This window comes from Embleya sp. NPDC050154 (assembly GCF_044460165.1).
Lineage (GTDB): Bacteria > Actinomycetota > Actinomycetes > Streptomycetales > Streptomycetaceae > Embleya.
Map to the genome: position 1 here is coordinate 73,066 of NZ_JBITJP010000016.1, position 182,926 is coordinate 255,991.

Annotated in this window: 157 protein-coding genes and 4 pseudogenes; 64 read left to right on the plus strand and 97 right to left on the minus strand. The window is 70.4% G+C overall.

Features of this window, described 5'->3' with window-relative positions:
- Positions 1-137 precede the first annotated feature (137 nt).
- The 4 genes from ACIBSV_RS30270 to ACIBSV_RS30285 all read right to left on the minus strand — a co-directional run bounded on the left by ACIBSV_RS30270 (position 138) and on the right by ACIBSV_RS30285 (position 4,443).
- Entirely contained in the window at positions 138-1,622 is a 1,485-nt protein-coding gene (locus ACIBSV_RS30270; protein WP_395868579.1) for a glycosyl hydrolase family 18 protein, read from the minus strand.
- Positions 1,623-2,026: 404 nt separating this feature from the next.
- Positions 2,027-3,010, minus strand: a complete 984-nt coding sequence (locus tag ACIBSV_RS30275; protein ID WP_395868581.1) for a hypothetical protein — start codon at positions 3,008-3,010, stop codon at positions 2,027-2,029.
- A gap of 272 nt (positions 3,011-3,282) precedes the next feature.
- On the minus strand, positions 3,283-3,519 hold the full coding sequence (locus ACIBSV_RS30280; protein WP_395868583.1) for a hypothetical protein: 237 nt from the start codon (positions 3,517-3,519) through the stop codon (positions 3,283-3,285).
- 417 nt (positions 3,520-3,936) lie between these two features.
- Positions 3,937-4,443 (minus strand): Lrp/AsnC family transcriptional regulator, encoded by a 507-nt coding sequence (locus ACIBSV_RS30285; RefSeq protein ID WP_395868585.1) that lies wholly within the window; start codon positions 4,441-4,443, stop codon positions 3,937-3,939.
- A gap of 206 nt (positions 4,444-4,649) precedes the next feature.
- Between ACIBSV_RS30285 and ACIBSV_RS30290 the strand changes: the two genes are divergently transcribed.
- Both ACIBSV_RS30290 and ACIBSV_RS30295 read left to right on the plus strand, forming a co-directional pair.
- A complete protein-coding gene (locus ACIBSV_RS30290) occupies positions 4,650-5,825 on the plus strand; it encodes a MalY/PatB family protein (RefSeq protein WP_395868586.1) in 1,176 nt (391 codons plus the stop codon).
- 812 nt (positions 5,826-6,637) lie between these two features.
- Positions 6,638-7,480, plus strand: coding sequence for an NAD(P)H-binding protein (locus ACIBSV_RS30295; RefSeq protein ID WP_395868588.1), 843 nt, complete (start codon positions 6,638-6,640; stop codon positions 7,478-7,480).
- A gap of 275 nt (positions 7,481-7,755) precedes the next feature.
- On the opposite strand, the gene ACIBSV_RS30300 is transcribed toward ACIBSV_RS30295, so the two are convergent.
- Positions 7,756-8,064, minus strand: coding sequence for a DUF4190 domain-containing protein (locus ACIBSV_RS30300; protein WP_395868590.1), 309 nt, complete (start codon positions 8,062-8,064; stop codon positions 7,756-7,758).
- A 440-nt stretch (positions 8,065-8,504) separates the two neighbouring features.
- On the opposite strand from ACIBSV_RS30300, the pseudogene ACIBSV_RS30305 reads away from it, so the two are divergent.
- A pseudogene (locus ACIBSV_RS30305) lies at positions 8,505-8,939 on the plus strand (MSMEG_6728 family protein); the annotation flags it as partial.
- Between the two features lie 760 nt (positions 8,940-9,699).
- Here ACIBSV_RS30305 and ACIBSV_RS30310 read toward each other — a convergent pair.
- From ACIBSV_RS30310 to ACIBSV_RS30350, 9 genes are all read right to left on the minus strand, one after another.
- Positions 9,700-10,548 (minus strand): hypothetical protein, encoded by an 849-nt coding sequence (locus tag ACIBSV_RS30310; protein ID WP_395868592.1) that lies wholly within the window; start codon positions 10,546-10,548, stop codon positions 9,700-9,702.
- Complete coding sequence (locus tag ACIBSV_RS30315) at positions 10,545-14,822, minus strand: caspase family protein (protein WP_395868594.1); 4,278 nt, start codon at positions 14,820-14,822, stop codon at positions 10,545-10,547. Before ACIBSV_RS30315 ends, ACIBSV_RS30310 begins: the two co-directional genes overlap by 4 nt.
- A 516-nt stretch (positions 14,823-15,338) precedes the next feature.
- Positions 15,339-15,536: a hypothetical protein gene (locus tag ACIBSV_RS30320; RefSeq protein ID WP_395868596.1), complete on the minus strand. Its 198-nt coding sequence runs from the start codon at positions 15,534-15,536 to the stop codon at positions 15,339-15,341.
- Between the two features lie 799 nt (positions 15,537-16,335).
- Positions 16,336-17,040 (minus strand): hypothetical protein, encoded by a 705-nt coding sequence (locus ACIBSV_RS30325; RefSeq protein ID WP_395868598.1) that lies wholly within the window; start codon positions 17,038-17,040, stop codon positions 16,336-16,338.
- A gap of 382 nt (positions 17,041-17,422) precedes the next feature.
- Complete coding sequence (locus ACIBSV_RS30330) at positions 17,423-17,794, minus strand: peptidase inhibitor family I36 protein (RefSeq protein ID WP_395868600.1); 372 nt, start codon at positions 17,792-17,794, stop codon at positions 17,423-17,425.
- Positions 17,795-18,235: 441 nt separating this feature from the next.
- Positions 18,236-19,087 (minus strand): SAM-dependent methyltransferase, encoded by an 852-nt coding sequence (locus ACIBSV_RS30335; protein ID WP_395868602.1) that lies wholly within the window; start codon positions 19,085-19,087, stop codon positions 18,236-18,238.
- A 624-nt stretch (positions 19,088-19,711) separates the two neighbouring features.
- The gene (locus tag ACIBSV_RS30340; protein WP_395868604.1) at positions 19,712-21,646 is read right to left on the minus strand and encodes a flavin-containing monooxygenase; all 1,935 of its coding nucleotides are present in this window, start codon (positions 21,644-21,646) and stop codon (positions 19,712-19,714) included.
- A gap of 1,108 nt (positions 21,647-22,754) precedes the next feature.
- On the minus strand, positions 22,755-23,369 hold the full coding sequence (locus ACIBSV_RS30345; RefSeq protein WP_395868605.1) for a cysteine hydrolase: 615 nt from the start codon (positions 23,367-23,369) through the stop codon (positions 22,755-22,757).
- A gap of 437 nt (positions 23,370-23,806) precedes the next feature.
- Positions 23,807-24,115: a chaplin gene (locus tag ACIBSV_RS30350; RefSeq protein WP_395868607.1), complete on the minus strand. Its 309-nt coding sequence runs from the start codon at positions 24,113-24,115 to the stop codon at positions 23,807-23,809.
- Between the two features lie 650 nt (positions 24,116-24,765).
- On the opposite strand from ACIBSV_RS30350, the gene ACIBSV_RS30355 reads away from it, so the two are divergent.
- Complete coding sequence (locus ACIBSV_RS30355) at positions 24,766-25,305, plus strand: cysteine hydrolase family protein (protein WP_395868609.1); 540 nt, start codon at positions 24,766-24,768, stop codon at positions 25,303-25,305.
- Positions 25,306-25,726: 421 nt separating this feature from the next.
- Positions 25,727-26,839: a glutamate--cysteine ligase gene (locus tag ACIBSV_RS30360; RefSeq protein WP_395868877.1), complete on the plus strand. Its 1,113-nt coding sequence runs from the start codon at positions 25,727-25,729 to the stop codon at positions 26,837-26,839.
- Between the two features lie 384 nt (positions 26,840-27,223).
- On the opposite strand, the gene ACIBSV_RS30365 is transcribed toward ACIBSV_RS30360, so the two are convergent.
- From ACIBSV_RS30365 to ACIBSV_RS30385, 5 genes are all read right to left on the minus strand, one after another.
- Positions 27,224-27,850, minus strand: a complete 627-nt coding sequence (locus tag ACIBSV_RS30365) for a hypothetical protein (protein ID WP_395868611.1) — start codon at positions 27,848-27,850, stop codon at positions 27,224-27,226.
- Positions 27,851-28,002: 152 nt separating this feature from the next.
- Positions 28,003-28,602 carry a response regulator gene (locus ACIBSV_RS30370; protein ID WP_395868879.1) on the minus strand — a complete coding sequence of 200 codons (600 nt, stop codon included), beginning with the start codon at positions 28,600-28,602 and terminating at the stop codon, positions 28,003-28,005.
- Positions 28,603-28,652: 50 nt separating this feature from the next.
- The gene (locus ACIBSV_RS30375) at positions 28,653-29,840 is read right to left on the minus strand and encodes a sensor histidine kinase (protein WP_395868613.1); all 1,188 of its coding nucleotides are present in this window, start codon (positions 29,838-29,840) and stop codon (positions 28,653-28,655) included.
- Between the two features lie 497 nt (positions 29,841-30,337).
- A complete protein-coding gene (locus ACIBSV_RS30380; protein ID WP_395868615.1) occupies positions 30,338-31,297 on the minus strand; it encodes a hypothetical protein in 960 nt (319 codons plus the stop codon).
- Between the two features lie 503 nt (positions 31,298-31,800).
- On the minus strand, positions 31,801-32,115 hold the full coding sequence (locus tag ACIBSV_RS30385) for a hypothetical protein (protein WP_395868617.1): 315 nt from the start codon (positions 32,113-32,115) through the stop codon (positions 31,801-31,803).
- Between the two features lie 635 nt (positions 32,116-32,750).
- Here ACIBSV_RS30385 and ACIBSV_RS30390 point away from each other — a divergent pair.
- On the plus strand, positions 32,751-33,509 hold the full coding sequence (locus ACIBSV_RS30390; RefSeq protein WP_395868619.1) for a DeoR/GlpR family DNA-binding transcription regulator: 759 nt from the start codon (positions 32,751-32,753) through the stop codon (positions 33,507-33,509).
- Positions 33,510-34,075: 566 nt separating this feature from the next.
- Here ACIBSV_RS30390 and ACIBSV_RS30395 read toward each other — a convergent pair.
- Positions 34,076-36,211: a PQQ-dependent sugar dehydrogenase gene (locus ACIBSV_RS30395; RefSeq protein WP_395868621.1), complete on the minus strand. Its 2,136-nt coding sequence runs from the start codon at positions 36,209-36,211 to the stop codon at positions 34,076-34,078.
- Positions 36,212-36,976: 765 nt separating this feature from the next.
- Here ACIBSV_RS30395 and ACIBSV_RS30400 point away from each other — a divergent pair.
- Positions 36,977-38,545: an alpha/beta hydrolase gene (locus ACIBSV_RS30400; RefSeq protein ID WP_395868623.1), complete on the plus strand. Its 1,569-nt coding sequence runs from the start codon at positions 36,977-36,979 to the stop codon at positions 38,543-38,545.
- A gap of 777 nt (positions 38,546-39,322) precedes the next feature.
- Here the strand turns inward: ACIBSV_RS30400 and fdxA are convergent.
- The gene (fdxA, locus tag ACIBSV_RS30405) at positions 39,323-39,676 is read right to left on the minus strand and encodes a ferredoxin (protein WP_395868625.1); all 354 of its coding nucleotides are present in this window, start codon (positions 39,674-39,676) and stop codon (positions 39,323-39,325) included.
- 96 nt (positions 39,677-39,772) lie between these two features.
- On the opposite strand from fdxA, the gene soxR reads away from it, so the two are divergent.
- From soxR to ACIBSV_RS30420, 3 genes are all read left to right on the plus strand, one after another.
- Positions 39,773-40,237, plus strand: a complete 465-nt coding sequence (gene soxR, locus ACIBSV_RS30410; RefSeq protein WP_395868627.1) for a redox-sensitive transcriptional activator SoxR — start codon at positions 39,773-39,775, stop codon at positions 40,235-40,237.
- 964 nt (positions 40,238-41,201) lie between these two features.
- Complete coding sequence (locus ACIBSV_RS30415) at positions 41,202-41,366, plus strand: hypothetical protein (RefSeq protein WP_395868629.1); 165 nt, start codon at positions 41,202-41,204, stop codon at positions 41,364-41,366.
- Between the two features lie 757 nt (positions 41,367-42,123).
- Positions 42,124-42,564 carry a hypothetical protein gene (locus tag ACIBSV_RS30420; protein ID WP_395868631.1) on the plus strand — a complete coding sequence of 147 codons (441 nt, stop codon included), beginning with the start codon at positions 42,124-42,126 and terminating at the stop codon, positions 42,562-42,564.
- Positions 42,565-42,957: 393 nt separating this feature from the next.
- Here ACIBSV_RS30420 and ACIBSV_RS30425 read toward each other — a convergent pair whose 3' ends face one another.
- Positions 42,958-43,416 (minus strand): MarR family winged helix-turn-helix transcriptional regulator, encoded by a 459-nt coding sequence (locus ACIBSV_RS30425; RefSeq protein WP_395868633.1) that lies wholly within the window; start codon positions 43,414-43,416, stop codon positions 42,958-42,960.
- A gap of 63 nt (positions 43,417-43,479) precedes the next feature.
- Between ACIBSV_RS30425 and ACIBSV_RS30430 the strand changes: the two genes are divergently transcribed.
- Complete coding sequence (locus tag ACIBSV_RS30430; protein ID WP_395868635.1) at positions 43,480-43,848, plus strand: VOC family protein; 369 nt, start codon at positions 43,480-43,482, stop codon at positions 43,846-43,848.
- 481 nt (positions 43,849-44,329) lie between these two features.
- Here ACIBSV_RS30430 and ACIBSV_RS30435 read toward each other — a convergent pair whose 3' ends face one another.
- Complete coding sequence (locus ACIBSV_RS30435) at positions 44,330-46,354, minus strand: WD40/YVTN/BNR-like repeat-containing protein (protein ID WP_395868637.1); 2,025 nt, start codon at positions 46,352-46,354, stop codon at positions 44,330-44,332.
- Positions 46,355-46,470: 116 nt separating this feature from the next.
- Between ACIBSV_RS30435 and ACIBSV_RS30440 the strand changes: the two genes are divergently transcribed.
- Positions 46,471-47,442 (plus strand): helix-turn-helix domain-containing protein, encoded by a 972-nt coding sequence (locus ACIBSV_RS30440; RefSeq protein WP_395868639.1) that lies wholly within the window; start codon positions 46,471-46,473, stop codon positions 47,440-47,442.
- A 529-nt stretch (positions 47,443-47,971) separates the two neighbouring features.
- A complete protein-coding gene (locus tag ACIBSV_RS30445; protein WP_395868641.1) occupies positions 47,972-48,895 on the plus strand; it encodes a GNAT family N-acetyltransferase in 924 nt (307 codons plus the stop codon).
- Positions 48,896-49,223: 328 nt separating this feature from the next.
- On the opposite strand, the gene ACIBSV_RS30450 is transcribed toward ACIBSV_RS30445, so the two are convergent.
- The 5 genes from ACIBSV_RS30450 to ACIBSV_RS30470 all read right to left on the minus strand — a co-directional run bounded on the left by ACIBSV_RS30450 (position 49,224) and on the right by ACIBSV_RS30470 (position 54,228).
- Positions 49,224-49,997, minus strand: coding sequence for a GntR family transcriptional regulator (locus tag ACIBSV_RS30450; RefSeq protein WP_395868643.1), 774 nt, complete (start codon positions 49,995-49,997; stop codon positions 49,224-49,226).
- Between the two features lie 167 nt (positions 49,998-50,164).
- Positions 50,165-50,959, minus strand: a complete 795-nt coding sequence (locus ACIBSV_RS30455; RefSeq protein WP_395868645.1) for a sulfite exporter TauE/SafE family protein — start codon at positions 50,957-50,959, stop codon at positions 50,165-50,167.
- Between the two features lie 31 nt (positions 50,960-50,990).
- Entirely contained in the window at positions 50,991-52,388 is a 1,398-nt protein-coding gene (locus tag ACIBSV_RS30460) for a rhodanese-like domain-containing protein (RefSeq protein WP_395868647.1), read from the minus strand.
- Between the two features lie 100 nt (positions 52,389-52,488).
- Positions 52,489-53,694, minus strand: coding sequence for an FAD-dependent oxidoreductase (locus ACIBSV_RS30465; RefSeq protein WP_395868649.1), 1,206 nt, complete (start codon positions 53,692-53,694; stop codon positions 52,489-52,491).
- 408 nt (positions 53,695-54,102) lie between these two features.
- Entirely contained in the window at positions 54,103-54,228 is a 126-nt protein-coding gene (locus ACIBSV_RS30470) for a hypothetical protein (protein ID WP_395868651.1), read from the minus strand.
- A 317-nt stretch (positions 54,229-54,545) separates the two neighbouring features.
- Between ACIBSV_RS30470 and ACIBSV_RS30475 the strand changes: the two genes are divergently transcribed.
- The 3 genes from ACIBSV_RS30475 to ACIBSV_RS30485 all read left to right on the plus strand — a co-directional run bounded on the left by ACIBSV_RS30475 (position 54,546) and on the right by ACIBSV_RS30485 (position 57,108).
- Complete coding sequence (locus ACIBSV_RS30475) at positions 54,546-54,680, plus strand: hypothetical protein (RefSeq protein WP_395868653.1); 135 nt, start codon at positions 54,546-54,548, stop codon at positions 54,678-54,680.
- A 107-nt stretch (positions 54,681-54,787) separates the two neighbouring features.
- On the plus strand, positions 54,788-55,108 hold the full coding sequence (locus tag ACIBSV_RS30480; RefSeq protein WP_395868655.1) for a roadblock/LC7 domain-containing protein: 321 nt from the start codon (positions 54,788-54,790) through the stop codon (positions 55,106-55,108).
- A gap of 452 nt (positions 55,109-55,560) precedes the next feature.
- Positions 55,561-57,108 carry an ABC transporter substrate-binding protein gene (locus ACIBSV_RS30485; RefSeq protein WP_395868657.1) on the plus strand — a complete coding sequence of 516 codons (1,548 nt, stop codon included), beginning with the start codon at positions 55,561-55,563 and terminating at the stop codon, positions 57,106-57,108.
- A 336-nt stretch (positions 57,109-57,444) separates the two neighbouring features.
- On the opposite strand, the gene ACIBSV_RS30490 is transcribed toward ACIBSV_RS30485, so the two are convergent.
- Both ACIBSV_RS30490 and ACIBSV_RS30495 read right to left on the minus strand, forming a co-directional pair.
- Positions 57,445-58,356, minus strand: a complete 912-nt coding sequence (locus ACIBSV_RS30490) for an alpha/beta hydrolase fold domain-containing protein (protein ID WP_395868659.1) — start codon at positions 58,354-58,356, stop codon at positions 57,445-57,447.
- Between the two features lie 282 nt (positions 58,357-58,638).
- A complete protein-coding gene (locus ACIBSV_RS30495) occupies positions 58,639-58,839 on the minus strand; it encodes a hypothetical protein (protein WP_395868661.1) in 201 nt (66 codons plus the stop codon).
- 309 nt (positions 58,840-59,148) lie between these two features.
- Here ACIBSV_RS30495 and ACIBSV_RS30500 point away from each other — a divergent pair, with 309 nt between their 5' ends.
- On the plus strand, positions 59,149-61,020 hold the full coding sequence (locus ACIBSV_RS30500) for an enoyl-CoA hydratase-related protein (protein WP_395868663.1): 1,872 nt from the start codon (positions 59,149-59,151) through the stop codon (positions 61,018-61,020).
- A gap of 177 nt (positions 61,021-61,197) precedes the next feature.
- Here the strand turns inward: ACIBSV_RS30500 and ACIBSV_RS30505 are convergent, their stop codons facing one another.
- Together ACIBSV_RS30505 and ACIBSV_RS30510 are read right to left on the minus strand one after the other, a co-directional pair.
- Complete coding sequence (locus ACIBSV_RS30505) at positions 61,198-63,219, minus strand: HelD family protein (protein WP_395868665.1); 2,022 nt, start codon at positions 63,217-63,219, stop codon at positions 61,198-61,200.
- A gap of 828 nt (positions 63,220-64,047) precedes the next feature.
- Positions 64,048-64,965, minus strand: a complete 918-nt coding sequence (locus ACIBSV_RS30510; RefSeq protein ID WP_395868667.1) for an alcohol dehydrogenase catalytic domain-containing protein — start codon at positions 64,963-64,965, stop codon at positions 64,048-64,050.
- 119 nt (positions 64,966-65,084) lie between these two features.
- On the opposite strand from ACIBSV_RS30510, the gene ACIBSV_RS30515 reads away from it, so the two are divergent.
- The 6 genes from ACIBSV_RS30515 (at position 65,085) to ACIBSV_RS30540 (ending at position 68,804) form a co-directional block, all read left to right on the plus strand.
- The gene (locus ACIBSV_RS30515) at positions 65,085-65,534 is read left to right on the plus strand and encodes a winged helix-turn-helix transcriptional regulator (RefSeq protein ID WP_395868669.1); all 450 of its coding nucleotides are present in this window, start codon (positions 65,085-65,087) and stop codon (positions 65,532-65,534) included.
- A 322-nt stretch (positions 65,535-65,856) separates the two neighbouring features.
- Positions 65,857-66,138 (plus strand): hypothetical protein, encoded by a 282-nt coding sequence (locus tag ACIBSV_RS30520; protein WP_395868671.1) that lies wholly within the window; start codon positions 65,857-65,859, stop codon positions 66,136-66,138.
- A 211-nt stretch (positions 66,139-66,349) separates the two neighbouring features.
- Complete coding sequence (locus ACIBSV_RS30525) at positions 66,350-67,225, plus strand: HEAT repeat domain-containing protein (RefSeq protein WP_395868673.1); 876 nt, start codon at positions 66,350-66,352, stop codon at positions 67,223-67,225.
- 313 nt (positions 67,226-67,538) lie between these two features.
- Positions 67,539-67,952 carry a VOC family protein gene (locus tag ACIBSV_RS30530; protein ID WP_395868675.1) on the plus strand — a complete coding sequence of 138 codons (414 nt, stop codon included), beginning with the start codon at positions 67,539-67,541 and terminating at the stop codon, positions 67,950-67,952.
- Positions 67,953-68,010: 58 nt separating this feature from the next.
- The gene (locus ACIBSV_RS30535; protein WP_395868677.1) at positions 68,011-68,304 is read left to right on the plus strand and encodes a YdeI/OmpD-associated family protein; all 294 of its coding nucleotides are present in this window, start codon (positions 68,011-68,013) and stop codon (positions 68,302-68,304) included.
- 80 nt (positions 68,305-68,384) lie between these two features.
- Entirely contained in the window at positions 68,385-68,804 is a 420-nt protein-coding gene (locus tag ACIBSV_RS30540; RefSeq protein WP_395868679.1) for a DoxX family protein, read from the plus strand.
- 205 nt (positions 68,805-69,009) lie between these two features.
- Here the strand turns inward: ACIBSV_RS30540 and ACIBSV_RS30545 are convergent, their stop codons facing one another.
- The 8 genes and pseudogenes from ACIBSV_RS30545 to ACIBSV_RS30580 all read right to left on the minus strand — a co-directional run.
- On the minus strand, positions 69,010-70,374 hold the full coding sequence (locus ACIBSV_RS30545) for a phosphotransferase (protein ID WP_395868681.1): 1,365 nt from the start codon (positions 70,372-70,374) through the stop codon (positions 69,010-69,012).
- 824 nt (positions 70,375-71,198) lie between these two features.
- A complete protein-coding gene (locus tag ACIBSV_RS30550; protein ID WP_395868683.1) occupies positions 71,199-73,559 on the minus strand; it encodes a sulfatase-like hydrolase/transferase in 2,361 nt (786 codons plus the stop codon).
- Positions 73,560-74,685: 1,126 nt separating this feature from the next.
- Positions 74,686-75,309, minus strand: coding sequence for an HD domain-containing protein (locus ACIBSV_RS30555; protein ID WP_395868685.1), 624 nt, complete (start codon positions 75,307-75,309; stop codon positions 74,686-74,688).
- A 199-nt stretch (positions 75,310-75,508) separates the two neighbouring features.
- Positions 75,509-76,708 (minus strand): LLM class flavin-dependent oxidoreductase, encoded by a 1,200-nt coding sequence (locus ACIBSV_RS30560; RefSeq protein ID WP_395868687.1) that lies wholly within the window; start codon positions 76,706-76,708, stop codon positions 75,509-75,511.
- Positions 76,705-78,048: an NtaA/DmoA family FMN-dependent monooxygenase gene (locus ACIBSV_RS30565; RefSeq protein WP_395868689.1), complete on the minus strand. Its 1,344-nt coding sequence runs from the start codon at positions 78,046-78,048 to the stop codon at positions 76,705-76,707. Before ACIBSV_RS30565 ends, ACIBSV_RS30560 begins: the two co-directional genes overlap by 4 nt.
- A 340-nt stretch (positions 78,049-78,388) precedes the next feature.
- Complete coding sequence (locus tag ACIBSV_RS30570) at positions 78,389-79,399, minus strand: TauD/TfdA family dioxygenase (RefSeq protein ID WP_395868691.1); 1,011 nt, start codon at positions 79,397-79,399, stop codon at positions 78,389-78,391.
- A 41-nt stretch (positions 79,400-79,440) separates the two neighbouring features.
- Positions 79,441-80,427 (minus strand): hypothetical protein, encoded by a 987-nt coding sequence (locus ACIBSV_RS30575; RefSeq protein WP_395868693.1) that lies wholly within the window; start codon positions 80,425-80,427, stop codon positions 79,441-79,443.
- 1,063 nt (positions 80,428-81,490) lie between these two features.
- Positions 81,491-83,026 (minus strand): annotated as a pseudogene (locus tag ACIBSV_RS30580) (M4 family metallopeptidase); the annotation flags it as partial.
- Between the two features lie 1,538 nt (positions 83,027-84,564).
- Between ACIBSV_RS30580 and ACIBSV_RS30585 the strand changes: the two are divergent.
- On the plus strand, positions 84,565-85,161 hold the full coding sequence (locus ACIBSV_RS30585; RefSeq protein ID WP_395868695.1) for a polysaccharide deacetylase family protein: 597 nt from the start codon (positions 84,565-84,567) through the stop codon (positions 85,159-85,161).
- 146 nt (positions 85,162-85,307) lie between these two features.
- Here the strand turns inward: ACIBSV_RS30585 and ACIBSV_RS30590 are convergent, their stop codons facing one another.
- The 3 genes from ACIBSV_RS30590 to ACIBSV_RS30600 form a co-directional block, all read right to left on the minus strand.
- Positions 85,308-86,747, minus strand: a complete 1,440-nt coding sequence (locus ACIBSV_RS30590) for a hypothetical protein (protein WP_395868697.1) — start codon at positions 86,745-86,747, stop codon at positions 85,308-85,310.
- Between the two features lie 483 nt (positions 86,748-87,230).
- Complete coding sequence (locus ACIBSV_RS30595; RefSeq protein WP_395868699.1) at positions 87,231-88,130, minus strand: phosphotriesterase; 900 nt, start codon at positions 88,128-88,130, stop codon at positions 87,231-87,233.
- Positions 88,127-88,540: a carboxymuconolactone decarboxylase family protein gene (locus ACIBSV_RS30600; protein ID WP_395868701.1), complete on the minus strand. Its 414-nt coding sequence runs from the start codon at positions 88,538-88,540 to the stop codon at positions 88,127-88,129. The genes ACIBSV_RS30595 and ACIBSV_RS30600 overlap by 4 nt, the downstream gene beginning before the upstream one ends.
- 92 nt (positions 88,541-88,632) lie before the next feature.
- On the opposite strand from ACIBSV_RS30600, the gene ACIBSV_RS30605 reads away from it, so the two are divergent.
- Both ACIBSV_RS30605 and ACIBSV_RS30610 read left to right on the plus strand, forming a co-directional pair.
- Entirely contained in the window at positions 88,633-89,196 is a 564-nt protein-coding gene (locus tag ACIBSV_RS30605) for a CGNR zinc finger domain-containing protein (protein ID WP_395868703.1), read from the plus strand.
- Between the two features lie 135 nt (positions 89,197-89,331).
- Positions 89,332-89,577, plus strand: a complete 246-nt coding sequence (locus tag ACIBSV_RS30610) for a helix-turn-helix transcriptional regulator (RefSeq protein WP_395868705.1) — start codon at positions 89,332-89,334, stop codon at positions 89,575-89,577.
- 109 nt (positions 89,578-89,686) lie between these two features.
- On the opposite strand, the gene uxaC is transcribed toward ACIBSV_RS30610, so the two are convergent.
- From uxaC to ACIBSV_RS30635, 5 genes are all read right to left on the minus strand, one after another.
- On the minus strand, positions 89,687-91,090 hold the full coding sequence (gene uxaC / locus ACIBSV_RS30615) for a glucuronate isomerase (RefSeq protein WP_395868707.1): 1,404 nt from the start codon (positions 91,088-91,090) through the stop codon (positions 89,687-89,689).
- 371 nt (positions 91,091-91,461) lie between these two features.
- On the minus strand, positions 91,462-92,166 hold the full coding sequence (gene larB / locus ACIBSV_RS30620; RefSeq protein WP_395868709.1) for a nickel pincer cofactor biosynthesis protein LarB: 705 nt from the start codon (positions 92,164-92,166) through the stop codon (positions 91,462-91,464).
- Positions 92,159-93,004: an asparagine synthase-related protein gene (locus tag ACIBSV_RS30625; RefSeq protein WP_395868711.1), complete on the minus strand. Its 846-nt coding sequence runs from the start codon at positions 93,002-93,004 to the stop codon at positions 92,159-92,161. Before ACIBSV_RS30625 ends, larB begins: the two co-directional genes overlap by 8 nt.
- Before the next feature lie 84 nt (positions 93,005-93,088).
- Positions 93,089-94,462: a mannitol dehydrogenase family protein gene (locus ACIBSV_RS30630; protein ID WP_395868712.1), complete on the minus strand. Its 1,374-nt coding sequence runs from the start codon at positions 94,460-94,462 to the stop codon at positions 93,089-93,091.
- The gene (locus tag ACIBSV_RS30635; RefSeq protein ID WP_395868714.1) at positions 94,459-94,644 is read right to left on the minus strand and encodes a hypothetical protein; all 186 of its coding nucleotides are present in this window, start codon (positions 94,642-94,644) and stop codon (positions 94,459-94,461) included. The genes ACIBSV_RS30630 and ACIBSV_RS30635 overlap by 4 nt, the downstream gene beginning before the upstream one ends.
- A gap of 99 nt (positions 94,645-94,743) precedes the next feature.
- Between ACIBSV_RS30635 and ACIBSV_RS30640 the strand changes: the two genes are divergently transcribed.
- The 3 genes from ACIBSV_RS30640 to ACIBSV_RS30650 all read left to right on the plus strand — a co-directional run bounded on the left by ACIBSV_RS30640 (position 94,744) and on the right by ACIBSV_RS30650 (position 98,489).
- Positions 94,744-95,973, plus strand: a complete 1,230-nt coding sequence (locus ACIBSV_RS30640; RefSeq protein WP_395868716.1) for a lactate racemase domain-containing protein — start codon at positions 94,744-94,746, stop codon at positions 95,971-95,973.
- Entirely contained in the window at positions 95,970-97,205 is a 1,236-nt protein-coding gene (gene larC / locus ACIBSV_RS30645) for a nickel pincer cofactor biosynthesis protein LarC (protein ID WP_395868718.1), read from the plus strand. Before ACIBSV_RS30640 ends, larC begins: the two co-directional genes overlap by 4 nt.
- Before the next feature lie 234 nt (positions 97,206-97,439).
- A complete protein-coding gene (locus tag ACIBSV_RS30650) occupies positions 97,440-98,489 on the plus strand; it encodes a LacI family DNA-binding transcriptional regulator (protein WP_395868719.1) in 1,050 nt (349 codons plus the stop codon).
- Positions 98,490-98,648: 159 nt separating this feature from the next.
- On the opposite strand, the gene ACIBSV_RS30655 is transcribed toward ACIBSV_RS30650, so the two are convergent.
- From ACIBSV_RS30655 to ACIBSV_RS30690, 8 genes are all read right to left on the minus strand, one after another.
- Positions 98,649-99,296 (minus strand): SGNH/GDSL hydrolase family protein, encoded by a 648-nt coding sequence (locus ACIBSV_RS30655; protein ID WP_395868721.1) that lies wholly within the window; start codon positions 99,294-99,296, stop codon positions 98,649-98,651.
- A 65-nt stretch (positions 99,297-99,361) separates the two neighbouring features.
- Positions 99,362-100,222: a sugar phosphate isomerase/epimerase family protein gene (locus ACIBSV_RS30660; protein ID WP_395868723.1), complete on the minus strand. Its 861-nt coding sequence runs from the start codon at positions 100,220-100,222 to the stop codon at positions 99,362-99,364.
- Positions 100,223-100,385: 163 nt separating this feature from the next.
- Positions 100,386-101,813, minus strand: coding sequence for a polysaccharide lyase 6 family protein (locus tag ACIBSV_RS30665; protein WP_395868725.1), 1,428 nt, complete (start codon positions 101,811-101,813; stop codon positions 100,386-100,388).
- A gap of 32 nt (positions 101,814-101,845) precedes the next feature.
- On the minus strand, positions 101,846-103,279 hold the full coding sequence (locus ACIBSV_RS30670) for a chondroitinase-B domain-containing protein (RefSeq protein WP_395868726.1): 1,434 nt from the start codon (positions 103,277-103,279) through the stop codon (positions 101,846-101,848).
- A gap of 51 nt (positions 103,280-103,330) precedes the next feature.
- Positions 103,331-104,707, minus strand: a complete 1,377-nt coding sequence (locus tag ACIBSV_RS30675) for an alpha-L-fucosidase (protein WP_395868728.1) — start codon at positions 104,705-104,707, stop codon at positions 103,331-103,333.
- Between the two features lie 105 nt (positions 104,708-104,812).
- A complete protein-coding gene (locus ACIBSV_RS30680) occupies positions 104,813-105,679 on the minus strand; it encodes a carbohydrate ABC transporter permease (protein WP_395868730.1) in 867 nt (288 codons plus the stop codon).
- On the minus strand, positions 105,676-106,647 hold the full coding sequence (locus ACIBSV_RS30685) for a carbohydrate ABC transporter permease (protein ID WP_395868732.1): 972 nt from the start codon (positions 106,645-106,647) through the stop codon (positions 105,676-105,678). The genes ACIBSV_RS30680 and ACIBSV_RS30685 overlap by 4 nt, the downstream gene beginning before the upstream one ends.
- A complete protein-coding gene (locus ACIBSV_RS30690) occupies positions 106,644-107,972 on the minus strand; it encodes an extracellular solute-binding protein (protein ID WP_395868734.1) in 1,329 nt (442 codons plus the stop codon). Before ACIBSV_RS30690 ends, ACIBSV_RS30685 begins: the two co-directional genes overlap by 4 nt.
- A gap of 522 nt (positions 107,973-108,494) precedes the next feature.
- Here ACIBSV_RS30690 and ACIBSV_RS30695 point away from each other — a divergent pair.
- Together ACIBSV_RS30695 and ACIBSV_RS30700 are read left to right on the plus strand one after the other, a co-directional pair.
- Positions 108,495-109,505 carry a hydroxyacid dehydrogenase gene (locus ACIBSV_RS30695; protein WP_395868736.1) on the plus strand — a complete coding sequence of 337 codons (1,011 nt, stop codon included), beginning with the start codon at positions 108,495-108,497 and terminating at the stop codon, positions 109,503-109,505.
- Between the two features lie 539 nt (positions 109,506-110,044).
- Positions 110,045-110,371 carry an ATP-binding cassette domain-containing protein gene (locus ACIBSV_RS30700; RefSeq protein ID WP_395868738.1) on the plus strand — a complete coding sequence of 109 codons (327 nt, stop codon included), beginning with the start codon at positions 110,045-110,047 and terminating at the stop codon, positions 110,369-110,371.
- On the opposite strand, the gene ACIBSV_RS30705 is transcribed toward ACIBSV_RS30700, so the two are convergent.
- Both ACIBSV_RS30705 and ACIBSV_RS30710 read right to left on the minus strand, forming a co-directional pair.
- Positions 110,331-111,395 (minus strand): penicillin-binding transpeptidase domain-containing protein, encoded by a 1,065-nt coding sequence (locus ACIBSV_RS30705; RefSeq protein ID WP_395868740.1) that lies wholly within the window; start codon positions 111,393-111,395, stop codon positions 110,331-110,333. The genes ACIBSV_RS30700 and ACIBSV_RS30705 overlap by 41 nt on opposite strands.
- 275 nt (positions 111,396-111,670) lie before the next feature.
- On the minus strand, positions 111,671-112,006 hold the full coding sequence (locus ACIBSV_RS30710) for a hypothetical protein (RefSeq protein ID WP_395868742.1): 336 nt from the start codon (positions 112,004-112,006) through the stop codon (positions 111,671-111,673).
- Here ACIBSV_RS30710 and ACIBSV_RS30715 point away from each other — a divergent pair.
- From ACIBSV_RS30715 to ACIBSV_RS30735, 5 genes are all read left to right on the plus strand, one after another.
- Positions 112,005-112,544 (plus strand): hypothetical protein, encoded by a 540-nt coding sequence (locus tag ACIBSV_RS30715; RefSeq protein ID WP_395868744.1) that lies wholly within the window; start codon positions 112,005-112,007, stop codon positions 112,542-112,544. The two genes, ACIBSV_RS30710 and ACIBSV_RS30715, sit on opposite strands and share 2 nt — an antisense overlap.
- Positions 112,541-113,152 (plus strand): nucleotidyltransferase domain-containing protein, encoded by a 612-nt coding sequence (locus ACIBSV_RS30720; protein ID WP_395868746.1) that lies wholly within the window; start codon positions 112,541-112,543, stop codon positions 113,150-113,152. The genes ACIBSV_RS30715 and ACIBSV_RS30720 overlap by 4 nt, the downstream gene beginning before the upstream one ends.
- Positions 113,153-113,658: 506 nt before the next feature.
- Positions 113,659-116,010: a PQQ-binding-like beta-propeller repeat protein gene (locus tag ACIBSV_RS30725; RefSeq protein ID WP_395868748.1), complete on the plus strand. Its 2,352-nt coding sequence runs from the start codon at positions 113,659-113,661 to the stop codon at positions 116,008-116,010.
- 160 nt (positions 116,011-116,170) lie between these two features.
- On the plus strand, positions 116,171-116,494 hold the full coding sequence (locus ACIBSV_RS30730) for a hypothetical protein (protein WP_395868750.1): 324 nt from the start codon (positions 116,171-116,173) through the stop codon (positions 116,492-116,494).
- 100 nt (positions 116,495-116,594) lie between these two features.
- Positions 116,595-116,969, plus strand: coding sequence for a hypothetical protein (locus tag ACIBSV_RS30735; protein ID WP_395868751.1), 375 nt, complete (start codon positions 116,595-116,597; stop codon positions 116,967-116,969).
- A gap of 523 nt (positions 116,970-117,492) precedes the next feature.
- Here the strand turns inward: ACIBSV_RS30735 and ACIBSV_RS30740 are convergent.
- The 3 genes from ACIBSV_RS30740 to ACIBSV_RS30750 all read right to left on the minus strand — a co-directional run bounded on the left by ACIBSV_RS30740 (position 117,493) and on the right by ACIBSV_RS30750 (position 119,928).
- A complete protein-coding gene (locus ACIBSV_RS30740) occupies positions 117,493-118,200 on the minus strand; it encodes a hypothetical protein (RefSeq protein WP_395868753.1) in 708 nt (235 codons plus the stop codon).
- A 328-nt stretch (positions 118,201-118,528) separates the two neighbouring features.
- Positions 118,529-119,092: a dihydrofolate reductase family protein gene (locus ACIBSV_RS30745; RefSeq protein WP_395868755.1), complete on the minus strand. Its 564-nt coding sequence runs from the start codon at positions 119,090-119,092 to the stop codon at positions 118,529-118,531.
- A gap of 422 nt (positions 119,093-119,514) precedes the next feature.
- Positions 119,515-119,928 carry a Dabb family protein gene (locus ACIBSV_RS30750; RefSeq protein WP_395868757.1) on the minus strand — a complete coding sequence of 138 codons (414 nt, stop codon included), beginning with the start codon at positions 119,926-119,928 and terminating at the stop codon, positions 119,515-119,517.
- Between the two features lie 121 nt (positions 119,929-120,049).
- On the opposite strand from ACIBSV_RS30750, the gene ACIBSV_RS30755 reads away from it, so the two are divergent.
- Together ACIBSV_RS30755 and ACIBSV_RS30760 are read left to right on the plus strand one after the other, a co-directional pair.
- Entirely contained in the window at positions 120,050-120,703 is a 654-nt protein-coding gene (locus ACIBSV_RS30755) for a TetR/AcrR family transcriptional regulator (RefSeq protein ID WP_395868759.1), read from the plus strand.
- A 257-nt stretch (positions 120,704-120,960) separates the two neighbouring features.
- The gene (locus ACIBSV_RS30760) at positions 120,961-121,476 is read left to right on the plus strand and encodes a hypothetical protein (RefSeq protein ID WP_395868761.1); all 516 of its coding nucleotides are present in this window, start codon (positions 120,961-120,963) and stop codon (positions 121,474-121,476) included.
- Positions 121,477-121,563: 87 nt separating this feature from the next.
- On the opposite strand, the gene ACIBSV_RS30765 is transcribed toward ACIBSV_RS30760, so the two are convergent.
- The gene (locus ACIBSV_RS30765) at positions 121,564-122,460 is read right to left on the minus strand and encodes an aminoglycoside phosphotransferase family protein (RefSeq protein ID WP_395868763.1); all 897 of its coding nucleotides are present in this window, start codon (positions 122,458-122,460) and stop codon (positions 121,564-121,566) included.
- 81 nt (positions 122,461-122,541) lie between these two features.
- Entirely contained in the window at positions 122,542-123,450 is a 909-nt protein-coding gene (locus ACIBSV_RS30770; protein WP_395868765.1) for an AraC family transcriptional regulator, read from the minus strand.
- 407 nt (positions 123,451-123,857) lie between these two features.
- Between ACIBSV_RS30770 and ACIBSV_RS30775 the strand changes: the two genes are divergently transcribed.
- From ACIBSV_RS30775 to ACIBSV_RS30785, 3 genes are all read left to right on the plus strand, one after another.
- Positions 123,858-124,721: an SDR family oxidoreductase gene (locus ACIBSV_RS30775; RefSeq protein WP_395868767.1), complete on the plus strand. Its 864-nt coding sequence runs from the start codon at positions 123,858-123,860 to the stop codon at positions 124,719-124,721.
- A 469-nt stretch (positions 124,722-125,190) separates the two neighbouring features.
- On the plus strand, positions 125,191-125,970 hold the full coding sequence (locus ACIBSV_RS30780) for an NAD(P)-binding domain-containing protein (RefSeq protein ID WP_395868769.1): 780 nt from the start codon (positions 125,191-125,193) through the stop codon (positions 125,968-125,970).
- A gap of 548 nt (positions 125,971-126,518) precedes the next feature.
- On the plus strand, positions 126,519-128,027 hold the full coding sequence (locus ACIBSV_RS30785) for a DUF4246 domain-containing protein (protein WP_395868771.1): 1,509 nt from the start codon (positions 126,519-126,521) through the stop codon (positions 128,025-128,027).
- A 199-nt stretch (positions 128,028-128,226) separates the two neighbouring features.
- On the opposite strand, the gene ACIBSV_RS30790 is transcribed toward ACIBSV_RS30785, so the two are convergent.
- Complete coding sequence (locus ACIBSV_RS30790; protein WP_395868773.1) at positions 128,227-128,799, minus strand: dihydrofolate reductase family protein; 573 nt, start codon at positions 128,797-128,799, stop codon at positions 128,227-128,229.
- Positions 128,800-129,372: 573 nt separating this feature from the next.
- On the minus strand, positions 129,373-129,555 hold the full coding sequence (locus ACIBSV_RS30795) for a hypothetical protein (RefSeq protein ID WP_395868775.1): 183 nt from the start codon (positions 129,553-129,555) through the stop codon (positions 129,373-129,375).
- 84 nt (positions 129,556-129,639) lie between these two features.
- Between ACIBSV_RS30795 and ACIBSV_RS30800 the strand changes: the two genes are divergently transcribed.
- A complete protein-coding gene (locus ACIBSV_RS30800) occupies positions 129,640-130,251 on the plus strand; it encodes a hypothetical protein (protein ID WP_395868777.1) in 612 nt (203 codons plus the stop codon).
- 52 nt (positions 130,252-130,303) lie between these two features.
- On the opposite strand, the gene ACIBSV_RS30805 is transcribed toward ACIBSV_RS30800, so the two are convergent.
- The 3 genes from ACIBSV_RS30805 to ACIBSV_RS30815 all read right to left on the minus strand — a co-directional run bounded on the left by ACIBSV_RS30805 (position 130,304) and on the right by ACIBSV_RS30815 (position 133,181).
- Positions 130,304-130,771, minus strand: coding sequence for a VOC family protein (locus tag ACIBSV_RS30805; RefSeq protein ID WP_395868779.1), 468 nt, complete (start codon positions 130,769-130,771; stop codon positions 130,304-130,306).
- A 578-nt stretch (positions 130,772-131,349) separates the two neighbouring features.
- Positions 131,350-132,645, minus strand: a complete 1,296-nt coding sequence (locus tag ACIBSV_RS30810; RefSeq protein WP_395868781.1) for an MFS transporter — start codon at positions 132,643-132,645, stop codon at positions 131,350-131,352.
- Positions 132,642-133,181 (minus strand): ArsR/SmtB family transcription factor, encoded by a 540-nt coding sequence (locus ACIBSV_RS30815; RefSeq protein WP_395868783.1) that lies wholly within the window; start codon positions 133,179-133,181, stop codon positions 132,642-132,644. Before ACIBSV_RS30815 ends, ACIBSV_RS30810 begins: the two co-directional genes overlap by 4 nt.
- Before the next feature lie 503 nt (positions 133,182-133,684).
- On the opposite strand from ACIBSV_RS30815, the gene ACIBSV_RS30820 reads away from it, so the two are divergent.
- Positions 133,685-134,485 (plus strand): hypothetical protein, encoded by an 801-nt coding sequence (locus ACIBSV_RS30820; protein WP_395868785.1) that lies wholly within the window; start codon positions 133,685-133,687, stop codon positions 134,483-134,485.
- Between the two features lie 322 nt (positions 134,486-134,807).
- On the opposite strand, the gene ACIBSV_RS30825 is transcribed toward ACIBSV_RS30820, so the two are convergent.
- The 6 genes from ACIBSV_RS30825 to ACIBSV_RS30850 all read right to left on the minus strand — a co-directional run bounded on the left by ACIBSV_RS30825 (position 134,808) and on the right by ACIBSV_RS30850 (position 143,873).
- Positions 134,808-136,973: an MMPL family transporter gene (locus tag ACIBSV_RS30825; protein ID WP_395868787.1), complete on the minus strand. Its 2,166-nt coding sequence runs from the start codon at positions 136,971-136,973 to the stop codon at positions 134,808-134,810.
- Between the two features lie 106 nt (positions 136,974-137,079).
- Positions 137,080-138,003 (minus strand): RNA polymerase sigma factor SigJ, encoded by a 924-nt coding sequence (gene sigJ / locus ACIBSV_RS30830; RefSeq protein WP_395868789.1) that lies wholly within the window; start codon positions 138,001-138,003, stop codon positions 137,080-137,082.
- Between the two features lie 455 nt (positions 138,004-138,458).
- A complete protein-coding gene (locus ACIBSV_RS30835) occupies positions 138,459-139,154 on the minus strand; it encodes a hypothetical protein (RefSeq protein ID WP_395868791.1) in 696 nt (231 codons plus the stop codon).
- An 833-nt stretch (positions 139,155-139,987) separates the two neighbouring features.
- Positions 139,988-140,707 carry a hypothetical protein gene (locus tag ACIBSV_RS30840; RefSeq protein ID WP_395868793.1) on the minus strand — a complete coding sequence of 240 codons (720 nt, stop codon included), beginning with the start codon at positions 140,705-140,707 and terminating at the stop codon, positions 139,988-139,990.
- Complete coding sequence (locus ACIBSV_RS30845) at positions 140,704-141,897, minus strand: FAD-dependent monooxygenase (protein ID WP_395868795.1); 1,194 nt, start codon at positions 141,895-141,897, stop codon at positions 140,704-140,706. Before ACIBSV_RS30845 ends, ACIBSV_RS30840 begins: the two co-directional genes overlap by 4 nt.
- Positions 141,894-143,873 (minus strand): LodA/GoxA family CTQ-dependent oxidase, encoded by a 1,980-nt coding sequence (locus tag ACIBSV_RS30850; protein ID WP_395868797.1) that lies wholly within the window; start codon positions 143,871-143,873, stop codon positions 141,894-141,896. Before ACIBSV_RS30850 ends, ACIBSV_RS30845 begins: the two co-directional genes overlap by 4 nt.
- Before the next feature lie 662 nt (positions 143,874-144,535).
- On the opposite strand from ACIBSV_RS30850, the gene ACIBSV_RS30855 reads away from it, so the two are divergent.
- The 7 genes from ACIBSV_RS30855 to ACIBSV_RS30885 all read left to right on the plus strand — a co-directional run bounded on the left by ACIBSV_RS30855 (position 144,536) and on the right by ACIBSV_RS30885 (position 150,617).
- Positions 144,536-144,883 (plus strand): hypothetical protein, encoded by a 348-nt coding sequence (locus ACIBSV_RS30855; RefSeq protein WP_395868798.1) that lies wholly within the window; start codon positions 144,536-144,538, stop codon positions 144,881-144,883.
- Between the two features lie 639 nt (positions 144,884-145,522).
- Positions 145,523-146,818, plus strand: a complete 1,296-nt coding sequence (locus tag ACIBSV_RS30860; RefSeq protein WP_395868800.1) for a glycosyltransferase — start codon at positions 145,523-145,525, stop codon at positions 146,816-146,818.
- 2 nt (positions 146,819-146,820) lie between these two features.
- A complete protein-coding gene (locus ACIBSV_RS30865; RefSeq protein WP_331772491.1) occupies positions 146,821-146,973 on the plus strand; it encodes a hypothetical protein in 153 nt (50 codons plus the stop codon).
- A gap of 149 nt (positions 146,974-147,122) precedes the next feature.
- Complete coding sequence (locus ACIBSV_RS30870) at positions 147,123-147,851, plus strand: polysaccharide deacetylase family protein (RefSeq protein WP_395868802.1); 729 nt, start codon at positions 147,123-147,125, stop codon at positions 147,849-147,851.
- Positions 147,852-148,130: 279 nt separating this feature from the next.
- On the plus strand, positions 148,131-148,868 hold the full coding sequence (locus tag ACIBSV_RS30875; protein ID WP_395868804.1) for a phosphotransferase family protein: 738 nt from the start codon (positions 148,131-148,133) through the stop codon (positions 148,866-148,868).
- A gap of 297 nt (positions 148,869-149,165) precedes the next feature.
- A complete protein-coding gene (locus ACIBSV_RS30880; RefSeq protein WP_395868806.1) occupies positions 149,166-150,236 on the plus strand; it encodes a hypothetical protein in 1,071 nt (356 codons plus the stop codon).
- 135 nt (positions 150,237-150,371) lie between these two features.
- Positions 150,372-150,617 (plus strand): hypothetical protein, encoded by a 246-nt coding sequence (locus tag ACIBSV_RS30885; protein WP_395868808.1) that lies wholly within the window; start codon positions 150,372-150,374, stop codon positions 150,615-150,617.
- A 201-nt stretch (positions 150,618-150,818) separates the two neighbouring features.
- On the opposite strand, the gene ACIBSV_RS30890 is transcribed toward ACIBSV_RS30885, so the two are convergent.
- A complete protein-coding gene (locus ACIBSV_RS30890) occupies positions 150,819-150,995 on the minus strand; it encodes a hypothetical protein (protein WP_395868810.1) in 177 nt (58 codons plus the stop codon).
- On the opposite strand from ACIBSV_RS30890, the gene ACIBSV_RS30895 reads away from it, so the two are divergent.
- A complete protein-coding gene (locus tag ACIBSV_RS30895) occupies positions 150,985-152,313 on the plus strand; it encodes a cation:proton antiporter (protein ID WP_395868812.1) in 1,329 nt (442 codons plus the stop codon). The two genes, ACIBSV_RS30890 and ACIBSV_RS30895, sit on opposite strands and share 11 nt — an antisense overlap.
- Before the next feature lie 343 nt (positions 152,314-152,656).
- On the opposite strand, the gene ACIBSV_RS30900 is transcribed toward ACIBSV_RS30895, so the two are convergent.
- The 3 genes from ACIBSV_RS30900 to ACIBSV_RS30910 all read right to left on the minus strand — a co-directional run bounded on the left by ACIBSV_RS30900 (position 152,657) and on the right by ACIBSV_RS30910 (position 154,495).
- Positions 152,657-153,082, minus strand: a complete 426-nt coding sequence (locus ACIBSV_RS30900) for a hypothetical protein (RefSeq protein ID WP_395868814.1) — start codon at positions 153,080-153,082, stop codon at positions 152,657-152,659.
- Positions 153,079-153,543, minus strand: coding sequence for a hypothetical protein (locus ACIBSV_RS30905; RefSeq protein ID WP_395868880.1), 465 nt, complete (start codon positions 153,541-153,543; stop codon positions 153,079-153,081). Before ACIBSV_RS30905 ends, ACIBSV_RS30900 begins: the two co-directional genes overlap by 4 nt.
- Positions 153,544-153,925: 382 nt before the next feature.
- On the minus strand, positions 153,926-154,495 hold the full coding sequence (locus ACIBSV_RS30910; protein WP_395868816.1) for a TetR/AcrR family transcriptional regulator: 570 nt from the start codon (positions 154,493-154,495) through the stop codon (positions 153,926-153,928).
- Positions 154,496-154,566: 71 nt separating this feature from the next.
- Between ACIBSV_RS30910 and ACIBSV_RS30915 the strand changes: the two genes are divergently transcribed.
- Entirely contained in the window at positions 154,567-155,460 is an 894-nt protein-coding gene (locus tag ACIBSV_RS30915; RefSeq protein ID WP_395868818.1) for an NADP-dependent oxidoreductase, read from the plus strand.
- Positions 155,461-155,643: 183 nt separating this feature from the next.
- Complete coding sequence (locus ACIBSV_RS30920) at positions 155,644-156,570, plus strand: NADP-dependent oxidoreductase (RefSeq protein WP_395868820.1); 927 nt, start codon at positions 155,644-155,646, stop codon at positions 156,568-156,570.
- Between the two features lie 291 nt (positions 156,571-156,861).
- On the opposite strand, the gene ACIBSV_RS30925 is transcribed toward ACIBSV_RS30920, so the two are convergent.
- The gene (locus tag ACIBSV_RS30925; RefSeq protein WP_395868822.1) at positions 156,862-157,410 is read right to left on the minus strand and encodes an FHA domain-containing protein; all 549 of its coding nucleotides are present in this window, start codon (positions 157,408-157,410) and stop codon (positions 156,862-156,864) included.
- A 601-nt stretch (positions 157,411-158,011) separates the two neighbouring features.
- Here ACIBSV_RS30925 and ACIBSV_RS30930 point away from each other — a divergent pair.
- Positions 158,012-158,602, plus strand: a complete 591-nt coding sequence (locus tag ACIBSV_RS30930; protein ID WP_395868824.1) for an AAA family ATPase — start codon at positions 158,012-158,014, stop codon at positions 158,600-158,602.
- A gap of 388 nt (positions 158,603-158,990) precedes the next feature.
- Here the strand turns inward: ACIBSV_RS30930 and ACIBSV_RS30935 are convergent, their stop codons facing one another.
- From ACIBSV_RS30935 to ACIBSV_RS30945, 3 genes and pseudogenes are all read right to left on the minus strand, one after another.
- Positions 158,991-160,496 carry an MFS transporter gene (locus ACIBSV_RS30935; RefSeq protein ID WP_395868826.1) on the minus strand — a complete coding sequence of 502 codons (1,506 nt, stop codon included), beginning with the start codon at positions 160,494-160,496 and terminating at the stop codon, positions 158,991-158,993.
- A 504-nt stretch (positions 160,497-161,000) separates the two neighbouring features.
- The gene (locus ACIBSV_RS30940) at positions 161,001-161,528 is read right to left on the minus strand and encodes a nitroreductase family deazaflavin-dependent oxidoreductase (protein ID WP_395868828.1); all 528 of its coding nucleotides are present in this window, start codon (positions 161,526-161,528) and stop codon (positions 161,001-161,003) included.
- A gap of 124 nt (positions 161,529-161,652) precedes the next feature.
- Positions 161,653-162,000 (minus strand): annotated as a pseudogene (locus tag ACIBSV_RS30945) (glycoside hydrolase family 95-like protein); the annotation flags it as partial.
- Positions 162,001-162,032: 32 nt separating this feature from the next.
- Between ACIBSV_RS30945 and ACIBSV_RS30950 the strand changes: the two are divergent.
- The 5 genes from ACIBSV_RS30950 (at position 162,033) to ACIBSV_RS30970 (ending at position 165,694) form a co-directional block, all read left to right on the plus strand.
- Positions 162,033-162,212 (plus strand): hypothetical protein, encoded by a 180-nt coding sequence (locus ACIBSV_RS30950; protein ID WP_395868830.1) that lies wholly within the window; start codon positions 162,033-162,035, stop codon positions 162,210-162,212.
- A 15-nt stretch (positions 162,213-162,227) separates the two neighbouring features.
- Positions 162,228-162,383 carry a hypothetical protein gene (locus tag ACIBSV_RS30955; protein WP_395868831.1) on the plus strand — a complete coding sequence of 52 codons (156 nt, stop codon included), beginning with the start codon at positions 162,228-162,230 and terminating at the stop codon, positions 162,381-162,383.
- A 388-nt stretch (positions 162,384-162,771) separates the two neighbouring features.
- A complete protein-coding gene (locus ACIBSV_RS30960; RefSeq protein ID WP_395868833.1) occupies positions 162,772-163,515 on the plus strand; it encodes a GAF and ANTAR domain-containing protein in 744 nt (247 codons plus the stop codon).
- Positions 163,516-163,560: 45 nt separating this feature from the next.
- On the plus strand, positions 163,561-164,292 hold the full coding sequence (locus ACIBSV_RS30965) for an ANTAR domain-containing protein (RefSeq protein WP_395868835.1): 732 nt from the start codon (positions 163,561-163,563) through the stop codon (positions 164,290-164,292).
- Positions 164,293-164,380: 88 nt separating this feature from the next.
- Positions 164,381-165,694: a PP2C family protein-serine/threonine phosphatase gene (locus ACIBSV_RS30970; RefSeq protein WP_395868837.1), complete on the plus strand. Its 1,314-nt coding sequence runs from the start codon at positions 164,381-164,383 to the stop codon at positions 165,692-165,694.
- Between the two features lie 154 nt (positions 165,695-165,848).
- On the opposite strand, the gene ACIBSV_RS30975 is transcribed toward ACIBSV_RS30970, so the two are convergent.
- Positions 165,849-166,241, minus strand: a complete 393-nt coding sequence (locus tag ACIBSV_RS30975; RefSeq protein WP_395868882.1) for an alpha/beta hydrolase fold domain-containing protein — start codon at positions 166,239-166,241, stop codon at positions 165,849-165,851.
- Here ACIBSV_RS30975 and ACIBSV_RS30980 point away from each other — a divergent pair.
- On the plus strand, positions 166,210-166,473 hold the full coding sequence (locus ACIBSV_RS30980; protein WP_395868885.1) for a hypothetical protein: 264 nt from the start codon (positions 166,210-166,212) through the stop codon (positions 166,471-166,473). The two genes, ACIBSV_RS30975 and ACIBSV_RS30980, sit on opposite strands and share 32 nt — an antisense overlap.
- A gap of 204 nt (positions 166,474-166,677) precedes the next feature.
- Here the strand turns inward: ACIBSV_RS30980 and ACIBSV_RS30985 are convergent, their stop codons facing one another.
- From ACIBSV_RS30985 to ACIBSV_RS31025, 9 genes are all read right to left on the minus strand, one after another.
- The gene (locus ACIBSV_RS30985) at positions 166,678-167,376 is read right to left on the minus strand and encodes a hypothetical protein (RefSeq protein WP_395868839.1); all 699 of its coding nucleotides are present in this window, start codon (positions 167,374-167,376) and stop codon (positions 166,678-166,680) included.
- Positions 167,377-167,399: 23 nt separating this feature from the next.
- Positions 167,400-169,103, minus strand: a complete 1,704-nt coding sequence (locus ACIBSV_RS30990) for a cytochrome bc complex cytochrome b subunit (RefSeq protein WP_395868841.1) — start codon at positions 169,101-169,103, stop codon at positions 167,400-167,402.
- Between the two features lie 588 nt (positions 169,104-169,691).
- Positions 169,692-170,033, minus strand: coding sequence for a hypothetical protein (locus ACIBSV_RS30995; RefSeq protein WP_395868843.1), 342 nt, complete (start codon positions 170,031-170,033; stop codon positions 169,692-169,694).
- A 724-nt stretch (positions 170,034-170,757) separates the two neighbouring features.
- Positions 170,758-171,945: an NAD(P)/FAD-dependent oxidoreductase gene (locus ACIBSV_RS31000; protein ID WP_395868845.1), complete on the minus strand. Its 1,188-nt coding sequence runs from the start codon at positions 171,943-171,945 to the stop codon at positions 170,758-170,760.
- Complete coding sequence (locus ACIBSV_RS31005; protein WP_395868847.1) at positions 171,942-172,139, minus strand: ferredoxin; 198 nt, start codon at positions 172,137-172,139, stop codon at positions 171,942-171,944. Before ACIBSV_RS31005 ends, ACIBSV_RS31000 begins: the two co-directional genes overlap by 4 nt.
- Positions 172,140-172,159: 20 nt before the next feature.
- Positions 172,160-173,074, minus strand: a complete 915-nt coding sequence (locus ACIBSV_RS31010) for a pyridoxamine 5'-phosphate oxidase family protein (RefSeq protein ID WP_395868849.1) — start codon at positions 173,072-173,074, stop codon at positions 172,160-172,162.
- Between the two features lie 58 nt (positions 173,075-173,132).
- Complete coding sequence (locus ACIBSV_RS31015) at positions 173,133-173,588, minus strand: VOC family protein (RefSeq protein WP_395868851.1); 456 nt, start codon at positions 173,586-173,588, stop codon at positions 173,133-173,135.
- 113 nt (positions 173,589-173,701) lie between these two features.
- Complete coding sequence (locus ACIBSV_RS31020) at positions 173,702-174,679, minus strand: zinc-binding dehydrogenase (RefSeq protein ID WP_395868853.1); 978 nt, start codon at positions 174,677-174,679, stop codon at positions 173,702-173,704.
- A gap of 6 nt (positions 174,680-174,685) precedes the next feature.
- On the minus strand, positions 174,686-174,814 hold the full coding sequence (locus ACIBSV_RS31025; RefSeq protein ID WP_395868855.1) for a hypothetical protein: 129 nt from the start codon (positions 174,812-174,814) through the stop codon (positions 174,686-174,688).
- 220 nt (positions 174,815-175,034) lie between these two features.
- Between ACIBSV_RS31025 and ACIBSV_RS31030 the strand changes: the two genes are divergently transcribed.
- Positions 175,035-176,126 carry an AraC family transcriptional regulator ligand-binding domain-containing protein gene (locus tag ACIBSV_RS31030; RefSeq protein WP_395868857.1) on the plus strand — a complete coding sequence of 364 codons (1,092 nt, stop codon included), beginning with the start codon at positions 175,035-175,037 and terminating at the stop codon, positions 176,124-176,126.
- A 155-nt stretch (positions 176,127-176,281) separates the two neighbouring features.
- Here the strand turns inward: ACIBSV_RS31030 and ACIBSV_RS31035 are convergent, their stop codons facing one another.
- The 3 genes from ACIBSV_RS31035 to ACIBSV_RS31045 all read right to left on the minus strand — a co-directional run bounded on the left by ACIBSV_RS31035 (position 176,282) and on the right by ACIBSV_RS31045 (position 178,163).
- Positions 176,282-176,878: a hypothetical protein gene (locus tag ACIBSV_RS31035; RefSeq protein WP_395868859.1), complete on the minus strand. Its 597-nt coding sequence runs from the start codon at positions 176,876-176,878 to the stop codon at positions 176,282-176,284.
- 153 nt (positions 176,879-177,031) lie between these two features.
- A complete protein-coding gene (locus ACIBSV_RS31040; protein ID WP_395868861.1) occupies positions 177,032-177,295 on the minus strand; it encodes a hypothetical protein in 264 nt (87 codons plus the stop codon).
- A 439-nt stretch (positions 177,296-177,734) separates the two neighbouring features.
- Positions 177,735-178,163 carry an antibiotic biosynthesis monooxygenase family protein gene (locus tag ACIBSV_RS31045; protein ID WP_395868863.1) on the minus strand — a complete coding sequence of 143 codons (429 nt, stop codon included), beginning with the start codon at positions 178,161-178,163 and terminating at the stop codon, positions 177,735-177,737.
- Positions 178,164-178,788: 625 nt separating this feature from the next.
- On the opposite strand from ACIBSV_RS31045, the gene ACIBSV_RS31050 reads away from it, so the two are divergent.
- Positions 178,789-179,391, plus strand: a complete 603-nt coding sequence (locus tag ACIBSV_RS31050) for a DM13 domain-containing protein (protein ID WP_395868865.1) — start codon at positions 178,789-178,791, stop codon at positions 179,389-179,391.
- A gap of 302 nt (positions 179,392-179,693) precedes the next feature.
- Here ACIBSV_RS31050 and ACIBSV_RS31055 read toward each other — a convergent pair whose 3' ends face one another.
- Positions 179,694-179,894 (minus strand): hypothetical protein, encoded by a 201-nt coding sequence (locus tag ACIBSV_RS31055; RefSeq protein WP_395868867.1) that lies wholly within the window; start codon positions 179,892-179,894, stop codon positions 179,694-179,696.
- Positions 179,895-179,944: 50 nt separating this feature from the next.
- Complete coding sequence (locus ACIBSV_RS31060) at positions 179,945-181,309, minus strand: sensor histidine kinase (RefSeq protein ID WP_395868869.1); 1,365 nt, start codon at positions 181,307-181,309, stop codon at positions 179,945-179,947.
- A 569-nt stretch (positions 181,310-181,878) separates the two neighbouring features.
- Here ACIBSV_RS31060 and ACIBSV_RS31065 point away from each other — a divergent pair.
- Both ACIBSV_RS31065 and ACIBSV_RS31070 read left to right on the plus strand, forming a co-directional pair.
- Complete coding sequence (locus ACIBSV_RS31065) at positions 181,879-182,379, plus strand: hypothetical protein (RefSeq protein WP_395868871.1); 501 nt, start codon at positions 181,879-181,881, stop codon at positions 182,377-182,379.
- A gap of 10 nt (positions 182,380-182,389) precedes the next feature.
- Positions 182,390-182,926: pseudogene (locus ACIBSV_RS31070) on the plus strand (hypothetical protein); the annotation flags it as partial.

The window sequence follows — 182,926 nt, forward strand, 5'->3', positions numbered from 1 at the left end:
GGGGCCGCGCCGCGGGCCCCCCCCCGTTACCGGGGCCCCCGCACGGGGCGTGGGCCCCCCCAGGTGGCGGGGGGGGCCGGGGGGGGGCCGGCGGGCGGGGGGGCCCCCCGCGACCGTTCTCGGGTGCGGCGGGTGGGTTATCCCAGTCCGCCGTTGAGGGCGGCGGCGAGTTCGCCGTTCTCGGTGTCGCCGCTCAGCTCCCAGAAGAAGGCGCCGCCCAGCTTCTGTTCCTTGGCCCACTTCGTCTTGACGGCGAGGCTGGCCGGGGTGTCGTAGCCCCACCATTCGTTGCCGCAGTGGCCGTACGAGGTGCCGCCGGCCAGGCCGGTGGCGGGGCAACGAACCTTGAGCGCGCGGTAGCTTCCGTCACCCGACGCGGGCGCGGTCGCGGTCCCGCCCGGTTCGCTCTGGGTGACGCCCGTCCAGCCGTGGCCGTAGAAGGGAATGCCGAGCAACAGCTTCTTCGCGGGTACGCCCTTCGTCCGGAGCTTGGCGATGGCGTCCGCCGAGTTGAAGCTCGGCACGGGGATACCCGGATACGACGTCAGCGGCGAGTGCGGGGCGGTCGGGCCCTGCGCCATCCACGGCCCGAAGAAGTCGTACGTCATCACGTTGTACCAGTCCACGGCCCCCGAGGCGCCGCCGTAGTCGGCGACGTCGAGCCTGCCGCCCGGGGCGGCGTCGGCCGTGATGGCGGCGGTGACCAGGTTGCCGGTGCCGAAGCGGGCACGCGTGGCGTCCAGCAGGGTCTTGATCGCCCCGAAGCCGCTCGCGTCACAGGTCAGACCGCACGCGTTCGGATACTCCCAGTCCAGGTCGATGCCGTCGAACACGTCGGCCCAGCGCGGGTCTTCGACCACGCTGTGGCACGACTCGGCGAACGCGGCCGGGTTCTGCACGGCCTCGGTGAAGCCGCCGGACCAGGTCCAGCCACCGAACGAGTAGAGGATCTTGATGTGCGGGTACTTCTTCTTCAGCTCGCGCAGCTGGTTGAAGTGGCCCTTCAGCGGCTGCTCCGGGGTATCGGCGACCCCGTCGACGCTGTCGGCCGCGGCGTAGGGCCTCTGGTAGTCGGCCCAGGGATCGCCGACCACGCACTTGCCACCGACGACGTTGCCGAACGCGTAGTTGATGTGGGTGATGTTGCGGGCCGTGCCGGACGTGTCGATGTTCTTCGCCAGGTAGGGGCCCCAGTTGGTGAAGTAACCCAGCTTGATCTTCGCTTCGCCGGTGGTGCGTACCTTCAGGGGGGCGCCGGCGGGACCGACCTGGTCCCTCGTGTCGCGCGCGACGACGGTGTAGGTGTAGCCGGTCCCGGTGTTGAGGCCGCGGTCGACATAGGACGTGTGTCGAACGGTGGCGACCTTGACGCCGTCGCGCAGCACGTCGTAGTTCCGCACGCCCCGGTCGTCCCAGGCCGCGCGCCAGGAGAGCTTGACCGACGTGTCGGTGACGTGGCTCGCGTGGGGCCTGCCCGGCGCGGTCGGCGGCCGGTCCCTGCCCCAGTCGGAGCCCCGTTCGGACGTCTCCGAGCCGCCGGTGCCCTCGGCATGGGCCGGCCCGGTCAGGCCGACCATGGCCCCCAGGGGCAACAGCAGGGCCGTGAGCAGAGCGATGAGCATACGACCGCGCCTGGTGCCCGGCCGGTCGGGGTCTCGCGAGTGTGTGACGGGTCGTGCGGTGCCTGTGCTCAAGGGAACTCCTCGAACTCGGTCCGAACGTGCGGGGACGCTGCGCCGCCACGCGGGCGCGTCGTGAGCTCCGACATACCCGTCGCGGCTGCCTGAGCCTAGGAAAGGTCCGAACCACCGGTCAATGGTCTGAACCAGATTGGTCTGGACCAGAGTTCCGCGACATCCGATCCTCGACGGCAGAAGCCTGGAAATATTTATCCTGCGTTACGCCCCCCTCCCCGACGACGCGGCGTTGAGCGGCGCCGCGGTAGGCGCGGCATTGATCATCCGGCTCCGCACATGATCCGCAGGACGAAACCCGGCCGGCGCCGCGTGCCGCGCGTTCGGACGTGTCAGGGTGCGGGAGGTTCTTCGCCTCGGGCTGTGCGGCGGAGGGTATCCGTGGCGGCGTTGCGGATGGCTCGGGCGCCTCGCGATGCGCGTCGGCGGCTCAACTCGCGCAGGATCGGGCGCGGGGTTCGCGGATTGGCGGCCAGCAGGACGAGGACGTCCGGGGCATCGCCGGCGGCGAGTATGGCGGCTTCCTCTGCGTCGAGGGACGAACTGGACGCGAGCCTGCGGTGTTCGCGGCGGCGGAGCGCGTCGGCGACGTGCGGGTCGGTCGAGGCGCGGGCGCGATCTTCGAGCAGTTCGTTGCGTGCCGGGTCCGGGACGGGCGACTCGAGCACGAGGGCGAGGACGTGCGCGTGGGGGTGCCGGTCGAGGAAGTCCGCGAGTCGGACGGCGTCGCTTGCCTCCGCGTTCGCCAGGTGCCGGGCGTGGAACGCGGCCGCGTTCCACGCGAGGTCCGTCGACGCGGCGCCGAGTATGTCTTCGTACGCGGTCTGTTTGCGCGTCGAGTCGGGATCGATCTCGGCAAGCGCCCGCAGCAGCCAACCACCCGGGACATCGTGGTACCGGCGGACGAAGGCGGCGAACTCGTCGGGCCGGACGGCGGGATCGCGATAGAACTCCAGCCCCACGGTCAGGATCGACTCCGGGTACCGGTGGACCTCACACATGCGCAACAGCAGGCTTCGAGGCCCGGTGCGATGCCCCAACGCACCGATGAGCACGCCACGGTCGCACAGTTGGAGAAGGTACGCCTCGGACATGCTCGGGTTGTCGAGGAATCCGGCGCCGAGGTCTTCGTGCCCTTCGGCGACCACCGTCTCGACGATCCGGCGAAGTTCCGCGGCGGACACGGCCGCCGTCGCCGCCGCTCGCTCGATCGCGTTCCTCAGTGGCGCGGTGTTGTTCGGGGTTTCCAACGTCGGGTAGAGGTCACGACGCCAGGATGGGCACGCCATCCCGGCAACGAGCGTCGCGGTACTCACGTCGTCTTCGGTGACCACCATGGTGACCGCAGCAGCCTGAGTGTCCGGTGCAATGGATTGTTTCCTTGATCGAGAATGACGCTGGAGCTTCCATCATTGAAGCAGGGTCGAGGAGCACGGCCCTCGACGACACCGGCGACCACGACCACGACCCACGACCCACGACGAACCCAACAACCGGCCCTGCGCGCCCGGTCCGGCGGCGATCACGGTCAGTCCGAGTCGTTGAGTCGGCCGGCCGGGACCTCACCTTTTCCGGGGTCCCGACCGATCTACTCCAAGGCGGCTACCGTCACCAAATGAATCTGCTCCGGCGGCCCCGGTGCCAGGGGTTCCGTAACGCGCCCGTCGACGGTCGGGAAGGCCGGCCCCAGGGCAATGGCGACTTGGTACTGCTGTGGGTTCTGCCCGATTTTCTGCCAAGTCGGCGAGCCACAGAGGTAGTCATCGACCTGTACCCCGCCGGAGATCTCCGTACGATCGGTGAAATTCCACTCAACGGCGTTCATCGCCGAACCGTACCGTTCAGGGGCGTTCGGTCCCCGCCGGGCCACCAGTGCCCCGGCCACCACCCTGCCGTCGCGGAGGATGACGGCCGTCGGCATGAGTGCCCCCTGGAGGAGACGCGCTCCGGTGTCCGACCGCAGCACGTAGTCAACCAACGGGGGGCGGTCTGCGGCCGGCCTGTGGACTCCACGTATCTCGACGGACAATGGACTGTCACCCGACGCCTTACCGTCGAATGTGTCGCCGCAGCCGATCGGCCCGTGTGCGCGGTCGTCCGGTCCCCGGCCGGCGGCGCGCCGGCGGCACTGCCGCCCGCAGACCGGCCGTTGCGGCGGACGCCGCGCCCCGTACGGTCCGGCGGTCCCGTCCGCATCGGCCCTCGCGCAGCGCCCGCAGCGCCGGCAGAGCGCGAGACGACGTCACGGATGACCCGCGGTACCCGGCCCCCCGGTGCCGGGGAGCGGAAGCTTGAATCCCGACTTGACCTGTTCGTGCGTCAGGAGGCTTTCGTACCTGCGCACCGTCTTGTCCTCGATGAAGAGCTTCCGGGACACCTCGCGGTATGCCGTGAGGTCGGGCGTCACCAGCACGACGACGTAGTCCCATTGGCCGAGGACGGAGTAGCACTGCTGTGCCGTCGGCTCCGCGCGCAGCCGTGCGCAGAAGGCCGTGTGCTGCGCGTCGTCGTTCTCCACCAGTTCCACAAGCGCAACCGTCGTCAGGCCCAGTCCCACCGCTTGTGGATCGACGACGGCGACTTCGGCCCGGATCACACCCGTGCGGCGCAGTCGGCTCATCCTGCGCTGTACGGCGCTCGGCGACAGTCCCACTTTGTCACCCAGTTCGTGCAGGGGCTGGGCCGCGTCGGTCTGCACGAGGTCGAGCAGCAAGTGATCGATCTCGTCGAGAAAGGGGGTCGGGGGCACGCAATAAAGTTGCACCAAGCCGCCAAAATCGTCAATCGCATGGACCGCTGTCCGTCCTACGATCATCGAACCCAGGCGCATTCCGCGCCCGAGAGCGGCTTTCCCGCCGCCACCGCAGCATCCCTGCGACCGCCCCCCCGGTGGACGGGCGGGCGAGGCGCCGGCGCCCTGCTCTGCGGCCGGCCTTCAATGGATCGGAGCCCCCTGTGTTCGACGCTGTCACCCTCGAGTCCCTGCGGCAGCGGCCAGGCGTCAAGTGGGGCGCGGTCGCGCCCGGTGTTCTGCCGGCGTGGATCGCGGATCAGGACTTCCCCGTCGCGGCCCCGGTGCGTGACGCGCTCCTGCGCAATCTCGACGCCGACCTCGGCTACCCGGCGTGGGACGACCACCCCGAAGCGAACCCGCTCAACCAGGCCTTCGCCGAACGGATGAAAAGCCGCCACGACTTCGTGCTCGACCCCGGACACGTGCGTCTGTTCACGGACCTGATTCAAGCGCTCCAGGTCGTTCTCCATGTCGCGACCCGTCCCGGGGACACCGTCGCGATGCACGTGCCGGCCTATCCGCCGTTCCTGCAGACCCTGACCGACATGAATCGTCGGCTTCTCCCGATCCCGATGGTCGACGACGGCGACGGCTGGTCCTTCGACACGCAGCGATTGGCCGAGGACGTGGCCCGTCACGGCTGCCGGGTACTCCTGCTGGTCAACCCGCACAACCCCACCGGGCGGGTGATGAGCCATCGGGAGCTCTCCGCGTTGGCGGAGATCGCCGCCCGCCACGACCTCCTGGTCATCTCGGACGAGATCCATGCCGACCTCACCTACGAGCCGAACCGGCACATCCCGATCGCCTCCCTGAGCCCGGACACCGCCGCTCGCACGGTCACCCTGACCTCGGCCGGCAAGGCGTTCAACCTGGCGGGTCTACGCTGCTCGGTCGCGCACGTCGGGGACGAGCGCGTCCGGCGGGCCCTGGAGAGTCAGCCGCCCCTGCTGTTCGGTGAGGTGAGTTCGCTCAGTGTGTTGGCCACCCTGGCGGCGTGGCAGGAGGGCGACGCCTGGCTGGCCGAGGCCCGGGCGACCCTCACCCGCAACCGCCGCATGGTCGCCGAGTCGTTGCCCACCGGGATTCGCCACCACCTTCCCGAGGCGACCTACCTGGCCTGGCTGGACTGCCGCGCGCTTGGACTCGACACCGATCCGACCGCGTTCTTTCTCGACCACGCCGGGGTCCGGCTCAGTCCCGGCTCCGACTTCGGACCCGGCGGAGACGGCTTCACCCGCCTCAATTTCGCCACCTCCCGAGGAGTCCTCGAAGAGATCCTGCACCGCATGCGCACCGCCGTCGACCGACGCGCCCCCGACCCGGCGACGAGGTAGCCGAGCGCGCGCCGGCCAGGATGAGGTCGATCATCGCAAGCCGGATCGTGGCTTCGGAACGGCGTGGACAGGTCTCGTAGTGGCGGGCGAGCCGACGATGGTGCACGAGCCGACCGAGGGAGCGCTCAACGATCCGGCGCCAGGCGACGACCGTGAAGCCGCGGCCACGGTCGTCGGGGTTGCGGCGGACGACCTCCACGCCAAACGGTCAGTCCGCCGGGTCGGGTGGCCAGGGTCCCGGTTCCGGCGGTGTTCCCGTCGACACCCGCAGTTCCCCGGCCGGCGCCCGGCCCGTCATCCATGCCGCCACATCGGCCGGCGCCCCGCGGACCTCCACCGGCTCCCCCGCCCCCGAAGTAGGGGTGAACGCGGCATCGTCCGCGTGCAGGACGAGTCGGACTCCGTTCGGTGTCCTCGGCTCAAGGAAGGAGAGGGCGTGGAGCGCGAATTCGGCAAACCAATGGCGAGGAGAGCAGCCAAGGCCCAGATCGACCGCGCGGAACTCGGCTTCCCGCCAACGCGCCCTCACCGTGTCCAGCACGGTGGCATGACGAAAGCGAACCGGCCGGCCCCAGTCGTCGGCCGTACACCCCGCCCAGGCGGCTTCGAGGCCCCTTTGCGCGCTGCCCAGGTCCTCGCGCAGCTCGGCCGCGGTGCGCGAAGCACCCCGATCGCGGTGCGCGAAGCACCCCGATCGATGGACGCGTCACGCGCTGATGCCGCTCCGGGCCGGGCTCCATATAGGAACGGAACCTTCCGCATGCGTGGCTACAGTCGTGCCGTTCAAGCAGCCCAACCCTTATGGAGCCGTCGTGATTCTGATCGTCGGAGCAACCGCGCATTTCGGGCGTGAGACCGTCGAGACCCTTGCCGCCGCGGGCACGAAGGTCCGGGCGTTGTCCCGCACGCCGGAGAACGCCGGCCTGCCTGCCGGGGTCGACGTGGTGAGAGGCGACCTCACCGACGCCGCATCACTGCGCCCGGCCCTCGACGGCGTCGAGAAGGTCTTCCTCGTCCTTCCCTACGGAATGGACCCGAGCACCCTGCTCACCGAGGCCGCCGTCGCCGGGGTCCGGCACGTCGTGTTCCTCTCCTCGGGAGCGGTGGTCGGCGACGCGGACTCCGTGCAGTCCGACGTGATCGCGGCCTACCACGCCGGAGTCGAAAGGGCCGTCGTCGCCCGCGGTCTCGACTGGACCTTCCTGCGCCTGCTGTTCCCCGCCATCAACACGCTGAGCTTCGCCCCGCAGCTCAAGGAATCCGACATCGTCCGCGCCCCGTATGCCGGTGCCGCCGCCTCCGTGGTCCACGAGCGCGACGTCGCCGAGGCGGCCTCGGCCGTCCTCACCGGCGACGGCCACGCCCAACGCACCTACGACCTCACCGGCCCCGCCTCCCTCACCCAGACCGAGCAGGTGCGCGTCCTCGGCGAGGCACTGGGGCGCCCCTTGGCCCTCGAGGAACTCGACGACGGCCCCGTCCGCGAACAGATGAGCCGCTTCCTGGACGCCCCATTCGTCGACGCCCTGTTCGACTTGATGGCCGCCACCGTCGACACAGCCGCGCCGGTGAACGACACGGTCCAACGACTCGTCGGACACCCCGCACGCACCTATGCCCAATGGGCCACCGACCATCGCGCGGACTTCTCCTGACCTGCGCACGAACCCGCCCCCGACTCCCCACCCCTGTCCGGACACAGGAGAACGGCCGGCGAACGACGGACCGGCGCCGCGGCGGGATCAGCTGCCACCGCATGCCGGCGACTACGTCCGGCGCGTGGACGGCCGCACCGGCTCAGGACTGGGAACGCCCGCAGGCGCGGGATCGATCGAGTGGTGGTTCAAGCGCGTGAATCGACGGCGGGGCCGCACCCAAGATTTGCAATGGGTGTGGCTCCGCCGTCGATTACGCGCGGACCGTAGGGCGCTCAGCCGTAGTTGAAGTAGAAACTGCCGCCGTTGTTCGCTGCCGCTATCAGGAGGACCACGAACAGTAGGACGTCCACAACACCGAGCACGATCGCGGCGATCGACATGCCCCGCCCACCCGCGCCCGCACGGCTGCGCCGCAGCCCGACCGCACCGAAGATCACGGCGAGCGGGCCAAGGATGATGTTGAACAGGAACACGCCCACGACCCCACACACCAGACCCGCCACCGCGAGACCGTTGGTGCCGGTGCGAGCCCCCGATGCCGCCCGGCCGGTGCGTTCGTAGGAACCGCCATAGCCCGTCATGTCGACGCCCTTCCCGTACTGATCGATTGTCGTGCCTGCCTGACCGACGCCTGCCCCGACGCGGGATTCCCATGCCGACGACAATGCGTACCGAGCACCCGAACAGCGAACGGCCGCGATACGAACTCCCCGACGGAACAGGCCGATACGCGACCTCGACCGCCTGACCACGATCCCGAGGGATCGGCGGGAAGCGCCTCCGATCCGAGTCGGGAGCCCCCATACCAGCCCAGGATCCGGCCGCGGGATGCACTCCGCATCGCCGCAGATCTCGTCTACGAGTGCGGTGTGGCACGGGACGCGCGCGCTCTCGGCGCAGATCGGGTGACGGGCGCCCTTGCCCACACCGCTGTCGTTCCGCACGCGCACGGCGCCGGTCGACAACCGGTTCCGCGGTGTCGGATCGGGTACTCGAATCCGATCCTTGCGAAGGAGCGGATGTGCAGACCTTTTTGCCCGACCCCGGGTTCGAGGCGACCGCGAGGTCACTCGACGATCGCAGACTCGGCAAGCAGCGCGTGGAGACCTTCCAGATCCTGCGGGCGCTGGTTTGGCCGACCTACGGTTGGAAACATCACCCCGCCGTCGCGATGTGGCGGGGATTCGTCCCGGCACTGGTCTGCTACGGCCTCGCCATGTGCGCCGAGTGGACCCGTCGTGGATTCCGCGACACGGTCGCCGCGCAACTGCTCGACTTCACCGCGGGTCGCGTCCCGCACCGGCCCCGCCTGTACCGGGAGGGCATGCTGCCGCCGTGGCTGGGCGATGAAGCCCTGCACCTCAGCCATAGATCGAAGCTGGTGGCCAAGGACGAAGCACGATACCGGCGGCAATACGGGCCGGATGTGCCCGCCGATCTGCCGTATGTGTGGCCGCTCCCCTGTTTCCCCCGGTGGCCGATGCCGGTGGGAGCGGCGGCCGCGTTCGAGTTGGCCCCCGCGTTGCAGGTGTTGGATCGCGATCGGGCAACCACGCTGGAGGAAGGGGCGTTTCGGGCGGTCACCCGGGGACGCGACTTCGAGGCCGAGGCGTCTGGCGCGCAGGGACGAGACCTCGCACTGCTCGTGAGCCTGGGGCGGGCGGGGCCCACCGTGTGGTTCACCGGCACGCCGCTGCCCGACGCGAACGAGGCCACGGACAGCACCCGGGTGCCCGTCCCCGAGGACACTCCCGCAACGGGCGGGTCGATTGCCCGGGCACCGGACCCGGCCACCCTCCAGGCCGTGCACGACCAGGCGAGAGCACCGGTGCGGGTACGTTTTCTGCGGCCCGGCCAGCCGATCGTGGATCGCTGGGGAAAACCGGGACTGCTCGTGGTCAACCACGGTGACGGCCCGATTCGGCCCGCACGTCCGAAGGGGGTACCCGTCCTGCGGCTGCGGGCGACGTGAGCCGACCGCGGATGCCTCAGCGTGGACCGTCGCTCGGCACGATCCGGTGCTGCTTGGCGGTCGCCCATGAACGCGCGGAGCGCGGCAGCCGAACTGCCGTTGCCACGGACCTGCTTCCCGCAGGAGGAGTCCGCGACCTTCCGGATGGAACTCGCGGTCGCCTTGTCCGGGAAGATCGGGAAGCTCGGGAAGCTCTGGTACCGGTGCGCTCGACCGAGCCTCGTGATGTGCCGGTTCGGAGGTGTCAGAGCGTGGAGTTCAGGATTTCGCCGAGGCGTTGGTGCGCGAGGTAGTTCTTGGCGAAGTGAAAGTCGAAGGCGCCGATGACGGTGTGCTCGTCGGTGTCGACACCCTCGAAGGTACGGCCGATCCCGCCCCTGGGAACGGCGACGATGTCGCCGGGGTCGGCGAGGTTGGCCCAGCGGGCCACTCCGGGCGGGCGGGCGCCGCGGCCGTCGATGGGCGCCGGGCGAAGGCGGGGCAGGACCGCGTGTGGCAGGGCCAGGGGCGAGCCGAGGGTGACCAGGAGGTCGATCCTCAGGTCGGGGCGTGCCCACAGGGCCTCGTAGGCGACGACGGATCCGAGGGAGTGGGCGATCACGACGCGGGCGCCGGTTCCTTCGATGGCGTCGGTGACCCTGGCCCGGGCGACGGCGCGGGCCGGGCTGTCGGGGTTCTTCAGATAGGCGGGGACCTCTCGGCAGAACCCCGCGACGAACCACCTGGTGGCGGGTGGGCCGAGAAGGCGCATGCGGGCGAGGGTCTCGACGGCCTGGCGCACCTCGACGGTCGACTCGCCCGCTGCGACCCCCCGGGGCAGGTCGAACGTGTCCAACCACTGATGCGCGAATTCGGTCTCGGACGGGTCGAGGTGGTCGAGGTCGTCGCCGGCGCCTTGGCGGCCGGACTTGACCAGCAGGTCGGCGTAGTACGCCACGGACACGTCCGGCGGCGACGCGCCGCCTCCGGCGCGTCGCAGGGCGGTGGCGAGGTGTGTGGCCCAGATCCGGGAAAGGGTTTCGGCGGCTTGTTCGGGAGTCTCGCCGCGGCGGCGGTTCCAGATGCCGTGCACGCCGACGATCGCTGCTGTCACGAGCTCTCCCTGGGGAAGAAGTCGGTGCCTGTTCCATGCACCGGGCGCTCGCCCGGGTGGTGCGGCTTTCGGTGCAATACCGCGATGTCCCGGCCGAAGCCCGCGAACAGGCGACCGTCCGGGCCCCAGTCGAGAGCCACACACGCCGAGGGCAGGGGAATCCGGTCGAGACACCGTCCGTCGGCCAGGTCCCAGACGCGCGCGGTCCGGTCGTTGGAGCCGGTGGCGGCGACGGGTCGTCCGTCGATCGTCGTGCACGCCACGGCTCTCACCCAGTCGGTGTGTCCTTTGAGCGGTTGGCCGAGTTGAGTCTGCGTGGTCAGGTCCCATACCCGCACGGTGGCGTCGTGGGAGCCGGTGACGGCGACCGGCCGGCCGGCGATCGTCGTGCACGCGACGGCTCTCACCCAGTCGGCATGTCCTATGAGCGGTTCGCCGAGTTGAGCGTGCGCGGTCAGGTCCCACATCCGCACGGTGTCGTCGTCGGAGCCGGTGACGGCCACGGGCCGCCCACCGACCACCGCGCACGCGACCGCGACCACCCCGCCGAAGTGTCCGGTGAGGGACTCGCCGAGTTGAGCGTGCGTGGTCAGGTCCCAGATCCGCACCGTGGTGTCGTTGGAGCCGGTGACGGCCACGGGCCGTCCGTCGACCACCGCGCACGCGACCGCGACCACCCCGCCGGTGTGCCCCGTCAGGGGTACACCGAGTTGTGTACCGGTGTTCAGATCCCAGACCCGCACGATGGCATCCCACGAGCCGGTCACCGCGACGGGCCGCCCACCGACCACCGCGCACGCGACCGCGACCACCCAGTCGGTGTGTCCGATGAAGGGTTCACCCAGCGGTGTGCCGGTGCCCAGGTCCCAGAGTCGCACGGTGGCATCACGGGAGCCGGTGGCACCGAGGGGACGCCCGCCGACCACCGTGCACGCGGCCGCGTCGACCCAGTCGGTGTGTCCGGTGAGAGGTTCACCGAGCGGTGTGTGCGTGGTGAGGTCCCAGATCCGCACGGTGCGGTCGTCGGAGCCGGTGACGGCGACCGGCCGCCCTTCGAGCTTCGTGCAACCGACCGCGATCACCGCACCGGTGTGCCCCGTGAGGGCTTCACCGAGGGGTGTCCGGGTGGTCAGATCCCAGATCCGCACGGTGTCGTCGTCGGAGCCGGTGACGGCGACGGGCCGTCCATCGATCACCGTGCAGGCGACCGTGCGCACCGCGCCGGTGTGTCCGGTGAGGGGCTCACCCAGGGATGTGCCGGTGGTCAGGTCCCAGATCCGCACGGTGCGGTCGTCGGAGCCGGTGACGGCGACGGGGCGTCCGTCGACCAGGGTGCACGCGACGGCTCTCACCCAGTCGGTGTGCCCGGTGAGGGGTTCGCCCAGCGCCGTGCCGGTGGTGAGGTCCCAGACCCGCACCGTGGCGTCGTGGGAGCCGGTGACGGCGACGGGCCGCGCGTTGATCGCGGTGCACGCGATCGCGACCACCGTGCTGATGTGTCCGGTGAGGGGTTCGCCGAGGGGTGTGCCGGTGGTCGGTTCCCAGACTCGCACGGTGGTGTCGTTGGAACCCGTGACGACGACGGGCCGCCCGGCGACCACGGTGCACGCGATCGCGACCACCCCACCGGTGTGTCCGGCGAGGAAGGGCTCACCCACAGGTGCTCCGGTCGTGAGATCCCAGACCCGCATGGTGGCGTCCTTGGAACCGGTGACGGCCACGGGTCTCCCGCCCAGCACCGTACACGCGATCGCGACCACCGCACCGGTGTGTCCGATGACGGGCTCGCCCAACGGTGTGCCGGTCGTGAGGTCCCAGACCCGCACGGTGCGGTCGTTGGAGCCGGTGACGGCGACGGGACGCCCGCCGACCACACTGCACGCGACCGCGACCACCAGATCGGTGTGTCCGGTCATGGTGTCGCGAAGCGCGGGGTTCAGGATTCCACCGGTGGCGGCGACGGTCGTCCACACGCCGGTCTCGATCCGGTCGTCGAGCGTGCTCGCGGGAGCGGCGGCTCGGTAGCGAATGGCATCGGTGGCCAGGAGCCGCCGGCGGGTGCCGGGATCGGCCTGACGGTGCACGCCGATCGAGGCGCGGTAGACGGCACGCGCCGACAGCGCATCGGTGCCGCCGGCGCGAGGAAAGGCACGCACGAGGGCGATCGGGTCACCGTGGACCAAGTACTCCGTGTCGGTGAGGAGTTCCTCCAGGCGGCCCGCGGCTTCGGCGTGCGCCGGAGCGTGCCGCAGGAGGTACGGAGGGGCGGTGTCCCAGCTGCGCACGTGGCCGTCGTGGGTGGTGTGCGTCGCAAGAAAGTGCTCCAGGACGTCATCGGGCGTGGGAGCAAGGGGGTCCGTCGTCGACTGTCGCACGAGATGATCGACGAGTCCCTGGTGAAAGAGGCGGTACAGCAGCGTGTCGTCGTGGTCGGGGGTCGCACGCAGGTAGAACAACGCCTCGGAGACCAGCGTTCGGGCGCGATCGGGATCGACGTCGGCGAACAATCCGGCCAGGGGTAGCGCCACTTCCAAGGGCATCCCCGCACCCCGGGCCAGGGCCAGTGCGGACAGGATGGCACGGACGCCCGGACCGTCCGGACGCGAGGCGAGATCCAGGTCGAGCACCGCCGGCAGTGTGGTGGGCGCCGAACTCCCCAACCGCCCGGCCGTGTCCGGGTCGGCCGGTGCGGGGACCTGCGTGAGGTGACGAGTGAAGATCCCGGCCACGAGGAACGCGCCCCACTCCGCACGGCGATCCGGGTTCGGGGCGAGGCGATCGGCAATCGCCCGGGCGAGATGATGACGGATCGCGCGCATCCGGGGCGGGCCGAACGCGGAGATGTCGGCCAGGCGGGCTCCCAAGTGGTCCGCCAAGTCCTCGCGAACCTCGTCGGGATGGGCGTCGTCCAGGTCCAGCAGGCCGCCCACATCGATGGCGCGGTCGAGCAGCGGGGTGAACATCGGCCTGCGCCGCGTCCCCACCAACAGGCGTACCGCGGGCGTGCCGTCGGCACGAGCCACGCCCACCAGTCGGACCAGATTCGCGCACAACGCCACCGGCTCCGAAGCCTCGTCCAAGGCGTCCACGATCACCACCGGAACCTCGCCCGTCGCGGGCAGGAGAGCGATGAACACCGTCGCGTCCATGAGCACGTCCGGCCCGGGATCCATGCCGAGTTGACGGGCCGCCGACGCGAACACCTCGGCCGACGTGCGCCCTCGGGCGTGCACGGCGGCCAGGAGGTCGTTGATCGACGGGCACCCCGACGCGTCCCGCGCGTCCAGCCGCTCGCGCACATGCCCCGCGACCGCGACCAGTTCGGGATGCGACGCACACGCCAACGCCCCCAACAGCGCAGACTTGCCCACTCCCGGATTGCCCGTCACCACCCGCAGGCCACCCACCGCGACGTCGTCCAACCACGGCGCGAGCACCCGCAACTGCGAGCGCCGGCCGGTGAACCGCACCCCGGCCTTGTCGGTGAAGTGCCGCACGTCCGAGGGATCGAGAAACACTCGCAGCGCGGGCTCGACACCGGCCAGGCGCGCCGCGTCGGGGTCGTGGACCGGGTTGGGAAAGAACGGCAGGTTCGGCTCGTCCTCGGCCAGCACCATCGCCGTGCTCTGCACGCTCTGCACCATCCCGGGCATACGCTCCACCCGCTGCGCCACCCGTCGGGCCACCTTCGAGAACGGTACGTGCGACCGGGCGGGATCAGTGTCCAACCCCGTGCGGGCCACCTCCTCGAACACCTCGGCCAACGCGACGCTGAACCGCCCGTCGTACGCGTCCTGCCCCGCACCCGAAGCCGTCATCACCCACGCGTACGCCGGCGTGTCCGATCCGTGCACCATGTGCGGCAACGACGCCGCCCGCCCCGACCGACACAGGTCGAACAGGAAGAGCGTCGGAGACCCCAATCGCTGCGCGTCGTCCACCCATTGCGCGACGTTCGTGCCTCGACCCACGCACGCGTCGGCCGGCACCACGTCCACCCGGTACGGGTTGGCGGCATCCGCGTCCCCGTGCGACGCGACATACACGACCCGGGCGGCGCCCAATGCCTCGTCCACCGCCGTGCGCAACGCGGCGGCGCCCACGTCCCTGTGCACTTCGGTGGTGTAGCCCAGGCGGTTCAGCGCCGCCGTGACCGGCGGCACCACCTCGTCCACGAACGGCAGGTCCGACCACGCCACCGCGCCGACCGGAACCTCGCCGATCCCCGCCGCGAAGCGCCCGATCCCCACCACCAACGCTCGGACAACCCCCACTCACGCCCCCCACCCGACAGGAGACACCAGCCTGGCAGACATTGCCCGACCGCACCCTCGAAAGGACGCAACAACGACGAACAGCCCAACAACGCCGGGAGACTTCCCGGTTCCCGCGGGCAGGCGCCGAGACCGGGCGCAGGACCCGGTCGAGGACGCGCACCGGTGCAACGTGCCGATCCGCGCGGAGGAACACGACCGTCTGATCCCGCTTTCGGCACCGCCGCCTGCACCCACCCGTCGAGATCCTTGGCCGCCCTCACCTTGTCGCCGACGTTCATCCGCCGGCGGACGCAGGTCACTGCCGATAGCCGCTGTACAAGCCCGGCGACACCCGCCCACACGGCGGCCACCAACAGCGATGTGGGTCAGGGGCGCCGGCGGTGGAACCGGCACTCGTCGTCCCCGGCGCCGAGTCGGAAGGGCGGTGGGAGCCGTTCGAGGAAGGACTTTCGCCCGCGCCGTTCGATCCGGCGGGCCTGGTGGACGACGCGAAGCCGTCCCGCTCCTTCACCGTCATTCCTGGAATGTCGTGGTCTCCCCCAGTGCGGCACGTCCGGTGTCGATGTGGTTCACCGGCGCGGAGTCGTCGGCGTATCCGAACGAGATCCCGACCAGCAGTTTCCCGGCGGTGCCGCCGAGTTCGGTGCGTACGTCGTCGGCGTAGAAGCTCAGCAGCCCCTGCGGGCAGCTCGCCACGCCGTACGCGGTCATCGCCGGCAGAAGCGTCTGGTGGCGAAGGTGAAGGCCGGCTTGTGGGGCCGCCGGCTTGCCCGGGTGGTTGCACCGGCCATGGCCGACGGTGACGGCGGTGACACGAGGCCGCGCGCACGGCGGCAGGGAAGCCCGCCCGACTGGATCGACAAGCAGCTGCACGGCAGACAGTCATTCGTCTGGGACTGCCCGCCATCCACTCCCACCGGCACGAGTGAGCCGCGGCGGTCAGGACCGGGGATGGCTCGCCGAGCAACTTGTCGTTGGACACGTCCTGGCGTCGGAGTCCCTCTGCGGCTGTGCAAGTCGGGCAGCGGGTCACCGCCGAGGTGGTCGCCGTGGATCAGGAGGAGGGCCGGGTCCGGTTTCCGCCGGGCAGCCCAGCGACAACTCTGCTATCCGGCGTCCACGGTGCAGCGCAACGGCAGTTCGTCCCGGCCCTGCGCATGGCCAAGGCCGCAGGCGAGACCGCCTTCGCCGCGCATGTCATCTCCGGCCTCGCCACCCGGGCCGTCTTCCCACGACGCGGACCCGACGCCGCACCTCGCCTGCGCCGGAGCCACCGCCGCAGGAACCCACGCACGGCGCTGCCGGCGCGGCTGTCGGGGCCGAGGCACGCGGCCGCGCGGCCCCGGGCAGTCCCCGGGCGACGAACGCGAGGCGCGCCGCGCGCCGGCCGACGCCGGAACCCGCCTCGAACACATCGGCGGCGGACACGACCAGGCGCACGGCCTGCCTCCGAACCCGCCGTTCCGTGAATGCAGGCGCGTTGCCCGCGTGGCCGGTGACCGCCGTGCGACTACGACAGCCAGAGTTTTCGCTCGATGATGGCGCCCTTGCGGGCGCCTTGTTCGGTGACGAAGGGGGTGATCTCCACGCCGGAACGGCGATGGTTGACCTGTGACGGCGTCAGTGGCGTCCGCGGTGCCTTCCACGCGGCGGGCTTGAGGCCCAGGGCCACGACGGAGAGGGCCGGCACGGTGTCCGCGGTGCGTACTCGGGCAGACGGGTCGCGCGTTACCGAGGAGATCGCGGCGGAGGCGTCCGGAGGATTCCTGGCCTCCTCGAATCTGGTGATTTCGCCGAAGTGTTGCATGCCGGCTCTCGCGGCGAACTCTCCGAAATGCGCGACGTGATGGTCGACTTTGGCCTCGAAGAACTGGGCGTCAAGGGCCGATGGTGACGAATCCCCGGTCCTCGTCGTCGCGTTGCGCCCTCGTCGATGCGCTCTTCGCAGCAGGCGATCGTCTCGCCGTGCCCGGCGAAGCTCGCGCTTCGCTTCTTTCACGGATTCCATACCTGGACGGGCTGTTCGAGGTACCTCCGGGTTCCGGCGGTTGGCCTTCCAAACCCGTCGGTCGTACTTTGCCTGGATACGCCTGCCGTACACCATCTCTCGGGCGATTCGTACCGCCATCGCCGTCGCGTCCGGCGTCAGACCGGCCAGGCGGGCATCGTTCGCGTCTCTACGCGCGGCCCAACTCGCCCTCATGCGCTCGAACATGCCCCTCCATCGTGACTCTGCAAACGCCGCGCAAGAGCCACCCGTGCGACGACTTCGACCCGGACACTCATCGAGACTCCCATGAAGTCACATCACCAGGGCTCTCGGCAACATCGATGACAGCGCGCCCGTTGTCCGATCGTCGAGCGCCGCCCGCGACGGACGGCCCCGACGCCTCGTTGCGATGGACATGACCGTGTCGCGCTCGTGGGGCAACGAGGTCGATCACGGGGTTCCTTTGACGGCCTGTCGCAGGGTGCTTTGGCGCCCCGATCCGCCGATCGGCGCGGCGGGCAGGCGGTGTTACCGCTGCCCGAGGTGGTCGGACAATCTTGTCTCGACCCGGTCGAGGCGCCCTTTCGCGTATTGCTTGCGGACGCGGTCAGCACCGCCGGACGGAACTCACCTCGTTCCTCTGCGGCGACGGCAGGTTCGTGCTCTGGCCGTCGAGGATGTTGAGGATCTTGTTCCTGTACCCGGCATCGCGAAACAGGCACCAGTCGTCCTTGGTGTTGTTCCGGGCCGACCACACGTGGTCGTTCAACCGGCCCGACAAGACACTCAGGTCGGAGGCGCCGTCCTCAAGCTCGTAGTGCGCGCCGGTGCCGTTCGTACCGTAATAGATGCAGAATTTGTTCGAGTTGCACGGCCACGCCGACGCGTCCGTCCGTGCCGTCGCAGATGGGGCTGAGATCGTGACGGCTCCGACCAGCAATGCGGTGACTACTGCGGCGCTGCGCGTCCTGAAGGCCATGATGCCACTTCCTTTCACATTCCGAAGGCGCCGACGAAACGCATTTCGGCCCTGTCGCCCACTCGCGGCGTCGGCGGTCCGAGACGGGTCGATGTCAGGGTTCTACGCATCCGCATCCACCTCCAAGCAGGCCCGAGCCAACGATCACCCGAAAGGATGGTTGCGGAGGGTGGGCTTCCGGTGGCGCCGTACCCGCGGTGACGGCGTCGCCGAGCATCTCGCATGCGCCGCATTGGCCTGCGCATCGGCATGCGGTGCCGAATTCCGCCGTCACGGCCGCGAAGGCTTCCGAGGGTGGAAGGTGGTGGCGGGCCGACCTGCATGGGCACCACGGCACGTGTTCGTCCTCGAGCGCATGGCTCGGGCGCCCCGGGGGTCGAGGGGCCCGGCGGGGCCCGGCGGCCCCGGCATCCGGCGACCGACCGATGTCGACCCGCGCGATCAGCGCTTGCGGGCGACGCCGCCGAACTCGATCCATTCCGCGGTCTCCTGGGCCGGCCCGGGCGTTCCGTCCGGGCGCCAGGTGGATACCTCGACGAGGCCGGGGTCGAGCAGTTCCAGGCCGGTGAAGTAGCTCTCGACGTCCGCCGCCTCGCGGACGCGGCCCCAATTGCCCTGGGTAGCGGTGAGCATGAACTCGCTGAGACGCTCGCGTACTTCCGAGTCTGCCGAGACCAGGTGCGAGATGACGACGAAGCTGCCCGGGGCGAGCCGGTCCATGACACGTTCGACCAGAGCCGCCGGTTCATCGCTGTCCGGCAGGCAGTGCAGTACCGAGACGAACAGCGCCGCGGTCGGTTCGGTGACGTCGATCAACTTGGCCACTTCGGCGTTGTCCATGATCGCATCGGTGTCCCGAAAGTCCGCGGTGATCACGGTCGTTCGGTCGTTGTCCGCAAGGATCGCGCGCCCGTGCGCCAGCACGATCGGGTCGTGGTCGATATAGGCGACGCGCGACGCCGAGTCGACGCGCTGCGCTATCTGGTGCACGTTGTCCTGGGTGGGCAGGCCCGATCCGTGGTCGAGGAACTGCCGCACGCCGTAATCGCTCGCCAGCACCCGGACCGCGCGTTGGAGGAAGCGCCGATTGTTGATCGCGAGCGCGCGCGTGCCCGGCGCCGCTTTGGACAACTCCTCGGATGCCTCGCGGTCGACCCGGTAGTTGTCCTTGCCGCCGAGATAGTAGTCGTACATTCGCGCCACGCTGGGAACCGTGAGATCGAACCCGCCGGGCGGGTTGACCTGCGCCCGGTCCCGGGCATCGTCCTGCGCGTCGATCGAGCGCTCCGCCATGCGAATCCCCCACGAATACCCGGTAGTTGACGACGTGTCACACGACATGGACACGCCGGACACAGCCTAGCCGATGCTTGACCGAGTCCATATCCTCGACGCGCGGGCCGTCCCGCCCTCGTCGGCGCCGATCAGCCGGATGACCCGCGTCGGTCACGCGGAACGACAGCCGGGCGCTGACGCGGGCACGGCAACGTAGGGAGAACGCACGGAGTACGGTCCGCGTTCGATGGGTTGTCCGAGCCCTCGAGCGTGGCGCGACATCCCCTGCCCTTGCGGATCGCCTTGCGGCGCGCGGGGATCGCCCCCGTCGATCCTGCCGAAGCCGAGCGTCCCGCCGCCGTCCAGCGTCGCGGCGGCGGGCAGACGAGCCCGGGCGACGTGTTCGTCGATCAGTCGGCCTGGTTCGGCGTACTGCTGCACCGGCTCGACGGAACCGCCGCACGGCCGACCGCATCCCGACCCTCGCGAACTCGCCGCTCTCCCGGGCGCCCACAGCACGGCACGCGACCATCACGCCTCCGACGAGCAGGCCGAACACCCGGCGTATCGCCGCCTGTCGAGCGACGCGGGTGTTCCGGCACACGGATCGCGAGGCACCGTAGTCGGCCCTGCCGTTGTGCGTCAGTCGATGAGGTAGTCGTCGGGGGCGGGTCCCTTGGTCCAGTTCCAGTAGTCCACCAGGCGCCAGGGGCTGGCGGTGTAGACCTCGCCGTCGGCGTTCTTGAAGTAGGAGTGCTTGATGGTCGGGTGCGACCACACCAATTGCCGGACTGCGGCGCGGTGTCGGGCGACGTAGTCCTCGAGGGCTGTGTGAGTGGGTTCGAGGGCGCGGGCGCCGCGCTCGATGACGGCTTCGATACAGGCGGAGATGTACTGCATCTGGCATTCGGATTGGAAGATCAGGCTGCCGCCGTGTGCGAGGGCGGTGCCGGGGCCGTACATGCAGAAGAGGTTGGGGAAGTTCGGCACGGTGATGCCGAGGTACGCGGTGGGTGTCTCGCCCCACTGTTCGGCGAGAACCGCCCCGTCCCGGCCGACGACGCGCATGGGGTAGAGGTAGCGGTTGGCCTGGAAGCCGGTGGCGTAGACGATGATGTCGGCCTCGTGGCGCACGCCGTCCGCGGTCACGACGGCGTCCTTGTCGATGCGCGCGATGGGGTCACGGACGAGGGTGACATCGTCGCGTTTGAGGGTGCGCAGCCAACTGCCGTTGTCCTGAAGGGTGCGCTTGCCGGTGGCCGGGTAGTCCGGGAGGACCTTGGCGAACAACTCCGGGTCGTCGCCGACCTGGCTTCGGATCCAATCGGTGAAGATCTCGCGGGTGCGGTCGTTGCGCTCGCTGATGGAGCGCTCCTGGTGCGGCCATTCGGGGTCGATACGGGCACCTTCGAGAGCGCCGTCGCTGCCGGGCCAGAAGATCATGAAGCGGTACCAGCGTCCGTAGAAGGGCAGGTGCCGCATGGCCCACCGCACGCCCGGACCGACCTTGCCGTGGTAGTTCGGGTTGGGGAACATCCACTGCGCGGTGCGCTGGAAGACGGTCAGGTGCGCGACGTCCTCGGCGATCGCGGGTGCGATCTGGAAACCGGACGCGCCGGCTCCGATCATCGCGACGCGCTTCCCGCGGTGGTCGACGCCGTGGTCCCAGTGGGAGGAGTGGAACACGGGGCCGGCGAAGTCCTCCGCGCCATCGAAGTGGGGGATGTGGGGTCGGTTGAGCAGGCCGACTGCGGAGATCACGGCCCGGGCGGTGACCGTGTTCTCCCGGGCGCCGGGGCCGCGGGTGGTGACCCGCCAGGTGCCTGTGGGCTCGTCCCACACGGCCTGGGAAACCTCGGTGTTCCAGCGGACGTGGTCGGCGATGCCGTGACGTTCCATCACATCGCGGAAGTAGCCCTGGAGTTCGGGCCCGCGGGCGTAGAACTCGCTCCAGTGGTCGGAGGGTTCGAAGCTGTAGCAGTAGAAGTGGTTGCCGACGTCGACGCGGCAGCCGGGGTAGGTGTTCTCGTACCACGTACCGCCGACATCCGGGTTCTTCTCGATGATCGTGAAGGGGATGCCGGCCTCCTTGAGGCGGATGCCCGCGAGCAGGCCGGACTGGCCGCAGCCGATGACCAGCACCGGGAACGCTTCGCGGGCCGCGGCGACCCCCGGGGTGGGGACGAACTCGGCAGGCTGCTCCCCCAGTTGCATGTCCTCAAGCATCATGGGCACGTACTCGGCCGGGATCTCCGCGCAGGCGACCCAGTTCATCATCGCGTGGAGCAGTTCGGGGCCGGGCTGCGTGGGCAGGGTGCAGCCGTTGTCGCGATAGGCACGTATGGCGTCCAGGGCTCGGGCGCGGACCCGGGCCTTCTCATCCTCGGTGAGGAAGCCCTGCACTTCGTTCAGGACGAGGCCGCGTGGGCGTATCGGACCGCTGATCCACGACGGGTCACCGGTCAGGTGGACGAGCGACAGCATCAGGGCAGGGATGCTGACGTCTTCGAGTGCGGCGGCGATGGTGGCGTCGTCGTCGGTGAAGGGAAGCCCGACGTGCGGGTGGCGTTCGGACATGCTCGTGTGCTCCTGCGCGTGGGGGTGTGGACAGGTACTCAGGGACGGGCGAGGCGGCGGGCGGGTCGGCCGGGGGCCGGTGCGCCGGGCGGGGGCGCCGTTCTGCCGGCGGCGAACCGATTCCGGGGTCGGCTCGGGTTCGGCTCGGGCTGCTGCGGGCGGCCCGTGCCCACCGCGAACGAGTAGCCCCCTGCCCGCGTGAGCGGGCTGGAGCGTGGTGCCGTGGTCCTCTCGGGGACGGTTTCCGTGCGCGGCCGGACGCCGGTGCGGCCCGCGGTGCGCCGGGACTGTGCCGCCGACGGGCTGCGGGGCGCCGCCCTGGACCGGCCGCGGTCCCTGACCGTCGCGGTGGAGCGACGCGTGTGCACCGCCCCGGCTTCCCCGCTGAACCGCGCCGGGAGCCGCAGCGAGCGGGCTCCGCTGCCGGCGGCCGGGCGGTCGCGCCGGCCTTCGGTACGGCGTCGCTCCGTCGCGCATCGGCGAGGTTCCGCCGGGGCCGCTCCGCGCTGCCGCCCCGTGGGTCGCGCAGGGAGACGGCCGCGGTGGCCGCTGCCGCTGCCGACATCGTGAAGTGGCAGCGCTGGTCGGCACCCCATAGGCGGGCTGCTCCGTTCGTTTCGTACCCGGCGACGGCGCTCATGACGGCCCGCACTCGCGCCCATATCGAGACGATTTCAATATGAAACTATGGCCCGCAGTGAAGCCTAGGGGCTTAAAAATCACAAGAGACGCACGACCACAGTTCGCATCGCCGCGTCCACCGCCGAGCAGGGACTCACTCACCGTCATCGATGGAACGGCCCCCAGGGCAACGGACTTCGCGGGAAACCACGCCGCCGCCTACACGTCTTCGACCAAACGGACGCTTTCGGCGACCTCCCGGTCATCGCCTTCATCGAGTGGGCCAAGACCCATGCCACTCATCTGCGCGACTACGGCGCGGGCATTGTGGAGGGGCGGGCGACGTTGCTACCGCCGAACCCGGGTCGGCCCGGTCGTGGGGCTGCGGCGAACCAGACGACGAGCGTGATCGCCACATCCGAGGCCGGACCCGCCGTAGAACCGCGCGTTCGCGCCGTCCTCAACATGCCGTTGCCGCAGCACGCCGTCAGAGGGAGGCGATGACCTCGGCCGACGTCATGGGCACCGAGAACATGGGGAAGTCGTAGGTGATCGCGTTTTCGTGCTCCTCCTGGGAAGTGGCGGCAACGCAGTCCGCGAGAGTGATGACGCGGAAGCCGTTCTCGTACCCGGTGCGCATCGTCGACTCCACACAGCAGTTGGTGAGGAAACCGCCGAGGATGATCGTCTCGATCCCCTTGTTCCGCAGGATGAAGTCGAGGTTCGTGCTCGCGAAGGTGTCGAGGCCGCGCTTGCCTTCGATCACGATGTCGCCCTCGGCCGGCGCCAGGTCGTCCACGATCGCGGCGCCCCAGGTGTTCTTGACGAAGGCCGAGCCTTCCACGACTCCCTTGAGGATGCCGTACGGGTGGCGAGACAGTTCGCCGTAGCCGGGGGCGAACGTGATGGGTGCGTGCATGATCGCGACGCCCGCGGCGCGAGCGGCTGCGACCAGGGCCACGGTGTTCGCGAGCATTCCGGTCTTGGCCATGACATCGGCAACGGCGCTGTTGAGCACCCCGCCCTCGCTGGTGAAGTCGTTCTGGTACTCGATCAGGACGAGTGCGGTATTCGCCGGATCGAAGCGGAAGGTCTCGGACATGGCGGCTCCCTGGTGAGCTGGAACGTCAACGGTCTTGGCCAGTTTGCCCGAGATGGCCTCCTACTTCGCCCGGTTCGGGATCACGAGCGGGTTCCCTGCTGCCTCCCGACATCGGATTCCCGACGAACCGGCCGGGAATCGGCAGTTACACCGGCAACTCGAAGCCACCGGACTCCCGGCGCTCCGGACGGGGCCGGTCGCATCGGGCGGGGAGGCGTGCGGCGCGCGGTGAGGACCCACGGCCGATCGCCTTCCCGATCCCGGGATCGAAACGCCGCCCGACCCGTCGAACCCCGTCGGACCCCGTCGGATCCCGTCGGATCCCGTCGTGGCGGATGTCGCCCCGGGCGTGCCGAAACCCCCGCGGGATGCAGGCGCGGGGGTCTCGGTGGTGAGGGACGCGGAGGAACGTCCGGGGAGCCTGTCCCGGGGGTGGATCAGCGGTGGGTGCCCGCGGGGCCGGCGCCCTGGTGGCCCGCGAGGAGGTCACCGTGGTCGTCGTCGCCGTCGACGTTCAGGCAGGTGTTCCCGAACGCGAAGTTGCCGCCGGCGATGATGTTGACCGTGTTCCCGCAGAGGTTCACCGGAACGTGCACCGGGACCTGGACGTTGTTCCCGGACAGCACGCCGGGCGAGTCGACGGCCGCGCCGTCGGCGTCCGCCCCGGCACTGGCCGCCCCGGCACCGGCCAACACCAGCGCGACGGTACCGGCGGCCGCCATCGCGGCCTTCCTGAACGTGTTCACAACTACTCTCCCGAAACTCGCCGGCGCGCCGCGTGAATGCGACGCACGAACCCCCAACGACGACCCGCCCCGTCAAGCAACCGGCCGGTGCAATCGTTCACCCGAACGCGCGGATGCCCCCGATCTCCGGCTCCCGGCAGGAGGCGCGCGGCCGTCATCGCACCGCCCATGCCACACGACGCTCGCGTACGGGCTCTTCGGGCTCTTCGGGCTCTTCGTGGTCGGGTGCTGCCTGCTCGCGGGAGGCATCGTGGCGGTCGGTGCGTTGGCGCGGGCATTCGGTGGCGACTACCCGACCGAGTTCGTCACGGGTCCCCTCGGGCTGGTCCGGGCCTGTGCGCCGGGCCGCGTCGCCGGCACCGTTCCCCCCGGTCCCAACCAGGAGTGATGCCGAACTCGGTGTACAGGCGCCGGCAGTCCGTGGATGCTCCTTGGCGCTCCGTGTTACTCCGACCTGATGGGGGCCACCGAGCCATGGACCGCTCGGAACGCGCGTCGGGTGCGTACCGGCGCCGGGGCGGGTACTCGTCCCGCTGCGGCAGCCGTCCGCTCGCGCCGGAAGAAGGGATCCAGATGTCGACTGTGCAGACGACACCGCGAACGAATCGTCTCCAGCGGGTTCATCACCGCGCCGGGTCGAGCGGCTCGTGATGCCGAGTACCGCTCTGATCGTCATCGACATGATCAACGCCTACGAGCACGAGGACGCCGAGGCATTGGTTCCCTCCGTACGTGAGGCCCTACCCGCGATGCGGCGGCTGATCGACCGCGCTCGCGGACACGAGGCGGACGTGGTCTACGTCAACGACAACTTCGGCAGGTGGCGCTCGCACCACGACGAGATCCTCGATGCCGCACTGCGGGGGCGGCACGCCGACCTCGTCGAGCCGATCCGGCCGGACGACACCTCGATGTTCGTCGTCAAGGCCCGCCACTCGATCTTCTACCAGACGCCCCTCGAATACCTGCTGAACCAGCAGGGCGTGCACCGGATCGTGCTGTGCGGCCAGGTAACCGAGCAGTGTGTGCTGTACTCCGCGCTCGATGCCCACATCCGTCGCTTCGAGGTGGCCGTGGCCGCGGACGCGGTCGCGCACATCCACGCGGACCTCGCGGACGCGGCCGTGAGCATGATGGAACGCAACATGGGTGCCACCGTCCTACCCGCCGACCGAATCGAGTTCTCCTGACCGCCGGGGCGAGCGCCCACGCGTCCGGAGCCCCTCGGCCACGTCACGACACCGGATACGCGTCCCGCTCGAATGAACTCGGTCCGTTGGGAGCCGATCGGGGTGCCGCCGCTCGCGGAGCCGGTGGGTCGTCCCCGGCCGAGTGCGGGACAAGCCCCCACGCCCTCGAATCCGTGTCGTCACTCGTAGTCACCGGCCCACGATTCCCGTCGACAACGCTCCTCACGGCTCCCCCGCCCGAGGTCCGGCGTTCGGGACTCTCGGGTCTCGCATGGGTGGACTGCCACAGGGTAGGTGGGGGACCCCTGCATGCGAAGGAGTCACGATGGCGGATTCCGCCCGCCCGCGCGACCGGGCCGCAGACCACCCGCCGGTTCCGGTGTCCGGATCGGCCCGACCTGCGGGCGGGGGACGGCCGCAGGTGGTCACTCTCGGCGTCGAAGAAGAGTTTCTGCTGCTGAACCGCGAGGACGGGGAGCCGGTCGCCTGCGCGGAGTCGGTTCGTGCCGCGGCCGACCTCCAGCCCGGGCTCGCGGACGGTGAAGTACAACCGGAGATGCTCCAGGTCCAGGTGGAGGTGGCGACCCCGGTATGCGAGAGCCTCGACGAGGTCGGCGATCACCTGCTGCGGCTGCGGCGGGCGGTCTCCGCCGCGGCCGAGCAGACCGGGTGCATGCTCGCGCCGTGCGGTTCGGCGGCCTTCGCCTCCGAGGGGCAGGCGTCGGTCACGGCACGTCCGCGCTACCGGTCCCTGCACACGGACGCCCCGCAACTGGTCGACGAGCAGTTGATCAACGGTATGCACGTCCACGTGGGGATACCCGATCGCGACGCGGGCGTCGCCGTGATCAACCGGCTGCGGCCCTGGCTGCCACTTCTGGTGGCGATGTCCGCGAACTCTCCCATGTGGCACGGCGACGACACCGGCTTCGCCAGCTGGCGTACCGTCGTCTTCGGCCGCTGGTCGGTCAGCGGCATCCCACCACTATTCGCCGATGCCGGCGACTACGACCGGCGCGTGGACGATCTCCGGGACGTCGGCGCGCTGCGAGATCGCGGCAGGATCTACTGGCAGGCCCGCCTCTCCGAGCGGTACCCCACCGTCGAGGTGCGCGCCATGGACGTGCAACTGCGAGTCGACGACGCGGTGCTCCTCGCGGGGGTCGTCCGTGCGTTGATCACGACGGCCCTGACCGGGAACACGGCAGGCGCCCCCCTTGCCGAACCGGCCCCCGAACTCCTGGCCGCGGCCCAATGGCACGCCGCGCGCTACGGCTTGGGTGACGCACTCATCGACCCGCGGATCCCCCAACGCGTCCTCGCCGGAGACCTGGTCGGCCGGTTGATGGACCACGTACGGCCGGCCCTCGAAAACTCCGGCGACGCAGAGCGCGTGACCACACTGGTGCACCGACTGCTCGCCGAAGGAACCGGCGCCCAACGACAACGCGCGGCCGTGCGCCGCGGCGGCCCCGAAGCACTCATGGAATTGCTTGCCACCGAGACGACCGCGGCCCCACAACCCCACCGGTAGAAGCGGCAACCCATCGGGAGACACGCACGGACAGACCTACCCCGACCGACGGTGCCATGACATCGCCAGCGACCAGCGACATCGATCCCGAAACGATCGGGCGCTCGACGTGCCCATCGGCCGGACACGGCGTCGAACCGGCTGCGGTGCGGTATCCACCCCCCGGTTTGGGAGGAACGACGGCCCTCACGCGTTCGACATGCACGTCGCGCGGGCGGTCAACTTCTCGATGAGCAGGCCGGCCGGCGGGTAGTCGGTGTTGGAGTAACGCCAATCGGTACCCCAAGGGGACCGGCAGGACCAGCCGGACCGCGCCGGGCGGAGGCGAACGCAACCGTGCGAACCGGCCGCCCGGGCGGGCGGTTGCGGACGCGCCTCCGCGTCCTAGACCACGGCCGAGGCGGGCGTGCGGCCCCGGGGCGCGGCCTTTCCACGGGTGATCGGGACGAGGGCGAACCAGATCATGGCCGCGCCGACCGGGAGGAGGTTCATGTTCGCCATGATCGCCACGAAGCCGAGGAGGACCAGCGCCGGGCTCAGCACTGCGGAGAGACCCCGCCGGGGGCCCACGAGGGCGTACTGGACGAGCATCGCGACCAGGCCCAGCATGAAGAACAGCGGGCCGATCTCGTAGAAGGCCTGCGGGAGTACGGCGGGAACGTCGGCGTAGCGGTCGGACAGGGCGCTCTTCTCGGCGGTGTCCGCCGCCTTCAGGCCGACCACGATGTCGAGGACGGCTACGCGGACGAACGTGGCCAGCCCGGCGCCGGCCACGGCGGTGAGGATGTCGGCGGTGATCCGGCGGGACCGGCTGCCACCTTCGGCGTCGAGGATCCGGCGCCGCAGTCCGGCGATCACCGGCCCGTACAGGAGCAGCGCGCCGAGGAAGAACAGGTGGCCGATGGTCCAGGCGGGTCCGGGACCGTGTTGGCCGTCGCGGCCGTCGATGAGGCGGACGACTCCGTACACGCCCATGAGGGCGGGGGCGAGACGGAAGGCGATCTTCGTCATGGGCGGTTCTCCTGGGATTCGGGACGTGGGGTTTCGATGTCCCAATCCTCTGGAGAACAGCGGCCCGGGTAATCGCCGTCGAAGGTGATCTCCGGGCATCGCCGGCGCGGGGGAGAACGGAGACCCTGCTCCCCCGCGCGACCGATGGCCGCTCAGGAGGGTTCGATCAGGCGGGTCTCGTACGCGGCGATGACGGCCTGGGTCCGGTCGCGGAGGCCGAGCTTGGACAGCACGTTGCTCACGTGCGTCTTGACCGTGTGTTCGCTGACCACCATCGTGGCGGCGATCTCCGCGTTCGACAGGCCGCGGCCGAGCAGGCGCAGGGTCTCGCGTTCGCGGCCGGTCAGGACGGCCAGGCGCTCGGAGGCGGTCGTACCGGCGCGCGGGCGGTTGCGGGTGATGTCGGAAATGAGGCGGCGGGTGACGGCGGGAGCCAGCAGCGACTCCCCGGCCGCGACCACCCGGACCGCGTGTACGAGGTCGTCGCGCCGAACGTCCTTGAGCAGGAAGCCGCTCGCCCCGGCGTAGAGCGCGTCGTAGACGTAGTCGTCCCGGTCGAACGTGGTCAGCATGATCGCGCGGGCCGAGGTCTCGGCGCACACGACCTTCGCGGCCTCTATGCCGTCCAGACCGGGCATGCGGATGTCGAGAAGGACCACATCGGCAGCGTGTTCACGGACGGCGGCGATGGCGGCGGCGCCGTCTCCCGCCTCGCCCACCACCTCGATGTCGGGCTGTGCGTCCAGGATCATCGCGAAGCCGCTGCGGACCAGTTCCTGATCGTCTGCCACCACCACCTTGATCACGAGGCCACCGCCGCGGCCGAGGTGTAGGGCAGATGCGCGCGTACGCGGAACCCGCCTGCGGGCAGCGGACCGGCCTCGGCCGTTCCGCCACAGGCGAGCGCGCGTTCGCGGATACCGATCAGGCCGTCCCCGCCGCGCCGCCAACCCGCGGGATTCGCTTCGTCGCCCCTGCCGTCGTCGGTCACGGTGATCTCCAGTTCGTCGCCGGTCCAACTCAGGCGTACCTCCGCTGTCGAGGCGCCGGCGTGCTTGACCGTGTTGGTGAGGGCTTCCTGGACGATGCGGTACGCGGCAAGGTCCGTGTCGGCGGGCAGGTCGCGGCGGGCCCCCTCGACGGTGAGTCGCACCCGGACGTGGGTGCGGTCGACGTGCTCGATCAGCTGGGTGAGCGTGTCGACGGTCGGCTGGGGCGCGCGGACGCCGATGTCCTGGTCGTCCTTGAGGACGCCCAACATGCGGCGCAGCTGCGCCATCGCGTCGCGTCCGGCCTCCGCGATCGCGTCGAAGGAGCGCTCCGCCCGGTCGGGGTCCGTGCGGACCACCACGGGACCGGCCTCCGCCTGGACGACCATGATGCTGACCGCGTGCGCGAGTATGTCGTGCATGTCGCGGGCGATGCTTGCGCGTTCCTCGGCGGCCGCCCGCGCCGCCTCGGCCTCGCGTTCGCGTTCCAGCTGGACGGAACGTTCCATCAGCGCGTCCGACCTCTCCCGGGCGGCGCGGGCGAGCATGCCCATGAGAAACGCCGTGACGGGCAGGAGCAGTGTGAACATGAACTGGCCCGCGTCGTTGTCCTTGACCAGCAGCGCGCCGAACGGGGTGGTGGCGGTGAGTGTGCCGATGAACCCCCAGCGCTGCCAGGGGTGCTCCCCGCGGTCGGCCAGGGTGTAGATGGCCACCAGCGCGCCGTATTGCAACGTCTGCCCGGGTCGGTCGTGCAGCGAGACGGCCGTCGCGAAGAACGCCACGACCAGCACCACCGCGAACGGCGCACGGCGGCGCCAGAGCAACGGCACGACAGTACCCAGATTGACCACGAAGCCGAGCGGCGACACGTCGGGCGCGGTCGCGAACGGAACGAACACCGGGACGGCCACCGCCGCCGCGACCAGCCCGTCCACAAGACGGCCGTCGCCACGGCCGGTGCGCAGGCGTGCGGCAACGCCGCGGAACGAATCTGACATCCACTCAGTATTGGCCTGCGCATCAGGCTTCGCCTCAGTCGCGAGGGGGATTCGGCCGGCGGGCCCGGCGGGTGGCGGGCGATGCGCTCCGTTGCCGCGTCCCGGATCGACGGTCACGTGCCGGTCGGCCGGGTCGCGGTCCTTCAGGCCTGGGTCGGCGCCGGAATCCGACTCGGACCGGCGGCCGTTACAACTTCTCGAACCGCCACTGCAGCAGGTCGACGCACGCGTGGAGACCCGGCGTCGGGGAGCCGGCACTCTCGCGCATCAACATAACCGCCTGGATCCTGCGCCCCGAGGCGATCAGACGATCCACTTCGGTCTGCACTTCCCGCGAAAGCCGATTCCACAACGCGTTGCCCATACCGCATTCAACAGCCGCACCTCGACAAGCCGCACGGAGGTTTCCGGTTCCGCCGTCACCGCCGAAGCCGAACATCGCCGGGACGTCGCCGGGACGTCGCCCGGGTCATCGGTCGCAAAAGGCCGACGAAGTGTCAGGTCCTCTCCTGATGGGGAGGGCGGGGCGGTGGAAACGACGGAGGCGGTGGCGCCTGCGTCCAGGGCCCCGGGTCGACTGGACGAGACAGCGGATAGAACGGAGGCGGCGGTGGCGCCTGCGTCCAGGGCCCCGGGTCGACCGGATGCGGCAGCGGGTAGGACGGAGGCGGCGCCTGAGTCCATGGTGAAACATCGTCCGGGTGGGCGCCCCACGTGAATCGACCAGGCTCGGAGGCTGGTTGACGCGGGGGCGGACCGCTCTTGAGGTTGACCCGATGTGTGCGGGCGACGAAGCGGTATTCGAAGATCGAGCAGCCGATGACGGCCAGACACCCCGTCACGGACAAGCCGATCGACAACGGGCTGTGGTCGCCGCCGGTCGGAGCAGACAATTCGTATCCGGTCGAGGCGATCGCGAACCCCGGCGCGAGCAGGGCGGGCAGCAGCGGATGCCCGTCATTGGCGTTGAACATGTTCTTGTACGCGAAGAACGCGGCCCCCAGGGCGAACAGGACGCCCCAGAGTGGGAGAAGCAGCCCACCGACGAAGAGCGGGATGGCGACGAACCACGAAGTGCCCCCACCCCCGCCGAGCCCACCGATCGTGTCGCCGGCGTACAGGAAGTACCAGACGATCACGCCGAGTACCGCGAGCGGCAGGCCCGAGCCGGCGGCCAGGCGTTTACAGGTCCCCATGCGGTCGCCCGACGACGCGGCAACGAGAAACACCGTCACGACCACCCAGATGGGAACCGCGAACAACAGGCCGTTCGCGACCTTCAACAGGGCGGCGTCCAGGTCGGGCTCGAAACGCCCCTCACGGAACCAGACCGTCAGCGACACGAGCAGCCCGATCATCGCGCGGACATACTGAAGGGCGGCTATCTCCCGGTCGGGCTCGGTGCGTGGACTGAACAACCACCGGGCCGCCATCAGCGGCCACGCGACGAACAGCACGCAACCGGTGCCCGTGCCGCCCTCATTCGCGCGACTCGTACTCACTTCGAACCCCCCGTGTGACTCGCAAACGTCAGTGATCGTCCCACGCGCGAGACAACCGCCCGACGGCGAGGCGACGTGACGCCGCCGGGGCGCCGCACCTCGGGCGCACGCTTTCCGGCCCGGCGCCGCGCGTGGGGTGGGCTGTGTACGACGCACGGCTGGAACCGGGCAACGGGTGGGAAGCGGCTTGCTGGCGGCCCGTTCGGCCACGTGCCCGCCTGTGGGCGGCAGTGAGGGCACGAGATGGTGGAGCCCAACGACTCGGCCACGGGCTCTACTTCCAGCCGCCGAACCGGTCACGGCCCGCCGACGGAAGGTGGAGCAAGGCGCCCCCGCCGGAGGCGGCGGGCCATGCCGTGTCCGGTCGCCAACTCGGCCAACTGCAGGCCGTCACCGCCCGGGCGGTCGAAACGCCGGCATCGTCCACCTCGCGGTCCCGTCACGCTCCGGCTCTTCCTTCAACCCGATGCCCGAGTTTCGTTGCCCGTGGCCAGTGTGATCTGGGCAGTCCATGAATCGGGCTCCTTGGGCGGATCCCAGGTCACCTCGACGTCGACGCCGTGGAAGTCGCGCGCGAGTTCCACCACCCTCACCGCTGCCGCGGCCCGCGCGTCCTGGGGGTCGGTGTCGCGAGGCATGTCCAGGCGTCCGCAGATCATTCCGCCTTCCCGGGTGAGGACACTGGTGCGCCAACCGTCCGGCGTCGCCAACAGGACGATCGCCTTCGGAACGCCCGGGACGGTCCACTTCTTCGCCTTCTCGCGTTTCACCATGCCGCCATCCAACATCGCCGTGCCCACGACGACGAGTTCGGGACGAAAGCCGACCACCGCACCGCGGTTCGATTCCCCTCCCGTGGCGGTGCCGGGCGGGCGTATGCCTCGCCGGCGGCGAGATCGCGTCCGGCGTCGCGGCGGGTGGCAGGCCGCCGGTTCTTCGAGCCGAGCGGGCGGCCGGGCCCGACCGGCAGCTCCGGCGACCAAAGGCACCAGTAGTGGTAAACCGTCCGGTACGGCGGGAAGTGGCGTGAAGGCAGGCGCCACGCGCACCCGGGGTCGAGCCCAAAGCCCCGAACTTCCAGACGGCACCAGAGCGCACTGGGTCCGATCGCCGCCGCCTACTGGGAGTTCGCCTCCCGCAACCCGCACCTGTACCGGCTCATGCACAGCCTCTCCGACGTCCCGTTCGGGACCCCCGGACGCCCCGCCCTCGGCCGCAGTTCAACGATCTCGGCCTTGAACTCTGCCCGTGCTACTTACGGGAGTTGCCGTGCCGACGGCGGGCGGATGGCGCGCGACGCGCGCCGTTCACTCTTCCGGATCCGGCCTCCTACAGCATTGCGGGCACCGTTCCCGCCACGATTCCGGATCCGAGTGATTGCGCGAATGCGCACGGATATGCTGCGTACATGCTGAGAAACGAGCGTCACGCGCGCATCTTTGAACACGTTTCCGCGCACGGGAGCGTGAGCGTCGAGGAGTTGGCCGGAATCCTGGCGGTCTCGGCAGCCACGGTGCGGCGCGACCTCCGGCACCTGGACGCGTCGAAGCTGCTGCGCCGCACCCACGGCGGGGCGTCCCTGCGCAACATCGGCCTCGAGACACCGATGCGGTACCGCAGCGAGCGCCGCCGACCGGAGAAACTGGCGATCGCCCGGGCCGCCGCCGCGCTGGTGCCGGCGAAGGCCGTGGTCGGCCTGAACGGCGGCTCCACCACCACCGAGATCGCCCGCCTCCTCGCCGACCGCGGACCCGTCACCATCGTCACCAACGCGGTCAACATCGCCGCGGAGCTGCTCCCGCACCAGGACGTCACGCTCGTCGTCATCGGCGGCACCGCACGCAACGAAAGCTACGAACTCGTACGCTCCATCGCCGAGAAGCCCCTCGCGGAGTACTACACCGACGTGACCTTCCTGGGCGTGGACGGCATCAGCGCCACTCACGGCTGCACCACCCACGACCAAGTCGAAGCCGTCACCGACCGGGCCTTCACCGACCGCAGCAGCCGCACCGTCGTGGTGGCGGACAACTCGAAGATCGGAAAGGTGACGCTGGCGAGGATCTGCCCACTGTCGGCGATCGCCCACCTCGTTACCGACCACGACGCCCCCAAGGACGAACTGGCGAGGATCACCGACGCCGGTGTCCTGGTAACCGTCGCCTGACCCGACCGACCCCGTCAACCCCGGCTGCCGCCACGGCATTTGCGCGGATCGAGCCCAACCGCACGTGCCCGCGGCTCGTTGGCCCCGAACTCGACCGCGGACGATACCCTCGCGAAGATCCGGAGTCGGCCGGGGCCGACCGGTGTCCGCCCGACCTACTTGACCGAGCCGGCGGTCGGACCGTCGCATGCGTCCGCATGCCACCCGGCGCAACGGGGGAAGGCATCGGCCTCCGAGTGCGCCCGCTGCCTCGGCATCCCCGTCGGCACCCGCCCGCATGACGCAGGCCCACATCACCGGCGGTCCGCCATGCCCACAACCGGGCGGGCCGGTGTCGCCCGGTCCTCATCGACGAGACCCGCCGCCTCAACTCCCGCCCCACCACCGGCGCCGAAACCGCCGACCCGCGAGACGCAACTCGCCGGACGGGCCTGTCCGGTCGACTGCGGGCGTACCCGGCGCGGACCGGAAAAAGCGAACCGTTGGCTCTTGGCGCCGGTGTCGCCCGCGCCCCACGCCGGTGGTGGTGAAGTGTCCCGGCCCGCCGAACCGTCCCCGGTACAGGTCTATTCGTCGGGGATGGCGGCGTTGTCGGCGAAGGCGGTGCCGGTCGGCTTGAACTCGTCGGGCCCTGGGCCGAATCGGCCCGAGTAGACGACGTCGATCAGCAGGATCCGGTCGTTGCCCGCCGTGCCGTCCTTGTCCGTGGACGTGGTGAGCCAGATGTCCCCGTCGGGATCGACCTCCACGGTGCGCAGCCGGTCGTACGTCCCCTCGAAGAACGACTTCTGCTCGACCAGGTTGGAGTTGGAGTCGATGCGCAGCCGGTAGACCCGCTGACCCCGAGTCGTGGCCACGAACACGTGGTCGTTGATGACGGTCAGGCCGCTCGGCGAGGCGGACGCCACCGGCCAGGTCTTCTTCGGCGCGATGTATCCGGAGCAACTACCTGCGGTGCCCTGACATTTGGGCCAACCGTAGTTGCCGCCCTTCTGGATCAGGTTGACCTCGTCCATGATGTTGTCGCCGAACTCCGCCTGCCAGAGGCGTCCCTTGGAGTCGAAGTCCAGGCCCTGCGGGTTGCGGTGCCCGATGGACCAGACGGCATTGCCGAACGGGTTGTCAGACGGGATCGAGCCGTCCGGATTGATGCGCAGGATCTTGCCGTTGAGGGAGTTCTTGTCCTGCGCCCGGGAGTCGTTCTGGGCATCGCCCATACCCGCGTACAGCTTGCCGTCAGGCCCGAAGCGAAGCCGCCCGCCGTTGTGGTAGCGGCTCTTGGCCATGCCGTCGAGCAGCACCTGGTAGCCGCTGAGCGCGTTGTTCTCCAACTTCATCCGGGCGATGCGGTTGCCGTCGGACGAGGTGTGCAGGAAGTACACGTAGTGGTCGGTGGCGAAGTTCGGGGAAACCTCCACGCCCATGAGGCCGCCCTCGCCGCCGGTGGTCTGGGAGTTGGGCACCTTGCCGAGCTGTGTCTTCTGGCCGGACTTGGTCAACCGGTAGACGTTGAAGGTGTTCCGCTCGGTGTAGATCCCGGAGCCGTCCGGCAGGAACGCCACGCCCCAGGCGACATCCACACCGCCGGCCAGGGTCTTCACGGTGCCCGGATCGGGGGTGCCGCCAGGCTGGGAACCGGCGGTGGTGACGCTGATCTCCGGGCCGAACGCCGACCGGTTGCCCTTGGCGTCGAAGGCCCGCACCTTGAACCTGTACGTCGTGTCGGCCCTCAGGCCCGCGACGGTCGTGGTCGCGGTTTCCGAGGTACCCGCGGCGACGCCGTCGCGGTGGATCTCATACCCCGTGACCTTCACGTTGTCGGTGGACGGCGTCCATGCCAGGTCGACGCTCGTCGCGGTCTTGCCGGTGGCGCGAAGTCCCTGCGGGGCACTCGGCGCCTCGGTGTCGGGCGGCGCGGGCAGCGTGGCGATGGTGACCACGTTGCTGGCGTCGGAGACGTTCGGGGCGGCGTCGCGCGCGAAGACGGTCCAGTCGTAGCTGGTCTCGGGTGTCAGGCCGGTCACCGTGGTGGCCGATGTGGAGCCGTCGACCTGCTTCATGAGCTGGCCGTGCTGGTAGACGTCGTAGCCGGTGACCTTCACGTTGTCACTGGCCGCGTCCCAGGTGAGGGACACGGAGGTGGCGGTCGGCTCCCGGTCCTTGCGCAGGTTCCTCGGAGCCGTCGGCTTCTCGGTGTCGGCCGGGCCCTGTGGGGTGACGGTCAGGCTGTCGAGGTTGGGGCCGTCCACACCCGAGGTGGTGGCGCGGATCTTGTTGGTCCCCGCCGCCAGTGCCGTCGTGACGGAGACCGCCTTCCAGGTCGTCCAGGCACCGGTGCCGGGGAAGGAGAGGTCGCCGGCCGCCTGGGTGCCGTTGACCGTGATGTCCAACGGCCGGTCGGCGGAGGTGCCGTTGGCGTAGCGGAAGTCGAGCTTCGTGGCTCCCGGCTGTTCCGCCTCGACGGTGAACTCGACGTACGCGTCGGACACCACGTCGAAGTTCACGAAGCCGGCGCCGGTGTGGCCGGCGTGGTTGGACTCCACCTTGCCCTTGACGACATGGGCGGCCTCGGCCTCGTACGTGGCGGCGCGAGGGAGGGAAGCGGAGTGGGCAGCGGGCAGGGCCACGCAGAGCGCGGCGGTGGTGGCCGCGGCTACCAGGGCGCCGAACGCCCTGGACGGCCGGGATTTGATGCATCTCACGGTGTCCTCCAGCGAAGAGGGCTGAGCGCAGGGCGGCTCAGCAGCTCGTGGTGCCGCCCGGGCGGTCCGCTGCGAAGGTCTCGCGGCAAGCGACTTCCGGCAACGGGCGGTCACCCGGGGGGAAGTTGGCGCCGAACCTCGATAGTTAGGAAACTTTCCTAACTGGTGATGGAGCACGCTAGGCCCCGGTTGTGTACCTGTCAACGGGTCTCGCGCCACTCGATGTGCGGGCCCACTCCCGACCGCGCCTCGATCATGCCGCCAATCGCCGCATGAGGCATCGAAGCGAGCACCGAGCCACTCTGCGCTCGCCCGACCTCGTTCGTGACGGGCGTTCAGACAACCGAATACTTCGCCGGGCGCCGGTGGGTGAAGCTGCATCGACGACGAAGCTCAGGTGTCAGCGGCGGAAAGCAACGGTTGCCCATGCGGGTCCGATACGCGGGACCGCAAAATCGTCGATGGTCGTGCGTGGCCACATCCGCCGGTCTCCCAGACGCACGATTTGGGCATCGCGCCCCAAGCCACCGGCAACCCGACGACACAACCCGGCCAACGGGCGGTCGGCACCAACCTGTTCGCCGGCACAAAGTCTCCCGGTCGACCTCGCACCCAGCGCGTTGGCGGCCGGGTGGGTGGCGGAGAACAAGCTGTGTCTGGCTGTGTTGTCGGATCCGCGGTTCCCGCCGGTGGGCCAAGTGCCCTCCTATCAACATCGGTTCGGGGGGTGACGCGGCACCCGCCCCTTCCCTATGGTCTAGACCTATGACGAGACGATTAGGCAATGCCGTCCGCGGAGCGGTGGTGATCGCGCTCACGGCCACGCTGACCGCCGCGATCCCGGCCGAGGCCACGCCTTCACGACCACCGACGCTCACCTGGACAACCTGTCCGCCCGACCCCGCCGGCGTCCCCGTCGACCCGCGACTACGGTGCACGACGCTGCGCGTACCGATGGACTATCGCGCCCCGGCCGGCCGGACCATCGAGATCGCGGTGTCCCGGCTGGCCACGGCCAAACCGGGGCTGCGCCGCGGCATCCTGCTGCACAACGCGGGCGGGCCCGGCGCGGCGAGCCTGAACCGGCCGAGCACGTTCGTCAACCTCTATCCGCAGGAGGTCCTGGACCGCTTCGACCTGATCGGCTTCGATCCGCGCGGTCTCGGCTACAGCACACCGATCACGTGTGGACGCACCACCCAAATCACCAACGAGCGTCTCTTCCCATTTCCGGCCCCGGACGGATCGATCGCGGACAACGTGGACTTCGCCCGTACTCTGGCGCGCGACTGCCTCGCCAACGGCGGCGCCCTGATGCCGCACGTAACCACGGCCAACACCGCGCGAGACATGGACCGGATCCGAATCGCCCTCGGCGAACGCAAACTCTCCTACCTCAGCGCCTCCTACGGCAGCTATCTGGGAGCGGTGTACGCCGAACTCTTCCCCGACCGCACCGACCGGATCGTCCTCGACGCCAACGTCGACCCCAACGTCACGTGGCACGATCGGTGGGCGTCCTGGGACCGCGGGTTCGACACCCGGTTCGGGGACTTCGCCGCCTGGGCGGCCGAACGACACGACACCCTCGGCCTCGGCACCACCCCCGCCGCCGTACGCCGGGGCTACCTCGACATGGTCGAGCGCCTCGATCGCTCCCCGGTGCAACACCCCGGAGCGGGTCCCGTCACCGGCAACCTGTTCCGAGCCATCTATCACGCGTACTCGTACCACACCCTCCAGTTCCCGGAAGTCGCCGCGTGGTGGCGATTCCTCGCCGGGACCGGGCCGCCTCCCCTGTGGGGAGAGTGGCCGACCACCCCCGGCATCCCACGGGACAACGACACAGCCGTACTGCTCGCGGTGACCTGCGGAGACAGCCGCGCCCCGCGCGACATCGCCCACTACCAGCGCGAAGTCACACGCAACCGGGCCCTGTTCCCGATCCTGGGCGGCATGGGCACCAACATCTGGCCGTGCGCGTTCTGGCCCGACCCGGTCGAGCCGGCGGTACGGATCACCGACCGCGGAGCGACCAACATCCTCCTGCTCCAGACCACCCGGGACCCGGCCACGCCCTATTCGGGTGCACTGGGCATGCGCACCGCCCTGGGCAAGCGGGCACGCATGATCACCGTGGACGGAGGAAACCACGGCGCCTACGACCCCGAGGCGCCGTCCTGCGCGCTCACCCGAGCACACAGCTTCCTGAGCACCGGAACACTGCCCCGGCGTGACCTCTTCTGCTTCCACGACCCGTCGACCACACAGGACGGAAGCCGGCTTCCCGGCGCAACCCTCCACGCGCGTCGCCCACCGATCAGCCCCTTCTGACCCCAACTCCCCGAGCCCGCCCGACACGCGCCCTCGACCGGCCCCGAAGCCGATCGAGGGCGCCCCGTCGTCGACCAATGCCGGCCCGCCCTGCCGCCCGCGCCCGGTCGCTCGACACCCCGCATCACCGGTTCGACGCAGCGCCCAGACGACACATCCACGGGTGTGCGGACCCTGGCGAATCCCGGCCCCGCTCCGGTCACCGGGCGCGGCGGTCCGCCGCCAACGCCGTTCGCACCGACGGTTCGAACTCGGCCAGGACTGCGGCACGTCGGCTCGTCGTCCGCTTCGAGAACCCGCTCCGTGCCGCGGCCGGGCAACGTGGTCGCGATGGCCGGCGGTGAACCTGGGCTGAACGGTGTCGGCGGTGGTTGGACGGTGTGCGGTGGCGGCTTCCGACCGGGGTGCCATGACCGGATCCACCGCCCGGGTATGTGTCGTGACAGATGATGTACCGGCTGTCGCGATCCTGCGCGCGAGGTACGGCGACGGCGACAACCCCGGCACCCGGCATACGGGATCGACCCCGAGACCTTTGTCACTCAGGTGGTCGATCCCCTGTTCGGCCTCGTCCGGGGACGGTCGATCTCCTGGGCAAAAGACAGCGAGGCGGCTCTCAGGATTTCGTTGGCCGCCCGCGTCAACTCGGCCTCGTCTTCGCGGAGTTGCCGCACCTCCTCCGACCCGACGGAGGCCAGGTCGGTCGCTCCTTTCGCCGGGGGTCGGGGTACGCGCCGGCCGCCCGCCTTCGGGACGGTGTGAACGGCTTCCGGGTCGTCAGGACTTGGGCGGGATCGCAAAGGATGAGACGGCGGCACCCTGGGACGGCAGTTGCGCCACGATCGGATGGTCTCGTCCGATCGGACCGAGCTTCGCGCTGCCGCCGGGGGCGCCGAGGTCGGAGAAGAACTCGGCGTTCATGGCGTTGAAGTGGTGCCATTCCTGTGGGGTGTCGTCTTCGAAGAAGATCGCTTCGACGGGGCACACCGGCTCGCAGGCGCCGCAGTCGATGCACTCGTCCGGGTGGATGTAGAGCATGCGCTCTCCCTCGTAGATGCAGTCGACGGGGCACGCCTCGACGCATGCCTTGTCCTTGACGTCCACACAGGGCGAAGCAATCACAAACGTCATCGAACTGCCGTCCTCTCCGGGGTCGTTCCTGTTCGCCGTTCCGACCCGGCCGACCGTATGGCCTCAAGTAATGTTGAGGTCAAGAGGAGGCTTTGCATGACGAGTTACCGTTCCGGTGAGGTTCGAGCAGGCCCGGACGACTGGCTGAGCATCGGCGAGGTGAGCGCCCGGACCGGGGCGGCCGTCTCCGCTCTGCGGTTCTACGAGGAGTTCGGCCTGATCGCGTCCGAACGTGACGATCGCAACCAACGCCGTTATCCGCGGCACATGCTTCGTCGAGTCGCATTGATCTCGGTGGCGAAACGCATCGGCATCCCGTTGCTCGACCTCCGAGAGGCGTTCGCCGATGTGCCGCTCGACCGTCCGCCCAGTCACCGGGAGTGGCAGCGCGCCTCGCGTGGCTGGAGGCGTCGGCTGGAGGAGCGTCGGCAGACCATCGAGCGCCTCGAGGCCGAACTCACCGGGTGCATCGGCTGCGGATGCCTCTCGATGAAGGCATGCGCTCTGCTGAACCCCGGCGACGCGCTCTCCGGGGATGGTGTCGGGCCCCGACGACTGTGAGAAACGGACTGTCGCAACAAAGGGTTCGGCGCGATTGCCCCCGGTCCCCGATGGAGGGCCCCGTATCTCGGACGTAGGCGGCGACCCGATTCGCCGAGTCGTCCGCGACCCCGGGGTCCTCGCGTTCGTCGAACGGAGCGCATGGGGCCGGCCGGGCCACGTTCGCACTGCGAGTGCGCCCCCCGAGAGTCGGTCCTGTCGGCGCTGGAAGACGCCGACGAATGTGTGGTGCGTGAGGTTCGCGAGGAATTCGCGCAACCACGGGCTGCGAACGGCCGGCAGCCGGACCAGGGTGTGCTCGAACGTTTCGCGCTCGGTTCGAAAGGGGGCCATTGGGGAGTGGTGGGGGCGGGTCGTCACGGAGGACATCCCGGGGGCAGGACGCCCAACGCGGCAACCGGCAGGCGCGGCCGCGGACGGGCTGGCCACAGCCACACCCCCAGCGACAGCGGCAGCAGGTACGCCGACGCGGCCCGGTCGGTGGTGGTCTATGTCCGACCGGTCTGCGGATGGAACGGCCCGAGGAGGATGTCGACTCCAGCGTCGGGGGCTGGGCGTCCCGGTCCGGCCAGAACGGCGTGCTGCCTCGGCCGGCCCGCGGGCAGCAGGGCGTCGAGCGCGCGTTGGACACGTCCGCGGTCAACCAGTTCGGAATCGCCACAGCCCTTCGAACGGGCACGCCCGACCCGACCCCGACAGACCGGCAGGTGGCGGCGTTACCCCTTGACTCCCCATCCGCGTACCTCGAGGCGCTCCTCGCCACCCGGCCCAAGGCGCAAGCTCGCGGGAGTTCACCGAAGCGGCCAGGGTCCTGGAGGCGGCGAGGAAGGCCCTGCCGTCGTGCGGCGACTTCGCGGAGACGACCGACAACCCCGCCCCCGAGGAGAGTTCCACCGTCGAATACGGGCTGACCGGCGGTGCCGGCTACGACATCGGTGACGACAGTCTGTCCCTGGAATTCGGCGTGGACGGGCCGTACTCGTTCGTCGTCACCGTCGTCCGGGTAGGGCCGGTACTGGTCAGAGGCATGTCCGTGGGCATGTTCGGCCCACCGGCGGTGGCGATACCCAAGGCGGTCATGAAGGCGCAGGTCGACAAGGTCGCGGCGATCGCGCTCCCCGCACGGTGAGGTCGAGCGACGACGCCCGCCGGAGACCGTGTGGTCGCCGGCACCCGCCGTCTGTCGCCAGGCGATACATCGAGCGCCACGGACACGTCCAGCCCGATGTGGCCGGTATGTAAGCCGGTTGTCAGGAACACCCCTCGGCGGCGGCGCGGGACAGGCCGCTGACCCGGCCCGCCCGCGTTCCGGGCGGTCGACCCGTCGCCGACGTCGACATCGAATTCCGCGAACTCGGCAAGCCCGGCGTGTGGGGCCCTTTGCACTGCACCGTCGCCGGCTACTACGCGCACCCGGAAGCGGCACGCTCCCCGGGGAGCTTTTCCGGCTGAGACTCTCGAGCCAAGGGTTTGAGATCCCCATCGGTGGTGTGGACCTGCACGGCGGTCGTCCCGCCGCCCGGCCCAGCGATTCAGGCCCTTGGCGTGCCGTACGACGTTGCCGACGAGTTCGCTGACCAGGAGTCCGATGTCGGGGACAGTTCCTCCGGGCCCCCGGCCCCAGGCCCTGGCGCACAGCTGGTTCCGTACACGGTGGCGGGCCGTGCCCGCGGCTTGGGGCTCGGCCGGCAGGTCCCACGTTCAGCGGAGGTTCGCGGGTTCTCGTGAGCAAGCCGGCAACGGGAATGCGGCTCGCCCGCAGAGGTCCGGTTGCCCGGGAAGGCCCGCCCGGACAGCCGCCGGCCGAGTTCGCACGTGAGTCGTCGGATGTCCCGGCACTGGGCCTGGTGCACCGGGATGGCGGCCGGGCAGGCTAGTTTGCTCGGGTGACTCTCCTTGATGATGTAGCCGAGCGGGACGGCTGGCGGTGCTGGGTGTGCGACGAACCGGTCGACCCCGACGAGTCGGTGAACGACCCGCGGGGGCCCAGTGTCGACAGCCGGACCGCCGACCGGAAGGCCAAGGTCGCCGAGCGGCTCGCGCACCGCGGGTGCAACACCCGCAAGGGCGCGGTCAAGGTGGTCATCGCCTGGCCGGACCACCTGTACGTGGTCGAACCCGCGCCGCTGATCACCGTTGCCGGGAGGCTGGAGCGCAAGGGCGGCCGCGAGATGGTGGGCCGTTGTCCGACCAGGAAGGACGCCCAGCAGGCGGCGGATTGGTTGGTGGACCGGTTCTCCCGACTGGTGCCGGGGCTGCCGGTGACCGCCGACATCGAGGCGGGCGGCGGTCAGTTCCTCGTCATCCTGGCCACCGGCCGCCGCTGACCGTGTGCCGCCCCGGCCACCCTTGAATCGCGCGGCGCCGGGCGGCTTCAAGCCGTCGCGTGGTGGCCCGGCCCGACCAGGGACCAGGTGGGGCCCAAGGGCTGGTCGAACCAGACGTGTTGGGTGCCGTCGGGTTCGACGCGCAGGCCGAAGCGTTCGGGTCCGGGGCGGCCCCCTGCGGTCCAGCGTGCGTGGGTGTGTTCGATGTCGGCCCACACTCGCGTTCGCCGTACACGGTGACCGCGAACGGGCCCTCGTCGCGGTCTCGGGCGTGGTCGACGTCGGCCCGGTTCGCGCCGGTGGCGTCGATCACCGGCAGGGTGCAGCACCACGGGTTCTCACGCTCGGCTGCACTCCTGCCCGGGCGCGGCAAGACGTGCGTCCGGGAACGGGCTATGCACCGTCGTTGCCCTCGCGCAGGGAACGAATCATGCTCTGCAGGATCCGGAACGCGTCCGACTGTTCGGTCTCGGTCATGCCGGCCAGCATTGCGACCTCGACGGACCGGACCGCCACGGTCGCCTTCTCCAGGCTCCGTCGGCCGCGAGGCGTGAGCCGCGTGGGAAGAACCTTCCCGACGGGTGCCGCCGCGGGCCGGGTCACGTAGCCGTCTCGTTCCAGGGCCTGGAGCAGCACGTTCATCGATTGCCGTGTCACGAATGCGCCCCGCGCGAGCTCGGAGTTCGACAAGCCCGGCCGTTGAGCCAGCAGCTCGAGGCAGGAGTAGTGCGTCACGCTCATCCCGAGTGGCCGCAGCACCTCCTCCATGGCTGCGCGCAGGGCGCTCGAAGCCTCTTTCAGCAGGTAGCCCAGTGATTTGTCCAGGTCGACGCCGGCACCGTTTTGACTCATGTCAGGATTCTGACATACGTTGACTCGTGTCAGGAACCTGACACGAAGAGAAGGAGCAGCACCATGCCCGCCACCGGCCCCGACTTCATCTCGCTCCAGGCACGCGACCTCGACGCTTCGCAGGCGTTCTACGAGCAGTACCTCGGCCTCGTCCGCGCGCAGGCCGGACCTCCGCACGCCGTCGTCTTCGAGACGAAGCCGATCGCGTTCGCACTCCGCGGCGTCATTCCCGGCACGGATCTCGCATCCGTTGCCCAGCCCGGCATCGGTGCCGCGATCTGGCTCCACGCCACCGACGTCCAGGCCATCCACGACGCTCTCGTCGCCGACGGTCACACCATCGTCTCCGCGCCGATCGACGGCCCCTTCGGTCGGACCTTCACCTTCGCCGACCCCGACGGCTACCAGGTCACCCTCCACGACCGCGCCTGACACGCCCGACGCCACCGGACGAGCACCGGTCCCCGCCCCGAAGAGCGCGGTTGCGCCCGAGGCGCGAGAATCCGGGCGACAATCATCGGCTCTTCGCATGCCTCGGACCATCGGCGCGGGGTCGTACCGTCCTTGCCGTCGACGGTCGTCCCGCGATGCGCCCGCGCGCCACCGCGGGGGCGCGGCCCAGCACAGAGAACAAGTCGTCGAACAGGTGAATCCAGATCGGCGGATGAGCGCCCGGGCGATGCCAACCGCGGGCGCTGCCCACCGGACCGGTTCGAGCCGCCCCGGGTGACCGCGGCCGCCCGGCCCTGCGGGAGCCGTTCGACGAACTCCCGGGCCTGCGCGACCTCCACTGGTGGCCGCCGCCCTCACCTGGCTCGCCCGGTGGCGCGCGGCCGCGCCGGGCCACGGCCGCCCACCCACGACGCCGCCCCCGTCCGGGTGTTCGGACAGGGGCGGCGCGCCTGGTATGTGGTCACACCGCCAGTCGGTGCACGCTCCCGTAGGTCGTCCCCGCGAACAGCCACCGGCCGTCGGCCGACACGGTCAGCGACGACACCGACGGCTCCGGCAGGTTCCTGGTGATCGAGCCCCAGGTCCGGCCGCCGTCGGTGCTGCGCAGCACCCCGAGAGCCGGGGTGAGGTAGTAGTGCGAGCCCGCGAACACCGTCGAGCCGTCCGGGGTGAACGCCAGCGAACTCAGGGCGCCGCTCAGGTCGGCGGCCACCTTCGTCAGGTGCTTGCCGTCGTCGGTGGTCACGTAGAGCGCGTCCTTGGCGGCGATGACCGCGTGGCCCGGGGTGCGCGGGTTCAGCGCGATCGCGCTCACCCAGCCGTCGAGGACCTTGTTCAGGGTGACGCCGCCGTCGGTGGTGCGGAACAGCCCGTCCGGGCCGCCGAGCCAGGCACTGTCGGGATTGGCCCGGTCGACGGCGACGCTGGTGAAGCCCTTCAGGTCGTCGTGCCCGTTCTGGACGAGGGACTCGCCGCCGTCGTTGCTGGTGTACACGGCAGAGGGCGAGTGGGTGGCGATGTACAGCCTGTTCGGATCGGCGGGGCTGACCGTGATGCCGAGTGCCTTGCCCGGCACGGCGGTCTGGACGATGGTCCACCGCAGGCCCGCGTCGGTCGACTTCTCCAGGTAGAAGCAGGGTTGATCGGAGGTGCAGGTGTTGCGTACCCGGTACACCGTCGAAGGGTTCGACGGATCGGTGGCCAGGCCGTCGATCCGGTTGCCGAAGGTGTGCGGCGCGGTGCCGGAGAAACCCCATTCCTGGTACCCGCGCGGCAGCCGGCTCTTCAGTGGCGCGGACGACTGGTAGCTGCCGGTCATGGTGCCCGCGACGATCGCCGGTCCCGACCTGCCCTGGGCGACGGTCAGCGACAACACTTCGGAGCCAGGCACCCCGATCCGGCGGAAGCTCTGGTGGTCGTCGGTGGTGTAGATGCCCGCGCCGGCCGAGATCACGTCCGTGCCGGGCCGTCCGGGGAAGGTGCCGGTGGCCTCGTACAGGTCGATGCGGGCCAGACCCGCCTCGGCGTGCCAGGTGCGGCCGTTGTCGCGGCTGCCCCATTGCTGCATCTCGCCGGTGGATTGGTTGACCTGGATGTGCAGCCGACCCGAGCCGTCCACGATCGCGGCCAGAACCACCACGTCGGTGCCCCACGGTCCGCGCAGCGCCCGCCAGTGCGCGCCCCGGTCGGTGGAGACCTGCGCGACCTGCAGGTCACCCCTGGCGACCAGGGTGCCGCCGGTGCCGGTGAGCTGATCGACACCCGCGCCGGTCGAGCCGGGGCGAGGCAGCTTCACCGGGGTCCGCGCGCCCCGGCGGAGCACCCAGACATCGGCGCCGGACGTGAAGTACAGGTCGCCGCCGGTGAACTTCGGGTTCCGGGCGTCGGCGGGGGAACCGGGTAGCAGTCGCCAGGTGTTGCCGTGATCGGTGGTGACGTGCACACCGTCGGAGGCAGCGGCGTACAGCCGCGCGCCGGTCGGGTCGAACACGACGCCACCGACCTTGCCCGGGGTGTCCAGCACTTGGGTGAACGTCTTGCCGGCGTCGGTGCTGCGCAGCACGTACCCGTGCCAGTTGTCCTTCTGCCGGCCGCCGGCGAACACCACGTCGGGTCGGAGCGGGCTGGCCGCGACACCGCCGGCTTCGAAGGCGTTCACGGGCAGTTCGTTGCTCTGCTGCCACGTGGTGCCCCGGTCGTCGGATCGGAAGACGACGTTGCCGATCGGGGTCTGCACGTAGGCCCGTTCGGGCCTGACGGGGGTGAAGGCCAGTTTGCCGCCGTTGCCGTTCGGGCCGACCTGCCGCCATTCGTTGCCCCGGGTGGCCAGGGTCGTCGGCGGGTCGTCGGGGGCCACTGATTGCGCTTCGGCGGGCGCCGCGCCGAACGCGCCGAACACGGTGCCGAAGGCCACCGCGGCGATCAGGAGTAGTCGGCGCCGGGACAGCTTCGCTGAACCCGACCGTGAATGCTGTGCGTTGAACATTCCATCTCCCATGGGGGCCGGAGGTGTGATCTTTGTAGTCGCGGCTCCCGACGGTCGGCCAGGTGTGGCCGGTGTCCGATTGCGGCCGGCGCCGGAATCGGCCATGCTCGCTCGCCATGGAAGATGACGAACTCGTGTTCGGCGCCGTCGGGGTCGCGCCCTTCGACGAGCGGGTCTATCGCACCGTTCTGGCCGGACCGCCGGTCACCGTGCGCGACTTGGCGGAGCGCACCGGCTCGGGCGTCGAGCGGCTGCATTCGGCCCTTGCCCGACTGCGCGGCCACGGTCTGGTCAGCCGGCTCTCGGGCCGCCCCACCCGGTGGGCGGCCGTCAGCCCCACCGCCGCCCTCGCCGCCCTGGTCCGCAACGCCCACGCCGACCTCGGCAGAGTCACCGAGACGGCCGCCGAACTCGAGGCCGTCTACCGCGCGCTCGGCGAGGCCGCCCGCCCCGGCGAGGGCGTCGAATTGCTCACCAGCGCCGACGAACTCGGCCGGTGGTTCGCCCGGCTCCAGCAGGAGGCCACCGAGGAGATCATGAGCCTGGACCGGCCGCCGTACGTCCTCGCCCACGGCAACCCGCTCCAACACACCCTCCTGGGCCGCGGAGTCCGGTACCGCACGATCTACGCCCCCGAGTCGTTCGAGATACCCGGCAACCTCGACGACGTGAGCGGCCTGTCGCGGGCCGGCGAAGAGGCCCGGGTCCTCGCCGGCATCCCGCTGAAGATGTCCGTCGCCGATCGCCGGATCGCCCTGCTGCCCCTGCACCTCGATTCGCCCATCACCCGCAGCGTCGTCATCCGGGGCACCACCCTCGTCGACGCCCTGGTCGCCCTGTTCGAAGGGCTCTGGACACAAGCCGTCCCACTCACCGCCGCCGGCCCCCAGGAGTGCGACCCGCTCGACGCGGAGGACCGGCGGATCCTGAACCTGCTGCTGTCCGGACTCAAGGACGAGACGATCGCCCGGCAGCTGGGCACCAGCACCCGGAGCCTGCGGCGGCGAATGCGGGTGCTCCTCGACGAGTTGGGCGCGGAGAACCGGTTCCAGGCCGGGGTGCAGGCGGTGCGGCGCGGCTGGGTGTAGGGATGGTCGGACGGGCCGGGAGCTGAGCAGCAACGCGACACCTTGGGTGCTGCGGTCTTCGCGGCATCCCGGTGGGGACGGCCGTGCCAGGTGACCGCGGGCGTGGGCTCACAGCGCGGCGATCGTCTCGTCGACCCTACCCTGGGACTCCGACAGCGCGGCCGACTGCTCGACAGCGTGCCCCGTCTCCGCCCTCCGCGCCGGCCGAGACCTGGGCCGAGACCTGCTCGTCCAGTCCGGTCTCGGACAGTGGTCGGGGCGGGTTCGATCGTGTCGACCAAGGCGGGCAGGTCCCGCCTCGCACGTGTCGCCGACGCGGCCGGTTCCCGGGCGTTCGTCGCCCCCGCATATGACCTGCGCATCGCGTCGATCACGTCCCGGGCGGACGGAGTCGGCCCGCCGTCGCCCGGAAGTCTCGCCGCCGGCGTCCGCGGCGGGGCGGGCGGCAGGCCGCGTGAGGTACTGTCAGCGCCATACCGCATCGCATGGCGGCCTCCTTCCTCGTGGCGAATCCGTTCGGAGGTCCTCCATGCCTGCTCTCATCGTGCGCCCCTTTCATCGCGACGATCGCGACCAGTTGACCGAGCTCGTCAACGCGCATGTCGCTGCCGTCGTGCCCGGCGCGTCCGTGTCCGTCAATACCGTTCTGGGGCAACTCACCCGGCGCCCCGACGAGTTCATCACCGATCCGTGGGTGGCGGAGCGAGCCACCCTGGTCGCCGAGCAGCGGGGGGCCGTGGTCGCCGCCGCGCATCTGCTGCGCTACCGCGACGACGCCGAGGTCGGCCCGGATCATCGTGGCGCGGGCGAGATCGCCTGGTTCGTCCACCGTCCGCCGGCGACGTTCCGGCCCGACTCCGAGACGGCGGCGGATCAGCTGATGGCCGCGTGCCTGGCCCGGTTGGCACGTTGGCACGTGCGGGTCCGCTACGCCGACGGAGCCCTGCCCGCTCCCGGGGTCTACGGCCTGCCCGATGTGTGGCCGCACGTGCGGGCGGCCTACGAGCGGGCCTGCTTCCGGCACACCGGCCACACCGAAGTGGTGTTGCTCGCCGAGGTCGCCGACCTGGTGTCGCCGCCCGCCGATCCGTCGATGCCCCAACCGGCCGTGCGGCGCACGCTCGGCGAGTGCGGAACCCGGCTGACGGCACACCTCGACGGCCACGTCCTCGGCTTCATCGAAGTGGACACCGCCCTCGACCGACCCGAGCGGCTGGCCCGCAACGGAGGATTGGCCGACATCGGCAACCTCGTCGTCGAACCGGACCACCGCGTCGACGGGTTGGAGCACTGGCTCCTGGCCCAAGCGGCCCAGTGGCTCCGCCTGGCCGGGGTCGACCGCGTGCTCGCCTACGAGTCGGCCGACGACACGGACGCGATCGGGCGGCTGATCGCCGCCGGCTTCCGCGAGCTGACCCGTACCGACCGAGGATGGGAGCACCGACAGGGGTGACGCGACAGGGATCCGGACGGGCACGTCCCCGTCCGGATCCGCCGGCCGCTATCGCGCACCGAACCGCCGGCTGCCGAGGAGCACACGTTCGCCCCGACCTCCCGTCGGCGTGTTTCACAGGCCCAACTGCCACGTAGACAGCGCCTTTCCAGGTTTCACGGTCACCCGGCGGGTCGAACGGGCCCGCCGTGTCCTGGGGATCACGCTCGACGGGGCCGACGAACGGCCGGCGGTCCATCCGGTGTGCCGCGCCCAACGGTTGGGGTTGTGAACCCGCCGCGACCGCGTGTTCACCCTTGGGCATCGCCGGGGACAACCGGCCCTCCGGTTACTCGGCCATCCCCAGTCGGTATCCGTCCTCGGCGGAAAAGGCCGCGGTCACCGTGAACCGATCCGCGCGCACCAGCGTCTGACGCCACTCGACCGGGCCGACCGTGGCCACTCCCAGGCGGTCGATCGCGAACAGGGCCGTGTTCGACGGACATTCCAGCATCGTGCGTTCGGCGCGATCGGGCACCACGGCACGGATGCGCTCCCATCCCCCGGTGATCCGGATGCCGCAATGCCGCTCCAATTCGGCGTACAGCGCCGTGTGCGTGAAGTCGACCCCCAGCAACGGGGCGGTGACGTCGGCGGGGAGCCATACCCGATCGACGGCGAGCGGCCTCTCGTCGGCGAGGCGAAGGCGCTCCAGGTGGACCAGCGGTGTCGACTCCTCCAGGCCGAGCCGGGCCGCGACCACGCCGTCGGCGCGCCGATCCAGCACCCGCACCACACTGCGCTGCACCGCACCGATCTCCTCGACCGAGGCGAAGAGGCTGTACGGTCGGCCCACCTGCTGTTCCATCGACGTCTCCGCGAGTGCGGACACGCGTCCCCGGTGCGCCGTGACGACGCCTTCGCTGCGCAACTGGCGCAGGGCCTCGCGAACCGTGTGGCGGCTGACTCCGTAGTCGGCCGCGAGGGCGTGCTCGCCGGGGAAGTGGTCGCGGAACTGGTCGGCCTCCAGGCGACGGCGCAGGTCGGCTCGCAGTTGGACCCACAGCGGCACTCCGCTCGCGCGATCGACGGGATTCGCTCCCGCGGGCTGCGTTGATGTCACCGAGGGTTCCCCTGACGTGCGACGGACCCGTGCTCGTGTCCTGTGTGAGGCCACGAAGGTACGGAAGCGTGCCGTCCGGTGGCAACTCCGCGCGGACCCACCGTGGTCCTCCGGGGTGCTTGCTCGGGCGATCCGCGTACCGGGCGACACGGCAACCGTGCGATCGGTCAACGAAGGGCATCCACGAGCATGAACACCGCCAAGGCGACGAGAAGCGCGGCGAACATCCGCTGAAGGGCGATCCCCGACAGCCGGGCGGCCAGACGTTTGCCGTCCCAGGCCCCCAGGATCGCCGCGCCGGCGAAGGGGCCGAGCGTCGCCGGATCGAATGTGGTCGGCCCCACCGCCAACCGGGCGGTGAGCGCGGCTACGGAATTGACGGCGATCACGACCAGGCTCGTACCGACCGCCAGGCGCATGCGCAGCGACAGGACGCTCACCAGGGTGGGCACGGCGAGGAATCCTCCGCCGACGCCGAGCAGACCCGTGACGGTGCCCAGACCCGCTCCCGCGCCCATCACCTTGCCGATGCCCTGTGCCCCACGGATCGACCTCTCGTTCGCGCCTGGATCGGGTGCGCCGTTCTCCACTCCTTCGCCCGGGCCGGCATTGCGGAGCATCGCGATGGCGGCGAGCAGCGTGACCACGGCGAATGCCGTCGTGAGCGCGGCCTTGGGGATGTGGCCCGCCAGGACGGAAGCGGCGATGGCGGGGAGCACGCCGGCCGCGGCGAAGAGCACGCCGACCCGCCAGCGTACGGTGCCCGCTCTGGCGTGACGGAACACGGCCGTCACCGAGGTCGCGGTCACCACGATCAGGCTGGTGGTGGACGCGTCGGCCGGTGCCAGGTGCAGCAGGTACACCAGTGCGGGTACGGCGAGGACGCCCCCGCCGCCGCCGAGCGCGCCGATGGCGAGCCCGACCGCGGCACCGGACACGAGCGCGACGATCAGTACGCTCACCTCGCGGCCGAAACGTCGGGGACGGCGCGCCTCACGGAGAGTCCGGTCGTGCGATGGGGTGCTCGGCGCTGTAGGAGGCGAAGCCGCCCTGGAGGTCGGACACGTTCGTGAAGCCCGCCGCACGCAGGATCGACGCGGCGATGGAGGACCTGCGGCCGCTCGCACAGAACACGGCGACGGCCTCACCGCGCGCCAACTCGTTTATTCGCGAGGGGAGTTCGGGGAGTGGGATCAGTCGGGCCCCGGGGATCGTGCCATCGGCGCGTACTTCGCCGGGGTTGCGGACGTCCACGACGCGCGTGTCCGAGTCGAGCACGACGAACTCGTCGACGCGATGCCGTACGGCGGTCCGACGGTATTCGGGCTCGATCCCGGGTGCCCCGTCGGCCAGCGCTCCCGGCACACGGTCGAAGCCGATCCGGGCCAGCCGGTTGCGGGCCTCGCGTTCGGTGCCGGGGTCGCAGACGAGCAGGATGGGACTGTGTGCGCTCAGGACCTCGCCGGCGAGTTCCGCGAATCGACCGCACAGGGGGACGTTGATCGAGTCGGCGAGGTGTCCGGCGGCGAACGCGTCGGGATCTCGGGTGTCCAGGACGACTCCCCCGGTCGACCGGGCGCGCAGGAACTCCCCGAACGACAGGGCGGGGACGTGGGCGCTCTCGTCCAGTGTCGGCCGCTCCTGGCGATTGCGCGCGGACGTGTAGGCGAAGTAGCGCGGCGCGGGAGTCTGTTCGGAGCACACCAGGTCCACGAAGTCGCCCTCGGCCATCTCGGCCAGCGCGTGGTTCGTGCGCCGTTGTTCGCCGATGGTGCTGTGGTGTTCGGCGGACAGGTTCTTCCCGCAGGACGACCCGCTCCCGTGGGCGGGATAGACGCCGGTGGCGTCGGGGAGGGCAAGCAGGCGTCGGGTGGAACGGAACAGGGCACGGGCCGACTTCTCCGTGGACCAGTCGGCGCAGGCGGCCAGGTCGGGACGTCCCACGTCGCCCACGAACAACGTGTCTCCGGTCAGCACGCCGAAGGGCACCTTGTCGCCCGCGTGGGCTCTGACGACCACGCAGATCGACTCCGGGGTGTGTCCGGGGGTGTGCAGGATCTCGAGTTCGACGTCACCGAGCGAGAGTTTCCGGCCGTCGGGCAGCGGATGGGCGGCGAAGTCGACTTGGGCGGCGGAGCCGTAGGAGATCAGCGCCTCGGTGCGGGCGGCGAGTTCGAGGTGTCCGGACAGGAAGTCGGCGTGCACGTGGGTTTCGATGACCCGCTCGATGTTCAGGTTCAGTCGTGCGGCGTCGGCGATGTACTCGCCCACGTCGCGTTGGGGGTCGACCACGACCGCGCGTCCGGATCCGCGGTCGCCGACGAGATACGAGGCATGGGAGAGACAATCCAGGTAGTACTGCTTGAAAACGAGTGTATCGACGCGTTCCACGGAGAGGCTCCCGCCGGGTCGGATGGGTGGGTTACGCCGGATGCGGCGGGCGCGGACGGGTGCAACTCGTCGCGGCGGCCGCGCGGCGGTGGCGATGTGGCTAGGCGCGTCCGCGAAGCATCAGGTTCCAATACAGGAACGGCAGTCCGTAGCGCTTGAGGTACCACATGTCGGTGCGTTCCCGGGTTGTGTCGATCACCGGGATGGAGGGGGTGGGCTTCATCGAGTAGTCGAACTCCGCGAGCAGCGTTTTGCCCCGTGCTGTGGTCAGCGGGCAGGACGCGTATCCGTCGTAGCGGGCCGGTGGCTTGAGACCGTTCATGCGCGCGAGGAGGTTTCGCACGACGACCGGGGCCTGTTTGCGCACCGCGGCACCGGTCTTGGAATTCGGCGACGAGCCGACGTCGCCCAGCGCGAAGACGTCGGGATAGCGCGGGTGTTGCATGGTCCATTGGTCGACGAGGACGTAGCCCGCGGGGCTCTCGGGATCGGCCAGGACGCTCTTCTTGATCCAGTCCGGCGCGCTCTGGGGAGGCACCAGGTGCGCCATGGTGTAGGGCAGCGTGGTGGCTACCCGGGTGCCGTTGTGGGTGACCACGACTTCCTTGGACCCGGAACGGACCTCGCTCACCTCGCTGTCGAAGTGCACGGTGATGCCGTATCGCCGAACAACCCGATCCAGGACGCGAGAGAACTCCGGGACCGCGAACATGGTGGATGTCGGGAGCACCAGGTGCACGTCGATGTTGCCCAGGACCCCTTCGCGGCGCCAGTAGTCGGCGGCCAGGTAGGCGATCTTCTGGGGCGCGCCACCGCACTTGATGGGCCCCGACGGCATGCCGAACACGGCGGTTCCCGATCGGGTGTCCCGGATGAAGCGCCATGTCGCCGGTGCCGTTTCGGGCAGGTAGTTGCTGGAGACGCCCTCCTCGCCGAGCGTGGCCTCCAGTCCGGGGATTCTCGACCAGTCGAGCTGGATCCCGGGACACACCACGAGGCACTCGTAGCCGATGGTCCTCCCGTCGTCCAGGGTCACTTCCCGCACGTCGGGATCGATGTGGACCGCACTCCGACGGATCGACCGCACTCCTCGAGGCACGACGGACGCCTGCGGGCGCGTGCTCTCCCCGATCTCCGCCAGTCCGCCGCCGACCAGGGTCCACAGAGGTTGGTAGTAGTGCCGGGTTGCCGGATCGATGATCGCGACATCGCGCTCGCCGGAGCGGCGCAGCCGCGCCGCCACGGTGATACCCGCGCTCCCTCCCCCGACGATCACTGTCCGATGACGTTGCGTCGACACCATCATGACCTCCAGGACATCAAATGTGCAGACATTTAATCTGGCCACATGTCTCCGGTTTCCGCAAGAGAATGTACGTACATTTTGGATCCACCTCGTGCGGGGGCATCCGAGTCGGCCGGACGATGCGGCGGCGGCCTTGGGCCGGCGAAGGGCAGCCCGGTCCGAGCCACCGGTGACGCCCGGCAACCGCGGCGTCGGCGACATGTCCCCTGTCGCGTGGCTTCGCACGAAGAGTCGCGGCGCGGCGCGACGGCAGCGCGGCCATGGCCGAGGAAGGCGCCCTGAACCCTGGGGTCGGAGTTCGCCCGCCACCGCGGCCCGGCCGACGTGCTCGAAACCCGTCCGGCGAGCCGGCCACCGGCAATCGCCCCCGGCGCGCGTGATCCGAGCCCGCCCTGGACCCGTTTACGCTCACACCGCGAACTCGGCCTCCGGGAGGGCCTGTTCGATCCAGACGATCTCGCCCCCGGGGACGCCCCGCGTGCCCCATCGCTCCGCGCACTCGGCGACCAGGAACAATCCCCGGCCGGCCTCCACGCACCGACTCGAAAAGGCTGGTGCCGAGGCCCGAACTCAGGGGACGGCGCGAGACTCATGATGTCGCGAGGTTGTCGGTTCCGGACCTCTGGATCGGCCGAACTCGCCCGCGCCGCACCGGTATTGGCGCCCACGATCGCATTCGTGCCTGGCGGAGAACCCGGTGGTTGCACACCGGCCGAGGTCGCGACCCTTCACGACTCGGGGCCATAGACGCGCTCGGAACGCAAAAACTCCCCCGGGTGATCCCGCCGACCTCGAGTCGGACGAGACGCGCGCGGGGCGTCATCGGCGGCTGTCGCAACTACGCGTCGTCGATGGGGGTTTGCCTCGCCGACGGGATCATCACCCGCGAACCGGCCCCGGAACTGCGCGCGGCGGCGTTCGCGGGCGCCGCCGAGATCCGCGCCGACAGCGACCCCGACCCCGACGCGGGGCTTCCGCGAACATGATCGTCACCGTGACGAACGGCGCCGTGTCGAGGCGGCGTCGCCGATATATTGCCACCGCCGGTCGGCATGTCCCGGATTTCGGATACATCAGGGTCCGCGAACGCGTCATGGGTATCACCGAGAGCGTGGTCTCCACCGGCGACGGGCTGCTCGTTGCCGGCGACACCGTCGCGGTGCACGGGGAATCGCTCGCCGCCCTCGCCGCGGCCGCGCTCGCGCTGGGCAGCCGGACCGCGGGGGAGGCGGGTCTGGGCGGCCTGCGCGACGTGGTGGCCCGCTGCAACGGCGGACACGTGGTGATCCTGGCGATCGGCAACCACGCGCTGCTGGCGGTTGTCGGCGACGAGGGGTTGGACATCGCCGGGCTGTATCGCGAGTCGCCCGCCTCGATCGCCCGCCTGGACCGGATCCTGACCGGAGCCGCGTAGTCGGGCAAACACCCGCCCGCCGACGCGGCCATCGACGGGGCGACGACCTGGGCGCGTACGTGGAACGGGACTCCAACTGGAAGTGTCGATACCGCAGATGCTCCGTGGCGTGGCATCCGAGAATCCCGGAGGCGGCCGGGCTCGGCGTCGGTGATTCGCACAGGATCGGTGGTCGTTCTTCGTGCGTGGCGACGATCCCCCGGTTTCCGGCCACTGCCTACCGTGATCGTCCGCAGCGGCGCAGGCCGCGCTCCGAGGAGGTTTCCCGTGACGAGACGATCCGAATTGCCGGGTACGACGCCCGCAGACCGCCGATGGGCACCGGGCGCCGAGTCGGGTGCGGTGCGCGGCGGCGGGCACGCCGTGGCCGGGCGTTCCCCGGTCGCCGAGTGCTTCGCGGTCGCCGGGCATTTCTCGGGAGGCGCGCGATGAGACGCGTCTCGCGTGGGGTCGTGGGGACCCTCGTCCTGGGTCTGCTCGCCGCCGGATGCGGTGGGAGCGGTGGGGGTGGCGCCGGCGGCGACGGCGACACGCTGACCGTCGGGGTCATCGCCGATCCCGGTGGCCTGAATCCACTCACCGCGCTGAACGCGAGCGCGTTCATGCTGAACCGCTTCTCCTACGACGGGCTGCTCAACATCCAGCCCGACGGGCGCATCGTCTCCGGTGTCGCCGAGAAGTGGACGACCGACGCGACCACCGCGAGCTTCACCCTCAAGCGCGGCGTCACGTGCGACGACGGTACGCCGTTGACCGCCTCCGCGATCGCGGCGCAGTACGCCTACATCGCCGAGCCGGCCAACGCGTCGCCCATGCTCGGCATGATCGTGCCCACCGGTCTCACCGTCTCCGCCGACGACGCCGCCGGCACCTTGACGTTCAAGACGCCGGAGCCCACTCCCTTCCTGCTGCGCAATGCCGCGACGCTGCAACTGGTGTGCCCCTCCGGCATGCGCGCGCAGGGCAGGCTGGACCACGCCTCGGACGGCACCGGGCCCTACCGGCTGACCGAGGCGGTACCGGGCGACCACTTCACCTTCACCAAGCGGCAGGGCTACACCTGGGGTCCGGACGGCGTGGACAACGCCCGCACCCCGGACCGGGTGGTCTTCAAGGTGATCGGCAACGAGTCCACCCGGACCAATCTGCTCCTGGGCGGCCAGTTGGACGTCACGACGGTGGTCGGCCCCGATCGATCCCGGCTGGCCGCGGCCGGGATCAAGTCCACGGCCATGCAGGACCCGCTCGGCCAGTTGTTGTTCAACGAGGACCCGAACCGGGTCACCGCCGATCCGCAGGTGCGTCGGGCGCTGGTCACCGCGATCGACCTCCGGCAACTCGGCGCGGTCGCCACCGGCGGCAAGGGAGTGCGGCCGACCCGACTGGGCACCGCGATGTCCCCTCCCTGTCCGACCGACTCGGTCACCGCCAACCTGCCGACGCACGACGTGGACCGCGCCGCCGAGTTGCTGAGCACCGCCGGGTGGAAGAAGTCCGGTGGGTACTGGACCAAGGACGGGCGGCAACTGTCCATCACCGTGCCCTACCCGGGCCTGTCCGGCACCCAGGTCGTCGCGGCGGCCGAGCTGGCGGTCAAGCAGTGGAAGTCGTTCGGCGTGAGGGTGACCCTGCAGCCGACCACGCCGGCAACGAAGGTGTCCACGCTGATGACCGGCCAGTGGGACGTGGCGTGGGCGCCGCTGTCACTGAGCACGCCCGACCAGATGCTTCCGTTCTACTCCGGGACCAAGCCGCCCGAGGGCCTCAACTTCGGTTCCGTGCGGAACCCGGAGTACGAGCGCCTGACCGCGCTCGCGATGGCCAAGCCGGACACCGCGGGCTGCGCCGAATGGACCGCGGCGGAGGAGGAGTTGATGAAGCGAATCGATGTGATCACCTTCATCGACAGCAACGTCCCCTACTTCACCCGGGGCTACGCGTTCGAGGTCGACGGCGGCGGTTTCCTGCCCACATCCCTGCGCCGCACCGACGCGGCCTGACCGCCCGCGCGGACCGCGATTCGGCGGGAAGGTACTCGCGCGGCGTCGACCGCAGCCGCTGGACGGTGCGGGTGCGTTCCGGGTCAGGGTCCGACGGGCGCGGGCGCGGGCGCGGGCGACGACCATGACGGCCGCCCGAAGCGGAACCCAGGCCCTGTCCGCCGGATCCTGGGGGGTCCGCGCCGCCCGGCACCGCGCCTCGCCGCACCGGAGAAACAGCCGAAGAGAACCACCATGCGGCTGCTTCTCCGGCACGCCGATGCACGGCATCCGCCCTTCGGGCTCCTCGCTGCGCTCACGACGCGGCCCGATCCACCAAGATCCGCCGGACAGGGCCTAGCAGTGGGTGGTGACGCGACGCGCGAAGGCCAGGGACCGGGCGAAGATCTCCGCCACTGCGGCGTCCGGCAGTCCGTGCCAGCCGTGGTCCGCGCCGGGCACCGTCCACAAGTCGACGGGGGCCCCGACCTGATCCAGTGCCGAGGCCAGGGATTCGCTGTGCGAGCACGCGACCAGGGTGTCCGCGTCGCCGTGGACGAGGAGGAACGGCGGCGCGCCGGGGTGCACGTGCGCGAGCGGACCGGCGGCGTGGGCGCGCTCCGGGACGGCCGCCGGAGCCGCGCCGAGCAGGAGTGCCTCGGGGGTGGTGGCGTCCTCGGGCGTGAAGCGGCCCCGCGCGGTGGTCAGGTCGCCGGGCGCGTACCAGACCACGGCACCGGCGGGCCGCGGGTCGGTGTGGGTCAGGGCCAGGAGCGAGGCGAGGTGGCCACCGGCGGACTCTCCCCATACAACGGTCCGCCGGGTGTCGATGCCGAGTTCCGCAGAGCGCAGGGTGAGCCAGCGCAGTGCGGTGCCCAAGTCGTCGAGCGGGGCGGGAAACGTGGCCTCGCCGCTGAGCCGATAGTCGGCGCACGCGACGGCGAAGCCCGCTTTCGCCAGGCGCGCGAAGGGCCCGGGATTCCAGCGGCGGGTACGGAACCCCATGTCGTCGCGCCGCCCCCGGCGCCAGGCACCGCCGTGGACGAACAGCACCAGCGGAAGCGGCTCGGACCGGTCGGTCTCGGGCAGCCACAGGTCGAGTTCCAGCGGACGGCTGCCCTCGAGCTTGCCGTACGGCACCGCGCGCATCTCGCGGCGGCCGGGCGCCTTCGAGGCCGCGGACGGCAGCGGCGCGTGGTCGGGGTGGGGTGCGGCGATCAGTTCCCGCAGCAAGGGTGCCGTTGTTGCGCAGCGGATACGGGCTGGCAAGGCGGTGTTCCTTCTGCCAGGCCATCACACGGTGACGATCGCCCCCGCGGTACCCGCTCCACGGGCGGCCACTTCGGGCACGGAACTCACCGACTCCCCGTGCCGTACGGCGCCGGAAGTCGGATACCCATCGGGTCGTGTGTGCGGGCCTCTCACGATCCTGTCAACGACCGGACGCCGCCCCCGGATGCGGCGCCCCAGCCGCTCCCCCGGCCGAGTATCGGCCGAGCGGCGGAGGCGTCGTTCTTCGGAACCGCGTCGGGGACGAACCCGGGAGGACGGTCACACGGTCGGTGCGATCTGCTCCGGGTCCACGGTCACCCGCACCTCCCGAGTGCCACCGAACACGCCCGCGACGGTGAACGTCACGTCCAGGCGCCCGAACGCGGTGTGGGTGACGAACCCGACCGAGTCCTTGGGCACGGACGCCTGCGCCCACCCGTCGAGATCCTTGGCCGCCCTCACCTTGTCGCCGACGTTCATCCGACCCCCGTCCGCCGCACCGACCCGACCTGCGGAGTCCGCGCTCCGTGCCGGACCGGTCAGTATCGCCGGACGGGGTACCGATCGCGGCACCGACACGCCATACGGCTCCGTACGGACACGTCGTGATCGATCGTGCGGGTGGGGGTCCCTGCCCTCTCGCCACGGCGGACCAGACACCTGTCCGGTCGGAGCGGACGGCGGCTCGATGAGCCGGGCATCCACTCCACGCCCCTCGGCGCCGGCGTGTCCGACCCGGCCGACCCGGCCGACCCGGCCGACGAGTAAAACCCGGGGGTCGTCGTCCTTTTGATCGAGATCGCCGTGGTGGCCGCGACCACGGCCCTGTGGTTCGCGTTAACCGTGAAGGGACCTGCGGCAATCGCAGCAGGTGCCTCCCTACTCACGGGGGTCGCCGTCAGCGAGATGCATTACACCGACATGTTCGCGATGAACGTTCGCGTTCGCAGGCGCATGGCCTCTACGAATGTTCGGATCCGACGATCCGACAAATGGAACGGAAACGCCGTGCGACGCATCCTTCTCCTTGCCAGTGGCAACAATGGCCTGACCCAGCGTGCCGACCTGGCTCTTCGGGCGGCCGGCCACCAGGTGCGACTCGCCGTGGTCGCCGATGGGTCGGATATTCTGCGGGCAGTCGCCCCGGCGGATTTCGAAGTCGTCATCTGCCCGTTCCTGAAGACGCGCATCCCGTCGTCCGTCTGGAAAACCTGGCCCACGGTCGTCATTCATCCGGGCCCGGTCGGCGATCGCGGACCTTCCTCGTTGGACTGGGCCATTGCCGACGGTGAGCCGCTCTGGGGCGTGACGGCCCTGTCGGCCGTGGAGGAAATGGACGCGGGACCCATCTGGGCGACGCGCACGTTCCCGATGAGTGAACCTCCGGCACGCAAGTCGGCCGTCTACAACGGGCCCGTCGCCGATGCGGCCGTCGAATGCGTTCTCGAGGTCGCCGAGAAAGCCGCGGATCCCGCATTCCTCCCCGTGCCGGCACAGCAGTACCCGAAGGCGGTGCCTTCGGCTCGCCTGCGCCCGGCGATGTCACAAACGGACCGCGCGTTCCGGTGGGACTCACCGGGACCGGACATCGTGCGATCGATCGCGGCGGCGGACGGGTTCCCGGGAGTGCTCGCGAACATCGGTTCCCGGGCCGCCTACCTGTACGACGCGCGCTTGGACGGCCCGGTGGCCGGAGCGCTCCCGGGCACGATCGTGGCACGGCATCACGAAGCCGTGCGCGTGGCGGCCCGGGACTCCAGCGTATGGATCGGACACATGCGCGCCAAGACCGAACCGACGGCCCGTGCCTGCAAGCTTCCCGCGGTACAAACATTGGCGCGCGGCGACTACGGCGTGGACATCGCGGCCCTGCCCGAGGCGACGTGCTCGCCGTACACGGATATCCGGTACCGGCGTGAGGGCGACATCGGATACCTCACGTTCGACTTCTACAACGGCGCCATGAGCACACGCCAGTGTGGACGACTCCTGTCGGCGCTGCGCGAGGCAACGACCCAGGACACCAAGGTCCTGGTCCTGCGGGGCGGACCCGAGTTCTTCTCCAACGGCATCCATCTCAACGTCATCGAGGCCGCCGATCAACCGGCCATGGAGGCGTGGCTGAACATCACGGCCATCAACGCCGTCTGCCGCACCATCCTCACCACCACCGAACAGGTCCTCATCGCGGCGTTCGAAGCGAACGCGGGCGCGGGCGGTGTGATGCTTCCTCTCGGGGCCGACGTGGTCGTCGCTCGTCCGGGCATCGTGTTGAACCCGCACTACGCGACCATGGGACTGAGCGGCTCGGAACTTCACACGTACACCCTGCCCCGGCGTGTCGGCGACGCGACGGCGCGACGACTCACCACCGAATGCAGGCCGATCGATGCCGAGACCGCACTCGCCATCGGCCTCCTCGACCGCATCGGCCCCGCGAGGAAAACCGATTTCGACAGGTGGTTGGCCGACCTGGCCCGGGCGGAAGTCGCAACACACGAGCAGACCCTCGACAGCAAACGCAAGACTCTTGCCGCAGACGGCGCCTTCAAGCCGGTCGCCGCGTACGAGACCGAGGAACTCGAGGCCATGGCCTTCGACATGTTCGCGAACCGCCAGGGCTTCGCACACAAACGCCACCGATTCGTCTTCAAGCTCTGATCCCCCACCACGCAGACCCGGTGATCGCGAGGCCGGGATCCGAACGCCGTCGGCCTGGACCGGGCCGCGTGATGCCGGGTGCGGCCGCGAGTGGTGAGGCGGGGTGCAGCCCCGTGCGCGGGCCGGTGTCCGTACCGCACCGGGTGCGCCCGCGGCAACGACGCGGGCGCTGATCCGTCAGGCGGGCTGGACGGTGATGGTGCAGAGGCGCTTGGTGGCCCGGGTCAGGGCGACGTACAAGTCCCTTTCCCCACCGGGGCGGGCCGTGATGATCTCCTCGGGGTTCATGACGACGACACCGTCGAATTCCAGGCCGCGTGCTTCGGATGCCGGCACGATGCGTGCGTGTTGTGCGACACCCTGGGCCGTCAGTTCGCCCACCCTTGTGTCCGCGCAGAGCACTCCCAGAAGCTCGCCCGGGTAGGCGGTGCTCTGGGCTCGGAGCTCCCGGGCGACGGCGGTGACCAACCCGTCCGGAGGCGTGGTCACGGTGCGAGGGCTCTCACCGCTTCGCAGTGACCGTGTCGGCTTCTGGTCCGGAGCGATCCGCGCGAGCAACTCTCGGACGCTCTCCAGAATCTCCTGCGTGGTGCGATAGCCGACGGTCAGGTTGTGCAGTTTGAACCGCGGTCCGACGTGCGGGCTCAGTGCTTCCTTCCAGTCGCGTGCCGTCGCGACCGGGCCGGCCTGGGCGAAGTCGCCGACCAAAGTCATCGCCCTTGCCGGGCAGCGGCGGACGACCATCCGCCACTGCATGACGGTCAGCTCCTGCGCCTCGTCGACGACGACGTACCCGTACGTCCGCTCCGGCGGGCCGTCGACCAGGCTCGCAGCCTCGTCCAGCAACGGCACATCGGCATCGGTCCACGGGTGGTCCGGACCGCGCAGCAGAAGTGACCGCTCCTCCGCGGTCAATCGGGGCAGGCGCTCGGCGAGAGCATCGGCATTCGTCAGGAGCGCCTTCACGAGGTCACCGGCTACCAGCCGCGGCCACAACACCTCGACCGCTCGGTCGACGTCGTCGAGGAGATCGGCCCGGATGGCGTCCAGGTCCAGCTCGTGGACCGGACCCGAGTCGGCCGCACCTTCCGCACGGCGCTGGGCGGCACCAGTGAACCGGTCGAGGTCCATGCCCGTCATCGCGGCGGCATCGGCGTCGATCTGCTCCAGAAGGTCGCCCATGTCTCGTTGCATGGCGTCGGTGACGGCGTCGACCAGAAGCTCTTTGAACACCTGGCGTGCGGGGTTGTGCCCCGGTGCGGCTGCCACGGCGGCGTCGCGTGCCGTGGCAACGTCCTCGCCGGACAGGTGAACCGATTCCTGTCCGACCCGCACGGTGAAGTCGCCGTGGGGAGCTTGGTGGACGAGCAACAGGCCGGCCAGAGCATCGGCGAGGTCGGAACTGCCTTTGAGACGCGCCGTATCGAACGGGTCCACCGTGTCCGCGGACACTCCGGCCAGTTCGTGGCAGGTCGCCAGGACGACGTCGTTCTCACCGAGCGAGGGAAGGACCCGGGAGATGTAGTCGAGGAACCGGGCATTCGGGCCGACCACCAGGACACCTTGCTCCGCGGCGCGCGGGAACGCGTACAGGACATACGCCGCCCGGTGCAGGGCGACCACCGTCTTGCCCGTACCGGGCCCGCCCTGCACCACTGTCACCCCGCGGTGGGCGGAGCGGACGATCTCGTCCTGCTCGGCCTGCAGCGTCGCGACGGCCGCGTGCATCCTCCCGGTACGCCGCGCCGACAAGGCCTCGGCCAACGGGCCGTCACCCACGACGTCTTCGTCGGTCGGGGCGGAACCGTCGAGCAGTTCGTCGCTCACCGAGACCACCGTGCGTTCCTCGAGGCGCAGGTGCCGGCGGCGGCGCAGATTCATCGGGTGGATCGGCGTCGCCTCGTAGAAGGGCCGCGCCGCGTTCGCGCGCCAGTCCACGAGCAGAGGCAGTTCGTCGTCCTCCGTATGCAGGCCGATCCGCCCGATGCGCAGGGCCGTGCCATCCGTCCAGTCGATGCGGCCGAAGACCAGCCCCTTTTCGGCGCCCTCCAGCCGGCCGATTTCCCTGGCCAGACGCTCGGCGGCGATCTCTCTCTCGTATGCCTCATCGGCACTTTCCGCCGGAGCTTTCAGCACATTCGCTCGGTGTACTCGCGCCTCGGAAAGCCGCTCGGTGAGCAGGTCGTACAAGGTGGACACAAAAGCCCGCTCCGATGCAACCGCACACACAGCAGGGTCGTTCGCTTGCGACAACAGGGGACTCCTTCGATTCGAGCCAAGATCATATGGTCATAATTCTCCGAAAATAAGGCTTGACTTACTCGGGGCGCCGTGGCCCCAACCTGTACGAACGCTCATGCCCTGCATCAGTCAGACCGGCAATGGGGCCCTGACCTGGGAAAATAAAGATCTGCTGCGGCTCCTCCGAGTATCGAATGAGCGTTGAATCGGTGCACACGACGATGATCTAGAGCTGTCCGCCGGGCCGGGTGGCGCGCTTGGCGGCATCGGCAAGACCGAGGGCATACAGGACTGCCTCATGACCCTGCGACTGAATCCATGACGGCCGACCGTATGGCAAATCATGCATTCCGCCGTTCCGTTTATTGCCGGTTGCAATCTCGATGCCCGTATGCCTTATGGGCGATCCCCGTTCTCGGATGCCTGCGATTTTTTGCCGCACTCGGGAAAAGACGGAAGAGCCGGTGAGGCGACCTCGCCCCATCGAGCTCACTGCCAGGGGCATCCGGTCGCCTCGTCCGGGGACCCGACCGAGGAGACGAGCGCAGAATGGGTCAAAGCCCTCGACCGGCCCTCGACCGGTCGGACCTGCCCGAGGGCGAGCACCGCGCCCATGCCGAGTCGGCGTGGGGGATCACCCCATACGTCACCGAGGGGCTGTACATCCTCTACGGCCGGGCCGGGCCGGGGGTCGGTTGCGCGGCAGGGACCGGCCCCCGGCGTTCGAGGCTTCCGGCGGGTGGGTGCCGGTGATCGCGGTGGGCGGCGCGCTCGGCGCCGGGCTGGTCAGGGGCGGATGATGTAGCGGCCGCGCAGGCCGCCCTTGGCGGTGGCCCGGTGGGCGTCGGCGGCCTGGTCCAGGTTGACGACGGCGTGGACACGGGCCGGGAGTTCGCCGGCGGCGGCGCGGGCGAGGAGGCCGGCGAGTCGGGCGCTGTCGGACGAGGTGAACAGCGTGGTGACCGCGATCCCGCGCTCGGCGGGCGGTGCGAGACCGGGCCGCACACCGACGTAGGCGCCGCCGTCGCGGACCAGTTCGAGGGCCTGGTCGTTGAGTTGTGCGGCGTCGACGACCGCGTCCCATCCCGGCTCGGCGTGCGTGGTGAAGTCGGCACCGAGGCCGCGGACGAACTCCTCGTCGCCGGTGCGGGCGAGCCCGGTCACCTGCCAGCCGCGTTCTTGGGCGAGGACGGTGACGTTCGCGCCGACCGCGCCCGCGGCGCCGGTCACCAGCAGCCGGTCGGCCCCGGCGGGCGCGTCGCCGAGCAGGTCGACGACCTGCGCGGCGGCCAGACCGTTGAGGGGGACCGTGGCCGCGGCCGGCAGGTCCAGGTCGTCGGGGACGGGGGCGACGTCGGCCGCCGCGACCACGATCTGCTCGGCGTAGGTGCCGTAGTCGCGGTCGAAGCCGACCACCAGGCCGGCCACCCGGGTGCCGACGGCCAGGTCGACGCCCGGCCCGGCCGCGTCCACGGTGCCGGCGAACTCCCAGCCCAGGCCGGTGTGTTCGGGCTGCCGGACCAGACCTATCGAGTGGAAGAAGCCCGCCGCGACGCCGAGGTCGGTGGGGTTGACCGTCGCCGCGGCGATGGTGACGCGGATCCGGCCGGGGCCGGGCTCGGCGACGGGCACCTCGATGATCTCGATCGAGTCGGGCCCGTTCGGGACGCGGACGACGGCGGTGCGGAAAGTGGCGGCACTCATGACTTGTTCCTTCGCGGTGGGGTGATCGTTTCCGTGCTCCATGCTGGTTTCGTTAACCTCGTGACAAAAGAAGGCACTTGAAAGTGCGTTAGCCCCCTCGGGCACCGAAGGAGCGATCGATGTCGACGCGGACGGCGGCCCAGCAGCGGGCCGAGGAGAAGACGAGCTACAACGCGTTCATGGAGGGCTGCCCCAGCCGCCAACTGCTCGATCGCATCTCCGACAAATGGGTCGCGTTGATCCTCGCGGCCCTTGGCAGCGACGGCCCGCACCGCCCCGGGGTCGACCACGGCGATGGTCCCCGGACGATGCGCTATTCCGAACTGTCCCGCCGGCTCGCGGGCGCCAGCCAGAAGATGCTCACCCAGACCCTGCGCTCCCTGGAAGTCGACGGCCTGGTCACCCGGACCGTCACGCCCACCGTGCCCGTCACCGTCACCTACGAACTCACCGAACTCGGTCTGTCCCTGAATCGCGTCATAGCCGGCCTCAAGGACTGGGCCGAAACACACATGACCGACGTACTCGCCAACCGCGAGCAACACCACCGCGCCGCAGCCGAACACTGACTAGGGTCGGGGCAGTCCGCACTGCGCCGCCGCCTCCCCCGGCGTAGGCGGTCGTGCCCGAGCCGTCCCCACCCGCTGCCCCTGTGCCCGGACTCCGTTCCACTGCGCGCAGAACGCGCGGATTCCGAGGGTGTGGCACCACATCCTCGTGGCGGCCGGGCTGCGAGCCCTTTGTGCAGACGCTCGGATCTGCCGACGTGACTCTCGTGCGCGTCCAAGGTCCGCGCCCGACCCGACACGGCTGCGCCGCCGACACGCCTTCGCACCGGGTGAATTCGCCGATCCCCGGACACCTCGGGCAGACGTCCGACACCCTGGGTGGGTGGCCGACGACATCGCGCACGACGACCCGTACGAGGGTGCCCCGCCGATCCCGGTGGAGTTGGCGGGCCTGGCCGAGTCCACCGGCCGAGAATTGTTATTGCGCGTGGCGGCCGTCCTGGACCGGGTCGCGCTCGCCGACACGTCGGGCGGGACGGCGCTGTTCGCGTCGGCACTGCACGCCGCGCGAGGCTTGGTCGAACACGACGACCGCGCCGATGTCGACCAGCCGTTGCGGTACGTTCGGGAGCAGTACCGGACATGGCGCGAGGCCACGACATAACGACACGCGGGAAGACTTCGGGCTGTTCGGCGTCGCAAGGGCCGGAACCCCTTGCGGGAGCGGTGTCCCGCGCGCGGAACGGACACACCACCCGCCAAGCCCTCGACACCGCGCCGACTCTCCCCGCCATCCGACGGGCAAACCCGACGGCTCCTCCACGCCGACCGGCCGTGCACGTGCAGTAGCAGCACACGAGAGCAGGAACGACTCGATGGACATCGAAGGCGCTGGGATCGACCACCTCATCGTGCAATACGTGTGCGGTGAGGATCGGGCCTACGACGGCCTGGTGGCCGCGGGACCGGTGAGCCTGTCGCGCCTTCTGGACACGCGGGCCGGCCGCGCCGCACAGTCCTGGAACGACGCGTTGGCAGAGGTACGCGAACGCCTCGACGCCCTGGGGAGAGAGGCCTTCGAACGCCTCTCCACACTGCAGGCGCTCCTGGCGAAGGCGTTTCCCGACGCCCTGTTCGACGCGGTCGCCGACGACCCGGCACTCGAACCCGTCGTGATGTGGACACTCCAGGGACTCTCCGATCCCCGCGTGCTGCCGATCCTCGAGCGTGGGCTGCGTTCGCCGGGCTCCACCCGCCGACAGGCGCTCCACGGCATGGTGAAGCACGGATCCGCCGCACACACCGACACGATCGTCGCCTGCCTGGGTGACGAGGACGATCGTTGGACGGCCTTCGAAGTGCTGGGGCACCTGGGTGACGAGCGTGCCATCGGCCCGCTGCTGGCCTGGCTCGCCGAGGACGACCGCACCGCCATGATGGCCGAGCAGGCTCTCGCCCGCATCGAGGAGCGCATCGGCGGCCCGGTCACACGACCCGTGTGGCTGGACCTGGAACTCAAAGAGTTCACCGCGTCCTCCCCTCTCCAGCCGTCCCGTGTCACCGAGGTACCGGCGCCCGGGCAGACCGTGGTGAACGGCGACGTTCTCGTCACATTGGAGAGCGAGCTGTTCGAGACACGGTTGTGCGCCGACCGGTCCGGAACCGTCGCGGAAGTCCGTGTGGCAGTGGGCGACGAAATCTCCGACGCCGTCGTCGCCGTCGTCCTCCGAGCCCGACGCCGCATCGGCTAGCGACACCGTCCGCAGCGCGGCCGGCGGCTGGAAGGCGGCGACCATTGCGCGTTTGGGGGATCGCGCGGCATCGGAGACGTCGCGTCCTCGGCCTCTCTCGGGGAGCCGAGCACGCGGGTGGGCCACCGCCTGCAAGCGGTCCTGGTGCTCGGCGAACCGTGCGCTCAGCCGGTCCGGTTCGACCATGTCACATTCCTATGTCCGCGCCGGTCATACGTACTGACCGGCGAAAGCCGCGCCGATGCAACGGCGGGCCCGGGCCGCCGTCCGGCCGGACGGCACGCGGAACCCCTCAAGCACAAGGAGTCATGGCATGAAGGCGCACGTCAGCGCGATCCTGCTCGGTGTCCGGGACATGGACCGGGCCAAGCAGTTCTATACCGAGGGGCTCGGCTGGAAGATCAAGGACGACTTCGGCGTCTCGGTCTTCTTCGAGTCGGACGGCGCCTCGCCGGTCGGCTTCTACGGCCGCGAGGGCCTGGCGGATCAGGTGGGCACAGGCGCGGACGGAACCGGCTTCGGCGGGGTGGTACTCACCTACGTCGTCCGCAGTCGGGAGCGGATCGACGAGATCATGGCGGAGGCCGCAACGGCGGGCGCCAAAATCCTCAAGCCCGCCGGCGACCTGCCCTGGGGCGGATACGGCGGTACCTTCGCCGATCCGGACGGCTACATCTGGAGCCTCGGTTTCAGCGCCCGGGGAAAGGACCAGCTCTACGCGGAGTAGCCGCTCTCCGTTCACAGCCGCCCGGGACGGCGAGGCGCGTGCCGCGACCGTCCCGGGCATGGCGACGGCCCCGGTGGGCGAAACGGGAGCGAAGCACGGCGACCGGCCGGCGACCGGCGTCGCGATCGGCGACACGGTCGAGGCCGAGGTCGAACTCGACACCGAACCACGCGACGTCGTCGAGCCCGCGGACTTCGCCCGACCCCTGGACGACGACTCCCGCGCCCGCGCCGCGTACGACAACCTCACACTCAGTCGCAAGCGCGAGCACGTGCGCGCCGTCGAGAGTGCGAAGAAGCCCGCAACGCGCCAACGACGCATCGAGAAGGCCATCACCGCCCTACGGGGCTGACACCCGACATCGAGACTCCGCCGGCACAACAAGAGCCGCGCGGATACCCGACCCTGCCCCACGCCACCGAAGGAACACACATGCCGAAGCGCCTGATGACCGTGCTGTACTGGTTCCTCGCCCTCGAATTCGCGCTGGGCGCCGTGACCAAGTACTGGCCGGGCGACACGATGTTCAGCTCGGCGTACTCCGCGAAGTTCGTCGACTGGGGCTACCCCTCCTGGATGCGCTTCGTCGTCGGCGCCCTGGAAGGCCTCGCGGCCGTCCTGCTCGCGATCCCCGACAAGCGAACGCGCTTCCTGGGTGCCACGACGCTGATGTTCGTGCTCACCGGCGCGGTCACCACCCACATCGTCAACCACGACCCCGCGGTGGAGAGTTGGGCCGCGCCGGCGCACCTGGTCGTCATGGGCCTGCTCGCGCTGACCACCTGGCCCTCCGACTGGCGGAACCTCCTGCGAGCCCCTGCCCGCCAACAGCCCGCAATGACAACGGCGTAGCCCCGCAACCGCGTCCTCACCGGCACACCACGGACTGAGCGCGGCAACCGGCAAGCCCGCGCTTCGACCACCGGCTGACTCTCTCGGGCGGAATGCGCCTCGCCCTGGTCCAGATCGTCCACGACGCAGCCGAAAGCCGGGTCTACCTCGGTTCGAGACCGACGCCCGCGGTCCGCCCGATCCGGCTCGCCCGCGCTGCGGTGGGTCAGGCGCGCAGGCGGGCCAGGGTGCGGCGCCCACGCTCGACCAGCTCCGGATCGCCGTGCTCGCGGCCGTACCGGATCCCGGAGACGGCGTCGCGTGCGGACGCGGCGGTCAGGTGTTCCTCCTCGGCCCGGCTGAGCGGCCTGCCGTACCCGGTCAGGAACGCCGCGCGCAGATCCGGGCGTCCCGTCCAGGCGTCGGATAGGCGTACAAAATCCCGTACGGCGGGGGCGTGTTCGCTGCGCTCGAAGTCGATCACACGCACGGTGGCGTCATCGGACCAGAGCAGGTTCCGTGGTTGCAGGTCGCCGTGGACGGGGACGAGATCGAGACCGGGCAGCCGAGCTGCCTGTCGCGCCGCGGCGCGGACGAAGTCCTCGTCACCGGGCAGGAGATGGCCGCGGACCCCGTCGAGGAGTCGCTCCAACGATTCGAGGCCGGCGCAGGCTCCGTCCGCTCGTCGGGCCGGCGCGCTGCGGTGGATCGAGGCGGCGAGTGCCCCGATGCCGCGGAAGATGCGTCGCTCGACGTCGGGCGGGTGGACGGCGCCGTGCAGGGAGCGGCCCGGAACGGCGGTGACGACAACGGCTCGCAGATCCGCGTCGGCGGCCATCAGCCGCGGCGCGGCACCTCCCAGCCGCGGGACCCAACTCCGGTAGGCACTCGTCTCGCGATCGTGGAAACGCTCGTCCTGGTGGATCTTGACGAACCACAGGCCACCCGCGGCGCCGTGTGCCCGCCAGACCCGGCTGTCGGCCCGGGCCCAGGATGCGTCCGACCACTCGGCGATGCGGCCGACCGCCCGTTCGGTGAACTCTCGCACAGCCGTGGGCGGGACCGGGTCCGCGTCGCCGACGGCCGGGACGCGACGGAGTCGATCCGCCGTCGGGTCGTACGCGATCGGGTCGCCGGGCTGCTGGAAGTGCACGGCGAGCCGGGTGCCGACCCGATAGGCGTCGAGCCCGGCCCGACAGTAGGCCACCATCGGCGTCGGCAGCGCGTCGAGCCGATACCACTGCATCCCATCGCACACGGCGGGCTCCATGACCCGCGGAGTTCCGCGCCAGAGCCGCGCCTCGAAGAAGAACCCGACCCGGGCACCCCCGCCGGGGCTGCGATGGTGCACCGTGACCGCGGCGCGGACGTCGGCCGGGTCCACGACCACGCCGGTCTCCTCCTCCGCCTCGCGGATCACGGCGCCGACGACGTCCTCGTGCGGACCGTCCAGGTGGCCGGACGGAAGATGCCACAGGCCGGCGGCATACACCGTCCCGGCCCGACGCGACAGCAGCACCCGCGTCCCGTCGACGCTGTCGCGACGCAGGATCAGATGGACGTCCACGGGCTCGGTGTGACGCTCCCTCACGCTCGTTTCCCATCGCAGTTCTCGGGTGATCCGGGCCCGGCTGCCGGTCTCGTGCCCCCGATCCTCCGGGTCGCGATGGGGTCACCCTCTCGCGAGGCGGGCCGGTGACGGCGGTGTCGCCTGGCTCTGTTCACGAGTATGGGCGGTCAAGGCCGCCCTGTGGGCCGTAGGTCCTCGGCGGTGTCGGCGGGGCGCGTGACGCGGTCCGAGTGCGTCCGGCCACAGCCACGGCGACGCGTCGACCGCGAGGACGATTCGCCCGTCCGCGGCCCCGGGCAGAGGCAACCGCGCCAACACGTCCCGCAGTGGGTCGGTGTCGATCCGAGAGCTCGATTGACCGCGTCGTAGAGCACTCCGTGACCACTGCGGTGCTCCAGTGCGAGCGACAACCCGACCAGCGTCCTCATCGGACCGTCCGCACGCAGCACCGCGTCGTCCGCCAACTCGAACAGCGCATCCTTTCGGCCCTGCCGTCCTCGGCCGGCCGGGCCGTGCCTGGCGACGGTTCGGCGGTCCTGGCCGGGGGTTCCAGGACCGCGAGGCGCTCGAGGTGTCCGGCCTGGGTTCTCAGGCCACGAGCCCACGCGGCTCCGGACTCGCAACTCCCGCCCCGTTCCGCCTTCCACAGGCCGGCGGACTCCGCGCGCCGCCGGTTCGTCTCCTCCCGCGCGACGACGTTCTCCGGTTCACCGGCGGCGAGCCCGGCCGCGATCGCGTGCTCGACTGTGGGTCATCCGCCGGTACCAGGCATCGATGTCGTGCGTCATCGAGTCGCCGTCGTCGGGGAGACGTCGCCGGCCGGTCCTTTCCGTGGGGCGGCCCGCCTACTGGCGGGCCATGTGCATGCGCATCTCGCTGGGAACGTCGACGATCAGGTCACCGGACAGGTCGACGGTGACGCTGTGGAGGGTGCCGGTGAAGCGGAACGGCGGCCGGTAGTCCGGGGTGACGGCCGATCCGGGGTTGGCGCCACAGGCCATGCCACCCGGGTTGAACGTGATCGGGGTCGTGACCGGCATGTCGCTCTCACCGACGAGGCGGCCGTCGATGTAGAGCTGGGCGCGGCCGGGCGCGCCCTTGCCGTGGGCCATGTCCGGGGCGCCGGTGGGCTCGAACTCGAAACGCAACGCGTGCCGCCCTTCGGGCACGCTCTCGCCCGAGACCACGTGATACAGGGCCCGCTGGACGTAGTTGTGGGCGTAGTGCAGCCGGCCGTCCTTGACGTAGAGCGACCAGCCGCCGGCGTTGCCGCCCTGGCACAGCAGGACGCCCTCCGCGCCGCCGGGCGGGATCTCGACGTCGGCGACGACACTATGCGGCCGGTTCAGGACCCGGGGGGCGACCGCGGCGGGCAGGACCTGGGTGCCGGGGCGGAAGGTGTAGCCGGTCCGGTTCTCGGTGATCTGCGGGCGCTCGGTCATCACGCGCTCGAAGGCGCTGCCGTCGATCGGCATCACGTTGTACTTCCCGGCTTCCACGTACCACAGGGCGATCATCTCGATCAGCTTGCCGCGGTGCTCCCGGGCCAGATTGCGGGTCTCGGCGATGTCCTCGTCGACGTGGTAGAGCTCCCAGTGGTGGGCGTCGAGGTCGTCGAGGTCCGTCACGGTGATCGGGGTGCCGAAGGGCCGCTCGGCCTCGGCGAAGGAGGGGCCGGGCCAGGGGCAGACCGCCCGCCATCCGTCGTGGTCGATCGCCCGGTGCCCGAGCATCTCGTAGTACTGCGTGCGGTGACGGGTCGCCGCGTCGGCGTCGTCGAAGGTATGGGCGAAGCTGACGCCGTGGATGGGTGACTGGGTAACGCCCCGGATGGTCGCGGGCGCCTCGATCCCCAGGACGTCCAGGACGGTGGGGACCATGTCGACGATATGCGCGAACTGGCCGCGGATCTCGCCGCGGGCGCGGATGCCGGCGGGCCAGTGGACGAGGAAGGGGTCGCTGGTGCCGCCGCGGTAGGTCTCGCGCTTCCACCGCCGGAAGGGGGTGTTGCCCGCCCACGTCCAGCCCCACGGGTAGTGGTTGAACGTGGTCGGCGCGCCGATCTCGTCGATCCGGGCCAGGCTCTCCTCCAGCGCCTCGGGCGCGTTGTTGAAGAACTGCAATTCGTTGGTGGTGCCGGTCACTCCGCCCTCGGCGCTCGCACCGTTGTCGGAGACCATCATGATCAGCGTGTTGTCGAACTCGCCGGTCTCCTTCAGGAAGTCCAGCAGCCGCCCGATGTGATGGTCGGTGTGCGCGAGGAACCCGGCGTAGACCTCCATCATCCGCGCGGCCAGACGCCGCGCGTCCGGCGTGAGCGACTCCCACGCGGGCACGTCCGGGTCGTGCGGAGACAGCCGCGCGTCCTGCGGCACCACACCGAGCTCCTTCTGCCGGGCGAAGGTCTGCTCGCGGTAGACGTCCCAGCCGTCGTCGAACCGTCCCCGATAACGGTCCGCCCACTCCGCCGGCACATGGTGCGGGGCATGGGTGGCGCCGGTGCACAGATTCAGGAAGAACGGCTTGTCCGGGGCGACCTGCTTGGCGTCGGCGATGAACGACATCGCCCGCTCGACGAGGTCCTCCGTCAGGTGGTAGCCCTCCTCCGGCGTGGCCGGCGGCTCGACCTGGTGGTTGTCGTACACCAGGTCCGGATGCCACTGGCTCGTGTCGCCGCCCAGGAATCCGTAGAACCGCTCGAAGCCCCGCCCCAACGGCCACCGGTCGTACGGGCCCGCCGCCGACTCCTGTTCCGAGGGCATCAGGTGCCACTTGCCGACCATGTACGTGTTGTAGCCGTGCTGGAGCAACATCTCGGAGAGGAACCCGTTCTCGAACGGGATGCGCCCGTCGTAGCCCGGGTAGCCGGTGGCCAGCTCGGTGATCGCCGCCATGCCGTTGGCGTGGTGGTTGCGGCCCGTGATGATGCACGAGCGCGACGGCGAACACAGCGCGGTGGTGTGCATGTTGTTGTACAGCAGCCCGCCCGCGGCCAGCGCGTCCAGGTTCGGCGTCTCGATCGGACTGCCGTAGCAGCCCAGTTGCCCGAACCCCGTGTCGTCGAACACGATGAACAACACGTTCGGCGCACCCGCCACCGCCCGCACCGGCTGCGGCCACGCCGGACTCGACTCGTCGGTCGTGCGCCCGATCACCCCCGGGAACCGCTGCCCCGGTCGGTACTCGCTCCACGACGACTGCGCCATCTCGGTCTCCGTCCCACCGGCGGCACCAGCGCCGGTGATGTGTGTGCGGCCGGGCGGCCTGCCACGACCACAAAGCCCTGCCATCGACGCGGGATCCATATCGACAGCCGGGCAGGAGACGCCGGCTCCGGCCGGGCCCCGGGCTCCTCCACGCTAGGACGCCACCTCCACCACGGCGACCGGGGTGCGCCGTCCGGGCCTCCGGCGAGAAGGCGATTCGAGGCCCCGACCGAGGACGACCCGGTGATCCGGCAGGGCCTGATCCACGCCTCGACCGTCGCCGTCGCGCTGCTCGCCCTGGTCGAAGTCGAACAGCCTTCGCCCCTTCTGCGCACTCGCCCACCCGCCCGGTCGGGGCACGTACCGGCGGGCCGAGCCGGTTCCCGCCGAACGGGCCGTCGGGAACCGGGCGCCGGGACACCCGCCGGTCGCCGCGCGGGCATGGGCGTGGGCGTGGGCCTGGGCGTTGCGGCGTTCGACTCACCGTGTCCGGTCCGCGTCACGCGGTCGGGTCGCGCCGGGCGTCTCCTCGTCACCTGGATGCCCGGTTGCTCGTTGTGCCCGTCGTGGTGGCCCGGCGTCCCCCCGTCGCCGCGCCCACCTCATCCCGGTGGTCCCTCCCCCGATGCCGCCGGGTGGCCGGGCGCGTCGGTCCCGGCCGGCGCGACGCCGGCACCGACCGCGTCCCGGGAACCGCACACGGGCCGCCCGCTCCACGGCGGCTCAGTCGTCGTGCCGCGGCCGGGTTCGCCCGCCGGGAGGCGCTCCGGCAACGCGCGTCGGCGGCGTCCGGCGAGCGTCGCGGCGAGGACCCTGCGGTCGACGTACGGCCCCAACGCCGTTTCCACCAGCCCCCCGCAACTCGGCCCGAGCCGGCGCCTCGACCTCACTGCACCGGCCGGTCGACGTCGAAGCCGTGCCGGGCCGCGAACGCCGGCCGGCGGGGGCGTCGCGTTTGCGCTGGACCGCGGGCAGCGCATACGCGCGGACCTGCCCGTGGGCGACGGTGCCCCACTCGTCGCCGACGCCTTCGGGACCTCGAACGTGGCCGCCTCCCACCGGGCCCGGAACGGCCTCGGTTCCTCCCCGCGCCTTCCCGCGGCGCCGCCTCAGCGCCTGAGCCGGATCACCGGTGGGGAGCGCCGTCGGCCAGATGGGCGAACGTCTCGAGCCAGCTCGCGTACCACTGGCGAAACCACGGGTGACCCTGGGCGAGAGGGACGATGGTCCGCGCCGTCTCGCGGTAGTACGAGCCCCGTTTGTCGGGTCGGGGATGCGAATCCAGGCGCTGGACGTTGCTCAGGCGATCCGCCAGTTTCACCACGAGCGCGTCCGTCGGCGCGCTCTGCAACCGGCTCAGATAGGCCTCTCGGGCCTCGGCCGGGGACTGTCCCTCGGCCGGTTCCGGTTTGGTCACCCACTCGACCAACTCCGCGACCCGATCGCCGAAACCGATCCTCACCGCCTCCGGCGAGCATGCCGTGTCCTCCACCACATCGTGCAGGACCGCCGCCCGCAGGACGTCGACATCGACGATGCCCAGCGTCTCCACGAGAACGCGCACGACCTCCAACAAGTGCTCGACGTACGGCTCGCCCGCCGGCCGGACCTGGTCCGCGTGCCAACGCACCGCGAAGTCCACCGCCGTGTCGAGCAGTTCCAGGTCCCCCGGGGAAAAGCGGCTCGCCCATCCTTCCCGGAGAACCGGCCAACCGGCCTTCGCCTCGAACCTCTCGAGCACGATGCTCACCACTCGCCCTCGTGTTCGCCGACCGGCACCGAACGGCCAACGCTACCAACCCACATCACGCGGCCGTCTCCCCCGCCGAACCACTCGACCACCGCGCCTACCCCGTTGTGGAGATCGAGGTCGCCGAGATGGTCTCCACCGAAATGCTCCTCGCGGTCTTCGGCTACTCCCTGTACTCAGGGTGCACACCGAGTCCTTGTCAGTCCCTTGTGTACCGGTTGACGGCCCGCGGAAGGCCGAGACGGGCTCGCAGGGTGGTCGTGGTGTAGCCGGTGCGGAAGGCCTTGCGTTGCCGGAGCTCGGGGACCAGGGCGGTGGTGATCGCCGTCAGGTCGTGGGGCAGGGCCGCGGGGCGTAGGCGGAAGCCGTCGAGGCCGGCCGGGCGCCAGTCGAGAAGCAGGTCGGCCAGTTCGCCCGGGGTGCCGGTGAAAATGTGCGCGTCGGAGGCCAGGGCGGCGCCGTCCAGGCCGTCGAGGCGGTTCTTGCGCCGGGCTGCGGCGCCGGGTTCCTCGTCCAGGAAGACCACCAGGTCGGCGAAGGTCCGCAGCGGTTGGTCGACGGGTCGGCCGGCCTTGGCTTTGGCCTTGTCGACCGTGCCGAGGATGGTCGCGATGTCCGCGCGGGAGTGTGGGGTGAGGTAGACGACGTCGGCGGCCGCCGCGGCCAGTTCGTACGGTACGGAGGCATGGGCCAGGACCGTGACCGGTGGTTGGCCCTGGGGCGGGCGCGGGGTAATCGAGGGGCCGCGGATGCTGAAGTGTTCGCCGACGAAGTCGATGTGGTGCAGTTTGTCGCGGTCGATGAAGCGTCCGGTCGCCGCGTCGCGGATCTCCGCGTCGTCCTCCCAGCTGTCCCACAGCCGGCGGGCGACCTCGACCACGTCGGCGGCCTCGCCGAACAAGTCGCGCAGGCGTTTGGCGATCAGTTCCGTCTCGCGGATGTCGTCCGGGGTCAGGGCGGGTGTCGTACGCCTGCCGAAGTGGGTGGCGTCGGCGGCGCGCGAGGAGATTTGCGGACGCCAGCCCGCACGGCCGCGGCTCGCGTGGTCGAGCGTGGCGATCCCGATCGCGACGTGGAACGGTTCGGTGTGGGTGACGTTCGTGGTCGGCACGAGTCCGATGTGGGAGGTCAGCGGGGCGAGGGTGGCCGCGAGCAGGACCGCGTCCAGTCGGCCCCGGACCTGGTCGGTGCGGTCGTCGGGCCGCTCGAACGAGGCGGATTGCATGGCGAGCGCGTCCTCGAAGGTGACGAAGTCGAGCAGCCCGCGTTCGGCCTCGGCGACCAGGTCGGCCCAGTAGCGGGCGGTGAACAGGTCGGCGGGTCGGGCGTCCGGCTCACGCCAGGCCGCGGGGTGCCAGCCGGCACCGTCCAGCGCGACGGCCAGGTGCAGCGGGGTCACGATGTCTCCTTCGCGCGTGGCGCTTTCAGGCCGAGGTGGTCGCGGAGTGTGGTGCCGGTGTAGTCCGTGCGGAAGACACCCTTCTCCTGGAGCAGTGGGACCACCCGGTCCACCAGTTCGTCCAGTCCGGAGGGTGTGAGGTGGGGGACGAAGACAAAGCCGTCGGCGCCGTCGCTTTGGACGAACTCGTCGATGGCTTGCGCGATTTCATGTGCGGTGCCGACGAACGTCTGTTGTCCGGTGACCTCGATGACCAGTTCGCGCATGCTCAGCCCACGCGCGTCGGCGAGTTCCCGCCATCGGCGGGCAGTCGCGTCGCGGTCCTTGCGGAAGGTCGAATGCCCTTGGAGGAGGAGACTGTCGGGCGCGGGGTCGATGTCGGGCAGCGGGCCGTCCGGGTCGTACCTCGACAGGTCCCGGCCCCAGACCGCCTCGACGAAGGTGAGCGCGGTCTGTGGACCGACCTGGGCCCTGCTGATCTCGGCCGCGTGCTCGATGGCCTCCTCGGTCGTATCGCCCAGTACGTAGGTCGCGGTGGGGAGGATCTTCAGGTCCTCGGGCGCGCGGCCGTGTCGGGCGAGCCGTCCCTTGACGTCCCGATAGAAGGCGCGGGCCTGTTCCGGGGTGTTGTATTTACTGAAGACGACGTCGGCGTCGGATGCCGCGAACTCCCGCCCTTCGGGGGATTCGCCGGCCTGGATGATCACCGGGTGACCCTGCGGTCCACGCGGTGTGCCGAATCGTCCCGAGATGTCGAAGTGCGCTCCCCGGTGCGCGAATTGCCCTGCGCCGGCCCGGATGAAGCAGGCTCCGACCGGGTCGGCCGGGATGTCGTCCGGCCGGCGGCTGTCCCACAGTTCGCGTGTGGTCGACAGGAACTCGGCGGCGCGCGCGTAGCGTTCGGCCTCGTCGAGGAATCCGCCGCGACGGAAGTTCTCGCCGGTGAACGCGTCGAAGCTGGTCACCACGTTCCAGGCGGCCCGACCCGCGCTGAGGTGGTCCAGCGTGGCGAGCCGACCGGCGACCTCGTACGGTTCGTTGAACGTGGCGTTGACCGTCGCGGCCAGTCCGAGGTGGGTGGTGATCGCCGCGAGGGCGCTGAGCACGGTGAGCGACTCCGGCCGACCCACGACATCGAGGTCGTGGATGCGGCCCTTGTGTTCCCGCAGCCGCAACCCCTCGGCCAGGAAGAAGAAGTCGAACTTCCCACGTTCGGCGGTCCGGGCCAGTCGGGCGAACGAGTCGAAGTCGATGTGACTCTCGGATCGCGGGTCCGACCACACGGTGGTGTTGTGGATTCCGGGCAGTTGCGCGGCAAGATGGATCTGCTTCACCGGCACGACGCGACCGCCCGCCTGTTGCGGTGGCGGCGCGCCGGCTCGGCTCGGCCGTGGTCCGGGGATGGCTCCCCTGGTCGCGTGATGTGGTTGCGCATGGTCTGCATCGTCGAACCTTCACACTTATGTGAAGGTCAATCCGACCCGGCATGGCGTGGATCACATCGACTCGCGTGCCGCCTCGGGAGCGAGAGCGGCGTCGGAGCCGGGGCCACTCGGACACCCCGCCGTCAGGATCACCAGGTCCCCACTACAGCACATCCCCGGTCGGCACCCGCGGACGCGCCGGAAGTCACGCCCGCACCGCGTACGTCAAGCACCCACCCGTGGGGCTGGACGCTGCTCAGCGGGCGAGTATGTGGCCGTCGTGGGGGCGGTGGTCCCGGGAACGGCGCAGGTCGGTGGTGACGTAGGTGCGTTGCAGCCAGTGGTCTGCTCCGTCGTAGCGGGGGTGGAAGGCGGTGCGGCCATGGACGGTGACGCGGTTGTCGATGATGACCAGATCGCCGGGAATCAGGCGCAGGGTACGAGCGGTCGCCTCGCAGGCGCGGCCGAATTCGGCCAGCGCCGCGGTGGCCCGAGGGGTGAGCGGGGTGGTGACGAGTTGGGCCATCCGTATGTCGGGATCCTCGACCGCTCCCGACAGCACCGCTCGGGGCTTGACGTCGGGCTCGCTCACGGCAGCGTCGGGGCCGAAGGAAGGTGGTGGTGTGGTGATGAACTCCGGTGCGAACAGGGCCTGGCGGCCGGCCGGTGTGAGAAGCGGCAGTGCTTGGCGGATACCGGCGACGCGCATGCCGGCGATCCGGTCGTGGTCGGCGCGCAGGCACAGGAAGATCACATGGTCGGGTGGGTGGGGGTGGAAGCCGTTCTCGGTGTGGAAGGACAGCGGCACCGATCCGGCGTTGCCGTGGAAGCTCTCCTGCCCGGGCACGGGCACGACGTCCTGCACGAGGGCACCGGATTTCTCGGCCCGGTAGGCGAGAGGCTCGCCCAGCCCGCAGGCCACCATGGTGAGCATCGCGGCCGAGACGGTGGCCCGACGCTGGACGGAGCCGGGTACGGACGGTGTCGCGGGCAGGGCCGCCCGATCGACGGGCAGGCCGCCGATCACCAAGGTGCCGTGCGGGCCGGATTGCCTTCGAAACCGGCGCACCGCACGGCGCAACGGCAACGGCAGGTCCTCCCAGGCGTCCCGGGCCCGGGCCACCCACTCGGGGTTGTCGACTTGGTCGTGAACGCCGGTGCACAGGGTGCGGGCCTGCCGCTCGCACGCGTCGGCATCGGCCGGGTCGAGTGCCCAGTCGCCGGCGACGGCAGAGCTTCGGGTGGTGCCGGGCGTCGTCTCGGGCATCAGGGTCTCCTGCCGCAGGTGTGGGTGGCGGACACACGGACTCACGAGTGGCGCAGGCCGGCCACGGCGTCGGCGACGTAGTGGTCCCCGAATCGGATCAGGGAGGCGTACCGGGCCGCGCGGCGATGGCGCATGTGCCGTAGTTCGGCGACGGCGTTGTCGGGGCCTTCCGGTTTCTGGGCGATGGAACGATGCAGATGCACCATCGAGTACGCGAGGGTGACGTGCCGTTCACCGTCCACGATGTCGGCTTCCAGGAGTGCGCCCCGTACCTCGGCCAGCTCCGGGGCGCGGGCCGCCAACTGCTCGTAGGGGTCGGGAACCACGGACAGCAGGTCCTTCATCGCCGCCCGGAACAGCTTGTATCCGCGATGTTGGCGCCCGCTCAGCGGGACGTCCACCGACGGAGGCGCCATGGTGTGGCGTATCGCCGCCATGTAGTAGTCGGCCGGGACCGTACTGGCGTGCGTCATGGCCGCCGGAAAGCCCCGTACATACACCGTCGCATCCGCCAGCCGCAGCAGCGCGGCATCGCCGTCGCCGTGCCGCAGATGGCGGGTGGCGTCGGCCACGGCGACCGCGGCGCAGACGTTGAACAGGACATGGACCTGGTGCCCGATGAGCCACCGAGCACTCCACACACTCTCCAACGACGCCCCCGAGGCAGGCTCGGGGACGGCCACCGGCGGTACGGAGTCGGGGTCGGCGCCCGGCGCCGCGCCGGTGAGGTCGAGCACCGACTGCCGCATCCCGGCCGCCTCCAGCGCCAGGTCGGCACCCGACAGCGGAGCCTCGCACAGGTCTTCCAGACCGCGGTGGACGACCAGGCCACCGTGCAGGGCGGCCTGCTGATCCGACAGTTCCCCTTCACGGACCCGGAAGAACGATTGACTGGTCGACTCCGCCGGCAGTCCCTCACCGGCCACGGCCGGAGCCAGAGCCGACAGCGCGGCCACCAACTCACCGGCAGCCACGGCGGCCTGCCGCAGCGCGGCGGTCCGCTCGACGGGTCTGGCATGAGTCGCCAACCCGGCCAGCACACGCGCGGTGCGCCTCGCCTCGGCACCGACTCGCGTGCCCAGCGCCGGGACGGACCGCCCGCCTCGGGGTTCACGGAAAACAGCGACTGCTGGATGATCGGCAACCGGCGATATGTCCATGGCTGAAGTTCGCCAAGAACACCGCACACGAAACCCTGATCCACAAGACCGTTCCTGTGCGGTGCGCCGGAGTTGGCCGGCGGGGTCCGCGGCGGCGGGTCCGGCATGCCCCGCGGACTCCGGTCCGAGGTCCGGACAACCACCATCCACGGCACCGGACCGACCGATTGTGAATCCCTGCCCGACGTCACCGCGGTCCAAGGATCGGGTCGGGAGATCGTCGGCGCCGCGCAGCAGGGCGCAGCGGTGGCGGTGTGAGCACCCCGCACGGACGGCGTCACCGGTTTCCGGCGCACCCACTCGGCGTGCGGCTCGGGCATGGGACCCTCGCCTTTCTCCGCCTCCGGAACGAACGGCCCTCGCAGGAAAGGTACTTCGCTCACGGCAGGTACCCGCCCGGGTCCGGAACAACGGCCGTGCCGCCGAGGGCGGTTGCTACCGCCCCACACGTTGGCGGCCCAAGGGCCGCCGGCACAAGGGGAATCGGGAACTCGGCCCGAAACCACCCCGACGCCGTTCACACCGACCCGCCCTGCCGGACCTCGCCCGCGCAACCGGCCGCACCTCGACGCCACCATCTCGTCGATCGCGACCGGCTCGGTTCTGCTCGTCTACGCGGCCTGCTTACCGTACGTCTGAGCTCTCGCGTCCGAGCCGTCACGCTGGTGGTGCAATGAACTTGGTGGGGCTGGTGCGATCAGGGCGTCGGAACCGTTCCTGAACAGTAGTCCCGCTCGCCGAGCTTCACCCGCGCACCGTAGGGAAGTTGCTGACCGCACTGAACCGCCCGACCCCGCATGGAGGATCGAACGTGAGACGGAGCCGTTCGATCCACAGACCCCCGACGCGGCGAACGAGGCCGCGGCGGGTGGCCGCGGCCTCGTCCGAGGGCGAGTGTCGGATGCCTATCGGGGTGCGTTCGGTATCACGGGCAGGTCGGGTCACCGGGCTGGGCCGGGACGCTCACCGCGTTCCAGGCCGCCTTGGTCTTGTTGAACAGGCCGCAGGTGGAGTCGAGCGCCTTGGCGGACTTCAGGGTCGCGGTGCGGTACTTCTTGTAGGTCATGCCGCTCGTCTTGAGCAGCATGCCGCCGTAGAAGATCTTGCCCGCGGTTTGGATTCCGACGCCCGTGAGTTGCGTGTTGTTGCAGGTCGGGCTGGAGGGCTTGCCGCCACCGGGGTTCGTGCCCTCGGCGAGCAGGTAGAACCAGTGGTTCAGGGGCCCGGCCGCCGCGTGGGTCTCGGTGCCGGGGATCGAAGAGCTGTAGCAGTTCGGGTTGTTGTTGACCAGCGAAGGGTTGTACATGTTGCGGATCGGGCCGCTGCCGACCAGGTTGACCGTCTCGCCGACCAGGTAGTCCGGGCGGTCGTAGGGCGAGGGCTCGTTGGTGTACGCCTCGGTGAGCGCGCCGAAGATGTCACCGGTGCCTTCACCCAGGCCGGCCTCGGCGCCGGCACCGCCGGGAGTGAACTGGTCTATGCCGTGCCCGAATTCATGGCCCACGACGTCCATGGACGCGATCCACTGGTTGCCCTGGTTGCGGCCGATCTGGACCTGCGAACCGGTCCAGTAGGCGTTGATCGCAGGGAGCCCGACACGTACCGGCCAGCTTCCGCCGTTGCCGTTGTGCCCGTTGCGACCGAGCCAGTCGCGGAGCATGTTCCATTCCTTCTGCGCGGCCCACAGGGCGTCGACGCAGCCGGTCTCCTTGCTGGTGGCGTTGCCGTTGCCCCAGGTGTCGGTGGCCTTGGTGAACACGCCGCCGCTGTAGTCGGCGCAGGACAGGCCGGGCCGGGTGGTGTCGATCATCTTGTAGTTGCCGGCGCTGCCGCTGGTGTTGATCGTCAGCGGGTTGGGGCCGTTCCACTGGCTGGTGCCGGTACCGCCCTTGACGTCGTCGTAGGAGTCGAGCATCCGACCCGAGCGGGCGTCGACGAAGACGTGCAGCCGGCTGGGTGCGCTCTCGGTGCTGCCGATCAGCACCGTCTCCCAGGCCAGGTTCGCGGAACCCTCCCGGACTCGTACGACCAGGCGTCGCGACTCGACCTTGTCGACGACCTTGAGTCGCGAACGCGAGACGTTCTCGGCCGCGCCCTTGCCGACGGTCGGCTTGACGGGGACGTCGATCCGCAGATCGGTGGCCGACTCGGCGGCCCGGACGTTGCCGTTGCCGTCGGCCAGCACCGCGGCGCTCGCGCCGACCACGGGCAGCCCGCGGTAAGTGCGCTCGTAGGCCACGGAGTACAGGTCGTCGACCCACGGGGTCACCTGCTGCCGCACGTAGCTCTCGTTGGGGCCCTTGGCCAGGACGTCCTGGCCGCTCGCGGCGGCCTTGTCGGCGGCGGACACCGCCGCTGCCAAGCCGGGCGCGGGCGGAGGGGTCGCCGCGTTCGACTGGGACGTACCGACCACGAGGCCGGCGAGTAAAGCCAGGACCGACCCGACCGTCACCGTGCTGCGTTTCATCGAGGCTCCTTGGATAGAGGACAGACCTCGACCACGAGTCCGACTCTCGTCGGTCCGCGGGGTGAGCGGGACCGACCATCGCGCGCGCCGGGTTCGTGCCCGAACGAACGAAACGCTCACACGGGCGCAAGTCGACCGTCAACGAATGTGATTGGCGCGGCACATTCTGTCAACAACCCACGCACGCCCTCGTCGAGCACGCGGGCCGCCCGCTCCCCTCCCCGACAACCGGGCGCCCACGAAGGCGAGTTGGCGCGAGTGGGGGCAAAGAACGCGGACCGTCGGGCGGGGTGGCTACCCGGTTGGGGACGTGCAGTGCACGCCCGGGCGTGAAGAGCTGCGGTGACGACGGTTCGAGACCGGTTCGGAGAGCAGGAACACGCCATGGCTGACGGGACACCCGCGAACTTGCCCGACGAATCGGCGACGACAGGGTGGCCAGGACAGGTGTGGGGGCGTGGGGGCGTTGGGCTGGGGCCAGAGCGAGGCGCGCGGCCGGGACGGAGTGGCGCAGGGGCTGTGATGGTGGCGGTGGTGGTGTCGGTGGTGTCGGTGGTGTCGGTGGTGTCCGTGGTGTCGGTGGGGTCGTCGTGGGGCCGGTGGCGTTCGGGCGTCGGTGCCGTGTGGCGCGGCGTACGGGCGTGCCGGTGCGGGTGGCTCCGGCAGGTCCCGCGGTGGGAGCGGGTGTATGGGCGGCGCGGGTGGCGAGGTCCGGCGCGACTGTCGGCCCCGCGCTGGGGCACCCCGGGCTGCGCGAGGTCGTGGGGGTGGCGGCGGTGGGTGTGCAGCGGCGGGCGGTGCGGGTCGGAGGGTGGCGTCGGTCACTTGGCAGGGTTTGGTGCGCGGTGCTGATGGTGCTGATGGTGCGTGTGGGGTTGACGGTTTGAGGATGACGCAGATCAGACGCTTGGTGACGGGTTGTCGCACGGGCGTTGACACATGGTCGCCCGTTGCGCGAAATCGGAGAATCTGAGCAAAGTCGACATTCTGCCCGAATCAAGTCGCGCCTACACGCGTGACCCGTTGCCGATTCTTCCGGAGTTCGTGTGCCTAAGCCCGTCCTGACGTCCCAGCCGTCCGTCGCCCGTCGCGTGCAAGCCCCAGCGCTCCCCGGTCGGGGTGTCGCCCGCCGACTCCCGGCCCTGGCGGTGGTCGGGGTGCTCGCGGTGACCGTCGCCGCGTGTGGCTCCGGTGACGGCGCGGGGTCCGCCCGGACCGACAAGGCAAAGGCAGCGGCGGTACCCGTGAATCCGCCCCCGACGACCACCCCGAACCCGGCACCTGACGGCCCGGGGGCGCGGGGCGCGTCCCCCACCGGCCCGGCCGAGACGACCGCCCCCGGCCCGTCGGGCCCGCAGCCGTCGGCGTCGGCACCCTCGAAGCCGCACCCCTCCGCTCCGCCGACGGGTCCCGCGTCGACGACCCCGGGCGCGCCCTCGTCGGCCGCGACGCCCCGCGGCTCCGGCCACGCCGCACCGGCCGACCCACCCGCGCCGGCGGCGAATCGGGCCGCGGACATACCCCCGCCGCTCGTGCCCATGGGCATCGTGCGGAGCACCACGGATCCCGGTCACCGCACGGTCGCGCTCACCTTCGACGACGGCCCCGACCCGCGGTGGACTCCGAAGGTGCTCGCACTCCTCGACGAGTACGACGTCAAGGCCACCTTCTGCATGGTCGGCCCCAACGCCTCGCGCCACCCCGATCTGGTGCGCCGTGTGGTCGCCGCCGGCCATCGACTGTGCGACCACTCGGTCACGCACGACGAGCAGATCGACAAGCGGTCGGCCCCGCGAGTCGAGCACGAGATCGTCTCCGCGCGCGACGAGATCGCCCGGGCCGCCCCCGGCCACGACGTCGACTGGTTCCGCGCGCCCGGCGGCGCGTGGTCGCCGACCGTGCGCCAGATGTCGGCCGCGTACGGCATGAAGCCCCTCGGCTGGTCGGTCGACAGCCGGGACTGGGAGAAGCCCGGCGTCGACGCGATCCTCGACAACGTGCGCCGTGAGCTGCGCCCCGGCGGCGTGGTCCTCATGCACGACGCGGGCGGCGACCGCACCCAGAGCGTCGAAGCGCTCGCACGGCTTTTGCCGTGGTTGAAGGACCAGGGCTACCGATTCGCGTTCCCGGGCTGAGACAACCGCGCCCCGGCCCGCCCCCGCGCGTCGGTGGCCGCGCGACGGGCAACGTACTTGCGCCTACGAAATCGGTGCCCGCGCGTCGCGGGGGTCGGGCTGCCGCCCAAAGACCCGATCGGTCTTCGCTGTTCGCGCCGGTCGAGTCAGCTGCCCGGGTGGTCCTTCACGTACCGGGCCCATGTGCGTTCGAAGGCGGCTCGGTCCAAACCCGTGGCGGCGGTGAGCGCGGCGTCGAGGCGACTCGCGTCGCGATAGACCTCGGCGACGAACGTGTGGGCCTTGTCCGTGCCGAACTCCTCGGCCAGAAAGCGGATTGCCTGCATCGAGAGGTGGTAGTTGATCGACGTCGTCGCGGGGTCGGCGCTGTGGATCTCGCCGTCGACGGGGAGCCTGCCGGTGAATCTGCCGTCGTTGACATACGCCCGCGCGGTCGGGTTGTACTTGTTCGCCATCCGCGGGTCGGACCACGGCAGCGACTCGGCGAATCCTTCCGCGACCCAGCTCACGTGCTCGGTCCACGCGGGGGCGAATCCGGCAACCATCGCGTGACCCAGCTCGTGTTCGACGATCTGCTTGAAGATCGCGTCGTCGGAGGTGGCGAATCCCTTGCCCGCACCGTCCACCACGACGCGACAACCTACTTGTCGCGTCTGTTTGCCGTCGGTCAGCGTGAGGGGAGCCAGGCTCACACACACGCCCGCAGCGGGGCCGCGCCCCTTGGTCGACGCGATCTCTTCGAAGGTACGTCGATCGGGTGTCACGTAGACGACGAAGCGATCGACGGGCAGTCGCGGGCCGCGCCACGCGTCGAGATCGCGTCGGGCCGCGGCCTCCGCCTGGTCGGCCCAGGTCGCCGCCTCGGCCTTGTTCGCGACGGCCGCGGCGAGGACCACATGCGGACGCCTTTCGACCACCAGGGCGGTCTGATCCCACGGCATCGGGTACATCACCCCGCCGTAGGGAGCGGTGGAGACCGCAGTCATCCACAGGGGACCGCCGGCGGACGTACGGTCGAAGGTCCATCGGTAGTTCTCCGCAATCGCCACCGGGTCGACTCCTTCGACGCGATGCACGAAGGAGACCACGACCATGACCGCGGCGCGACCGGAGTCGGAGACCGACCGAGGGGGCTGGTTCGACACCGTGTATCGGGCCTCCGCGAACGGGAACAGCGCCAGGTTCGCGAACAGGCGGCGCTGCTCCGCGATCAGTTCGCCGGCCGTCGGGTCGATCGGCGCGACGAAGGCGTCCACGTTGTGTTCCGCCAGGGCGCGCGAGCGCGCGGCGACCACCGCCTCCACTTCCTCGTCGCGGATCTCGGGACGCTGCAAAGCCGCCTGCGCGGCGCCCGCCGTTCGATCGTCCTCGACCCGCTGGTGCCGTTCGCCCGCATTCGTGGTGCCGCCGATCACGCCGGTGGCGACCAGCAGGACCACGATCAGGGCGACGGCGATCGACGCAGCTACGGTCACGAGCATGGCGCGCCGCTCGACGCGAGGTTCGTCGGCGTCGTGCCGTGGATCGCCGCCGACGCGGCCGGTTGCGGGCGGCGTCGAGTCGCCGGGAACGGGTGTGTCGGACATGCCGGTTCTCCCCTTGGACCCCGGCGCCAGGCGAGCCCACCCCGGTCCCGGACCGGCGATCCGATCAAGTATGCGCCGAGGCTATCCAGCACCGCCCACGAAGCAGCACGCGACCCGGAGCAGCGATGCCGGGCCCCGACCATACGCGGGGCCGCGTAGCGTCGGCGAGCGCCCCGAAATGGTGAACCCCGGTGCGCATTCGAGCAACGACCCATACGGCGACGGCGCGGACGAAGGGCAAAGCCCCGGAGCCGGTCGAGCTGCGCTGCCTGGGCCCGCCGCCGCCGAACCATGTGGTCTCGACTCGACGGCGACGCCATTCCCTCATGGCCGGACGATCCCAGGACGTCGTCCGCTCACACCGCCGGAACGATACGCCAACTGCCCTACGGACAAAGGCGGATCCCGGCCGCGCCTCCGGACACCGCATGGACGACCCGATGAGACGCCCACCGGACAACACCACGAGACCCACCGGTCCTCTCACGCCCAGTCGGCGGCGAACGCCCGCGCGGGGTTGTCCACGAACACCTCGGCGGCGAACTGTTCCCCGAACTCGCGTACCAACCTCGGGCGCAGGCTGTGCAGTAGGAAGGGTATGCCGGGCCCGCCGCCGCTGGACGCGCGCGCCGTCGCTGTCGTGGTGTCGCCGCCGAGCAGGATCCGGTGGCCGTGGCCCGCTTCGGCGAGCGCGGCCAGTTCGTCGAACAGCCGCCAGTCGGTGGCGTGGTGGGCGCGCGAAGGGCCGTCGAAGGAGAGGAACGCCCCGGTGTGGGCGGCGTCCAGATGAGCACGCGTGTCGGGCGAGCGGCCCAGATGGCCGAGGATGACCCCCTCGGGGCGGACCCCCAGTGCTCCGCACAGCAGGTCCATGACCTGCGTCGCGGCCGTGCCGCCTTCGAGATGGACGGCGATGGGCGCGTCGGTCGCCCGGTGTGCCTCGGCTGCGGCGGCCATCACGTGTCGTGCGTGCGTGTCGAGGCCGTGGAAGCCTCCGGCGACCTTGATCAGCCCCGACCGGACCGGCGCCTTGGTCAGGTCGTGGACGAACAGCTCCGCGAGCCGGTCCCGGATCCGCGCGAGGTGGTCGGGGTCGTAGTGGACCGCCTGGTGGAGTCCGGTCGCCGAGACGACCTGGATGCCGGTCTCCCGGGCGAGTTCGGCCAGGTCCGCACGACGGCGACCGAGTCCGTACGGCGTCCACTGCACCACGGTCCGTCCGCCGAGCCCACCGAAGGCGCGGAGTTCGGCGGCGGCGGCCTGCCGGTCGTCGAGTTCCTGGCCCGCCAACACCGGGCTGCGGAAGAACAGGTGGTCGTGCGCATCGGTGACACCCATGTCGGGGGCGGGAATATCGCCGAGCACGGTACGGATCGCGCTCATCCCGCGTCGCCCCCGCTCTCGTCGGCGGTGGCCGCGAGCGCGCCGGCGGCGACCCGCAGCCCGGCAAGCGCCTTCGGCACCCCGATGTACGGCGCGAGATGGACGAACACCTCAATGATCTCCTCGGCGGTCAGCCCGACCCGCAGGCCGCTCCTGACCTGGCCCTCCAGCTGTGGGTCGACCCCGCCCAGCGCCGTGAGCGCGGCCAGGTTGAGCAATTGCCGATCCCGCAGGTTCAGACCCTCGCGTTGATATGTGCCCCCGAACAAGGACGTCACGATCCAATCCGGGAAGCCGGGCGCGATGCGCTCCAAGCCGGGGAGCGTCGCCTCCTGGGTGTGCCGGTCCTGGAGGTCGTCCAACAGTCGGTAGCCCTGCGCGCGGTCGAAGCGCGCCTCACGCAACTCCATGATGATTTCCCATCCTGCCCATCCGGCGTCCATGTAACGGGTGTGCCGTTACATCTCGATCAGCGTAACGCCTCAGGCGTTACGCTGTCGCCATGCAAAACGAAGACGCCCTGGCCTTCCGGTTCGACTGCGGCGCGACCTGGCTCAACCTGCTCGCCACCCGAGGCCGCAGCTTCAGCGCGCACCCGGTCGAACGCATCGCCACACCCGAGCGGCTGGCGGAATGGGTCGAACACAGCGAATTGACACCGCTCCGCAGGCTGACCGAGGTCGACGTATGCCGTACCCAGGGCCTTCGCGAGAACCTGCGCCCTCTCGCCCTCGCGGTCGTTACCCAGGCAACACCACCGGCCGAGGCCGCCACCGCGCTGACCCGCTTCCTCAACGAAGTCACCGATCCCGTAAGGCTCGTGGTCACCGATCGGCTCACCCGCGAACCCCCGCCCACGATGGACGCGGCACTCGCCCGCATCGCACGCCAGGCCGTCGACCACCTCACGGGCGCCGACCGCCACGCCCTGTCCGTCTGCCCCGAACACGACTGCCGTGGCGTATTCGCCAATCCGACCGGCCGCCGCCGCTGGTGCCCCTCCCCGGCCTGCGCCAGCCGCGGCCGGGTCCGGGCCCTTCGCGAACGCCGGCGAACCGCCGACTGATCGGGAATACATCGGATGCGGGGGTCGGCGGGCCACGGAGATTCGGAGTGGACGGCGGGTCCTGCGGCGGGGCCAATCCGGGTGCCGGCGGCGGTGCGCTGTCGGCACACCGCCACGGCCGCGCTCATCGGTCACATGACCGACAGCCCGCCCCCGGTGATCGACCGGGAACTGCTGCGACGCTTCGGCGCTCTGACGCCCAGGGAGCGCGACGTGGCCGTTCTCGTCGCAAGCGGCCTCGGCAACGACGAGATCGCGGCCCGGATGTCCGTGTCGCCGTTCACCGTGAAGACCCATGCGGTGCGGGCCATGACGGAGGTCGGCGCACGTGATCGAGCGCAACTCGTCTCGTTCGCCTTCCCGGCCGGCCTCTACCCCTGAGCCCGCCGAGCAGGACTTCGAGCGTGCCCGCAAGAACCAGCCCGGTCCCGGATGGAAAAGGCGAATCGGCGCCGGACGCCCGTCGAGGGTGCGGGTATCGAGGCGGTGATCACAGCTTGAACGCCTTTCGCGGGTTGACCGTGACCAGATCCACGGCCGTCTCCATCGCCTCGTCCTCGTCGAGTCGGTGCTCGGCGACCAGTTCGGCGAGATAGCCACAGTCCAGCCGCCGCGACATGTCGTGTCGGGCGGGGATGGAGCAGAAGGCTCGGGTGTCGTCGACGAAGCCGGACGTCCGGGAGAATCCCGCTGTCTCGGTGACCGCGCGCCGGAACCGGCGGATGGCGTCGGGGGCGTCGAGGAACCACCACGGGGCGCCCGCGTAGACCGAGGGGTAGAACCCGGCCAGCGGAGCGATCTCCCTGGTGAAGACGGTCTCGTCGAGGGTGAACAGGATCAGGTGGAATCCCTCGGCGGTTCCGTACCTGTGCAGGAGCGGACGCAGGGCGTCGGTGAACTCGGCGCGCAGCGGGATGTCGTGGCCGGTGTCGGGGCCGTACCGGTGGTGGGTGGGCGCGTGATGGTTGCGGCGCACGGATGGGTGCAGGGTCATCACCAGGCCGTCGTCGCAGGACATGCGAGCCATCTCGAGCAGCATGTGTCGACGGAAGGCGACGCCCTCGGCTTCGCTCGCCGTGCCCCGCAAGGCGGCCCGGTAGATACGGGCGGCCTCGCCGTGGGTCAGCGGTTCGGTGCCCACGTCCGGGTGGCTGTGGTCGGCGGAGGTGGCGCCGTGCGCGATGAAGTGGCGTCGTCGGTCTTCCAACGCCCGGATGTAGCCGTCGTAGTCCGAGGTGTCGATGTCCGCGGCCTCGCCCAGGCGGGACATGGCTTCTCCCCAACCCTGACCGGGCTCCAGGTAGCGGTCGGGTCGGAAGGTGGGCAGGACTCGCGCCGTCCAGGTGGGGTCGGCGGCAAGTGCCCGGTGAGCGGCCAGATCGTCCGCGGGATCGTCGGTGGTGGCCAGCACCTCGATGCCGAAGCGGCGGAACAGCGCCCGCGGGTGGAAGGCCGGATCGGCCAGCCGCGCGGCGATCCGGTCGTAGATCCGGTCGGCCGTGGCGGCGGCGGGCCGCTCGGTCACGCCGAAGATCTCGACGAGTTCCGCCTCCATCCAGTAGCGGACAGGGGTCCCTCGGAAGGCGGTCCAGTGCTCACACATCGTGCGCCACGCCTGGCGGCCCTGCTGTTCGGACAGTGGTCCCTGCCCTACCCCGAGTTCGTCCAGCGGGACACCGCAGGCGTGCAGCAGGCGCGTGACGTAGTGATCGGAGGAGATCAGCAGACTCGCCGGGTCGCTGAACGGCTTGTCGTCGACCAGCAACCGCGGGTCCACGTGACCGTGTGGCGACAGGATCGGCAGATCGCGGACCGCTTCGTAGAGACGGCGGGCGACGGCGCGTGCTTGTGCGTCGACGGGCAAGAGCCGGTCGGGATGGAGTGAGGAGGGCATACTCCGCATGGTTGTCCGCAGCCGGAGGCCACGGCAATCGGTTGTCATGTGTTGCCACGAGAGCTCGTGTGCGGATGTGGGCACAGGCGCCGATCGGCAAGGCCCGTCGACGACTTGGGCCATGCGTGGGACCGAGCGCCCTGCCGCCCTGACGGAGAAAACCCCGACGACACGGATCGAGATGGGACGGCATATCAGGACGCCGCGGATGGCCAGGCGACTGCGCGGTCTGCCACCCGTTTCACATCCGATCACGGACCTCGCGTCCGATCATGGACCTCGCCTCCGATCACGGACCTCGGGTCGAGGCTGGACCTCGGGTCGGCGCCGGTCCTCGAAACCGCCGGGGGTATCCGGCCCCGGGGCGCGGCTCATTCCCGCCCGGCCGACCCCCACGACGGAGCGCCGGCCGCCGCCGGCGTGACGGGTGCCGCGATCTGCGCGGCGAGGTGCCCGGCCCCGAAGCCGTTGTCGATGTTGACGACCGCGACCCCGGGGCTGCACGCGTTGAGCATCGACAGCAGGGGTGCCAGGCCGCCGAAAGCCGCTCCGTAGCCGACGGAGGTCGGCACCGCGACGACGGGCGCGGCGATCAGCCCCGCCACCACGCTGGGCAGCGCGCCGTCCATACCCGCGGCGACCACCACGACCCGGGCGGAACGCAGCAGGTCGAGCATGCCGATCACGCGGTGGAGCCCGGCGACGCCCACGTCCACGGCCGACTCACAGCGCCGTCCCAGATAGCGGGCGGTCAGTTCGGCCTCGAGCGCCACCGGGAGGTCGGAGGTACCCGCCGCCAACACCACCACGAGACCTCCCTCCGGAGCGGGCGGTTCGGGCGGCCACACCAGCAGCCGGGCGTCCGACTCGTGCCGGGCGTCGGGCAGCTCGGCGAGGACGGCCCGCGCGTGATCGGGACCGGCGCGAGTGAACAGGGCCACCGCCCGGCCGCGCTCGCGCAGCTCGGCAGCGATCGCGCCCACCTGGTCCGGGGTCTTCCCCTCGCAGAAGATCGCCTCCGGATATCCCCTACGGTCGATCCGTTCGTGGTCGAGGCGTGCAAACGATTCAGCCATGGCGGACTCCGATCAGGGAAAGCGTGAAGGCACCCGATTGCATGCCTGCGAGATCGACGGCGACCATCCGGAACCCGGCGGCACGGACCACCGCCAGAGCCTCCTCGCGCAGGTCGCCCGCGAGCGCCGCGATCTCGGCGACGGGCACCTCGATCCGTGCGACATCGCCGTGGTGGCGGACCCGGCAGTCGCTGAAGCCAAGCCCCCGCAGGCCCCGTTCCGCCACCTCCACCTGTCTCAGCTTTTGCGGTGTGACCTCACTGAAGTGCGGGATCCGCGAGGCCAGACAAGGCGCGGCCGGTTTGTCCGCGCACGGCAGGTCCAGCGCGGCGGCGATCCGGCGGACCGCCGCCTTGTCCAGGCCCGCGTCGGCGAGCGGGCGCAGCACCCGGTGGCGCACGGCGGCCCTGCCGCCGGGACGGTCCGCGCGCACCACGTCGTCGGCGTTCTCCCCGTAGGCGACGGCCGTCAGGCCGTGCGCCCGGACCACCTCCGCGGAAATGCGGGCGAACAACTCGTCCTTGCAGTGGAAGCACCGGTCGGGGCCGTTGGCCCGGTAGGCCGGCAGGTCGCCCTCATGGGTGGCGACCTCGACCACGCGCGCACCGATCCTCGCGGCAACCCGCAGGGCTGCCGTGCGCTCGTCCGCGGCGAGGCTGGGCGAGACGCCGAGCACCGCGACCACGCGGTCGGCGCCCAGCGCTCGGACGGCCAGGGCCAACAGCACGGAGGAGTCCACTCCCCCGGAGAAGGCCACACCGAGCCGTCCGGGCGTGTGGAGCAGTGTTCCGACGCGGTCGGCGGCATCGCTGTCGGTGTCGGACAGTCCGGGGAGCATGACGTGCTTCTCCTCCTGCTGATACTTGTCGGTCCGGGGGGTGTCCCAGGTTTCCGACGTCCACGCCGATGACGACGTCTTCGGTCAGGCGAGTTCCCAGGCGCGGGCGGTGAGCGCCTCGACCAGTTCGGTGTCTCGGGCGAGGGCGGGATCGAGGAAGGCCAGCACGGCGTGCGCGGCGTCGGACGGTGATCCGGTGAGGACCGGGGCTGCGCCGTCTCGTACGGGGATCCCGTTGCTTCCGCGCAGGTGCAGTAGCCACGCGGCGATGACGCGGAGCGCGCCGGGCGGCATCGCCCCGGACGTGCGCTCGGCGTAGAGCGTGGGAAGGACGCGCACCGGGATCTTCTGGGCTCCGTCCTCGGCGATCTTGGCGAGGGTGTGCCGGATGCGCGGGTTCGCGAAACGGGTCGTCAGCGCGTCCCGGTAGGCGGCCAGCGCGGTTTCCGGGAAGTCCAGGTGGGCCGAGGCCTCGACCCACCACTCGCGCACCCAGACCCGGCAGACCGGATCGGCCACGGCCTCGGCGACGGTGGCGTGCCCGCGGAACGGCGCCGCGTACGCCAACAGCGAGTGGGCGCCGTTGAGCAGCGACAGTTTGCGTTCCTCGTACGGCGTGACGTCGGCGACGAAGCGGGCACCGGCGTCCTCCCAGCGGGGCCGCCCGGCCGGAAATTCGCCGTGCAGCACCCACTCGGTGAACGGCTCGGTGACGACGGGGACTTCGTCGCGGCGCCCGGTCGCGTCGCGGACGGCGGCCACGTCGTCCGCGGTGGTCCACGGGGTGATCCGGTCGACCATGGTGCCGACGTACGAGGCGTGCGCGGCCGCGTCGCGCCATCCGGGGCGCCCGATCGCGTCCGCCAGTTCGCCGATCACCCGTGCGGTGACCTCGCCGTTTCCCGGCAGGTTGTCGCACGGCACGACAGCCACGGGGCCGCCGCCCGCGCGCTGCCTGGCGGCCAGCCCGGCCAACAGCCGCGCGGCGACGGTCGATACCGGAGCGTTCGGGTCGACCCGGAGTGCGGCGATATCGGCACTCACATCGGCGCGTCCGGTGTCCAGGCCGCCTCCGGGGGTGCGTGTGTACGCCGCCTCGGTGACCGTCAGGGTGACCACCGCGAGTTCCGGCCGCCGCCAGTAGTCCAGCCACGCGGCGTGGTCGCCGCCGGAGTGCGCCGAGGTGAGCGAACCGACCACCTCGAAGCGGTCGCGGTCGGGAGCACGGGTGGCCAGCGTGTAGAGCCCGTCCTGGGCGGTCAGCCGCTCGGCGATCGCGGTGCTGCGCCCGGTGAACGCCGCGATGCCCCACCGGTCGGCGTCGCCGGCGTGCTCGGTGTACCAGGCCTGATGGGCCCGGAAGAAGCCGCCCAGGCCGAGGTGCAGCATGCGCACCGGCGCGGCGGGGCGTCCGTCGACCGCGCGGGACAAGGGCCGGGTCGCGGGTTGGGCGGTCACAGTTCGAAGACCTTTCGCGGGTTGACGCTCACCGGTTCCGCCGCCGCCTCGAACGTCTCGTCCCGGTAGAGCCGGTGCGGTGACGGGATCGGCAGGTCGCGCACCATCTCGTGGCGGCGCCGGGCGAGAGCCCGCACACCGGGGTCGACGGGAAGTAGTCGGTCGGAGTGGAGGCTTGGCATGACGGCATGTTCGTTGCCGTCGGCCCGGCGCGGCAACCGGTTGCCATGTGTTGCCCTGGGCACTTGCACCGCGCCGGACGCCATGGTCCTCTGGCCGCCATGACAGCACAGATCGGTGGGCCGGGCGCGGTCCTTCCCGAGGCCCAGGTGCGAGCCTTCGTCGCCGAACAACTGGCCGACGAGGATCTCGACGGCCGGAGCGTATGCCTGGTGGTACCCGACGGCACCCGCAGTTGCCCGCTTCCGCTGCTGCTCGCCGCGGTGCACGACGCGCTGTACGGCCGGGTCTCCCGGTTGACGGTGCTTGTCGCGTTGGGTACGCACGCGCCGATGGGCGAGGCCGAATTGGCCGCCCACGTCCCGCCGCTGCCGGGCATGACCGTCCTCAACCACGAGTGGTGGAAGCCGTCGACGTTCGCCTCGGTCGGCACCATCGGCGCCGAGCGCGTGGCCGAGTTGTCCGGCGGGCTGCTGCGCCAAGAGGTCGACGTACGCCTCAACCGGGCCGTCGTGGAGCACGACGTGGCCCTGGTCGTCGGCCCGGTCTTCCCGCACGAAGTGGTCGGCTTCTCCGGCGGTGACAAGTACTTCTTCCCCGGCGTCGCGGGCGCCGACATCATCGACCTGTCGCACTGGCTCGGGGCCCTGATCACCAGCGCGGAGATCATCGGAACGCGCGGCATCACCCCGGTCCGCGCGCTGATCCACGAGGCCGCCGCGCTGATCCCGAGCCGCAGGCGCGCGCTGTGCGTCGTGGTCGAATCCGGCACCGGGGCACTGCACTCGATGGCGTACGGGACCCCGGAGGCGGCCTGGTCGGCGGCGGCCGACGTGTCCGCGCAGGTCCACGTCCGCTACCTCGACGCCCCGGTGCGGCGTGTGTTGTCCGTGATCCCGGAGAAGTACGAGGACATCTGGACCGCGGCGAAAGGCTTCTACAAGCTGGAACCGGTCGTCGCGGACGGCGGCGAGGTCATCCTGTACGCGCCGCACGTGCGGACGATCTCCGCGATGCACCCGGAGATCGAGGAGATCGGCTACCACTGCCGCGACTACTTCACCAAGCAGTGGGAGCGCTTCAAGCACCTGCACTGGGGCGTCCTGGCGCACTCCACACACCTGCGCGGCGCGGGTACGTACGACGAAGAGCGCGGCGAGCGCTGCCGGTTGACCGTCACCCTCGCGACCGGCATTCCCGAAGACGTCGTCCGCGGGGCGAACCTCGGCCATCTGGACCCCTCCGCGGTGGACTTCGCGGCGTTCGACGCCGACCCGGACACACTCGTCGTGCCGCAAGCCGGCGAGGTCCTGCATCGGTTGCGCCCATGAGGGCCGCGTGGGTCGATGCGTCCGCCGGCATCGCCGGGGACATGCTGCTCGCCGCCCTCGTCGACGCCGGGGCCGCGTTGAGCACCGTGCGTGCCGCGGTGGAGGCCGTGGTCCCCGGCGAGGTACGCCTCGCACAGACACAGGTCACCCGCGCCGGGATGCGAGCGACGCGGATCCAGGTGACGCCGAGCGACGACGACCACGCACACCGAACGTGGCGTGACGTACGCCGCCTCATCGAGCGGGCGCCCCTGGCCGATCCGGTCCGCGCGTCGGCCCTCGCCGCCTTCGCCCGCCTCGCCGTCGCCGAGGCACACGTACACGGCACCACGACGGAAGAGGTGCACTTCCACGAGGTGGGTGCCTGGGACTCGATCGCAGACGTCGTCGGCGTCTGTGCCGCGCTGCACGACCTCGCCGTGACCGATCTGACGGCAGGTCCCGTGGCGTTGGGCGCCGGCCGCGTCACCACCGCCCACGGCGAACTTCCCGTCCCCGCCCCCGCGGTGGCCGAACTCGCCGCCGAGTGGCAGGTGTTCGCGGGCGCCGAGGGCGAACTCGCCACCCCCACCGGCCTGGCGCTGCTCACCACCCTGGCCCGCGAATGCGCTCCCCTGCCACACCTGCGTCTGGAGCGAACCGGCATCGGGGCCGGCAGCCGCGACACCCCCGGACGCCCCAACGTCACCCGCGTCTTCCTCGGCACCCCGGCCCCCGCCACCACCCTCGACTCCGTCTTCGACGCCACCGAAGCCGTCGTCCTGGAAACCAATATCGACGACCTGGACCCGCGCGCATGGCCCAGCGTCCTCGCATCCCTGATGGAGGCCGGCGCCTCGGACGCCTGGCTGACCCCCATCCTCATGAAGAAGGGCCGCCCCGCGCACACGCTCTCCGTCCTGTGCCCGCCGCAAGGCGCCCAACCCCTCCGTGAAGCCGTCTTCCGCCTCACCACCACCCTGGGCGTACGCGAACGGCCGGTCCGCAAAACCGAACTCCAACGAGGCTGGACCCACGTGGACGTCCTCGGCAGCCGCCTCCCCGTCAAGGTGGGCCACCATTGCGGCAGAATCCTCCAGGCAACCCCCGAGTTCGCCCCCGCCGCCGCCCTCGCCGCCCGTCTCGGCCTCCCCGTCCACGCCGTCCTCGCCGCCACCACCACAGCCGCCCACCAAGCCGGCCTGACCTCCAGCGCCCCCACCCCGCAAACGCTCACCCCCGAACCCGCCTGATTCCGCGCCACCGCCGCGGGCACCTGTCTCGCCCCTCGGCGGGGGACCGCTGTTCGGGCAGCCGGGTGGCCCGCCGCGTAGCCGTTTCGACGACGGCCACGCCGGGGTGACGGCGTCGAACGGAGTACAGTGCGCTGCCTCCCACCCATCCCTTGGGCAGCCATAGGGTCGTCCGATACCGGGTGTCGCCGCCCCAGACCTGCGGCTTTCCCACGAGAACGGAAGTGAGATCGGGTGAGCGAGCGTGACGACGCGCCGACCGCCGCGACCGGCGGGAGCAAGGCACCGACGATCTACGACGTCGCCCGGGCCGCAGGGGTGGCCGCGTCCACCGTGTCCCGGGCGTTCGCCAGGCCGGGCCGGGTCAACGCGGCGACCGCGGAACGCATCCGGCGGGTGGCCGCGGAGCTCGGCTACCGCGTGAATCCGTTGGCGTCGGGACTGCCCACCGGCCGCACCTCGATGCTCGCGCTGGTGGTTTCCGACGTGACCAACCCGTTCTACGCCGAGATCATCCGGGGAGCCGAGTCCGCCGCCGCCGAGGCCGGCTTCGTTCTCCTGCTGATCGACGCCCAGGAGTCCGATCGGGTGGAACGCGCCAGTCTGGAAAGGGCGTTGCCCGCAGTCGAGGGACTCGTACTGGCGGGTACCCGACTGTCGGACTCGGCCATCCGCATGACTGCCAAGCAGCGGCCGGTGGTCGTCCTCAACCGGGATGTCGCCGACGTTCCCAGCATCACCCTCGACAACCCGCACGGCATGTTCGTGACCGCGGAACATCTGGCCCGGTTGGGGCATCGCACGGTGACCTACGTGGCCGGTCCGGAGGCATCCTGGGCGGACGGGATGCGCTTGCGGAGCCTGCGCGAGGCGGCGATCGGGCTGGACATGCGGGTGCAGCGCGTGGGCCCGTTCGCGCCGACGGTCGCAGGCGGTCGCGAAGCCGCCGACGCGCTCCCCCAGGACCTGCCGACCGCCGTCGTGGCCTACAACGACCAACTGGCGATCGGCGCCATGCTCGCTCTCCAGGCGCGCGGCGCCCGAGTTCCCGAGGACGTCAGCGTGGTCGGCTTCGACGACATCTTCCCGACGCGCATCGTCAGGCCCGGGCTGACCACCGTCGCCGCCCCGCTGCGCGCCCAGGGACGGGCTGCCGTCGACGCGCTGCTGTCCTCGCGCGGCAACCCGGCACCGCGCACCGGCAAGCCCATGACCCTGCCGGTAAAGCTGGTCGTCCGCGGCTCGACAACCCAGGCTCGGCGAACCCGGCGTCCGAGTTCGTGAAAAGCGGTACCGGATCGCGGACTTCGTCGACCACCGCTCCATCCGCGGCGGGCCCTGGTGAGAAGAGCCGGCCGGGCGGTGACCGCACCGGATCCAGGGTCTGCACGAACGCGAGCGCGCGCGCATCCGACGCTCCGATCGTGCTGACCCGCGGCGCTGCTACCGCCGTGCGTCCAGGGCCGCGGGAGCGACCTCGGCGAGCCAGGCGTCGGCGATCAACCGATGCCCCAGAGGACTCGGGTGCACGCCGTCCGGGGCCAGCTCCGCCGGCTCCCGGTCCCGCGCCGCGCGGGACAGCACGAGGTCCGCGCGAACCACTCGGGCTCCGTTGTGCGCAGCGGCCCGCAGGACGGCGTCGGTACGCGGCGACAAGTCCTCGAACCAGCGTTCCTGGTCCGGTCCGACCGGAAGCAGGAACGGGGTGATGACGACCAGCCGTGCGGACGACTTCCGCGTGGTGGCCGCGAGCAGGCGGTCGAGGCACGCCTCGAACTCGTCGACCGGACTGGCGAGGTTGCGGTCGTAGCGTCGCCAGGTGTCGTTGATGCCGATCTTGACCGTGACGACAGTGGGTCGGTGGTCCATGACGTCGGTACTCCAGCGGGATTCCAGGTCGTACACGCGGTGGCCGTTGATCCCCCTGTTGACGACGCGGGGGCCGGGTCCGTCGTGCGCCCGCTCGCGCAGAGTCCGCGCGATCTCGCGGACGTATCCCCCGCCGAGAGATGCGGGATCCGCACGGTCTCGGCCCGCGTCGGTGATGGAGTCGCCGATGAACACGAGCGTGTCGTCGTTCTCGAGTGGCATGCCTGCCGTCCTGGCGTCTTGGTGGGTGGGCGGGCGACGGGACATCTCACTCGTGACCCGCCGGATCACGATCGACCGCGTCGGATCGAGGAGGTTTGTGCCGCGGCGCGCCTCAGGGTCTCGGCCTCGCGCGCCAGCACCGCGGGGTCGTCACCGGGGACGAACTCCAGGAGCGCCTCGACGCCCCGGCCCGCCAACAGGTCGAGGGCCGTGGTCCACAGGTCCCGGCGGTCCGCCAGCGGCAGCCGGTTGTTGCCCGGCCACCACGAGAAGACATGTACGGCGGTGACCCGGTCGCCGAGTTCGACGAGCCCCGCCAGCGCCTGCTCGTCGGGGGTGTCCTGCGGCGGCTGCCAGTACGTGCGGACGTTGTCCGCGCCCACCTCGTCCAGCAACCGGACGGTCGAGGCGACGGTGTCGGTGAGCGTTCGACCGTGGAACTCCGGCGCGAGCTCCAGGCCGTGGTCCGCGGCGATCCGGGCCGCCTCCCGCAGGCAGCGCACGGTTTCGTGCCGCTCGTCCGGCAGGGCGGACCGCGATCCGGTTCCGCCCGCCCAGACCCGTACCCGGGGTGCCCCGAGCAGACCGGCGGCCCGGGCGACAGCGGGGAACGCGGCCAACTCGGCGGGAGTGGCGCGAAAGTACGAACCGTACGAGCAACAGACCAGCCCGTGGCGGTCGGAGACCTCACGGACCGCGCGGACCGTGTCGGGCTCCCCCGCGGGCGCGTGCACGTCCGCTCCCCACTCGATCACCTCCAGGCCCGCGTCGGCCGCGCGTCGCGCGACCTCGGCGGCGGGCAGCCGGCGGAAGGTGACCGAGCACAGGCCCAGACGGGTCCGTCCGCCCCCCGCTGTGTCCGTCGGCCCGGCCGGCGGGCGGAGCGGGGAGCGGTCCGCCGCACTCCGGGTGCTGTCCTCGGTCATGGCCCTGCCTTCCTGCGGTCGGCCTGCGGATGGTCTGCGATCGCCCTGTGGGGGGTCCGACGCGGTCCGCCCGCACGGGGGTCGGGCGGACCGGGTCGGATGGACCGGCGGAGTCGGGTGGACGGACCGGTCAGGCGTGCGGCGCCCCGCCACCGGTGGTCGCTCAGGGGGCGTTCGGGCCCACGTCCGCGGCGGTGAGGGGGTGCCGGAGTGCGGGCGTCGTCGCGTACTCGTCGGCGCCGATGTCCCGTACGCTGCCGCGCTGGTCCCCGTCGATGTCGTCGGCCAGGACTATGCCGCCCAGCGTGGCCGCGCCGATCGCCGGGCTGCTCGCCGTCAGCCGCAGAACACCGTCCGTGCCCTGACTGAGCCGGGGGTCGGCCCGGATGAAGCTTCCGGCGGGGATGTTGCCGTTGGCGGCCGCTCCCCACAGCAGGTTGCTCTGCCAGGTGAAGCCGGAGGTGGCTCCCATGGCGACGAGGCTGCCGGAGTCGCCGACCAGCAGGTTGTCGGCGATGGTCACGTCCTGCGGTTCGAACGCCCGCGTCTCGCCCGACAGCATGCCGGCGTTGTTGATCAGGGAGTTGTGCGCGATCACCGCGCGGTCGCAGGCGTCGTTGCCCCGCCGCTGGGTCTCCGTCTCACTCGGGGTGTGGTCACGGGTGCTGCCGCTGCCGACCACCAGGGCCCGGCCGGACAGCCCGCTGAGGTAGTTGTTGACGATCACATGGTCGTTGCCGTAGATCCGTACCCCGTCGATGCCGCCGATCAGGTAGTTTCCCTCCACCGTCGAACCGTTGCCGTGTCGCAGCACGATGCCGCCGCGGCTGTCGCGGATGGTGTTGTACCGGATGGTGTTGCCCGAGGACTTCACCGAGATGGCCTCGGGGTCGCCGTCGCAGCGCTCGAACAGGTTGTACTCCACCTTTCCGCCGGCGTCGGCCAGGGCCCGGCCGCTGACGCCGAAGCGGATGGGCTCGCCGCCGTTGTCCCCGGTGAAGCTGTGGTCGGAGAAGTGGTTGCGGAAGATCTGCACGTTCTGGGCCATGTCGGTCTTGCCGGGACCGTCGACGACGATGAAGATGCCCGTGGTGGTCTTGTTGTGGAAATGGTTCCGGTCGATCTTCGTGTCGTTCGCCCGGACGACGACCCAATACGGATCGCCGCTGTCCGCGAACTGGAAGTCGTTGCGAGTCAGCCGGATCGCCGAGCAGGTCGTCGGGATCTCGAGCGTGGTGCTCTGCCGGAAGGCGAAGCCGCTGATGACGATGTTGCTCGAATTGCCGAGCACGAAGCCGCGTGCGCCCCGCAGCACCACACCGCCGCGCGTCTTCGACACGATGGTGATGGGTGCGGCGCTCGTGCCGTTCTTGCCGGAGATGTTGATCGAGCCGCCCGAGGGGACCGTATAGGTTCCGTCGGCGACGACGATCCGGTCACCGGGTGCGGCGCCGTTGATCGCGCTCTGCAGCGCCGCGAGGGAGGAGACCGGGATATCGGCCGCCGATGCGCTGCCCGACAGCGAGGTGGTGAGGGGTACCGCGGCAAGTGCGGCCACGGCCGAGCTCTTGAGGAACGTGCGTCGTTGCATGATGCCTCCTGGATCGAAGTGGGCGGGAGCGCTCAGTGGGCCCGGGGACCGACGTCGGCAGGCGTCAGGGGTCCGCGCCTCGGAGGCCGGCGGAAGTATTCGTGCGCGCCCACGTCCGGCGTCCTGGTGCGGGGCTGTCCGTCGATGTCGTGCGTGATGCGCGGCCGGCGCGGCGTGCCGGCGTCGATGGCGGGGCTGCCGGCGGCCGGGCGGGCGATGCCGTACGCGTCCTTCACCAGCTTCGGGTCGACCCGGGTACCGCCCCCGGCGGGGATGTTGCCGTCCGCGGCGGCGCCCCACAGGAGATTGCCCGTCCAGGTGAAGCGCACGGTGTTGGCCATGGCGACCAGTTGGCCCGTGTCCGCGACGAGCAGGTTGTCGGCGACGGTGACGTCGCGCGGCTCGTGCGGGCGCTGGCTCTCGCCGGAGATCGTGCCGCCGTTGTTCACCAGGGTGTTGTGGGCGATCAGGATGCGGTCGGGGGCGTCGTTGCCGCGGCGCGCCTCGGGCGTCTCGCCGGGCAGGTGATCGCGCTCCGATCCGCTGCCGATCACCAGGGCGCGCCCGGCCAGGCCGGAGAGGTGGTTGTTGACGATCACATGGTCGTTGCCATAGATCCGCACGCCTTCGGTGCCGTCGATGAAGTGGTTGGCCTCCACCCGGTTGCGGTTGCCGTGCCGCAGTACGATCCCGCCGAAACTGTTGCGGATGGTGTTGTACCGGATGGTGTTGTCCGAACTCTTCACCGAGATCGCTTCGGGGTCCCCGTTGGCCCGCTCGAACAGGTTGTACTCGACGATCGCGTGGGCGCTGGACAGGGCGCGGGGGCTGACGCCCAGCCGGATCGGTTCGCCGCCGTTGGAGCCGGTGAAGGTGTGGTCGGAGAAGTAGTTGCGGTACACGTGGACGCGCTGGGCCATTTCCTCGGTGTTCGCGCCCTCGATGCCGAGGTAGATGCCGAGGGTGCTCTTGCCGTGGAAGTGGTTGTGGTCGACCGTGCTGTCGTCCGCGCGCACCATCACCCAGTGCACGCCCTCGATGTCGGCCAGGTGGATGTCGTTGCGGGTGAGTCTGATGTGCGAGCAGTCCGGGGGGATGTCCAGGGTGTTCCGCTGCCGGAAGGAGAAGCCGCCGAGGGTGATGTGGCACGACGCTTCGAGGACGAAGCTGTGCTCGCCTTCCAGGATGACGCCGCCCTGCGTCCGGGCCGCGATGGTGATGGGCGCGCGCCCGGTGCCCTTCTTGTTCCGAATGGTGAGCGGGCGGTCCGAGGGGACGGTGTAGGTCCCGTCGGCCACCACGATCCGGTCGCCGGGTCGTGCCCGGTCGATCGCGGCCTGCAGCTCGTCCAGTGTGCGGACGGCCCTGGGGGCCGCGCTCGCGCTCGCGGTCAGCGCTCCGCCGACGGGGGCGGCGGCCAGCGCCACCCCTGCCGCGGTACCCATCAGGAACGTGCGGCGTTGCATGGTGCCTCCGTGAGGATGTGGTGGAGGTACGGACGGTGTTCCGGCCTGTGATCAGCCGGCGGTCGGGGTGTCCCGGGTGGTGTCCTCGGCGTCCTGGGTCGCCTGGGCGTCCAGGAACAGTTCGATGACGGGTACGGGGGTGTCGGGGCGCCCGACCGGGATCTGGAGCGTCAGCGTTCCGGCGGGCTGGCCGCCCATCTCGGTGTTGACCGCGGGACGGTCCGGGTCGATGTGGACCGGGATGATCTCGGACGCGTCGTTGAGCAGTTGGGCGTAGCGCACCCGGCCGGCCAGGCCCGGTAGGTGCAGGTGACGCATCGGCCAGGCGAACAGGTGCACGTAGAGCCGGTCGCCGCGTTGGGTGTACCGGCATTCGGCGGGGGCGGTGTACGAGGAGGGGCCGCAGTCGCGAATCGACCGCTCGTGCAGGTGCATCCACCGGCCGATCTCGTCGAGGATCGCGGTGTCGCGCGGGTCGAGCGCGCCACGACCGTCGGGCCCCACGTTGAGCAGCAGGTTGCCGCCCTTGGACACCCCGTCGACGAGCATGCGGATCAGCAGGTCCGGACTCTTGTGGTCCAGGTTGTCCCGGTCGTAGCCCCAGCTGCCGTTGAGCGTCTGGCAGGCTTCCCACAGCACGGGTCGCCCGTTCTCGGTCATGGGACCGGACGGCTGGTACTGCTCGGGGGTGACGAAGTCCCCGGGAAGGCCGGTCCGATCGTTGACGAGGACGTGCGGTTGCAGTTCGCGAATCGTCCGCAGGAGCTGCGGGGAGTCCCAGTCGTCGGGTCCCTTGCCGCCCCACCACGAGCGCTCGGCATACGAGAAGTCGAAGAACAGGTAGTCGATCCGTCCGAACGAGGTCAGCAGTTCGCGGACCTGGCCGTGCAGATAGCGCTGGTACTCGCGGATGTCCCGGTCGGCGTTGGCGACCTTGAACGCCTCGTCGTCGCGCTGTGGATGCGTGCCGTCCACGGGGAAGGACGGGTGGTGCCAGTCGATCAGCGAGTAGTAGAGACCGACCTTGAGCCCCTCGGCGCGGCACGCCTCGACGAACGGCCCCACGAGGTCACGGCCGTGCGGGGTGTTGGTGACCTTGTACTCGGTGAGGGCGCTGTCCCACAGGCAGAAGCCGTCGTGGTGCTTGGTGGTGAGCACGACGTACCGCATGCCCGCGGCCTTGGCCGCCCTGGCCCACTCGGCGGGGTCGTAGCGGTCGGGGTCGAAGTGGTCGAAGTACACCTGGTACTGCTCGTCGGTCAGTTCCTCGCGGTTCTTCACCCACTCGTGCCGTGCGGCGAGGGAGTACAGACCCCAGTGCACGAACATGCCGAACCGGGCGGTGGTGAACCAGTTCGTCTCCGGGCCTGCCTCGGGACCCGGGGTCGCGGACGGACGCGCCTGCGGGGTGTCAGCGCTCGCGGTCATGGGGAATCGCTCTTTCTCGTCGGCCGTCGGCGCGCGGTGGCTTTTGGGTGCGCGTCGGGCTGGTCGTACGGGAGGGGGTGGGGGCGGAGCCGACGGGTGTGCGGGTCAGCCCTTGAGTGCCCCGGAGGACAGGCCGCTGACGAAGGACCGCTGGAAGAACAGGAAGACGATCACCGAGGGCAGCAGCGCCAGCAGCGAGGCCGCCATCACCACGCCGGGGGTCACGGCCGGGTCGATCCGCAGGGTTCGCAGCGCCAGCGGCAGCGTGTACGAGGAGGAGTCGGTGGCCACGAGCAGGGGCAGCAGGTACTGGTCCCAGATCATCGTGAAGCCGAAGACCCCGATGACGCCGAGCGCGGGCTTGCACATCGGCAGGATGATCTGGGCGAAGATCCGGAAGTCCCCGGCGCCGTCGATTCGCGCAGCCTCCTCGAGTTCGCGCGGCACGTCCTTCATGAACTCGGTCATCACCAGGATGGAGAATCCCCAGGCGCCGAGCGGGACGATCATGCCGGCGAGGGTGCCGATGAGGTTGAAGTGCACGACCGGCAGGTCGGAAAGAATGACGGACAGCGGGAGGGCCAGGATCTCCTCGGGCAGCATCAGCGTCGCCAGGATGGCGACGAGCGCCAGTGTCATTCCCGGGAAGACTTTCCTGGCCAGCGCGTATCCGGCCAGGACGGAGACGGACACCTGGAGCAGCAGCCCGAAGCCGACGACGAAGAAGGAGTTCAGCAGATACTTGAGCACCCCTTGGTCGAAGGCTATGTCGAAGTTCTCCAACGTGAAGCCCGAGGGCACGATGCTCAGCTGCGTCGGGTCCTTGATGTCGCCGAAGGCGCCGACGAGCAGGGCCAGCAGCGGACCCGCGAACATGGTCAGGACCACGAGGTAGACGACGGCCTTCAGAATCCGTCCGCCGATGCTGCGGCTCTCGGTCAGGCCCAGCGCGGTTTCGGTCGACTCGCTCACTTGCTCTCCCTCCGCCGCAGCAGTTGGACGATGACGGTCAGGATCAGCGTCGCGACGAACAGCAGGACCGCTCCCGCCGCACCGACACCGAGCCGGTTCTGCTCGAGCCCGAGCTTGTAGATGAGGGTCATGACGACCTCGGTGGAGCCGTTGGGCCCGCCGTTGGTCAGCAGGAACACCTCGGTGAACACGCGCAGTCCGCGAATCGCGGCGAGGATGAACAGGATCGAGAACACCGAACGCAGCCCGGGCACCGTCACGTACCGCACCCGCTGCCACCGGGAGGCACCGTCGACCCTGGCCGCCTCGTACAGACCGCGGTCCACACTCGTCAGACCGGCGAGGAAGATCATCATGTCGTAGGGGGCGCCGCGCCAGATGCCGGTGACCATGATGGAGGCCATCGAGGTGTCGGGGTCGTTGATGAACCCCGACGGGCCCATTCCCGCCAGAGCGAGAATGGAGTTGAGCATGCCGTCGCCGGTCGGGTGGTACATGATCCGCCACAGTTCGGCGACCACCGCCATCGGCACCACCACCGGAAGGAACGCGGCGGAGCGCACGAATCCCAGTCGACGGCTCTGCCCCTCCATCAGCAGGGCCAGTGCGAAGCCGAGCGCCATCGCACCGAAGGTCTGGCCGACGGCGAGGACGATCGTGTGCCAGACGGCCTCGCGGAACCCGTGGGACTGCAACACCGTGCTGTAGTTGTCGGTGCCGACCCACCGGTTTCCCAGGTAGGGCTGAACCTCCTGGAAGGACATGGTCACCGCGTTGACCATGGGGATGAACTTGAAGTACAGGGAGAGGATCAGCGCCGGGGCGAGGAACAGCCAGGGCGTCCACCACCGTCCTCCTCTGCGGCCGCGCGCCCGGCGGTCGGCGGCCCCGCCGACCCGACGGCCCGCTTCTCGCGGGGCGGAGCCGCTCGCCGACTTGGCGGCCGGCTCCGCCTGGTCGAGGCTCATGACGCGGCGATCCCCTGCTCCTTGAGGATGTCGGCGAGCTGCTTGTCGAGCTCACGCATCTTGGCGTTGATGTCGAGGCCGCAGTCCGCCATCAGCGCGTTCACCGCGTCCGCCGTCACCTGCCGCACCGGCGTCCAGTTCGGGATGGCGGGCGCGTACCGCCCGGAGTCCTGGTACGCCTGGGCGTAGGTCTTCCAGCGAGGGTCGGGGCGGATCTGGGAGATGTCCACGGTGGTGTTGACCGGAATCTGCACGGTGTAGCCGGTGGTGCCCTCCATCCCCTTCTTCTGGCCTTCGACGGAAACCGCGAAGCCGGCGAAGGCGTCCTGGCCGGCCCGGTTGTCGGAGCCGGCCATCAGGTAGATGGAGCTGCCCTCGGCGAGGACGGTGGCGTCCTTCGGCCCCTTGGGCATCGGCACGACCTCGTACTTGTCCGCGCCGAGGGACTTGTCGAAGCGGGGCAGCAGGTACGGGCCGACGACGTACATGCCGGCCTTGCCCGCCTCGAACGTCTCGTTCGTCGGCGGGGTGTCCATGGTCACGGCGCCGGGCTGGATGGCCTTGGCCTTGCACCCCAGGTCGCGGAACCACTGCATGGCCTGCACGGACGCAGTGGTGGTCATCGCCGGCTTGTACTTGCCCTTGCCTGCCTCGGTGATGAAGTCGCCGCCTGCGGCCCAGAGGAAGTTGGAGAAGTACCAGGAGGCGTAGCCGCGCTTGGTGGACAGCGGAGCGGCGAGCCCGGCGGTGTTGTTCTTGCCGTCACCGTCGGGGTCCTGGGTGGTGAAGGCGGCGGCCATCGCGGCGAAGTCGTCCCAGGTCCGCGGGACGTCGAGCTTCAGCTTCTCGCGCCAGTCCTTGCGGATCAGCAGCGCGGACGCCTGCGCGGAAAACGGGAGTCCGTACTGCTTGCCGTCCAGGCTCTTCCCGGACTCCAGTCCCTGTCCGATAATCTGCTTGTTGTCCTTGATCTTGCCCAGGTCGATCTCCCGGAGCAGACCTTGGCTGTGCATGGTTCCGATCTGCGTCACGTCGTTCATGACGATGTCGGGAAGCTTCTTCTGGGCGGCCCGCTGCTGCAATTTGGTCTCGAAGTCGTCGAAGATGGCCGTGACCTCGACCTTGAAGCCCGTGGCCTTCTCGAACGCCGCGGCGAGCTCCAGCGCGCCCTTCTCCCCCGGTCCGCCCGGCGTCGTCCTGGTCCAGAGCTCGAGGGGCGCCTTGGAGTCCTGCTTGGCATCCACTCCCGCAGGCCCGGATGTACAGCTGGTGAGGATCAGTGCCGAGGCGAGGGCCCCCGCACCGATCCATCGCGATCTCTGCATGACAACTCCTGTTTCAGCCGCATCACGTGGCCTGGAAAGCGCTTGCCAGGACGGTAACCGGGTCCGATTCAAACGGTCAATAGTCCGATGAATACAAAAGATTTGGCGACCGACGAGAGCGCTCCTCCGGCGCACTCCCGCACCCCTCTCCCACGTGATCCGACGGACGGGATCGACGACCCGAGACCGATAAATAGCCTCTTACTCGGGCAAGTTGGGCATCGATGGGAACGACCCTTCACCCCAGGGCGCGTCCCACTCTCCACAACAGCCACCCGAACGAAGAAGATCGGGCATCCAAGGTCATGGCGATGACATTTCAATGATCCGATGTATGGTTCCTGCGAGCTACGGGCCGGACAACGCACAGGCCACACCGATCCGCGACGTTCGGTCGGACGCTTGCCATCACACCCGAGCAGGGACCGCCGACCGACCGGCCGACGGTCCACATCCGATCAGGAACCGCCGACCGTCCGGCCGACGGTCCACCACCGCACAGGCCGAGGAGACCACCCCGACATGAACGAACCGGCCACCGCACCGACAGCCCTGTTGGTCATGGAGGAAGAACGCCGGGCCGACGTCTACCCGCCCGAAGTGCTGGCCGAGATCGGCCGGCTCGTGCACTGGCAGGGTCCGCCCCTCACCCGGCACGAGCTCGACGCGGACCCCGATGCGCTGCGGACCGTCGACCTTCTGCTCACGGGCTGGGGCGCACCCGTCCTCGATGGCGCCCTCCTGTCACGTGCCCCTCGCCTGCGGGCCGTTCTCGTCGCGGCGGGATCCGTCCGGCACCTGACCACACCCGCCTTCTGGGAGCGCGACATCCCGATCGTCTCCGCCGCCGCGGCCAATGCCGTTCCGGTGGCGGAGTTCACCCTCGCCCATGTCCTCCTCGGACTGAAGCAGGCCCACCGCATCGAGCGGGAGATGGCGCAGAGCCGCCGCTTCCCCACCGACCCCGACGTCCCGGGCGCCTACCGGTCACGGGTGGGCCTGTTGGGACTCGGGCACATCGGCCGGCTCGTCGCCGCCCACCTCGCCCGCTTCGACGTCGAGGTCCTCGCCGCGGATCCCGTCGCCTCCCCGGAAACCGCCCGGCGCGCGGGAGTCCGGCTGATCTCCACCGAGGAACTCTTCGCCACCTGTCACGTCGTCAGCCTCCACGCACCGCTTCTGCCCGAGACCCGCGGCTCGATCGGGGCACGGCTGCTGAACTCCATGGGGCCGGGCGCGACACTGATCAACACCGCGCGGGGCGCACTGATCGACGAGACCGCCGCCGCGCAGGTCCTGCGTGCCAGGCCCGACCTCACCGCCGTACTCGACGTAACACACCCCGAACCCCCGGTCCCCGACTCGCCCCTGTTCACCCTCCCCAACGTCGTCCTGACACCCCACCTGGCCGGCGCCCTGGGCGCCGAACGTCACCGCCTCGGACAGCTCGTACTCGACGAACTCCGCCTTCTCACCCAGAACCGGCCGCTCCGGCACGCCATCGACCCCGCCCGCGCCGCCTCGCTCGCCTGACACCGCCAGGCACTGTCGACAAGGCTCCTTTCCTCGGGAACCCTCGATCGGCGACGTCACGCAAGATCATGCTGTACCGCGTGCCAGGGTCCGGGCAAGACTGCTCGGCACCCGCTTCCACCAGGTCACAGCCACGGGCATCACGTCATCGAACGTGAGTGAGACGTCGGCGAGGGTTGCGAGACGTCGGGCCCGCGGCAAACACCTCTCGGCCCCGGACCCGCCCTGCGGACTCGTCGGACCGGGCGCCGCAGTGGGCTCTCGGCGAGCCGGGGTCGCCGACACCCGGCTGCCGCGGCCGGCGCGCGGAACAGAGACCCTCGCGAAGTGGTCTTCCCATCGACACCGACGGCGGGCCGCGTTTCCCCCCCGGACGGTTCGAGCCCACCACCCCGGCCGCGAACCGTACGGCAAGGCTCGGGTATGCCTGGGCATCCCCGGGATCCGGTTGCCTCCCGGCGTGTTCCGCGACCGACGTGCCGGTGGATTCGTCCCACCGCTCGGCGAGGTCCGCGGGGCGGCGAAAGGGAGTCGCGACCATGGGCGGTGATACGCGGTGGAAGTCGGAGCGCTCCGAGGCGGCGTGCGCCGCCGGGCCGCGTCCCGACCCTGTGGTGGTACAGCTCGACCGCGCGGTCAAGACGTACGGCGCAGGTTCCGCACGGGTGCGAGCCCTCGACGGAGTGGATCTCTCGCTCGCGGCCGGGACCTGGACCGCGGTGATGGGACCGTCGGGATCGGGCAAGTCGACGCTGTTGCACTGCGCCGCGGGGCTGGACACCCTCGACGCGGGACGTGTGCGGTGGCGGAACGCTTCGCCCGCGATCACCGCGTGGGCGCCACCGCCGTCAGGAAATCGCGGATGATGGGGCCGGCGGCACCGGAACCCGACGCACCGCCCTCGACGTAGACGGCTACAGCGATGTTGCCGCGGAAGGCGACCATCCAGCCGTTGGTGGCGTCACCGACCTCGGCGGTTCCGGTCTTGGCACCGACGCCGGACATGCCGCGGAAGACGTCCTTGGCCGCGCCGGTGGTTGCGCAGTCGATCATCATGGTCCTGATGGAGCTGCTGACGCCATTCGGAAGCTTGGCCTTGACGGTATGGACATCCATGCCGCGTTCGAGAATCGGTTGATGGAACTCGCCCGTGACGGCCGTGGCCACGACGGAGGCCATGGTCAGAGGGTTCATCTTCAACGCGCCCTGCCCGATCATCTGGGCGGCCTTGTCGTTCTCGCCGGTCGCGGCGGGAACCACGCCGTCCACGGTGCCCTGGCCGGCGGCAACCTTCCAGGCGTTGCTGTTGAGCCCGAAGTACTTGGTGGAGAAGTCGGCAAGTTCGCGGTCACCGATCTTCCCGCGCAGGTCGATGAGCGCGGTGTTGCACGAGCGGGAGAAGACTTCGCGGAACGTTGCCTTCGGTATGGACATGCCGCCGACATTGTGGAAGTTCTGACCGTTGACCGTGGAGTTCGCCGGACACGGCGCACTCGCGTTCGGCGACACCACCCCCTTGCTCAGCAGCAACGACGACGTCACGATCTTGAACGTCGAACCGGGAGCGACCGCACCCGACATACCCGCCTGTCGATGCACCGTCGATACGATCTCCCCATTGCGCATGTCGAGCGCCACCAGGGAAGCGGCCGAGTTCTGCCCGACTGCCCGCACGGCGGCGTCCTGGAGCGCGGGGACGAGCGTGGACGATCCCGGTCCCGAGGTGGGCGGGGCCGAGGACGGCCGCACCGTGGGCGCCGCCGAGGACACGGTCGGGGGCGGCGCCGAGGAAACGGCCGCCGGTGCGCTCCTGTCGGGGGTCTGCGAGGCCGCCACCGTTGCTTTGTCGTCGGACAGCACGCCGCAACCGGTGGCCAGCGTGGTCAGCACGACACCCACGGCCGCCACGCCACTCGGGCGAAATCTGTGGGTCCATCCGTGGCGACGCCGGTCAATGATGATCATGCCGCTCAGTACAGCGGAGAAAATCTCGCGGGTCCAAGACAAGTATCGGCCTGAAACCGATAAGGAATTGGCTATCACCCCTGGTCGTGGACCCGATGGTGCACTGTCCTCCCGTGTCGCGGACCGGAGAAACGCGGGGTACGTCGCGTACGGCATCGTCTCGTACAGCCGCCCGGCAGGTGGACGCCGACCGTCGCGCCTCAGGAACCGAGCACCGCGCGGATCCGTGCCGCGGTTCCGCGCGGGCGAAAGACGTATCCGTTGTGGCCGCCGGGAAACGTCTCCAGGGGTGTCCCCGGTTCGCCGGCGAGCATCGCGGCGCACGTGTGCGGCCAGACGTGGCCCGAGTTCTCACCGGCGGCGGACACGACACGGCTGGGTGAGCCCTTGAGCGCGGCCACGTCGAGGACGTGCGCCCTGATGGCCGGCATGTCGTGCGCGAGGAGGACCTCCGCGTTCCGCAGGTGGTCGGGCCCCGGAGCGCGTGCCGGGACGTCCGGCTCACAGTCGTTCGGGTCGATGTCGATGTACAGCATGCGGCTCGAACAGGGCCGCGGACCCCAGCCCTCGGTCCAGGTGCTCGCCGCGCTGGCGGGCGCGCTGCGGCTGACCGAGGACGAGCGGGACCACCTGTACCTGCTCGCCGGGCACCGCCCGCCGGAGGGCGCGCGGGCCGGGGAGTACCTGCGGCCCGGCCTGCGGTACCTCCTCGACCGCCTGGAGGACGTGCCCGTGCAGGTGGTGAGCGGTCTGGGCGACCTGCCGGCGCAGAACGACCTGGCGCTCGCGCTGTTCGGGTGCGTGTGCAGGGTGGCCGAACAGGAACGCAACATCGTGCTGGGCTGGTTCACCGACCCCGACGCAGCACCGGCACGACACCCACGCGACGGACGTGACCGCACCGTAGGTCCGGGAACGCCTTGCCGGCTGCGGATCATTCGTGGCGTTTGCCAGGACGCAGAGCTCCCCACAGCGAGGGGCGGCCCCTGCCGGCGTATCGCTCGCGCCGCGCACCCGACTCCTACAGGCCATCGGCACCTCGAAGCAGCCTACGGAACAGGATGGACGGCATGACCCACGAGCACACCCCCTTGAACAGGTGGGATCCCGCGCCCCTTGCCGAGGTCGCCGACCGGTTCCGCGACCTGAAGACCCCCTGGTGGGTGGCGGGTGGCTTCGCCATCGAACTCGCGGTGGGCCACCGCGTCCGAGGTCACGGCGACGTTGACGTCCTGCTGCTGCGGCGCGACCAACTCGCCGTGCAACAGGCTCTACCGGACTGGAAGTGGTGGGCCGCCGATCCACCGGGAAATCTGCGCCCGTGGGCATCCGGCGAGGCTCTTCCCGAGGGCGTTCACGATATCTGGTGCCAGCCGGCACCGGGCGAACCCTGGCGCATCCAGGTCATGCTCGACGAAGCCGATGACCAGGAGTGGGTGTCACGCCGGGATCCGCGAGTACGTCGACCGATCGACACGCTCGGCCTGATCTCCGCCGACGGTATCCCCTACCTCGCACCGGAGGTGCAACTCTTCTACAAGGCCACGGAGCCACGACCCAAGGACGAAGCGGACCTCGACGCGGCCCTGCCCACACTCACCGACGATCAGCGGCACTGGCTCGTCCGCGCCATCACTCGGACTTACGGACCGCATCCGTGGGCGGACCGGCTGATGCGGTAACGCCGGCCGCAGCTACGGCACTTGGCCAGGTGGAACGCGGCAAGCGGACCCGCCTGCCCCCCAGCCCCGCACCGCGACGGGTCGCGACGCATCGCCCGGTCCGGGCCGCCGGACCTCGGGGCTCGGGCGTGGCCAGGACTTCGCGCATGGCCGCCACCCAGGCCACCGGTTCGCGTGCCCTTGGACACCCGCGAACCGCTGTTCCGCTGCGGGCACCCGCACTCGACCCGGTGACGACGTCCCTCCTCATCGGCACCAACGGCACGCCGGCAGCCGAAGCCGAGGCGGCACGCCGGTAGGACGCGGACGCCGCCGAGTCGTCCTTGCGGATCAAGACAATCGTGGCGCGGACGGCCGGGATGCGCCCCCTGCCCCCGGAATCACATCTCGGCACGACTGCCCGACAGGACCTGATGCGCGGGCGTGTCGCGCTTTTTGGCTGACCTTTTGACCATGATCACAGCGACTGGCAGGGTGTGGGAAATCGAGCGCGGTACAGGAGAACCATGGAGCCCTTGCACCACGACGACCCGCGCCGGCTGGGGCCTTTCAACCTGGTTGGTCGGCTGGGCGCCGGCGGCATGGGCCGGGTGTATCTGGGGCGTGGTCCCGGCGGCCGGACAGTCGCGGTCAAGACGGTGCGTTCCGATCTACTGGAGGACGGCGACGATTTCCGCCGTCGATTCACCCGCGAGATCGCCGCCGCGCGAGCCGTCACCGGCGTCTTCACCGCGCGGTTGGTGGACGCCGATCCGGACGCGGCCACACCGTGGCTGGCAACCGCCTACATGCCGGGCGTCACGCTCGCCGACGCCGTCGCCGCACACGGCCCGCTGCCGGTGCGAACCGTGCGCCATTTGGCCCGTGGGCTCGCGGTTGCGCTCGAGCACATCCACGCCGCCGGCCTCGTCCACCGCGATGTAAAACCGTCCAACGTCTTGTTGACGGCGGATGGGCCGCGGGTGATCGACTTCGGCATCGCCCACTTGGCCGGCGCGACCTCGCTCACCCGCGCGTCGCAAACCCTCGGCTCCATCGCCTTCATGTCGCCGGAGCAGTTCGAGACGGCCGAAGTCGGTCCGGCCAGCGATGTGTTCTCGTGCGGGATCGTCCTCGCCTACGCATCTACTGCCAAACTGCCTTTCGGCGAGGGGCCGTTGCCGGTTCTGCTTGCGAACATCACGCTTCATGAGCCCGATCTCGACGGCGTACCGCAGGAGTTCCGAAGCTTCGTCCAGGCATGTCTGACCAAGCGCCCGCAGGACCGGCCATTGCCGAGGGAACTCGTGGCGGAGCTGGACAACATGGTCGACACCAGTGATCCGAGCCGCGAGGCGGCCTGGTTGCCCGCCGGCGTTCTCCACCAAGTGGTGCGCGTGGCTACGGACGTGCTCGGCTCGGACTGGGCCGAGCAGGCCGCAGGGGGCGGCAGCGGAAATCCCGACCTCGGAGATTCGGCGCGGGCCGCGAATCCCTGGCTCGCACTTACTCCCGGCGACCCCCCGATATCCGCGGCGTCCGCGCCGCTTTCCGGCATCGCATCCGATTCCGCCCCGCCGACACCGCACGGGTACCCGCGCATCCCCAGTCCTCCGAAACCCGGGATGTACTACGGCGGGGCCGCGGCGCCGACCTCGACTCGGCAGCCGCACGAAGTCCCGCCCCCACGGGATCCGGAGGCCGCGGCGAACCCTTCGCCCCGTACGGATTCGGGCGGCCGGCCTGCCGGCCCGAGTCGCCGACGGTCGCTCTACCTCGGTGTCGGCGCTCTGGCGCTCGGGCTCCCGACCGCGGCGTTCCTCCGACGCCGCCACGACTCGAAGCCGAGCACGCCGGCGGGTCCCCCCGTGCTCTGGTCCCGCGACGTCGGCTCTCCCGGCCGGGCACTCGGCACTCCGGTCGTATCCGGCGGTCGGGTCTTCGTCAGTGTCGCGGGGAAGGAACTCGCGGCCCTCGACGCCCGTACCGGACGAGACCTCTGGCGCGTCCCCACCTTCGATCCCAAGTTGGAGGAGGTCCCCGTCCCCCACATGGTGCCCGTCGTCGCCAACGGCCTCGTGCACGTCGTCGACGCCAACCCCCGCAGGACCGCCGTGGAACAGGAAACGGGGCGGATCCGCTGGCAGATCGCGACGACCACGAGGCAGTCCCCCGGCTTCGGCTTCGACGGGGGGTTGCTGTGCTCCTGGAACATGACCGTTCCCGCGGAGGGTGCCTTTTTCTGGGCCGTCGAGCCGACCAACGGCGAGGTCCAATGGGGCCTCCCACTGGCAACGAGACTGTCCGCCCCGCCCACCGCGTCAGGGGATGTCGCGTACCTGGTCACCAACGGCGGTGGGTTGATCGCCATCGACCTGGCGAAACACCGGGAGTTGTGGCGAACGGAACCGCAGAGCTCCGGCGGGGCCTCCCGTCCGTTCCACGGGACTGTCACGTCCCTGGGCAACTCCGTCTGCTGGATGCCCGCCGCGGGTCGCATCGATGCGGCGGACCCCCGGACCGGCACCTTGCAGTGGAGCGCGACGGTCGCCGGGCGATTCGACAACCTCGGCACCGTGGTGGCCGCCGACGGTACGTTGTTCACGTCGAGCGCCGACGGCTTCGTCACCGCGCTGGCCGGTGTGTCGGGAGCAAAACGCTGGTTGCGCGAACTGACCGGGCCGCTCACGACGCCTGCGGTCGACGGCGGTGTCGTGTACGTCGCCTCGACGAATGGCCTGACCGCACTGGACGCCGTCGCCGGCCGCGTGAAGTGGGTCGTCCCGGAGGCCAGGGGAGGATCGGCGCGAATCTGCGTCAAGGACCGCGTCGTGTACGTTTCGGACGACGTCGGAGCACTGCGGGCGATCGCCCTCTGACAGACCGCTCAAGTCGGTCAACGCCGGTATCCGCTCCGCGTCAGCGAGGCTGTCGGCCGGCCGGCGGCCGGCGGATGTTCGGCCCGCCGGTGTCCGGCATTCGGACAGCCGCGCATAAAAGGCAGCGCACGAACGGTCGTTGCCCCTCAGGATGACGGCCATGCACAGTATCGAGTTCCTGAATTACCCCATCGGCGAGCAGCCGTCGGCCCTTCGGTGGGGCTTCCGCATAGACGGTACGGATCTGCGCGCGTACGCCGCCGATGCCACCCGCGACCTCTGGCGCCGGGAGCGCTTAGGCAAGGGCCCGGCCGAGGAACAACGCTTTCTGCGCGCCCAGCACGAGGGCCTTCACCTCTCCGAGGTCGGCGACCCCGTACGCCATTTCCTCGGCGACCCGGCCCCGAATTCGCCGACCCCTCCACCGGCACCACTCCGCTCCTGGGCTGCTCCTGCGGCCACTGGTCCTGTTGGCCCCTCCTGACGATCATCACCACCACCCCGGAGACGATCACGTGGTCCTCTCGATCAGCCACGGGCGGTCGCGTGACCAGGTCGATGGACGCCTCTGGCAGCATGGGCCGATGGAAATCGTCAACGACCCGGACGACCCCTGCCGACTGCTGATGGGCCAAGAGGTCAGCGCCGTGTCTTTCGTCCGTGATTACGTCGAACTGCACTTCGACGGACCGGTCTTGCGGGCGCTGAGCGACCCCTTCGGATCGTACGGAGGGCGCGAATGGCGTTTTCCCGCACGGGGGTCGCTGGAGCTCCTGCGCTGCTACATCGGCAAGACCGTCGACGGCTGTGAGTTGGATCCGGATCGGATCCTCGCCGTGAACTTCGGGGAACACCGCTTCGCCATCCCGCTGGGGCCTGCCTCACGTGTGGGCCCCGAGGCAGCCCACCTGGTCGGCGTCGACGAGCGCGGCCGAACCGGCGGGATGTGGATCTGGTGACAGGCGCAACACCAACGAGCGTGGACACGGCGGGCCCCGAGCTTCGAAGTTGGCGTCAACTCGGCTGAAGATAGTGGCATCTCTCCCTGACCGGACGTTGTGGAAGGCGCCGGCTGTCAGGTCGGGGCGCCCGATGGTTCGGGTGAAGCCCCGCGCCCGAGTTGCCGACGGGCGCGGGCATCAGCGGGCTCGCATGCCCAGGTCGGCGGACGTCCTCGATCTGCGAGGTGGGGCGTGGTGGCTGCGCCGGTCGGCGCGGTGGGCGGTGTGGTGTCGGCACGCTGGTGCACGAGGCCCGGATGCGCCTGATGCGGACGTTGCCGCCGCCGACGAGGATCGGCCGGATCTCGAACTCGGGCGGCCGAGCCCCGCCCGACGCCGCCCGCGATCGATCCGCGGGCGTGGCACCCGGTCGTCAGTCCTTCGCTCGGCGGACGGACGCGGACGCGGTCCGTTCGCGCGGTGTGGCGGTTGAGGTCGGCCGCTCCCTGTACCGACAGGTTTCTTGCAGCCCCGAGGCCGGTCAGTGCACGCGATCTCCGCACTTCGCCGGAAACAGCACGGCACCTGGCGGCAGTTCGCCCGGATGCCGGGAGATCACCCGCAGGCATGCTTCGGGAGAACCCTCGGCGGGCGGGTATTCGAGGGTGAGTTCGTTCAGCACGGTGACGGCACCGGCGAGATGCATTTCCGCCGCATGCGCGCCGTCGGGGAGACAACCGGCCAAGATGCCGAAGGCTGACGTGTCGCTGCCGTCGGCGACGCACTCGCGGATCTCGAAGCGCCAGTGCACGGCCGCGTCGGCCAGAAGCGACTTGCCCATCCTGCCCAGCCCGACAAGAAAATCGGCGCGAGCTCGCAGATGGTGGGCGATGGCACAGCAGATGGGAACCGCAGTGCCGTCGGAAGCCACCACCCGCGTGTACCCGGCGTGCGGAGTGCATGACAAAGCCTCGTCAAGCAGCCCCAACGCAGCGGCCTTTGCCGCCGGGTGACCCCGCTGGGCGATGTCCAGAAGCAGCGGGGTCGCGATCACGGCAGAGGGGAACACGGCGGCGCTGTGGCCATGCAGTATTCCACCGCCGCCGAGCTGCGAGCCGGCCTCCGCCGCCCGTACCAGGTTCGTTGCCTCGGAAAGAACACGAAGACCACGGGCGGCACGCTCGGGTTCATACCAGTCGGGATGGCCCGGTATGGAGCCCCAGTCCACCGCGTCGATCGCATCCGGCACAGCAGCATCCTCGCACGCGGCCGCCGCCACCCAGCAACGTCCGAGCCCCATCGATGCCTCGAACGTCCGTTGCCTACTTGCGCTTGTGGTCAGGGCCGGTGATCACGGCTTCGAGTTCGGTGACGATTCCGCAGCGCGGCGCCCGGCCGTCAAGGCGGCGACGGTCGCCCGGTGGCGTCGACCAGGCCACGGCCGCGGGTCATCCGCCGCCCCGCAGCGTTGAGCAGCGGCGACTGCGCCGGCCCGACCGCGTCCTCGACGCTTGTCCCGACCTTCCCGCAGCCGCCGACCTCGTCCGAGGCTTCACCGGACTCGGCGGACGAACCGGCTAACGTGCCACGCGGTGACGGAGGTAGACGAATCTCGAGGCGAAGGTGCGGGTCTCGACGAGTTCGAGATCCACCCGGCGCTCGCCGTGGGGAAAGAACGGAATGCCACCGCCGACCAGCACCGGGTAGACCATGGCCTGGTACTCGTCGATCAAACCCAGCGCGGCCGCCTCGGCGGCGAGAGTCGCGCCCCCGATCGCGATGTCGCCCTCCCCGGGCTCGGCTCGCAACCGCTCGATCTCCTCCGCCAGACCGCCGGAGGCCAGGCGGGCATTGCCCTGTACCGCCGACAGCGTGGTGGAGAACACCACTTTCGGGAGCGGCTTCCAGAGCGCGACCCATTCCAACTCGGCCTCGTCGAGCGAGGAATCCTGGTCGGCGGTCTCCCAGTACAGCATCGTCTCGTACAGCCGTCGTCCCAACAGGTGGACGCCAACCTGTCGAATCTCCTCGATCCAGAAGCGAAAGACCTCCGGGTCGGGCGCCGTCCAGTCGAAGTTGCCGTCCGGCCCGACGATATAGCCGTCAAGCGAAACGTTCATCGAATAGGTCACGCTGCGCATCAGACATCCTCCTCGTGAACGCCTTCGACAGTAGGACCGCCGAACGACAAAGGCGAGCCGGGAGCGGTGCGCTCACCTCCTTTCCTTCGGACGACCACCGAAAGGTCCGTCGCCTCGTCACAGAGTCGGTTTCGATAATCGGGGTCGATCACGCCAGGGGCCGCAGGGACGATTCCGGAAATGCGCAGACGACGCGGTCCGGCCCGACCGTCTCCTCCACCCATTCGCCCCGCATGGCAACAGGTTCGGCCCCGACCCGAACCGGCCGGGGCCGACGCCCTCAACATTCCGAGTGATCCTCAGCGCATCAACGGCTCGTCACACCAGGATCCGCGTCTGTTACCGCCCGCCGCAGCCGTGACCGCTCCGGGCCCGCCTTATCGAGATCTGCAACCGGCGCAGACTCACGGAATCCGCAGATCTCAACGCGTTGACTCCACCGCCACCTTCACGTCCGGAATCGCGTTCAGCATCTCTTCCCATTCCGGATATTTCTGCACCTTCGCCTGATAGATCGCCGCGATGGCGTCGGCCGGATCGGGTGACGAATCGTCGGAGAAGCGCACCGCGATCAGCCGCGCCAGCCGGGGAAGGATCACGAAATCGCCCGCCAAGTGCACGGGGTCGTGCATGTAGCGCTCCAATGCCGCCAGGTCCGCGATGGCGCAGAAGTACGCGTGGGTGAAGCCCTCGGCGGGGTCTCCCAGATCGCGGCCGACCGTCGAGAACGCCACCGACTCGACGCTCGCGGTCCGCCTGAAGGCGGCGAGCACCTCGACTCGCTCCTCCTCGGTTGTCTCGTCCTTGAACGCGAAGCGCTGCAGGCTGGCTATCACGGCCACTCCCTTCAATGAACCCATTGGTTCAGATAAGTAGGCTGGTGAGTACTCTGACACACGCAGACAAGAAAAGTGAACCGCTGGGGTCAGATTCGTTGACCCGCAGTATGCTGCGCACGTGACGGAAGCAGCTCCTCCAAGGGAACGGTTCGCGCCACGCGGGCGCATCGACAAGCGGCGAGCGATCCTCGACGCCGCCTTCGCGGTGTTCGCGCGGCACGGCTACGAACAGGCGGGCGTACGGGAAGTCGCCGCCGAGGCCGGCGTCGCCAAACCGACGATGTACAACCACTTCGCCGACAAGGAAGACCTGTTCCGGCACACCGTCGAGGCCGCCGCGGACGCGGTACAAACCGACTGCCTCGCCGTCGTCGACGACTTGCGCGCACCCGGCGAGGACCTCACGGCGGCAATGGAGGACATCGCGTACCGACTGCTTGTGCTCTGCTGCGACGAACGCTCCACCGCGCTGCGACGCCTCACCCACGCACAAGTGGTCCACTTCCCCGACCTTGTCGAGGCCGTCCACCGACGCACCTCGATCCGGATCGCCGAGTCCCTCGCCGACAGACTGGCCCGACTGTGTTTGTCGGGACGCCTACGCCCGTGCGAACCCGCGCAGGCAGCGGAACAGTTCCTCGCGCTTCTCACCGCTCCCATGGAAGCGCGTTCCCACCTGGGCAGCCGCAAAGTGACGGCCGCCGAAACCCACGCGATCGCCGCCGCCGCGGTCGACACGTTCCTACGCGCGTACCGGCCCGACCCCGCATGACGTCGACGGGAAACAACCAAGCCACGTAGACGACCCGGCTGTATTGCCCACCAGCGTTGTTGACACTGGAGGAGCGACCGACCGCGACCGAGGACGGCCGGGTCGCCTCGGACGATGCACGCACGGTCGGCTCGTGCGGTCGAGGATCGCGGACGGCCGTCGATGAGCGGTCGGTTCAGCCGTCCGACCGACTGCCGTCGACTCCCCCGCGGGCCGTCCAGGCGCTCGCAAGTGCGGCCTGCCCGCCGGCAGCCAAGTTGTGGGCGGTCATCGCGGGCGCGGCCGTGGTCTCGGTCGGTACGGCGCTCGCCTACTCCGCCCTGCCCATGCTGATCATGCGGGCGGTGCCGCTGGAGCAGACCGCCGCGGCGAACGGCCTCAACGTCCTCATGCGCACCATCGGGCAGGCCCTGTCCAGCGCGGTGGTCGCCACCGTACTGGCCCAGCACACCCGCCTGTTCGCCGACACGGCGGGCGTGGCCGTGGCGGCGCCGACCCTGGACGGGTACCGCATGGCGTTCGCCGCGGCAGGCGCGGTTGCGCCGGCGGCCTGCGCGGCCGCCTGCCTCATCCCGCACCCGCCGCGCCCCGCGCGGTCCCCCCTCCAGGAGACTGAACAAGATGCCCGACCCGAACTCCTCCCCGCGCGGCGCCCGCCCGCGAAGGACATCCAAGAACCCGCCGACACCGGCACCGCCGGCGCCGCACATTGTCGTCGGGGTGGAGCCATCCGCTCGGCTGCATGTGCAGTGATCGCCGGGAGTCGTCCGTGAGCCGAATCTGGACGGTTTCGTAGGAACGACCCAGCGCTTGGACGCCGTTCAGCCTGAAACGTTGAACGCCAAACAAGATTGCGGGCATCAAACGCCCTTCAGAACACGATCAAGTGCCGCGCGGCCGGCAGGTCCCCAGTTCGGCTTGCCGCCGGGAAGGCCCCGATCTCCGTTCCGCCCCATGAGCATCAGGAAGAGGCTCTTCATGGCGGCCAGCCCGCGGGCGCGCCGGATCGCCGACTCGTCCGCATGCGCGTACGTGTCGAAGAACCGTGTGGCCGTGCCTGCGGGTAGCAGCACCCATGCGGCGGCGAGGTCCCACGCCGGATCGCCGGCGAACAGGTCACCGAAGTCGACGATGCCCGAGAGCGTTCCGTCCGAGACGACGACGTTCGCGGGATGGAGGTCGCCGTGCACCCACACCGGCGGGCCCTCCCACGCGGGGGCCGCGACGGCGTCGTCCCAGACGGCCCGGACGTCGGCGGCGATGTCTTCGGGGGCGATGGCTTCGAAGAAGTGATCGAAGCCGTCCGTGCAGTTCCCGGGATGGGCACCGCGGTCCGTGGCGATCGGCGCCTCGACGGGCGCCTCCACGTGGAGCGCTCGGAGGAAGCCCGCCAGCGTGTCTGCCGCGTGGGCGCCGCGGCTGATCGAGCCGTGGTCCAGCGGCTCGCCGGGTACCCACGTCATCACGGTCCAGTGCTTGGGGAAGCGCTCGGACGGTTCGCCGAACCGCACCGGGGTCGGCACCGGGAGCGGCAGGCGCGGGGCCAGTACGGGTAGCCACCGCCGCTCCTTGAGCTGGAGCTCCGGGGTGGGGTCCATGCGCTGCATGCGCACGGCCAAATCGTCCCCGAGGCGCCACATCTGGTTGCCCCAGCCGCCCGCCACCTCGCGGACGGCCAGCCCCGCAAGGTCTGGATGTTGCTCCCGCAGCAGGTCGCGGACCAGCTCTGCGGTGATCTCGATCTCGCCGTCGGTCATGGGAAGTCACAGTACCGAGACGGCAGCCGAAGCGACTCTCGCCCTCCGGAACATCTCACCCGAACCGGCCTACCGGTGCCGTCACTTCTCACGAATGCGGTAGCGGCCGGGCGGGGTGCCGAACTGACGCTTGAAGGCGTTGGCGAAGGCGAATTCGGACGCGTAGCCGACCTGGTCGGCGACGGATGCCAGCGGCGCGTCGGAGTGCCGGAGGAGTCGGGCCGCGCTGGTCAGGCGCCACCAGGTCAGGTACGCGAGCGGGGGACGGCCCACCAACGCGGTGAAGCGGCGCGAGAACGCGGCGCGCGACAGGCCGGCGTGAGCACCGAGGGATTCGACGGTCCAGGGCGCGGTGGGGTTGTCGTGGACGGCGTCCAGCGCGGCGCGGACGACCGGGTCGGCGAGCGCGGCGGCCCAGCCGTGGGTCGGGTGGCCGACGGTACCGGCGGCGGTCGCGGCAGCCTCGGCGTACCAGGTGCGCAGGATGTAGACCAGCATCGCGTCCAGCAGTGCGGGGACGACGATGCCGGTCCCCGGCCGGGCCGTACCCAGTTCGGCGCCGAGCAGTTCGACGGTGGAACGCAGACCGGCACGTGCGCCGTCGTCGCCGCCGCCGCCCGGCGCTCCGCCGAGTTGCGCGGGGACATGCACGACCGGGGGAAGGCTGTCGAGCAGTGGGTGCGTGTGTGCGCGGTCCAGGTGGTACGCGCCGCAGAGCGTGACGGTCGTGGGAGTCGCGCCCGGCGGGAGCGCGGTGCGATCTCCCGCCGGTGGTGCGGCGAAGCGTTCTTCGAGCACGCGTGGTCGGCCGGCCGGGGCCGGCGGGTCGACCGGAGTGCCGTCGGGGCCGCAAGTCGGGGCGGCGAGGGGGCTGTCCGGGTGTTCGGCGAGGGCGTAGCCGTCGCCGTGCGGCAGGAACACGGCGTCACCGACACCGAGTGGGAGGGGCACGACGTCCGGCCGCAGCAGTACGCAGGGGCCGCGCAGCACGACGACGAAGCCCGCACCGGGGCCGCGGCGGAACTCCTGCCCCCCACGGGGCGTACCACTGCGCGCGAGCCGAACGCGGCACTCCGGCGCGCATGGTGGCGACGACGTCGCCGAGCAGGTCCATGCCCGACACGCTAGTAGCCACCTCGCCGGTCGCCGGCACAAGGACCTCGGGTTCCGAGGCTTCCTCCGCTTCGTCCGCTTCCTCGGGTTGCTCGGGTTGCTCGGGTTCCTCAGCCTCCTCGGCGATCCCGCGGGGCCATGCCGGCGCGAGGGTCTCGACCCCGATACGTCTGCGTATTTTCCGAAGACGATGAGGCATTGGGTGACTTCCCGTCCCGTTCTACGGTCGTGGAAGACCCCGTGACCGGCCTCCTGCGAGAGGCCTTGCCTCCAGGAGCGTTGCCATGCCCACAGACCTGCCCATTGCGGTGACCGGAGCGACCGGGACGGTCGGACGAGCCCTTGTTGCGGCCCTTCTGGACGGCGGGCATCGGGTACGGGCGCTGGTGCGGGATCCGGAGACCTCGCGGTTCGCCGACGCCGACGGACTGGAACTCGTCCGTGCCGACCTGACCGATCCGTCCACGGTGGCCGCGGCCGCGCGTGGGTGCGAAGCAGTTTTTCTGGTCTGGCCGTTCGTGAAGGCGGACGGTGCCGAGGAGACCGTGGCGGCACTGGTTGAGGCCGGGATCCGCCGCATCGCCTACTTGTCCTCCGTGGTTGCGGACGACGATCCGTCGCGACCCGATGGTGCGGTCGAGAAGCTCGTCGAACAAGCTGTGCCGGACTGGACGTTCCTGCGCCCGCACGGCTTCATGGCCAACGCCTGGCACTGGATGGCCGACCTGCGCGCCGGCGGAAGCGTGCAGGCGGCCTACGGCGCCGCCGCGACGGCCCCGATCCACGAAGCCGACCTCGCGGCAGTGGCGGCACTGGCATTGACCGAGCCGTACCACAGCGGACGCCGCTACGTCCTGACCGGCCCTGCGGTGATCACCCAGGCCGAACAGCTCGCCGCCCTCGCGGAGGCAACAGGACTTCCGCTGTCCTGGGAGGAGCTCTCCCCCGCCGCGGCACGCGAACGCATGCGGGCCGCGGGCCGGCCCCCACAGGTGGTCGACAAGGTCCTGGACTATCAGGCGCGACGAGTGCAGTTTCCCGAGGAAGTGCTGCCTACCCTGGCAGAGTTGACCGGCCGCCCAGGCCGCACCTTCGCCACTTGGGCCGCCGACCACACCCCAGCCCTCCGCGCCGCGCTCAAGGGCTGACGGGTGACGGGTGAGGGGTGAAGTCGACCGTCGGCGATCGACCGGGCCGGCACGACGCCCCGAGGGAAGCAAGGCCGATCGGATCGGGAGCGTGGTGGAAGCGGCCGTGACGCTGCCCGGGCTCCCCCGGACGGTGTACATGTGGCGCCCCCGGCCGGCCCGCACCGGCGGTGACGGCGGACGGCAAACGGCAGACGGCGGACGGCGGCTCCATCGCGGCCACCGGAGACGTGCGACGCTCCACGACCCGCCGCACCCGCCCGACACCTCCGGCGCGACCGGACTGCCGTCGGAGCTGGGCTGTGCCGGGATGATTGCCTGCCTGGCGGGCGTCGTCGCGGTCACAATGCTGTGGAGAAGACCGCGACCGACGTGACATCGGCTCCGTTCGATTCGGCACGCGAGGAACCGATGGCGTTCGTCGCGACCGTACAGACCGCACCAACACAGGTCACGACCACAGCGCACCATGGAGGAAGACACAGTGCAGCGCATCGGCATCATCGGAGTGGGCGAGATCGGCCGGGCCATCGTCGAGGGCCTGCGCGACGGGGGCGATGCGTCGCCGGACGTCTTCCTTTCTCCGCGAGGGGCCCGCACCGCAGCCGAACTCTCCGAACGCTTCGAAGGCGTCCATGTGTGCGCCGACAACCAGGAGGTGCTGGACCGCTCCGAGCTGGTGATCATCGCCGTACGCCGCCAAGACCACCACGAGGCGCTCGCCGGGCTGAAGGTGAACAACGACAGGACCGTGGTCAACCTGATGGCCGGCGTCGCCACCGACGACCTGCGCCGAACCCTCGTCACCGGCGCCCCGATCGTCCGCGCCATCCCGCTGCCCGCCGTGCGCGAGCGCCGCTCCGTCACCGTGACCTGCCCCTCGCACCCGCTGGTGGACTCTCTCTTCGACCAGCTGGGCGGAGCGCTCCCCGTCGCGGACGAGGACGCTTTCAACGCCTTCTCCGCACTGACCGGGACGCTCACCGCCCACTACGCCTACCTCGCCACACTCACCTCGTGGGCCACCGGCCACGGCATCGCCGCCGACGCCGCCGACCGGTACGTGCGCGGCCTCTTCCGGAACGTCGGCCGCTCCCTGGGCGACGAGAGCCGCCCTCTGCACCAACTCGCCGCCGACCACGAGACGCCCAAGGGGAGCAACGAGCGCATCCGCACCACCTGGTTCGATCCGGCCAACGCCGCAGCCCTCGAGAAGGCCCTGGACGACCTCCTCGCCGATCTGACGTAAGAGCAGCCGGCTGGGACATGCGTCCGGACCGGAAGCGGCGACTCCCCCACACGCCTCTCGCCAACGGTCGATCGTGAGAATCGGCCCCGCTCCGCCACCGACGACGAGGCGGTCGGGACCCCCGGGTGGCGGGAGCGCCCCAACCGGACGGTCGACCGAGGGCCTCGTACAGGAGTACGACGCGTTCCCGGTCGGTTTCCGGCACCGAGGACGCGGACGCGTGACAGGCCGCGAACGCCGCCTGCAGGCCGTACGAGCGCCTCCGCCGGCGCCTCCTGTGCGACGTCCTCGGCGAGTTCGAAGTCGGCGATGTAGCGGGCCGGCGCGCTGACGATCCGCGCGGACTCGATCCGCCGGACGGCCTCGGTGGCCCGCCGAGCCGACTCGGCGCTCGGCGGGCCCCCGGTCCCGTCGTGCGTCGGAGACGGCCGGTCCGCTCGCGCCACGACTGCTCCCCGATGATCCAGGCGATGACAGGGCCACAGGCGGTGTCGCTCTGCTGAAGTATCCTTCCCGCCACCGCACACCGACTGGGAGGATCAAGAGAATTGACCGGCCTGTCTGCTTTCCCGCTGCCCTTTCTTGCTTCCCGTTCCATATCGTTCGCGACACCCCGAACGCTGCGGGAACTTCAGATGATGCAGTGCAGCGCACACATCCGGGCGAAGCCGGGGTGGTTCGCCAAGATGAACGATGCCGACATCGTCGCCAGGTGGACGCAGGAAGCGGTCGCCCAGGGCCTCACCGAAGCACAGGTTCGTTACGTGCTTGCCGAACTCCTGCACTACGCCGCGTTGCGGGACGAACGAACCGGCGTCGAGGTGTCCGCCGTCGACGGGGTGTGGCAGTCGGACACGCTGATCGACGACAAGCTCCGATCCCGGCTGCGCGAGGCGGTTCGGGCTCTGGAACAGGTCCCCGAAGCAGAACAGGACTGGCATCCCGGATCCGACGGCCAGGTACTGGATCTGGTCCATCCCTCACTGTTCTGCCTGGTGAGAGGGGTGAGCGAGGCGCCCGAGCGGGCTTGGCGGAACCCGACGAGCCGCTACTCGAAGTACGAGGTCTCGGAGAAATTCCAGTGGCTACCCACGGACGTCGACGTCAGTGACGACGGCGATGTCGCCTTCCGTTCGTACGTCAACAACGTCCACCCCGAAAATCATCGTGAACTGGCCGCCGTACTACCGGACTTGTTGGCTCGCCTGCGCCCGCTGCTGGAGAACGTACTCACCGATCTGCGCCATCCGCGACCCCTGCGGATCGAGGCCGATCCCTACGGGTGGTACGACTCGGAGCCGGAGCCTCCGGACGAGTCCTCCTACAGTGATGAGGACGCCTACGACGAAGCCGTTCACGCATGGGAAGCGGCTCAGGACGACTGGTGGGAAAACCGCCGTCCGGTCGTCCCGGACGCCCCGGCCTTCACCCCTCCCCGGTTGCCCGATGAATCCGCCCGAGTCGACCTGCGCGGCCGCCGTCTCCAGGTCATCGTCAAGCTCGCCACCATTCATCTCACCCCGGACAAGCCCGAATACCCGGGCGGTTCCTGGCATGTCGAGGGAATGATGAACGAGCGGATCGTCTCTACCGCCATCTACTACTGGGACAGCGAGAACATCACCGAAAGCACGCTGAGCTTCCGGGCGGCTCTCGACGACCCGCGCTACGAACAGAACGACGACAACGGCGTGCGTGACGTCTACGGCTTGGAGGACGAAGACGCACTGAACCAGATGCTGGGATTCGCATCGACCCCAGCGGGCCGCTGTCTGGCGTTCCCCAACATCCTGCAACACCGCGTCGGCTCATTCCGGCTCACGGATTCCACCCGCCCGGGATATCGCAAAATTCTCGCGTTCTTCCTGGTCGACCCGTCGCAAAGGATCGTCTCGACATCCGATGTGCCGCCGCAACAACCATGGTCCGACACCTCGACCATGACGCTCGAACAGGCCAGGAACCACCGCGAACAACTCATGCAGGAACGCAAGTTCTTCGTCGACGAACACAACGAGCAGATCTACGAACGACAATTCTCCCTCTGCGAGCACTGAACCTTTCCGTCCGGAATGGGTGACCACCGGGGAGGGCCGGTAGGCGTCCGGGCCCGGCACCCTCGCGCCGACCGGCAGCGGCACGTCACGACCGGCAGACGGCGAGGCGTCGCCGACCGCGGTCCGTCGGCGGGCATTTCGGTGACGCCGGTCCCGGAACGCCCGCCCGGCGCCCGGGTCGCACGCCGCGGGAGCGTGGTCAGCGGACGACGTCGAAGACGTTCTTCTGCAGACCGTTGGCGTACGCCTCGTGCTCGACCAGCTTCAGCTTCTGGGTGTCCTTGTCCGTGGCGCTGAACAGGCGCTTGCCCGCGCCGAGCAGGAGCGGGAACACGAGCAGGTGGTAGCGGTCGATCAGGCCCGCGTCCGACAGGGCCTGGTTCAAGGTGGCGCTGCCGTGCACGATGATCGGTCCGCCGTCGGTCTCCTTGAGCGCGGCGACGTCCTCGAGGGAGCGCAGGATCGTGGTCTCGCCCCAGTTCGACACCAGGTCGCCCTCGGACAGGGTGGTGGAGACGACGTACTTCGGCATCACCTTGTAGTCGGCGAAGTCCTCCATGTCCGGCCACACCGCGCTGAACGCCTGGTAGCTGACCCGGCCCAGCATCATCGCCGCGGCCTCCTGCTGCTCACGGCCCTTGATCTCGAACGCCTCGGGAAGGAACTCGATGTCCTTGAAGGTCCATCCGGAGTTGCGGTAGCCGGGCTCGCCGCCCGGGGCCTCCACGACGCCGTCGAGCGAGATGAACGCCGTGCTGATCAAAGTGCGCATCGAGGGTTCCTTGGTGTCTCGTGCCGGTTCTCGGCGGGTTCGGTCGGTGCGTGCTCATGTCGCGGCGCACCGGTCATCATCTTGGACTGTGGTCCGCGGGGAAACTCATCGGCGCCCGCCCCATCTCTCCATGCGCCCGGCGGCGGACGACGTGCGCGGGGTACGGGCCTTCGACGCCACCCCGGCCCGGACGCGGCAGCCGCTGTGCGATTCGGGGATGGTGAGGGACGAGCGGATGGGCGTATGGATGATCGGTCGAGTGTGCGTCCGACTCCACGTCGGCCTATCACCAGTGGGACCGTACCGGGTGACGACCGCGCGGCGCTTGCGTGAATAGCGGCGATCACCTCGTGTCGTGACATGACCCGCCGGCGAACTCTCGTTGTCCCAACAGGGAACTCTCGCTGCGAGGCGATGTTGGTTTCGTCCTATGGTCTCCGACCCCGAGGTCGGCAACACCAAGGCCGGGGCCGCGGCCTCGACGCTTCCGCAGTGGACCGGCCAGGTCGAGGCGATATCCGAGGTCGACGGCGCGTCGCTGACCATCTCGACCGGCGACCTGACGGTCACCGACTACGTACGCTCGCCGTCGGCCCGTCGAGCGCCGACCACTCCGTCGACGCCGGACAGGCGCAGGGGCGTGGCACCGTCTGGACCACGGATCCGGCCGCGCTGCTCGACCACCGTGCCGCGCTGCCCGTGGCGCTGCTCGTCGCCGCGATCGTGGGCGCCTTCCATGCCTGCGCGCCGGGTCACGGGAAGATGCTTGCGGCAGGTTTCCTCCTCGGCGGTCGGTCCCGAGCGCGACATGCGCTGTGGCTGGGCGTCATCGTCGCGACCATGCACACCGCGTCGGTGGCCGCGCTCGCCGTCGGGTGGTGGCTCGCCGCCGAGAGCGCCCCGGACGTCGCCGCACTGACGAGCCGGCTTCAACTGATCGCCGCGCTGGTCGTGGTCGGCGTGGGAGTGAACCTTCTCCGACGCCACCGGTCCACCCTCACCCACCGACACGGCCACGATCACACGCACGGGCACAGCCACAGCCACAGCCACAAGGACGGACACGGCCACGGCCACACGCACGGGCACGGGCACAGTCATGTCGTCCCCACCGCGTCGCTGCTCACCAGGCGCGGCCTCGTGCCGCTCGGCACATCCGGCGGCCTGCCGCCCTCGCCCTCCGCGTTCCTCGTGCTGCTCAGCGGGCTGCTCACCGGCCGATTCGGTGTCGCCCTCCTGATGGTGGCGGCCTTCGGCGTCGGTATGGCGCTGACTCTCACCGGCGTCGGGCCGGCCGTACTACGGGGACGCGACGCGCTACTGGCTCAGGCATCCAAGTCGGCGAAGCTGCGCGCATGGACCCTGCGACTGCCGGTTGCCGCAGCCTCGGCCGTCGCGGCCGGTGGTGCCGTGGCCTCCGCGATGGCGGCGGGGCACGTCCTGGCCCCGTGACGTGCGGCGATCTTCACCGGCCCGCGCTCGCACCGCGCGTGGACGCCGTGGATCAGTCGCCGCTCTGCATGGCTTCCTCGGCCCGTTTCGCCATTTCGTCCTCGGGGACGTCCTCGACGTGCGAGGCGACGCTCCAGCGGTGGCCGAAGGGGTCCTCGAACTGGCCGGCTCGGTCGCCGTAGAACTCGTTCTTCACCGCCCGGAGTTCCGTGGCGCCGTTGGCGAGGGCACTCGCGAAGACCGCGTCGACGTCCTCGACGTACACGTGCAGGGTCACCGGCGTGCCACCCACCGCCTTCGGGCTGCGGAAGCCCATGTCCGGGTACTCGTCCGCGAGCATGACGATCGAGTTGCCGAGTTGGAGTTCGGCGTGGCCGATCTTGCCACCGGGCGCGGGCATCCTCATGCGCTCGGTCGCGCCGAGGACGGAGACGTAGAAGTCGATCGCGGCCGCTGCTCCGTCGACGCAGAGGTAGGGCGTAACGCGCGGGTAGTCCTCGGGCACAGGTTTGACGCTCACGGTTCCCGCCTATCCAATCAATGGCAGATGGCCGACAGTTCGGCACGACAGTCGACCCGGGCAAGGTGCCATGCCGGGTATAGCCGACATATCGGATCAGCCTGACATGCGGCACGGCAACGTGTGGCCAGGCACGCCGTGTGCCGAACCTTCATCCATCGATTGCCCCCGAAGGCCCGCCATCGTGGCCGCACACGCCCTCCACCGGCAGTCGCGACGGCGAGGGACGCCATCCGCCCGCCACTCGCCAGCCACCGACGGCCGGACATGGCCCGGTCACAGGTCTACTCGACCAGTAGGGGCGGCATCATCCTGATGGCCGAATCCCCCGCCGACGCCCTGGGCCCGGACGGCATCAGGGTCAACGAGAAGTTCGCGAACCGCTACAAGGAGCCGCGACCCAGGCCACCGCCTCGCGATGTGCGTCTTCGCCGTCCGGCCCCGGTAACGCGCCGCGCACACACCCGCGCCCGCGCGGGGAACTTCGGGCGCTTTCAGACGGACCCCGAGGCCCATCCGTCCGGAGTCGCACTCGGGTGCGTCCTCGGATCCGGCCGACGCCGACTTCCGCGAAAGCGTCACGACAGTTCGGGCGCAGCTTCCCGGACGGGATCCGCGGATTCGGGGTGGCCCGGACCGCCGGCCGATGCGGCGTCACGCAGCGCCGCCTCGACCCGGCGGTTGCCGGTCATGGTCGCCGTGACGGCGGTCATGGCGAGCAGGAGGCCGGCGGCGGCGTAGAGCGGGGTGCGTATGTCGTACGCGGTGGCCAGCCAGCCGCCGAGGAAGGCGCCGAACGGGGCCGCGCACAGGCCGAGCATGCGGGAGGTGGAGGCGACCCGGCCCATCAGGTGAGCGGGGACGATCGCCTGCCGAAGGGAGGGCCCGAGCACCATCGTGGCGCCCATGCCCGCCCCGCAGACGGCGAGTGCGAGCCCGGCCACGTACGGATTCGGGGCGGCGGCAAGCCCCAGGATGGCAAGCCCCTCCACCGCTGCCGTGCAGGTCAGCGCGGTGCCGGTGCCGAGTCGCCGGCCGAGGAAGGAGGCGATCGCGGCACCGAGCAGACCGCCGGTGGCCTCTGCCGTCAGGAGCAGGCCGTAGCCGAACGTGTCGATGCCGAGACGCTCGTGCGCGAAGAGGGCGAGTACGGTCTCCACGGCGAGGAAGGCGACGTTCCCGACCGCCGGACGAAGCGCGAGTCCGAGCAGCAACCGGTCCCGGAAGACGTACGAGGCCCCGGCCCGCGCCTGTCGAAGCAGCGACTCGCGGGCCTGCGGTACGGGCCGCGGCACGGCGGGCAGCGACCGAACGAGCAGTGCGGAGAGCGCGAACGACACCGCGTCGGCGACCAGCGGAACCGCCCGCCCGAGTGCGAGCAGCGCACTGCCCGCGGGCGGCCCCGCGAAGCCGGACGCAGCGGTCTGGGCGCCGCGCAGGCGGGAGTTGGCACGCTCCAGCAGTACGGGGTCGCGGCCGAGCAGATCCGGCAGGTAGGCCGTGGCGGCCGTGTCGAAGAAGAGTCCGCCGAGGCCGAGCAGGAAGGCGACGGCCGCGAGCAACGGAACGCTCAGCACGTCCAGCATGGCCGCCGCCACCGGTATCGCGAGCAGCACCGCACGCGCCGCGTCCGCGACCCACATCGTGCGCCGACGGTCCCAGCGGTCCACCAGCGCACCGCCGAGCACCCCGAAGAGCAGCCACGGCAGCGTCCCGGCGGCCGTGACGACGGCGAGCGCCATCGGATCCCGCGTCAACGTCAACGCGAGCAGCGGCAGCGCGGCGTGCATCACCCCGTCACCGAGCGAGGACACCGTCTGCGCGGTCCACAGCCGTCCGAACCCCGTCGGCAACTTCCCAACATCCGAGGTCACTTGGCATCGCCCTCGGCTTGCTCGCGCGGCGCCGGCCGGAACAGCGCGAAGGCGAGCGACACGTCCGGCAGCGACGGATCGGACAGCTCCCGATACTCGTCCGCCAGTGCCTGCAGCCGCGCCCCCAGCTCCGCGAACTGCTCACCGGTGAGCCGCAGATGCGCCATCCGTACATGCCGCTCGGCATCCACCGGTGCCGCCTCCAGGTCCGCCACCACATGCCGCATCAGCACATCCGGCTGCCCCGCCCCCGGATCCGGCAGCACGATCGCCTGCGCGGCCATCGCGTAGTACCGCTCGGTGACCCCCCGCACCTTCCGCGTCCGCACCACCTTCACCAGGCCGGCCCGCTCGAGCAGCCGCACGTGATAGCTGGAACTCCCCTTCGCGAGGCCCACCCGCGCGGCGATCTGCGTGATCGTCGCCGGCTCGAAGCGGAGCACGGCCATGATCCGGTGGCGCGTGAGATTGGAGACGGCACGCAGCTGCTCCTCGGTGGTGACGTGAAACGACTCGGGAAGATCATCGGCAGGCATGCGCCCAATGGTCAACGATTCTTGACCATTGGGCAAGGGGATTCCGTACGGTCCTTCGGAATCCCCCGTCCGACGCCGAGCCCCAACGGAACGGCCCTCGGTGATCACGCCGTCATGGACCCCACCCATCCGAGCGGCTGCGCGCCTGCCGGTAGTCGATGCCCGGCCATCCCACTCGGCGAAGTCCCAGTCGTGTTCGGTGCCGTGGACGAGTTCGTGGAGGCCCGAGCGGAAGAAGCTCGGAAGGCCGCGGGCGCGCGGGGGCTTTCCCACCGCATTTGCAGTCCCGATTGCGCGAGGATGCGCCCACGCGCGTGCCCGCGTAGGACAATTTCCTCACCCGGAGCACACACCGGTACCCGCGGAATCGAAAAGGCACCCGCACATCCGCTTCAGTGCACCACCGCAGGTCGGAGGGTAACTCTCCCGACTCTCCACTGCGACACACGTATCGTCGGACAAACCCTGCTCCCGGCACACCGCCCACAGAAAGACGGAAACTCATGCCCTCCGCGCGTAAACGATTGACCGCGGCGGCGGTGGCCCCGCTGCTGCTGTTCGCCGTCGGCTGTTCCGACGACTCCGGCAACTCCGGCAACAACGCGGACGGCAAGAGCGGTTCGCCGACGACCAGTGCCACGACCGGATCCTCCACCAGTGCCCCCGGTTCCCCGCAGGCGTCCGGGTCCGGCACCCCCGCGCCGTCCGGCAGCGGCACGTCACGACCGTCGGATGGCAAGGGCTCACCGGCCAAGACGCTCAACGCGGCGCAGCTCGGGGCGGCATTCGTGGTCGCCGCCGACCTCCCGTCCCCCGGCTGGCGGGTTACGACGCCGGAGGTCGAGGAGCCGGACGTGTCGACCGTCGACAAGCCTGCCTGCCAGCCCATCATGGACCTGATGGGCGGAGGCGGCGCGACCCATACCTCCGTCGCACACATCAGCGGCGAGCTGACCCCGCCGGGCGCGGCGAAGTCGCAGTACGCGTTCTCCCTCGCCTCGTATCAACCGGGCGCGGCCGAGAAGCTGTTGAAGGACGCCAAGGCGGCTCTCCCCTCATGCGGCACCTTCCGCTACGGCACACCGTCGCTGACGTACCACGTAACGCCGTTGCCGACCCCGAACGCCGGTGACGAAAGCATCGCCTTCAAGGTCTCTTCCGACTTCGGCCTCAGCGCCAGGATGACCACGACCCGCGCCGGTTACGTCATCGTGCAGGGCGCCTCGCAAAACGCCGACCAGGAGCTGCCACCGGGCGTCCACAAGGCACAAACCGACAAGGTCACGGCGGCGCAGCGCGGTTGAGACGTCGTCTCGTTCGGAGTACCGGCGGTGGCGGACGAGTGCAGCGACAGGCGCGCCCGGGTCACCATCGCCACCGCGCCCGGCCATCGGTGGTCGCCGACGGCCGGCGACGCCGACCAGGGTCGAACCACCCCCGGACCCCGTGTCGCCGGCCGATCGCGTCGGCGCCCGCCGGCCCGGGACGGGACGCGGACGCGTTGGGCCCGGAGCTTGCGCCGCGCCACGCGTACGCCGACGCCTGGCACTTGGTGTCGGCCGCGACGGCTCACGCCCGGTTGGCCGACCTCGACGCGGCTCCGGCGGGGGTACACCGCCTCGGCCGTCAGCCGCGCTCCACCTCCACGCGAGGCAGCAGCCGATCCAGCCACGCCGGCATCCACCAGGCCCAGCGGCCGAGGAGTTGCATCATCGCCGGTACGACAAGGCACCGGATGACCACCGCGTCCACGAAGATGGCCACCGCCATGCCGAACCCGATCTGCTGGAGCATCCGCTCCGGACTGAGCATGAAGGCACCGAAGACGGCGACCATGATGGCCCCGGCCGCGGTGATCACCGAGCCGGTGTGGGCGAGGCCCTCCCGGACCGCGAACGCGCTGTCACGGGTCCGGGTCCACTCTTCGCGGATGCGCGAGACCAGAAAGATCTCGTAGTCCATCGACAGCCCGAACACGATCGCGAAGATGGTCACCGGGATGTATGCCTCGACCGGACCGGGTTCGATGCCGAACATGCCACGCTGGAACACCAACGCGATGGCCCCCAGTGCGGCCCCGATGCTCAGCAGGTTCAGCAACGCCGCCTTGATCGGGATCAACATCGAACGGAACACCACCGTCAGCAACAGCACCGACAGGCCGACCACGATCGCGACGAACAGCGGCATCCGTCGGGCCACCTTGTCGGCATAGTCCTCGGTCACCGCGGTGGCTCCGCCCACCAGGTACCGCGCCCCCGTCTGCGTGGACAGGCCCGGCAGCACGTCGTCTCGCAGCGTCGAGACCAGCTCCGAGGTCCGTTCGTCCTGCGGCGCCGAAACCGGATGCACGATCACGGTGGCGACCGCGCCGTCGCGGGTGACCATCGGCGTTCCCGCGGCCCGCACCCCCGGGGTCTCGCCCAGTACCCGACGCGCGGTCGCGCCCGCCTGCTCCGCACCGGCGTTCCCGCCGTCCACCACGACGATCAACGGACCGTTGAAACCGGGACCGAACCCCTGCGCGAGCAGATCGTAGGCGCGGCGGCTCGTGGTGTCCGGCGCGTCGTTGCCCGCGTCGGCGAACCCCAGTCGCAAGGTCAGCGCCGGCGCGGCCAGTGCGCCGAGCCCGAGCACGCCGACCAGCAGGGCCACCATCGGCCGTCGCTGCACCGCGTTCGCGATCGCGCGCCACATCGCGCCTTCGGGCCTGCGGCCACGCGCGGCGCGCTTGGCCGCCCGTACCGTGAACTGCCGCGCGAAGCGCTCCCCGAACACACCGAGCAGGGCGGGCAGCAGGGTGAGCGCCGCGAGCATGGTCACCAAGACCGTCAACGCCACACACAACGCCATGCCCTGCAACGACCCCAGGCCCAGGGCGACCAGCCCCAGCAGGGCGAGGATGACCGTACAGCCGGCGAAGAACACGGTCCGACCCGCGGCTTCGAGCGCCGTCTTGGTGGCCGGCTCCGGCGCTACGCCGCGCACCAGTTCGGCGCGGTAGCGGACGAAGATCAGCAACGCGTAGTCGATCCCGACGCCCAACCCGACGAGCATCATCACGTACGGCGTGTAGTCGGCGATCGTGAACAGCCGCGACGCCAGGATGATCACGCCCAGGGTGGAGCCGACCGCGAACAGCGCGGTCACGATGGGCAGTCCGGCGGCGATGACCGTCCCGAACATCAGCACCAGGACCACCAGCGCCGCCAGGAGGCCCACTCCCTCGGCCGCACCACCCTGCCCCTGACCCATCAACCGCGCTGCACCACCGCCCAGTTCGACCCGGAGCCCATCCCCCGCGACTCGCCGCGCGACGTCGTCGACGCGCTCGCCGTCGGCTTTGGTCACCTGGTCCGAAGGCGTGCTCAGAATCACCGTCGCATACCCGATCGTGCCGTCGGGGGCGATCGACGCGGGATCATCATAGAGACCGAACACGGCTGCCACATTCGGGAGTTCGGCCACCTCGGCCAACATGCCGCGGACCCGCTCGGCGGTCGCCGGAGCCCGCAGACCGCGCTCGTCGCGCAGGACGATCTGTACGCTCTCGCCCGCCTGCTCGGAACCGTGCGCCGCGAGCAGGTCGGCCGCGCGTTGCGAGTCGGTGCCCGAGAGGGAGAAATCCTGGCGGTAGTCCTCACCCACGGACGAGGCGGCGCCCCAGACTCCGATGAGCACGGCAAGCCACAGCACGAGCGCGAGCCGGCTGCGACGGAAGGCCAGGCCGGCGATTCGGGCGAATATGCCCTCTCTGGGCGTTACTTCTGTTGTCTCTTCGGTGATGGTCATGATCTCTCCGGTCTCTGCGGCTCTCCGGCTCTCCGGCTCTCCGGGCGTGCGAAAGCAGCCCACGGGCGAGCCGTGGGGTCGATCTGTGCTGGGGTCGATGCGGGGATCAGTCCGGCGGAGGTGGAACGGACGCCAGTTTGTGCGGGTTGCGGACCACGTCGATGGCCGTGATCCGTCCCGCGTCCACCGTGAAGGCGGCCACCGAGAGCACGCCGTCCATGCCGCGCAGCAGCAGGCCGGGCGAGCCGTTGACGTCGGTGGGCCGCACCTCGTCGAGCGGATGCCGGGTGAAGTCGAGCATCAGCCCGGCCACCTTCTCGGCTCCGCGCACGGCGTGACGCAATGCCGTGACCACGCCGCCGCCGTCGCCTCGGCACACCACATCGGGGTCGAGCAACGTCACCAGCCCCTTCAGATCGCCCTCCCGGCACGCGGCCAGGAACGCGGCCACCAACTCCCGCTGTTCGGCCGCGGTGGGCGGAAAGCGTGGTCGGGCGGTCGCCACGTCCCGGCGAGCGCGCGAGGCGAGTTGGCGTACGGCGGCCGGGGTACGGCCGACCACGTCCGCGATGTCGTCGAAGGGCAGCCCGAAGACGTCGTGTAGCAGGAACGCGGTGCGCTGTGCGGGGGAAAGCTGCTCAAGGACGACCAACAAGGCCATACTCACCGACTCGTCGAGGGTGACGCGGTCCGCGGGATCGAGCGCCTCGGGCCGAGCGACCAACGGTTCCGGCAGCCACGTCCCGACGTACCGCTCCCGCCGCGCACGAGCGCTGCCGAGCGCGTCCAAGGCCAGCCGGCCGACCGTGGTGATCAGCCATGCGCCCAGGTCGCGGATCGCCGCCGGGTCCGCGATGCCGCGCAGCCGGAACCAGGCCTCCTGGACGCAGTCCTCGGCCTCGCTCATCGACCCGAGCGTCATGTACGCCACCCGCAGCAACCGAGGGCGATGCGCCTCGAATTCGAGCGCGAGCGTGTCCTCGCCGGCCGGGTGCCCCGCCCCCTGTCCGTCGCCGAACCACGCGCTCATACCTGCGGCTCCACCGTCGACCGCGTCTCGAGCGAGCCGGCACGGCGTGCAACGTCCGCATGCTCGGCGACGGCCGGCCGTCTCGAACCCGCGGTCCGGTCGAGCGCATCGGTCGGCGGTACCGGCAGCGCCGTCGCCCACCGCCCGCTACTCCCGCGTCCGTGCACGCATCGGGCCGGTTCGCCCGTGTGGGCGATGTCGGTGACATCGGCGAAGGCCCCGACCGGCTCCGGCATCGCGACGGTTCGCGCCGGGATCGGACGACCCTGGGAAGATCCTCGACCGGGCGCACGCACCCCACCACCGCACGGACGTGGTTCGTCGATCATGCGGCGGCCTGTGCGCCCGTTTCCCCTGGCAACTGCGATTCTCATGCCCTCCAGACGACGCAGGTCCAAGGAGTGTGACATCGGCTCCGGAGACGACTCTTGGAACCGTCCGAATCCCAGTGGTGATTAAATCTCGTGGTGTTGACGCGGGAGGTAGGGGCTGAAGTGGTCTGCGACTGTCTCTGCGATCGCAGCGGCATCGCGGGAACCGTCGACTTCGATCACGCGGATGCCGAGTTGATGGGCGGTGTGGACGGCGTCCTTGGCAACGAGGTGATCCCGGGCGAGGCGGTTGGCCTGGGCTCGGACCGGATCGCTGACGCGGTGCCCGAGCGAGGCGGCTCGGGGAAGTTCGCGGAGTTGGTGTCGGCGGAACTCCGGCGTGGGCACCATGACGACCATCCGACGCGGTGAGTCGATGATGGGTGCGACGAGTTCGGGACGCAGTCCCCAGCCCTCGGCGATGATCGGGTGGCCCGAGACGAGTGCGCGCAGGTCGTCCAGGGCCCACTCGAACCGGTACGGGAAGCCGGCCAGGGTTTCGGTGGCCATCTCTTCCGGAGCGGAGTGGACCCACACCTTGTCCGGGTCGGGCTCGGTGGCGGGCTCTCCGAGGCTCAGGCGACGGGCGATCCGGCGATCGTTGTGACCGCGAGCGTCGTGGTAGTCGTAGTGATAGACGGTGACGCGGTACCGGACGGCCAGGAGCCGGGCCACTGTCGACTTCCCGGCCCATTGGCCGCCGCCGATCCACAATGCTCGGTGCAACGTCCCGAAGGGGTCCGGGACTTCGCGGCCCGCAAGGGAGTCATGGCTGGTCATCTGCTGTCCTCCTGCGTTGAGGTGCGGCGGCTGACTTCGGCTGCGTAGGTGACCCGGTCACCCGCGAAGAGACGTTGCCAGGCGAACGGCCACGTCGGTGCGGATACCCGGGGTGCGGGCGAGTATCGGCGGGAATCCCGGTGGCGAGCTGCGAGAGCGCGGTGCCGCGAGCCTGCTCGGGCCGAATCCCGAGCCGGTCGAGCCGCACGTCGTTGACCACCGCCTCCACGAGCCTCACCGCGGGTCGTGGAGCCTCGTCTTCCGGTTGTGGGCATCGGGACGGTGGCCGTTGGCGGACGTCGTCGAGTTGGCCCGGGTCGAGGGTATCGGCGACGGCAAGGCCCCGTCATCGTCACCGAACTCGTCGATCCGGCGGAGACGTTGAACATCCCATCGACCGGCGTCGCGCCCCCGGAACCTGACACGGCAACACGGATACGACCTGCTGCGGGTGTTCGGGCGCGTGGGCCACACCACCCGCCTGGGCCAGGCGTTCGCCGCGGACGGGCGGATCGAGAAGCCCTGTGTGGAGGCGCCGGGCCGGGAGACCGCAGCCGGGCGGGATCGATACGTCAGCTGGGCGGGGTCAAGACGTCCCGTCCCGGGGGACGCGAACGCGCGGCTTGGCCGGGCCGGGAACCGGCCATACGCGCGGCCGCGAAGGCGGAGGGTGGACAGACGCGGCCCCGTCGGTTTTCGCCGGCGGGGCCGCGTCGGAGGTCGGTGGTTCTACGGCGACGACATGGCGAGCCGCCACCAAGTCGCCGACGACCCGGCAGCCCGCCATGCGCGACGACGAGCCGAACGGGCGCTGCGGCGCTCGATGTTCGTGGTTACGTGTTGAGGCTGGTGTGGTTCCACCAGCCTTGGCGCCCGGCGGTGAAGGTGACCTCGCGGGTCCCGATCAGGCCCTCGTAGGGCTTGCCCTTGACCAGGGGGCTCGTGTTGACCACGCCTTTCGGGTCCTTGATGGCGGGGATGGTGACGGCGGCGGCGTGGTCAAGGTCGCTCTGCTGGAACCCTGCGGGCTGCGTGGTGGTGATGACCTCGTCCCAGTTCGGCGAGGCGGCGAGCTGGTGGGCCAGGTGGATCTCGGATCCCTCGCCGAAGGCGAGGTAGGTGAGGTTTTCGGGGTAGCCGGTGGCGTCGAGCGGCTTGTAGTGGACGACGTCCTGCTTGCGGCAGGTGGCGGTGGTCTCGTCGAGGATCTTGGTGAAGGTGCGATTGCCGGAGCTGTCCACGGTCACCCGCTCGAGTTCCACGGGCAGCGAGTCGCGGGTGCCGTCGACGATCTCCTTGAGAGGCCAATGGCCCTCGGAGAACAGGGAGTAGTACACCCGCTGGTCCTCGTGGTTCGCGAGGTCGTCGAGGTACTTCTTCCGCAGGCCCCCGTCCAGGCCGAACTTGTTGATCATCTGGAAGGCGTGGACGGGGACACGGTAGAGCGCGAGGTGGTAGGCGAAGATCGTCCCGGTGCCGATGAGCAGGAACCGGTGGCCGTGGCGGGGGGCGGCGTCGGCGTCGGACACGGAGATGACGTCGGTGGTGGTCATGCGGGCACTCCTGGGGGTGGGATCGGATCGGGTCGGGTGTTCGCTCGGCCGTCGACGGGATCCGTCGGGCCGGCGGTGTGGCGGCGGCGCCAGAAGGCGTGCCGGGGCCATCGGTGTTCGAGGCCGTAGAAGGTGCGCCGGTTGCGCAGGTGGACGCCGGTGATCGTGTCGAGTTCGGCGGCGTAGCGGGTGAGGGCGGTGCGGTCGCCGCCGAGGTGGTCGTGGACCGCCTGGCCGGCCCGCATGCCGGTGTACAGGGCGGTGATGATGCCCTGCGACGACAGCGGGTCGAAGGCGGCGGCGGCGTCGCCGGCGGCGACCCAGCCGTCGCCGTGGACGGCGTCCAGGCGGACGGTGTGGGCGGGCGCGCGCCGTACGGCGGCGGCCGGCCACGGGTGCGCGGACACCCGGGCGCCGGTGTGGCGGGTGCGGGCCACGTCGGTGAGCAGGCCGGTATCGCCCGTCCGGGCGCCCGGCAGGTCCGCGTCGGTGTACCGGGCGAGCAGCCGGTGGCCGGCGGGCAGCAGCGCCGTGTACCACCAGCCGTCCGGCGATGCCTCCACGAGGGTCGAGGCGTCGGGGGTGGGCGTGGTCGATGGGGGCAGGGTCAGGCAGAGCGCGACCAGCCGGTCGTGGACCACCCGGCGGGCGCCGGCCGCGGTGGCCAGGCCCGCTCGGCGGCCGGTGGCGTCGACCAACCAGCGGCAGCGCACGGTGCGGCGCCGGCCGGGGCCGCGCAGCTCAACGCTCCAAGTGCCGTCGCCGGAGCGGCCGGCGGGCCGGGCCGTGGTGTGGTCGGCCACTTCGCTGCCGAGGAGGCGGGCGCGCTCGCGCAGTTCCCGGTCGAAGCGGCCGCGGTCGAGGTGCCAGCCGTGGCCGTGCGGGTCCAGGATGGTGTCCTGGGCGGCGAGGTCGTCCGAGCCCCAGGCCGACAGGTTCGCGTAGCAGGGCAGATGGTGGCGTTCGTCGAGGACGTCCTGCGTGCCGAGGTCGCGAAGCAGGACCCGGGCGGCGGCCGGTAGCGCCTCGCCGACGGGCGGCGGTCCGGTGGCGGCGTCCGCGAGCAGGACGGTGCGGCCCGCGCGGCCCAGTGCCAGGGCGGCGGCGGCGCCCGCCGGGCCGCCGCCGGCGACCACCACGTCGTACACGGTCGCGGTGGCCGCCGGACGATCGGTGTGGTCCACCGTCACGAACGGCTCTCGTGGCGGCCGGCGCCGTTGGCGGCGTCCTCCCCGAAGGGGTCGAGCTTGTCGATGTAGCCGACGGTGATGTTCTCGGGGGCGAGGCCGATGTGCTCGGCGAGGGCGGACAGCGCCGCACCCTGGGCGTCGGCGGCAGCGGTCTGCGGTACATGCAGGGTGACCAGATTCCGCTCGTCCGACACCCCTTCGAGGGCGAAGCCGGGCACGGACTCGACCTGGACGTGTTGCGGGTACTTGTTGTCGCCGACGGTGTAGCGGCGGGTCTCCACCACGCCGAAGTGGTGCCACTCCGCGGCGGCCTGCTTCAACTGCTCCTTGTAGGTGCCGTGCAGACCGCGCAGCCAGGAGGCCCGATTGTTGAACGCCGCCTCGCGCTCGTCCTCCGAGGGGGTCGGGCCGCCCTCCTTGTTCACGATCCGGAAGTCGCGCTCGGTCAGCACGTGGTTGGGCACCCGGGCGGGCCAGAAGGTCGGCAGGTGAGGGTCGTACCGGGGGCCCAGGCCGGCGGTGGACTCGTAGCCCGAGCGGCAACTGGCGGTGTCCGTCTGCCAGGGGATGGCCATCCACCGGGTCAGGCCGCCCGGGCCCTGCGCGTGTAGCGGGCCGTCGGCGGCCAGCGCCTTCTCGGGAGTGAGTTCCGCGCCGTAGTCGGGCTCCGCCTGTCCCTCGGCGCGGTGCAGGATGCGGAACGGTTCGGCGAACATCGTCGCGTGCCGAATCGGCCAGGTGATCTCGCAGCCGGGGTGGAAGGCGTCGGCGAGGCAGAAGTCGAGAGCGGCGCGGTCCAGGAGCCCGGGCTGATCGGCGAGGGATGCCTTCTCCAGGTGGCTGGGGAAGCTGCTCCAGGGGGTGTCGACGAATTCGCCGTTGGACCACTTGAGCAGCATGTCCATCTGGAGGGCCGACAGGGTCATGTACTGCCGCGGTGACTTGGGGCGGCTGGCCATGCCGTCGCCGTAGAACCACGGCCAGGTCATCGGCGCGAGTCCGTCCCGCTCGTAGTTGCGCATGGCGGTGTACACCTGGCGGCGAAGCTCGCGGTAGGTGTTGCCCGGCTTGGAGAGGCGCCGCAGCACCTCGGTGGTGGTGAAGTCCTCCGGGCCGGCGAATCCGAAGTGGGTGGCGAAGCCCTTGTTGACCCACTGCAGGTCGCCGAAGCGCCGCAGGAGGGGCTCGATGTGCTGTTTGAAGGACACCTGGACGGGGCGGGGCAGTTTGCCCTTGCCGACGAAGACGTCGAGGAGCAGGTCGTAGACGGTGCGCACGGTCTTGATATCCGGTGCGTAGTTGGGCGGGCCCACCACGACCCAGGCGGGCTTGACCTCGATGGGGCGGCCGTCCAGGGTGAGCGTGGCGGTGACCGGGCCGTCCGAGATGTCGTCGTACCAGCCGTCGTTGTTGCCGAACGAGTGCAGTTCCTCGTTGTTCTTCGCGCCGGACCGGCCGGAGCCGCCGAGCACCACGAGCCGGCCGCGCTCGTCGGTGTGCATCCGGCCCAGCGGGACGGCGATGCCCTGGAACGCGCCGCCGGTGAACTCCACGCTCTGGCCGGTGCCGGCGCGCAGGGTCTTGCGGCCGGGATCGATGACCAGGCTGCGGCGGTCGATGCCCTTGTTGCGCCTCGGCGTGCTGTGGCCCTGCATGTCGGGGATGTCGAGGGCGAGGCTGAACTCGTACCAGGCGGCCTTCTGGTTCGCGACGTGGACGCCCCACTCGATCGCGACTCCGGCGTCGGTGGCCGTCAGTTCGCGTACGACGTTGCCGGCGCTGTCGTAGCCGTAGAGGCGGAAACGGGCCGCCTGGCGCTTGAAGGCACCGGTGTCGTCCTTGAGGGAGCCGGCCGGCATCGGATCCGGGTCCGGTGTCTCGGGGCCGTAGTACCAGCCGTCGTCGCGGGTGCTGTTGCCCACCCGGGCCACTCCGATCGCGGGGTGGATCTTCGCGTAGGCGATGTCGTTACTCATGGTGGTTGCGGGTTCCTTCCGAGATGGTGAAGGTCGCAGGGTCGTCGTGGCGCACCGGCGGGCGACCGGGTGAGCGGGTGACGAGGCGGCGGGCCGGGCTGGATGCGGCAGTTCGCGGGCCGGGAGCACGCCCACGGTCGGCCGGGAGAGGGCGGCACATCATTCAGATTGACAGCTCGCGTACGATCCATCCCTTTCGAGTGAAGGCTGTTCGTGTACTTCACCCGGATGGCGCGCACCCGCCGTGTCGATGGGCGGCCGGTGCACGAGAGTGCGGCGCGGCGGTCCGACCGGGCCGGTCGAGTATGTGGAAGTCGCCCATCGGGAGGGTCGTAGGTGTGCGCGGTACGGCTCACGCGCAATCGTGTGTCGCGGGAACACCGCCATCGGTGGCGCCCGCGCTTCCCTCGGACGCACAACCGCCATCGCCGTGGCCGCCGGGCCTGCGTCCGCGCAGGCCGGGCCCCGGTGGCGGCTGTACGACTACCTCAAGGGCCGGTGGCGGCTGCATGACTACCTCAAGGGGAGTTGGGCCGGATGGCGGTGCGAACAGCACGGTGATGGCCAGGCCCCTTCGGGGCGTGCGCTGGTGGCGAGGGTGGCGTGGTGAGCTTGGGCGACGGCGTCGAGCGCAGGGTTTCGGTGTCGGTGTCGGCACCGCCGTGCGCGACTCGGCCGCCGGCATCGGGGGCGTCCTCGGCCTGCTGCACATCGTCCCGATCATCGCCCGGACCAGGGGCGACCCGGGCTGGCAGCGCCTGCTCGTGAGCATCGCGCCGATGAGCGCGGGGCTGGGCGTCCAGAGCACCACCGATTCCGGCAGCCTGCCCATCCGCCCCTGGGCCGGCCTCGGCGTGACCGCCGCGTGGGCCGCTGCGGCACTGCTGACCGGCGGACTCCTGCTACGCAAACGCGATGCCCAGCCGCCCCTGCCGTCAGGCGACACCGAGCGAGCATCACCGCCCCCGCCGATCGCCGCACCTGTACCGGCCCAGTCGCTCGGCGGCTGACGGCGGTCTCCCGCCATACCTGTTCCTCGCCGGCGTCACGGCCGTACGCGCCGGTCGCGGCGGGCGGGCGGCGGCGGGGTGCGTGACGATAGCGGTGGCGGTCGAAGTCCGCGTGGCAAGCCATCGGTTCGACGGTGCGGACGCGTCTCGCCGGCGGCGGCACACGCGGCCCTCCATCGACAGGGGCAGGCACTCCTCCACGCCGGGCTCGTGGTGGCGCGGGTGCCGAAAGACGGCGCCGGCGCGTCGCAGTTCGCCGAGGCGGGTGGCCGGGTGGCTTGAGGCACCCGATATGTCAGGGTCAGTGAGGATATCCGACCCGCCGAAGCCCTCGGGGCGGTGCGATTGCCCGGGGCTCGCGGCCGTACGGCGGCAGGCAACTATCTGTTGGGATCTCGGGGTTTGTCTGTGCTTGTGCTCACAATTGGATCTTTGTGTTGTACAAGATCCTTTCGATACCCCATTCTTGGTCATCCTGGGTGGGGACCCCGGGGGGAACGGTTGATTCGCTTCTCGGCGAGCTGATGCTCGTCGGCCTTTCGTGCTGCCCGAACGCCGGTCACGGCTTCGGGATTCGCGCGTGCGCTCCTGAGCGATTTCTTCCATTCGCCATGATTCGATCGGGAGCGCGACGGCGAGATGAACAACATGGGGTACGCGAGCGGCGTGCCCGGCGGGCGGCACCGAGGACGTGCCGAACAGCCGATTGCGGCGGACCACCCGACGGAGATCCTGGCGCCGATTCGCGATGAGCCGCGCCCGGTCCCGACCTTCGCGCCGACTCCCACCGGAGAGCGTCCCCGGCGACACCGGGCGCGCAAGGCCGAGCCGTTCCGGCTCAGGACCAAGCGCCGGCGTCGTCGTTCGCTGCCGGCCGTGGACGTGCTCTCGATGCGTATCACCGCACTGGTGCCCGCGCACAACGAGGAAGCGCAGATCGGCGAGACCATCCAGTCCCTGTACGGTCAGCGTCGACCGCCGGAGACGATCATCGTCATCGCGGACAACTGCACCGACCGGACCGTCGAGATCGCCCGCGGCATGGGTGTGCAGGTCTACGAGACCGTCGACAACAAGCACAAGAAGGCCGGCGGCCTCAATCAGGTCATCGATCACATCCTGCCGAACCTCGGACCGGCCGACGCGATCCTGGTGATGGACGCCGATTCCACCCTCGGACCGGAGTTCCTCAGCCACGGCCTGGAGCGGCTGGCGACCGGCGAGTTCGGAGCGGTCGGCGGCACGTTCACCGGCAAGCCGGGCGGGGGTTTCGTCGGCATGCTGCAACGCAACGAGTACGCCCGCTATGTCCGTGATGTCGAGCGGCTTCAGGGCAAAGCCCTCGTACTCACCGGGACGGCCACACTCTTTCGCGCGCTGACCCTCCAGGAGGTCGTCGCGGCCCGGGCCACCGGTGAACTTCCCGGCGCGGCGCACGTGTACGACACCCGCGTGCTCACCGAGGACAACGAACTCACGCTGGGCATCCTGCACCTGGGTCTGCGTATCGTCTGCCCGCCCAAGTGCACGCTCATGACCGAGGTCATGGGCACCTGGTCGGACCTGTTCAAACAGCGACTGCGCTGGAAGCGCGGCGCCTTGGAGAACCTGACCGACTACGGGTGGACACACATCACCCGCACCTACTGGGGACGACAGGTGCTCTCGTTGATCGGCTTGCTGATCATCGTGATCTATCTCGGTTCGCTGCTGCTGTCCCTCGTCCTCACCGGACACGTGCGTATTCAGCCCGTGTGGATGGTGGTGACTTTGATCTTCTCCGTGGAACGCGCCGTGAGCGTCCGCAAACGCGGACCACTGCAAGTGGTACTCGGCGCGCTCATCGTGGTCGAGATGGCCTTCGACCTCTACCTGCAAGCGGCCCAGGCTCAGGCGTTCTGGGACGCGATCCGAAGAAAAGAAAGGAAATGGTGACCATGTATCACGCAAGTACGGGAGCGGCCGCAGCCGGCGCCGGAGGCGCTCTGGCCGCGACCGGCGCGAACGTCATGTGGGCGCTCGTGGCAGCGTTCACGCTGTTCAGTGCGGGCCTCGCGCTCAAGCGGATCCTGCCCGCGCGCACTCGCTGACGTTCGACCTGCGGTCGGCCTTCCGCCCCGGGGGCAACCGGTAAACCGTTCCCGGCCGCACCCGGCGGCGGGCGGCCGACCGCAGGGCCACCATCCTTCGATGGTGGCCGGGTTCGTGATGATGTCGAATCTTCGAAAGGAAGTCCGAGATGAAGTCCAGCGTGCGAGTGCGCGCGTGGGCGGCCGGGGCGATGGTCGCGGTGGCGGGTCTGATCCTGGGCCCGACGACGGCCGCGCACGCCGATCCCGCGCCCCCCGCCCCATGCTCCGCCGGCTATGCGGCGATCTCGTTCGACGACGGCCCCTCGACCCTGACCCCCGCCTACGTCCAGGCACTGAACGACGCCGGTTGGGTCAAGGCGACCTTCTTCCTGACCGGGGCCCACGCCCTGGACTACCCGCAGTACGTCGCGCAGATCGCCGCCGGCGGCCACTGGATCGGCAACCACTCCTTCTCCCACCCCTTCCTGGACGACCTGGGCGAGCCCGACGCGTTCAACGAACTCCTGGGTACGAACCAGATCCTCCAGTCCCAGACCGGCCACGCACCGACGCTGTTCCGCCCGCCGTACGGCCGGACCAACGCGGGAATCCGCCAGGACGCGACCACACTCGGCATGACCGAGGTGCTGTGGACCACCGACTCGTTCGACTACAACGGCATCTCCACCGACGACATCGTGGCCAACGCCCTCCAGGTCGGCCCGGGCGGCATCATCCTGCTGCACGAGGGCTACCGAAGCACCCTCGCCGCGATCCCGCGCATCGTCGACGGGCTGGCCGAGCGCGGACTGTGCGCGGGCAGGATCGTGCCGTCGACGACACCGGTCCAGGCATGGCCCGGCGCCACCTACTACGCGACCGCCGCGCACTGGTGACACCACCGCCGAGTTCGGCGCCGGCCGCGCAACCAGGATCGGCCCGCGCCGAATTCGGTGAACGCCCCTCCCGGATATCGGGGTACGGCCTGCCTCCGCGTTCGTAACCACGGTGGCGAAAGTCCCGCGCTCGTACCGTTGCACGGCGCCGGGCGGCCACCCACCGCTTGGAGCACCGCCGCCCTTCCGGTTCCGGCCGGCCACCGGCTCGACCGCCTCCTCGCCGTCGAACACGCGCGAACGCATCCCGGTCGTACCCCCGCCGCGACAATGGTCGACATGGACGAGGTCGAGGTCGTCGTGGCCCATCACGAGCGCGCGACCCTGCGCGTCGGCGACGTGTTCCTGAAGATCGACGCGGATCGCACGCGCACCGACGTCGAGGTCGAGGCGATGGCTGCGGCGCCGATACGGACCCCCGAAGTCCTGTGGCGCAAGCCGCCCGTGCTCGCGCTCGCCGCGGTCCCGGGAACGGCACTGGGCCGCCTCGGCGAGCCGTCGACCGCGTCGTCCGCGGCGTGGGTCGCGGCGGGTGCCGCCGTACGGATGCTGCACGACGCGCCGCTGCCGCCATGGCCCGGTCGCAGCCTCGAGGAAATCGCGTCGCACCTCGACCGCGAATGCGAGTGGCTCCTCACCAACGGCGTCCTTCCCGCCGACCTGGTCACGCGCAACCGCCGGGTCGCCGAGGCCGCGCTCCGGCCGTGGACACCGGTGTTCACGCACGGCGACCTGCAGGTCGCCCACGTCTTCGTCGACGGTGACGAGATCACCGGCGTCATCGACTGGTCCGAGGCGAGCCGGGGCGATGCCCTGTACGACCTCGCCACCCTGACGCTCGGACACGAGGAGCACCTCGGCGACGTCGTCGCCGGCTACGGCACCGACGTCGACCTCGACGTGATCCGCGCGTGGTGGTCGCTGCGAAGCCTGCTCGCGATCCGCTGGCTGGTCGAGCACGGCTTCGACCCGTCCGCGCCGGGCTGCGAGGTCGACGTGCTGAGATCCCGGATGTGAAGCTGCGCGAGGCCGACCGCTACCGCCGACATGACCCGGCGCGGAATCACGGCCCTCGCCCCGGACGACCCCAACCCGCGCGGCATCGTCGAGACCGCGACCCGCGGCGGCGAACACCGAGGGATCGTCCCAACGTTCGTCGCCGGCTCCTCGAAAGCCGGCCGACCGGGCCCGGTCGCACACAACCGTGTCGAGGCGTTCCACCCCGAGTTCGGGCCGGAGCGTTCGACCGCATCCGCGGGTGACCCCGGTGGGCCAAGTGGAGGTGCCGGCTCGGCTGCCGGCGACGCCCGCTCGGTGACGGTCACCGTCGACGACGGGACACCGATCGTGTGCTCGTTGCCGGTCGACCACCCGGAAGACCCCGCCGCGTCCGTGCGATCGCCGGGGCGGGGACCGAGGGAGTGGTTCCTGCGCCGGCGCGGCCCGATCCTGTCGGTTCTGGGCGCGGCGGTGGTGGCGATGGTGATCGGGGTGGTCTCCTCGATCATGACGCCGGCGTCACCGTCGCGGCCGGAACCGAACGCCATCGGCGACCCTCGCTCGGCAGACCCCTGCGCGCTCCTCGAGCCGACCTCGTTGTCCGCCTACGGCACGGTCGTCCTGGACCCCGCCTACGGCGGGTTCGACAGATGCGATCTTCTCGTCGATGCTCCCGACGCCGGCCGGATCGCCGACGTCAAGGTCGACTTCTCCGCCGGGGGCCAGGAACTCGGGTCCAACACGCACACCCGACGAGTCGGCGGTTTCACCGTCGTCCTGGAACCCAACAGCGGCAAGCGCGAGTGCACGCAGCTCGTGCGTCTGGGGGCGGACAGACAACTCGCGATCGTCGCCAAGCAGTTGGGATCCCGTCCGGCCGACCTGTGCGCGATGGCCGACATCACCACCGCCCGCGCGATCCCCGTCATGGAACGCGGCTCGATCCCGAGGCGCCCCTCCGCATCGGCCAAGGAGTCGCTGGCCCGACTCGACGCCTGCGCGATGCTCGATCCCGCCACCCTGGACTCGGTTTCGGGCATCGACCCCTCGGAGCCGGACGCCGGATTCGCGAACTGGAGCTGCCGCCGGCGCAGCACCGTCGACAACGGCGGTGTCGAGGTCCGGTTCGACCAGAACGTGCCACTGACCGCGCAAGACGGCCTGCCGAGGCGACTGGGCGACAGAAAGGCTTTCGTGAGCCCCGGGGACGGGGACGACGCCTACTGCGTCGTCAAGGTGGAACACCGAACGTACGTGAACGTTCGCGAGCTTCCCGTCGCCGAGGTGGTCGAGCTCAAGGTGTCGGGGCCACGCCTCAAGGAGAGCCTCTGCGACACCGCCGTCGAACTCGCCGCCGCAGTGGTCGGGAAGTTGCCGAAAATCTGACCGGTGGGCGTCGGTGGGTCCGTCCACGCAGCGTCGGCGGGGGTGTGGTCGGCGCACGCGGGCGGCCTCATCCGGGCCGTGCCGGTCGTCGGGCTCGGCATGCGTCGACGTCGCGGGTCCGGGTACACGCGCGGGATGGAGACCTTCGAGGTGCTGATCTATCCGTACAACGTGCAGGACATGCCGCCGACGGCCCGGGGGCCGGCCGTGCGGTCGGCGACGGTCCGTGCCACCGGAGAGAAGGGAGCAACCGGCCATCCACGCTACGCGGGTGACGACGTACAAGCCGACATCGATCCGGTCACCAGAACGGTCGAGGCCATCACCGTGGACGGCGCCGAACTCGAGGACGGCTGGTCCGCGCAGATCGCCGACGCCTAACACAGCCCGCACGCCTCCGCGACGCCACGCGTTCCTGCGTTGGGGCCGGCCTGATCGCCGGCACCGCCGCGGCGGTGCCGGTACTCGGTGCGGCTCCGGCCGGCGCGGCCGACGCACAGCCCCCGCTCCCGCTCCCGCGGAACACCCTCGCCGACTCCGATCTGCACTTCAAGGCGGCCGGTTCGCCGAGGCCGACCGAGGCTATGCGTGGGTGCTGCGCTCCGACCCCGACAACGCCCACGCCCTGGCTCGGCGCGGCAGCATCCCCCTGCCGTACATACCGGTTCGCCCCGGCGACCACGCACGCGAACCGAGCCGTACATAGGCGCGTACGTGCGTGTGTTCGCGTTCGGGGTAGGTGCCGGCGATGGATCCCATGGATTTGTCGTATGCGGTCATAGGTATCGGAGCGCTCTTGGCCGGGGTGATGCCCCGGCTCGTGGCGCGGCGCCCGCTGTCCCTGCCGATCGCCTTTCTCCTGCTCGGAATGCTCGTATTCGTGGTGCCTTCGCCGCTGCCGGATCCGGACCCCTTGGCGGATCCGACCCTGACCGCGCACGTCACCGAGCTCGGCGTGGTCGTGGCGCTGATGGGCGCGGGCCTCAAACTCGATCGACCGTTCGGCCGGAACCGGTGGTCGTCGACGGGGCGTCTGCTGCTGATCGCCATGCCGTTGGGGATCCTGTCCATCGCGCTGCTCGGCTGGTGGGCCCTGGGCCTGGCCCCGGCCGGAGCCCTGCTGATCGGCGCCGCACTCGCGCCCACCGATCCCGTGCTGGCCTCGGACGTGCAAGTGGGCGAGCCCAGTGAAGAGGAGGATTCCGAGGACGACGTGCGCTTCACACTCACCTCCGAGGCAGGGCTCAACGACGGACTCGCCTTCCCGTTCGTCTACGCGGCCATCGCCATGGCCACGGTAGGCGCGGCTCCGGGCGCCTGGATGGGCCACTGGCTGGCAGTCGACGTGGCGTACAAGCTCACCGCCGGGCTCGCTCTCGGCCTGGGTACCGGTTGGCTCATCGGCCGCCTGAGCTTCCGTCCGCGCGCTCGGTCGCTGCGGCTGGCCGAGCACGCGGAAGGCTTCGTCGCGCTTGCCGCGACGTTCCTTTCCTATGGCGTCACCGAGGTCGCGGGCGGCTACGGCTTCGTCGCGGTGTTCGTGTGCGCGTGCACGATCCGGGCCTCCGAGCGGGCGAGCGGCTACCACACCGTGCTGCACGATTTCATCGAACAGATCGAACGCCTGCTCACCGTCGGCATCCTCCTGCTGTTCGGCGGCGCGATCGTCGGCGGTCTGCTCGGGCCACTCACGTGGCAGGCGGTGGCCCTCGCGGCGGCCGTGGTCTTCGTCGTCCGCCCGGTGACCGGCCTGGTCGCCCTCGCGGGATCCTCACTGGCCCGATCCGAGCGGGGCGTGATCGCGTTCTTCGGCATCCGCGGCATCGGCTCGTTCTACTACGTGTCGTACGCGCTTGCCGAAGCGGAGTTCGCCCGGGCGGACCTGATCTGGGCCACCACCGGCCTGGTCGTGGTCATCTCCGTCGTCACGCACGGGATCACCGCTTCTCCGGTCATGACCTGGTTCGACAACCGGGTTCCGACCGACGCGGACATCCCGTTCGCGTCCACCCCAACCGATTCGGCTCCCACCGGTCCAGGTGCCGGCTCCCACCAAGCCCCCGAGCCCGCCGAGTAGGTGAACCCGACTGCGGGGGACGACACCACGGGGCCCGGAGCCCCCGGTGCCGTTGCACACGGCGACAATACGGCCGTCCGGGTCGGTTCGGGGGCGTCCGCCGCGGTGAACAGCGGCGATGTGATCACGCTGTCGGCCGGCGCGCGGTGGTCGGCGCACGACATCACGGTGCCGTACTCCCCCCGAGCACGCCTTCCACCGGCACGCCCGGCCGCGCGCCGGTGGCCACCTCGCGGGTACGCCGCGCGATCGGCGCGCCCGGGTCCGCGCCGCCGGGGTTTCCGCCGGTGCTGGTGCGGGGTCCGGTGCTCGCTCTTCGGATGGCTGCCCTCGGATGGGGCCGTTACGAGCCGGCGCACGCCGTGAACGCGAGGGCGTAGCACAGGACGTCCTCGCCGACCGCCGCCGGCAGTGCGGGAATTCCGGTATTCGTGGCCGCTTCGCGCCATGCTGCGCCCAGGACGGCGCCGCCCACCGAGGCACCCGCTCCCACGAGGGCCGCGAGAGTCACCCCACCGCGCGTACGACGGGCCAACATCGCGGCAGCCGTCGCTCCCAGCAAAACACGCGGAGCCAGGCCCGGCAGGCTCAGTCGCGACGGGGCGTCGGAGCGCTTGTCCGCGACGAGTTCGCCGATCGCGGCCGAGCCGACCGCGAGCCGGGAAAGCCTGCCCGCGCCGCGGGTGGTCAAGCGAACGGCCGTGACCCCGGCCTGGCTTCGGCCGCCGCTGGCCGCGCCCACCAGGAAGGCCCGTACGAGGGCACTCACTTGGAGTCCATCATCGCGAGCGCCGCGTATGTCGTGAAGCCGTACGCGACGTGCGGCACGATATCGGCGAGCCAGTCGGTCCTCGACCACGCACGCGGGTCCGACACCCGCAGCCCGGCCATCGGGCCGTTGGCGGCGATCATCGCGACGGCGCCCACGAGCAGCGAACCCGCCCAGATCGGCGGTCGTAGGCCGATGCCGCGCAGCAGGCCGAAAGCGGCGCCGACGCCGACGCCGGTCACGATGCCCGACAGCGCACCGAGCCCGGTCAATCGGTTCACGCGCGTGTCGGAGTCGCCTTCGACGGGGTGCCCGATTCGGCGCGCGATGGTGGCGATCGTGCGCTGTGGCGTCTCACTGGCCGGGCGCGCCCGGCCGGCCATGTCGGCGTAGGTGACCGCATCGAGGGCGGTCGTGCCGGCCGCGCCCGCAGCGGCACCCCGCAGGATCCCTGAAAACATGTCCACCCGTTGCCCGCGCGCCGCATTCACAAACCGTCGTCGGCCACCCACGCGGCCGGGGCTCGGGCGCCGGGGCCGCCCCGCGTCCGGCGGCGACAACCGCGGGTACCCGACCGGCCTCCACCGCGGCGTGGGCGAACATCACCCGTGCGGCTCGCGGCCGACGCCGGCCCGGCGGCGCGGTCCCCCGTTCGTCTGCATCGTTCTCCCGCGTCGGTGTGGGCGGCGATCCTTTCGGGGCGGGCGATACGCGCCGAACGCGAGACGATCGTCCATCGCCGGATTCGGCCTCCTCAGTCACCGCTTCCTCCCCGGACTCCGATGACGAGGACGCACGCCCTCGACCGCGGCCGTCGGCGACCCTTGGGCTGCACGCAGGAGGTCAGGTGACCTCCCAGGCCGCCTCGATCATCCGGAAGATCTCGTCCACGGCGGCCTGCGGGTCGGCCGCCTCCCGGGCCAGCGAATAGGCGTCGACCACGAACCTCGCGATCGTTCGGCAGGCCGTCGTGCTCTGTGACAGGTCGGGATCGGCGGCGAGGGCCGTGGCCAGCGAGTCCGCATGGCGCAAGCGCATCGACTCCTCGTACTCCCGCAGGGCACGTGACTCGTCGATCATGCGGTAGATCGGGGCGGTGCCGGCACCCGTGCAGTGCCGGACCATGGCCCGGATCTCGCGGCGCAGTGCGGGGATGAGCGGTTCGTGCGGTGCGCGGTTGGTGACCGCCTGCGTGAGGCGTTGTTCGAAGTTGTCGTCCTGCTCGAACACCAGGGCCTCTTTGGAGGCGAAGTGGGAGAAGAGCGTGGTGACGGCCACGTCCGCCTCGGCGGCCACATCGCGGATGCCCACCGCGTCGTATCCGCGTTCCAGGAAGAGCCGCAGGGCGGTGTCGGCGATCTTCTGGCGGGTGGCGGCCTTCTTGCGTTCGCGGCGTCCGGTCGGCACGGTCATGCCGCTGACACTATCAAATCCAAAGGAGTAACAGTTTCAAAACCATAACCGTTAGTGCTACGGTCGGCCGCATGAAGAAAGTGAGCTTCGCCGAGTTCGGCGGTCCGGACGTACTGCAACTCATCGACGCCGAGGAGCCCCACGCGGGCCCCGGCCGCATACGCATCGCCGTACGGGCGGCGGGCGTCAACCCCGTCGACTGGCGGATCCGTGAAGGGCAGATCCTCGGCGCCCATCCGACCGTGTTGCCCTCCGGCGTCGGGCTGGACGCCTCCGGCGTCGTGGACGAGGTCGGCGAGGGCGTCGAAGGAGTCGAGGTCGGCGACCACGTGTTCGGCGAAGGCTCCAGCACCTACGCCGAGTTCGCCGTGTTGTCGGCCTGGGCGCGGATGCCCGAGGGCCTCACGTTCGAAGAGGCCGCCGGGTACCCCTCCGTGGTGGAGACCGCGCTGCGCATCATCCGCGAGGTCGGCGTGCAGCCCGGGCAGACGCTGCTGGCCTGCGGCGCGTCCGGGGGAGTCGGCTCGGCGGTGCTACAGATCGCCCGGGACCGCGGCATCACGGTGATCGGCACGGCCGGGGCCGCGAACCAGGACTATCTGCGCGGCCTGGGCGCCCTCGCCACGACGTACGGCGAGGGCTGGGTCGAGCGGGTGCGGCAGCTCGGCCGTGCCGACGCAGCCCTCGATCTGTCCGGCTCGGGCGTGATCCGCGAGCTGGTCGAGCTGATCGGGGACCCGCAAAAGGTGATCTCCATCGCCGACCTCGACGCGCCGGAGTTCGGCGTGCGATTCTCCGGCGTCGCCGGGAGCGTGCCGGACGCGCTCGCCGAGGCCATCGACCTCATCTCGCGGGGAAGGCTCCATATTCCGGTCGAGAAGTCGTACACGCTCGCCGAGGCAGCGGCGGCGCACATCGACAGCCGAACCGGTCACAGTCGGGGGCGCCGGGTCATCGTCGTCTGAGCCGTTTCCCGCCCGGTAGCACGGCCCGGCAAGCTGCCCGGCCTCATCCCGGAGAGCGCCCCAGCGATACGGCTCCGCCGACGTCGCCCACACCCCACTCCCAAGCGGGAGGCGACAGTGCCGCAGAAGTGGGCGGCCGGCGGCTCTCCTGCCGAACGACCGCTATTCATAAGGAGGTTGCCCGTGTTTGCGGTGCAATACCACCGCTACGGCGGTTCCGAGGTCCTGTGCCTGGAGGAGGTCGAAGAGCCGCATGCCGGGCCCGGTCAGGTCCGTATCGAGGTCCGTGCCACCGGCGTCACCCCGGTTGACTGGTACCTGCGTTCAGGGATGCTGCGGGACATCGCCGGCCTGGACTTCCCCCACATCCCCGGCATGGATGCGGCCGGAATGGTCGACGAGGTGGGAGAGGGAGTGACCGGCACCGCCGTGGGCGACGAGGTCTTCGGCCTCGTCCCCTTCGTGGACAAAGGAGGCGCCGCGGCCCAGTACGCCGTGCTGGAAGCATGGGCGCCGAAGCCCAGGTCGTGGTCTTTCGAGGAAGCGGGCGGCGCCGCGGGCAACATCGACACCGCCACGCGCGTACTGGAGGCGCTGGAAGCCGCGGAGGGCATGACCCTGCTGATCGAGGGTGCCGCCGGAGGCGTCGGCACCCTCACCGCGCAACTCGCCCAGGCCCGCGGCCTCACCGTGATCGGCACCGCGAGCGAAGGCAACCACGGCTTCCTCGACCGACTCGGCGTCGTACCGGTCACCTACGGGGCGGGGCTGGCCGATCGCCTTGCCCCCCTGGCTCCGCGCGGCATCGACGTGGTTCTGGACGCGGCCGGTAAGGGCTCTCTTGCCGATCTGGTGGCCATCACCGGCGACCCGCACCGCGTGGTGACCATCGCGGACTTCGACGCCGACCGACACGGCGTGCGCTTCTCCCGCTCCGAAGCAGGGGAGTCGCCGGGCTGGGCAGGGCTGCCACTGGCGGCCGATCTCGCCGACCGCGGCCGCCTCACCGTCCCGCTGCACGCGGTGTTCCCGCTGAAGGAGGCCGCCACGGCCCACGACGTCAGCGCCACCGGCCACGCGCGCGGCAAGATCGTCATCACCGTGCCCTGAACAGCCGTTGGGCCCGGTCGCACTCGCTCCCTACCGCCTGGCGACCGGGTCCCGACCGTCGGCCCACGAAGTTCCTCTCCCGGCCGGGACCTGTCGGCATGGTCCGGCTCACCGGACCCGACGACGAGGCGATCGGTGGGAAACCACCCGCACGGACACCGCACGACGCGCTCGTGTTGACGCAGGCGAGCGCGAGACGTTGTCGGCCTGGACGCGTCATCGGTCGAGCGACTCGGTGTCGTCGCGGCCTCCGCGCCCGTGGATCAGCCGGCGGTAATCCCCGGTAGTTCGCTATCCGGCCGACAGACGGTAGCTCACGACTCCGAACTGCACATGATCACCCGGCCGCACGGACACCGGGCCCATGATGCGCAGCCCGTTGACGTGCGTACCGTTCATCGAACCCAGGTCCTCCAGGACCCAACCGTCGTCCCGTACACACAATCGCGCATGCCTGCGCGAGACGGAATCGTGCGCGAGGCGAAGATCGGCGCGGTGGCTGCGTCCGATCTGCATGGCAGCCGAACCCGGATCCGGCAGTCGCAGTCCGGGCGCGCGCGTCTCCACCGTGCGGGAGACCCGCGGCGCCCCGGACACGAGGGCGTTCAGCCGCGTCGCCGCGCGGCGCAGCAGTCTCCGCAACCACGGGTCGTCCGCGGGCAAATCCGCGATCATCTCGTCGACTTCGACGCGGTTGCGGGCATTGAGCACGATCAGCATGCGGTGCATGAACGTTTCGTGTGACAGCCGCCCCGATCCGGCGCCGTCGCGCAGCACGCCCAACGCGCGTTCTCGCTCGGCCTCCGACAATCGGATCAGCTGGAACTCACGCGACGACATGGGGAGATTTTCGCCGGCGCTCGACGACCGTGTCCATACCCGCGTGTCGCAACCCTGTCGCAAACCTCGGACCGTCCAGCCGGTGGTGGCGGCCGGATAGTAAGACGAACACCCGCGCCCGGTCCGGCAATCACACTCTTGCTCCGTTTCATCCTGCGCCCTGCCCATCCCCTGCGGCCCGAGACGGGTTCTCCCCCTGCCGCCGTGACGGGTTCCTCCGGTGCCGAGGGCAGGCCACGGAGTCGACTCACCGGGGAAAGGACGAGCGCGATCAGCCCGGCGGCGGATCCGAACGCCGCCCCCGCCCCCGGCCCGGGTACGGCACGGCACAGGACAGGACGGCAGCGGCATGTCCCCCGGAGCGCCGGGCCGTTCGGCACCTGTGGCCGCGTCCACGGGCCGTCCGCGGCGGCGTGCCTGAACGGCGGGCCGAGCCGGGTGGCCTTCGCACGACGGACGGTCGACCAGGGCTCGGCCAAACTGTCTCGCGAGCCCGGATTCATCCCGCTCCGGCCCGGGAAGGAAACCGTGCCCACCCATCCCCGTCCCGACGGGACGACGCCACAACCGGGAGCGCCATGCCGACCTGCGAGAACACGCGATGAGCACACCGACGCTGGTCGTCGTGAGCGGTGGTCCCGGAAGCGGGAAGACCACTCTTGCGCACGAACTCGCCCGCACTCTCGGATGTCCCGCCATCATCCGCGACGAGATCAAGCAGGGCATGGTCATGTCCCACCCGGGCCACAGGAGTGGCGGCGACGACCCCCTCAACCGCCCGACGCTCGACGCCTTCTTCGGAGCGGTCAAGGTGCTCCTGAACGCCGGCGTCACGCTCGTCGCCGAAGCGGCCTACCAGGACCGGCTCTGGCGGCCGAACCTCGAACCGCTCACCGGCCTTGCGCACCTCCGCGTGATCCGCTGCGCGACCGAGGCCGATGTCGCCCACGACCGCATCGTCCGCCGCGCCAAGGAAGACGTCCACCGGGCCGCCCATGGCGACCAGGCCCTGCTCGACGCCATCGCCGCCGGAGAGCACGCTCTCGAATCCTTCGTGTCGATCTCCTTGGACGTCCCCACCCTGACCGTGGACACCTCACACGGTTACCAGCCGACCTTGCCCGACATCGCGGCATTCGCCCACGCAACGATCCACGACGATGAGCCACGCGAACGCACGCGGGCACACTGACGCTCCCTACGAATACGAATACGACTTCAACACGCTGCGCGGCGGGGCGGGGCGGCCGGTTCCTCGACGAGGACGTCCTCCCCCGCTGACGAGTGCGGCAGTACTCCCCCGGGCGCTGACCCTTCGCGGCCGATCCACGTGGTGATCGCGACGTGCGCGGCGGGCACGCCGCTGCCGACGCGTTTCTTGTGCCGGTCGAGGGTCCGGTTGCGCAGGGCCGCAGCGGCGTTGGCGGGGTCGCGAGCGTTGCGGACGGACTACCGGAGCCGGCCCGACGACTTCAGCGCAGCCGGCACCCACCGATCTCGCCCGCGCTCCCAACTCCTGGGAAAATACCCGGCGTTGGCTGCCGCTGCGACAGCGCCGCCACCGCGGTGACACCGACCCGTCAGGCATCACTCCCCTGATGAACACGCGAGGCAGGAGCGGGCGTTCTCCGGACCGCCCCCGGCGGAAGAACCAGCGCCAGGACCGCGGCCAGGAGATAGAGCCCGATCACCACGCCCATCCCGATCACAGCGGATTCCACCCCGTCGTGTCCGCCTTCGAGCCGGCCGAAGTAGACGGTCCCGATCAGCGCGACGCCTGCCGCCACACCGACCTGAATCGAGGTGTTGATCAGCGCGGACGCAGCGCCGGCCTCGGCCTCGGGCACCTTCGCCAGAACGATGGTGAGCAGCGTGCCGGCGACCATGGCCATGCCGAGCCCGGCAACGACCAGGCCGGGGATCAACTGCCAGGGCGCGATGCCGGTGCCGTACCGATCGACGCAGAGCACGATCAGCGCCATTCCGGCCGCCATGACCAGCGCGCCGAGGATCACCACCGTGCGGCCCAGCGGCATCAGTCGTGGTGCGAAGCCCGAGCCGATACCGACCCCGATGGTGAAGGGGATCATCGACTGCGCGGTGCGCAGTGGGGAGTATCCGGCGGCGGTCTGGAGGTGCACCGTGAGCACCAACGTGTACGCGGTCCCGCAGAAGAAGAGCACGGCCACCGAGAGTCCGCCGATTACGCTGCGGTGACGGAACAGGGCCGGATCCACCAGAGGCGATCCCCCGCGGCGAGCAAGGATCCGCTCGTGTCGGACGAACAGCCACAACAGGAGGGGGCAGGCGGCCGTTACCGTCAGGATCCACAGCGGCCATCCCAACGGGCGCCCCTCGACCAAGGGGTAGAGCAGGGCGAGCAGGCCCGCCGTGGCGATGGCGGTGCCGCGTACGTCCGCGGACAGTGCCTGCTCGGAGCGGGATTCCCGGGTGAGTACGACGGCGCCGATGAACGCCGCGATGCCGATCGGGATGTTGACGAGGAAGATCGGTCGCCAGCCGAGGCCGAACAGGTCGGCGTCGAGCAGTACTCCGCCCAGCAGCGGGCCCCCGAGACCGCCGAGGGCGAAGCACATGCCGTACATCGACATCGCCTTGGCATGCTCGGACTTGGGGAACTCGACCTGGAGCATGGCAAGGACCTGCGGCACCATCAAGGCCGCGGCCACGCCTTGGAGTACGCGCGCCGCGATCAACATCTGCGGTCCGGTGGCCGAGGCCGCCAAAGCGGAGGTGGCGACGAAGCTCCCGAGCCCGGCGAGATACACCCGACGGCGCCCGTACATGTCGCCGAGCCGGCCCCCGGTGATCATGGCGGCGGCGAACGCGAGGGTGTATCCGGCGATCGCCCACTCCACCTGTGCCGACGAGGCGCCCAGGTCGTCGCGCAACGACGGCAGTGCCACGTTGAGCACGGTCGCGTCGATCATGTCCATCAACACGGCGGCCAGCGTCACGACGAGCGCGGCCCATCGACGCGGGCTGTAGCGCGGATCCGCCACCGGGTCCTCGTGTCTCGTGCTCGGATCCTGCGTGGAGCTCGGATCCTGCGTGGAGCTGGGCATGGGGGGCTCCCTGATTTCGGCGTGCCGTCGTTCGACACACATCGCGTTGTACGCAAGGTCGCTTCGGCGCGGGAAGGCACGTCAAGACCGCCCGGTCTCGCGGGCCTTCGTGTCGCCGGTACAGCAGGTTTCGGAGTGGCGCCGCGGCTCTCAGGCTCAGGGCCGAGCAGTCGGCCCAGTCCTGCGGAGGCCGCCTGCCCTGGGTTGTTGCGGCCGGGGCCGCGCCGGCGCATCGTCGATCGGCCGACGCTGCGGGGGCATCGGCCGATCGGTGGTTTCGCAATCTGCGTCCCGGGAGGCTGGGCGCGGATCATCGCCGCGGCCCGGCGCCGGCCCGTGTCCTCATCCGTTGTCGAAGGGGGGCCACGGCGTTCGGTGCCCTGGCTCGACCCGGCGCGAGGCAGTCGATCCGCGAAGCGTTACGGCAACGAACCCGGACCGGGACGTCGCCGGCCCGATCGGCTCGGGAGAGCCCGGTCGGCGGACGGCCCGCCCAAGAAGCCTTTACGCTCTGTCCTCATCGGTTGCCGCAGTCTCGATCCGGCGGAGCTCCACCACCGGGATCACCCGCGACGTTCCGGCCTGATAGACCGCGAAGGCCGGATCGCGGTCGCACTGGGCCGCGAAGAGGCGGTCGCGTTCGGCGCCCGCAAGGGGTATCGCCTCTGCGGCGTAGGTCTCGACGACGGCACGCCCCGCGTCGTCGATGCCCACCTCGACGGCGACCTGTGGCCACGCGAGCAGATTGTGATACCAGTCGGGATGGTTTGGACCGCCCGCGTTCGACGCGAAGATCAAGGTCCGGTCGCCATCGGATGCCCGTACCACGGGGTTGGTGCGCGGGCGGCCGGTGCGCGCGCCGACCGTGGTGAGCAGGACGAGAGACGCGCCCTCGAACATTCCGCCCACCCGACCACCGTTGGCGCGGAACTCCGCGATGACGTGTGCGTTGAAATCCGCTGGTCCCGGGTGTTGCTCCGACATGGGATGCCTCTCGGCTAGCATCGACAGGAGAAAGCCTTTGCTTTGCAAGCAAAGACATTGAGAAGCTACGGAGCGCGGTGACGGATGTCAAGGAATCGATCGAGCCCCCGACGCGCCCGGACCGGCGGCCTCGCCCGCAGGGGCCTGACGGGGCGCGCGCCGATCGGGTCGATCAACCTCGGTACGAGGACGGTCTCTCGCTCCCGGGCCAAAGCTCCACCCGCTGGGTGAAGTTGCGCAGGACCTTGATGGCAGCGTGCGGTCGCGGTTCACCGTGAGCCTGCCGAAAACCGCCGGAGGAACCTCTGGGGTGAGGGTGACGGATCCTCCCGGGGCGAGCCGGACGTCCCACTCCCAGGCACCCGACTCGAACGGGGGTGTCCGCCCCGGCCGTACGGTGCAGGCTGAGCGTGGTGACCACGCCGGCGGTCCAGGCGAAGTCCACGGTGAACCCGCCGCGTACCCCGACGCCCTCGACACTGCCGGACGCCTGCCAGGCGGCGGGAACGGCCGGCAGGAGTTCGACGAGACCGGGCCGCGCGGAACGCGAGGATGCAGCCGTTGGTACTGGTGAAGCCGACCTTTCCGGCCACGGCTCCGATCATCATGGATCTGCGAATGGACGAGGTGGCCGACGTCATCCGGGCCGCAACTCGCCCCGAGTTCCACTGCCTGCCGGTCGAGGACCGCCGCCCCCACCACCGCCGCGTGAAGCGCGAGCCGCCGTCTTGAAAACAAACCGACCGCGTGGACACGCGGCAGACGGTCGCGGCAGCAGCCGCCGACCGTGCACGACGCAGGTGGGACGGCACGCTCACGGACTTTCTCGCCGCTCTCGATCCCGGAAGCGCCCACGACTGGGTGCGCGCGGCCCTCGGCGAGCCCACCGGTACGAACCGCTGACCTCCCGGCGTGCACCACCTACGGCATCGTCGACCCCGGCGGGCCGGACATCCGCCACCCTGACCGTCGAAGTCGATCTCCACGGACGCGAGTTCGCGAGCGGCTTCGGGCGCTCACGTCGACCGTGACACACCACCGGGGGTCGGCACGACGTCGCCCGCGCCGAGACCGAGCAAGGACGTTTCCCGAACCGACCCACGGATCAACGCCCGAGCCGGTCGCGCGCCGGTCGCGCATCGGCAACCTTCGCGTGCGCGCGGGCGAACGCGACCCGAGCGCGAAGAGGTGCCGTGGACGCGAGAGGCGATCCGGACGATACTGACCAGTGAATCCATACCGGGCCGATTCTCTTCAGGTCGACCACGGACCGTGGGGAACCGAGGCTGTGGTGTCCGTTCGACCGCGTGAGGAACTACTGGCGGCGGCGTTCGTGGATCTCGCGGACACGCTGGTGCGGGATTTCGACGTCATCAACTTTCTGCACACCCTCGCCGAGCACTGCGTCGAACTGCTGGACGTGGCGGCGGCCGGGGTCATGCTGGCCACGCCCGAGGGCCGGGTCGTGGAAGCCGCCGCGTCCGATGAACGCACCCGCGGCCTGGAGTTGGCGAGCATCGAGTGGGACGAAGGGCCGTGCCGGGACTGCTGCCACACCGGCGCCCCGGTCTCCGACGTCGCGCTGGACACCCACAGGGCACGAGAACGATGGCCACGCTTCACCCCGCACGCGCTGGCCATGGGCTTCACCTCCGTGGTCGCCGCCCCGCTGCGCCTGCACGAGACCACGATCGGCGCCCTCAACCTCTTCCGGGACCGCTCCGGCCCACTCGATCAGGCGCAACTGCGCCTGGGACAGGCCCTGGCCGACACCGCCACCATCGGCGTGCTGCAACACCGGGCCGTACACGAGCAGATGACCGTGGCCACCCAATTGCAGGCCACCCTGGACAGCCGGATCGTGGTGGAGCAGGCCAACGGCTTCCTCGCCCACCACCGCGGCATCGGGGTCGACCAGGCGTTCCGGCTGCTGCGCGACCACGCCCACGCCCACGGCGTCCGACTCACCGACGTCGCCCGGGCGATCCTGGACGGCACCGCGGATCCGGCCGCCCTGCTCGGTCCCGGTGCCTGACACACCGCCGGGTGGTGCCACCGCCACCAGGCAGCGGGATCCGCGATGACCTCGGTGCCACAGCGCGCGATGGCCCGATACCTGCTCGGCCAACAGGCCCGAGCGGGCCCCGGCCTGGGCCCGCTCCCCCTGCCCGAGTGCGCCGACTCCCTCGGCCTGGACGGACTGGCCTTCCTCCTCGCCCCCACCGGCCCACCCCCCGAACTCCTGCAATCCTGCGGCAACTTGACCGCGCCGCTGGAGGACCTGCAACTCACCCAGGGCCAAGGACCCAGCACCGACGCAGCCCGCGGCACACTCTTCCTCGCCGCCGAACTCTCCACGATCTCGCCGACCCGCTGGCCCGGACTGCTCCCCGCCATCATGGACCTCGGCGTGCACGCGGTCTTCGCCTTCCCCCTACGGGTGGGAGTGATCGTCCTGGGCGTACTCACCGGTCACCGCGCCGCGTCCGGCCCGATGAACCCCGGTCAACTCACCGACGCGTTCATCCTGGCCGGATCCCTGGGCTCTCTCCTGATCGGCGCCGCCGCGCACCCCGACGCCCCCACCGCGCTGCTCGCCGAGGGCCAGGGCCTGCACTTCGCCGAGGTCCACCAAGCCACCGGCATGGTCAGCGCACAACTGGGCATCACGCCCGCCCAAGCCCTGGTGCGACTGCGCGCGTACGCCTTCGGCCACGACACGCCCCTCTTGGAGACCGCCCGAGCCGTCCTCGACCGCCGACTGCGCTTCCACACCGAGGACGACGACGACACGAGAGCCGGCCGCCCCTGACCACAGGAAGCCCTCCCGGCACGCCCGAAACCCCAAAGCCCCGCCGCGAACCTTCGGACCCGACTCGGATCCATCCCAAGAGGACGACATGACGCCCATCGAAACGACCCGAGACCCGACCACCTCGAACATCACCGCGCAACCGTCGGCCGCCGTGTCCGATCCGGAGCGACTCGCGGCGGTGACCGCGGGCGGCCTGCTCGACAGCCTGCCGGAGGAGTTCTTCGACGATCTCGCCCGCCTGGCCCTGACCATCACCGGCGCCCGCGCGGCGTTCCTCACCGTCGCCGACTCCGAGCGCGCGTTCTGGAAGAGCGCGATCGGCATCGACCCCGACGCCGCCGCCCGCGAGAACCGGCTCGCGGACAGCCCCTGCCACCTGTTGATCACCACCCGCGCACCCCTGATCGCCGAGGACGCCCGCTACGCGCCCCGCGTCGACGGCTTCGAGGTCCTGTCCGCGGCGCGGATCGGAGCCTGGGCGGGCTACCCCCTCTTCTCCACCGAAGGACACGTCCTCGGCGGCTTCTACGTCGTAGACACTCATCCGCGCCCCTTCACCACCACCCAACTCCAGGCACTGCAGACCGTGGCCCGCGCGGCCTCCTCCGAGATCGCCCTGCGCCAGGCCCTCACCCGGGAACGCGACGCCGGCCGCGCCTCCGCCGCACTCGCCCGAACCCTCCAGGACAACCTCCTGCCACCACGCCTGCCCACCGTCACGGGCCTGGACGTCGCCGCGATATACCTGGCCGCCGACGTCACCGGCACCGATGTCGTCGGCGACTTCTACGACCTCTTCCACACCCGCGGCAACGACTGGTGCGCAGTCATGGGCGACGTCTGCGGCAAAGGCATCGAAGCCGCCAAGATCACCGCACTGGCCCACTACACGATCCGCACCGAGGCCACCCAACACCCCGCCCCCGCCAAGGTCCTGCACCGCCTGCACCAAGCCCTGGTCGAGCAACGCACCGACGACCGCTTCCTCAGCGCCGCCCTCGCCCTCCTGCGCCCGGGTCCCGACGGCATCAGCGGTCGTCTCTCCAGCGCGGGCCACCCGCCCCCGCTCATCCGCCGCGCCGACGGAGGCGTCGAGGAAGTCCACTGCCCCGGCACCCTCGTCGGCGCCTTCATCAACGACGTCCGCCTGACCGAGACCCGCTTCCGACTCGCCCACGGCGACGCGCTGCTCCTGTACACCGACGGCATCACCGAAGCCCGCGCCGGACGCGGACACCCCATGTTCGGCGAACAACGCCTCGCCGCAACCCTCGGCGCCACCCGTGGCCTGGACGCCACCGCGACGGTGAACCACCTCTCCCGCGCGGTCGCCGACCACGCCAGAGGCCACGCCTCCGACGACACCGCCCTCATGCTCCTCCGCGCCCCACCCCTGTGACGTGAACCGTCCCCCGCACGGTCCCGCACCACGTCGGACACATCGCGCGGCACCGGAGGTCGACACCGTGTCCGACAGGCATGGCCACGCGGGACGGCCGGATCGGGTGCGTGTACCGCGTCACCGTCGACCGCAACGGCTTTGGTGGCCGGTCTCATCGACGTCCCGCCCCGCGAGAATCGAGAAACTCACCATCACGGGAGGGGACCCCGCGCTCAACGAGTCGATGCTGCCGCCCGACCACCGACGCCGGGTGTCGCCACCGAGCTGATCGCCCACCTGCCCACGCGGTGCGACGGGGCGCGGCACAAGCGGACCGCCTGCCGCCGCCGATCGACATCCTGGTCGGATCGACGCCCAGCGCCGTCGCGTGCTCGCGCAGCCACAACCATGCCGCGATGGCGTCCTCCAGCGGGACGGGGTACGGGTATTCGGGCGCCAGTCGGTAGTCCGCGGAGACCACCACGCAGTCCGCGAGGGCGGCGAGGTTGCCGCATCCGGGGTCGAAGTGCTCGATGATTCCCAGCCACCAGGCGCCGCCGTGCAGGAACGAGGTACCGAAGCTGTGGCCGGGCTGGACGGTGGAGTTCTGGCAGGACGACTGGGAACGGCACGTGCGGGCCTGCGACGGCCGCTTCTCCCCGGCACCGTTCGACGCCGGGGCGGAGGCCGGGGCCACGGTGCTCGCCGCGGCGGAGGAGCGCCGGATGCAACGGGCCCGTCATCGCGCCCGGGTCGCTCACCCGCGGACCACACCGGCCCGTCCCCCGGCCGGCTGACCCCGCGTCAACAGCCGCGGGCGCAACGGGCCGACGGTATCGACCGACTGGTTTCGGTGGAATCCAGCGGTGTCCGTGGCCCGGCGGGATCGAGGAGATGCCGCAGTACGAGGTGAGGGCCCGTTCCACGCCGCACCGACGAGAACACACACCCGCCGCGAACTCCGCCCCGCCCGCAGGCCCGAATCCGCCGCATGTCCGCGCCTACAACATGCTCCCGTCGGGCACGTCGGACGACGCGTAACGAAGTCCTGCCAGGCGAGTGCGGCGCCTGTGACGGTCTCCGACCCACCGGTGAGCCAGCCGCACCGCGGGAGGGAACAGCTTGCGGATTGCCTGCTGTCGGTCGGGCGGCATGTCGTCGATGAGCCAGGCGCACAGCGCCACTCCGCTGGTGACTCCGAGGGGGTGGCGTTGGGCGGCGTCCAGGTCCGCCCACTCGCCTGCGGTGATGACGTTCGCGGCGAGCGGCAGGACGACTGCCTGCTCGTAGTCGAGGTAACCCGTCAGTGCCGTGTCCAGGTCGGCCATGTATTCGGCCGTGCGGCTCGCCGGCCCACGACCGGTCAGGCAGTCGTCGACGGTCGCCGCGAGCAGGGTGATACGGCGACGCCGGCGCTCCATTTCGGCGGCGACGAGCTCGTGGTGGGGGCCGGGAAGCTGCCGCTTGCGAAGAACGGGCCAGAGCACGGCGGCATCGGCGTCGAGAGTGGTGGTCAGGTGGCGCAGGAACCTGTTCCAGCCCGGCGAGACCACCGGAGGACACGTGAGCGACCGGATGACGAGACGGTGCAGGTCTCGGCGCAGCGCGTCGTGCACGGCCCGGATCAGCAGCAGGTCGGAATTCGGACGGTGGGCGGGCACATCGTCGCGTGGACGGGCGAGCTGTGGCGTCGGGCGCATGCGGGTTTCTCCAGGTTCCGGGGTCACTGGTCGGACCCGGACCCGGACCCGTGCTCGGCGGAAATCTCTCCGTGGCCGTGCGGCGCACCGACTCCGGCCAGGCCCTGCGCGGCTGATGGCTTGCGGATCTGATCCGCGAAGTACCAGTGGGACAGGCGCGCGCGCAGCCGCTGGGTCGGTTTCGCCCGGCGGATCACGCCGTTCTCGTCCGCGGGCGGATCGAGTTCGATGGGCTCGTACTGTTCGTGGGCGGTGAGGACGTGTCGCGCTGCGGCGTCCAGCGGCTCGTGGATCTCGATGAACTCGCCGTGCGGGAGCTTCTTGATGACACCGGTCTCGCGTCCGTGCAGGACCTTGTCGCGGTCGCGGCGTTGCAGGCCCTTGCACCAGCGAACGGTGACGTTGTACGTGAGCACTGGTGCGACGAAGAAGGCGATCCGTCCCGTCCAGGTGATCGTGTTGATAGACAGATGGAAGTGTGTGGCGATGATGTCGTTGCTGCCGCACACCCACAGCACGCCATAGGCGGCGATCCAGGCGGCGCCGAGCCCGGTACGGACCGGCATGTTCCGCGGCCGGTCCAACAGATGGTGTTCACGTTTGTCGCCGGTGATCCACGCTTCGATCCAGGGGTACGCACCCAGGAGGACGAAGAGCACGCCGGGGACGATGACGGCGGGAATCAAAATGTTGAAACTGACCGTGTGGCCCCACGCGGTCCATTCCCAGTTCGGCATGATGCGCAGGGCACCCTCGAGGAACCCGATGTACCAGTCGGGTTGGGATCCCGCGGTGATCTGCCCCGGGTTGTACGGCCCGTACGACCAGATGGGGTTGATCTGGACCAGGCCGCCGAGCAGCGCCATGACGCCGAAGACGATGAAGAAGAAGCCGCCTGCCTTGGCGACGTAGACCGGCATGAACGGCTGCCCCACGACGTTGCCTTCGGTACGTCCGGGACCGGGGAACTGGGTGTGCTTGTGGTAGAAGACGAGGATGAGGTGGATGGTCACCAGCGCCACCATGAGGGCGGGCACCAGCAGCACGTGCAACGTGAACAGCCGTGGGATGGCGTCGTCGCCGGGGAACTCACCGCCGAAGAGGAAGAACTGGAGATAGGTGCCGACCACGGGGATCGCCAGAACGACGCCGTCCGCGACGCGCAGTCCCGTACCGGAGAGCAGATCGTCCGGCAGCGAGTAGCCGGCGAAGCCGTTGAGCATCGCCAGCACCAGCAGGAGGAAGCCGAACAGCCAGTTGACGTCGCGCGGTTTGCGGAACGAACCGGTGAAGAAGTGCCGGAACATGTGCACGAACAACGCCGCGATGAAGACCAGCGCGGCCCAGTGATGGATCTGACGGACCATCAGGCCGCCGCGGACGTCGAAGCTGATGTCCAGGGTCGAGGCGTACGCCTGCGACATGTGCACGCCCTGCAACGGCATGTAGGAGCCGTCGTAGACGACCTCCTGCGCGCTCGGCTGGAAGAAGAACGTCAGGAACACGCCGGACAACAGCAACGTGACGAAGCTGTAGAGCGCGACCTCCCCCAGCATGAAGGACCAGTGGTCCGGGAAGACTTTTCGGATGTACTTGCCGCCGCCGCGGTACAGACCCAGTCTCGCGTCGAGGGCATCGGCGGCGCGCACGGCCCTGTTGTCCGGAATGGAACCGTGGGCGGCTTCGCCGTTCTTGCCGACGTTGATCGTCGATTTTTCGGCACTCATGCGAGGTCTACCTCTCCCGTCTCCCGCGCTCTCGGGACATGACGTCGTCCTCCCTCGTGTGTCGCGCGCGATGTGGATCTTTCGCCCGCGCCTTGCTGCCCCTTGAGACACCGCCGTTCCGGTGCCTGTGACAGCGCCGTCGTGTGACGTGCGCCACCGATCGTGGATTCGGAGGCAGGGAAGGGACGCGCGGCCCGCGCCCGCGGCGCAAGAGGGACACGGAGTGGTCCGTCGTCGACGCGATGCGGCCCGGCGGAGTCGGGCCGGACGGCCGCGCGGTGCGCAAGCGGTCGCGTTGAGTGACCGCGCCGTCGGGTGATTCGCCCGACGGTCGCGGCGGACGAGATGTCGGTGAGCCGGGTCCGGTCTCGCCGATGTGCCAGGGGAGTTGCGCCGCGGGTCCCGAAGCCGCACGATGCCGGCCGCGCTCAAGCGTCGGCCACAGAACCTCGGTTCAGGGAACAGGCCCCTCCACCTGGCGCCGCCGAACCACGCGTGCGACGCGTCGGGGCGTCGGGGCGTCGGGGCGTCGGTGGACGGGGTACGAGACGCGCGACGTCGCGGTGGTCGGGTGGGATCCGGGCGGGTCTACTCCGAGACTTCGATGTACCGACCGTCCTCGCCGTTCAGGACGCTCCGCTCGTGGTGTTCCACGGGGTCGGTCCAAACCGTGCGTTCCCGGGGATCGGACAGGTCGACCGCGACGCCCGCGGGTTCCAGGTGCTCGCTCAGCCGTTGTTGCATGGTGTCGCCGATGTAGTGGTGGCGTAGGGACAGTGACCGCAGGTGGGTGAGGGGTTGTCCGTCGAGCAGGGCCTGGACGCCGGTGTCGTCGAGAGTTCCCATCGACAGGTCGAGGGAGGTCAGTCGAGCGAGTACGGGCGCGCCGGCGACGGCGGCGGCGATGTCGTTCTGGGTCGGGCTGTTCATCAGGCCCAGGTGCCCCAGTCCGCACACCGCTGCCGGCCGCGCACACTAACCGGCCGCCCCGACAACGCACCCGACACTCGGACCCGACGCGATGCCGGGCTCGGACCCGGCCTCCCCGTCGGCGCACGCACCCCACCCGGACTCCGCGCACTCGCCACCCGCTGCGCCATCCGCCGAACCGCGGCACGAAGCGGACGTCCGTCGGACGAACCCTGCCTCGCCTCATGGAGCCTGGCCCGCTCGGTGGTCGAGCGGTCGGGCGGCTTCGACACCGAACCCGCCGACATCGAGGCGGTCGCCGCCCACGCCGGTGGCAACCACATGTCGTTGGTGGAGCGGTTCTTCCGGGCCGACCGACCGACCATGCCCACACTCGCAACCGGAGGGCACCCGCGGCGACGGGACACCTCGCCGGATGTACATCGCCCCCTCCGGCCGCTCGGACGTCGGCCTTCTATGGCAGCAGGGTGGGCATCCGCTCCCCGAGCACTACGACGCCGACCACCTCCTCGGCCGAGCAACGGCCCACCCACACGGGGTACGTGCCGTCCCCGGTCCGTGAACACGCGGCCGGTCGGTGACATCGCCGCGAGCAACGGGAACCACGGCACGGGCATAGGACCGTGACCGTGACCGCCCGGCGGATGGGCACCCCCGCGCATCGGCATGGAGCGTGGCGGTATGCCTGTGCCGAGAGCGCCGGTCGGCCGGGAAGGGCTCGTGCTCAGGCTGCCTGGAGCAGTTCTTCGGTCAGGATGCGGCGGTACGCGGCGAGTCGGCCGGGACGGCCGACCGTCACCGCGCCGACGAGGTGCCCTGCGCGGTGGTACGTGACCTCCAGCTTGCGGCCGAGGAGGTCGTACCGAGCGACTCGGTGCTCGTCGGCGAGGGCCGGCAGGCCGACGGCGCGCAGCGTGGACCCGTGCAGGTCGGACCAGAAGGACGGCACCGCGGTGAACGGCCGGGCGTCGTCGCGGCGGAGCAGGGTGCGCGCGGCCGCCGCGGCTTGTTCGGCGGCGTTGCTCCAGTGGCCGAGCGCGATCGACGCGCCGTCGGCGAGTGGGTGCGGCCACATCGCGACGTCGCCCGCCGCGACCACGTTCGGCAGCGACGCACCGTTTTCGTGCAGCACCCGCAGGCACGGGTCGCATGCCACGCCCCCGGCCACCAGCAGGCCCGATCCGGCGAGCCACCCGGTGTTGGGCTCGGCGCCCAGGGCGAGGACGGCGAGTTCGCCGTCGATGGTGTCGCCGTCCGAGAGGACGACCTGGGTCAGGGCGGGATTCCCGGTGAAGCCCAGCGCGGTCCGATGGGTCACCAGGGCGATTCCGGCGCCTCGGTGCAACTCGGCAACGTAGGCGCCGACCTGCTCCCCCACCAGGCGGGCCAACGGCTGGGCGGTCGACACCACCAGGGTGACGTCGAGCCCGCGACCGCGGGCAGCCGCGGCGATCTCGCTGCCCAGGAAGCCGCCGCCGACCACGGTGATCCGCCGGCCCGCACGCAGTTCGGTCCGCAGTGCCGTCGCGTCGTCGCGCCCGCGCAGGGTGTGGACCCCGTCGGGGACGTGGCCGGCCGGATGGGTCCGAGCGGCGGCACCGGTGGCGATGACCAGTCCGTCGTAGTCGAGTTCGCGACCGTCGGCCAGTCGGACCGTGCGGGCCACCGGATCGAGGGCCTCGGCCGGGGTGCCGAGCAGCCAGGTCGCGTCGAGGTCGGGCGGGATCGGCAGGTCGCCGTCCTCGGGCCGCGCCGCATCGGTCAGTTGCCGCTTGGACAACGGCGGCCGGTCGTAGGGGAGATGGGGCTCGGCGCCGACAAGGGTCAGAGTGCCGCGAAACCCTTCGGCGCGCAGCGCCTGTGCGGCGCGCAGGCCCGCCAGTGACGCGCCCACGATCACGATGCGCCTCATGCGCTGTCCTCGGCGATGGTGATGGCGCGGACCGGGCACATCGAGGCGGCGGTGCGGACGTGCTCGGCCAGGGCGGCGGGGGGTTCCGCGTCGTAGACGAGATAGTCGTCGTCGTCGAAGGCGAACACGTCCGGTGCGGCGAAGACGCATTGGCCATGGCTCTCGCACACCGTCATGTCCACGGTGATACGCATGGGCGAACTCCCTTACAGGGTCAGGCGACAGGGGGATTGAAACGCGAGTACTCCGGGGCGCTCCAGCGCAGCCGCACGGCATCGGCGATCTCGACCACGTCGTGCACGGTGAACTCGACGAGGCGCTGGGCGCCCGGGACGGCGGCGATCTCGTCCGTGTCCCAGACGGTGCGTGCCGTACCGGACAGGTGCAGCGACCAACCGTTGTCCCAGCCGGGGACGAACAGGCCGGCGGCCGGGTGGGATTCGAGGTTGCCGAGCGTGAGGAACATGGCGTTGCCGAGGTAGTCGGGCCAGCGCAGCAGGGTCGGCGACAGTACTTGGACGAAACCCGGATTCCCGCCGCAGTGCGAGGCGTCCGCGTTGCCGGACCCATCGGACGTGGCGACGAAGAAGGTGTCGGTGGCGCGGACGATGTCCTGCTGCCCGGTGGTGAGCGCGGTGCCCCGGCGGACCGCACGCGCGCGTGTCGCGCCGCCGGGGGTGTCGACGATTCGGGCGTCGCGCCTTTGGATGTATTTGGGACAGTTGGCGATGACCTGGTCCAAGTCGACCCTCAGCCCGCCGTCCGCCGGGGTGGAGTGCCCGTTGACCCGCATGCGACGGCGGGTCGCGGGCTCGATGGCGATCATGCCGACCCGGGCCGGGCCGGAGAGCAGTTCGGCCAGCGGGTCCTCGGGGATCGGCAGCGCGTCCACGATCAGGGTGCCCGGGTGGGGAACCCGCAGGAATCCCGGGGCGCCGGTCAGTTGCGTCGCCCAGATGCGTCCCTCGCGGTCCGTGCCGCCGACGATGATCACGGGTTGGTCGGCGAGGAACGCCGCGGCGACCGGTGGGATCGTGTCGCCGATTCCGGCCAGCGCGTGTGATGCCTGACGGGTCAGGCCGGCGCGCTCTTGGACGGCGATCTCTCCGGGTTCGTAATGGGTTGCCACGGCGTTCCTCCCGAATCGGTGTTGCGGTTGGCTGTTGCGGCGCGACCGCCGCGCGGGTTTAGAAGAAGCCGCAGGTCGGCGCGCCCTCGGTGGGCGCGTCGGACGGGTCGGCGCCGGTCGGGGCGTAGATCTCCAGACGAATGCCGTCCGGGTCGGTGAAGAAGATGCCGCCCGACGTGCCGTTCTCGCCGTGCGGTACCACGCCGTCGTACGCGAACTGCGCGTCGAGGCCGCGCAGGATCTGCTCGACGGCCTTCACCTCGTCGATGGTCTCGACCTGGAACGACAGGTGGTGCAGGCCGGCCCGGTCGGCCGGGAACGCCCCCTCGCTCTGCTGCCACAGGGTGACCAGCAGCTTCCCGTCGCGGCCCAGGAAGGCGAACCGGCGGTCGGCCTCCTTGCCCTCGGCCGCGACGTCGAACCCGAACACGGCTTTGTAGAACGACACGGAACGGTCGAGGTCGGTGACGTTGAGGCCGACGTGGCCGGTCTGCAGTGCCTTGATGGTGCTCATCTCGTCCTTGCTCCTCGGATGGTGATGGGTGGAGGCGATCGGAAAGAGCCTACCTAATGCTCACAGTAGTCTCTACCCATTAGAATGGGAAATCTGTTCCCGGGGATGGCCGCCTACGGTGTGACGACGACGCGGCCTCGGGTCGCGGGGTGTTCGGCGGCCTCGTGGGCCTGGACGATGTCGTCGAGGGCAAAGCGCCGGACGTCGGGAAAGCACAGGTCCCCCGCGCACAGTGCGGCGGTGAGCTCCACCGCGGCGGCGTGGTTGGCGTGGTCCGGGAAATCGTCGTTGCCCAGGAAGTGCACGGTGACGTTCTTGACCGCAAGCAACCGGAACGGCACCGGGGCCGGGCTGCGGCCGCTCGCATAGGTCGCGATGGTCCCGCCGTACGCGAGCGTCTCCAACCACGTCGCGAGGTTGTCGGTGAACGCGCAATCGGCGACACGGTGGACGCCGTCCGGCGCCAACTCGCGGATCCGTCGGGCGACCTGACCGGACGTCAGGTCGACGGCGTGATGCGCCCCCGCAGCCAACGCCCGGGCGACCTGGGCCCCCTGGCGCACTGCCGCGACCACCGTGGCCCCCGCGCGCCGGCCCACCGCGAGGGAGCTGCGGCCGACCGAGCCCAGCGCACCGGTGACCACGACCGTCTGCCCGGTCACCGTCCCGTCACCGAGGATCGCCCGGTGACCGGTGATGCCCGGCCTGCCCAACCCCGCCGCCTGGTCGAACGGGATCCCCGCCGGCAGCGGAACGGCCTGCTGGTCGGGCACAACGGTGTACTCGGCGGCGGTGCCGAACGGCCGGTAGGACTGCGCGAGGTAGACCCAGACGCGCTCCCCCAGCCGGCGCGCGTCGACACCCCGCCCCACCGCGTCGATGACTCCCGCGCCGTCGTCGTGGGGAACGACCCGGGGAAACCGCATGACCGACTTCGGCGTCCCCTGCCGCTTGCGGGTGTCGCACCGATGCACTGCGGAGACGGCGACCCGGACCCGGACCTCGCCCGGCGCGGGGAACGGTGTCGGCAACTCGCCGAGGATCAGGACATCGCGGGCCGGACCGTGGCGCTCGTACCAGGCCGCTCGCACAACGGCTCACCGCACGCCGGCCGTGCGGTGCGTGTCGGCGCGCGGGGCCGACGGCGGCGTCGAGTCGTACGACGTGCCGCGCAGGCTTTCGCAGCGCGCGAAGAGCTTCGCGATGCGCGTGGTGGGGTCGTTCACAACAGGGTTCCGTTTCGCTCGGGAAGGTACGCGGCACGTCCCGTCGGGCGGCACCGTTGCGGGCCGACCGCGGTTCGCCGCGGCTCGTTCTGTGACTCTTCGACCGTATGGTCGCCACCCCGACCGGACGAGGGACCCGGCATGCCACCGAAGGGACGGCACATGCCAACGAGACGGCCACCATCGACGCGGGACCGATCGTGATCTAGCCTCGGACACTGTGCTCAACGGAACCGTCTCCGCCCGCATGGGGCGCTTCATGGTCGACGCCGCGTGCCAGGCGGGGATGGATCCGGCCAGGCTGATACGACTACCCGACGTCGGCGACACCGTCCTGGCCGACGAGTTCGCTCGGGTGTCCACACCCACCGCACTCCTGCTGTGGGAACAGATCGTCCTCGGACGCCCCGCGGTGCACGCCGGCATGCACGCCGTGCAACTGGCCCCGATGGGTACCTTCGGCGTGTGGGACTACCTGCTCACATCCGGCGAGACACTCGCGGAATCGCTTCGCACCGGCTGCGGCTACGTCACGGTCATCGGGGATCCGAGCACGGAGAAGCTGCACGTGACCGACGACGGCCGCCTGTTCACCGTGACGCACTCCACCGGCCCCGCCGAACCCGATGTGGTCGCCGCCGTCGAGCAGTTCGTCCTGCCGTTGATCAACCGCCGGGCAACCGAGGGGCTGCGGCGTCCCGTCGTCCCGGTGCGCGTCACCTTCCGACACCGACCGCCGAACACGCTCGGGCCGCTGACCGATCTCCTGGGCACCCGGAACATCGAGTTCGGCGCCCAGGTCAACTCGATCACCTACCTCGCCGAGGACGCGCACGCCCCGATGCCGCAAACCCAGCCGGGCCTACAGGATGTCCTGCGCAGCCACGCGGACATGACCATCGCATCGGCCAAGCCGGTCCTCGACTGGCACGGCACCTTCCGCATCACGCTCCGCGCGACCTTCCACGACCCCGACCTGTCCCTGGCCTCGGTCGCCCGGCGGTTGGCACTCAGCCCGCGGACGCTGCAACGCCGACTCGGCGAGCTCGGCACCACGTGGCGCGACGAAGTGGAAGCGGTGCGCGTGGAACTCGCCATGGACCTCATCCGCGACAGCGACATCCCCATGCGAACGATCGCGGCCCGCGCGCGCTTCAGCGACGCGCGTGCCCTGCGCCGCGCCGTCCACCGCTGGCACGGCACCACCCCGGGCGACCTGCGGCGGCGTCACGAACACCCGGCGCGCCCGGGCCGCGAGGACGGATCCGCGGAACCGCCGACCGACCCGCCCACGCCCGACCCACGCGTGTGATCCGCACCGGGCCCGCACCGGTGGCGGCGTCCAGCGCGTAGACGTCCTCCCGGCCGAATACGAAACGCTCTTCAACCCCGCAGCGCACGCTCACACCATCGGCCGGGTCCCCCGACTGTTCGACCACCACCTACCGCCCAAAGCGGAACCCGGCGCTAGGGTGCGAATTGCAGGCCCTGGACCGCCGTCACGTACCAGTCTCCCGGGGCTTGGGACTTCCTCCTGGCCACTGCCTGGCTGTTGGTGTCGAGGGTGTTGTACTGGGTGCCCCGCCACCCGGTGGTGAGGTCGGCCAAGGGAACGGCGCCGAAGAGTCGGCCGACGCCCGAGGCGTCGTAGGCCCGCGCGGAATAGAGTTCCTGGTCCTGCGGGACCTGCGCCTGGATGTTGGTGTTGCAGGCCCTCTCGACGAACTCGACGTCCTGGACCTCCTGGTAGACGCAGTGGGCGCCGTTCTGCTGGTCCAGCACGCGCGACCAGGCGTTGCCGACGGTCTTCATCTGTTGACGCACGACGTCCTGCCTGAGGTCGATGCCGGTCTCCTCGAAGAACTCGATCCGACCCGCGGTGATCACGTCGGCTGCGGTGACGGAGCCTCCGGGAATGACGAGTTGCCCCGACCCGTTCAGAACGGTGGGCTGGGTGGGGTTGCCGCCGAAGCGGGACCCGTACACGTTCTTCCAGGCAACCAGGACCCGGTACTGCCTGGGGTTGGTGGTGGGGATGTCGTAGATCAGGTGGTAGGCGTACATGTCTTCACCTCTCACTCGGCGAGTTGCGGTCCTGGTGGCGCGGGCCCGTCTGCATGCGCCCGATCCGCTGCCGGCGCGACAGTCGGGGTCCCGGCGTCCGCATCGTCGCGGTCCGAGCCGCAGGGGCGGATGGCTTGCCCGGAGCTGTCGCCCTCAGTCGTCCGTGTCTGTGACCAGGACCGCGTATCGCGCCGCGTCCTTGGCGTCGACGCCCTTCGGCAGGGTCGACGACGCGATGTCCATGTGCTGCTCGATGGTCTCGCCACCGCCGTTCACGGCCGGGCGGGCCAGGGTGTAGGCGTCGGCGACCGGATCGGGCCGGTCCACATCGTACGAACCGTCGTCACGCCGGATCGCCCGGGCCGGCGGCCCCTGAAACGGTTCCGACCCCAGCACCGGCCTACCGTTGTCCCTCATCGCAAGCCCCCCGGCTCGATGGGTGCGTCTCGGTACGAAACAACCGATACGACGTCAAGCACGTTCACTCTAGGCACCCCACCCATAGCTCTGCAGCCGTATGGATACACGGGTGAGGTTTGGCGTAAATCCGTACGTTGCCACCCGAACGTGGCCGGATCTACCGCCATCCCTATCGACCGAGCCTCACCCTCGATGATTGAGGACCCCGGGGGCGGATGCCGGCGAGGCGGATGGACCCGGGGCGCGGGCCGGGTCGCGTGCACCGTGCCCGGCACGGTTGCCGACATCCGACCCGGACGCGGCCCGGCGCGTTCGTCGCCGAGCACCACGATCTGTTCGTCCACCATCGAGCGCGCGGTACCCACCCGACCAAGTCCGACATGACGCGATCATTCCCCGGCCCCCTGCCGACCCGGATCCTGCTCCGACTCCCGGGCTACGACGTCCCGTTCGGCCGCCCGGCGCCCGGTCGATCCGCCTCCGCCTCCCCACCGGACGAGCGGGCGGGCCGCGCCACGGTGCCGGGGGCCGGGGCCGAGGCTGCGGGTGGGGCTGGGGCTGGGGCTGGGGCTGGGGCTTCGAACCGATAACTGCGCTCCACCCGAGCGACACGCACCTCGTAGGAGGCGTACCAGCGCTCTCGTCCCAGCCGCTGGGCGTGTCGGTGCTCAGCATTGTCACGCCAGGCTTTCAGCGACTCCTCGTCCGCGTAGTACACGAGGGTCAAGTCGCGACCGTCGGCGGTGCGGGCCGACTCCCGTCCCAGGTAGCCCGGTTGTTTCTCCGCGAGTTCGAGCATCCTCGCTTCGGATCGCGTGTAATTCTCCGAGTCCTCTCCGGACAGGACGGTGCTCAGAATTGCCACGTAATACGGTGGGGCCGGCCAACCGCTTCCCAGATTCTCGATGATGACGACTCTCCCAACTCACGTCGGTCCGCACGTTCCCGGCAGCAGGGGCCGAGCTTCGATATTTCATCGCGTCGGTGCGGCCAAGAATTCCCCAAGCCGAGGCCGGCCGGGAGGGACGCACCGGTCGGCAACGAGGTGATGACGGCTGCCGGGCACCAGGCCGGCGCTCAGGTCACCATGCCGAGGAAGGCACCGCGTCGCCGGCGGGAATCGGACCTCGCGTTCTGCCCGCGCGGTCGTGCGGTGTCGTCCCGCTCTTGCTCGTGAGCACCGGAAAGGCACTGGCGGCCGTTCGGAGCGGACCCGATCACGGCGCAGGCTCACGCGGCACACCGTCCTCCCCGGCGACGTCGTGTCGAGAATGGCGTCCAGGGTTCGCCGGGAACTGAACTCAGGGTTCGGCTATGGCTCACCCTTGCGATGTCCGTCTCGGTGCATCCGGGATAGCCGCCGGCCGGAAGTGCCGCATGAGAGGTGGGTTCGTAAGAGTTCGGAAAGATGTGGAGGGCTCCGTCCGAGTCGGTTCCTCCGCTTGACTGTTCGGTGTCGCTGTCGGACTTCGAACGTCGGGGGATCAGCCATGACGCGAGTGTTGCGGGTGTTGGCCAAGCCGTGGGTGTCGGGGCTGTTGGTCGCGGGAGCGGTCGCGGTCGGGTTCGGGTTGTACTGGTTCCAGCCGTGGAAGTTGTGGGTGGACGACACGGTCGACGAGGCGCTGCCGCCGGTCGCGGCGGCGCCGCCCGTTCAGGTCGGGCTGCCGGCGTCCTCGGCCGGATCGACCGACTCGACCGCATCGGCTCCGGTCACCTCCGCTGCCCCCGCCGGGCCGGGCACGCTCGCCACCGGTGAGTTCATCAGCCACGAACACGCCACATCGGGCAGTGCGCGGATCGTGCGCCTCGCCGACGGCTCGCGCATTTTGCGTCTGGAGGATCTCGACACCAGCAACGGACCGGCCCTGCGGGTGTGGCTGACCGACGCACCGGTCAAGCCGGGCAAGGACGGCTGGCGGGTGTTCGACGACGGCACCCATGTGAACCTCGGCGAACTCAAGGGCAACAAGGGCAACCAGAACTACACCCTGCCCGCCGACCTCGACCTTGCCCGCTACACGAGCGTCTCCATCTGGTGCGATCGGTTCGACGTCTCTTTCGGAGCGGCGGCACTGACCCCGCCGGCGTGACCGGTGCCCGGCGAGTTCCTCGGTGCCTCACGCCGCGCGGCGCGCGCATCGTGTTCATGGGCCGGGGCACAGTCCTCCAGCGCTGGGCCGAAGCCCTCGGGGCCCTGCCGGTACGGGGGTTGCCGACCACCGGCCCGGCCATGGGCCCGGCAACCGTCCGTGCAGCCGGCAACGTCCCGGTCACCGCGTCGATGGCGCGGCCGTTCTCGCGCAGGGCGTTGAGGGTGGTGAACAGGGTTTGGTGGGCGGGGCGGTGCAGGTCGTGAGGGTTGATGCCGACGTAGTCGACGGTCGGGTGGGTGTCAGTCGTCTGCCTTGAGCCCGGACGGCTCCTGGGTGGAGGTGTAGTCCGCAACCAGGTTCGCGTCCGCTGCGTGGACGAGCAGGGTGCCGTCGGCGACCACGTTGGCGCACAAGTCCGGATCGTAGTGGTGGTCCGGCAGCAGGCGTGGGCGGCCGGCGGGGGTCGCAAGGCGGCGGGTCAGGAGCAGGGGCATGGCCATGGGCAACCTCCGGATGCGTCGGGTGGTGGTGGTGCGAACTGCTGCGCGTTTCATGGAGACCGAGTCGGCTCGGCCTCGGAGGGGCGCGCGCGGTTCGCGCAGTCGGTGTGCGGGTTTCGCACTCGCCGCGACACCGGGTGTTCGGTGACCACAGTGGGGCCGGACACCGTCTGCGCGGCCGTTGTCGGGTGGGGTGTTTTGGGGAGGGTTATGGCTATGGTGAGGCCGCCGTGGTGGTTGGCGGTGGTGGTTATCCGGGCTGCGTGGGCGTGGACTATGGCTTGGACTATGGACAGGCCCAGGCCGGAGCCCTTGGCGGAGCCCGTGCGGTTGGGGCGGAAGCGGCGGAAGGGTTCGTAGAGTTCGGGGATGCGGTCGGCGGGGATGACCGGGCCGGTGTTGCGGACGCGGAGGGAGCCGGCCGAGACGCCGACCGTGACGAAGCCGCCCGGGTGGTTGTGACGGACCGCGTTCTCGACCAGGTTGGTGACCAACTGGCGCAGCAGCAGCGGGTCGCCGGAGACCACGCCGCCGGCCAGGTTCGCGTCGACTCGTACGCCCGCCCGTTCGGCCGCCGGGCGGGTCTGGCGCAGGACGTCGGCGGTCAGTTCGTCGAGGGCGACCGGGGAAGCCTGGACGTTGCCGCGTTCGCTCACCGCGAGGTCGAGCAGGCCGTCGATCAGGCGTTCGGTGCGACGGTTCAGTGCGAGGAGTTGTTCGCGCGTCGCCACGATGTCTTCCGGGGAGTGCGGGTCGGCCAGGCCGATCTCGATCGCCGTGCGCTGGATCGTGAGCGGCGTACGCAGCTCGTGTGAGGCGTTGGCGACGAACAGGCGCCTGCTGTCGAAGGATTTCTCCAGGCGATCGAGCATTCCGTCGAAGGTGTCGGCGAGTTGCTTGAGTTCGTCGTCCGGGCCCGGCATGGCGATCCGCTCGTGCAGGTTGTGTTCGGACAACCGGCGTGCCGTCGCGGTGATCCCATGGACCGGGCGCAACACCCGGCCGGACATCCACCAGCCGACCAGGATCGAGGCCGCGGCCAGGAGCAGCAGTGCCGCGATGAGCACGGTCAGCAGTTGACTCATCGTCACGTCCTGGCCTGTGTCGATGGCCCGACGGATGGACTCGGCGGGAATCACGGTGAATTGGCTCGCAGCGCCCGGCAGCGGCACGGCGGGTTGGGACCGGCCGGTGACGTTCTCGGTCTGGTCGTACGTGCCCGACGAATCCACCGCGAACGTCCTGGCCATCGCCATCGGTAGTTGTCGGGACAGCCGCTGGTCGACGAACCAGTACACGATGCCCAGCAACACCGTGCCGACAACGAGCGACATGCCGCCGTACATCAGCGCGAGTCGGGCCCGCGCCGACGGCCGGCGAAACAGTGCCCGGGATAGCAGCCGTACGCCTGTCACCGGGCCGCTCGTCCGGAATCCTCTCGGGCCCCTTCCAACGCATACACGCAGTCTGCTCATATCAGGCATCCCGATCCGGGCAAGGTTCGGATGACTTGGGGGTCCTGCGCGCTGTCGCCGTCGTACGCGACCTCCACGGCGATCGCCGCCCGGGGCAATCCTCGGGCGGTCGGATCGGCCGGTAGTTCCTCGTCCTCGGTCACCAGGACTCGCACAGTCTCGTCGCTCCGCTTCGGCCGGGGGAAAGGTGGGGAGTCGGGCCGGAAAGGCGTGGGGGCAAAGAGCGATTGGCCCGGATTGGCAGACTTCCAACCCAACCCCACCGGTTATACGCGACTTGGCGTTAACTCCGGATAACCGGTTCGAGTAACGGCCTGGAAACCCCCCGAGGCGTAGACCTGTTGCCGCATCCTTCGTCGTCACGGCGGTGACAACGAGGGGTGGCCACACGACCGACGGTAGGACTACAGGTGGGAGCGGCAGTGATGACGAGGTTTGGGCGCGCGGGATCGGGACGGCCTCTGGCGCTGCGGTTGGCGGTTGGGGTGGTTCTGGCGAGTGGCCTCGCCTTGACCACGGCCGGGTGCGGTGACGACGGCGGCGGCTCGGCGAAGAACAAGGTGGCCTCGGGCGGCGGCAGCGGCGCGAAGGCCGAGAGCAGTGGCGGCGGTTCCGGCTCGGGCAAGGGTGACGATGCCCAACGCCGCGACCAGATGGTGAAGTTCGCGAGCTGCATGCGTGAGCACGGCGTCGACATGCCGGACCCGGAGCCCGGCGAGGGTGGCGCGATGCGGATCGGGGCGATGCCCGCGGACGAGGGGTCGTCCAAGACCGAGGACGCGATGAAGGCGTGCGAGAAGTTCCAGCCGAAGAGCGACTTCGACCCCAACGACCCCAAGTTCAAGGAATGGCAGGCCAAGCACACCAGCTGCCTGCGCGAGAACGGCGTGAACGTGGGCGACCCCGGCGCGGGCGGCGCGATGATCACCCTCGACGCGAGCGACGACAAGGTGATGAAGGCGATGGAGTTGTGCAACAAGAAGGTTCCCCCGCTGACGAACAAGAAGTAGGGGCGGCCTCGTGGTTTCGATCGACACCCCACAGCACGAGTACGACACGGGACCCGCGCCGGCCCCTGCCGACCCGGACGGCACGCCGCACCCACGCGGGCGTCGGCGTCGCCGTCGCCGGCGGGCACTCGCGGCGGCCCTGGTGCTGGCCTCGGCGGGCGGCGCGGCGGCCGTTCTGCTCTCCGACGGCGGCGACGGCTCCGACGCCTCGGCGAACCGCACGAAGCTGGATGCGGTGCCGGTGACCCGGGCGGATCTGGTGGATCGGCAGAATGTGGACGGCAGGCTCGGGTACGGCGGTACGTACACGGTGAACGCGGCCGCGCCGGGTCCGGACAAGGAGACGCCGCCTCCGAGTGGTGGGAACAAGCCGCAGGGCGGCGGCACTGCGCCGCCGTCGCAGGGCCCGGGCGGAGGCAACCAGTCCCAGGGTTCGGGTGGTGGGTCCGGTACGGGTGGTGGGTCCGGTACGGGCGGAGGTTCCGGTCGGGGTGGTTCGCCGCCGGATGCCGGGAACGACGCGGGGCCCGGGACGATCACCTGGCTT

What these genes read in the sequence shown, in the direction of transcription:
- ACIBSV_RS30270 (WP_395868579.1), bottom strand. Translation starts at nt 1,622, where the DNA reads ATGCTCATCGCTCTGCTCACGGCCCTGCTGTTGCCCCTGGGGGCCATG.
- ACIBSV_RS30280 (WP_395868583.1), bottom strand. Translation starts at nt 3,519, where the DNA reads ATGAACGCCGTTGAGTGGAATTTCACCGATCGTACGGAGATCTCCGGC.
- ACIBSV_RS30300 (WP_395868590.1), bottom strand. Translation starts at nt 8,064, where the DNA reads ATGACGGGCTATGGCGGTTCCTACGAACGCACCGGCCGGGCGGCATCG.
- ACIBSV_RS30320 (WP_395868596.1), bottom strand. Translation starts at nt 15,536, where the DNA reads ATGACCGCGTACGGCGTGGCGAGCTGCCCGCAGGGGCTGCTGAGCTTC.
- ACIBSV_RS30325 (WP_395868598.1), bottom strand. Translation starts at nt 17,040, where the DNA reads ATGTTCGAGCGCATGAGGGCGAGTTGGGCCGCGCGTAGAGACGCGAAC.
- ACIBSV_RS30330 (WP_395868600.1), bottom strand. Translation starts at nt 17,794, where the DNA reads ATGGCCTTCAGGACGCGCAGCGCCGCAGTAGTCACCGCATTGCTGGTC.
- ACIBSV_RS30335 (WP_395868602.1), bottom strand. Translation starts at nt 19,087, where the DNA reads ATGGCGGAGCGCTCGATCGACGCGCAGGACGATGCCCGGGACCGGGCG.
- ACIBSV_RS30340 (WP_395868604.1), bottom strand. Translation starts at nt 21,646, where the DNA reads ATGTCCGAACGCCACCCGCACGTCGGGCTTCCCTTCACCGACGACGAC.
- ACIBSV_RS30345 (WP_395868605.1), bottom strand. Translation starts at nt 23,369, where the DNA reads ATGTCCGAGACCTTCCGCTTCGATCCGGCGAATACCGCACTCGTCCTG.
- ACIBSV_RS30355 (WP_395868609.1), top strand. Translation starts at nt 24,766, where the DNA reads ATGCCGAGTACCGCTCTGATCGTCATCGACATGATCAACGCCTACGAG.
- ACIBSV_RS30365 (WP_395868611.1), bottom strand. Translation starts at nt 27,850, where the DNA reads ATGACGAAGATCGCCTTCCGTCTCGCCCCCGCCCTCATGGGCGTGTAC.
- ACIBSV_RS30370 (WP_395868879.1), bottom strand. Translation starts at nt 28,602, where the DNA reads ATGATCCTGGACGCACAGCCCGACATCGAGGTGGTGGGCGAGGCGGGA.
- ACIBSV_RS30375 (WP_395868613.1), bottom strand. Translation starts at nt 29,840, where the DNA reads ATGTCAGATTCGTTCCGCGGCGTTGCCGCACGCCTGCGCACCGGCCGT.
- ACIBSV_RS30385 (WP_395868617.1), bottom strand. Translation starts at nt 32,115, where the DNA reads ATGGTGAAACGCGAGAAGGCGAAGAAGTGGACCGTCCCGGGCGTTCCG.
- ACIBSV_RS30390 (WP_395868619.1), top strand. Translation starts at nt 32,751, where the DNA reads ATGCTGAGAAACGAGCGTCACGCGCGCATCTTTGAACACGTTTCCGCG.
- ACIBSV_RS30400 (WP_395868623.1), top strand. Translation starts at nt 36,977, where the DNA reads ATGACGAGACGATTAGGCAATGCCGTCCGCGGAGCGGTGGTGATCGCG.
- fdxA (WP_395868625.1), bottom strand. Translation starts at nt 39,676, where the DNA reads ATGACGTTTGTGATTGCTTCGCCCTGTGTGGACGTCAAGGACAAGGCA.
- soxR (WP_395868627.1), top strand. Translation starts at nt 39,773, where the DNA reads ATGACGAGTTACCGTTCCGGTGAGGTTCGAGCAGGCCCGGACGACTGG.
- ACIBSV_RS30425 (WP_395868633.1), bottom strand. Translation starts at nt 43,416, where the DNA reads ATGAGTCAAAACGGTGCCGGCGTCGACCTGGACAAATCACTGGGCTAC.
- ACIBSV_RS30430 (WP_395868635.1), top strand. Translation starts at nt 43,480, where the DNA reads ATGCCCGCCACCGGCCCCGACTTCATCTCGCTCCAGGCACGCGACCTC.
- ACIBSV_RS30435 (WP_395868637.1), bottom strand. Translation starts at nt 46,354, where the DNA reads ATGTTCAACGCACAGCATTCACGGTCGGGTTCAGCGAAGCTGTCCCGG.
- ACIBSV_RS30440 (WP_395868639.1), top strand. Translation starts at nt 46,471, where the DNA reads ATGGAAGATGACGAACTCGTGTTCGGCGCCGTCGGGGTCGCGCCCTTC.
- ACIBSV_RS30445 (WP_395868641.1), top strand. Translation starts at nt 47,972, where the DNA reads ATGCCTGCTCTCATCGTGCGCCCCTTTCATCGCGACGATCGCGACCAG.
- ACIBSV_RS30465 (WP_395868649.1), bottom strand. Translation starts at nt 53,694, where the DNA reads ATGATGGTGTCGACGCAACGTCATCGGACAGTGATCGTCGGGGGAGGG.
- ACIBSV_RS30475 (WP_395868653.1), top strand. Translation starts at nt 54,546, where the DNA reads ATGGGGGTTTGCCTCGCCGACGGGATCATCACCCGCGAACCGGCCCCG.
- ACIBSV_RS30480 (WP_395868655.1), top strand. Translation starts at nt 54,788, where the DNA reads ATGGGTATCACCGAGAGCGTGGTCTCCACCGGCGACGGGCTGCTCGTT.
- ACIBSV_RS30495 (WP_395868661.1), bottom strand. Translation starts at nt 58,839, where the DNA reads ATGAACGTCGGCGACAAGGTGAGGGCGGCCAAGGATCTCGACGGGTGG.
- ACIBSV_RS30510 (WP_395868667.1), bottom strand. Translation starts at nt 64,965, where the DNA reads ATGAGTGCCGCCACTTTCCGCACCGCCGTCGTCCGCGTCCCGAACGGG.
- ACIBSV_RS30515 (WP_395868669.1), top strand. Translation starts at nt 65,085, where the DNA reads ATGTCGACGCGGACGGCGGCCCAGCAGCGGGCCGAGGAGAAGACGAGC.
- ACIBSV_RS30525 (WP_395868673.1), top strand. Translation starts at nt 66,350, where the DNA reads ATGGACATCGAAGGCGCTGGGATCGACCACCTCATCGTGCAATACGTG.
- ACIBSV_RS30530 (WP_395868675.1), top strand. Translation starts at nt 67,539, where the DNA reads ATGAAGGCGCACGTCAGCGCGATCCTGCTCGGTGTCCGGGACATGGAC.
- ACIBSV_RS30535 (WP_395868677.1), top strand. Translation starts at nt 68,011, where the DNA reads ATGGCGACGGCCCCGGTGGGCGAAACGGGAGCGAAGCACGGCGACCGG.
- ACIBSV_RS30540 (WP_395868679.1), top strand. Translation starts at nt 68,385, where the DNA reads ATGCCGAAGCGCCTGATGACCGTGCTGTACTGGTTCCTCGCCCTCGAA.
- ACIBSV_RS30550 (WP_395868683.1), bottom strand. Translation starts at nt 73,559, where the DNA reads ATGGCGCAGTCGTCGTGGAGCGAGTACCGACCGGGGCAGCGGTTCCCG.
- ACIBSV_RS30570 (WP_395868691.1), bottom strand. Translation starts at nt 79,399, where the DNA reads ATGCCCGAGACGACGCCCGGCACCACCCGAAGCTCTGCCGTCGCCGGC.
- ACIBSV_RS30585 (WP_395868695.1), top strand. Translation starts at nt 84,565, where the DNA reads ATGGGCATCGTGCGGAGCACCACGGATCCCGGTCACCGCACGGTCGCG.
- ACIBSV_RS30590 (WP_395868697.1), bottom strand. Translation starts at nt 86,747, where the DNA reads ATGTCCGACACACCCGTTCCCGGCGACTCGACGCCGCCCGCAACCGGC.
- ACIBSV_RS30595 (WP_395868699.1), bottom strand. Translation starts at nt 88,130, where the DNA reads ATGAGCGCGATCCGTACCGTGCTCGGCGATATTCCCGCCCCCGACATG.
- ACIBSV_RS30600 (WP_395868701.1), bottom strand. Translation starts at nt 88,540, where the DNA reads ATGGAGTTGCGTGAGGCGCGCTTCGACCGCGCGCAGGGCTACCGACTG.
- ACIBSV_RS30605 (WP_395868703.1), top strand. Translation starts at nt 88,633, where the DNA reads ATGCAAAACGAAGACGCCCTGGCCTTCCGGTTCGACTGCGGCGCGACC.
- ACIBSV_RS30610 (WP_395868705.1), top strand. Translation starts at nt 89,332, where the DNA reads ATGACCGACAGCCCGCCCCCGGTGATCGACCGGGAACTGCTGCGACGC.
- uxaC (WP_395868707.1), bottom strand. Translation starts at nt 91,090, where the DNA reads ATGCCCTCCTCACTCCATCCCGACCGGCTCTTGCCCGTCGACGCACAA.
- larB (WP_395868709.1), bottom strand. Translation starts at nt 92,166, where the DNA reads ATGGCTGAATCGTTTGCACGCCTCGACCACGAACGGATCGACCGTAGG.
- ACIBSV_RS30625 (WP_395868711.1), bottom strand. Translation starts at nt 93,004, where the DNA reads ATGCTCCCCGGACTGTCCGACACCGACAGCGATGCCGCCGACCGCGTC.
- ACIBSV_RS30635 (WP_395868714.1), bottom strand. Translation starts at nt 94,644, where the DNA reads ATGCCAAGCCTCCACTCCGACCGACTACTTCCCGTCGACCCCGGTGTG.
- ACIBSV_RS30640 (WP_395868716.1), top strand. Translation starts at nt 94,744, where the DNA reads ATGACAGCACAGATCGGTGGGCCGGGCGCGGTCCTTCCCGAGGCCCAG.
- larC (WP_395868718.1), top strand. Translation starts at nt 95,970, where the DNA reads ATGAGGGCCGCGTGGGTCGATGCGTCCGCCGGCATCGCCGGGGACATG.
- ACIBSV_RS30655 (WP_395868721.1), bottom strand. Translation starts at nt 99,296, where the DNA reads ATGCCACTCGAGAACGACGACACGCTCGTGTTCATCGGCGACTCCATC.
- ACIBSV_RS30660 (WP_395868723.1), bottom strand. Translation starts at nt 100,222, where the DNA reads ATGACCGAGGACAGCACCCGGAGTGCGGCGGACCGCTCCCCGCTCCGC.
- ACIBSV_RS30665 (WP_395868725.1), bottom strand. Translation starts at nt 101,813, where the DNA reads ATGCAACGACGCACGTTCCTCAAGAGCTCGGCCGTGGCCGCACTTGCC.
- ACIBSV_RS30670 (WP_395868726.1), bottom strand. Translation starts at nt 103,279, where the DNA reads ATGCAACGCCGCACGTTCCTGATGGGTACCGCGGCAGGGGTGGCGCTG.
- ACIBSV_RS30675 (WP_395868728.1), bottom strand. Translation starts at nt 104,707, where the DNA reads ATGACCGCGAGCGCTGACACCCCGCAGGCGCGTCCGTCCGCGACCCCG.
- ACIBSV_RS30685 (WP_395868732.1), bottom strand. Translation starts at nt 106,647, where the DNA reads ATGAGCCTCGACCAGGCGGAGCCGGCCGCCAAGTCGGCGAGCGGCTCC.
- ACIBSV_RS30690 (WP_395868734.1), bottom strand. Translation starts at nt 107,972, where the DNA reads ATGCAGAGATCGCGATGGATCGGTGCGGGGGCCCTCGCCTCGGCACTG.
- ACIBSV_RS30695 (WP_395868736.1), top strand. Translation starts at nt 108,495, where the DNA reads ATGAACGAACCGGCCACCGCACCGACAGCCCTGTTGGTCATGGAGGAA.
- ACIBSV_RS30700 (WP_395868738.1), top strand. Translation starts at nt 110,045, where the DNA reads ATGGGCGGTGATACGCGGTGGAAGTCGGAGCGCTCCGAGGCGGCGTGC.
- ACIBSV_RS30715 (WP_395868744.1), top strand. Translation starts at nt 112,005, where the DNA reads ATGCGGCTCGAACAGGGCCGCGGACCCCAGCCCTCGGTCCAGGTGCTC.
- ACIBSV_RS30710 (WP_395868742.1), bottom strand. Translation starts at nt 112,006, where the DNA reads ATGCTGTACATCGACATCGACCCGAACGACTGTGAGCCGGACGTCCCG.
- ACIBSV_RS30720 (WP_395868746.1), top strand. Translation starts at nt 112,541, where the DNA reads ATGACCCACGAGCACACCCCCTTGAACAGGTGGGATCCCGCGCCCCTT.
- ACIBSV_RS30725 (WP_395868748.1), top strand. Translation starts at nt 113,659, where the DNA reads ATGGAGCCCTTGCACCACGACGACCCGCGCCGGCTGGGGCCTTTCAAC.
- ACIBSV_RS30730 (WP_395868750.1), top strand. Translation starts at nt 116,171, where the DNA reads ATGCACAGTATCGAGTTCCTGAATTACCCCATCGGCGAGCAGCCGTCG.
- ACIBSV_RS30735 (WP_395868751.1), top strand. Translation starts at nt 116,595, where the DNA reads ATGGAAATCGTCAACGACCCGGACGACCCCTGCCGACTGCTGATGGGC.
- ACIBSV_RS30745 (WP_395868755.1), bottom strand. Translation starts at nt 119,092, where the DNA reads ATGCGCAGCGTGACCTATTCGATGAACGTTTCGCTTGACGGCTATATC.
- ACIBSV_RS30765 (WP_395868763.1), bottom strand. Translation starts at nt 122,460, where the DNA reads ATGACCGACGGCGAGATCGAGATCACCGCAGAGCTGGTCCGCGACCTG.
- ACIBSV_RS30775 (WP_395868767.1), top strand. Translation starts at nt 123,858, where the DNA reads ATGCCCACAGACCTGCCCATTGCGGTGACCGGAGCGACCGGGACGGTC.
- ACIBSV_RS30780 (WP_395868769.1), top strand. Translation starts at nt 125,191, where the DNA reads ATGGAGGAAGACACAGTGCAGCGCATCGGCATCATCGGAGTGGGCGAG.
- ACIBSV_RS30790 (WP_395868773.1), bottom strand. Translation starts at nt 128,799, where the DNA reads ATGCGCACTTTGATCAGCACGGCGTTCATCTCGCTCGACGGCGTCGTG.
- ACIBSV_RS30800 (WP_395868777.1), top strand. Translation starts at nt 129,640, where the DNA reads ATGCACACCGCGTCGGTGGCCGCGCTCGCCGTCGGGTGGTGGCTCGCC.
- ACIBSV_RS30815 (WP_395868783.1), bottom strand. Translation starts at nt 133,181, where the DNA reads ATGCCTGCCGATGATCTTCCCGAGTCGTTTCACGTCACCACCGAGGAG.
- ACIBSV_RS30820 (WP_395868785.1), top strand. Translation starts at nt 133,685, where the DNA reads ATGCCCTCCGCGCGTAAACGATTGACCGCGGCGGCGGTGGCCCCGCTG.
- ACIBSV_RS30825 (WP_395868787.1), bottom strand. Translation starts at nt 136,973, where the DNA reads ATGACCATCACCGAAGAGACAACAGAAGTAACGCCCAGAGAGGGCATA.
- sigJ (WP_395868789.1), bottom strand. Translation starts at nt 138,003, where the DNA reads ATGAGCGCGTGGTTCGGCGACGGACAGGGGGCGGGGCACCCGGCCGGC.
- ACIBSV_RS30835 (WP_395868791.1), bottom strand. Translation starts at nt 139,154, where the DNA reads ATGACCAGCCATGACTCCCTTGCGGGCCGCGAAGTCCCGGACCCCTTC.
- ACIBSV_RS30840 (WP_395868793.1), bottom strand. Translation starts at nt 140,707, where the DNA reads ATGACCACCACCGACGTCATCTCCGTGTCCGACGCCGACGCCGCCCCC.
- ACIBSV_RS30850 (WP_395868797.1), bottom strand. Translation starts at nt 143,873, where the DNA reads ATGAGTAACGACATCGCCTACGCGAAGATCCACCCCGCGATCGGAGTG.
- ACIBSV_RS30860 (WP_395868800.1), top strand. Translation starts at nt 145,523, where the DNA reads ATGAACAACATGGGGTACGCGAGCGGCGTGCCCGGCGGGCGGCACCGA.
- ACIBSV_RS30865 (WP_331772491.1), top strand. Translation starts at nt 146,821, where the DNA reads ATGTATCACGCAAGTACGGGAGCGGCCGCAGCCGGCGCCGGAGGCGCT.
- ACIBSV_RS30870 (WP_395868802.1), top strand. Translation starts at nt 147,123, where the DNA reads ATGAAGTCCAGCGTGCGAGTGCGCGCGTGGGCGGCCGGGGCGATGGTC.
- ACIBSV_RS30875 (WP_395868804.1), top strand. Translation starts at nt 148,131, where the DNA reads ATGGACGAGGTCGAGGTCGTCGTGGCCCATCACGAGCGCGCGACCCTG.
- ACIBSV_RS30885 (WP_395868808.1), top strand. Translation starts at nt 150,372, where the DNA reads ATGGAGACCTTCGAGGTGCTGATCTATCCGTACAACGTGCAGGACATG.
- ACIBSV_RS30895 (WP_395868812.1), top strand. Translation starts at nt 150,985, where the DNA reads ATGGATCCCATGGATTTGTCGTATGCGGTCATAGGTATCGGAGCGCTC.
- ACIBSV_RS30890 (WP_395868810.1), bottom strand. Translation starts at nt 150,995, where the DNA reads ATGGGATCCATCGCCGGCACCTACCCCGAACGCGAACACACGCACGTA.
- ACIBSV_RS30905 (WP_395868880.1), bottom strand. Translation starts at nt 153,543, where the DNA reads ATGTTTTCAGGGATCCTGCGGGGTGCCGCTGCGGGCGCGGCCGGCACG.
- ACIBSV_RS30910 (WP_395868816.1), bottom strand. Translation starts at nt 154,495, where the DNA reads ATGACCGTGCCGACCGGACGCCGCGAACGCAAGAAGGCCGCCACCCGC.
- ACIBSV_RS30915 (WP_395868818.1), top strand. Translation starts at nt 154,567, where the DNA reads ATGAAGAAAGTGAGCTTCGCCGAGTTCGGCGGTCCGGACGTACTGCAA.
- ACIBSV_RS30925 (WP_395868822.1), bottom strand. Translation starts at nt 157,410, where the DNA reads ATGTCGTCGCGTGAGTTCCAGCTGATCCGATTGTCGGAGGCCGAGCGA.
- ACIBSV_RS30930 (WP_395868824.1), top strand. Translation starts at nt 158,012, where the DNA reads ATGAGCACACCGACGCTGGTCGTCGTGAGCGGTGGTCCCGGAAGCGGG.
- ACIBSV_RS30935 (WP_395868826.1), bottom strand. Translation starts at nt 160,496, where the DNA reads ATGCCCAGCTCCACGCAGGATCCGAGCTCCACGCAGGATCCGAGCACG.
- ACIBSV_RS30950 (WP_395868830.1), top strand. Translation starts at nt 162,033, where the DNA reads ATGCAGCCGTTGGTACTGGTGAAGCCGACCTTTCCGGCCACGGCTCCG.
- ACIBSV_RS30965 (WP_395868835.1), top strand. Translation starts at nt 163,561, where the DNA reads ATGACCTCGGTGCCACAGCGCGCGATGGCCCGATACCTGCTCGGCCAA.
- ACIBSV_RS30970 (WP_395868837.1), top strand. Translation starts at nt 164,381, where the DNA reads ATGACGCCCATCGAAACGACCCGAGACCCGACCACCTCGAACATCACC.
- ACIBSV_RS30980 (WP_395868885.1), top strand. Translation starts at nt 166,210, where the DNA reads ATGATTCCCAGCCACCAGGCGCCGCCGTGCAGGAACGAGGTACCGAAG.
- ACIBSV_RS30985 (WP_395868839.1), bottom strand. Translation starts at nt 167,376, where the DNA reads ATGCGCCCGACGCCACAGCTCGCCCGTCCACGCGACGATGTGCCCGCC.
- ACIBSV_RS30990 (WP_395868841.1), bottom strand. Translation starts at nt 169,103, where the DNA reads ATGAGTGCCGAAAAATCGACGATCAACGTCGGCAAGAACGGCGAAGCC.
- ACIBSV_RS30995 (WP_395868843.1), bottom strand. Translation starts at nt 170,033, where the DNA reads ATGAACAGCCCGACCCAGAACGACATCGCCGCCGCCGTCGCCGGCGCG.
- ACIBSV_RS31000 (WP_395868845.1), bottom strand. Translation starts at nt 171,945, where the DNA reads ATGAGGCGCATCGTGATCGTGGGCGCGTCACTGGCGGGCCTGCGCGCC.
- ACIBSV_RS31005 (WP_395868847.1), bottom strand. Translation starts at nt 172,139, where the DNA reads ATGCGTATCACCGTGGACATGACGGTGTGCGAGAGCCATGGCCAATGC.
- ACIBSV_RS31015 (WP_395868851.1), bottom strand. Translation starts at nt 173,588, where the DNA reads ATGAGCACCATCAAGGCACTGCAGACCGGCCACGTCGGCCTCAACGTC.
- ACIBSV_RS31035 (WP_395868859.1), bottom strand. Translation starts at nt 176,878, where the DNA reads ATGTACGCCTACCACCTGATCTACGACATCCCCACCACCAACCCCAGG.
- ACIBSV_RS31040 (WP_395868861.1), bottom strand. Translation starts at nt 177,295, where the DNA reads ATGAGGGACAACGGTAGGCCGGTGCTGGGGTCGGAACCGTTTCAGGGG.
- ACIBSV_RS31050 (WP_395868865.1), top strand. Translation starts at nt 178,789, where the DNA reads ATGACGCGAGTGTTGCGGGTGTTGGCCAAGCCGTGGGTGTCGGGGCTG.
- ACIBSV_RS31055 (WP_395868867.1), bottom strand. Translation starts at nt 179,894, where the DNA reads ATGGCCATGCCCCTGCTCCTGACCCGCCGCCTTGCGACCCCCGCCGGC.